Annotated in this window: 210 protein-coding genes, 4 tRNA genes and 15 pseudogenes (2 of these 229 cut by a window edge); 119 read left to right on the forward strand and 110 right to left on the reverse strand. The window is 70.5% G+C overall.

What is annotated here, in order from left to right; all coding sequences use genetic code 11:
* On the reverse strand, positions 1–488 hold the 5' portion of the coding sequence (locus tag ABZ396_RS11060; RefSeq protein WP_358916424.1) for a MaoC/PaaZ C-terminal domain-containing protein. It extends 370 nt beyond the left edge of the window; the window shows 488 of its 858 coding nt (coding positions 1–488); it begins with the start codon at positions 486–488; its stop codon lies off the left edge, out of view.
* Positions 489–766: 278 nt separating this feature from the next.
* Here ABZ396_RS11060 and ABZ396_RS11065 point away from each other — a divergent pair, with 278 nt between their 5' ends.
* On the forward strand, positions 767–2,038 hold the full coding sequence (locus ABZ396_RS11065) for a sensor histidine kinase (RefSeq protein WP_358916426.1): 1,272 nt from the start codon (positions 767–769) through the stop codon (positions 2,036–2,038).
* Here ABZ396_RS11065 and ABZ396_RS11070 read toward each other — a convergent pair.
* Positions 2,016–2,168 (reverse strand): annotated as a pseudogene (locus ABZ396_RS11070) (AbfB domain-containing protein); the annotation flags it as partial. The gene ABZ396_RS11065 and the pseudogene ABZ396_RS11070 overlap by 23 nt on opposite strands.
* A 129-nt stretch (positions 2,169–2,297) precedes the next feature.
* On the opposite strand from ABZ396_RS11070, the gene ABZ396_RS11075 reads away from it, so the two are divergent.
* A complete protein-coding gene (locus ABZ396_RS11075) occupies positions 2,298–2,930 on the forward strand; it encodes a response regulator transcription factor (protein WP_358916485.1) in 633 nt (210 codons plus the stop codon).
* Between the two features lie 174 nt (positions 2,931–3,104).
* On the opposite strand, the gene ABZ396_RS11080 is transcribed toward ABZ396_RS11075, so the two are convergent.
* Together ABZ396_RS11080 and ABZ396_RS11085 are read right to left on the reverse strand one after the other, a co-directional pair.
* Positions 3,105–4,541 carry an MFS transporter gene (locus ABZ396_RS11080; RefSeq protein ID WP_358916428.1) on the reverse strand — a complete coding sequence of 479 codons (1,437 nt, stop codon included), beginning with the start codon at positions 4,539–4,541 and terminating at the stop codon, positions 3,105–3,107.
* 89 nt (positions 4,542–4,630) lie between these two features.
* Positions 4,631–4,780: pseudogene (locus ABZ396_RS11085) on the reverse strand (Nonspecific lipid-transfer protein); the annotation flags it as partial.
* Between the two features lie 159 nt (positions 4,781–4,939).
* Between ABZ396_RS11085 and ABZ396_RS11090 the strand changes: the two are divergent.
* The 4 genes from ABZ396_RS11090 to ABZ396_RS11105 all read left to right on the forward strand — a co-directional run bounded on the left by ABZ396_RS11090 (position 4,940) and on the right by ABZ396_RS11105 (position 9,449).
* Entirely contained in the window at positions 4,940–6,694 is a 1,755-nt protein-coding gene (locus ABZ396_RS11090) for an MFS transporter (protein ID WP_358916430.1), read from the forward strand.
* A gap of 211 nt (positions 6,695–6,905) precedes the next feature.
* Positions 6,906–7,559, forward strand: coding sequence for a class I SAM-dependent methyltransferase (locus ABZ396_RS11095; RefSeq protein ID WP_358916432.1), 654 nt, complete (start codon positions 6,906–6,908; stop codon positions 7,557–7,559).
* Positions 7,560–7,581: 22 nt separating this feature from the next.
* Positions 7,582–8,508 (forward strand): N-acetylmuramoyl-L-alanine amidase, encoded by a 927-nt coding sequence (locus ABZ396_RS11100; RefSeq protein ID WP_358916434.1) that lies wholly within the window; start codon positions 7,582–7,584, stop codon positions 8,506–8,508.
* A 131-nt stretch (positions 8,509–8,639) separates the two neighbouring features.
* On the forward strand, positions 8,640–9,449 hold the full coding sequence (locus ABZ396_RS11105; protein WP_358916435.1) for a hypothetical protein: 810 nt from the start codon (positions 8,640–8,642) through the stop codon (positions 9,447–9,449).
* A gap of 277 nt (positions 9,450–9,726) precedes the next feature.
* On the opposite strand, the gene ABZ396_RS11110 is transcribed toward ABZ396_RS11105, so the two are convergent.
* A complete protein-coding gene (locus ABZ396_RS11110; RefSeq protein WP_358916437.1) occupies positions 9,727–10,290 on the reverse strand; it encodes a hypothetical protein in 564 nt (187 codons plus the stop codon).
* Positions 10,291–10,426: 136 nt separating this feature from the next.
* On the opposite strand from ABZ396_RS11110, the gene ABZ396_RS11115 reads away from it, so the two are divergent.
* Complete coding sequence (locus ABZ396_RS11115) at positions 10,427–10,720, forward strand: hypothetical protein (protein WP_358916439.1); 294 nt, start codon at positions 10,427–10,429, stop codon at positions 10,718–10,720.
* Positions 10,721–10,894: 174 nt separating this feature from the next.
* On the opposite strand, the gene ABZ396_RS11120 is transcribed toward ABZ396_RS11115, so the two are convergent.
* From ABZ396_RS11120 to ABZ396_RS11130, 3 genes are read right to left on the reverse strand one after another with little or no spacing between them, the layout of a single operon-like run.
* Positions 10,895–11,965, reverse strand: a complete 1,071-nt coding sequence (locus tag ABZ396_RS11120; protein WP_358916441.1) for a prenyltransferase — start codon at positions 11,963–11,965, stop codon at positions 10,895–10,897.
* Positions 11,962–12,720, reverse strand: a complete 759-nt coding sequence (locus ABZ396_RS11125) for a class I SAM-dependent methyltransferase (protein WP_358916443.1) — start codon at positions 12,718–12,720, stop codon at positions 11,962–11,964. Before ABZ396_RS11125 ends, ABZ396_RS11120 begins: the two co-directional genes overlap by 4 nt.
* Positions 12,714–14,444, reverse strand: coding sequence for a glycosyltransferase family 4 protein (locus tag ABZ396_RS11130; RefSeq protein ID WP_358916445.1), 1,731 nt, complete (start codon positions 14,442–14,444; stop codon positions 12,714–12,716). The genes ABZ396_RS11125 and ABZ396_RS11130 overlap by 7 nt, the downstream gene beginning before the upstream one ends.
* Before the next feature lie 220 nt (positions 14,445–14,664).
* On the opposite strand from ABZ396_RS11130, the gene ABZ396_RS11135 reads away from it, so the two are divergent.
* Together ABZ396_RS11135 and ABZ396_RS11140 are read left to right on the forward strand one after the other, a co-directional pair.
* Positions 14,665–15,294: a TetR family transcriptional regulator gene (locus ABZ396_RS11135; RefSeq protein WP_358916447.1), complete on the forward strand. Its 630-nt coding sequence runs from the start codon at positions 14,665–14,667 to the stop codon at positions 15,292–15,294.
* Positions 15,295–15,740: 446 nt separating this feature from the next.
* Positions 15,741–16,367 (forward strand): 1,4-alpha-glucan branching protein, encoded by a 627-nt coding sequence (locus ABZ396_RS11140; RefSeq protein ID WP_358916449.1) that lies wholly within the window; start codon positions 15,741–15,743, stop codon positions 16,365–16,367.
* On the opposite strand, the pseudogene ABZ396_RS11145 reads toward ABZ396_RS11140, so the two are convergent.
* A pseudogene (locus ABZ396_RS11145) lies at positions 16,364–16,501 on the reverse strand (ferredoxin); the annotation flags it as partial. The gene ABZ396_RS11140 and the pseudogene ABZ396_RS11145 sit on opposite strands and share 4 nt — an antisense overlap.
* Before the next feature lie 229 nt (positions 16,502–16,730).
* Here ABZ396_RS11145 and ABZ396_RS11150 point away from each other — a divergent pair.
* Complete coding sequence (locus ABZ396_RS11150; protein ID WP_358916451.1) at positions 16,731–17,636, forward strand: Ku protein; 906 nt, start codon at positions 16,731–16,733, stop codon at positions 17,634–17,636.
* On the opposite strand, the gene ABZ396_RS11155 is transcribed toward ABZ396_RS11150, so the two are convergent.
* The 5 genes from ABZ396_RS11155 to ABZ396_RS11175 form a co-directional block, all read right to left on the reverse strand.
* A complete protein-coding gene (locus tag ABZ396_RS11155) occupies positions 17,633–17,884 on the reverse strand; it encodes a DUF6233 domain-containing protein (protein WP_358916453.1) in 252 nt (83 codons plus the stop codon). The two genes, ABZ396_RS11150 and ABZ396_RS11155, sit on opposite strands and share 4 nt — an antisense overlap.
* 124 nt (positions 17,885–18,008) lie before the next feature.
* On the reverse strand, positions 18,009–18,167 hold the full coding sequence (locus ABZ396_RS11160) for a hypothetical protein (protein ID WP_358916455.1): 159 nt from the start codon (positions 18,165–18,167) through the stop codon (positions 18,009–18,011).
* Between the two features lie 113 nt (positions 18,168–18,280).
* Positions 18,281–18,718, reverse strand: coding sequence for an SRPBCC domain-containing protein (locus ABZ396_RS11165; RefSeq protein WP_358916457.1), 438 nt, complete (start codon positions 18,716–18,718; stop codon positions 18,281–18,283).
* A gap of 12 nt (positions 18,719–18,730) precedes the next feature.
* Positions 18,731–19,075 carry a metalloregulator ArsR/SmtB family transcription factor gene (locus tag ABZ396_RS11170; protein WP_358916459.1) on the reverse strand — a complete coding sequence of 115 codons (345 nt, stop codon included), beginning with the start codon at positions 19,073–19,075 and terminating at the stop codon, positions 18,731–18,733.
* Entirely contained in the window at positions 19,072–19,536 is a 465-nt protein-coding gene (locus ABZ396_RS11175) for an SRPBCC domain-containing protein (protein ID WP_358916460.1), read from the reverse strand. Before ABZ396_RS11175 ends, ABZ396_RS11170 begins: the two co-directional genes overlap by 4 nt.
* A gap of 691 nt (positions 19,537–20,227) precedes the next feature.
* Here ABZ396_RS11175 and ABZ396_RS11180 point away from each other — a divergent pair.
* The 8 genes and pseudogenes from ABZ396_RS11180 to ABZ396_RS11215 all read left to right on the forward strand — a co-directional run.
* Positions 20,228–21,442, forward strand: coding sequence for a prenyltransferase/squalene oxidase repeat-containing protein (locus ABZ396_RS11180; protein ID WP_358916461.1), 1,215 nt, complete (start codon positions 20,228–20,230; stop codon positions 21,440–21,442).
* Positions 21,439–22,053 carry an SCO2322 family protein gene (locus ABZ396_RS11185; protein ID WP_358916462.1) on the forward strand — a complete coding sequence of 205 codons (615 nt, stop codon included), beginning with the start codon at positions 21,439–21,441 and terminating at the stop codon, positions 22,051–22,053. Before ABZ396_RS11180 ends, ABZ396_RS11185 begins: the two co-directional genes overlap by 4 nt.
* The gene (locus ABZ396_RS11190; protein WP_358916463.1) at positions 22,046–23,203 is read left to right on the forward strand and encodes an energy-coupling factor transporter transmembrane component T; all 1,158 of its coding nucleotides are present in this window, start codon (positions 22,046–22,048) and stop codon (positions 23,201–23,203) included. The genes ABZ396_RS11185 and ABZ396_RS11190 overlap by 8 nt, the downstream gene beginning before the upstream one ends.
* Complete coding sequence (locus ABZ396_RS11195) at positions 23,200–24,996, forward strand: ATP-binding cassette domain-containing protein (RefSeq protein WP_359184391.1); 1,797 nt, start codon at positions 23,200–23,202, stop codon at positions 24,994–24,996. The genes ABZ396_RS11190 and ABZ396_RS11195 overlap by 4 nt, the downstream gene beginning before the upstream one ends.
* Positions 24,993–25,802: an ECF transporter S component gene (locus ABZ396_RS11200; protein WP_358916465.1), complete on the forward strand. Its 810-nt coding sequence runs from the start codon at positions 24,993–24,995 to the stop codon at positions 25,800–25,802. Before ABZ396_RS11195 ends, ABZ396_RS11200 begins: the two co-directional genes overlap by 4 nt.
* A 336-nt stretch (positions 25,803–26,138) precedes the next feature.
* Entirely contained in the window at positions 26,139–26,552 is a 414-nt protein-coding gene (locus tag ABZ396_RS11205; protein ID WP_358916467.1) for a transglycosylase SLT domain-containing protein, read from the forward strand.
* A gap of 185 nt (positions 26,553–26,737) precedes the next feature.
* Entirely contained in the window at positions 26,738–27,424 is a 687-nt protein-coding gene (locus ABZ396_RS11210; RefSeq protein WP_358916468.1) for a YoaK family protein, read from the forward strand.
* 43 nt (positions 27,425–27,467) lie between these two features.
* Positions 27,468–27,798 (forward strand): annotated as a pseudogene (locus tag ABZ396_RS11215) (steroid 3-ketoacyl-CoA thiolase); the annotation flags it as partial.
* Between the two features lie 27 nt (positions 27,799–27,825).
* Here ABZ396_RS11215 and ABZ396_RS11220 read toward each other — a convergent pair.
* Positions 27,826–29,865, reverse strand: a complete 2,040-nt coding sequence (locus tag ABZ396_RS11220; RefSeq protein WP_358916470.1) for a bifunctional glycosyltransferase 87/phosphatase PAP2 family protein — start codon at positions 29,863–29,865, stop codon at positions 27,826–27,828.
* A 414-nt stretch (positions 29,866–30,279) separates the two neighbouring features.
* Between ABZ396_RS11220 and ABZ396_RS11225 the strand changes: the two genes are divergently transcribed.
* Complete coding sequence (locus ABZ396_RS11225) at positions 30,280–31,623, forward strand: MFS transporter (RefSeq protein WP_358916487.1); 1,344 nt, start codon at positions 30,280–30,282, stop codon at positions 31,621–31,623.
* Positions 31,624–32,175: 552 nt separating this feature from the next.
* On the forward strand, positions 32,176–32,847 hold the full coding sequence (locus ABZ396_RS11230) for an O-methyltransferase (RefSeq protein WP_358916472.1): 672 nt from the start codon (positions 32,176–32,178) through the stop codon (positions 32,845–32,847).
* 213 nt (positions 32,848–33,060) lie between these two features.
* On the opposite strand, the gene ABZ396_RS11235 is transcribed toward ABZ396_RS11230, so the two are convergent.
* Positions 33,061–33,450 (reverse strand): hypothetical protein, encoded by a 390-nt coding sequence (locus ABZ396_RS11235; RefSeq protein ID WP_358926710.1) that lies wholly within the window; start codon positions 33,448–33,450, stop codon positions 33,061–33,063.
* 91 nt (positions 33,451–33,541) lie between these two features.
* On the opposite strand from ABZ396_RS11235, the gene ABZ396_RS11240 reads away from it, so the two are divergent.
* Positions 33,542–33,973 (forward strand): DUF1992 domain-containing protein, encoded by a 432-nt coding sequence (locus tag ABZ396_RS11240; RefSeq protein WP_358926711.1) that lies wholly within the window; start codon positions 33,542–33,544, stop codon positions 33,971–33,973.
* Here ABZ396_RS11240 and ABZ396_RS11245 read toward each other — a convergent pair.
* Both ABZ396_RS11245 and ABZ396_RS11250 read right to left on the reverse strand, forming a co-directional pair.
* Positions 33,962–34,495, reverse strand: coding sequence for a hypothetical protein (locus ABZ396_RS11245; RefSeq protein WP_358926712.1), 534 nt, complete (start codon positions 34,493–34,495; stop codon positions 33,962–33,964). The two genes, ABZ396_RS11240 and ABZ396_RS11245, sit on opposite strands and share 12 nt — an antisense overlap.
* A 5-nt stretch (positions 34,496–34,500) precedes the next feature.
* Entirely contained in the window at positions 34,501–35,148 is a 648-nt protein-coding gene (locus ABZ396_RS11250) for a hypothetical protein (protein WP_358926713.1), read from the reverse strand.
* A 153-nt stretch (positions 35,149–35,301) separates the two neighbouring features.
* Between ABZ396_RS11250 and ABZ396_RS11255 the strand changes: the two genes are divergently transcribed.
* Positions 35,302–35,799 carry a GNAT family N-acetyltransferase gene (locus tag ABZ396_RS11255; RefSeq protein ID WP_358926714.1) on the forward strand — a complete coding sequence of 166 codons (498 nt, stop codon included), beginning with the start codon at positions 35,302–35,304 and terminating at the stop codon, positions 35,797–35,799.
* On the opposite strand, the gene ABZ396_RS11260 is transcribed toward ABZ396_RS11255, so the two are convergent.
* On the reverse strand, positions 35,792–37,825 hold the full coding sequence (locus ABZ396_RS11260; protein ID WP_358926716.1) for an MFS transporter: 2,034 nt from the start codon (positions 37,823–37,825) through the stop codon (positions 35,792–35,794). The genes ABZ396_RS11255 and ABZ396_RS11260 overlap by 8 nt on opposite strands.
* 161 nt (positions 37,826–37,986) lie before the next feature.
* Between ABZ396_RS11260 and ABZ396_RS11265 the strand changes: the two genes are divergently transcribed.
* Complete coding sequence (locus ABZ396_RS11265; protein WP_359184399.1) at positions 37,987–38,916, forward strand: peptidoglycan-binding protein; 930 nt, start codon at positions 37,987–37,989, stop codon at positions 38,914–38,916.
* Between the two features lie 91 nt (positions 38,917–39,007).
* On the opposite strand, the gene ABZ396_RS11270 is transcribed toward ABZ396_RS11265, so the two are convergent.
* Together ABZ396_RS11270 and ABZ396_RS11275 are read right to left on the reverse strand one after the other, a co-directional pair.
* Positions 39,008–39,679, reverse strand: coding sequence for an HAD family hydrolase (locus tag ABZ396_RS11270; protein ID WP_358919670.1), 672 nt, complete (start codon positions 39,677–39,679; stop codon positions 39,008–39,010).
* Between the two features lie 220 nt (positions 39,680–39,899).
* Positions 39,900–40,481, reverse strand: a complete 582-nt coding sequence (locus ABZ396_RS11275) for a TMEM165/GDT1 family protein (RefSeq protein ID WP_358919672.1) — start codon at positions 40,479–40,481, stop codon at positions 39,900–39,902.
* 423 nt (positions 40,482–40,904) lie between these two features.
* Here ABZ396_RS11275 and ABZ396_RS11280 point away from each other — a divergent pair, with 423 nt between their 5' ends.
* The 4 genes from ABZ396_RS11280 (at position 40,905) to ABZ396_RS11295 (ending at position 46,081) form a co-directional block, all read left to right on the forward strand.
* Positions 40,905–41,555 (forward strand): HNH endonuclease family protein, encoded by a 651-nt coding sequence (locus ABZ396_RS11280; protein WP_358919674.1) that lies wholly within the window; start codon positions 40,905–40,907, stop codon positions 41,553–41,555.
* A gap of 148 nt (positions 41,556–41,703) precedes the next feature.
* Entirely contained in the window at positions 41,704–43,329 is a 1,626-nt protein-coding gene (locus ABZ396_RS11285; RefSeq protein ID WP_358919676.1) for an alkaline phosphatase D family protein, read from the forward strand.
* Between the two features lie 133 nt (positions 43,330–43,462).
* Positions 43,463–45,361 (forward strand): FAD/NAD(P)-binding protein, encoded by a 1,899-nt coding sequence (locus ABZ396_RS11290; protein WP_358919678.1) that lies wholly within the window; start codon positions 43,463–43,465, stop codon positions 45,359–45,361.
* A 156-nt stretch (positions 45,362–45,517) separates the two neighbouring features.
* Entirely contained in the window at positions 45,518–46,081 is a 564-nt protein-coding gene (locus tag ABZ396_RS11295; RefSeq protein WP_358919680.1) for a VTT domain-containing protein, read from the forward strand.
* Between the two features lie 34 nt (positions 46,082–46,115).
* Here ABZ396_RS11295 and ABZ396_RS11300 read toward each other — a convergent pair whose 3' ends face one another.
* Positions 46,116–46,349 carry a DUF2277 domain-containing protein gene (locus tag ABZ396_RS11300; protein WP_358919681.1) on the reverse strand — a complete coding sequence of 78 codons (234 nt, stop codon included), beginning with the start codon at positions 46,347–46,349 and terminating at the stop codon, positions 46,116–46,118.
* A gap of 90 nt (positions 46,350–46,439) precedes the next feature.
* Between ABZ396_RS11300 and ABZ396_RS11305 the strand changes: the two genes are divergently transcribed.
* Positions 46,440–47,405 carry a 2-dehydropantoate 2-reductase gene (locus ABZ396_RS11305; protein ID WP_358919683.1) on the forward strand — a complete coding sequence of 322 codons (966 nt, stop codon included), beginning with the start codon at positions 46,440–46,442 and terminating at the stop codon, positions 47,403–47,405.
* A gap of 205 nt (positions 47,406–47,610) precedes the next feature.
* Here the strand turns inward: ABZ396_RS11305 and ABZ396_RS11310 are convergent, their stop codons facing one another.
* On the reverse strand, positions 47,611–48,183 hold the full coding sequence (locus ABZ396_RS11310; protein ID WP_358919685.1) for a hypothetical protein: 573 nt from the start codon (positions 48,181–48,183) through the stop codon (positions 47,611–47,613).
* A gap of 108 nt (positions 48,184–48,291) precedes the next feature.
* Here ABZ396_RS11310 and ABZ396_RS11315 point away from each other — a divergent pair, with 108 nt between their 5' ends.
* The 8 genes from ABZ396_RS11315 to ABZ396_RS11350 all read left to right on the forward strand — a co-directional run bounded on the left by ABZ396_RS11315 (position 48,292) and on the right by ABZ396_RS11350 (position 58,655).
* On the forward strand, positions 48,292–48,498 hold the full coding sequence (locus ABZ396_RS11315; RefSeq protein ID WP_358919687.1) for a hypothetical protein: 207 nt from the start codon (positions 48,292–48,294) through the stop codon (positions 48,496–48,498).
* Between the two features lie 319 nt (positions 48,499–48,817).
* Positions 48,818–50,128, forward strand: coding sequence for a hydrolase (locus ABZ396_RS11320; protein WP_358919689.1), 1,311 nt, complete (start codon positions 48,818–48,820; stop codon positions 50,126–50,128).
* A 288-nt stretch (positions 50,129–50,416) separates the two neighbouring features.
* Positions 50,417–52,669, forward strand: a complete 2,253-nt coding sequence (locus ABZ396_RS11325) for a cache and HAMP domain-containing protein (RefSeq protein WP_358919691.1) — start codon at positions 50,417–50,419, stop codon at positions 52,667–52,669.
* 15 nt (positions 52,670–52,684) lie between these two features.
* On the forward strand, positions 52,685–54,142 hold the full coding sequence (pgsB, locus tag ABZ396_RS11330; RefSeq protein ID WP_358919693.1) for a poly-gamma-glutamate synthase PgsB: 1,458 nt from the start codon (positions 52,685–52,687) through the stop codon (positions 54,140–54,142).
* Positions 54,139–54,621: a poly-gamma-glutamate biosynthesis protein PgsC/CapC gene (locus ABZ396_RS11335; protein WP_358919695.1), complete on the forward strand. Its 483-nt coding sequence runs from the start codon at positions 54,139–54,141 to the stop codon at positions 54,619–54,621. The genes pgsB and ABZ396_RS11335 overlap by 4 nt, the downstream gene beginning before the upstream one ends.
* A 44-nt stretch (positions 54,622–54,665) precedes the next feature.
* Positions 54,666–55,757 carry an NlpC/P60 family protein gene (locus ABZ396_RS11340; protein WP_358919696.1) on the forward strand — a complete coding sequence of 364 codons (1,092 nt, stop codon included), beginning with the start codon at positions 54,666–54,668 and terminating at the stop codon, positions 55,755–55,757.
* A 56-nt stretch (positions 55,758–55,813) separates the two neighbouring features.
* The gene (locus ABZ396_RS11345; protein ID WP_358919698.1) at positions 55,814–57,742 is read left to right on the forward strand and encodes a glycosyltransferase family 39 protein; all 1,929 of its coding nucleotides are present in this window, start codon (positions 55,814–55,816) and stop codon (positions 57,740–57,742) included.
* A gap of 583 nt (positions 57,743–58,325) precedes the next feature.
* Entirely contained in the window at positions 58,326–58,655 is a 330-nt protein-coding gene (locus ABZ396_RS11350) for a hypothetical protein (protein ID WP_358919699.1), read from the forward strand.
* Between the two features lie 46 nt (positions 58,656–58,701).
* Here ABZ396_RS11350 and ABZ396_RS11355 read toward each other — a convergent pair.
* Positions 58,702–58,773 (reverse strand) — tRNA-Val (locus tag ABZ396_RS11355).
* Between the two features lie 311 nt (positions 58,774–59,084).
* Between ABZ396_RS11355 and ABZ396_RS11360 the strand changes: the two genes are divergently transcribed.
* The 3 genes from ABZ396_RS11360 (at position 59,085) to ABZ396_RS11370 (ending at position 61,699) form a co-directional block, all read left to right on the forward strand.
* Positions 59,085–60,473, forward strand: coding sequence for a hypothetical protein (locus tag ABZ396_RS11360; protein ID WP_358919701.1), 1,389 nt, complete (start codon positions 59,085–59,087; stop codon positions 60,471–60,473).
* A 70-nt stretch (positions 60,474–60,543) separates the two neighbouring features.
* On the forward strand, positions 60,544–61,074 hold the full coding sequence (locus tag ABZ396_RS11365) for a DUF4383 domain-containing protein (RefSeq protein ID WP_358919703.1): 531 nt from the start codon (positions 60,544–60,546) through the stop codon (positions 61,072–61,074).
* Between the two features lie 415 nt (positions 61,075–61,489).
* Positions 61,490–61,699: a zinc ribbon domain-containing protein gene (locus ABZ396_RS11370; RefSeq protein ID WP_351731603.1), complete on the forward strand. Its 210-nt coding sequence runs from the start codon at positions 61,490–61,492 to the stop codon at positions 61,697–61,699.
* Between the two features lie 3 nt (positions 61,700–61,702).
* Here ABZ396_RS11370 and ABZ396_RS11375 read toward each other — a convergent pair whose 3' ends face one another.
* From ABZ396_RS11375 to ABZ396_RS11385, 3 genes are read right to left on the reverse strand one after another with little or no spacing between them, the layout of a single operon-like run.
* Positions 61,703–62,515, reverse strand: coding sequence for an HAD family hydrolase (locus ABZ396_RS11375; RefSeq protein WP_358919705.1), 813 nt, complete (start codon positions 62,513–62,515; stop codon positions 61,703–61,705).
* The gene (locus tag ABZ396_RS11380) at positions 62,515–65,127 is read right to left on the reverse strand and encodes a phosphoribosyltransferase domain-containing protein (RefSeq protein WP_358919707.1); all 2,613 of its coding nucleotides are present in this window, start codon (positions 65,125–65,127) and stop codon (positions 62,515–62,517) included. Before ABZ396_RS11380 ends, ABZ396_RS11375 begins: the two co-directional genes overlap by 1 nt.
* A gap of 29 nt (positions 65,128–65,156) precedes the next feature.
* Positions 65,157–66,323, reverse strand: coding sequence for an HpcH/HpaI aldolase/citrate lyase family protein (locus ABZ396_RS11385; RefSeq protein ID WP_358919709.1), 1,167 nt, complete (start codon positions 66,321–66,323; stop codon positions 65,157–65,159).
* Between the two features lie 177 nt (positions 66,324–66,500).
* Between ABZ396_RS11385 and ABZ396_RS11390 the strand changes: the two genes are divergently transcribed.
* A complete protein-coding gene (locus ABZ396_RS11390) occupies positions 66,501–67,304 on the forward strand; it encodes a TerD family protein (RefSeq protein ID WP_358919711.1) in 804 nt (267 codons plus the stop codon).
* 18 nt (positions 67,305–67,322) lie between these two features.
* Here the strand turns inward: ABZ396_RS11390 and ABZ396_RS11395 are convergent, their stop codons facing one another.
* From ABZ396_RS11395 to ABZ396_RS11420, 6 genes are all read right to left on the reverse strand, one after another.
* Entirely contained in the window at positions 67,323–68,060 is a 738-nt protein-coding gene (locus ABZ396_RS11395) for a Tellurium resistance (RefSeq protein WP_358919713.1), read from the reverse strand.
* A 119-nt stretch (positions 68,061–68,179) separates the two neighbouring features.
* On the reverse strand, positions 68,180–69,325 hold the full coding sequence (locus tag ABZ396_RS11400; protein WP_358919715.1) for a DUF475 domain-containing protein: 1,146 nt from the start codon (positions 69,323–69,325) through the stop codon (positions 68,180–68,182).
* 158 nt (positions 69,326–69,483) lie between these two features.
* Positions 69,484–70,059 (reverse strand): TerD family protein, encoded by a 576-nt coding sequence (locus ABZ396_RS11405; RefSeq protein WP_358919717.1) that lies wholly within the window; start codon positions 70,057–70,059, stop codon positions 69,484–69,486.
* A 172-nt stretch (positions 70,060–70,231) separates the two neighbouring features.
* A complete protein-coding gene (locus tag ABZ396_RS11410) occupies positions 70,232–70,807 on the reverse strand; it encodes a TerD family protein (protein WP_358919718.1) in 576 nt (191 codons plus the stop codon).
* A gap of 164 nt (positions 70,808–70,971) precedes the next feature.
* Complete coding sequence (locus ABZ396_RS11415) at positions 70,972–71,430, reverse strand: peroxiredoxin (protein ID WP_358919720.1); 459 nt, start codon at positions 71,428–71,430, stop codon at positions 70,972–70,974.
* A gap of 118 nt (positions 71,431–71,548) precedes the next feature.
* Positions 71,549–71,986: a DUF3052 domain-containing protein gene (locus ABZ396_RS11420; RefSeq protein WP_358919722.1), complete on the reverse strand. Its 438-nt coding sequence runs from the start codon at positions 71,984–71,986 to the stop codon at positions 71,549–71,551.
* Between the two features lie 414 nt (positions 71,987–72,400).
* Between ABZ396_RS11420 and aceE the strand changes: the two genes are divergently transcribed.
* Both aceE and ABZ396_RS11430 read left to right on the forward strand, forming a co-directional pair.
* Positions 72,401–75,148: a pyruvate dehydrogenase (acetyl-transferring), homodimeric type gene (aceE, locus tag ABZ396_RS11425; protein ID WP_358919724.1), complete on the forward strand. Its 2,748-nt coding sequence runs from the start codon at positions 72,401–72,403 to the stop codon at positions 75,146–75,148.
* A 139-nt stretch (positions 75,149–75,287) separates the two neighbouring features.
* Positions 75,288–76,139: a potassium channel family protein gene (locus ABZ396_RS11430; protein WP_358919726.1), complete on the forward strand. Its 852-nt coding sequence runs from the start codon at positions 75,288–75,290 to the stop codon at positions 76,137–76,139.
* Here ABZ396_RS11430 and ABZ396_RS11435 read toward each other — a convergent pair.
* Positions 76,136–76,444: a small hydrophobic protein gene (locus ABZ396_RS11435; RefSeq protein ID WP_358919728.1), complete on the reverse strand. Its 309-nt coding sequence runs from the start codon at positions 76,442–76,444 to the stop codon at positions 76,136–76,138. The genes ABZ396_RS11430 and ABZ396_RS11435 overlap by 4 nt on opposite strands.
* A 230-nt stretch (positions 76,445–76,674) precedes the next feature.
* Positions 76,675–78,294 carry an MFS transporter gene (locus ABZ396_RS11440; RefSeq protein WP_358919730.1) on the reverse strand — a complete coding sequence of 540 codons (1,620 nt, stop codon included), beginning with the start codon at positions 78,292–78,294 and terminating at the stop codon, positions 76,675–76,677.
* 66 nt (positions 78,295–78,360) lie between these two features.
* On the opposite strand from ABZ396_RS11440, the gene ABZ396_RS11445 reads away from it, so the two are divergent.
* The 3 genes from ABZ396_RS11445 (at position 78,361) to ABZ396_RS11455 (ending at position 81,229) form a co-directional block, all read left to right on the forward strand.
* A complete protein-coding gene (locus ABZ396_RS11445) occupies positions 78,361–78,987 on the forward strand; it encodes a TetR family transcriptional regulator (RefSeq protein WP_358919732.1) in 627 nt (208 codons plus the stop codon).
* A gap of 102 nt (positions 78,988–79,089) precedes the next feature.
* Positions 79,090–80,307: an alpha/beta hydrolase gene (locus ABZ396_RS11450; protein ID WP_358919734.1), complete on the forward strand. Its 1,218-nt coding sequence runs from the start codon at positions 79,090–79,092 to the stop codon at positions 80,305–80,307.
* A gap of 67 nt (positions 80,308–80,374) precedes the next feature.
* On the forward strand, positions 80,375–81,229 hold the full coding sequence (locus tag ABZ396_RS11455; protein WP_358919735.1) for a DUF4429 domain-containing protein: 855 nt from the start codon (positions 80,375–80,377) through the stop codon (positions 81,227–81,229).
* Between the two features lie 7 nt (positions 81,230–81,236).
* Here the strand turns inward: ABZ396_RS11455 and ABZ396_RS11460 are convergent, their stop codons facing one another.
* Positions 81,237–81,704, reverse strand: coding sequence for a MerR family transcriptional regulator (locus tag ABZ396_RS11460; RefSeq protein WP_358919737.1), 468 nt, complete (start codon positions 81,702–81,704; stop codon positions 81,237–81,239).
* 106 nt (positions 81,705–81,810) lie between these two features.
* Between ABZ396_RS11460 and ABZ396_RS11465 the strand changes: the two genes are divergently transcribed.
* Both ABZ396_RS11465 and ABZ396_RS11470 read left to right on the forward strand, forming a co-directional pair.
* Positions 81,811–82,281: a GNAT family N-acetyltransferase gene (locus ABZ396_RS11465; protein WP_358919739.1), complete on the forward strand. Its 471-nt coding sequence runs from the start codon at positions 81,811–81,813 to the stop codon at positions 82,279–82,281.
* Positions 82,282–82,300: 19 nt separating this feature from the next.
* Positions 82,301–83,140: a serine hydrolase domain-containing protein gene (locus tag ABZ396_RS11470; protein WP_358919741.1), complete on the forward strand. Its 840-nt coding sequence runs from the start codon at positions 82,301–82,303 to the stop codon at positions 83,138–83,140.
* Between the two features lie 96 nt (positions 83,141–83,236).
* On the opposite strand, the gene ABZ396_RS11475 is transcribed toward ABZ396_RS11470, so the two are convergent.
* Complete coding sequence (locus tag ABZ396_RS11475; protein WP_358919743.1) at positions 83,237–83,890, reverse strand: pirin family protein; 654 nt, start codon at positions 83,888–83,890, stop codon at positions 83,237–83,239.
* Positions 83,891–83,977: 87 nt separating this feature from the next.
* Here ABZ396_RS11475 and fasR point away from each other — a divergent pair, with 87 nt between their 5' ends.
* From fasR to fabF, 5 genes are all read left to right on the forward strand, one after another.
* Positions 83,978–85,168, forward strand: coding sequence for a fatty acid biosynthesis transcriptional regulator FasR (gene fasR / locus ABZ396_RS11480; RefSeq protein WP_358919874.1), 1,191 nt, complete (start codon positions 83,978–83,980; stop codon positions 85,166–85,168).
* Between the two features lie 89 nt (positions 85,169–85,257).
* Complete coding sequence (locus tag ABZ396_RS11485; protein ID WP_358919745.1) at positions 85,258–86,178, forward strand: ACP S-malonyltransferase; 921 nt, start codon at positions 85,258–85,260, stop codon at positions 86,176–86,178.
* A gap of 17 nt (positions 86,179–86,195) precedes the next feature.
* Positions 86,196–87,227 (forward strand): ketoacyl-ACP synthase III, encoded by a 1,032-nt coding sequence (locus ABZ396_RS11490; protein ID WP_358919747.1) that lies wholly within the window; start codon positions 86,196–86,198, stop codon positions 87,225–87,227.
* A gap of 92 nt (positions 87,228–87,319) precedes the next feature.
* Positions 87,320–87,568, forward strand: coding sequence for an acyl carrier protein (locus tag ABZ396_RS11495; protein ID WP_358919749.1), 249 nt, complete (start codon positions 87,320–87,322; stop codon positions 87,566–87,568).
* Between the two features lie 117 nt (positions 87,569–87,685).
* On the forward strand, positions 87,686–88,948 hold the full coding sequence (gene fabF, locus ABZ396_RS11500; protein ID WP_358919751.1) for a beta-ketoacyl-ACP synthase II: 1,263 nt from the start codon (positions 87,686–87,688) through the stop codon (positions 88,946–88,948).
* A 97-nt stretch (positions 88,949–89,045) separates the two neighbouring features.
* On the opposite strand, the gene ABZ396_RS11505 is transcribed toward fabF, so the two are convergent.
* Complete coding sequence (locus ABZ396_RS11505) at positions 89,046–89,540, reverse strand: DUF3145 domain-containing protein (protein ID WP_358919753.1); 495 nt, start codon at positions 89,538–89,540, stop codon at positions 89,046–89,048.
* A 253-nt stretch (positions 89,541–89,793) separates the two neighbouring features.
* On the opposite strand from ABZ396_RS11505, the gene ABZ396_RS11510 reads away from it, so the two are divergent.
* The 4 genes from ABZ396_RS11510 (at position 89,794) to ABZ396_RS11525 (ending at position 93,642) form a co-directional block, all read left to right on the forward strand.
* The gene (locus tag ABZ396_RS11510) at positions 89,794–90,693 is read left to right on the forward strand and encodes an SGNH/GDSL hydrolase family protein (RefSeq protein WP_358919755.1); all 900 of its coding nucleotides are present in this window, start codon (positions 89,794–89,796) and stop codon (positions 90,691–90,693) included.
* 76 nt (positions 90,694–90,769) lie between these two features.
* Positions 90,770–91,744, forward strand: a complete 975-nt coding sequence (locus ABZ396_RS11515) for an aldose epimerase family protein (protein WP_358919757.1) — start codon at positions 90,770–90,772, stop codon at positions 91,742–91,744.
* 322 nt (positions 91,745–92,066) lie between these two features.
* Positions 92,067–92,315 carry a hypothetical protein gene (locus tag ABZ396_RS11520; RefSeq protein ID WP_358919759.1) on the forward strand — a complete coding sequence of 83 codons (249 nt, stop codon included), beginning with the start codon at positions 92,067–92,069 and terminating at the stop codon, positions 92,313–92,315.
* A gap of 91 nt (positions 92,316–92,406) precedes the next feature.
* The gene (locus ABZ396_RS11525) at positions 92,407–93,642 is read left to right on the forward strand and encodes a pyroglutamyl peptidase (RefSeq protein ID WP_358919761.1); all 1,236 of its coding nucleotides are present in this window, start codon (positions 92,407–92,409) and stop codon (positions 93,640–93,642) included.
* On the opposite strand, the gene ABZ396_RS11530 is transcribed toward ABZ396_RS11525, so the two are convergent.
* On the reverse strand, positions 93,632–94,423 hold the full coding sequence (locus ABZ396_RS11530) for an EI24 domain-containing protein (protein WP_358919763.1): 792 nt from the start codon (positions 94,421–94,423) through the stop codon (positions 93,632–93,634). The genes ABZ396_RS11525 and ABZ396_RS11530 overlap by 11 nt on opposite strands.
* A gap of 42 nt (positions 94,424–94,465) precedes the next feature.
* Between ABZ396_RS11530 and ABZ396_RS11535 the strand changes: the two genes are divergently transcribed.
* Together ABZ396_RS11535 and ABZ396_RS11540 are read left to right on the forward strand one after the other, a co-directional pair.
* A complete protein-coding gene (locus ABZ396_RS11535) occupies positions 94,466–94,909 on the forward strand; it encodes a VOC family protein (RefSeq protein WP_358919765.1) in 444 nt (147 codons plus the stop codon).
* 211 nt (positions 94,910–95,120) lie between these two features.
* A complete protein-coding gene (locus tag ABZ396_RS11540) occupies positions 95,121–96,281 on the forward strand; it encodes a serine hydrolase domain-containing protein (RefSeq protein ID WP_358919767.1) in 1,161 nt (386 codons plus the stop codon).
* Positions 96,282–96,354: 73 nt separating this feature from the next.
* On the opposite strand, the gene ABZ396_RS11545 is transcribed toward ABZ396_RS11540, so the two are convergent.
* On the reverse strand, positions 96,355–96,774 hold the full coding sequence (locus ABZ396_RS11545; protein ID WP_358919769.1) for an organic hydroperoxide resistance protein: 420 nt from the start codon (positions 96,772–96,774) through the stop codon (positions 96,355–96,357).
* Between the two features lie 94 nt (positions 96,775–96,868).
* The gene (locus ABZ396_RS11550; RefSeq protein ID WP_358919771.1) at positions 96,869–97,867 is read right to left on the reverse strand and encodes an NADP-dependent oxidoreductase; all 999 of its coding nucleotides are present in this window, start codon (positions 97,865–97,867) and stop codon (positions 96,869–96,871) included.
* Between the two features lie 140 nt (positions 97,868–98,007).
* Between ABZ396_RS11550 and ABZ396_RS11555 the strand changes: the two genes are divergently transcribed.
* Complete coding sequence (locus ABZ396_RS11555) at positions 98,008–98,457, forward strand: MarR family transcriptional regulator (RefSeq protein WP_358919773.1); 450 nt, start codon at positions 98,008–98,010, stop codon at positions 98,455–98,457.
* Positions 98,458–98,507: 50 nt separating this feature from the next.
* On the opposite strand, the gene ABZ396_RS11560 is transcribed toward ABZ396_RS11555, so the two are convergent.
* Complete coding sequence (locus ABZ396_RS11560; protein WP_358919775.1) at positions 98,508–98,981, reverse strand: carboxymuconolactone decarboxylase family protein; 474 nt, start codon at positions 98,979–98,981, stop codon at positions 98,508–98,510.
* 113 nt (positions 98,982–99,094) lie between these two features.
* Entirely contained in the window at positions 99,095–99,550 is a 456-nt protein-coding gene (locus tag ABZ396_RS11565) for a hypothetical protein (RefSeq protein WP_358919777.1), read from the reverse strand.
* Between the two features lie 27 nt (positions 99,551–99,577).
* Here ABZ396_RS11565 and ABZ396_RS11570 point away from each other — a divergent pair, with 27 nt between their 5' ends.
* From ABZ396_RS11570 to ABZ396_RS11610, 9 genes are all read left to right on the forward strand, one after another.
* Complete coding sequence (locus ABZ396_RS11570) at positions 99,578–99,889, forward strand: hypothetical protein (RefSeq protein ID WP_358919779.1); 312 nt, start codon at positions 99,578–99,580, stop codon at positions 99,887–99,889.
* A gap of 342 nt (positions 99,890–100,231) precedes the next feature.
* Positions 100,232–101,389 carry a mandelate racemase/muconate lactonizing enzyme family protein gene (locus ABZ396_RS11575; protein ID WP_358919781.1) on the forward strand — a complete coding sequence of 386 codons (1,158 nt, stop codon included), beginning with the start codon at positions 100,232–100,234 and terminating at the stop codon, positions 101,387–101,389.
* Positions 101,386–102,390: an alcohol dehydrogenase catalytic domain-containing protein gene (locus ABZ396_RS11580; protein ID WP_358919782.1), complete on the forward strand. Its 1,005-nt coding sequence runs from the start codon at positions 101,386–101,388 to the stop codon at positions 102,388–102,390. The genes ABZ396_RS11575 and ABZ396_RS11580 overlap by 4 nt, the downstream gene beginning before the upstream one ends.
* Before the next feature lie 113 nt (positions 102,391–102,503).
* Positions 102,504–103,475 carry a hypothetical protein gene (locus tag ABZ396_RS11585; RefSeq protein ID WP_358919784.1) on the forward strand — a complete coding sequence of 324 codons (972 nt, stop codon included), beginning with the start codon at positions 102,504–102,506 and terminating at the stop codon, positions 103,473–103,475.
* Positions 103,476–103,545: 70 nt separating this feature from the next.
* A complete protein-coding gene (gene chvE, locus ABZ396_RS11590) occupies positions 103,546–104,655 on the forward strand; it encodes a multiple monosaccharide ABC transporter substrate-binding protein (protein ID WP_358919786.1) in 1,110 nt (369 codons plus the stop codon).
* Positions 104,656–104,699: 44 nt separating this feature from the next.
* Positions 104,700–106,250, forward strand: a complete 1,551-nt coding sequence (mmsA, locus tag ABZ396_RS11595) for a multiple monosaccharide ABC transporter ATP-binding protein (RefSeq protein ID WP_358919788.1) — start codon at positions 104,700–104,702, stop codon at positions 106,248–106,250.
* A complete protein-coding gene (gene mmsB, locus ABZ396_RS11600; RefSeq protein ID WP_358919790.1) occupies positions 106,247–107,491 on the forward strand; it encodes a multiple monosaccharide ABC transporter permease in 1,245 nt (414 codons plus the stop codon). The genes mmsA and mmsB overlap by 4 nt, the downstream gene beginning before the upstream one ends.
* Before the next feature lie 55 nt (positions 107,492–107,546).
* On the forward strand, positions 107,547–108,701 hold the full coding sequence (locus ABZ396_RS11605) for an aldose epimerase family protein (protein WP_358919792.1): 1,155 nt from the start codon (positions 107,547–107,549) through the stop codon (positions 108,699–108,701).
* Positions 108,702–108,936: 235 nt separating this feature from the next.
* Complete coding sequence (locus ABZ396_RS11610) at positions 108,937–110,607, forward strand: aminotransferase class I/II-fold pyridoxal phosphate-dependent enzyme (protein ID WP_358919794.1); 1,671 nt, start codon at positions 108,937–108,939, stop codon at positions 110,605–110,607.
* A 267-nt stretch (positions 110,608–110,874) separates the two neighbouring features.
* Here ABZ396_RS11610 and ABZ396_RS11615 read toward each other — a convergent pair whose 3' ends face one another.
* Both ABZ396_RS11615 and ABZ396_RS11620 read right to left on the reverse strand, forming a co-directional pair.
* Positions 110,875–111,795, reverse strand: a complete 921-nt coding sequence (locus ABZ396_RS11615) for a UTP--glucose-1-phosphate uridylyltransferase (RefSeq protein ID WP_358919796.1) — start codon at positions 111,793–111,795, stop codon at positions 110,875–110,877.
* Positions 111,796–112,019: 224 nt separating this feature from the next.
* Positions 112,020–113,129, reverse strand: a complete 1,110-nt coding sequence (locus ABZ396_RS11620) for a hypothetical protein (protein WP_358919798.1) — start codon at positions 113,127–113,129, stop codon at positions 112,020–112,022.
* Between the two features lie 324 nt (positions 113,130–113,453).
* Between ABZ396_RS11620 and ABZ396_RS11625 the strand changes: the two genes are divergently transcribed.
* Entirely contained in the window at positions 113,454–113,618 is a 165-nt protein-coding gene (locus ABZ396_RS11625; protein WP_358919800.1) for a hypothetical protein, read from the forward strand.
* A 1-nt stretch (position 113,619) separates the two neighbouring features.
* Here ABZ396_RS11625 and ABZ396_RS11630 read toward each other — a convergent pair whose 3' ends face one another.
* The gene (locus ABZ396_RS11630; protein WP_358919802.1) at positions 113,620–114,084 is read right to left on the reverse strand and encodes an ATP-binding protein; all 465 of its coding nucleotides are present in this window, start codon (positions 114,082–114,084) and stop codon (positions 113,620–113,622) included.
* A 132-nt stretch (positions 114,085–114,216) separates the two neighbouring features.
* Between ABZ396_RS11630 and ABZ396_RS11635 the strand changes: the two genes are divergently transcribed.
* Together ABZ396_RS11635 and ABZ396_RS11640 are read left to right on the forward strand one after the other, a co-directional pair.
* A complete protein-coding gene (locus ABZ396_RS11635; protein WP_358919804.1) occupies positions 114,217–115,038 on the forward strand; it encodes a helix-turn-helix transcriptional regulator in 822 nt (273 codons plus the stop codon).
* The gene (locus ABZ396_RS11640) at positions 115,035–115,277 is read left to right on the forward strand and encodes a DUF397 domain-containing protein (RefSeq protein ID WP_358919806.1); all 243 of its coding nucleotides are present in this window, start codon (positions 115,035–115,037) and stop codon (positions 115,275–115,277) included. The genes ABZ396_RS11635 and ABZ396_RS11640 overlap by 4 nt, the downstream gene beginning before the upstream one ends.
* Positions 115,278–115,289: 12 nt before the next feature.
* On the opposite strand, the gene ABZ396_RS11645 is transcribed toward ABZ396_RS11640, so the two are convergent.
* Entirely contained in the window at positions 115,290–116,189 is a 900-nt protein-coding gene (locus ABZ396_RS11645) for an aminoglycoside phosphotransferase family protein (protein ID WP_358919808.1), read from the reverse strand.
* 138 nt (positions 116,190–116,327) lie between these two features.
* Here ABZ396_RS11645 and ABZ396_RS11650 point away from each other — a divergent pair, with 138 nt between their 5' ends.
* The 3 genes and pseudogenes from ABZ396_RS11650 to ABZ396_RS11660 form a co-directional block, all read left to right on the forward strand.
* Positions 116,328–117,308, forward strand: coding sequence for a helix-turn-helix domain-containing protein (locus tag ABZ396_RS11650; RefSeq protein ID WP_358919810.1), 981 nt, complete (start codon positions 116,328–116,330; stop codon positions 117,306–117,308).
* Positions 117,309–117,334: 26 nt separating this feature from the next.
* Positions 117,335–117,991, forward strand: a complete 657-nt coding sequence (locus ABZ396_RS11655; protein WP_358919812.1) for a maleylpyruvate isomerase N-terminal domain-containing protein — start codon at positions 117,335–117,337, stop codon at positions 117,989–117,991.
* Between the two features lie 35 nt (positions 117,992–118,026).
* Positions 118,027–118,113 (forward strand): annotated as a pseudogene (locus ABZ396_RS11660) (hypothetical protein); the annotation flags it as partial.
* Here ABZ396_RS11660 and ABZ396_RS11665 read toward each other — a convergent pair.
* From ABZ396_RS11665 to ABZ396_RS11675, 3 genes are all read right to left on the reverse strand, one after another.
* Positions 118,101–118,373: a hypothetical protein gene (locus tag ABZ396_RS11665; RefSeq protein WP_358919878.1), complete on the reverse strand. Its 273-nt coding sequence runs from the start codon at positions 118,371–118,373 to the stop codon at positions 118,101–118,103. The pseudogene ABZ396_RS11660 and the gene ABZ396_RS11665 sit on opposite strands and share 13 nt — an antisense overlap.
* Positions 118,374–118,439: 66 nt before the next feature.
* Positions 118,440–119,096 (reverse strand): DUF4360 domain-containing protein, encoded by a 657-nt coding sequence (locus ABZ396_RS11670; protein WP_358919814.1) that lies wholly within the window; start codon positions 119,094–119,096, stop codon positions 118,440–118,442.
* A 212-nt stretch (positions 119,097–119,308) separates the two neighbouring features.
* Positions 119,309–119,767 (reverse strand): Rrf2 family transcriptional regulator, encoded by a 459-nt coding sequence (locus ABZ396_RS11675; protein ID WP_358919815.1) that lies wholly within the window; start codon positions 119,765–119,767, stop codon positions 119,309–119,311.
* 73 nt (positions 119,768–119,840) lie between these two features.
* On the opposite strand from ABZ396_RS11675, the gene ABZ396_RS11680 reads away from it, so the two are divergent.
* Positions 119,841–122,852, forward strand: a complete 3,012-nt coding sequence (locus ABZ396_RS11680; protein WP_358919817.1) for a beta-galactosidase — start codon at positions 119,841–119,843, stop codon at positions 122,850–122,852.
* A gap of 22 nt (positions 122,853–122,874) precedes the next feature.
* Here ABZ396_RS11680 and ABZ396_RS11685 read toward each other — a convergent pair.
* A pseudogene (locus tag ABZ396_RS11685) lies at positions 122,875–123,042 on the reverse strand (sugar transporter); the annotation flags it as partial.
* Positions 123,043–123,343: 301 nt separating this feature from the next.
* On the opposite strand from ABZ396_RS11685, the gene ABZ396_RS11690 reads away from it, so the two are divergent.
* A complete protein-coding gene (locus ABZ396_RS11690) occupies positions 123,344–123,952 on the forward strand; it encodes a toxin-antitoxin system, toxin component family protein (RefSeq protein WP_358919819.1) in 609 nt (202 codons plus the stop codon).
* Between the two features lie 38 nt (positions 123,953–123,990).
* Here ABZ396_RS11690 and ABZ396_RS11695 read toward each other — a convergent pair whose 3' ends face one another.
* On the reverse strand, positions 123,991–124,839 hold the full coding sequence (locus ABZ396_RS11695; RefSeq protein WP_358919821.1) for an SMP-30/gluconolactonase/LRE family protein: 849 nt from the start codon (positions 124,837–124,839) through the stop codon (positions 123,991–123,993).
* The gene (locus ABZ396_RS11700; protein WP_358919823.1) at positions 124,836–125,609 is read right to left on the reverse strand and encodes an IclR family transcriptional regulator; all 774 of its coding nucleotides are present in this window, start codon (positions 125,607–125,609) and stop codon (positions 124,836–124,838) included. Before ABZ396_RS11700 ends, ABZ396_RS11695 begins: the two co-directional genes overlap by 4 nt.
* 118 nt (positions 125,610–125,727) lie before the next feature.
* On the opposite strand from ABZ396_RS11700, the gene ABZ396_RS11705 reads away from it, so the two are divergent.
* Entirely contained in the window at positions 125,728–126,321 is a 594-nt protein-coding gene (locus ABZ396_RS11705; RefSeq protein ID WP_358919825.1) for a hypothetical protein, read from the forward strand.
* Positions 126,322–126,327: 6 nt separating this feature from the next.
* Here the strand turns inward: ABZ396_RS11705 and ABZ396_RS11710 are convergent, their stop codons facing one another.
* Entirely contained in the window at positions 126,328–127,200 is an 873-nt protein-coding gene (locus tag ABZ396_RS11710; RefSeq protein ID WP_358919827.1) for a hypothetical protein, read from the reverse strand.
* A gap of 114 nt (positions 127,201–127,314) precedes the next feature.
* Here ABZ396_RS11710 and ABZ396_RS11715 point away from each other — a divergent pair.
* Positions 127,315–127,761, forward strand: a pseudogene (locus ABZ396_RS11715) (SAM-dependent methyltransferase); the annotation flags it as partial.
* Between the two features lie 144 nt (positions 127,762–127,905).
* Here ABZ396_RS11715 and ABZ396_RS11720 read toward each other — a convergent pair.
* A complete protein-coding gene (locus ABZ396_RS11720) occupies positions 127,906–128,802 on the reverse strand; it encodes a hypothetical protein (protein WP_358919829.1) in 897 nt (298 codons plus the stop codon).
* 321 nt (positions 128,803–129,123) lie between these two features.
* On the opposite strand from ABZ396_RS11720, the gene ABZ396_RS11725 reads away from it, so the two are divergent.
* Complete coding sequence (locus ABZ396_RS11725) at positions 129,124–130,554, forward strand: acyl-CoA synthetase (RefSeq protein ID WP_358919876.1); 1,431 nt, start codon at positions 129,124–129,126, stop codon at positions 130,552–130,554.
* Positions 130,547–131,908: a carboxyl transferase domain-containing protein gene (locus ABZ396_RS11730; RefSeq protein WP_358919831.1), complete on the forward strand. Its 1,362-nt coding sequence runs from the start codon at positions 130,547–130,549 to the stop codon at positions 131,906–131,908. Before ABZ396_RS11725 ends, ABZ396_RS11730 begins: the two co-directional genes overlap by 8 nt.
* Before the next feature lies 1 nt (position 131,909).
* Here ABZ396_RS11730 and ABZ396_RS11735 read toward each other — a convergent pair whose 3' ends face one another.
* Positions 131,910–135,521 (reverse strand): S8 family serine peptidase, encoded by a 3,612-nt coding sequence (locus tag ABZ396_RS11735; RefSeq protein WP_358919833.1) that lies wholly within the window; start codon positions 135,519–135,521, stop codon positions 131,910–131,912.
* 661 nt (positions 135,522–136,182) lie between these two features.
* Here ABZ396_RS11735 and ABZ396_RS11740 point away from each other — a divergent pair.
* Entirely contained in the window at positions 136,183–137,220 is a 1,038-nt protein-coding gene (locus ABZ396_RS11740; protein ID WP_358919835.1) for a rod shape-determining protein, read from the forward strand.
* Positions 137,221–137,224: 4 nt separating this feature from the next.
* On the opposite strand, the gene ABZ396_RS11745 is transcribed toward ABZ396_RS11740, so the two are convergent.
* From ABZ396_RS11745 to ABZ396_RS11760, 4 genes are all read right to left on the reverse strand, one after another.
* Entirely contained in the window at positions 137,225–138,163 is a 939-nt protein-coding gene (locus tag ABZ396_RS11745) for a sensor histidine kinase (RefSeq protein WP_358919837.1), read from the reverse strand.
* Between the two features lie 650 nt (positions 138,164–138,813).
* Positions 138,814–138,963 (reverse strand): hypothetical protein, encoded by a 150-nt coding sequence (locus tag ABZ396_RS11750; RefSeq protein WP_358919839.1) that lies wholly within the window; start codon positions 138,961–138,963, stop codon positions 138,814–138,816.
* 86 nt (positions 138,964–139,049) lie between these two features.
* The gene (locus ABZ396_RS11755) at positions 139,050–139,442 is read right to left on the reverse strand and encodes a DUF2267 domain-containing protein (protein WP_358919840.1); all 393 of its coding nucleotides are present in this window, start codon (positions 139,440–139,442) and stop codon (positions 139,050–139,052) included.
* Positions 139,443–139,515: 73 nt separating this feature from the next.
* Positions 139,516–141,447, reverse strand: coding sequence for an MFS transporter (locus ABZ396_RS11760; protein ID WP_358919842.1), 1,932 nt, complete (start codon positions 141,445–141,447; stop codon positions 139,516–139,518).
* 88 nt (positions 141,448–141,535) lie between these two features.
* On the opposite strand from ABZ396_RS11760, the gene ABZ396_RS11765 reads away from it, so the two are divergent.
* Positions 141,536–141,775, forward strand: coding sequence for a hypothetical protein (locus ABZ396_RS11765; protein ID WP_358919844.1), 240 nt, complete (start codon positions 141,536–141,538; stop codon positions 141,773–141,775).
* An 85-nt stretch (positions 141,776–141,860) separates the two neighbouring features.
* On the opposite strand, the gene ABZ396_RS11770 is transcribed toward ABZ396_RS11765, so the two are convergent.
* The 3 genes from ABZ396_RS11770 to ABZ396_RS11780 form a co-directional block, all read right to left on the reverse strand.
* Positions 141,861–142,343: a general stress protein gene (locus tag ABZ396_RS11770; protein ID WP_358919845.1), complete on the reverse strand. Its 483-nt coding sequence runs from the start codon at positions 142,341–142,343 to the stop codon at positions 141,861–141,863.
* A gap of 222 nt (positions 142,344–142,565) precedes the next feature.
* Positions 142,566–144,533, reverse strand: coding sequence for an erythromycin esterase family protein (locus ABZ396_RS11775; RefSeq protein WP_358919847.1), 1,968 nt, complete (start codon positions 144,531–144,533; stop codon positions 142,566–142,568).
* Between the two features lie 84 nt (positions 144,534–144,617).
* Positions 144,618–144,965: a hypothetical protein gene (locus ABZ396_RS11780; RefSeq protein WP_358919849.1), complete on the reverse strand. Its 348-nt coding sequence runs from the start codon at positions 144,963–144,965 to the stop codon at positions 144,618–144,620.
* Between the two features lie 254 nt (positions 144,966–145,219).
* On the opposite strand from ABZ396_RS11780, the gene ABZ396_RS11785 reads away from it, so the two are divergent.
* Positions 145,220–145,669 carry a DUF1931 family protein gene (locus ABZ396_RS11785; RefSeq protein WP_358919851.1) on the forward strand — a complete coding sequence of 150 codons (450 nt, stop codon included), beginning with the start codon at positions 145,220–145,222 and terminating at the stop codon, positions 145,667–145,669.
* Between the two features lie 31 nt (positions 145,670–145,700).
* On the opposite strand, the gene ABZ396_RS11790 is transcribed toward ABZ396_RS11785, so the two are convergent.
* The 5 genes from ABZ396_RS11790 to ABZ396_RS11810 form a co-directional block, all read right to left on the reverse strand.
* A complete protein-coding gene (locus ABZ396_RS11790) occupies positions 145,701–146,366 on the reverse strand; it encodes a hypothetical protein (RefSeq protein ID WP_358919853.1) in 666 nt (221 codons plus the stop codon).
* Between the two features lie 146 nt (positions 146,367–146,512).
* On the reverse strand, positions 146,513–148,093 hold the full coding sequence (locus tag ABZ396_RS11795) for a carboxylesterase family protein (protein WP_358919854.1): 1,581 nt from the start codon (positions 148,091–148,093) through the stop codon (positions 146,513–146,515).
* A gap of 16 nt (positions 148,094–148,109) precedes the next feature.
* Positions 148,110–148,748 (reverse strand): GPP34 family phosphoprotein, encoded by a 639-nt coding sequence (locus tag ABZ396_RS11800; protein WP_358919856.1) that lies wholly within the window; start codon positions 148,746–148,748, stop codon positions 148,110–148,112.
* Positions 148,749–148,872: 124 nt separating this feature from the next.
* The gene (locus ABZ396_RS11805; RefSeq protein ID WP_358919858.1) at positions 148,873–149,532 is read right to left on the reverse strand and encodes a response regulator transcription factor; all 660 of its coding nucleotides are present in this window, start codon (positions 149,530–149,532) and stop codon (positions 148,873–148,875) included.
* Complete coding sequence (locus ABZ396_RS11810; protein ID WP_358919860.1) at positions 149,529–150,722, reverse strand: sensor histidine kinase; 1,194 nt, start codon at positions 150,720–150,722, stop codon at positions 149,529–149,531. Before ABZ396_RS11810 ends, ABZ396_RS11805 begins: the two co-directional genes overlap by 4 nt.
* A 191-nt stretch (positions 150,723–150,913) precedes the next feature.
* Here ABZ396_RS11810 and ABZ396_RS11815 point away from each other — a divergent pair, with 191 nt between their 5' ends.
* Positions 150,914–152,026, forward strand: coding sequence for a helix-turn-helix domain-containing protein (locus ABZ396_RS11815; protein ID WP_358919862.1), 1,113 nt, complete (start codon positions 150,914–150,916; stop codon positions 152,024–152,026).
* A 61-nt stretch (positions 152,027–152,087) separates the two neighbouring features.
* Here the strand turns inward: ABZ396_RS11815 and ABZ396_RS11820 are convergent, their stop codons facing one another.
* From ABZ396_RS11820 to ABZ396_RS11835, 4 genes are read right to left on the reverse strand one after another with little or no spacing between them, the layout of a single operon-like run.
* Positions 152,088–152,837 carry a D-Ala-D-Ala carboxypeptidase family metallohydrolase gene (locus tag ABZ396_RS11820; RefSeq protein WP_358919864.1) on the reverse strand — a complete coding sequence of 250 codons (750 nt, stop codon included), beginning with the start codon at positions 152,835–152,837 and terminating at the stop codon, positions 152,088–152,090.
* A gap of 46 nt (positions 152,838–152,883) precedes the next feature.
* Positions 152,884–153,300, reverse strand: coding sequence for a hypothetical protein (locus ABZ396_RS11825; RefSeq protein ID WP_358919866.1), 417 nt, complete (start codon positions 153,298–153,300; stop codon positions 152,884–152,886).
* A gap of 25 nt (positions 153,301–153,325) precedes the next feature.
* Positions 153,326–153,724 (reverse strand): hypothetical protein, encoded by a 399-nt coding sequence (locus ABZ396_RS11830; RefSeq protein ID WP_358919868.1) that lies wholly within the window; start codon positions 153,722–153,724, stop codon positions 153,326–153,328.
* 60 nt (positions 153,725–153,784) lie between these two features.
* Positions 153,785–155,131: a GH25 family lysozyme gene (locus ABZ396_RS11835; protein ID WP_358919870.1), complete on the reverse strand. Its 1,347-nt coding sequence runs from the start codon at positions 155,129–155,131 to the stop codon at positions 153,785–153,787.
* 462 nt (positions 155,132–155,593) lie between these two features.
* Between ABZ396_RS11835 and ABZ396_RS11840 the strand changes: the two genes are divergently transcribed.
* Entirely contained in the window at positions 155,594–157,243 is a 1,650-nt protein-coding gene (locus ABZ396_RS11840) for an alkaline phosphatase family protein (protein WP_358919872.1), read from the forward strand.
* 168 nt (positions 157,244–157,411) lie between these two features.
* On the opposite strand, the gene ABZ396_RS11845 is transcribed toward ABZ396_RS11840, so the two are convergent.
* The 3 genes from ABZ396_RS11845 to ABZ396_RS11855 are packed head-to-tail and all read right to left on the reverse strand — an operon-like array spanning position 157,412 to position 160,293.
* Positions 157,412–158,497: an ABC transporter substrate-binding protein gene (locus tag ABZ396_RS11845; protein ID WP_358915930.1), complete on the reverse strand. Its 1,086-nt coding sequence runs from the start codon at positions 158,495–158,497 to the stop codon at positions 157,412–157,414.
* 57 nt (positions 158,498–158,554) lie between these two features.
* Complete coding sequence (locus tag ABZ396_RS11850) at positions 158,555–159,436, reverse strand: ABC transporter permease (protein WP_358915931.1); 882 nt, start codon at positions 159,434–159,436, stop codon at positions 158,555–158,557.
* Entirely contained in the window at positions 159,433–160,293 is an 861-nt protein-coding gene (locus ABZ396_RS11855; protein WP_358915933.1) for an ABC transporter ATP-binding protein, read from the reverse strand. The genes ABZ396_RS11850 and ABZ396_RS11855 overlap by 4 nt, the downstream gene beginning before the upstream one ends.
* A 245-nt stretch (positions 160,294–160,538) precedes the next feature.
* On the opposite strand from ABZ396_RS11855, the gene ABZ396_RS11860 reads away from it, so the two are divergent.
* From ABZ396_RS11860 to ABZ396_RS11885, 6 genes are all read left to right on the forward strand, one after another.
* Positions 160,539–162,200: a sensor histidine kinase gene (locus tag ABZ396_RS11860; RefSeq protein ID WP_358915935.1), complete on the forward strand. Its 1,662-nt coding sequence runs from the start codon at positions 160,539–160,541 to the stop codon at positions 162,198–162,200.
* Positions 162,197–162,886: a response regulator gene (locus ABZ396_RS11865; RefSeq protein WP_358915937.1), complete on the forward strand. Its 690-nt coding sequence runs from the start codon at positions 162,197–162,199 to the stop codon at positions 162,884–162,886. Before ABZ396_RS11860 ends, ABZ396_RS11865 begins: the two co-directional genes overlap by 4 nt.
* 470 nt (positions 162,887–163,356) lie before the next feature.
* Positions 163,357–165,798 (forward strand): SpoIIE family protein phosphatase, encoded by a 2,442-nt coding sequence (locus ABZ396_RS11870; protein WP_358915939.1) that lies wholly within the window; start codon positions 163,357–163,359, stop codon positions 165,796–165,798.
* Between the two features lie 215 nt (positions 165,799–166,013).
* On the forward strand, positions 166,014–166,193 hold the full coding sequence (locus ABZ396_RS11875) for a hypothetical protein (protein WP_358915940.1): 180 nt from the start codon (positions 166,014–166,016) through the stop codon (positions 166,191–166,193).
* A 402-nt stretch (positions 166,194–166,595) separates the two neighbouring features.
* A complete protein-coding gene (locus tag ABZ396_RS11880; RefSeq protein ID WP_358915942.1) occupies positions 166,596–167,183 on the forward strand; it encodes a sigma-70 family RNA polymerase sigma factor in 588 nt (195 codons plus the stop codon).
* Positions 167,180–167,794, forward strand: a complete 615-nt coding sequence (locus ABZ396_RS11885) for a hypothetical protein (RefSeq protein ID WP_358915944.1) — start codon at positions 167,180–167,182, stop codon at positions 167,792–167,794. Before ABZ396_RS11880 ends, ABZ396_RS11885 begins: the two co-directional genes overlap by 4 nt.
* A gap of 244 nt (positions 167,795–168,038) precedes the next feature.
* Here ABZ396_RS11885 and ABZ396_RS11890 read toward each other — a convergent pair whose 3' ends face one another.
* Positions 168,039–168,512: an excalibur calcium-binding domain-containing protein gene (locus tag ABZ396_RS11890; protein WP_358915946.1), complete on the reverse strand. Its 474-nt coding sequence runs from the start codon at positions 168,510–168,512 to the stop codon at positions 168,039–168,041.
* A gap of 283 nt (positions 168,513–168,795) precedes the next feature.
* Between ABZ396_RS11890 and ABZ396_RS11895 the strand changes: the two genes are divergently transcribed.
* Positions 168,796–169,020, forward strand: a complete 225-nt coding sequence (locus ABZ396_RS11895) for a hypothetical protein (protein WP_358915947.1) — start codon at positions 168,796–168,798, stop codon at positions 169,018–169,020.
* 1 nt (position 169,021) lies between these two features.
* On the opposite strand, the pseudogene ABZ396_RS11900 reads toward ABZ396_RS11895, so the two are convergent.
* The 4 genes and pseudogenes from ABZ396_RS11900 to ABZ396_RS11915 all read right to left on the reverse strand — a co-directional run.
* Positions 169,022–169,401 (reverse strand): annotated as a pseudogene (locus ABZ396_RS11900) (Scr1 family TA system antitoxin-like transcriptional regulator); the annotation flags it as partial.
* A 520-nt stretch (positions 169,402–169,921) separates the two neighbouring features.
* Positions 169,922–171,115, reverse strand: coding sequence for a N(5)-(carboxyethyl)ornithine synthase (locus ABZ396_RS11905; RefSeq protein ID WP_358915949.1), 1,194 nt, complete (start codon positions 171,113–171,115; stop codon positions 169,922–169,924).
* A 65-nt stretch (positions 171,116–171,180) separates the two neighbouring features.
* On the reverse strand, positions 171,181–171,453 hold the full coding sequence (locus tag ABZ396_RS11910; RefSeq protein ID WP_358915951.1) for a hypothetical protein: 273 nt from the start codon (positions 171,451–171,453) through the stop codon (positions 171,181–171,183).
* 1,441 nt (positions 171,454–172,894) lie between these two features.
* Complete coding sequence (locus ABZ396_RS11915; RefSeq protein WP_358915953.1) at positions 172,895–174,577, reverse strand: hypothetical protein; 1,683 nt, start codon at positions 174,575–174,577, stop codon at positions 172,895–172,897.
* 290 nt (positions 174,578–174,867) lie between these two features.
* On the opposite strand from ABZ396_RS11915, the gene ABZ396_RS11920 reads away from it, so the two are divergent.
* Positions 174,868–175,131, forward strand: a complete 264-nt coding sequence (locus ABZ396_RS11920) for a type II toxin-antitoxin system prevent-host-death family antitoxin (RefSeq protein ID WP_358915955.1) — start codon at positions 174,868–174,870, stop codon at positions 175,129–175,131.
* Positions 175,128–175,382: a Txe/YoeB family addiction module toxin gene (locus ABZ396_RS11925; protein ID WP_358915957.1), complete on the forward strand. Its 255-nt coding sequence runs from the start codon at positions 175,128–175,130 to the stop codon at positions 175,380–175,382. Before ABZ396_RS11920 ends, ABZ396_RS11925 begins: the two co-directional genes overlap by 4 nt.
* Before the next feature lie 854 nt (positions 175,383–176,236).
* On the opposite strand, the gene ABZ396_RS11930 is transcribed toward ABZ396_RS11925, so the two are convergent.
* The 7 genes and pseudogenes from ABZ396_RS11930 to ABZ396_RS11960 all read right to left on the reverse strand — a co-directional run bounded on the left by ABZ396_RS11930 (position 176,237) and on the right by ABZ396_RS11960 (position 180,999).
* Positions 176,237–176,575, reverse strand: coding sequence for an XRE family transcriptional regulator (locus tag ABZ396_RS11930; RefSeq protein WP_358915959.1), 339 nt, complete (start codon positions 176,573–176,575; stop codon positions 176,237–176,239).
* The gene (locus ABZ396_RS11935) at positions 176,572–176,949 is read right to left on the reverse strand and encodes a type II toxin-antitoxin system RelE/ParE family toxin (RefSeq protein ID WP_358915961.1); all 378 of its coding nucleotides are present in this window, start codon (positions 176,947–176,949) and stop codon (positions 176,572–176,574) included. The genes ABZ396_RS11930 and ABZ396_RS11935 overlap by 4 nt, the downstream gene beginning before the upstream one ends.
* Before the next feature lie 344 nt (positions 176,950–177,293).
* Positions 177,294–177,953, reverse strand: a complete 660-nt coding sequence (locus ABZ396_RS11940) for an NAD(P)-binding domain-containing protein (RefSeq protein ID WP_358916206.1) — start codon at positions 177,951–177,953, stop codon at positions 177,294–177,296.
* Between the two features lie 81 nt (positions 177,954–178,034).
* A pseudogene (locus ABZ396_RS11945) lies at positions 178,035–178,972 on the reverse strand (SDR family oxidoreductase).
* A 273-nt stretch (positions 178,973–179,245) separates the two neighbouring features.
* Positions 179,246–179,413 carry a hypothetical protein gene (locus ABZ396_RS11950; RefSeq protein ID WP_358915963.1) on the reverse strand — a complete coding sequence of 56 codons (168 nt, stop codon included), beginning with the start codon at positions 179,411–179,413 and terminating at the stop codon, positions 179,246–179,248.
* Between the two features lie 47 nt (positions 179,414–179,460).
* Positions 179,461–180,084, reverse strand: a complete 624-nt coding sequence (locus ABZ396_RS11955) for an NAD(P)-binding domain-containing protein (RefSeq protein ID WP_358915965.1) — start codon at positions 180,082–180,084, stop codon at positions 179,461–179,463.
* A gap of 180 nt (positions 180,085–180,264) precedes the next feature.
* Positions 180,265–180,999 carry an SDR family oxidoreductase gene (locus ABZ396_RS11960; RefSeq protein ID WP_358915967.1) on the reverse strand — a complete coding sequence of 245 codons (735 nt, stop codon included), beginning with the start codon at positions 180,997–180,999 and terminating at the stop codon, positions 180,265–180,267.
* A 208-nt stretch (positions 181,000–181,207) separates the two neighbouring features.
* Between ABZ396_RS11960 and ABZ396_RS11965 the strand changes: the two genes are divergently transcribed.
* From ABZ396_RS11965 to ABZ396_RS11980, 4 genes are all read left to right on the forward strand, one after another.
* Positions 181,208–182,119 (forward strand): LysR substrate-binding domain-containing protein, encoded by a 912-nt coding sequence (locus ABZ396_RS11965; RefSeq protein WP_358915969.1) that lies wholly within the window; start codon positions 181,208–181,210, stop codon positions 182,117–182,119.
* A gap of 129 nt (positions 182,120–182,248) precedes the next feature.
* The gene (locus ABZ396_RS11970; RefSeq protein ID WP_358915970.1) at positions 182,249–182,407 is read left to right on the forward strand and encodes a hypothetical protein; all 159 of its coding nucleotides are present in this window, start codon (positions 182,249–182,251) and stop codon (positions 182,405–182,407) included.
* Positions 182,408–182,423: 16 nt separating this feature from the next.
* Positions 182,424–182,696, forward strand: coding sequence for a hypothetical protein (locus ABZ396_RS11975; protein ID WP_358915972.1), 273 nt, complete (start codon positions 182,424–182,426; stop codon positions 182,694–182,696).
* Complete coding sequence (locus ABZ396_RS11980) at positions 182,620–183,156, forward strand: transposase (RefSeq protein ID WP_358915974.1); 537 nt, start codon at positions 182,620–182,622, stop codon at positions 183,154–183,156. Before ABZ396_RS11975 ends, ABZ396_RS11980 begins: the two co-directional genes overlap by 77 nt.
* A gap of 855 nt (positions 183,157–184,011) precedes the next feature.
* Here ABZ396_RS11980 and ABZ396_RS11985 read toward each other — a convergent pair.
* The 3 genes from ABZ396_RS11985 to ABZ396_RS11995 form a co-directional block, all read right to left on the reverse strand.
* Positions 184,012–184,085: transfer RNA gene (locus ABZ396_RS11985), tRNA-Ile, on the reverse strand.
* Between the two features lie 189 nt (positions 184,086–184,274).
* Positions 184,275–184,347, reverse strand: a tRNA-Asn gene (locus tag ABZ396_RS11990).
* Positions 184,348–184,352: 5 nt separating this feature from the next.
* A tRNA-Asn gene (locus ABZ396_RS11995) sits at positions 184,353–184,425 on the reverse strand.
* A gap of 145 nt (positions 184,426–184,570) precedes the next feature.
* Between ABZ396_RS11995 and ABZ396_RS12000 the strand changes: the two genes are divergently transcribed.
* From ABZ396_RS12000 to ABZ396_RS12015, 4 genes are all read left to right on the forward strand, one after another.
* A complete protein-coding gene (locus ABZ396_RS12000) occupies positions 184,571–184,876 on the forward strand; it encodes a YtxH domain-containing protein (protein ID WP_358915976.1) in 306 nt (101 codons plus the stop codon).
* Between the two features lie 172 nt (positions 184,877–185,048).
* A complete protein-coding gene (locus ABZ396_RS12005; RefSeq protein ID WP_358915978.1) occupies positions 185,049–186,503 on the forward strand; it encodes an FGGY family carbohydrate kinase in 1,455 nt (484 codons plus the stop codon).
* Between the two features lie 120 nt (positions 186,504–186,623).
* On the forward strand, positions 186,624–188,357 hold the full coding sequence (locus tag ABZ396_RS12010; protein ID WP_358915979.1) for an ABC transporter ATP-binding protein: 1,734 nt from the start codon (positions 186,624–186,626) through the stop codon (positions 188,355–188,357).
* Positions 188,357–190,285, forward strand: a complete 1,929-nt coding sequence (locus ABZ396_RS12015; protein ID WP_358915980.1) for an ABC transporter ATP-binding protein — start codon at positions 188,357–188,359, stop codon at positions 190,283–190,285. The genes ABZ396_RS12010 and ABZ396_RS12015 overlap by 1 nt, the downstream gene beginning before the upstream one ends.
* 147 nt (positions 190,286–190,432) lie before the next feature.
* Here ABZ396_RS12015 and ABZ396_RS12020 read toward each other — a convergent pair whose 3' ends face one another.
* From ABZ396_RS12020 to ABZ396_RS12040, 5 genes are all read right to left on the reverse strand, one after another.
* The gene (locus tag ABZ396_RS12020; RefSeq protein WP_358915982.1) at positions 190,433–191,743 is read right to left on the reverse strand and encodes an RNA polymerase sigma factor; all 1,311 of its coding nucleotides are present in this window, start codon (positions 191,741–191,743) and stop codon (positions 190,433–190,435) included.
* Positions 191,744–191,846: 103 nt separating this feature from the next.
* Positions 191,847–193,754, reverse strand: coding sequence for a DNA primase (dnaG, locus tag ABZ396_RS12025; protein WP_358915983.1), 1,908 nt, complete (start codon positions 193,752–193,754; stop codon positions 191,847–191,849).
* Between the two features lie 47 nt (positions 193,755–193,801).
* Positions 193,802–195,067: an FAD-dependent oxidoreductase gene (locus tag ABZ396_RS12030; RefSeq protein WP_358915985.1), complete on the reverse strand. Its 1,266-nt coding sequence runs from the start codon at positions 195,065–195,067 to the stop codon at positions 193,802–193,804.
* A gap of 148 nt (positions 195,068–195,215) precedes the next feature.
* Positions 195,216–196,496: a deoxyguanosinetriphosphate triphosphohydrolase gene (locus ABZ396_RS12035; protein WP_358915987.1), complete on the reverse strand. Its 1,281-nt coding sequence runs from the start codon at positions 196,494–196,496 to the stop codon at positions 195,216–195,218.
* 144 nt (positions 196,497–196,640) lie between these two features.
* A complete protein-coding gene (locus ABZ396_RS12040) occupies positions 196,641–197,375 on the reverse strand; it encodes a sirohydrochlorin chelatase (protein WP_358915989.1) in 735 nt (244 codons plus the stop codon).
* 165 nt (positions 197,376–197,540) lie between these two features.
* Here ABZ396_RS12040 and ABZ396_RS12045 point away from each other — a divergent pair, with 165 nt between their 5' ends.
* Positions 197,541–198,230, forward strand: coding sequence for an ElyC/SanA/YdcF family protein (locus ABZ396_RS12045; protein WP_358915991.1), 690 nt, complete (start codon positions 197,541–197,543; stop codon positions 198,228–198,230).
* A gap of 102 nt (positions 198,231–198,332) precedes the next feature.
* Here ABZ396_RS12045 and ABZ396_RS12050 read toward each other — a convergent pair whose 3' ends face one another.
* A complete protein-coding gene (locus ABZ396_RS12050) occupies positions 198,333–198,773 on the reverse strand; it encodes a gamma-glutamylcyclotransferase family protein (protein WP_358915992.1) in 441 nt (146 codons plus the stop codon).
* Between the two features lie 137 nt (positions 198,774–198,910).
* Here ABZ396_RS12050 and ABZ396_RS12055 point away from each other — a divergent pair, with 137 nt between their 5' ends.
* Together ABZ396_RS12055 and ABZ396_RS12060 are read left to right on the forward strand one after the other, a co-directional pair.
* Positions 198,911–200,554, forward strand: a complete 1,644-nt coding sequence (locus ABZ396_RS12055; RefSeq protein ID WP_358915994.1) for a M4 family metallopeptidase — start codon at positions 198,911–198,913, stop codon at positions 200,552–200,554.
* 236 nt (positions 200,555–200,790) lie between these two features.
* Entirely contained in the window at positions 200,791–201,465 is a 675-nt protein-coding gene (locus tag ABZ396_RS12060; protein ID WP_358915996.1) for a YceI family protein, read from the forward strand.
* A 32-nt stretch (positions 201,466–201,497) separates the two neighbouring features.
* On the opposite strand, the pseudogene ABZ396_RS12065 reads toward ABZ396_RS12060, so the two are convergent.
* The 3 genes and pseudogenes from ABZ396_RS12065 to ABZ396_RS12075 all read right to left on the reverse strand — a co-directional run.
* Positions 201,498–201,741, reverse strand: a pseudogene (locus ABZ396_RS12065) (hypothetical protein).
* Entirely contained in the window at positions 201,738–201,974 is a 237-nt protein-coding gene (locus ABZ396_RS12070; RefSeq protein WP_358915998.1) for a hypothetical protein, read from the reverse strand. Before ABZ396_RS12070 ends, ABZ396_RS12065 begins: the two are co-directional and overlap by 4 nt.
* Positions 201,975–202,077: 103 nt before the next feature.
* Positions 202,078–202,461 (reverse strand): annotated as a pseudogene (locus ABZ396_RS12075) (ATP-binding protein); the annotation flags it as partial.
* Between the two features lie 83 nt (positions 202,462–202,544).
* On the opposite strand from ABZ396_RS12075, the gene ABZ396_RS12080 reads away from it, so the two are divergent.
* Positions 202,545–203,330 carry an alpha/beta fold hydrolase gene (locus tag ABZ396_RS12080; protein ID WP_358916000.1) on the forward strand — a complete coding sequence of 262 codons (786 nt, stop codon included), beginning with the start codon at positions 202,545–202,547 and terminating at the stop codon, positions 203,328–203,330.
* A 133-nt stretch (positions 203,331–203,463) separates the two neighbouring features.
* A pseudogene (locus ABZ396_RS12085) lies at positions 203,464–203,739 on the forward strand (transposase); the annotation flags it as partial.
* Positions 203,740–203,748: 9 nt separating this feature from the next.
* Here ABZ396_RS12085 and ABZ396_RS12090 read toward each other — a convergent pair.
* Positions 203,749–204,294: a GNAT family N-acetyltransferase gene (locus tag ABZ396_RS12090; protein ID WP_358916002.1), complete on the reverse strand. Its 546-nt coding sequence runs from the start codon at positions 204,292–204,294 to the stop codon at positions 203,749–203,751.
* A 320-nt stretch (positions 204,295–204,614) separates the two neighbouring features.
* On the opposite strand from ABZ396_RS12090, the gene ABZ396_RS12095 reads away from it, so the two are divergent.
* The 5 genes and pseudogenes from ABZ396_RS12095 (at position 204,615) to nirD (ending at position 209,392) form a co-directional block, all read left to right on the forward strand.
* Entirely contained in the window at positions 204,615–205,136 is a 522-nt protein-coding gene (locus ABZ396_RS12095) for a hypothetical protein (protein ID WP_358916004.1), read from the forward strand.
* Between the two features lie 218 nt (positions 205,137–205,354).
* Positions 205,355–205,978 (forward strand): class F sortase, encoded by a 624-nt coding sequence (locus ABZ396_RS12100; RefSeq protein ID WP_358916006.1) that lies wholly within the window; start codon positions 205,355–205,357, stop codon positions 205,976–205,978.
* A gap of 203 nt (positions 205,979–206,181) precedes the next feature.
* Positions 206,182–206,391: pseudogene (locus tag ABZ396_RS12105) on the forward strand (hypothetical protein); the annotation flags it as partial.
* A 20-nt stretch (positions 206,392–206,411) separates the two neighbouring features.
* On the forward strand, positions 206,412–209,021 hold the full coding sequence (nirB, locus tag ABZ396_RS12110; protein WP_358916007.1) for a nitrite reductase large subunit NirB: 2,610 nt from the start codon (positions 206,412–206,414) through the stop codon (positions 209,019–209,021).
* Positions 209,018–209,392 (forward strand): nitrite reductase small subunit NirD, encoded by a 375-nt coding sequence (gene nirD / locus ABZ396_RS12115; protein ID WP_358916009.1) that lies wholly within the window; start codon positions 209,018–209,020, stop codon positions 209,390–209,392. Before nirB ends, nirD begins: the two co-directional genes overlap by 4 nt.
* Positions 209,393–209,415: 23 nt before the next feature.
* Here the strand turns inward: nirD and ABZ396_RS12120 are convergent, their stop codons facing one another.
* Positions 209,416–210,354, reverse strand: a complete 939-nt coding sequence (locus ABZ396_RS12120) for an oxidoreductase (protein WP_358916011.1) — start codon at positions 210,352–210,354, stop codon at positions 209,416–209,418.
* Between the two features lie 124 nt (positions 210,355–210,478).
* Here ABZ396_RS12120 and ABZ396_RS12125 point away from each other — a divergent pair.
* Positions 210,479–210,998, forward strand: a pseudogene (locus tag ABZ396_RS12125) (aminoglycoside phosphotransferase family protein).
* 45 nt (positions 210,999–211,043) lie between these two features.
* Here ABZ396_RS12125 and ABZ396_RS12130 read toward each other — a convergent pair.
* On the reverse strand, positions 211,044–211,607 hold the full coding sequence (locus ABZ396_RS12130; protein ID WP_358916013.1) for a YciI family protein: 564 nt from the start codon (positions 211,605–211,607) through the stop codon (positions 211,044–211,046).
* 160 nt (positions 211,608–211,767) lie between these two features.
* A complete protein-coding gene (locus ABZ396_RS12135) occupies positions 211,768–212,436 on the reverse strand; it encodes a DUF4097 family beta strand repeat-containing protein (RefSeq protein WP_358916014.1) in 669 nt (222 codons plus the stop codon).
* A gap of 321 nt (positions 212,437–212,757) precedes the next feature.
* On the opposite strand from ABZ396_RS12135, the gene ABZ396_RS12140 reads away from it, so the two are divergent.
* A complete protein-coding gene (locus ABZ396_RS12140) occupies positions 212,758–213,483 on the forward strand; it encodes a rhomboid family intramembrane serine protease (RefSeq protein ID WP_358916016.1) in 726 nt (241 codons plus the stop codon).
* A gap of 57 nt (positions 213,484–213,540) precedes the next feature.
* Here the strand turns inward: ABZ396_RS12140 and ABZ396_RS12145 are convergent, their stop codons facing one another.
* The 3 genes from ABZ396_RS12145 to ABZ396_RS12155 form a co-directional block, all read right to left on the reverse strand.
* Entirely contained in the window at positions 213,541–214,206 is a 666-nt protein-coding gene (locus tag ABZ396_RS12145; protein WP_358916018.1) for a transglycosylase SLT domain-containing protein, read from the reverse strand.
* A 228-nt stretch (positions 214,207–214,434) separates the two neighbouring features.
* Entirely contained in the window at positions 214,435–215,385 is a 951-nt protein-coding gene (locus ABZ396_RS12150) for an aquaporin (protein WP_358916020.1), read from the reverse strand.
* A gap of 117 nt (positions 215,386–215,502) precedes the next feature.
* The gene (locus ABZ396_RS12155; protein WP_358916022.1) at positions 215,503–216,477 is read right to left on the reverse strand and encodes a zinc-binding alcohol dehydrogenase family protein; all 975 of its coding nucleotides are present in this window, start codon (positions 216,475–216,477) and stop codon (positions 215,503–215,505) included.
* Between the two features lie 288 nt (positions 216,478–216,765).
* Between ABZ396_RS12155 and ABZ396_RS12160 the strand changes: the two genes are divergently transcribed.
* Positions 216,766–217,275 (forward strand): DNA starvation/stationary phase protection protein, encoded by a 510-nt coding sequence (locus ABZ396_RS12160; protein ID WP_358916024.1) that lies wholly within the window; start codon positions 216,766–216,768, stop codon positions 217,273–217,275.
* Between the two features lie 47 nt (positions 217,276–217,322).
* Here the strand turns inward: ABZ396_RS12160 and ABZ396_RS12165 are convergent, their stop codons facing one another.
* Complete coding sequence (locus ABZ396_RS12165; protein ID WP_358916026.1) at positions 217,323–217,940, reverse strand: transposase domain-containing protein; 618 nt, start codon at positions 217,938–217,940, stop codon at positions 217,323–217,325.
* Here ABZ396_RS12165 and ABZ396_RS12170 point away from each other — a divergent pair.
* Positions 217,932–218,333, forward strand: a pseudogene (locus tag ABZ396_RS12170) (transposase); the annotation flags it as partial. The gene ABZ396_RS12165 and the pseudogene ABZ396_RS12170 overlap by 9 nt on opposite strands.
* 89 nt (positions 218,334–218,422) lie before the next feature.
* Here the strand turns inward: ABZ396_RS12170 and ABZ396_RS12175 are convergent.
* Positions 218,423–218,959, reverse strand: coding sequence for a TetR family transcriptional regulator (locus ABZ396_RS12175; protein WP_358916028.1), 537 nt, complete (start codon positions 218,957–218,959; stop codon positions 218,423–218,425).
* A gap of 67 nt (positions 218,960–219,026) precedes the next feature.
* Between ABZ396_RS12175 and ABZ396_RS12180 the strand changes: the two genes are divergently transcribed.
* The 3 genes from ABZ396_RS12180 to ABZ396_RS12190 all read left to right on the forward strand — a co-directional run bounded on the left by ABZ396_RS12180 (position 219,027) and on the right by ABZ396_RS12190 (position 221,676).
* Complete coding sequence (locus ABZ396_RS12180; RefSeq protein WP_358916030.1) at positions 219,027–220,085, forward strand: aldo/keto reductase; 1,059 nt, start codon at positions 219,027–219,029, stop codon at positions 220,083–220,085.
* Positions 220,086–220,498: 413 nt separating this feature from the next.
* Complete coding sequence (locus ABZ396_RS12185) at positions 220,499–220,855, forward strand: hypothetical protein (RefSeq protein WP_358916032.1); 357 nt, start codon at positions 220,499–220,501, stop codon at positions 220,853–220,855.
* Between the two features lie 428 nt (positions 220,856–221,283).
* Entirely contained in the window at positions 221,284–221,676 is a 393-nt protein-coding gene (locus ABZ396_RS12190) for a hypothetical protein (RefSeq protein ID WP_358916034.1), read from the forward strand.
* Between the two features lie 266 nt (positions 221,677–221,942).
* Here ABZ396_RS12190 and ABZ396_RS12195 read toward each other — a convergent pair whose 3' ends face one another.
* Both ABZ396_RS12195 and ppdK read right to left on the reverse strand, forming a co-directional pair.
* A complete protein-coding gene (locus tag ABZ396_RS12195; RefSeq protein ID WP_358916035.1) occupies positions 221,943–222,359 on the reverse strand; it encodes a GtrA family protein in 417 nt (138 codons plus the stop codon).
* Positions 222,360–222,890: 531 nt separating this feature from the next.
* Positions 222,891–225,449: the 3' portion of a pyruvate, phosphate dikinase gene (ppdK, locus tag ABZ396_RS12200; RefSeq protein ID WP_358916037.1), read on the reverse strand. 162 nt of this gene lie beyond the right edge of the window; only the last 2,559 of its 2,721 coding nucleotides appear in the window; its start codon lies off the right edge, out of view; the stop codon is at positions 222,891–222,893.

Below are 225,449 nucleotides of genomic sequence, written 5' to 3' on the forward strand. Positions count from 1 at the left end.
GGCGGGTCAGGGCGCGTTGAGGGGCCGCGGTCGCCGCCCCAGCCGCCCTCCCCTCGTACGAAGATCTGCGCGTCGTTGGTCCACAGGGGGCCGTCGGCGTCCGCGACTTCGGTGCGCATCACCAGGACGGCCGCCTTGCCCTTGTCGTAGACGGCCGCGATCCGGCCGGTGGCAGTCGCCGTGCCCTCGGCCGGGATGGGGCGGTACAGGGTGAGGGACTGGCCGCCGTGCAGCACCTTGGCGAGGTCGACGTCGACGCCGGGCATGGACAGTCCACTGATCACCCCGGGCGCGCCGGCTCCCGCGACGGTGGCGAAGCTGGGCAGCACATGCAGCCGGGTCTCCAGGGTGTAGCGCAGCTCGGCGGGATCGGTCGCGGGGCGGCCCGCGCCGATGCCGAGGTGGTAGAGCTGGACGTCCCGGCGGTCCCAGCGGATCTCCCCGGACCGGGGTTCGGCGGCGAGGGCCTTGGCTGCGTCGATGGGCATACGGCTCCTGAGGTGTCTCAAGACCCCGGCACGGCCGTCCGCACCGTCGGCCGCACCGAGGTCGTCCACGGGGCAGATCTAGAACGCGTTCCAGTAAAGCGGCCCCCTGTATAGCCGGGCGCTCCACAGTTGTGAAGGCTCCTGACACGGTGTCAGATCTGGTCGTGCCGGGCCATGACATTTGTCCTGCCCAAGGCCGTACATCCACCCCTGCCGGACCGGCGTGCCCTTTCGTATGGTCGTTCCGCTGGAACTGTGCGGATCGGGGGAAGAGCGACATGTCGTGGTGGCAGGGGATGAGGTGCCAGGTGAAGGCCTGGCAGGTGGCGCGCGCCCAGTGGCGGGACGAGATGGCCCGTTTCAAGGAGCAGCGGAGGTCCGCGCGGGGGGACGGCCGGGTGCCCGACCACCTGGGCCCGCCGCCCTCCGGGTTCGCTCTGCTCCCCTGGCTGCTGATGGGGTTGGGCTCCTTCTCCAATCTCCTCCAGGGCAAGACGCCGAACCCGTGGGTCGGCGCCCTGGGACTGCTCGCCTTCAACTCCCTGTACATCTACGTCACCTTCCGCTCCTTCCGCAAAGAGGCCCGTGAGTCCACCTCCACCCGGGTCGCCCTGCTCCTCATGGGCCTGCTGACCACCGGCCTGGCCCTCGGCTACGGCGGCAACTGGCTGATGTTCTTCCCGCTGCTCGGTCTCGCCACCGGCGCGGTGCTGCGCGGGCCCTGGCTGGGCCGTGCCGGGATCACCCTGGCCTGCTTCGCGGGTGCCGTCTCCTGGTACCGGGAAGGCTCGGACGCCGTCACCATCGCCTACGGCACCTTCCTGTCGACGATGATCACCGCCGCGATCCTCTCCCTGACCGAAGCGGTACGGGAACTGCGCGCGGCCCGCGAGGAACTGGCCCGGCGCGCGGTGGAGAAGGAGCGGCTGCGCTTCTCCCGGGATCTGCACGACCTGCTCGGGCACACCCTCTCGGTGATCGTCGTCAAGTCGGAGGCGGCCCGGCGGCTCGCGCGCCGCGACATGGACGCGGCGCTGTCGCAGATCTCCGACATCGAGTCGGTCGGCCGGCAGGCGCTCACCGAGATCCGCGAGGCCGTCACCGGCTACCGGGAGGGCAGCCTGGCCACGGAACTCACCCGGGCCCGCTCGGTTTTGTCGGCGGCGGGCATCGAGCCGGTGGTCCGGCAGTCGGGGGCGCCGCTCGCCCCGCAGACCGAGACACTGCTCGGCTGGGTGGTTCGCGAGGCGGTCACCAACGTCGTCCGGCACAGCGACGCCGGCCGCTGCGAGATCACCGTCGCCGGCGCCGCCGAGCGGGTCCGGCTGACGGTCACCGACGACGGTTCGGGCGCGGTGGCCGCCGAGCCCCGCCGGGAGGGCGTCGGCGGCACCGGTCTGAAGGGGCTGACCGAGCGCCTCGCGGCGGCGGGCGGCTCCCTCAGGGCCGGCCCGTCGCCACGCGGGGGCTTCACGGTCGCCGTGGAACTTCCCACCGGGACACTGGAGTCGCTTGCCTCAGCGGTTGTTACGGCGCCCAGGGCGAGCTGACGACCCAGCTCACGTCGTCCACCCAGGAGGTGGCGCTGTCCCAGGCGTTGGAACCGCCGTCGCTCGCTGTGTAGAGGTCGTAGTTGTAGTGGCGCAGGTATTTCGTCGGGTAGTTGTACGACGCGAACGACGGGGAATTGCAGAGGTGATTGCTTGAGCACGGTCAACCGTCGTCAAGCCCTGCGGAGCAGAACAATGACCGCTCTTTAATTACCGGGCCCGAGGCTAGGCTTGGGCTGTGTACGAGCCTGCGAACGAGATGCCCCGGGACCACCGGCCCGGCAAGTCCATCAGGGTGCTGCTCGCCGAGGACCAGGGCATGATGCGCGGGGCCCTCGCCTTGCTGCTCGGGATGGAGCCGGACATCGAGGTCGTCGCTCAGGTCGGGACGGGCGACGCGATCGTGGACGCCGTGCTGACCCACCGGCCCGACGTGGCCCTCCTCGACATCGAACTGCCGGGCCTGAGCGGCCTGGACGCGGCGGCGGAGCTGCGCGAGCAGGCGCCCGACTGCCGGGTGCTGATCCTGACCACCTTCGGCCGGCCCGGCTATCTGCGCCGGGCCATGGAGGCCGGGGCGGCCGGCTTCCTCGTCAAGGACGGTCCGGTCGAGGACCTGGCCCGGTCGATCAGGCGGGTGCTCGCCGGGGAGACGGTGGTCGACCCGGCGCTCGCCGCGGCCGCGCTCAGCGCCGGGCCGAACCCGCTCACCGCCCGCGAGTGCGATGTGCTGAAGGCGTCGGTGGACGGCGCGACCGTCGCCGACATCGCGGCGAAGCTGCATCTGTCGGAGTCGACGGTCCGCAACTACCTCTCCGCCGCGATCGGCAAGACCGGCACCCGCAACCGCGCGGAGGCGGTACGGGAGGCCCGGCAGCAGGGGTGGCTTTGAGCTTTCTTCGGCCTATTCCGCCACCTCCGCGGAGAACCCGACGGCCGGCTCGGCCACGGCTGTCGTGCGGCCGATCATGAAGCTCTGGAACTCCTCGTTCCGAGCGTTCTTCCGTTCCCCCATGGGCACCTCCTGGATGCAAAGAGGAGTCCACGAGCCGCCCGGACCGTTGCCTCATCCGGCGGGCGTCGGCGAAATTCTTCCCGGCAGCCACAGCAGCATCAGCACCGCCCCGGCCAGCAGCAGCCCGGTGCTGGTGCGGAAGGCCAGCGCGTACCCCTCGGTCAGGGCCGCGGCCCCGCCGTCCGTGCCGGTCCGGGCCGCCGCGACCGCCGACATCACCGCGAGCCCCAGCGAACCGCCCATCGTGCGCGAGGTGTTGATGAGGCCCGAGAGCAGCCCGGCCTCTGCCGGCGCCGCCCCGGACGTGGCCAGCGCCGCCAGCGGGGTCGCGGCCAGGCCGGCGCCGAGCATCATCAGGATCCCGGGGAGCATGATCGCCGTCGTGTAGGCGCCGTGCGGGCCCATGGTCGACTGCCAGCCGAACCCGGTCACCGCGACCAGCGTTCCCGCCACCGCCACCGTCCGCGCTCCCGCCCGCCCCATCAGCCGGGGCGCCAGCTTGGAGCCGACGAGCACCGCCACCGAGCTGGGCACCAGGGCGAGGCCGGCCTCCAGCGGGGAGTAGCCGAGGACGTTCTGGGCGTAGAGGGTCATGAAGTACCACATGCAGAACATCGCCGAACCGGACACCAGCATGGCCGCGTTGGCCGACGCCACCGGCCGCCGCCCCAGCAGGCCCAGCGGCATCAGCGGGGCCGCCGTACGCGCCTCGACGGCCAGGAACAGCCCGATCAGCGCGAACCCGGCGGCCAGCGGGACCAGTGTGGCCGCCGCCATCCACCCCTTGGCCTCGGTCTGCGAGACGCCGTACGCCAGGGTCGCGAGGCCCGCGGTCACCAGCACCGCGCCGGGCAGGTCGAGCCGCCGTCCGGCACCGGCGCGGCTCTCCACCAGCCACCGCACGGACCCGGCGAGGACCAGCGCGCCCACCGGCACGTTGATCAGCAGCACCCAGCGCCAGGACAGCACGTCCACCAGCACCCCGCCGACCAGTCCGCCGGCCGCGCCGCCCCCGGCACCGACCGCCGTCCAGGTGGCGATCGCCCGCGCCCGGGCCGGCCCCTCCGGCACGGCGGCCGTGAGCAGGGTCAGCGTGGAGGGCGCCAGCACCGCCGCGCCCAGCCCCTGCACGGCCCTGGCGAGCAGCAGCTGCCAGCCGTCCTGGGCGAGGCCGCCGCCGAGCGAGGCCAGTGTGAACAGACCGAGCCCGACCAGGAACATCCGCTTACGGCCGTACAGGTCACCGGCCCGCCCGCCGAGCAGCATGAAGCCGGCGAAGGCGATGGCGTACGCGTTCACCACCCACTGCAGGCCGGACGTGCTCAGCGCCAGGTCCGCGCGCATCGACGGCAGCGCCACGTTCACCACGGACACGTCGAGCACGACCAGGAACTGACCGGCGCACGCCAGCGCCACCACCAGCCAGGTGGGGGGCGCGGTACGGCGGGATATTCGTGGGGTGTCCGCGGCTTCGAGCATGACCGTCATGCTCTCAAGGCGGTTACGGTCCTTGCATCGGCTTTTCGACCCACCCGGCCCTCGGTCGTACGGTCTACATCCCGGCTCCGCCGGCCGATCGCGCCCAGCGGGTGCCCCTTGGAGATGAGCCCTACGGTGGGGTCCACCACCCAGCGGCCGCCGTACGTCGTCGCGCCGGACTCGACGAGCTTGCCCGATTCGCCGACGGCGCACATGCCGAGTGCCTCCTACGTCAGCAGCTCATCGACCAGACGCTGACGGCAGATCAGAAACCCATGGGGCGGTCAAGGATTCGTTAGAAGCTCGAAGCAACGGAATAGTTGCCTGTGCATACGAGGTTTACCCGGCACCTGACCGATGCGGATCCCTCAGTTCCCGTCACTCTCTTGGCCCGGAGGCCTCACTCAATGACGCACACGACGACCGGCCAGCCCACCCGGGGCGCGAGCGGGGCCGTGGTCCCGGTTCTCGCCTTCGCGGGCATCGTGGTCGCGGTGATGCAGACCCTGCTCGTTCCGGTCATCAAGGACTTGCCGCAACTGCTGGGCACCGCGCCCAGCAACGCCACCTGGGTCCTCACCTCGACGCTGCTGTCGGGCGCCGTGGCCACTCCGATCATGGGCCGCCTCGGCGACCTGTACGGCAAGCGGCGGATGCTGATATTCAGCCTCGCCGTGATGGTGGTGGGCGCGCTGATCAGCGCACTCACCAGCGATCTGCTCACGATGATCGCGGGCCGTGCCCTCCAGGGCTTCGCCATGGGCGCGATCCCGCTGGGCATCGGCCTGATGCGCGACATGCTGCCGCGCGAGAAGCTCCCCTCCGCGATGGCCCTGATGAGCTCCTCGATCGGCGTCGGCGGCGGCCTCGCGCTGCCCGCCGCGGCCCTGGTCGCGCAGCAGGCCGACTGGCACGCCCTGTTCTACGGCGCCGCCGGCCTGGGTGTCGTAGCCATCGCCCTCACCCTCTTCGCCGTACCGGAGTCCCCGGCGCGCGCCAAGGGCACGTTCGACGTCCTGGGCGCGATCGGTCTCTCCGCGGGCCTGGTCCTCTTCCTCCTTCCGATCACCAAGGGCAGCGACTGGGGCTGGGCCTCCGGCACCACGCTCGGGCTCTTCGCCGCCTCCGCCGCCGTCCTCCTCCTGTGGGGCGTGATGGAGCTGCGGGTCAAGGCCCCGCTGGTCGACCTGCGCACCACGGCCCGCCCGGCGGTGCTGTTCACCAACCTCGCCTCCATCATGGTCGGCGTCAGCTTCTTCGTCGTCTCGCTGGTCCTGCCGCAGCTGCTCCAGCTGCCGAAGGCCACCGGCTACGGCCTCGGCCAGTCGATGGTGTCCGCCGGTCTGCTGGTCGCCCCGCTGGGCCTGACGATGATGTTCACCGCCCCCGTCTACGCGCGGCTGTCCGCCAAGTACGGCCCCAAGACCACCCTGATCCTCGGCATGCTGATCATCGGCATCGGCTACGGCGGTGGGCTGGGCCTGATGAGCGCGGCCTGGCAGAGCCTGGTCATCGCGGTGATCCTGGGCGCGGGCATCGGCCTCGCGTACTCCTCCCTCCCGGCCCTGATCGTCGGCGCGGTCCCCGCGTCGGAGACGGGCGCGGCGAACGGTCTCAACACGCTGATGCGGTCCATCGGCACGTCCGTGTCCAGCGCCGTCATCGGGATGGTGCTGGCCAACACGGCGAACCACGTGGGCGGCGTCGCCATCCCCACCATGCACGGCTTCCGGGTCTCCTTCCTGATCGCGACGGGTGCGGTGGCCGTGGGTCTGGTTCTCGCCCTGCTCCTGCCGAAGCGGAGCCTGCCGGCGGCGGAGGCCGCCCAGCACACGCGGCTGCGGGCGAGCAGCGACGAGGACGCCGCGCTGGCCAACGCCGAGGAAGTGCTGCGGGGCTTCCGTGGGAGGGTGCTCGACGCCCACGGTGTCCCGGTGGCCCGTGCCAAGGTCACGCTGATCGACCGGCGGGGGCGGCAGGCGGGGGCCACGCTGTCCGGTGACGACGGTACGTACGCTCTCGCGGTGCCGACCGAGGGGGCGTATGTGCTGGCCGCGAAGGCGGCAGGGCATGGGCCGTTGGCTTCTTCGGCGTCGCACAGGGGCGATGAGCGAGCCGTTGACCTGGATCTTTCGTTGCCCGGGGAGACGGTTTCGGCGTAGCGGGCGCGTTGTCGGCTGCGGGTGCGTTGTCGCCTGCGGGTGGGTGGAAGCTGGTCGCGCCCACGCGGCGGAGCCGCACATTGATACAGCCCCGCGTCCCTGAAGGGGCGCGCTGCCCCTGACGGCATTTCCATCGCACCCCCTGTCCGGGCTCTGGCAGGGGGTGCGGCAGCATGGGCGGTCGGAATGTCGCAGGACCGAAGGGATCCCCATGGCCGTGGTCGCACCCCAGCCCGAGACTCTGGCCGCGTTCGAGAAGGCCAAGGGGTTCATGCCGCTGCACGAGGGGCTGGCGCTGTACACGGCCGCAGTCGAGGCCGGAGCGCTCGGCCTCCCGCTCCTGGAAGTCGGGACCTACTGCGGCCGCTCCACCCTCCTCCTCGCCGACGCGGCCCGTGCGGCCGGGGTCACCGCTGTCACCGTCGACCATCACCGGGGCAGTGAGGAGCAGCAGCCGGGCTGGGACTACCACGACCCGGAGACGGTCGACCCGGAGCTCGGGTTGATGGACACGCTGCCCACCTTCCGGCGGACGCTGCACCGGGCCGGGCTCGAAGACCATGTCGTCGCCGTCGTCGGCCGTTCCCCGCGGGTCGCCTCGTTCTGGCACTCGCCCCTCGGGTTCGTCTTCATCGACGGCGGCCACACCGACGAGCACGCCACCGCCGACTACGAGGGCTGGGCCCCCCATGTGGCCCAAGGCGGGCTCCTTCTGATCCACGACGTCTTCCCGGACCCGAAGGACGAGTTCACCGGCCAGGCCCCTTACCGCGTCTACCTCCGCGCCCTGGAGTCGGGTGCGTTCGCGGAGGTCTCGGCGCACGACTCGCTGCGCGTCCTGCGGCGAACGGGGGCGGGGATCTGAGGGCGCGGTTAGAGTCGCAGTCGTGTCCTACACAGGCCCGGAATTCGATTCCCCGCGGCAGCGCCGGTTCCCGCGGGCGCCGCTCGCTGTCGCTCTTGCCGCGCTGGTGCCCGGTGCGCTGCTCGGATGGGTGGTGTACGAGGGGGTGGGCAAGCCCGGTGGCAGTGGCCGCAGTGGTGGCAGTGGTGTCGGGCAGGGGGACGCGGCGACGCCCAGGTCGGCGGCCATGTTGCCCAGCGATGACGCCAAGGTGCCCAGCCCGAGTGCGGTTCCCTCCCTGAAGGGCAAGGTCGTCGTCATCGACCCGGGGCACAACCCGGGGAACTTCCAGCACGCGTCCGAGATCAACCAGAAGGTGGATATCGGGACGAACTGGAAGGAGTGCGACACGACGGGGGCCTCCACCAACGCCGGTTACACGGAAGCCCGGTTCACGCTCGACGTCGCGCATCGGCTGCGGACCCTGCTGGAGCGGCAGGGGGCCACCGTGAAGCTGACCCATGACGGGGACAAGCCCGCGTGGGGGCCGTGCGTGACCCAGCGCGCGCAGTTCGGGAACGACGCGCACGCCGACGCGGCCATCTCCATCCACGCCGACGGGATGCCCGAGGGCGACCGCGGTTTCCATGTGATCCTCCCGGCCTCCGTGCACTCCGGCGGCGCCGACACCCGCCCGATCGTCGGCCCCTCGCGCACCCTCGGTGAGCGCGTCAAGAACGACTTCGCGAAGGCCACGGGCAGCGCTCCGTCCAACTACGTCGGCAACGGCACCGGTCTCGACGTACGTAAGGATCTCGGCGGTCTCAATCTGTCAACGGTTCCCAAGGTGTTCATCGAGTGCGGCAACATGGGCGATAGCAAGGACGCGGCACTGCTGACGAGCGGAGCCTGGCGGCAGAAGGCGGCACAGGGAATCTCTGCGGGAATCGTGAGTTTCCTGCGCGGGTAGGCATCGGCGGGCGGATCCGGGCGGACACCCTGATCGTTCGGACGATAGTGTCCCTCCTACGATTCCTACGATGAGGGGCACACCCCCGCGACGCCTCCTCCGCCGACGAGACGACCTACGAAGGACCTGAAGTGAATATCCGCTCCCTCACTAGAGGCGACGGCGTGGTGATCGGAGCAGCGGTGTTGCTGTTCATCGCGTCGTTCCTCGACACGTTCGACAAGTCCGGCAACGGTGCCCCGAACGCCTGGGACAACCTCGGCCTGGTGATGAGCATGTACGTCGGCGGTATCGCCGGCGCGGTCCTGATCGTCCTCGCCCGCGCGCTGCCGCAGCCGCTGAAGTTCGTCGGCCTCGACCTGGGCCAGATCGGCGTCGGTCTCACCGTGTTCGCCGTGTGGACCGCGGTCTGGTCGACCATCGACCCGCTGGGCGCGTTCGACGACTTCAACAGCCTCAACATCGGCGCCGGTTCCGGCCTGATCCTCGGCCTGATCGCGGCCCTGGTCCTGGCTGCGGCCGCGATCGCCACCCCGCTGGTCCCGGCCCTCCAGGCGGCCCTGATCCCGGCCCCCAAGCCCCAGGCCCCCCAGCCCTACGGCGCCCAGCCTCCGAGCGGTTACGGCTACCCCGGTGCCGCCGCCCCGCAGCAGCCGTACGGTGCTCAGCCGCAGCCGGGTCAGCCGTTCGGCCAGCAGCAGCCGCCGGCCGCCGTACAGCAGTCGCCGGCTGCCCCCGCCCCCGACTTCTCGCCGTTCTGGTTCGCCGTCCCGGTGGCGCGGCCGCTGTTCGCGGAGGACGGCTCGCCCGCGCCGCTCGCCGAACTGGCGCCCGGTACCTGGTACTTGGCGGTCGAGCAGCGCGGCGCCGCCCTGGTGGCCCAGACGCAGGACGGCCGCCGTGGTGTGCTGCAGGACACCTCCGGGATCCAGCGCGGCTGATACGTCGAAGACCCGCGTACGGCCCCTTGCCCTTTCGGGTGAGGGGCCGTTGTCGTACAGTCACCCACCGATGGTCTGACGTGGCGTCAGGAGGCTCGCGTGCGGCTCGGGTTGGCACTCGGATACTGGGGCGCGTGCCCTCCCCGGACCATGTGCCGCTGGCGCGGGAGGCGGAGCGGTTCGTCGGGGACCGCCTCGGACAGTCTCCGCCGGAAGCGTCAGCTCCGGCCGAACACAAGGTGAATGGCACTCCGGCGCCGCATCCTAACCACGGTTCTCAGTGGGCGAGTTGAGACGCCGAAGGCACCTGGTTGGTGACCGGGGCGCCGGCGCTCTTGCCGGCGTCCTTGACCTTGTTGATGACGTCGTTGAACGAACTCGCCGCGTTCTCGTCGCCCTTGCGGAGCTTGGAGGGCAGATCCTTCAGCGCGTCGATGCCGGACGAGAGCGGCGCGACGGCCTTGGACAGCAGCGGGTCGCCCTCGGCGTTCCGCTTGGCGGCCTTGAGCCGGTTGTAGGCGAAGGCGCCCGCGGCACCTGCCTTGATCAGGGCCAAGGTGCGGCCGTGGGCGCCCTTCTTGAACTTGCCGGCCTTCCACGGCTTCACGATCCACTGGTAGGTCGCGCCGGCCGCCAGGGACGCGTTGGTGACGAACCGGGTCTTGGCGAACTTCTGCTTCTCCGCGGACGTACTCGGACTGGGCGTGCCGGCCACGGGCACCGCCACCTTGCCGGTGTCGATGGACTTGCTCTGCGTGCTGACGCCACAGGCGGTGCCGCCGGCGACCAGGGCGCAGCAGAGGGCCAGTGCGACGACGAGGCGCCGTATCGGTACGGGCACGGGGTCCTCCCGTGTTGTCTCGATGTCCTCCCCGAGCGGGTGCTTCCTCCGGCAGCCTCACCCAGATGGCGGCGTTGCGCCACTCGGGGGAACGCCGTTCAGGTTTCAAGGACCGGTCGGCGGCAACCCGCAGCGTATGTCCCCTGAATCCCGTCGTGGTGCAAACCAGGCCGGCACGGTCGTCGCGATCGTCGCCGACGTCATGGCCCTCATCCTGGGCCTCTGGATACTGATGTACCTGCTGGACGCGAACCGGGCGAACAGCCTGGTCCAGTTCGTCCACCACGCGGCCGGCTGGCTGGCCGGCTGGTCGCACGACCTGTTCACGTTCGACGAGGCATGGGCGAGGGTGGTGGCAGGGTACGGCCTGGCGGCGGTCGTATACCTGTTCATCGGCCACGCGATCGCCCACCGGATGCACCGCCACTGAGAAACGCCGGTGCAGGGTCGCGCCCCGATGGGGCGCGGGGCCGTGCGGATACACGGCTGCGCCGCGTGGGCGCGACCCGCACCGACGGCGCCGCACCCGCCGTAGGCCAGAAGTCCGCGTTACGCCAAAGCCCGCCGTACGCCAGAACCCCGCGGTACGCCAGAACCCGGCCCGTCAGGCGCAGCAGTCCACCTCAAGCCCGGCAGGAAGCTGCTCTCCCCCGAACACCGCGCACGTGGCCTCATGCCCACCCAGCGCGGCCACGGCCAGCAGCAGCGACCCCGCGGTCCACGTGGTCAGCTCCCGCGGCCAGATCGCGTCGTCCTCGAAGACGTATCCCGTCCAGTACAGCCCCGACTCCGCGTCCCGCAGATGCCGAATGGACTGGAGAATCTCCAACGCCCGGTCGGACTCCCCCACCACCCAGAGCGCGAGGGCGAGTTCGGCCGACTCGCCGCCCGTCACCCATGGATTCGGTACGACACACCGCACCCCGAACCCGGGCACGACGAACCGCTCCCAGTCCTTCTCGATCCGCGCACCCGCCTCCGCACCCGTCAACGCCCCGCCCAGCACCGGGTAGTACCAGTCCATCGAGTACCGGTCCTTGTCGAGGAACCGCTCCGGGTGCAGCCGTATCGCGTGCCGCAGCGCGCCCACCGCCAACTCCCAGTCCGGCTGCGGTTCTTCACGCTGCTCGGCGATGGCGAGCGCGCAGCGCAGCGCGTGGTGGATCGACGAACTCCCGGTCAGCAGCGCGTCGTCGGTGGGCGTGCCGTCGTCCTCGCGCCGCCAGCCGATCTCGCCGCCCGGCCGCTGCAACCGCAGCACCCACTCGACGGCCGCATACACGGCGGGCCACATCCGGTCGAGGAAAGTGTCGTCGCCGGTCGACAGGTAGTGGTGCCATACGCCAACGGCGATATAGGCGACGAAGTTGGACTCGCGGGAGCGGTCGGTGACGTCGTCGTGCGCGCCGTCGGCGTAGGCCGCGTACCAGGAGCCGTCCTCGTTCTGGTGCTCGGCGAGCCAGTTGTAGGCCCGCTCGGCGGCGGTGTGCTCCCCGGCCGCGTCCAGCGCCATCGCTGCCTCGATGTGGTCCCAGGGGTCGAGGTGATGCCCCCGGAACCACGGGATCGCGCCGTCCTCCCGCTGTACGGCGAGGATGCCACGGACGGTCGCGGCGGCCTGCTCGGCGGTGAGGACCCCGGGCAGGACGAGGTGTTCTGTCCGGGGGGTGGTCACTTGGCGGCCACCTCGGTGTTCGTGTCGGCCTCGGTCCGGGGCAGATGCGGCTTGGTGGCGTAGACGACGAAGCTCTTGCCCATGACCGGGTTCAGCGCCTGCTCGGCGACGCGCGTGGCCAGCGGCTTCTTCATGATGTCCCAGACCAGCAGCTTGTGGTACGCCCGCACCGGCAGCGCCTTGTCGTTGTCGACGCCGAACGCGCACTTCAGCCACCAGTACGGCGAGTGCAGCGCGTGCGCGTGATGCGTGCCGTACGGCCGCAGACCGGCTTCCCTGATCTTCGCGAGGAGCTCGTCCGCCTTGTAGATGCGGATGTGCCCGCCCTCGACCTCGTGGTACGCGTCGGAGAGCGTCCAGCAGACCTTCTCAGGGCCGTAGCGGGGCACGGTGACGGCTATCCGCCCGCCGGGCCTGAGCACGCGGACCATCTCGGCGAGCACGCCCTTGTCGTCGGGGATGTGCTCCATGACCTCGGAGATGATGACGACGTCGAAGGACTCGTCAGGGAAGGGGAGAGCCAGCGCGTCACCCTCCATGGCGGTGGCCGTAGCGCCGGCCGGGGCCTCGCCGGCCTCCTCCATCGCCGCGAACCACTTGGCGACCTCGCGGATCTCCTCGCCGTTCTGGTCGAGGGCCACGACCTGGGCGCCGCGCCGGTAGCACTCGAAGGCGTGGCGGCCGGCCCCGCAGCCGAGGTCCAGGACGCGGTCGCCCGGGGCGAGCGGGAACCGGGAGAAGTCGACGGTCAGCACGTGGCCCTGCCTTCGGAATTGACAACCTCTGAAGAGACAAAGTCTGGGGAGCCGACCTCCGAGACCGCGGAACTCCCGCCTACGGAGGAGGGGCCGGGATGCGGGGTCGCGGGGCCATCGGCTGCCGCCGGGGCCGCGGGGTCGTCGGCTGCCGCCGTCGTCGCGGAGCAGGTCTCGGTCCGGGCGGCGGAGTCGGCCGCCGAGGTGGCGGGGCGATCGGCAGCGGTCGTCACGGTGCGGTCGGCCGCCAAGGTCCTGGAGCGGCCGGCAGCCGTCGTCACGGGACGATCGGCCGCCAAGGTCGCGGGGCCATCAGCAGCCGTGGCCGCGGCGCGGTCGGCAGCCGTCGTCACGGCGCGACCGGCAGCGGTCGTCGCGGCGCGATCCACCGCCGTCGTCGCGGCGCGCGGCTCGGTGCGGGCGGCGGAGCCGGCGATCGCCTCGCGGTACCGGGCCACCGTGCCCTCCGCGGCGCGCGCCCAGGTGAAGTGCCGTAGCACCCGCTCACGGCCGGCCCGGCCGAGCCGCGCCCGTAGCTCCGCGTCGCCGAGGAGCCGGCTGAGCCCGGCCGCCAGCGCGTCGGCGTCACCCGGCGGCACGGCCAGGCAGGTCTCCCCGTCCCGTCCGGCGACCTCCGGAATGGCGCCGCCCGTCGTCGCGAGCAGCGGGGTGCCGGTCGCCATGGCCTCGGCGGCGGGCAGCGAGAAGCCCTCGTAGAGCGACGGCACACAGGCCACCTCGGCCGAACGGACCAGGTCGACGAGTTCGGCGTCGGAGATGCCCTTCACGAACTCGACGGCGCCGCCGAGGCCGTACCGCTCCATGGCCTGTGCGACGGGCCCTTCGGTGGGCCGCTTGCCGACGACGACGAGGTGGGCGGCGGGGTGCTCGGTCCGTACCTTGGCGAGGGCCTCGACCAGGAACACGAGCCCCTTCAGGGGCACGTCCGCGCTGGAGGTGGTGACGATCCGGCCGGACACCTGGGGTACGGCCGGATTCGGCGCGAAGAGGTCGGTGTCGGCGCCGATGTGGACGACGTGGACGCGGTCCTCGTGGACGCCGAGATGCTCGACGATCTCCTGGCGGGAGGTGCCGGAGACGGTGAGTACGGAGGGCAGCCGGCGGGCGACCCGCTTCTGCATCCGGGTGAAGGCGTACCAGCGCCGTACGGAGTAGCGCCGCTTCCAACCCTCGGCGGCGTCCAGCTCCAACTGCCGGTCGACGGTGATGGGGTGGTGGATGGTGGTGACGAGGGGGGCGCCGATGTCGCCCAACAGGCCGTATCCGAGGGTCTGGTTGTCGTGGACGACGTCGAACTCCCCGGCGCGGGCGCGCAGATGGCGGCGGGCGCGGAGGGAGAAGGTCAGCGGTTCGGGGAAGCCGCCAGTCCACATGGTGGCCACTTCGAGCGCGTCGACCCAGTGCCGGTACTCGTCGCGCCTGGGCGTCCGGAAGGGGTCCGGGGACCGGTACAGATCGAGGCTGGGCAGCTCGGTGAGGCTGAGCAGGGGGTAGCCCTCGTCGAGGACGGGGTACGGCTGTGAGCCGATCACCTCGACACGGTGACCGAGCCGGGCCAGCTCTCGGGAGAGGTGCCGTACGTAGACGCCCTGGCCGCCGCAGAACGGGTTCCCTTTATAGGTGAGGAGCGCGATGTCGAGCGGTCGCTCGCCGTCGGCGGCGGGTTCCTGGTCGGCACCCGCCCGCCTGGCCTCAGCGGTCACTCTGGGCCCCCCTCTCCCTGCACTTTCCCGCGAGGTTACGCCGGGACGCTAATCTAGAACAAGTTTCAGACTTGATCGTTCAAGAGGCTCTGAATCTACCGGCAGGTAGGAGCGGAGTGGGCAGTGGATCGGGTGATTCGCGCCACGACGCGAACCCCTGCCATGCTGTCTGATCACTCGCCCTGAGCCCTGCCCTCACCGACTGTCACGGACGGTACCCATGCCTGCGGAAGCCAAGGTGGACATCGGCGCCAGATCGGCCACCCCGCCGCTCACCGAGCGGCAGGAGGCCCGGCGCCGCCGGATCCTGCACGCGAGCGCCCAGCTGGCCGGCCGGGGCGGTTTCGACGCGGTGCAGATGCGCGAGGTGGCCGAGTCCTCCCAGGTGGCCCTGGGTACGCTCTACCGCTACTTCCCGTCCAAGGTCCATCTGCTGGTCGCGACCATGCAGGACCAGCTGGAGCACATGCACGGGACGCTGCGCAAGAAGCCCCCGGCGGGCGAGACGGCGTCCGGGCGGGTCGCCGAGACCCTGATGCGGGCCTTCCGGGCCCTTCAGCGCGAGCCGCACCTGGCCGACGCGATGGTCCGCGCCCTCACGTTCGCCGACCGCAGCGTCTCCCCCGAGGTGGACCAGGTCTCCCGCCAGACGACGGCGATCATCCTGGACGCCATGGGCCTGACCGACCCGTCCCCCGCCCAGCTCTCCGCCGTCCGCGTCATCGAGCACACCTGGCACTCGGCCCTGATCACCTGGCTCTCGGGCCGTGCCTCCATCGCCCAGGTGAAGATCGACATCGAGACGGTTTGCCGGCTGATCGACCTGACGGAGCCGGGCGAGCCGGAATAAGCGGCTGGAGCACAAGCAGGGGGCATGCGAAGACGGGCAGAATCCGGGCATGCGAAGACCTACGAGACGGGTTCCCTTCGCCAGCATGGTCCGGATCAGGTAATAGGGGTCGCCGTCCGGCCCGATTGCTGCCTTCCGACCTCTCAGTCCGACCGTCGACGTCGGCACCGGCGGATGCTTCTGCATCTGCGTCACGCCAGAGTCGGCTACGCCGCTCGGACTCCCTCACTCGCCTCGTAGGCTTCTCCCAGGATAGAACGCGCAGGGCGGAAGAGAACACCCTAATGGTGGATTTTTTCCATTTTTTCTGATACGCGGCATCTCCAGGTTGCTCGCGCGTTGCACGCCGAGAGGGGTGCTCAGGTCGGCAGCTCGGACACCCGCGGATCAGCCGGGGCGGGAAAGCCTCTGGCGGGGCTCCCGCTCCTGATCGGAGAATCTTCCCCATGGCACTCATCCACAACACCACCCTCAAGCCCACCAAGCCCCAACTCATCACCGCCTGGCTCCCCACCCGCCCGTGGTACCACGGCCCCGCCGCACCGGAGTTGGTGAAGGCCGGGGGGTTCCGGCTCGACGATCCCGCGGGAGAGGTCGGCATCGAGTTCATGGTGGTCACCGAGGGCTCGGGCGCGTATCTCGTACCGCTCACCTATCGCGGCGCCCCGCTCGAAGGCGCCGAGCACGCGCTCGTGGGCACCATGGAGCACGGTGTGCTCGGTACGCGCTGGGCCTACGACGGCTGCCATGACCCCGTGATGACGGCCGAGTTGCGGGCCCTGATCGAGGGGCGTGCCGTGGCGCAGGCGCAGGGCATCACCGACACCCCGGACCGGGAGGTCGCCCGTGAGTACACCGGACCGGGCCCGCTTCCCGGTCTCGGTGCCCCCGTCGACACCGACGAGAGCACCGAGTTCGCCGTATCGGACGACGGCCTGGTCCTGCGGCTGCGGCGCGTACTGACCCCCGGGTCGCTGCCGCCCGCCGACGCGGTCGGGCATGTCACCGGAGTCTGGCAGCAGCCGGACGGCACGCGCGCCAGGGCGTTGTTCGCCGCTCTCCAGCCTCGCTAGTCCTCGGGCGGGAAGACGGGTTCCCCGCTGCCCAGCAAGGTGATCGTGATCGCCTCCACCGGGCAGTTCTCCGCCGCGTCGAGGATCCTGCCGTTGGCGTCCGTCTCCGGGGCCACGGGGTGGGACTGCATGGCGACCCCCGCCGCTGGTGAGGGGTGTCATCACGCCGCGTGGGCCGTCCGTGGGCCGCAATCCGGCTGGACGGCTCATGGCGGAACGAGGACTTTGCCGCGTGGTACCCGCGCGGTGGGCGCCCGGGGCTCTCGCCTGACAGGGCTACGCCTGAGCGCCCCCACCTCACATGCGGGGTCCTCGTACTGCTCGTAGGCTGATGCTGCTCGGGGCCCGCTGTGGAGGTCTGCCATGCCCCGAACCATCTGGTCAGGTGCCATCTCGTTCGGCCTGGTGACCGTTCCTTGCAACGTGGTCAGTGCCACGGAGGATCACAGCGTGCGTTTCCACCAGTACCACTTGGAGGACATGGGCCGGGTGCGGGTGCGGAAGTACTGCGAGATCGAGGATCGCGAGGTCTCCACCGAGGAGATCGGCAAGGGCTACGAGCTGACCAAGGACCAGGTCATCCCGATCACCGACGAGGAGCTGCGGAACCTGCCGCTGCCGACCGCCAAGGCGATCGAGATCGAGGGCTTCGTGCCGCTGGAGTCCATCGACCCCCTTCACATCAGCGCCGGCCACTACCTCCAGCCGAACGGGCCGGTCGCGGCCAAGCCGTACCGGTTGCTGGTCGAGGCCCTGGGCCGGTCGTCGCGGGTGGGCATCGTCAAGTTCGCCTGGTCCGGCCGTGAGCGGCTCGGCATGCTCCGGGTGCGGGACGACGTGATCGTTCTGCATCAGCTGTTGTGGCCGGACGAGATCCGCAGCCCCGACGAGATCGTCCCGCCGCCCGTGGAGGTCGACGAGGACGAGGTCCGCGGGGCGCTCGCCCTGATGGACACCCTGACCCGCGACGACCTCGAAGGGCCCGAGTTCCGGGACACGTACACCGAGGCGCTGGAGGAGATCATCGAGGCGAAGCGGGAGCACAAGCCGCTTCCGGAGGCGCCGGAGCCGGAGCAGCCGGCCAAGGTGCTCGACCTGATGGCCGCGCTGAACCAGTCCGTGCAGCAGGCGAAGGCTGCCCGTGGGGAGCCGGCCGGCGAGGCGGACGTTCACGAGATGCCGAAGCCGAGGAAGAAGGCGGCCGCGAAGAAGCAGCCGGCGAAGAAGACCACGGCGAAGAAGACGACCCGGCGGCCGCGGAGCGCCTAGTCCAGGATGCCCAGCCCTGCGTCCGGCCGGCAGTGTGGGCTGGCCGGGACCCCCTCGGTGAGGGCCTGGAGCGCAGAGGCCCAGTCGATGCCGCGGCTGCGTTCGCCCGCGTTCCAGCAGCCGCCTTCGTGGAGGCACACGGCGTGTTCCGGTTGAGTCCCATCACCAGCATCCACTCGGGAGCCGGCGGCCGGGCCTGCCCGCCGTGCTGCCGTTCGCGTTCCTGCCGCTCCAGGTCGGCGATCCACTGCCGGGCCTGGTCCAGGGCCAGGGCGAGCCAGGTCTCCAGAGTGCGGAGGTGGGGCAGGTCGGGCTGTCCTGTGACAGCGAACCTTGAGCGCATGCCATCCAAGTTTGATCGCTATCGGTGCCCTACCAGCCCATATCCTTGGCCACCTCTTCCTGGGCCGCGGCAATCTCTTCCTCGGTGCACCCGCTGACGTCCACCTCCTCCAAGCGTGCCAGCAGGTCTGCGAGAACCTGCTTCTGAGCTGGGTGCGTGATCGGTACGGCGTTCAGGTCGGTGCTCATCAGCCAGTCAAAGAGCACGATGGCGCCGGAACGCCACAAGCGGAGATCGACGGTTGGCGTGGACGCCCGATCAAGGCTGGGCCGAAGCGTCCGGGGCGGCCTCACAAGCGGCATCAGTGCCAGTTGCTGATCTGCACGTCGTGCGGGTGCGGCGCGCCGGTTCCCGTCTCCACCAGAGACTTCAGGCTCATCAGGAAGATCGCCCATTTGGTGCTGCAGTGGTTCATGAACTCGATCGGCTCGCGCCAGCCCGCGTGCGCGAACATCACGATCGTCCACTCGCCGTCCTGGGTCAGATCGAAGCTCACCCTAGTCCCGACCCAGTCGGCCGGACCCTCGACGACCTCCCACAGCACCCGGGCGTTCGGTTGCAGGTCGAGGACCTTCATGTCGAAGCCGCCGACGTTGCCGAAGCGGAACTTCAGGACGCCGTCGCCGTTCCCGCTCGTGCCGGTCGTCCACCACGCGGCCAAGCCCTCAACCGTCGTGAGCGCCTCGTAGACCTTCCCGGGCGTCGACGTGATTCCCACCCGGTGCAGGATGTCCACCATCTCGTTCTCCCCTTACTTCTTCGTGTTCTTGGCTCGTTGGATCGCCTCGGCGAGGCTCTTGATGCGTCGCAGGCGGGCATCCCACATCGAGCCGACGGAGTTCAGTTGGGCGATGGCACGGGCCAGTTGCGCCTCGTCCACGTGGTAGAGCTTCTCCCGTCCCGATGGCGCGGACCGGACGAGCCCGACCCGGTCGAGCACGACCAAGTGTTTGGTCACGGCCTGCCTGGTCACCGGCAGGTGCTCACTGAGGGTCGTCGCGGTCCCCTGCCCCTCGGCCAGCAGAAGGTCGATCATGCGGCGCCGGGTCGGATCCCCGATAGCGGACCAGAGCTCGTCGTCGACCGCGGTTTTCATCGCGCGGCCGCCAGTCGTTTGGCGACCGCGGCCAGGCGCGGCAGGTAGAAGTCCCAGCCCTGCCGGTGGTCGTTGTAGTGCGCCTCGAGCACGGCTGCTTCCCAACCCCGCTCGCGGTAGCCGGTCTCACGGAAGCGGACCGTGGTCCCCTCCCCCGTGGGGACGAGCTCGAAGGTCACCAGCAGCGAATTGCCCGGTCCCGCTACCTCCGCCTCGTCATACACCCAGCGGAACGAGAACTTCCGCGGCGGGTCGGCCTCGATGACCGTGAACGGCTCGGACTTGCGTCGGCCGTTGTCCTCGTCCGTCCACGTGAGGCTGCCCGTCGCGCCGGCGGCCGGCTCGAACTTGGCCTCGGCACTCCACCAGTCCCGGATGTGCTCGGGGCTGGTGAGCACCTCGAACACCACCTCGGGCGAGGCGTCGATGTGCAGTTCGCGCTCGATGCTCCCGTACTCCATGCCCGTCCCAACCTTTCGCAACCTTTGGTTGCACATGAGGATAGCCGACCCCGGATAGTTACGCAACCAAAAGTTGCACATTCGGGCAAGGTGAATGGGCCAGGAGGACCTCGGCGGGGGCCCGTGAGCGCGAAGCGCTCGAACTCGGCCGGCCCGGCGGTCGGTCGGCCGCCCCGCGTGCCGGAGACGGTGACCAGCCGGCGGCCCCCCTCGATGGGAATGAGGACCCCACCGCGGCCGGGGGCGTCACGCGGGTCGGCCTGGACGTTCACGACCGGGTGAGGGACAGCGTCGTGCTGTTCGGGCGGGCCTCGTAGACCCGGCTGGCGCAGGCCACCCCGGCGTCCACGACGCGCTCCACGACCGGCGGCAGGCCCGGTTCCGTGAGCCACCTGGGAGTCTGGGAGGTCCGGCGGCCGGTAAAGTAGCCGGGTCGTCATCACCCGTACGAGGGAAAGCCGGTGCAAACCCGGCGCTGACCCTTCCCCACTTCTCGGCTTCGCTCGAACCGGGGATACCCCTACCCGTGAACCGTCACCCGACGGTGAGCCGGACCGCCCCGTGCGGAACGTTGATCGGCTCATGTGCGCCGGCACCCGCCGTCGCACGGCACCGTCGAGGTTCACGGAGCCGAGCCGCGGGGGTGTCCCGCGCCGCCCGGCTCCCCCGCAGGGAGAGGCACCCGCCGATCATGACCGTCCTCCGCCGCAGCGCTGCGGTGCTGGCCGCCACCACCCTCATCGGCGCCGCCACGCCCGCCATGACCGCGCTGGCCGCCGACGACCCGTCCCCGTCCGCTTCGACGGTGCTCCCGTCGGGGCTGTTCGGCAGCGCGGACCCCAAGTTCGACGGCGTCTGGCGCCAGTCGCTCGCCCTGCTCGCCCAGCGCACGGTCGGGGTGACCCCGGCGGCGAAGGCGGTGGACTGGCTGACCGGGCAGCAGTGCGCGAACGGCTCGTACGCGATGTTCCGCCCCGAGCCGACGCCGGCCTGTGACGCCAAGGTGACGGTCGACACGAACAGCACCGCGGCCGCCGTACAGGCGCTGACGGCGGTCGGCGGGCACGACGACGCCGTCGGCAGGGCGGTCACCTGGCTGAAGTCGCAGCAGAACAAGGACGGCGGCTGGGGTTACACCCCAGGCTCGCCCAGCGACACGAACTCCACCAGCGTGGTGATCGGCGCGCTCACGGCGGCCGGCGAGAGCCCGGACAGCGCGACGTACGACCTCCTCGCCAAGTGGTCCGTCCCCTGTGGCCAGGACGCTGGGGGCGCCCTCGCCTACCAGCCGGACAAGAAGGGGAAGCTGACCGCCAACGCGGACGCGACGGCCGCCGGGGTGCTCGGCGCCCTCGGCAAGGGGTTCATGGCGACGGCCGGGAACGCCCCGGCGGATGGTTACCTCTGCGCCGACTCCGACAAGACGTTGACGCGAGCGCAGGTGGCGCGCAACGGCGCCAGGTATCTGGGCGACGCCATGTCCCCCAAGGGCTACCTCGTCTCCACGCTCGCCGGCGCCAAGCCCCAGCCGGACTACGGCAACACCGCCGACGCGGTCGTGGCCATGGCCGCGCAGGGCTGGACGAAGGCGGCCAAGAAGCCCTACGCCTGGCTGGAGACCCATGCCGCGCAGTGGGCCCGGCAGAGCGGGCCCGCGGCCTACGCCGAACTGATCTTCGCGGCGCACGCGATGGGCGCGGACCCGCGCGACTTCGGCGGTACGAACCTGGTGACGGCCCTCGACGCGACGGGCCCGGCGCCTGAGGCCGCCGCCAAGCACACCGCGGAGAAGAAGGAGAAGAAGTCGTCGGGCACCGGCGTCTGGTGGGTCGTCGGCACTGGGCTCGTCGCCGGCATCGGCATCGGCTTCCTGTTCAGCGGCCGCCGGAAGCAGCGGCAGCCGTGACCGCCGTCCGCCGTGCGGCGCTGCTGCTCATAGCCACGCTGACCCTGTTGGCCGCCGCCGCGCCGGCGGAGGCCACCGGTTACCGCTACTGGTCCTTCTGGGAGCGAGACGGCTCGCGCTGGACATACGCCACCCAGGGCCCCTCCACGGAACAGCCGGACGACGGCGCGGTCGAGGGGTTCCGGTTCGCGGTGAGCGAGGACTCGGGAGACGCGTCGCAGCCGCGCGGGACGGCGGAGTTCGGGACGGTCTGCGCCGACACGGCCGCGGTCCGGGGGAAGAAGCGGGTGGGGCTGGTCATCGACTTCGGTACGACGGCGGACGCGCCGTCCGCGGAGCAGCCGCCGGCGCGCCGGACAGCCTGTGCGGTGGTCTTGGCGGACGCCACGACGGCGGAGGCGCTGGCGGCGGTGGCGAAGCCGTTGCGGTACGACACGAACGCGCTGTTGTGTGCGATCGGGGGATATCCGAAGCAGGGGTGCGGGGAGAAGGTGGCGGCGGGGGGTACGTCGGGCGGCGGGCCGTCACTGGGGCTGCTGGCCGGGGCGGGAGTCGTCGTGGTGCTGGCCGCGGGCGCGTTCTGGCAGGCTCGGCGGCGGAAGAATGGGTGATCGTCACAGTGCGGGTGCGTGGGGGCTGGTCGCGCGGTTCCCGGCGCCCCTTGAGGGGCGCCGGAAATCCGCCGCCCCCCGGCCCTCACGCACCCGCTCCCTCCACCCCGGCGCCTGGTGGCTCTGGGCCCTCTCCCTCGGTGCCGCCGCCTCCCGCACCACCAACCCTCTCCTCCTCGCCCTCCTGATCACAGTCACCGCCTACGTCGTGGCCACCTGCCGCAGCCGCGCGCAGCGGTCCCGTTCCTACTCCGCCTTCGCCAGGCTCGCCCTCGCCGTCCTCCTCGTCCGCCTCGCCTTCACCGTGCTGCTCGGCTCCCCCATCCCCGGCTCGCACACCCTCGTCGCCCTCCCCGAGGTCCCCCTCCCCCACTGGGCGCAGGGAATCCGGCTGGGTGGCAGGGTCACCGCGGAGGCGCTGGTCTTCTCCCTCTACGACGGCCTCAAGATCGCCACTTTACTGATCTGCGTCGGCGCCGCGAACGCGCTCGCCGACCCGGCCCGTCTCCTCAAGTCGCTGCCCGGCGCCCTGTACGAACTGGGCGTGGCCGTGGTCGTCGCCCTCACCTTCGCGCCGAACCTGATCGCCGACGTCCAGCGGCTGCGCGCCGCCCGCCGGCTGCGCGGCCGACCCGACTCCGGTGTCCGGGGTCTGCTCCAGGTCGGACTGCCGGTCCTGGAGGGCGCGTTGGAGCGCTCGGTCGCCCTGGCCGCCGCGATGGACGCGCGCGGTTACGGCCGCAGCGCCGACGTCCCGGACCGTGTCCGTCGTACGACGGCCGCGCTGACCCTCGGCGGGCTGCTCGGCGTGTGCGCGGGAACGTACGGGCTGCTCACCGCGGAGGGGGCCGGTTACGGGCTGCCCCTGCTGCTGGCCGGGGTGGTCGCCGCGCTGGCGGGGCTGCGGCTCGGTGGCCGCCGTTCGCTGCGTACCCGTTACCGGCCGGACCCGTGGGACGCGCGGGCCTGGCTGGTCGCCGGGTCGGGTGCGGCGGTCGCCGGGCTGCTGGCGCTCGCCGCGGTCCGCGATCCGGACGCCCTGCGTCCCGGGGTCGTACCGCTGGTCGCCCCCACGCTTGCGCTGTGGCCCGCGGCCGCCGCGCTGCTCGGCCTGCTGCCCGCCCTCGTCGTACCGAAGGAGCCGTCGTGATCCGTTTCGAGGATGTCTCCGTGACGTACGAGGGCGCGGACCGGCCGGCCGTCCGGCGCGTCGACTTCGAGGTGCCGGAAGGCGAACTCGTCCTCCTGGTGGGCCCGTCCGGTACCGGCAAGTCGACGATCCTCAACTCCGTCAGCGGGCTGGTGCCGCACTTCACCGGTGGCACCCTGCGCGGCCGGGTCACCGTCGCGGGGCGGGACACGCGGACGCACCAGCCGCGTGAACTCGCCGATGTCGTCGGCACGGTGGGGCAGGATCCGCTCGCCCACTTCGTGACCGGCACGGTGGAGGACGAACTCGCCTATGGGATGGAGTCGTTGGGGATCGCTCCGGCCGTGATGCGGCGGCGGGTGGAGGAGACCCTCGATCTGCTCGGGCTCGACGGGCTGCGGGACCGGGCGATCGCGACGCTCTCCGGCGGGCAGCGGCAGCGGGTCGCGATCGGGTCGGTGCTCACCCCCCATCCGGAGGTCCTGGTCCTCGACGAGCCGACCTCCGCGCTCGACCCGGCCGCCGCCGAGGAGGTGCTGGCCGTGCTCCAGCGGCTGGTGCACGACCTGGGGACCACGGTGTTCCTGGCCGAGCACCGGCTGGAGCGGGTGGTGCAGTACGCCGACCGGGTCGTGCTGCTTCCGGAGCCGGGTGCCGCGCCGGTGTGCGGCACTCCCGCCGAGGTGATGGCCGTGTCCCCGGTGTGTCCGCCGGTGGTGGAGCTGGGGCGGCTGGCCGGGTGGTCGCCGCTGCCGATGACCGTGCGAGACGCCCGGCGGCGGGCGGTCGGACTGCGGGAGCGGCTCACCGGCCGGGCCCCGGACCGACGGCCCACCGCCACCACCGCGGCTCCCCACCCCGGGCCGGCCCCGGACCGACAGGCACCCGCGACTCCCGCCCGGCGGGCAGTCGGACTGCGGGAGCGGCTCACCGGCCGGGCCCCGGACCGACGGCCCACCGCCACCACCGCGGCTCCCCACGCCGGGCGGACCCCGGACCAGCGGCCCACCGCGACTGCCGCGGCTCTCGCCGCGCCCGCCGCCCCCCTTGCCGAGGTCCGCTCCCTCCGCGTCCGCCGGGATGGGGTGGACGCGCTGTGCGGTGTCGGTCTCACCGTCGTTCCGGGCGAGACCGTCGCCCTCATGGGCCGTAACGGCGCCGGGAAGTCCACTCTGCTCAACGCCCTGGTCGGGCTGGTCGAGCCGGGCTCCGGGACAGTCCGGGTCCGCGGCGCGGTGCCGCATCGCACGCGGCCGCGCGACCTCGTACGCCTGGTCGGTCTGGTCCCGCAGGAACCCCGTGACCTGCTGTACGCGGACACGGTCGGCGCCGAGTGCGCGGCCGCCGACCGGGACGCGGGAGCGGCGCCGGGAAGCTGCCGTGACCTGGTGTCCGGGCTCCTCCCGGGGGTCGCCGACGGCACCCATCCCCGTGACCTCTCCGAAGGGCAGCGGCTGGCGCTGGCGCTGGCCGTGGTGCTGACCGCCCGGCCGCCGCTGCTTCTGCTGGACGAGCCGACCCGCGGCCTGGACTACGCGGCGAAGGCCCGGCTGGTTTGCGTACTGCGCGGGCTCGCCGCCGACGGGCACGCGATCGTGCTGGCCACGCATGACGTGGAGCTGGCCGCCGAGATCGCCCACCGGGTCGTACTGCTCGCGGAGGGTGAGGTGATCGCGGACGGGCCGACGGAGGACATCGTCGTGTCCTCGCCGTCCTTCGCGCCGCAGGTGACGAAGGTCCTCGCCCCGCAGCGGTGGCTGACCGTGGCCCAGGTACGGGAGGCACTGGCATGACCGGCCCGGTGCGGCTCGGCCCCCGCTCCCTGGCCGCCCTCCTCCTTGTCAGTGCCGTCGGTGTGGTCGCGCTCGGCTGGCCGTTCCTCGCTCCGCCCTCCTCCCGGATCACCTCGCACGCCCAGGACGCGCCCTGGCTCTTCGCGGGCCTGCTGGTACTGCTGGTGGCCGTACTCGGCGCGACGATCTCCGAGTCGGGGCTCGGTCCGAAGGCGGTCGCCATGCTGGGCGTGCTGGCCGCGACCGGTGCGGCCCTGCGGCCGATCGGCGCGGGCACCGCCGGGATCGAGCCGATGTTCTTCCTGATGGTGCTGAGCGGGCGGGTGCTCGGGCCGGGCTTCGGATTCACCCTCGGCTCGCTCACCATGTTCGCGTCGGCGCTGCTCACTGGTGGGGTGGGGCCGTGGCTGCCGTTCCAGATGCTGGCGATGGGCTGGTTCACGATGGGGGCCGGTCTGCTGCCGGGGGCCGAGCGGCTGCGCGGGCGCGGTGAACCGGCGCTGCTCGCGGCGTACGGCTGCATGGCCGCGTTCGCCTACGGCATGGTCGTGGACCTGGCGGGCTGGCCGCTGCTGGCCGGCAACGCCTCGAACCTGGCCTTCGACCCGCACGCCGGGCCGGCCGCCAATCTGGCCCGGTTCCTCGCCTACAGCCTGGCCACCGCCATGGGCTGGAACCTGGGCCGGGCCCTGTGCACGGTCGTGCTCACCCTCGTCCTCGGGCCTGCTCTGCTGCGGGCGCTGCGCCGGGCGACCAGGCGGGCCGCTTTCGAGACCGCGGTCACATTCGACGGCCCCGGGGCGTGAGACGTCGTACGCGCCCGGTGACGCGACCGGTGAAGCACCCCACATGACCCACGTCACCTACTACGCGAGACAGTAGTCATACTTATACCTTATGCCCGTTTCGTAACGGCCGCTGACCTGCGCTTTGAGACCCACGCCACACGACGGACCATCCCCGCCTATGCGACCGCAACTAGTAAAAGGGGTGATTGCGGACGGGTTTCCGGGCTGTTTCTCTGGACGACGTCGCCAGGCACCACGAGCCCACAGCGGGCCAGGGCGCCGACGCACACGGCCACCGCCTACGGGTGGTTCCGGAGCACGGCGACCCCCTGTCCCCGAAGAACGAGGTTCTCCGTGTCCGTGTCCGTCATCCGCCGCATCGCTTCCCCGAAGAAGGCCATCACCGCCGTCGCCGTGGCCGCCGCCACCGCCGGCATGGCGCTGAGCGCGGCGCCCGCCCAGGCCGCCACCACCTCGGCCTCCTCCGCTCAGGCGATCGCGCACAAGATGATCCCGGACGCCGCGCAGTACAACGCGTTCAGCAAGATCGTCGAGCATGAGAGCGGCTGGAACCCCAGCGCCACCAACGGCTCCTCCGGCGCCTACGGCCTGGTCCAGGCCCTGCCGGGCTCGAAGATGGCGTCCGCCGGTTCCGACTGGAAGTCCAACCCCGCCACCCAGATCAAGTGGGGTCTGGACTACATGAACTCCCGCTACGGCAGCCCGACGGCCGCCTGGAGCTTCTGGCAGGCTAACGGCTGGTACTGAGCCGGCCGACCCGCTCCCTCCGGAACCCCGGCACCCTCGCCCCCTCCTCCTGGGCGGGGGTGCCGACGTATGTCCGGACGTGGTGGACTGATGCCCCAGGGCCCCCAAGGCCCCCCGGAGCTCCAGAGCCCCCAGGGCCCCCAGAGTCTTGGAGCCACCCGTCCGGCGCGACCCCCGGAGGAGCGATGCCCACGGCGACACCGACCCGCGATCCCGAGACCCGCGGTGTGCGCATGGTGATCGTACTGCTGTCCCTGACCTTGGTGAGCGGCCTGATCGACGCCGCCAGCTATCTCGGCCTGGGCCATGTCTTCACCGCGAACATGACCGGCAACGTGGTGGTCCTGGGCTTCGCGGCCGCCGGGGCGCCCGGCTTCTCCGTCCCGCACTCGGCGACCTCCCTGGCCGCCTACCTGCTGGGCGCGACGCTGGGCGGCCGGGTCGCGGCCCGGTTCGGCACCGGCTCCCGCAGGCGGTGGATGCGGGTGACCCTGGCCGCGGAGGCGGTCCTGCTGGCCGTGTCGGCCGTGTTGGCCTTCGCGCGGCCCGGCGGGACGGCGACGACGTACACCCTGATCGCGCTGACCGCCTTCGCGATGGGTCTGCGCAACGCGAACGTCCGCAAGCTGGGTGTCCCCGACCTGACGGCGACCACGGTCCTGACGACGACCCTGACCGGCCTCGTCTCCGAGTCCCGCCTCGGCGACGCCACCAACCCCCGCTCCCCGCGCCGCGCGGCCGCGGTCCTCGCGCTGATCGCCGGCGCGGTCCTGGGCGCCTGGCTGGTCCTCCACCAAGGCCTGGGGATCCCCCTGCTCATCGCGGCCGCGGTCTCCGGGGTACTGGCGGTGGTGGCTTCCGGGCGGGAGTGAGCGGTACCGGCGTCTCGGGGGAGGCAGGAACGGGGCGTGGGGAGCCCAGGCCCTGGTCGGCGCCGACCCGCACTTCCACCTCGACGGCCCGATCAACGCGACCCGGGCCGTGCTCGGCAAGGCCGGCATGACCCTCAAGTACATCGACCTGGTCGAGATCAACGAGGCGTTCGCGTCGGTGGTGCTGAGCTGGGCCCCGGTCTTCGAGCAGCACCTGGACAAGGTCAACGTCAACGGCGGAGCCATCGCCCTCGGCCGCCCGGTGGGGGGCCACCGGCGCCCGCCTCATCACCACGGCCCTGCACGAACTGGAGCGCACGGACAAGGAGTTCGCGCTGGTCACGACGACCGGGACGATCGTTCAGCGGCTCTGAGGGGCGTCCACAGGGGCGGTGCGGGCGTCAGCCCGGCGCCGGTACCGCCGCCCGGTCCTGCTCGCTGACCGCCGCCGTCCGCACCGTCCGGGCCCGCGGGCCCTGGAGCAGGTAGCCGACGCCGAAGCCGGCGCCGATCACCGCCGCGCCGCCCACCGCGTCCAGGACCCAGTGGTTGCCGGTGGCGATGATCGCCGAGACCGTGAAGAGGGGGTGGAGCAGGCCGAGGGCCTTCATCCACCGCTTCGGGGCGACGACGGCGATCACGATCCCGCACCACAGCGACCAGCCGAAGTGCAGCGACGGCATCGCCGCGTACTGGTTGGTGAGCTGGGTGAGGGTGCCGTAGTCCGGCTGGTCGAAGTCCTGCGGGCCGTGGACCGTGTCGATGACGCCGAGGCCCGGCATCAGACGGGGCGGGGCCAGCGGGTAGAGCCAGAAGCCGATCAGGGCGAAGGCGGTGGCGAAGCCGAGGGCGGTGCGCGCCCAGCGGTAGTCGACCGGGCGGCGGACGCAGAGCACCGCGAGGACGGTCAGCGGGACGACGAAGTGGAAGGACTCGTAGTAGAAGTCGAAGAAGTCCCGCAGCAAGCCGGTGCCGTACACGGTGCGGTTGACCCAGTGCTCGATGTCGAGGTGCAGGAACCGCTCGATGCCGAGGATCTGGTGCCCGTGGTGCTCGGCCCGGGCCCTCCCGGAGGTGCCGTCCCCGTCCCCGGCGGCGGCGAGCCGGATCTGCTGGTAGGCGAAGTAGACGAGCCGTATCGCGACCAGTTCGAGGAAGAGGTTCGGCCGGGTCAGGACCCGGCGCAGCGAGGGGGTCAGCGGCACCCGGCGGAAGCGGGCCGGCACCGGCTCCGCGTAGTCCGTCGGTATCGGCCGGGCGAACTCCGCGGCGGCACGGGACAGGAAGGGCACGACCGTGGCCGCGGCCAGGGCGGCGAGCAGGACGGCGTTGTCGCGCACGGGGACGAAGAGGGACTTGTTCGGCAGCAGCGCCTTGGCGGGCAGCGTCATCACGAGGACGACCACGACCGGCCACACCGACCGGTCGGTGGCGCGCCGCCCGGCCCGGCCGGCCACCGCGAGCAGTACCCACAGCAGCTGGTGCTGCCAGGCGGCCGGCGACACCGCCACCATCGCGCAGCCGGTGATCGCGACCGCGAGCAGCAGTTGCCCGTCCCGGGCGTAGCGCACCGCGCGGCGCAGCGCGAGGACGGCCACGGTCGCGGCGAGCGCCAGGAACAGGACGATCTCCGGCGGGCCGCTCAGCCCGAACCGCAGCAGGGCGCCGTGCAGCGACTGGTTGGCGAGCGCGTCGGCCTTGCCACCGAGGCCGACGCCGGCCATGTGGTGGACCCAGTAGGTGTACGAGTCGTGCGGCATCGCCGCCCAGGCCAGCGCCGTGCACGCGGCGAAGGTGGCTCCGGTGGCGGCGGCGGCCCGGCGGCGGCCGGTGAACCACAGCAGCGGGGCGAACAGCAGCACGGCCGGCTGGAGGGCGGCGGCCAGGCCTATACAGAGCCCGCCGACCCGCTCCCCGCGCACGGCGAAGCAGCCGAGCAGCACCAGCAGGACCGGGATGATGCTGGTCTGGCCGAGCCAGAGGGTGTTGCGGACCGGCAGCGAGAGCATCAGCAGGCTGATGGCGACCGGCGCGGCCAGCAGTGAGGTCCGGCGGCTCACCGGCTGGGGCAGCGCCCGGGCGGCGACCAGGCCGAGGGCGACCACCAGCAGCAGCGTGCCGAAGGTCCAGCCCCAGCCGAGGGTCTGCTCGGCGGCCCTGGCGAGCGGCTTGAGCACCAGCCCGCCGAACGGGGAACCGGTGAACCGCGTCGAGTCGTACAGCGAGCCCTTGACGTGCAGCACGCCCTCAGGGCCGACCCAGGTCTCCAGATCCGTCAGCCGCTCCCCGCTCGGGCTGCTGAGGACGACGGCCAGCTGCCGTACGGCGAGGATCGCGGCCACCGCCCACAGACCGAGCCGGGCCATCCTGGTCCGTGTTCCGGGCTCCGTCCCTCCCCCGAACGCCTCCCCCGCCCTCCCGCTGCGCTCCACGTTCGCCACGCCCCGTCGGCCTCCCGCCCCGTCCCGCACACCGCTCGTCCGCTCTGAGAACCCTATGAGGCTCCCATCACCTTCGGAGACGGACGCAGGCAACCCCCTCTTCACCTGACGTCCGCGCGCTTTTCGCCTTTCGTCCGGAAGGCGACAGGGCACAGGGGGTGCGGTTGCCTCCGAAGAGCGCGACAAGGATCACAGTGCGCGGCCCGCACAAGGCCACGGGAGCGGGCAGACGTCCCTGCATACAACGCATTTAGCTGCACAGCGCACGCAAGTGCGTACGCGACGTAACGTGCCCAAGTGCTCCTATCGTCGCTTTTCGACCCGTCCGGCGCCGTACGGGCCGCGCCCTGTCCCCGTCGAAAGGTAGGCGAGCCCGTTTTGGCGACCGCCGCAGCCGTCACCCCGTCCGTCAAGATCCCCGGCCCCCGCACGGCCACCCGACCGCCGACCGTCACCGACCCCGCGCTGGTCAAGCGCGCCGTGAAGGCGGCCGCGCTCGGCAACGCCATGGAGTGGTTCGACTTCGGCGTCTACAGCTATATCGCGGTGACGCTGGGCAAGGTCTTCTTCCCGTCCGGCAACCCGACCGCCCAGTTGCTGTCCACGTTCGGAGCCTTCGCCGCGGCCTTCCTGGTCCGCCCGCTCGGCGGCATGGTCTTCGGCCCGCTCGGCGACCGCGTGGGCCGCCAGAAGGTCCTCGCCGTCACCATGATCATGATGGCGGCCGGCACCTTCGCCATCGGCCTGATCCCGTCGTACGCGACGATCGGCGTGGGCGCCCCGATCCTGCTCCTCGCCGCCCGCCTGGTGCAGGGCTTCTCGACCGGCGGCGAGTACGCGGGCGCGACCACGTTCATCGCCGAGTACGCGCCGGACAAGAAGCGCGGCTTTCTCGGCAGCTGGCTGGAGTTCGGCACGCTGGCGGGCTACATCGGCGGCGCGGGCCTGGTGACGCTGATGACGGCGCTGCTCAGCTCCGGCGATCTGACGTCCTGGGGCTGGCGCGTCCCGTTCCTGATCGCGGGCCCGATGGGCATCATCGGCCTGTATCTGCGGATGCGCCTGGAGGAGACCCCCGCGTTCGCCGCGGAGGTCGAGAAGTCCGAGCAGTCCCGCCCGAAGGTCCCCCTGCGCGAGATGATCACCGGCCAGTGGCGGGCCCTGCTGCTGTGCATGGCCCTGGTCCTGGTCTTCAACGTCACGGACTACATGCTGCTGTCGTACATGCCGAGCTATCTGACGAGCGAGCTGAAGTACGACGAGACGCACGGCCTGCTGGTCGTCCTCGGTGTGATGGCGCTGATGATGATCGTCCAGCCGTTCGCGGGAGCGCTGACCGACCGCATCGGCCGCCGCCCGGTGATCGCCGCGGGCTGCGCGGGCTTCCTGTTCCTCTCCGTGCCGGCCCTGCTCCTGATCCGCCAGGGCAGCCTACTCGCGGTCGGCCTCGGCATGAGTGCCCTGGGCCTCCTCCTGGTCTGCTTCACGGCGGCGATGCCGGCGGCCCTCCCGGCCCTGTTCCCGACCCGGGTCCGCTACGGCTCCCTGTCGATCGGCTTCAACGTCTCGGTGTCCCTGTTCGGCGGCACGACCCCGCTGGTGGTGACGGCCCTCATCGGAGCGACGGGCAACATGATGATGCCCGCGTACTACATGATGGGGGCGGCGATCATCGGGGGCTTCGCGGTCTGGCGCATGACGGAGACAGCGGGCAAGCCACTGCCGGGCTCGGCGGCCTCTGTAGAGGCGACGCGATAGGGCGCCCCGAAAGGGGCACGGGACGGTGTCCATGTGCGGCAGGTGAGCGCCCCGACAGGGGCGCGGGGCTGTGCCGATACGCGGCTCTGCCGCGTGGGCGCGCTCGGCCCCCACGCACCCGCAGCCAACCGCGCCCCCTCCCCGTCCCGCCCTCCGCTGTACCGTCTGTAGTCCTGATCCACGGATGGGCGGAGGCCATCGGTTCATGGTCGGGCGCGGACGCGTACTCGCGATCCTCCCAGGCCGTGCGACGCTCCCGCCGTCCGGTCGTACCGCCACCGCCGGCGCAGCCCCCGCCGCCACGTGCGGCGGGCAACCGTACGCATGTGTAGGTTTGGTGTTCGTGAAGCTGGTGGTGCAGGTCAGGCTCCTTCCGTCCGTACAGGCGGCGGCGCAGGCACCCTGGGGCCGGGCGCGAGCTCAACCGCATCCGCACCCGGGAACGCGCGCCGCTCCGCTGCAAGCCCGGGATCTTGCTCCAGGGTCGTTGACTAGTACTAAGCAGGTAGCTGTCAGGGGACGGTTACCGGATATGCGAAAGGCAGCGGAAGCATGAGCGGCTCTCAGCTCTGGGACGACGTCGACTTCTACTTCACCAGCCACCTCTCACCGGACGACGAGGCGCTCCAGGCGGCCCTGCGCGAGAGTGAGGCGAATGAGCTCCCGCACATCAACGTCACCGCCAACCAGGGCAAGCTGCTCCAGCTGCTCGCGCAGATCCAGGACGCCCGGAACATCCTGGAGATCGGCACCCTCGGCGGCTACAGCACCATCTGGCTGGCCCGCGCCCTGCCCGCCGACGGCAGACTGGTCTCGCTGGAGTACAGCGCCCGGCACGCCGAGGTCGCGGTCCGCAACATCGCCCGCGCCGGCCTGGAGAGGCTCGTGGAGGTGCGGGTCGGCCCCGCCCTGGAGTCGCTGCCCAAGCTCGCCGACGAGAACCCGGCCCCCTTCGACCTGGTCTTCATCGACGCCGACAAGGCCAACAACCCGCACTACGTCGAGTGGGCGCTCCGGCTCACCCGCACCGGCAGCCTGATCGTCGTCGACAACGTGGTGCGCGGCGGCCGGGTCGTCGACGCCGGGAGCAGCGAACCGGACGTGGTCGGCACCCGCGCCGCGATCGAGCTGATCGCCGCCCACCCGAGGCTGAGCGGCACGGCGATCCAGACGGTCGGCAGCAAGGGCTACGACGGCTTCGCCCTGGCCCGGGTGCTCGACTAGGGCCCGTTGCGAAAGTCCCGTCGTCCGCCCGGAGGGCGGGCCCCGCGGCGTCCGGTGCGTGCTCTGGGGGTCCCCCCGGCCGGAGGCTGGGGGAGTGCCGGGTGCAAGCCCTCGCACTGGACGTACTTGGGTTTGTGCCCGGTGCAGCGAGAGTGCGTGCCGGGCGTCGCGGGGCAGGCGGGACTCTCGCAACAGGCCCTTAAGGGGTGCTGCTCAAGCCTCGTGGTAGAAGCCCACGTTGACGCTGCGCGGGGCGGTGCGGTCCCGGACGACGATCTCGCCGGAGCCGCCCCGGGGCAGCGCGACCGTGCCGCCGTACCCGATGGCCTGGGCGTACCCCCCGACGGTGAGCAGTACCTCGGAGGACGGTTCGGCCTGGGAGCCGCGCAGCCAGGTGACCTGCCAGCTGCCCTCCGGCCCGCACAGGAACTCCAGGTGCACCCGGGAGACGAACAGCCAGTCGTCGGGCGTGCTGAGCCGGCAGACGGAGGCATCGCGGCCCATTCGCAGCACGGCGCCCGGTTCGCTGGGCGCGTCGGCCATGAGCATTCCGGCCGTCTCGCCCGCGTCCCCGGAAACGGAGGCCATGGTGAGTTCGAGCACGTGCGTTCCCCCTGCGCGGTTCCTGAATCGTTCCTGGATCTCCGGCGCATGATAAAACGACCGGCGGGGCGGCGTCCGGCACAATGAAGTCATGACCGAGCGAAAGCCACCCGGGGTGCCGTTCGAGTCCTGGGTCGACAAGCAGATCCGTGACGCGCAGCGGCGCGGCGACTTCGACCAACTCGCGGGCGCGGGCCATCCGCTGCCCGCGGGCCTGGACACGTCGTACGACGAACTGTGGTGGATCAAACGGAAGATGGCCCGGGAGGGCCTGGCCGTACTGCCTCCCGCGCTCGCGCTGCGCAAGGAGGCCGAGGACGCTCTGGCGGCCGCCTACGCGGCCCCCTCGGAGCGGATCGTCCGCAAGATCATCACGGACGTCAACGTGAAGATCCGGGACATGATGTTCAAGCCGCCGCCCGGCCCCCCGCTGGGCAAGAAGCCGTACGACGTCGAGGAGGTCGTACGCGAGTGGCGGGAGCGCCGGGCGGCGGCCGGGGCGGGACCGGACTCACATGTGTAGCAGCCGGTCCGCCAGTTCGCGGTAGTCGCGCAGGGCCAGCCGGAGCTGTTCGGTGTCGGCCGTGCCGGGGCGGTCCGCGGCGGTGGCCTGCCAGCTGCCGCGCAAGGTACGGCGTCGCCGGTCGACGGCGTCGATGAAGCGGGCGCTGATCTCCTCGACGGCCCGGTCGGCCTCCTCCACGGCCGCGCGCGGCTCGTCGACGAAACCGGTGACCGCGTGCTGGAGGCGCACCTCCAACTGGCCGCACTCCTCGGTCGGCATCAGCCGCTCGCCGCGGCCCGCGTCCCGCTCGTGGCCCGGACCCTCGCCGGCCACCGGCACGGCCTGCCCGGGCGCCTCCCGGTCGTCCGTACGCTCCGGTGCCATGGCCTGCCGGGACTCCTGCCCCGGAGTGACACCGCTGACGGAGGCGTCGCCCCAGTCGGTCGTCTTCTCCTCACGTCCCGGCATCGCTTCGCCGCCGGGATAAGCGTCTCCGCCGCCCACCGGCCCGCGCCCGGTTCCTGTCCTCGCGTCAGTCATGTCGGTCAGCTCTCCTTCGGGCGGCTACGGTCGGCGGACCAGGGCAGATGGCCGCCGGTGTCGGCACCGACACCGGCGCGGTGGCGGCCGGCCCCGCCGGACGACGAGGTGACCAGGTCGTCGAAGAGGGAGCGGGCCTCGAGCATGGCCGTCCGCATCTCCTCGGTGCCCGCCCGGGCCTGCGGGCCCCCGCCCATGGGCGCCTGGGCGACGCGGTGGACGCGGCGGTAGCCCTCGACGTGGTCGGCGTGGTGCACGGACAGCGCGGCGATCTGCTCCTCGTACTCGGCATGGGCCGGGAAGCCACGGGCGGCCGCGACTTCGGCGAGCAGCCGGTCGATCTCGGCCACGGACTCCCGGGGCGCGTCGACGAAGTGTTCCTGCGCGGTCGTCCAGCGGGCCGCGTAGCGTTCGCGCTCCGCCGGTTCCAGCGGGCGCTCGTGCAAGTCGCCGTGACGCTGCACCCGCTCGGTGAGCTCCCGCTCGGCCGCCTTCGTGTCGCCGCCGTGCTGGGCCACGACCCGCTCGTACTCGGGCCCGAAGCGCCGCTTCAGGCCGTGCGGGCTGCGGCTCCTGGAGCGCGCGGCCAGCAGGGCCGCGACGACGACCACGGCGGCCACGATCACAATCGCGATGATCAAGCCTGTGGACATGGTTGCCTTCCGGTGTCTCGGCCCGACGGGCCGGCTCGTCGTCCGGGTGACCCGCACGACGCCCCGCAAACGGCCCCGGACCACCGAGCCCGGCCGGGGTCACCCCCGAATCCGGTTGCGCGGACCACCCGGGTCCGCCCGAGACTGCGGTCCATGACGTCTTGGACCATCACCCCGGAACGCCCCGACTCGCCCGTCGCCGCCGCCCTGTGGCGGGCCTACTACACCGAGGTCAGTGACCGCTGGTACCTGCGCCACGAGGGCCGGCGCACCGACCCGGCCGAGCTGGACCGGGAGATCGCCGCCCGGCCGGGGACCGAACTCGCCCCGCCCGACGGCCGGTTGCTGATCGCACGGTACGACGGTGCGCCGGCCGGCAGCGCGGGCGTACGGCTCCTGGACGCGGCCACCGCCGAGCTCACCCGGGTCTTCGTGCACGAGGGGCTGCGCGGCAGGGGCGGCGCCGCGCTCCTCGTCCGGGCGGCCGAGGACGCGGCCCGCGCCCTCGGGGCCGGGCGGATCGTCCTGGACACGCGCACCGACCTGGTCGAGGCCCGCGCCCTGTACGCGCGGCTCGGCTACACCGAGACCGGGCCGCACAACGACGACATCTACGCCGAGCACTGGTTCCGCAAGGAACTCGTCAACTGATCCGCCCGGCCGCCGGGTTCTGCGGCTGCTCGCGCTCGGTGCCGCACATCTCGTCGGTCAGCTCCCGCACCAGCTGGTCCAGGTCGGTGGGCCGGTCCGGGCTCCACCAGTCGCCGAGCAGGTCGGCCAGCGACTCCTCACGGGCCCCGGCGAGCCGTTCGGCGACCTCGCGGCCCTGCTCGGTCAGGGTCAGGTCGAGGCCCATACGGTCGGCGAGGCGCCGCTCCTCCAGCTGGCGGGCGCCCTCCAGGACGACGGCCATCGGGACGGCTCCGCGCTCGGCGAGCCGTCCCGGCTCCACCGAGCCGTATCGGCGGATGCGCAGCAGCAGCCAGCCGGCCGCGGGCAGCAGGTCGACACCGGCCCGCTCGTTGATCTTCCGGTAGATCTCCCGGCGGCCCTCGCGGGTGCCGAGCAGCGACAGGGCCCGGCAGCACTCGTCGTACGACGACCGCTGCACCGGGTTGGGCGGGATGTTCTCCGACCCGTCCGGCGCGGTGACCGAGCCGCGCAGCCGGTCCTCCTTGAGGAACCAGGCAAGGACGAAGCCGAGGGCGGCCACCGGAGCGGCGTACAGGAAGACGTCCGTGATCGAGGACGCGTACGCGTGCAGGGCCGCCGGGCGCAGCGGGGGCGGCAGTTCGGCGATGCTGCGCGGGTCCGCCTTGAGGGCGTACGGAGTGACTCCGGGCGGGAGGCGGACGCCCTGGAAGGCGCCGGCCAGCTTGTCGCCGAGGCGGCTCGCGAAGACGGAGCCGAAGATGGCCACGCCGAAGGAGGCTCCGATGGAGCGGAAGAAGGTCGCGCCGGAGGTGGCGACGCCGAGATCCTCGTACGAGACGGAGTTCTGCACGATCAGCACCAGCACCTGCATGACCAGTCCGAGGCCCAGGCCGAAGACGAAGAAGCAGCTGCTCATCTCGATCGTCGAGCTGTGTTCGTCGAGCCGGTGGAGGAGCAGCAGGCCGAAGGCGGTGACGGCGGTGCCGGCGATCGGGAACACCTTCCAGCGGCCCGTATGGCTGACGATCTGGCCGGACAGGGTGGACGACAGCAGCAGGCCGATCACCATCGGCAGCATGTGCACACCCGACAGGGTCGGCGAGATGCCGTGCACGACCTGGAGGAAGGTCGGCAGATAGGTCATCGCGCCGAACATCGCGAAGCCGACGATGAAGCTGATCACGGCGGCGAGGGTGAAGGTGCGGATGCCGAAGAGCTTCAGCGGGAGCACGGGTTCGGCGGCCCGCCGCTCGACGGCCACGAAGGCGACGGCGAGGAGCACCCCGAGGACCGCGAGCCCGATGATCCGCGGCGACCCCCAGGGCCATATCGTCCCGCCCAGCGCGGCCACAAGCACCAGGCAGGTGGCGACGGCGGCGATCAGGAACGTGCCGAGATAGTCGATGACGTGGCGGGCGGTCCTGCGCGGTATGTGCAGCGCGGCGGCGATCACGGCGAGGGCGACGACGCCGACGGGCAGGTTGACGTAGAACACCCAGCGCCAGCTCAGATGCTCGGTGATCACCCCGCCGAGCAGCGGCCCCAGCACACTGGTCGCTCCGAAGACGGCACCGAACAGCCCCTGATAGCGCCCGCGTTCGCGCGGCGGCACGATGTCCCCCACGATCGCCATCGACAGCACCAGGAGTCCACCGCCGCCAAGCCCCTGCAGCGCGCGGAAGCCGATCAGCTCGCCCATGTTCTGGGCCATCCCGCACAGGGCCGACCCGACGAGAAAGATCACGATGGCTGTCTGGAAGAGCCTCTTGCGTCCGTACTGGTCACCGAGCTTGCCCCACAGCGGGGTGGCGGCCGTGGAGGCCAGCAGATAGGCGGTGACCACCCACGACAGGTGCTCCAGGCCGCCCAGGTCACTGACGATGGTCGGCAGAGCAGTCGACACGATCGTCTGGTCGAGTGCGGCCAGCAGGAGGCCCAGGAGCAGGGCACCGATCGGGACGAGCACATTGTTGGGGACGTGCTCCGCTTCCTTCGCGGTCGAGTGCGTCGTATCCAGGGCCATGAAGACCTCCCGGGTGCTTTCAGCCATCTTCCATCGTGGACGGTGTCACCCGGTATGGCCCGTCGAGCCCCCTTCGCACCCGCTGGAACAAGGGGATCCGGCGAATGTTCGTGTGGGTGTCCCGCATAATCTGTGGAGTTCATGAGGGGAGGGACGACGCCGTGACGGATTCGACCGGGGGCCACCGGTGCCCGGAGTGCGGGGCGCCGAGGGGGCAGGACAACACGCCCTCCTGCGACTGCACCCGGCGGGCGTCCGACGCGCTGCGCGACGCGCGTACGGCCGAGCAGGCGGCCGCGGAGGACTTCGATCCGCTGCGGATTCGGCCGTACGTCGACCTCGCCGGTGCCGGTGCGGGGGCCGACGGCGGGAAGACCGAGCCGCTGCCGGTGGCCCAGCCGGCGACCATGCCGTTGCGGGCGGTGCCGGAGCCGGCGGGCGCCGACGCGGAGCCCGGCGACGCGTACGGGACCTCTCCTGATCCGGGGGAATCCCGCCGGCGCCGCCCTCGGTGGGCCCTGGTCCTCTCGGTCGCCGGGGCGGTGATCGGGATCCTCGCGGTGGCCGGTTTCGCGAGCGGACTGTTCTCCCATGTGACGCCGACACGGGACGGGGCGGCGCCGGAGGACGTCCGTGAGAGCGTCCCTGACGTGACGCCGGGCGCGGGGTCGCCTTCGGCGGCGCCGGTGACCTCGCGAGCGCCGACGTCGGCCGTGCCGTCCGCGTCCGCCGGCGCGAGCGTGTCGCCCACGGCCCCGCCCTCCCGGACGGCGAGCGCGAGCGCGTCGCGCAGTGCGTCTCGCTCGGCCACGCCGACCCGGTCGGCGTCGGCGACCGGCACGGCCGCCTCCGCCCGGCCCACCTCGGCACCGGTCCTGCGCCCCGGCGCCGGCGGCGCCGAGGTGACGGAACTCCAGCTGCGGCTGGCGCAGGTGAACCTCTACTCGGGAAGGGCCGACGGTCACTACGACCGCAGGACCGAGGACGCGGTGCGGACGTACCAGCTGACGCGGGGGATCCTGACCGAGGAGTCGGGGGTGTACGGGACGGCTACGCGGGCGGCACTGGAGTCGGAGACGACGGAGCCGTAGGGGCCGCAGGGAGGGGCGGTCCCGGTCGTGGGTGAGTGCGGGCCCGTAGGGGCCGGTCGCGCAGTTCCCCGCGCCCCTTACGGGGGCTCGTTCAGCCGCGGGCGGTCGTGCCGACGTGCACCCGAAGCGTCCCGTCCGCCAGCGCCTCCACCCGTACCCCCGTCAGGTCCCGCACCACCGCATCCGGCCCGTGCGCTCCCGCCCGAGGCCCGACGCCCACTACCCGCATCCCCGCCGCACGGCCCGCCGTGATCCCCGCGCCCGAGTCCTCGAAGACCACACAGTCCGCCGGGGCGACACCCAGCTCGGCCGCCCCCTTCAGGAAGCCCTCGGGGTCCGGCTTGCTCGAGCCCACCGACTCCGCCGTGATCCGCACCGCCGGCAGCGGCAGCCCGGCCGCGGCCATCCGCGCCGTCGAGAGCGGTACGTCCGCCGAGGTCACCAGCGCATGCGGCAGCCCGCTCAGCGAGGCGAGGAAGGCCGCGGCGCCCGGGATCTCCACCACGCCGTCCATGTCGGCGGTCTCCTCGGCCAGCATCCGCGCGTTGTCCGCGAGGTTCTGCTCCATCGGCCGGTCCGGCAGCAGCACCGCCATGGACGCGTGCCCCTGGCGCCCGTGGACGACCTTCATGACCTCGTCGCCGTCCAGCCCGTGCCGCTCGGACCAGCGCCGCCAGATGCGTTCGACGACGGCGTCGGAGTTGACGAGGGTGCCGTCCATGTCGAGCAGGAGGGCGCGGGCGGTGAGGACGGTGGCCGTCATCGGGCAGCTCCTAAGCAGGCCGGGAAAAGCAGGCCGGAGACACAGGCGGGGAGTGACAAGCCTGGAGAAACGGGCCGGGAGAACAAGGCGGCCCCGCCCGCCGGTCAGGGAAAACGAGCGGGAGCCACTTTGTTTCTCTACGGTACAAAACGGGGGGCGATCCCGCCACCGCCTTCGCCGACCGTTCACCGACTCTTCAGCTCGCCGGGACGCCTCCGGCTCAGCCGGCGATCGCCTCCCACAGGCTCCACACGCCCAGCGCCAGCATCAGCACGGCCGCGATCTGCGTGATCAGCCGCAGCGGCACCTTCTTCATCAGCGCCTTGCCGCCCACGATGCCGAGTCCGGCCACGGCCCACAGGCCGAGCACCGCGCCGAGCCCCACGGACAGCGGGTCGCCGTACCGGGCCGCGAGGTTCGCCGTCATGATCTGCGTGAGGTCCCCGAACTCGGCGACGAAGATGAGCATGAACCCGGTGCCGGCGACCTTCCAGAAGGACTGGTCGGCAGGCTTGCGGACCTCCTCTTCCTCCTCCTCCCTCTTCAGGAGCAGCACGGCCGCGCCGCCGAGGAAGAGGACGCCGGTCAGGGCGTGCACGATCTGCTGCGGCAGCAGGGTCAGCACACTGCCGGCCGCGACGGCGAGCACGACATGGAGGAGGAAGGCCGCGGCGACGCCCGCGAAGACGTAGGACGCCCGGTAGCGCGTGCCCAGGACGAGGCCGGCGAGCGCGGTCTTGTCGGGCAGCTCGGCGAGGAAGATGACGCCGAAGACGAGCGCCGTCACGGTGATGCTGATCAAGGGTCCTCAATCGGTCGGGGCCGCCCCACCGAGAGTGCTGCACTTCGCGCGGAACACACGACACCTCGGCACGGCAGCACACATGGGTCACCCGTGCCGTCGTACGGCACAGGCGTGCACTGCTTGCCGAAGGTCTCGCTGGCGGCCTCGCGATCGAGGTCCGCCTCCGGGCGCCGGCTCAGACGGGCTGAGCAGTATGTCGACGGTCCGGCGAAGAGCTACTCCCCTTCAACGGCCACCACGGTACGTGACGACCACACCGATACCCAAGGCCGAGCGCCCCACCTGTGAGTAACGTCGCACACCTTGTTGTGTCATGAACGCGCCATTAGTTTCTTACCGCACGCTCACCCAGTGGCAACACGGTGGCGCGAGCATTCCCTCGCTCGCGCTCCAACACCCCACCCTCACCAGGGAGTTCGCATGGCTAGCTCAAAGCTCTACGCGCGTCGACGTGTCAGCATACTCGCGGCACTCATCGGCCTGATAGCCTCCGCCGCCCTCTTCAACTCCCCGAGCGCCTCCGCCGCCCTTCCCACCCCGGTCAGCGGCGCCACCGCCCGCAGCTACCTCGCCTCGCTCACCGTGGCCACCGAGAACCGCACCGGCTACTCCCGGAGCCTGTTCCCGACCTGGAACACCATCAGCGGCACCTGCAACACCCGTGAGTACATCCTCAAGCGGGACGGTTCGAACGTCGTCACCGACTCCGCCTGCGCCGCCACCAGCGGCAGCTGGTACTCCCCGTACGACGGCGCCACCTGGACCGCCGCCTCCGACGTCGACATCGACCACCTGGTCCCGCTCGCCGAGGCCTGGGACTCCGGCGCCGGCAAGTGGACCACCGCCCAGCGCCAGGCCTTCGCCAACGACATCACCCGCCCGCAGCTCCTCGCCGTCACGGACAACGTGAACCAGTCCAAGAGCGACCAGGACCCGGCCACCTGGATGCCGCCGCTCACGTCCTACCGCTGCACCTACGTCCGCGCCTGGGTCCAGGTGAAGTACTACTACAACCTCTCGGTCGACTCCGCCGAGAAGAGCGCGCTCACCAGCTACCTCTCCGGCTGCTGACCCACCCGGCGGACAGAAGGTCCCGCTTCCCCCGCATTCCGGCCACGCTTCGCTCCGATTCCTGCGTCGGAACCTCCCCGCTGACCTCCGTCGTTCCGTACCGTACGGGGCGACGGAGGCGAACCGACCGAGAAAGAGGCGGGCGAACGTGGCCGGACTGCGCCTGGGACCACTGCTGAGGTACACCGACGGCTCGTCGGCGACCGTCTGGGTCGAGACGAGCCGTCCGTGTACCGCCGAGGTGCGCTGCGCGGACGGCGCGGGCGGCACCACGCCCACCTTCCAGGTGGCGGGCCACCACTACGCCCTGATCCCGGTCACCGGGCTGACTCCGGGGACCTCGACGTCGTACGACGTCCTCCTGGACGGCACGCGTGTGTGGCCGTTGCCGGACTCCCGTTTCCCGCCCTCGGCGATACGCGTCCCCGCCGAGGACGACGGCCTGCGGGTGACCTTCGGCTCCTGCCGCTGGGCCGCTCCCCCGGCCGACGGCCACGACCCGGTCGGCCCCGACGCCCTGGACAGCCTGGCCGCACGCGTCGCCGCCGGCGGTGAACGGCCCGACGTGCTGCTGCTGTTGGGCGACCAGGTGTACGCCGACGAGACCTCGGCGGCGACCCGGCGCTGGCTGGCCGCCCGCCGCGACCTGTCCGACGCGCCCGGCGCCGAGGTCGCGGACTACGAGGAGTACACCCGCCTCTACTACGAGTCCTGGCTCGATCCCGAGGTGCGCTGGCTGCTGTCCACCGTGCCCAGTTGCATGATCTTCGACGACCACGACGTCATAGACGACTGGAACACCTCCGCCGCCTGGCTGGCCGACATGCGGGCGACACCCTGGTGGCAGGAGCGGCTGCTGAGCGGGCTGATGTCGTACTGGGTGCACCAGCACCTGGGGAACCTCTCCCCGGCCGAACTGGCCGCCGACCCGCTCTACACGGCCGTGTGCGACTCCCCCGACGGCACCGACGAGTTGCGCGCCTTCGCCGCCAAGGCCGAGGCCGACCCGGCCTCGGTGCGATGGAGTTACCGGCGCGACTTCGGGCGGGTGCGGCTGCTGATGGTGGACAGCCGGGCGGGGCGGGTGCTGGACGAGCGGAACCGTTCCATGCTCGATGCCGGCGAGGCCGAGTGGCTGCGCGAACAGGCACTGGCGGACCGGGAGTCGTACGACCATCTCCTGGTCGGCACCTCGCTGCCCTGGCTGCTGCCGCACCTCATACATGACCTGGAGGCCTGGGACTCGGCGCTGTGCCGGGGCGAACGGGGCACCCGCTGGGCGGAGTTCGGGGAGCGGCTGCGCCGCGTGGCCGACCTGGAGCACTGGGCGGCCTTCCCTGCCTCCTTCGCCGAACTGGCCGGCCTGATCGCCCGCACCGGCTCGGGCCCCGAGGCGCCCGCGTCCATCTGTGTGCTCTCCGGGGACGTCCATCACGCGTACGTCGCCGAGCCCGCGTGGCCGGCCGGTACCGCGCCCACCTCTCGTGTGCTGCAACTCACCTGCTCGCCCGTCCACAACTCCGTGCCGCCGACGATCCGGGTCGGTTTCCGGTTCGGCTGGAGCGCCCTGGGCCGGTTCCTCGGGCGGCGGTTCGCCCGGCACGGACGCTGTGCGCGACCGCCGGTGACATGGCGGAAGACAGGCGGGCCGTGGTTCGGCAACCAGCTGATGACGCTGACCCTGCGGGGCCGCTCGGCCCGGCTGCGGCTGGAGCGAGCCCGGGGGAACGGGACCCTGGAGACCGTGGAGGAGTCCACCCTCACCACCTCATGAGGGACATCTGGGGCGAGTGGGACCCGCGTTGGTTTCTGTTAAGCGCGACGGCATGATGAGGCGGGCCGTCCGCTTCCCGATCCCGCGGGCGGTGTTCCTGCCAAGCGCCCCCACACGCCCGGGAGTCACGTCCTTGTCCTCCTCGCCCCAGGAATCCGCCCGGGTCGCCGTCGCCCTGGTCGGTGCCGGCCCGCGTGGTACCAGCGTCCTGGAACGCCTCTGTGCCTCCGCACCCGAGCTGCTGCCCCCGGGGGCGCACCTCACGGTCCATGTGATCGACCCGGCACCACCGGGCCCGGGCCGGGTCTGGCGTACGACGCAGTCGGCGGAGCTGCTGATGAACACCGTGGCCAGCCAGGTCACCCTGTTCACCGACGACAGCGTGGACTGCTCGGGCCCCATACTGCCCGGCCCCAGCCTGCACGAGTGGGCGGCCGGCGAGCTGGGCCCCGACGACTACCCGACCCGCGCCCACTACGGCCGCTACCTGGAGTGGGTGTTCGCCAGGACGGTCTCCGGGGCACCGGAGGCGGTCCGCGTCGAGACGCACCGCGCCCGTGCCGTACGGCTCGCCGACGACCCCGACGGCCGCCAGACGCTCACCCTCGAGGACGGCCGCACCCTGCCCGGCCTGGCCGCGGTGGTGCTGGCCCAGGGCCATCTCCCGGCGACGGCGTCCCCCGAGGACCGCGGCCACCGCGCACACGCCGCCCGGCACGGACTGCGCCACATACCGCCCGCCAACCCGGCCGATGTCGATCTCACCCCGATCGCACCCGGCGAACCGGTGCTGCTGCGCGGCCTCGGCCTGAACTTCTTCGACCACCTTGCCCTGCTCACCACCGGCCGGGGCGGCCGTTTCGCCCGCACGCCGGCCGGCGGCCTGCGCTACACGCCCTCCGGCCGCGAGCCCCGCCTGTACGCGGGGTCCCGGCGGGGCGTCCCGTACCAGGCGCGCGGCGACAACGCCAAGGGCCCCTACGGCCGTCACACCCCGCTTCTGCTCACCCCCGAGGTGATCGCGGGCCTGCGCAAAAGCGCGGACTCCGGCGAGGCACCCGACTTCCTCGCGGAGGTCTGGCCACTGGTGGCGAAGGAGGTGGAGACGGTCTACTACACGGCCCTGACCTGCGACCCGGACCTCACCGAGCGCTTCCTCGCGGCCGACGGCCGGCGCCAGGAGACGGCCGTACTCGACGAGTCCGGCGTCCCGGAGGCCGACCGCTGGTCCTGGGAGCGCCTCCAGCGCCCTTACAGGGAACGGGAGTTCGCCGATGTGACGGACTGGCGCGACTGGCTCCTCGGCCACCTCCGCGAGGACGCGGCACAGGCCGCTCTCGGCAATGTCCACGGCCCGCTCAAGGCGGCCCTGGACGTGCTGCGCGACCTGCGCAACGAGATACGCCTGGTCGTCGACCACGGCGGCCTGAGCGGCGCCTCCCGGCGGGCCCACCTGGACGGCTGGTACACCCCGCTCAACGCGTTCCTGTCCATCGGGCCGCCCCGCCGGCGTGTCGAGGAGCTGACCGCGCTGCTGGAGGCGGGCGTGGTGGAGGTGCTGGGCCCCGGTCTTGAGGTGGGCCGGGAGGACGGCGCGTGGGTGGCGCGCTCGCCGGAGGTCCCCGGCTCGGCGGTCCGTGTGACAACGCTCATAGAGGCCCGCCTCCCGGAGCCGGATCTGCGCCGTACCGCCGACGAGTTGCTGGCCGGGCTGCTGCACGAGGGCGCGTGCCGCCCGCACCGGGTGGACGGTCACGAGACCGGGGGTCTGGATGTGACACCGCGCCCGTACCGGCTGATCGACCGTCAAGGCCGGCCGCACCCGAGGCGGTTCGCCGTCGGAGTGCCCACGGAGGGCGTGCACTGGGTGACCGCGGCGGGGGCCCGGCCGGGCGTGGACTCGGTGACGCTGTCGGACGCCGACGCGGTCGCACGGGCGGTACTCCGGACGGCCGCCACCGAGGCCGGGGAGCAGCCGGAAGCGGAGCGGCCGGCGCAGGCCACCGAACAGGACACGCCGGTGGCCGCGTGATCCTTTGCGGATGTCGCGAACCCCCCGTGAAACTCCTGTCACACCCCCTGCGTACGCTGTATGGCTGTCGTCGGGGGGGCGCACCAGGTCAATCACGGGGGAACCGTTGTGTGGGAAAGCATGGGGTCACTGGAGGCCGGGCCATGGATATACGCCATGGTGACCCTCTCCGTGCTGCTTGATGTGTTCCTGCCGGTCCTGCCCAGCGGTGTGCTGGTCATCACCGCGGCCACAGCAGCGGCGGCGGGCACCGGGGCGTCGCCCGGGCACGTCCCGCACGTCCTGCCCGACATCCTCGCGCTGACCTTCTGCGCCGCCGCCGCGTCGGTCCTCGGCGATCTGGTCGCCTACCGGCTGGCCCGGCGCGGCGGGGCCCGCCTGGACCGTGCGATCGCCCGCTCCCGACGGCTGAGCAACGCGCAGGAACATCTCGGCGATGCCCTGACACGGGGCGGCGGCGCCCTGGTGGTACTGGCCCGCTTCGCCCCGGCCGGACGCTCGGTCGTCTCCCTGTGCGCCGGCGCGACCCACCGCCGCGTCCGCGACTTCCTCCCCTGGTCCGCCCTGGCAGGCCTGACCTGGGCGGTCTACAGCGTCGCCCTCGGCTACCTGGGCGCCCAGTGGCTGGGCGCGACCTGGGTGGCGACGGCGGTGTCGGTGGTGGCGCTGTTCGGGGCGGGAGCGGGAGCGGGGTACCTGATGCGAAGACGCCCCGCCTGATTCATCAGCGGGCAGCCATGGCGGACAGCCAGCCTCAGCCGGCGGCTTCCCGCACAGCCTGCCCCCGCACCTCCAACCCCCCGAGCAGTTCGGCGGTGGCCTGCGCCACCGCCTCCACCGCCCGCTCGAACACCTCCCGATTGTGCGCGGCCGGCGCCCGGAACCCGGACACCTTCCGCACGTACTGCAACGCGGCAGCACGGATCTCCTCCTCGGTGGCCTCCTCGGCCAGCTGAGGCGGACGCAGGGTCTTGATACTCCGGCACATGTCCCCAGTCTCCCGCAGCCCCGTCCCTCCTGCGAGGATCGTTCCGAGGCGGCCACCGCTCCCGGGGCCGACCGACGAGAGGACAGCCCCATGACGAACGCGTCGAACACGCCGAACACCCCGGATGTCCCGGACAGCCCGGGTGTTCCGAACGCACCCGGTCCCCGGCTCACCGTCGCCGTCCTCGGCCCCGGCGGCGTGGGCGGCCTGCTCGCGGCCCTGCTCTCCCGCTCCGGCCACCGCGTCCTGTGCCTGGCCGGCGAGGAGACGGCCCACACCCTCCGTACCGCCGGAATCCAGGTCCGCAGCACCGTGTTCGGCGACTTCACCGCCCCCGTGGACGCCGACACGGCCCTGCGCGAACCGGTCGACGCCTGCCTGATCACCGTCAAGGCCACCGCCCTGGACGCGGCCCTGACCCGGATCCCGCCCACGGCCCTCGGCGACGCCCTCCTCGTGCCGTTCCTGAACGGCGTGGAGCACCCGGCGCTGCTGCGCGCCCGCTACGCCCCCGACCGCGTGGCCCCCTCGGTGATCCGCGTCGAGTCGACCCGCCCGGCCCCCGGACTGGTCGAACACACCAGCCCCTTCGCGGAGATCGACCTGACCGGCGCCAAGGTCCCCCGCCCCCGTCTGGAGGCCCTGGCCGGAGCCCTCACCGCGGCCGGGCCGGTCACCCGCGTCCTGGACGACGAGACCACGGCCCTCTGGGCGAAGATGTCGTTCCTCGCGCCCTTCGCCCTGCTCACCACTCGCTACGGCCTCCCCCTCGGCGAGACCCGCACCCGGCACCGGGAGGAACTGGCCTCGCTCGTCGCGGAGACGGCCGCGGTCAGCCGCGCCTGCGGCGCCCCGGTCGACCCGGCGCAGGCCCTGGCCCGCTACGACGCCTTCCCGCCCGCCGCCAAGTCCTCCATGCAACGCGACGCGGAGGCGGGCCGCCCCCTCGAACTCGACGCGATCGGGGGTGCGTTGCTGCGGGCGGCGGACCGCCATGGCGTACCGGTGCCGGTGACGGCCCGGATCGTGCGGGAGTTGCGCGAAGCCGGACGCTAGGCGCTTCGCTGTAAGCGCCGTGACGTGCCGTGTTCGGCTGCGGCACCGTCGTGGCTGGTCGCTCCCCCACTCTCGGCTTCGCTCGAGCGGGGGGACCCCCGTCGCGGCGCAGAGCAGCCGACGCAGGCGTGAGGCAGCCGCATACTGACGCAGCCCCGCGCCCCGTTAGGGCGCATCGAACCGCCGCCGACTTCGCTCGACCCGCTCAGCGGGTGTCCCGTCCGGGGGTGCGGGCGGCGGCGACGAAGGCGGCCATCCGCTCGCGGCTCTTGACCCCCGGCGCGGTCTCGACGCTGCTGGAGACGTCGACGCCGTAGGGGCCGAAGGCCTCGATGACACCGGCCACGTTGTGTTCGTCGAGCCCGCCGGCGATGACGACCCTTCCGGGCACGTCCGCGACCCAGGCGGGGATGTCGGCGATCACCCCGCTGCCCGCGCTGGCGTCGTAGAAGAAGTACTGCAGGGCCTCCGGCCGCTCGGGCGGGGTGCCGGAGGCGAGGGCGAGGTTCGGGATGTCTGCGGTCTCGTAGATCTGGACGGTGTCGACGTGCGCGGCGACCTCGGCCGTCTCGGCGTGGGTCAGGGCCACGGCGAAGACCGGGATCCGCCCGCGGGCGTACCCGGCGAGTTCCACGGCCCGCTCGGGCGGGCAGTACCGCTTGCTCTTCGGGGTCACGACGATCCCGATCGCGTCGTACCCGAGTTCGACGGCCCAGTCGATCTGCTGCTCCTGGGTGAGCCCGCACACCTTCACGAATGTCGACTGCCGCCCGCTCATCCTGTCCCTGCTCCGTCCTCCCGCCCAGCGGGAATGCGATCGTGCCGTCCAGGCTCTCATTTCCGGGCCGGGGGGGCGCTGTCAGTGGTGGCTGGCAGGATCGCCCGCATGACGGACACGAGCGAGGACTGGCGGGCTCTCCTGGCGCGGTGGAGCCAGGAGTGGGCGGACGCGCGGGACCAGGACCCGCAGGAGGAAGAGCGGCCCGCGCGGGACGAGGAGCCGTTGCGGACGCGGTGGCTGGGCTTCCCGACGGGCGCCGAGCGCGCGCCGGAGATCTCCGGGCAGGCGAGGCCCCTTCTCGGAAGACGGTGACTTCTGGTGCGGCGGCGGCACCGCTAACGGTTTGCGGCCGCAACAGCACCTCAAAGTATCGCCCTCTCCGCAGAGCGGCCCTGCGTAAACGGCCTCCTGGCGGCACGGGTCTTCCGGGCCCCACGTTCCGTGCCCTCTGCGAGTCAACCTGCCGCCGAGCGCCTCGACATGACGCGTACTCTCCAGCCGCACCACCCGGGGCGCGCGGGTCCGTCGGCCGCTGTCGCGGTACGGTGTGCGGCAGTCGATCGCCTGTTCTGTGATCGCTGACCAACAAGGGGGTTTCATGAATCACCGCCGCCCGCGCCACCGTCGCAGAATGGTCGCCATAGCGGTCGGTTCGGCAGGTGCGCTGGCCGTCGCGCTGGGTGTGGGGCTGACGTCGGCGATGGCCACCGGGAAGACGTCCGACAAACCTGCGGCCACCGGGATCTCGTCCGACCAGAACACGCCCTGGGCGCCCGAGAACGACGAGGCACCGCTGGGCCACCACAAGGCCGTACGCCCTGAGGTCCTCGCGGCCGGCCGCACAGCCTCGACCAGTCTGCAGCTCAAGATGCCCGCTCCGAGCGGGAAGTACAGCGTGGGCATGGTCGGCCTGCACCTCGTCGACAAGTCCCGTACGGATCCGTACGTGTCCGGCAGCAGGTCTCGCGAGTTGATGGTGTCGCTCTGGTACCCGGCCACCGCCACGTCCGGGCACTATCAGGCGCCGTGGATGCCGTCGATCTCCGGCGCCCACTTCCTGGCGACGCGCGGGCTGTCGTCGCAGCTGGTGACCCTGCCGACCACGGCTGGTCATGTTCTCGCCCCGGTGAACACCAAGCTCGGCAAGCTGCCCGTCCTGCTGTACTCGACCGGGCTGCACTCGGACCGCGCGATGGGTACCGCCCTCGTCCAGGATCTCGCCAGCCGCGGCTACCTCGTCGTCACCGTCGACCACACCCACGACGCCAACGAGGTGCAGTTCCCCGGCAACCGGCTCGAGGTCAACACGATGCCGGCGGGCGCCCACTCCTCCGACACGCTCAAGGTGCGCGCGGCCGACATCAAGTTCGTCATCAACCAGCTCAGCACGCTCAGCAAGGGCGGCAACCCGGACGCCGGCAAGGCCACGCTCCCTTCCGGGCTGACGAAGTCGGTCGACGTGTCCCGAATCGGGATGTTCGGCTGGTCGCTGGGCGGCGCCGCGGTCGACACCGCCATGCAGCTCGACAGCCGTATCGACGCCGGTGCCAACCTGGACGGCCAGTTCTTCGGGACGGCTCCGAGCAAGGACCTGAACCGCCCCTTCATGCTCTTCAGCTCCGGCGGCCACAACCGCAACAACGACTCGTCGTGGCGCACGCTGTGGTCGCACCTGAAGGGATACAAGGTCGACATCAAGCTCAAGGGCGCGGCACACCTGTCCTTCAGCGACAACGAGTGGATGGTGCCCCAGGAAGCACGCCTGCTCGGGCTCTCCCAGGCGCAGCTCCAGCAGCAGTACGGCACGATCGACCCGAACCGCGCGATCGCGGTCCAGCGCGTCCATCTCGCGGCCTTCTTCGACCAGGAGTTGCGCAAGCAGCACAGCACCCTGCTCGACGGATCCAACAGCAAGTACCCGGAGATCTCTTTCGTCCGCTGATCGGACAGCTGACCGGACATCCGAAGGGCGGGTCCTGCTCGCGGGTCCGCCCTTCGGCTCGTCGGGGGCCCGCATCCGTCGACCGTCGCCCGGTGGCCGGTTCACACGTACGAAACAGGCATGAAAATGTGATGGTTATGTCATCACATGAAGCTAGCGTGTTTGCCCTGTAGAACATTCGGGCGCTCGGCGCCAATTGAGGAAGGAACCGCTACCCTGCCCTCCGCAGCCCGGGCGCCGCGCCGACACCGCATCCGCCGCCGCGCCGATATGCCGATGCTTGGCGGGGTGCGCCCGCCGATCGCCTCACTCGTCGTATTCCTGCTGGTGGTCGCCGCCCTGACCATCATCGGCCTGGACGGCATCCACGTCACGCGTGTGCCGCAGGCCGTGTTGGACGGGGAGCAGCAGATCGCCGCGGATACCTCGCTGTCGTTGCGCACTACGATCGACGTCGAGGCGAGCACGGTGCGCCGTACGGCCGACGCGTACCCGGCGACGAGCACATCGACCCCCGCGACCGCGCTCAAAGCACTGACTTCTGCCCGGAAGGCGGTCCTCGGCAGTGCGCTGCTCGAGCCGCACACCGGCAAACTGCTGGCGGCCGGCGGCAAGACGGTGCCGCCGGCCGGGGTGGCCGTCGCCAGGACGGCGTCCGGGCACGGGGCGATCCCGCCCCGGCTGGTGACGTCGGGCGGCACGCGGCAACTGCTGTACTTCGCCAGGGTCACGCTGCCCGCGCAGCAGGAGGACACCAACCAGGACCAGAACCAGGTCCCGGGCCCGACCGAACGGCAGTGGCTGCTGGTGGTCTCCGAGGCGCTCCCCGCCCCCACGGTGTACGGCGACGGACGCACCGCCGAAGTGCTGGACGCGAGCGGCTCCACGCTCGCCACCACGTCCCACGGCACGGCGTCGCCGGCCGCCGCCGACAGCGGTCTGCCCTCGGCGGCGACCCGCGCTGCGAAGGGGTCGGCGAGCGACACCGACGCCTCGGGAAGCCTGCTGGGCGCCACTACGGGCAGCCGGCACACGGTGGCCGGCTGGGCCCAGGTCGCTTCGACGACCGGTCCGGGCGACACCGACGCCCTCGGTCTGGTGGTGCTCACCTTCCGCGCGGTGCCCGCCACGAGAACCGCCGTCGACTTCTCGGGCTTCGGGCTCCAGGCAGCGGGGGCGCTGGCCGTGCTCGCGCTGCTGCTCGGGCTTGCTCTACTGCACTCCCTGCAGCGGCCGCTGCTGCGGCTGTACCTGTCCGCCGGCCGCCTGGCGCGGGGCGCGACAGAGGACGGGCCGACCGCGTGGGAGGAGCTGTCCCGGCCGGTTCCGGTGCATGGCTTCGGAGAACTGGCCCGGATCGGGCGGGCACTGGAGTCACTGCGCCGGCAACTGCTCGGCGAGAGCGGCCCGCAGGAGTTCCCGGCCCGGCGCGGACCGGGCTACCGGGCGCTGGCCGTGGTCGGCGTGCTGGTGGTGGCCTGCTGGGCGGTACCGATGATCTTTGTGCTGAACCGGGCGGACACCGCGACCGCGGTTCCGGCTTCGGTCCTCGCCGTCCAGCAGACGCGCACCGAGATCGCGTCGAACCGGATCCGGCAGTCCCTCGACCAGTTGTACACCGACCTGAGTGACGCGGCCGCAGCTCTGCCGGGAAGCAGCCGGGCCGCCCAGACCGAGGTTCTGCGGCGCACCCTCGCCGACCACAAGCAGTACCGCTCGCTGTATCTCCTGGACCGCTCGGGCGGCATCACGCTGCGCGTGGGCGACACACCGCTGCGCACCATCGTCCACGTGCCCGGCGGCGGCGGGATCACCACCGTCAACACCTCGGGCCGGATCCCGGCGATCGCCGCCTACGCCCAGGTCCGGGCCGCCAAGGGCAAGGCCCTGGCGGCCGGGGTGGTCCTGTTCGGCGAGATCGACGTGAAGTCGCTCAACTCCATTCTGGCCAGGCCGAAGCTGGGCAGCGTCTGGGTGACGGACGGCGACGACAAGGTGCTGGCGGCGAGCGTCGGCTACCGCGCCTTCCAGTCGCTGCCCGACTCCGGCCTGAGCCGTCTCGCCCGCGCCACCCAGGGCGCCCCGGGGACCGCGGGCACCGCGACCTCGCGGGTGCTCCGCACGTCCTCCGGCCCATCGGTCGACGCCGCCGCGCCGCTGGCGCAGAGCGGCCCGACGGCCCGCCTCGGCTGGCACGTGGTGACCGCGGAACCCGCGGCAGCCCTCCAGATTCCTGCGGTGCAGGCCGAGCAGCGCACCATGCTCGCAGGGATCCTGGGCCTCACCCTGGGTGCGACCTGCCTGGGCTGGCTGCACGTCGTGGTGATCCGGCCGCTGCGCTCGGTCGCGGTGCTCGTCGAGCGGCTCGCCGGCGGAGACCGCCGCACCGTGCTGCACCCGGTCAACCACGACGAGGTCGGCTCGGTCACCCGCAGCCTGGAACTGATGCGCCAGGGCCTGGCGGAACGCGACCGGGCGGCCAGATCCGGCCACGCCGCCGGACCCTCCCCGTCCCCGCGTCAGACCACCCTCCAGCGGTAGAAGGACGGAATCGGCGTGCTCTTCCTCTATGTCATAGTCCTGCTGTGCTGCGCCGGGTTGTGGGTCGCCGGAATCGTGGAGCAGCAGCGGCACTTCGCCTCGCTGGAGCAGATACCGACGCGGGTGCTGGTCAACGGCATCCGCGGCAAGAGTTCGATCACCCGGCTGTGCGCGGGCGCGCTGCGCGGCGGCGGCCTGGTCACGGTGGCCAAGACCACCGGCACCGCGGCCCGGTTCATCCATCCGGATGCCACCGAGGAGCCGGTGTACCGCAAGTTCGGGCTGTCCAACATCGTCGAGCAGATCGGCATCGTGCGGCGGGCGGCGACCTACCGGCCGGACGCGATGGTGATCGAGTGCATGGCGGTGATGCCCGCGCTGCAGGAGATCAATCAGGAGAAGCTGATCCGTTCCACGATCGGCGTGCTGTGCAATGTCCGCGAGGACCATCTGGAGGAGATGGGGCCCACGCTGGACGATGTCGCCCGCTCGCTCTCCCGCTCGATGCCGGTGGGCGGGGTGTGCGTGACGGCGGAGAAGGACCGGCTGCACATCCTCCAGGAGGAGGCCGACAAGCGGAACTGCCGTCTGATCGCGGTCGATCCGGAGTCGGTGACCGACGCCGAGCTGCGCGGCTTCAGCTGGTTCACCTTCAAGGAGAACGTGGCGATCGCGCTCGCCGTCGCCGAACTGCTCGGCGTGGAGCGGCAGACCGCGATGCAGGGCATGTGGGACGCGCCGCCCGACCCGGGCGTGCTGTCGGTGGAACGTTACGTCACCGAGGGCAAGCAGCTGCGGTTCGCCAACGTCTTCGCGGCCAACGACCCCGAGTCGACTCTGATGAACGTCCAGCAGCTGGAGGATCTGGGCGCGATCAGACGGCCGATCAACGTGGTCATCAACTGCCGCCCGGACCGGGTGGAGCGCAACGGTCAGATGGGCGCGATCATCCCCGACCTCGCCGCCGAGACGGTGTTCCTGATCGGCCACCCGACCAAGAGCGCCCGCGATGCGATTCCGGCCGGCTTCACCGGGCGGGTGGTGGACCTCGGCGGTGACCGCCGGGACCCCGAGGAGGTGACCGAGGCGATCCTCGCGGAACTCGGCCCGGCCTCCTCGTTGGTGGCGATCGGCAACATCCACGGCCAGGGCGAGCTGTTCCTGGAGTGCCTCGCCGGGCTGCCGCTGGACGACTCCGAGGAGCCGCTCGACGCCGTTCCCGACGGCGACGGCCTGGACCAGGAGACCATGCAGATCGCGCTGGTCCGGCCGCAGGTCGCGATGGCCCGGCCGCCCGAGCCGGAACCGTACAGCTGGGTGGCACCGCTGGAGACAACCCACAGCTTCCACATCCCGAATCAGCGCGAGCTCGCCCGCCAGTTCGCCGCCCGCCACGGCCGGCCCGACGGCCAGAGCGCCACAGACGACCCGCGCTACTCCTACGCTCAGTCCCAGTCCACGAGGAACCCGTGATCCCCGCCAACCTCACCGCACAGACCGCCGCGCTCGGGATCGCCCTCGGGCTGGTCTTCTCGCTCGTCTGCTATCTGACCACCAACCTCTCCCCCGGAGGGATGATCACCCCGGGCTGGATCGCCCTCACGCTCGTCACCGACGTGCAGATGGCCGGGCTGATGGTCGCTGTAGCGACGGGAACGTACTTCATGACGAAGCTGCTGCAGCGCACGGTGATTCTCTACGGCAAGCGGCTGTTCGCCGCCGTGGTGCTGAGCGCCGTGCTGATGCAGACCACCGTGATGCTCGCCCTCAGTCACCAGTTCCCGCTGCTGTACACGTCACAGACCCTTGGCTTCATCGTCCCCGGTCTGGTCTCCTACCAGATGGTCCGTCAGCCGATGGCGGCCACGCTCATCTCGACCACGGCGGTGACGCTGGCCACGTACGTGGTGCTGGTCTCCGGTCTGCTGATCGGCGTCCTGCCCACCGGCTGACCTGCCCACCGCCCTCTCACCCCGTACTTCCAGGAGGAACGGCCATGCACTCCCACTCCGTCGGCAGACGCAGCCACCCGACTCGCCGCGCCCTGCTCGGGACGATCGCGGGCGTGGCGGCCGCCGGAGTGGCGGGCGGGTACGCCTGGGACCACGTCGGGCACGGCAGCAGCGGCGACGACCTCGACGGCACGACCGCCGACGGCACGGGCACCGACTCGAGCGCCGGGCGTACCGGGAAGCACACCTTCGAGCGGCTGTCCGCCCCCGACCGCACCGTGGTCCGCGCCTCCGACGGCGGCACACTCGCCACGTTCACCGACGGAGCCCGTACGGCCGTACTCACCGGGCCCACCCGCAGCTTCAGCGAGCCGCGGACCACCGAGGCCAAGGTGACCACGGACGCCTGGGTGCGGGTGCTCCCGCACTCGTGGCAGCAGGGCATGGAGAAGTCCGCCTGGTTCAAGGGCTGGTTCAGCAAGGCGCTCGGCGACACCAGCCCGGACGTCTTCGCGGTGGCGTTCCAGTACAGCAGCGCCGGGGCGCCCGACAAGCACAACGCCGACGGCGTGCGCTACGCGGGCACCGCGCACTTCGGCCCGCGCAATGCCGCGGTCAACAACCCGTTGGACTTCGCCTACCACGACGAACAGTCCGACTTCTACGACTATCTGGGCATTCCCTGGACCTTCCCGGACGGCACCCGCGTGCAGCCGGAGCAGGCCCGCTTCGGCGACGTCGACTGCTCCGGCTTCCAGCGTCTGCTGTGGGGCTACCGCATGGGCATCCCCCTGCACAACAGCAACACCCAGGGACCCGGTCTGCCGCGTCGCGCGTTCGCCATCGCCGCCTACGGTCCCGGCCGCCTGGTGATCCCCCACACCGGCAAGCAGCAGGCCACCGACCTGGGCACCCTGCAACCCGGCGATCTGGTCTTCTTCGCCATCATCAAGGACCGGCCGGACTTCATCGACCACTGCGGCATGTACATGGGCCTCGACGACCAGGGCCGACACCGCTTTTACTCCAGCCGCTCCGCCGCCAACGGCCCCACCCTTGGCGACCTGTCGGGCCGCTCGCTGCTGGACGGCACCGACTTCTACGCCCGCGGCTTCCGGTCGGCCCGCCGCCTGTGATCCCGCCGCCAATGCACCGCGGCTCCACCTGACCTGCTGATCCGAGGACCACTGCCATGACCGCCATCCCCGCCGCCCGGCCCACCGCAGCGCACCGAGGCCGCCGGGCGGCGAACCGCCGGTCCGGCCGGCCGGAAGACGCCCCGCGCTGGGAGCGTCCGGCGCTCGCCGCGGTGCTGGCCGTCGCCACGGTGCTGTACTCCTGGGGCATCGGGCACGCCGCGCTCCACCCCTTCTACGGTGCGGCGATACGGTCGATGGCCGGCAGTTGGCGGGCCTTCTTCTTCGGCGGGCTCGACGTCAGCGGTTCGATCAGCATCGACAAGCTGCCCGGCGCCTTGTGGCCCGACGCCGTCTCCGTCTCGCTCTTCGGCCCGCACACCTGGGCGGCCGCGCTTCCGCAGGTCGTCGAGGGTGTGCTCACCGTATGGCTGTTGCACCGGATCGTACGGGTCTGGGCCGGTCCGTTGGCCGCGCTGATCGCCGCGCTGACGCTCACCCTCACCCCGATCACCGTGGTCCTCAACCGGGCCACCATCCCGGACACCGCGCTCACCGTGCTCCTGGTGGCGGCCGCCGGTGCGCTGCAGAAGGCGGTGCGCACCGAGCGGCTGCTGCCGCTGATCACCTTGGGGATCTGGGTCGGGCTCGCCTTCCAGGCGAAGATGCTGCAGGCGTGGCTGGTGCTGCCGGTCTTCGCCGCCGTGTACCAAGTCGTCGCGCCCGGCACGCCGTTGAAGCGGGCTCTACGCGTCCTGCTGGGTGGTGCGGTCGCGCTGGCGGTCTCCTGCTTCTGGGTGCTGATCGCCTGGGCGACACCGGCCGCCGACCGCCCCTACCTCGACGGAACGTCCGACAACAATCCGTTCGCCATGGTCTTCGGCTACAACGGCCTGAGCCGCTTCAGCAGCGACTCCACCGCGTTCGGTGCCGTCGCGGGCACCGCCACCAGCCGCACCACCGGCAACACCGGCTGGGACATGCTGATCAACCACACGGTCGGCCCCCAAGTCGCCTGGTTCCTGCCTCTCGCCGTGCTCGCCGCGGTCCTGGGCGTCGTCTGGCGCACCGGGCAACCGCGAACCGACCCGCTGCGCGCGGGATTTCTGATGTGGGGTGGCTGGCTGGCCGTGCACGCCGTGGTGTTCAGCGCCTCCAACGGCAACCACGCCTACTACACGGCCGTCATCGCCCCGGCGCTCGCCGCGCTGACCGGCGGCGGCCTCGCGCTGTTCCGATCGGAGTACGAATCGGCGCACGAGGCGGAGAACCAGACGGCCGGCCGACGGCACATGGCGCTGCCGGCGGCGATCGTGCTGACGGCGACGTGGGCGCTGGTGCTCGACTGGCCCACAAGATTCGTCTCCTGGCTGCTGCCGGTCGCTGTGATGCTCGCGCTGTGCGGCGTGGTGGGCCTGTGGACCCGCGGGCCCCGCACCTCCCCGCGGATGGTCCACGCAGCCCTCGCCGCCGGGATCGCAGCCACACTGGTCGTACCGACCGGCTGGGCCGTCTCCAGCCTCGACCCGCTCTATGCGAACGCCGCCACCTCGCCGATGACCGGTCCGGTCGGCAACGGGTACTACGACAGCGTCCGTCAACACCACGCTCCGCGGAGGATAGGGCTCGACCGGCCCAGCGCCCGCGACACCGCCCTGCTCGACTACCTCACCACGCACCGCCACGGGGAGAAGTACCTGCTCGCCACCCAGGCCGCCTATGCCGCCGAGCCCCTGCTGCGTGCGAAGTCCGAACCCATCCTCGTCATGGGCGGCTTCACCGGCAACACCCCCTTCCCCACCGCCCAGCAGCTCGCCGACCTCGTCACCGCCCACCAGTTGCGCTATGCGCTGCTCACCAGCCAGCGCCCCACCACTGCCGCCACCACCTGGGTGAAGTCCCACTGCACCCGTATCCAGCCCACCGCCTACGGCCGCCGCACCGGCGGCAGCTTCACCCTGTACGACTGCAGCCCCCGAAGGTGAGGCGACGCCCCCGAACCGAGGATCGCGGTCAACGGCCGAGTGCCGACGGCCCGAGCACATACCGCGCCGCCCGCAAGGAACCCCTGTACTGCAACGTCTGCTCAGGTCAGAAGGCACATGGCGTGCCGAAGTCGGGGGGTTCCACCCGTCCCGGCGAGACCGACGGGTCTTCGGCGACCGCGGCAGCGGCGCCTTCCTGACCAAGTTCGCCTGGACCGGCATCGTCCGCCACCAGCTCATCAAGGGCGGAGCGTCCCCGGACGACCCCGCACTGGCCGAGTATCGGCACAACCGCCGCCGGAAGAAGGCGCGCCACCACCGATGGACAAGACGAGTCTTCTCCTGGCGGTGAGGCAGCAGGGGCTGTGTGCCCCGCTGCGAGCAGGCGCTGATCGTCGGAGCCGAGTACGAACCGGACCGCCCACGTCGGGGGGGTTGCTTGAGCCGGATGCGGTGAGCACTGCACGTCCGGTTCCGAGGCGGCCGAAGATCAGCGATGGTCCCCGGCTACCGACCGCACTCGAACACATGAACCCCACGAACGAACTCGCCACCCGAATTCGAACAGGCGTACCATTGCCGTGTGGCTGTGACCTATGACTTTCCGAGCGACCTCCTCGCCGGTCAGGAGGAGCTGCATCAGGTCCGGGCCGAGCTGTCGGCCCTGCTGAAGCGGCTCCCCTGGTCGGTCGAGCCGCTGGACGGATTCAGTGACGACAGCGGCTGGCGCAAGGTGGAGCGCCCCGCCTCCCCGGGCTGGACCGAGGACGACCAGGCCGAAGTGGAGAAGCTGCGCCGCCGCGAACACGAACTCGCGGTGTTCGTCAGCGGCCACCGCTTCTGGGCGGAGATAACGGCACCGGACCGCATGGACGCCCGAAGCCGCCTCAAGCACGCACACGAGGAGGACTGAGAACACGAGAAGACCCCGGCCGATCCGGCCGGGGTCTCCCTCGAAGTGGGCGCGGACGGTTTCGAACCGCCGACATCCTGCTTGTAAGGCAGGCGCTCTACCCCTGAGCTACGCACCCGAGACGATTCGACAGCCTACATCGTTCCGGGCTCCGTCCCGCATTCCGTTTTCCGGATCGGGCAGGCACAGCGTTTCCTATGGAATGAGCGGCAGTACCTCCTGGCCAGGACCCATGCTCAGCCGCGTGCCCCAGGTGGTCGGGCACGCTGGTCACCCGCTTGCGCTCCGCGGCCGGGCGGCATGGATCGAACCCGTCGAAGTGATCATGCGAACCGCGAACTGACCGCCCCGTGTGTTCGTCTTTCCTGGGTGGGAGAATGTCAGCACCGCCAGCACACAGGGGCGCACCGCGGCACGGGAGAGGGAGAAGTGACGGCGACATCGGCGACTTCGGCGGCATCCGAGCAGTCGTATTCGCCTTCCGTACGGGCCCGGCGCTCTCCGCTCCGGGATGTCCTCGGCCTGATGAGTGTGCCGTTGCTGGCCGTACTCGTGGTGCCTGGGGCGTTCGCCGGTGGTGGGACCCGGCGGTGGTTCGGGGGGCGGGCCGAGAGCCAGCGGGCCGAGGCTCAGGCGGCGAAGGACGCTGCCGCGGCCGCCTTCTACGAGCTGGACACCGCTCAGCGGGATCTGCGGATCTCCATAGAGACCATCTCCGCCGTCGACGAATCGCCGGCCGCCCGTCGTGCCGTGTCCGACTTCGCGGCGCTGGGGCGGCGGATCGACGAGGTCAGTGATCGGTACATCCAGGCCATCGACGCGTACGACCTGGACCGGGACGATCTGGAGGCCGCCGTCGCGTCGCGGGCTCGGGGGGAGATCACCCGCGCCAAGGACGAGCTCGTCGGCGTCAAGGGGGAGCTGGACCGGTTCGGGGAGTCACTCGGACCGCTGCTCGGCAAGGCCGAGACGCAGCTGGCGCGGCTCGCGCCCGCCGTGGAGCGGGCCCGGCAGGCGTTGCTGGCGGCCAGCAACGCGCTGGACGCCGTACGGAAGACGCAGCTGCGGGCCGACGATCTTGCGGCTCGGCTGGCCGCCCTCTCTCCTGAGTTGACCAAGCTCAATCAGGGGGCCGGGCAGCATGGTGCGCAGGCCACGCTGGAGCGGGCCGGGCGGGTGCAGCGGGAGGCCGAGGCGATCCGGGTCGAGGCGGAGCGGCTGCCGGAGAAGGCCGCCGAGATCGATCATCGACTGGTGAGCCTGCGGACGCGCGCGCAGGCGCTGACCACCCGGGCCGGGCAGGTCGACCCGGTGCTGAGCGAGCTGCGGCGGCGGTTCGCGGCAGCCTGCTGGCAGGATCTGCAGCAGGTGCCCGAGCAGGCCGCCCAGAACGTACGGCAGGCCGAGCTGAAGCTGAAGGAGGCACAGGCCGCGCGGGACGCACAGAAGTGGGCCGATGCCACCTCGCTGCTCTCCACCGTGCGGGCGCTGCTCAACAGCACCGATGAGGCCGTGTCGGCGGCCGGTGACCGGCTGGGCCGGCTGAACGCCGTACAGAAGGATCCGCAGGCGGAGATCGAGCGGACCCGGTTCGCGATCCGGGACGCGCAGCGGCTGGCGATGACCGGGCGGACCAGTCCCGATCCGCGGCACGCCCGGCCGCTGGACGACGCGGTGGCGCGGCTGGACCGGGCGGTGGGAGCGCTGCAAGGGCGGCATCCCGACTACTGGCAGTTCCTGACGGAGACGGAAGCGGTACGGCAGTCGGTCGTGCGCGTGGTCGGGCAGATCCGGGAGGATCGCGGCACCGGTCACTGAGGCGTTTGCCGAGGAGCCGTCCTGGGCGGATATTGGGGAGGCGACCCGCATTCGACACCAGGAGGCGGAGATGGCCTCAAACGTCACGCACTCGGGGACGGGGCGGAAGAAGATCGACTTCGATGAGGCGCTGCCCGTCGACCACCGCCTGAACAAGGTCTACCGGATCGGGGCGGGCCTGATGGGCCTGTTCCTCCTGGCCTTCGGCATCCTCGGGCTCACCGACAACATCGGATTCTTCGACACCGGCGGGAACACCGCGATAGGCCTGAACACCAACGGCGCCCTGAGCGTGCTGTCGATCTGCGTCGGCGTCCTGCTCTTCGCCGGGATGGTGATCGGCGGGAACTTCGCGTCCACGCTGAACCTGGTCCTCGGCGTGCTGTTCATCTTGAACGGCTTCCTGTTCCTGGGCCTGCTCGACACGGATTCGAACTTCCTGGCCTTCAGGATCCAGAACGTGCTGTTCAGTTTCGTGGTGGGCGTGGTGCTGATGGTGTTCGGGATGTACGGCAGGGTCAGTACGAACCTGCCGCACGACAACCCGTACTGGCGGGCCCGTCACCCGGAGGCGGAGCAGCGGGGCGCGAGGCACCGGTGATCAAGTGCGGTAGGCGTATGGGGCATCAGCCGCTGCGCCGCACTTAAACGCCTCTTTCACCGCCAGAGCGCGGCCCCCGCACGCCCTCACCCCCGACACCACAGCGGCCCGATCGAACCGCTCGACCCCGCTGCATAGCTAATTCCAGACAGCCCCGAGCGCCGCGGCCATCCGCTGCCGGCGCCGCAGCCCAGGATGGTCTGAGTTCTGCGGTAGCTGACGGGATCTGACCAATGATCAACCCCCGTCCCTGACGGCATCCGCCCGTCCTCAGCGGCCGGGTGAGCAGTTCGTCAAACGTCCCTCCAGCCGGGGGCGCACGGCGTCCAGGACACCCGCCTCGATCAGCGCGGTCATCTCGTGGCATGACGCCTGCCGCGACCCTATCTACCCGACCTGCCGTTAGCCTGTCCCCATGCCCCGCTACGAGTACCGCTGCCGCACCTGCGGCGACACGTTCGAACTGTCCCGCCCCATGGCCGAGTCGTCCGCTCCGGCAGCCTGCCCCCAGGGGCATGAAGACACTGTAAAGCTCTTGTCGACGGTGGCGGTGGGGGGTACGGCTTCGGCACCCGCCGCCGCCCCCAGCTCCGGCGGATGTTGCGGCGGTGGCTGCTGCGGCTAGCCCTCAGCCCTCCGGGCGGACCGTCTTCAAGAGTTCCCGCAGGATTCGTTCTCCGGCGAGCACTCCTCGCTCCGGCAACGTGACGATGGCCGGTCCGGTCCACCCGACGTCGGCCAACTCACCGTGCCCCGGCCGCCATCCACGGTCCGCGGCCAGCAACAGGTCGGCGTCGAGCAGGGAGTCCCCGGCGGCCAGCGTCAGCTCGGCCCCGGCCCTGCGCGCGACCTCCCGCATCGCCGCGCTCTTCGTCAGCGGCTTCGGCACGGCGTAGATCTTCCGCCCCTGCAGGGACACCGTCCAGCCACGGTTCTCGGCCCACACCGCGAGACTCTTCACCCACTCCTCGGGCAGCAGCTGCCGCTCCACGACCAGGTAGGCGAACAGGTCCTCGGCCACCCGGTGCTTGCGCAGCCACACCGGGTCGGCGTGCTCCATCAGATACGCCCGCACCTCGTCCAGCGGCGCGCACTCGTCGGCCAGCCGCGCCAGCACCTGCCGGTGCCAGTCCCCGTCGGACACCCCGTCGACCAGCAGATGCCCGCCGTTGGCACAGATGGCGTACCGCGGCGCGGGCCCCGGCAGACTGATCCGCTCGTACTGCTTGCGGGTACGCGTGGTCGTCGGCACGAAGACGGCCGCTTCCCCGAGGTCGGTCAGCAGCCGGGCCGCCGTCTCGGTCATGAAGGAAAGCGGCCTGCTCTCGTGCACCTCGACACAGAGCAGCCGGGGCGCCCGCGCGTCCGGCATGGTCAGCGCCAGGGCACCCGCCGAGTAGATGAGCGTGCGGTCGAGGTCGCTGGCGACGAGCACCGCCATCAGAGGTTCACCGCCTTGCCGTCGGCGCCGGTCGCCCCGCGCGTGTACTTGGGATGGATCAACCCGACACAGGTGTACGGAAGTTCGCCGACCTCCTCGACCGGCACGCCTCTCTGCTCGGCCAGCAGCCGCACATGGTCGAGGTCGGCACCCGCCCCGGCCCGCGCCAGGATCTTCCAGGGCACCCGGCGCAGCAGCACCCGGGTGGTCTCCCCCACGCCCGGCTTGACGAGGTTCACGTCGTGGATGCCGTACTCCTCGCTGATCCGCTCCACGGCCGCCCAGCCCTCCCAGGTCGGCGTCCGGTCGGCGACGGCCAGTTCCTTCACGGCCGCGTCCACCGCGTCCACGACCTCCCCGAACCGGGCGGCGACCGCGTCCAGGAAGGCCACCGACACATCGGCGCCGGCCAGCTCGCGGTAGAACTTCGCGCCGTGGAAGTCGTCCGGGCCGACCAGGTCGGCCCGCAGCACGGTCCGTGAGATCAGCCCGGAGACGGTGGAGTTGAGACAGGCGGAGGGGATCAGGAAGTCCTCCCGGGTGCCGTAAGTCCGCACGCACGACCCGGGGTCGGCGAGCACCGCGATCTCCGGGTCGAACCCGGAGACGCCCTCCCGCTCCTGGAACTCCTCGATCGCGTCGGCCAGTTCCCGGGTGATCGCGCCCTTGCCGGTCCAGCCGTCCACGAAGACGACGTCCCGCGGGTCGTGGTGCGCGGCAAGCCAGCGCAGCGCGTTCGCGTCGATGCCGCGGCCGCGCACGATGGACACGGCGTAGTGCGGCAGCTCGACGTCGTAGCGGAACCGCGCCCAGCGGCGCATCAGCACGCCCACCGGGGTCCCGGCGCGCGCCAGCGAGACCAGCACCGGGCGGGCCGACCGTTCCGCCATCACGGTCTCGGTCACGACCCCGACCGCCTGCGCGATCCGCGCGGCCGAGGTCTCCAGGGCCGCGTGGAAGAGTGCCTGGTACTGCTCGCTCGGCTGGTACTCCACCGGCAGCGACTCGGCGTAGTGCGCGCCGCCACTCTGGATCGCCTCCTCGCGCTCCTCGGTCGGCGCCTCCAGCGTGACGTCCGAGAGGTCCTGGAGCAGCCAGCCGACGTCCTCCGGCGGGTACGAGGAGAAGGTGGGGCCGCGGAGGGGCTCGGGCAGCATGGCGGGGCTCTCTTCGGACAGCGCGGGGACGTACGACGGTACAACCGCGAGCAGGACATGTGGGGCGTGCGCGCCGAGCTGGGCCAACAGGCCTTCTGGGGCGTGCAGTTCGGGGGTGTCGCCGGTGGAGTCGACGAAGAGGACGACCGCGTCGAAGCCGGCGCCGGCCACGTTGTACGCGTAGCGCTCGCCGGGGCCGTCGGCGGGGTTGTCGTGTGCCGGGAAGACCAGACGGCTACGGATGGCGTAACCGGGGTCGTCGACGGCCAGAACGGGTGAGCGGGTGGTGGTGGAGTACCGCACCTCGGCACCCACCAGCGCCTCCAGCTCGCGGGCGACTCGGAGGGGGGCGTACATCAGCTCCTCGAAGCCGAGCGTCAGCACGCGGCGGGCGGATTCCGGGAGCGCCTCGGCGAGGCGCGCGGCCATCAGGGGGAGAGCGGACTCCAGGCGTGTGCGGTGGGCGGGGGTGAAGCCGTGGCGGCCGCCGTCGGGGAGGGCGGGGGGCCAGTGCAGGTCGACGCGGACCGCCCGGGGGCCGAGGGGGTCGCCGGTCGGGTGCGGGCGGGTGGGGGCTTGTCGCGCGGTTCCCCACGCCCCTGCAGGGCGTTGTCCCTGAAGCCGACTTGGAGTCCGACCCCCCGGGGGCGCGGGGCTGTGCCCGTATGCGGCTCCGCCGCGGGGCGCGACCTGCCCCGACGCACCCGCACCCGACCGGTCACCTGTCGCGGCACTCGCCTCGTACCGCGCCACCAGTTCCTGCCCCTTCTCCAGCACTCCCTCCGGCAGGCGTACGGTCCCGGAGGCCGATGCCACCAGATCCACCCTCGCGTCGATCTCCCGTGCGAACTCGGTCAGACGGCCCGCATCGGCCGCCGACCGCATATCCACCAGAGCCACCACGACGTAACGTTTCCGCGGGTAACGGGCGTGGAGGTCGCGGATCGTGTTCAGGATCGTGTTGCCCGTGGAGAACTCGTCGTCCACCAGGACCAGCGGGCCGTCGCCGGCCAGCAGGGCGGGGTTCTCCGGGAGCAGCAGATGCGACGTCGCGTGGGAGTGGGACTCCTCGAAGCCGCCCGCCTGGGCCATGCCGGGCACCGGGCGGCGGGTGGAGTGCAGGTAGGGGGCGAGGCCGACGCCGTCCGCGACGCAGTGGCCGAGGCCGGTGGCCGTCTCGGCGTAGCCCAACACCACCGCCCGGGCCGCCTCCTGGTCACCGAGGAGTTCGCGCACCCTGCGGCCGAGGGTGAAACCGTGGCCGTACACCACCGACGGCGCCTGCGGCACGTGCTTGCCGAGCACGTTGGAGACCAGGAGGTGGGCCCGCTTGGGGTTGCGGCGCAGGGCGAGCCCGAGGAGAGCCCTCAGACCCTCGTCGCCCACCAAGTCGACGCCGAGCCGCTCGGCGACCCAACTGCCGGACCAGACCCCGCTGTTCACTGCGATGTTCATTCGCTTCCTGTGTCGTCCTCTAGGGCCCGTCAGCCGGGGATTCCGGCGGCGAGCAGCTCCACGAAGCCGACGTCCTCGTTGGCCACGCCGAACACCTCGGCCCGCAGCATGGTCCGCTCGGCCCAGGCGCGGTGCGGCTTCACCTCGTTCATCTTGTTCGTGTACGCGGAGCGAAGTACACCCCCGCCGCCCCGTTCCGGCCGCAGGATGTCCTGGGCGTCGGAGAACTCCTCGTGGCTGACGACCGACAGCGCGTGGACCGGGATGACGTGCGAGGGGTGGATGCAGGTCTTGCCGAGCAGCCCGTTGGCCTGGTCCAGGGAGATCTCTCTCAGCAGGCCGTCCATGGCGTGCTCGATGAGCCGGTCGCGCAGCTCCACGGCCTGCCCCTGCAGGAAGGGGCTGGAGCGCAGCATCGGCTTGAACATGCGCTCGGGGACCCGGAAGTACTCCCACACCGGCCCGGTCACCGTGAACCCGGTGCCGTCGGCCCGCCCCAGCATGTTCACCACGTCGGCGATGACGGAGGCGATGATCTGCACGTCGTAGGCGGTCATGTCGGGCGCCCGGCGCAGCCCGTACGACGAGCAGAAGTCGGTCACCCCGAGGCGCAGCGCCAGCACCTTGTCGCGGTACTTGTCGACGGCGCGGGCGATGCCCTCCAGGGCGTCCACGCGCGTCTCGCGGTACATCAGCTCGGGCGTCTCCAGGACGGGCATCCCGAACAGCCGGCGGCCGCTGCGCGCCTCGGCGCCGTCCAGGGCCTGCAGGAAGGGGATGCCGCGCTCCTCGGTGAACTTCGGGAACACGAACCCGGACAGCAGTGACACGCTGCCGCCGAGCCGACGTACGAGATCGGGGATCTGCTCGGGCTCGCGCACCCGGATGAAGAGCAGCGGAAGCGACACGCCCTCGCGCGCGGCCAGGTCGGCGAACTGCCGTACGAGGTTCTCCTCGCCCGCCGCCACGTCCTCGTCGCCGATGGAGTCCTCCAGGCACAGCACCATCGAGACCACGCCGAGTCCCGTCTGTTTGACGATGTCGTCGGCGAGCCGCGGCCGGGTGGCCGGGCTGTACAGCGTGGCGCCCAGGGCCGCGGAGAGGACCCGGGCCGGGGAGTCGGCGGTGAACTCGCACGGCTCCTGGTGGAAGAGGTGCTGTCGCACCTCAGGTGCGATGTGCCCGAAATGACGCATATAACTCCCCCGTGGCATGGGCCTAGCGTGTGAATTTGGTAAAGGGTGGCCGGTAATAGTACGTACGAAGCCATGTCTTGGGTTCCCGGCGGGCATGAATTTCAGGTAACCCGCCCGTGTCGGTCGCGAAGCCCCCCTGCGTTGTCGTGACCAGGACCGAGAGGGCAGGATGACCGCATGACGCACGCGATGCTGAAGGGGTCGAACGTCCCGCTGGAAGCCACCACGGTCCGGGCCGTGCTGCGCTGGACACCCGGGCAGGGAGTACCGGACGTCGACGCCTCGGCGCTGCTCCTCGGCCCCGACGGACGTGTGCGCTCCGACGAGGACTTCGTCTTCTACAACCAGCCCCGGCACCCCTCCGGGAAGGTCTGGCGGCTCGGCAAGAAACGGGTGACTGAAGGTCTCACCGACACGATCCAGACGGATCTCCCCGGTGTCGAGCCCAATGTCGGCCGAATCCTCCTGGTCGCATCGGCGGACGGCGTCCCGTTCGAACACGTACCCGCCCTGCGCATCCTGTTGTACGACGCCTCGGCCCCCGACGCCGAGCCGCTGGCCCACTTCGACATCAAGCCGGAGACCGGCGCCGAGACGGCCCTGATCTGCGGCGAGCTGTACCGCAGGGGCGAGGGCTGGAAGTTCCGCGCGCTGGGCGAGGGCTACAGCAACGGCCTCAAGGGCCTGGCGACCGACTTCGGCATCTCGGTGGACGAGTCGGAGACGATCGAGGAGCCCCCGGCGTCCCAGCCGCTGCCTCCGGAACAGCCCACGACGGTCCCCACACAGCCGGCCTACGGCTACCCCCAGCCGACGTCACCGGCCCAGCAGCCGGCCTACGGCTACCCCGAACCCGCGTACACGCAGCAACAACCCCAGTCGGGCTACGGCTATCCCCCGCCGGCCCCGGTCCCGGTGGCGACGGTCCCGAACGCGGACTTCCGTCTGCCGCCCCAGGGCCCGCAGTTCATCGGGCGGTGACCGGATCCACCCGACGGCCTACCGCTCCACCTTCGTCTTGTACCCCCGCCCCCACTGCAACCCCCACCCGTACAGCCGGTCCAGCTCCCCCTGGAACCCGTACACGAACTTCACCTCACGCCGGACGACCAGCTCGCCCTTCACGTTCTCGATCATCACCACCGCGCACGACCGGGCCTGCGGATGCCGTTCGTCCAGGCCTATCTCGATCCGCGGCCCGTTGCTCGGATAAAGCGTCACGATCGCATGCGTACGGTCGAACGCCGGCGTCTGGTCGTAGATGTACACGAACACCAGCAGCCGCTTGATGTCGTCCCGATGATCAAGGTTGACGTACATCGTCTCGCCGGACGCGGACCCGAACCGGTCGTCGCCGCTGAGCTTGACGTACGGCGGTGCGTTCACGTCCCCGAGCAGGCCGCCGAGCGGCTGGACAACCCCCTTGGAGCCGTCGGCCAGCTCGTACAGGGCGCCCAGGTCGAGGTCGACGTTGACCATACTCTGCCCGTGCCCGAGCACCTCCGGCGGCTTGAGCGACTTGAAGGGGTGCCGCAGCAGGCTCGTCCGCTGTTCGCCGTCGAAGTCGGACGTCCGCATCCGCCAGGCGAGGTTGATGCGCAGGTTGCCGGTGGCCGCTCCCTGCTTGGTGAGGGACACCTGCTGGTGCCGCTTGGTGAGCTCGATGGAGTTGGACGCGGCACTGCCCGAGTCGAACTCGGCCGCCCTTCCGCCCAGCAGCCCGTCGAAGAAACCCATTCCCGCCCCCAGAGACTTCTGTCAACGCCTCGGGGCGGCCGACCGTGTCGGCCGCCCCAACAGAGCGTTCCTCGTCCGGGAGGGTGTCACACCCTCCGTTTTCGGCCCGGCGAGCCGGTTCAGACGCCGGACGAGACCTCAGCCTTCTCGTCCGTCCCTGCTTTTCCCTCGGCCGCCTCCAGCCGCTGGTTGCGTCGTACGGAGGACCAGAACGACCAGCCGATCAGGACGACGCCGACGAGACCGGTGATGACCTCGTTGATCTGGTACTGGATGGTGACCATCAGGATGACCGCCAGCGCACCGATCGCGTAGTGGGCGCCGTGCTCCAGGTAGACGTAGTCGTCGAGGGTGCCCTGCCGGACCAGGTAGACCGTGAGCGACCGGACGTACATCGCGCCGATGCCGAGACCGAGGGCCATGAGCACGATGTCGTTGGTGATGGCGAACGCGCCGATCACGCCGTCGAAGGAGAAGGACGCGTCCAGGACCTCCAGGTAGAGGAACATGAAGAACGCGGCCTGGCCGGCCAGCACCACCGGCGACTTCTTCTTGCCGGTGCGCTCGGCCTCTTCCTCCGCCTCGTGCTCGCGCTCCTCCTCGGCCTCCAGGCGGTCCTCGAAGAAGCCGGAGAGACCGCCGACGATCATGTACGTGACCAGGCCGGCGATACCGGCGATCAGGACCGTCTGCGCCTTGTCAGCATGGCCGCCGCCGTGCTGGTGGGCGTGGGTGGCGAAGGTGAAGGAGGTGATCAGCAGGACGATCAGGGCGATGCAGACCGACAGCATGTCGACCTTGCCCAGCTTGGCCAGCGGGCGCTCGATCCAGCGCAGCCACTGGATGTCCCGGTCCTCGAAGATGAAGTCGAGGAAGATCATCAGCAGGAACATACCGCCGAAGGCGGCGATCGCCGGGTGGGCGTCGGTGACCAGTTCCTGGTAGCGGTCCTTGTTGTTGAGCGCGAGGTCGACGGCCTCGATGGGGCCCATCTTGGCGGTGACCGCGACGATCACGACGGGGAAGACCAGCCGCATACCGAAGACCGCGATGAGAACGCCGACCGTGAGGAAGATCTTCTGCCAGAAGGGGCTCATCTTCTTCAGGATTCCGGCGTTGACGACCGCGTTGTCGAACGACAGCGAGATCTCGAGGACGGCTAGGATCGCCACGATGCCGAAAGCCTGCCACCCCCCGTAGAAGACCGCGGCGACCAGGCCGAGCGCAGTGATCGCGAACGACCAGCCGAAGGTTTTCAGAAGCACTGGCTACCCAATCGTCGTGTGTGGGGGTACCTCCCAGACGGAGTCTGGGGGAGGTTCTCTCCCGCGCCGTACCCGGCTTTACTCACTGTTGACCACGAAGTCTAGAGGGCACCGGTGTCCTGTGGCTCGCGCGGGCCCACATCCGGCTGTGACGGGTGCTACGAGACGCTCACGCCGAAGTCCAGTGCGATACCCCGCAGCCCGGAGGCATAGCCCTGTCCGACGGCGCGGAACTTCCATTCGCCCTGGTGCCGGTAGAGCTCACCGAAGATCATGGCGGTCTCGGTGGAGGCGTCCTCGCTGAGGTCGTAGCGGGCGAGCTCCTGGCCGTCGGCCTGGTTGACCACCCGGATGAACGCGTTGGAGACCTGGCCGAAGGTCTGGGCGCGCTCGTCGGCCATGTGGATGGAGACCGGGAAGATGATCTTGTCGCAGTTGGCCGGGACCTTCGGCAGCTCGACCAGAATCGATTCGTCGTCGCCCTCGCCCTCACCGGTGAGGTTGTCGCCGGTGTGCTCGACCGAGCCGTCCGGGCTCTTGAGCTGGTTGTAGAAGACGAACCACTCGTCGCCGAGCACCCGGCCGCCCTGGCACAGCAGTGCGCTGGCGTCCAGGTCGAAGGGGGCGCCCGTGGTGGAGCGGGCGTCCCAGCCGAGTCCGATCATGACGTTGGTGAGGTTCGGTGCGGCTTTGGAGAGGGAGACATTGCCTCCCTTGGCGAGCGTGACGCCCATGATGCTGGTCCTCCCCTAGTGGTGCTTCTGCGGTTGTCCTGCGCGTCCGGCGCCGACCGTAAACGGTGCGGCGCCGGACAGAGCGGACTTTCGAACGTCCCAGGCCCGGCCGATGGGACGGTCGGGCCTTCGGACGGCTCGGACGTCGGACGGGCTCAGACGTCGGACGGGCTCAGACGTTGACGCCGAAGTCCTGGGCGATGCCGCGCAGGCCGGAGGCATAGCCCTGGCCGATGGCGCGGAACTTCCACTCCGCGCCGTTGCGGTACAGCTCGCCGAAGACCATCGCGGTCTCGGTCGAGGCGTCCTCGGACAGGTCGTAGCGGGCGATCTCGGTGCCGCCGGCCTGGTTCACCACGCGGATGAACGCGTTGCGGACCTGGCCGAAGGACTGCTGGCGGTTGTCGGCGTCGTAGATCGACACCGGGAACAGGATCTTGTCGACGTCGGCGGGGACCGTGGCCAGGTTGACCTTGATCACCTCGTCGTCGCCCTCGCCCTCACCGGTGAGGTTGTCGCCGGTGTGCTCGACCGAGCCGTCGGGGCTCTTGAGGTTGTTGAAGAAGACGAAGTTCTGGTCGCTGCCGACCTTGCCCTCGGAGTTCAGCAGCAGCGCGCTGGCGTCCAGGTCGAAGTCGGCGCCGGTGGTGGTCCGGACGTCCCAGCCCAGACCGACGAGGACCGCGGTCAGGCCCGGGGCCTCCTTCGTCAGCGATACGTTGCCGCCCTTGCTGAGGCTGACTCCCACGAGTCCTCCCTTGTGGTGTCCAGGGGCGGGGAGCCCCCGTCGTGCTTCGGATACCGGATCAACGTTTCGATCCTAGTAACGGGTTCCCGCGCGCCGCAGGCCCTGGACCCCGAAGAATTACCGGGTGTCGGCCGTGTCGACCCCTAGGGGGTCCAGGAAGCGGTCTACAAGGCGTCGAGGGCCTTCACGTAGTCGTTCAGGTCGCGCGCGTCAGGCAGTCCGTTGACCACGGTCCACCGCACGACGCCCTCCTTGTCGATGACGAAGGTGCCACGGACGGCGCAGCCCTTGGCCTCGTCGAAGACGCCGTAGGCGCGCGAGGTCTCGCCGTGCGGCCAGAAGTCGCTCAGCAGCGGGTACTCCAGGCCCTCCTGCTCGGCGAAGACGCGCAGGCTGTGGATGGAGTCGTTGGAGACGGCGAGCAACTGGGTGTCGCGGTCCTCGAACCTCGGCAGGTGGTCGCGCAGCTCGCACAGCTCACCGGTGCACACACCCGTGAAGGCGAACGGGTAGAAGAGCAGCACCACGTTCTTCTCGCCGCGGAAGTCGGACAGCTTCACGGTCCGGCCGTGGTTGTCCTTGAGTTCGAAGTCGGGCGCCTTGTCGCCGACCTGGATCGCCATCGCTGCATCCCTTCGTAAGGGGCTGTTCGGGTGAGGACACCCTATGCGGCGGCCCTTGCGCGGCGATCACGGCAGGCCGGCGGACGGACCGGGGCACGGTCCGTCCGCCGGGCGCGGCTCAGCGCTTCTTGGCGGCGGACTTCGGCGTCAGCAGCCGGCTGCCGTTCCAGTCCTTGCCCACGCTGACGCTCTTGGTCTGCGAGAGGCCGGCGGTCGTGGCCGCCTCGCCGATGTCGCTCGGCTCGACGTAGCCGTCACGACCCGTCTTCGGGGTCAGCAGCAGGATCCAGCCGCCTTCCTCCATGTACGTGACGGCATCCACCAGCGCGTCCGTCAGGTCGCCGTCATCCTCACGGAACCACAGCACCACGGCGTCGGCCACGTCGTCGTAGTCCTCGTCCACCAACTCGGTGCCGATGGTGTCTTCGATGGACTCGCGGAGTTCCTGGTCGACGTCGTCGTCGTAGCCGATCTCCTGGACCACCTGGTCTGGCTGGAACCCCAGCCTGACGGCAGGGGTGGTCCGCTCCTCCGCGTGGTCCGCGGTCGCGCTCACGGGTTGCCTCCTGATCATGTCTTGGTGATTAACTCAGCCACGCGCGTGCGCGAAGCATTGGCCGTAGTCCACACGGGCGGGACCGATCGCGCAAGTACCCGGCCGTTCAGACCGCCGAAACGGTGACGATCCCGGCCGTGTCGCCGCAACTCCCGGCACCGTATCGCGGACAGGTGCGCCACACACCACTCCGTTTTGCCCGCTATGTTCCTTTCAGAATCATCCTCACATACGACGGTCGAACGAGTTTGCCAAGCGTGTCACACCCCGGGCGTATCGTTGCGTTTTGGCCGAGCCCGAGTTACCTCGCGGTAGAGATGACGTGCGCTGCCCCGAGGTGGACGATGGACAGCGGTACAGGGAAACGCAGGGAAATACAGGGAATCAGTGCCCCTCTGAAAGGTAAGGAACAGCGTGGCTTCCGGATCCGATCGCAATCCGATCATCATTGGCGGCCTTCCGAGTCAGGTTCCTGACTTCGATCCCGAGGAAACCCAGGAGTGGCTCGACTCGCTCGACGCCGCCGTGGACGAGCGCGGCCGGGAACGGGCCCGTTATCTGATGCTCCGCCTGATCGAGCGTGCCCGCGAGCGGCGGGTGGCCGTTCCCGAGATGCGCAGCACGGACTACGTCAACACCATCCCCACCCGGGCGGAGCCGTTCTTCCCGGGCAACGAGGAGATCGAGCGCAAGATCCTCAACGCGACCCGCTGGAACGCGGCCGTGATGGTCTCCCGCGCGCAGCGTCCGGGCATCGGCGTCGGCGGTCACATCGCCACCTTCGCCTCCTCCGCGTCCCTCTACGACGTCGGCTTCAACCACTTCTTCCGCGGCAAGGACGACGGCCTCGGCGGCGACCAGGTCTTCTTCCAGGGGCACGCCTCCCCCGGCATCTACGCGCGCGCGTTCCTGCTCGACCGGCTCGGCGAGGAGCAGCTGGACGGCTTCCGCCAGGAGAAGTCGAAATACCCGAACGGCCTCTCCAGCTACCCCCACCCGCGCTCGATGCCGGACTTCTGGGAGTTCCCGACGGTGTCCATGGGCCTCGGCCCGATCGGCGCGATCTACCAGGCGCGCATGAACCGCTATATGCACGCGCGCGGGATCGCCGACACCTCGAAGTCGCATGTCTGGGCCTTCCTCGGCGACGGCGAGATGGACGAGCCCGAGTCGCTCGGCCAGCTGTCCATCGCGGCACGCGAGGGCCTGGACAACCTGACGTTCGTCGTCAACTGCAACCTGCAGCGGCTCGACGGCCCGGTGCGCGGCAACGGCAAGATCATCCAGGAGCTCGAGTCGGTCTTCCGGGGCGCCGGCTGGAACGTGATCAAGCTGGTCTGGGACCGCACCTGGGACCCGCTGCTCGCCCAGGACCGCGACGGCGTCCTCGTCAACAAGATGAACACGACCCCGGACGGGCAGTTCCAGACCTACGCCACCGAGTCCGGCGCGTACATCCGCGACCACTTCTTCGGCGACGACCAGCGGCTGCGCGCGATGGTCGAGAACATGACCGACGACCAGATCCTGCACCTGGGCCGCGGCGGCCACGACCACCGCAAGATCTACGCGGCCTTCAAGGCGGCCACGGAGCACAAGGGCCAGCCCACGGTCATCCTGGCCAAGACGATCAAGGGCTGGACGCTGGGCCCGAACTTCGAGGGCCGCAACGCCACGCACCAGATGAAGAAGCTGACGGTCGCCGACCTCAAGGGCTTCCGGGACCGCCTGCACCTGCCGATCTCCGACAAGGAGCTGGAGTCCGGCCTGCCGCCGTACTACCACCCGGGCCGGAACTCGGAGGAGATCCAGTACATGCACGACCGGCGCAAGGGACACGGCGGCTACGTCCCGACCCGTGTCGTGCGCTCCAAGCCGCTCGCCCTTCCGGACGACAAGACGTACGCGACCGTGAAGAAGGGCACCGGCCAGCAGGCCATCGCCACCACCATGGCGTTCGTACGACTGCTCAAGGACCTCATGCGGGACAAGGAGCTCGGCCGTCGCTTCGTACTGATCGCGCCGGACGAGTACCGCACCTTCGGCATGGACTCCTTCTTCCCGAGCGCGAAGATCTACAACCCGCTCGGCCAGCAGTACGAGGCGGTCGACCGCGACCTGCTGCTCGCCTACAAGGAGTCGCCGACCGGCCAGATGCTGCACGACGGCATCTCGGAGGCGGGCTGCACGGCCTCGCTGATCGCGGCGGGTTCGGCCTACGCCACCCATGGCGAGCCGCTCATCCCGGTCTATGTCTTCTACTCGATGTTCGGTTTCCAGCGCACCGGCGACCAGTTCTGGCAGATGGCCGACCAGCTGGCGCGCGGTTTCGTCCTGGGCGCGACCGCCGGCCGTACGACCCTGACCGGTGAGGGCCTCCAGCACGCCGACGGCCACTCCCAGCTGCTCGCCTCCACGAACCCGGGGTGCGTGGCCTACGACCCGGCGTACTCGTACGAGATTGCGCACATCGTCCAGGACGGCCTGCGCCGGATGTACGGCGGCGACGCCGAGCACCCGCACGGCGAGGACGTCTTCTACTACCTGACGGTCTACAACGAGCCGATCCAGCACCCGGCCGAGCCGGCCGACGTGGACGTCGAGGGCATCCTCAAGGGCATCCACCGGATCAGCGCGGGCACGGGCGGAACCGTCCCGGCGCAGATCATGGCGTCCGGTGTCGCGGTCCCGTGGGCTCTGGAGGCCCAGCGGCTCCTCGCCGAGGAATGGAACGTGAAGGCCGACGTCTGGTCGGCCACCTCCTGGAACGAGCTGCGGCGCGAGGCCGTGGCCTGTGAGGAGCACAATCTGCTCCACCCGGAGGAGGAGCAGCGGACCCCGTGGGTGACGCAGAAGCTGAGCGGCGCCGAGGGTCCGTTCGTGGCCGTCTCCGACTGGATGCGATCGGTTCCGGACCAGATCGCGCGCTGGGTGCCGGGCACGTACCAGTCGCTGGGCGCCGACGGCTTCGGCTTCGCCGACACGCGCGGCGCGGCGCGGCGGTTCTTCCACATCGACGCGCAGTCGATCGCGGTCGCGGTGCTGACCGAACTGGCCCGTGAGGGCAGGCTCGACCGCTCGGTGCTCAAGCAGGCCATCGACCGGTACCAGCTGCTGGACGTGGCGGCGGCGCACCCGGGCGTGGCGGGCGGCGACGCGTAGCCGCTGCGCTCGGCTTCGGCCGGGGCAGGCGGTGGGGAGCTGTGGGTCTGGTGCGGGCTGGTCACGCCCACGCGGCGGAGCCGCAGATCGATGCAGGTCCGCGCCCCTTCGGGGCGCGGATGATGCCTACGATGCCCACATGGAGCGACAGTCCGCGCAGGCGCGTTGGGAGCAGGTCACCCAACGGCCGTTGCTGGCCCTCGCGGTGGCCTTCGCCGTCGCCTACGCGCTGCCGATCGTGGACGGTTCCGCAGGTCATGTCCTCACCGCCGTGTGCACGTGGGCGGAGTGGGTGGTGTGGGGGGCGTTCGCCGCGGACTACCTCGTACGGCTGGTTCTGGCGCCCCGGCGCGAGGAGTTCGTGCGGACGCACTGGATAGACCTGTGCGCGGTGGTGCTGCCGCTGCTGCAGCCGCTGCGGCTGCTGCGGCTGGTCGCGACGCTGACGCTGGTGGGGCGGCGGGCGCGGATGGCCTCGCAGATCCGCCTGACGACGTATGTGGTGGGCGCGGTCGTCGGACTGCTGATGTTCGGTTCGCTGGCCGTGCTGTCGGTGGAGCGGGACTCCCCGAACGGGAACATCCGCACGCTGGGTGACGCGCTGTGGTGGTCGTTCACGACGATGACCACGGTGGGATACGGCGACCACGCGCCGACGACCGGGCTGGGCCGGATGATCGCGGTCGGGCTGATGCTGTCCGGGATCGCCCTTCTGGGTGTGGTGACGGCGAACATCGCCACGTGGTTCATCGCGCGGTTCGAGAAGGACGATGTGGAGGAACGCCGGCAGACGGAGGCGATCGCCTTGCTGACCGAGGAGGTGCGGGCGCTCAGGGCCGAGGTCGCTGCCCTGCGGGAGGAAGTGGGGGCTGAGGCCGGATTACGCTCACCGGCGCCGGCAGCTCAGTCGGCTGGCAAGGCGCCCGCAGTTGTAGCGCCCCACAAGGGGCACGCGGAACTGCGCGACCAGCCCCCACCTGGCCGCAGCTAGACCGATACGCCCGCCAGCCACAGCAGAGCCAACAGCGTGTCGATCGCCCCCAGTACCACCGCAACCAGCGCCGGTATCGAGTGGTTCGGCGCCCACCTGCGGCCCATGGAGAGCCAGCCGCACACCACCGCCGCCGGCCCCAGCACGATCCCGAGGGCGAAGAAGCCGACCACGGCGAAGATCGTGCCGACGATTCCCAGCGCGCCACGGTCCAGCCCGGCCCGCGTACCTGTGCGGCCGCGTGAACGGGGGTACCCGCGTGTTCGTTGCCCGAAGCTCGCCATCATCAACTCCCTGGTCTCCATGGACTGTTCGGGTGTGATGACCGGGTACCCCTGTTCCGCGTCCGCAGACCTGCCCGCGCGCTGCCCCCCTCCAGCAGCGCGCCGCGGCCCGGGTGTCCTCCCATGCCCTGCGGAGGACTTGACCCACTGTGACCTGCGGCGCATGCCGAGGGCGAGGAATCTTTAGCGGAGTCACCCTGATAGGCGAAATCCGCCCCAAGAAACCGGACATATCGGTTCGGTGCTCTGGGCTAGATGTGCCCGACGCCTTGGCCGGCGTCCGCGTTCTCGCCGCGCTTGGTGAGCAGCGCGACCAGGATCGCGACCGCCGCCACGCCCGCCGCGACCAGCGAGGCAAGGCTCATACCGGAAATGAAGGTGTCGTGGGCGACGCCGGAGATCTTCGCGGCGATCGCCTCGGGCGTGCCCTTGGCGACCGGAGCGACACCGACCTGGACCGCCTCGGAGGCCTGGGCCAACTGCGCCGAGGTCAGCTTCGGCAGACCCGCGTCGGCCCAGTTGCCCGGCAGGTCGCTGTCGACCTTGGAGGCCATCACGGCGCCGAGGACGGCCGTACCGAGACTGCCGCCGATCTGCATCGCGGCCTGCTGGAGACCGCCGGCCACACCGGACAGCTCCATCGCGGCGTTGCCGACGATGACCTCGGTGGCGCCGACCATGACCGGCGCGAGGCCAAAGCCGAGCAGGGCGAACCAGATGGACATCGCCGCGCTGCCGGTGTCCGCCTTGAGGGTGGACATGCCGTACATGGCGATCGCGGTGGCCGCCATGCCGCCGGCCAGCGGGATCCGCGGGCCGAGCTTGGTGATCGCGGCGCCGGCCAGCGGGGAGCCGACGATCATCATGCCGGTGAGGGGGAGGAGATGGAGGCCGGCGTCGACCGGGTCCATGCCGTGGACGTTCTGCAGGTAGAACGTCACGAAGAACAGGCCGCCCATGAAGGCGATGGCCATCAGGACCATCAGGACGACGCCCGCGGAGAGCGGCACCGAGCGGAACAGGGCGAGCGGGATGAGTGGTTCCTTGACCCTGGTCTCCCAGAAGGAGAAGAGGGCGAAGCCCAGGACCGACACGGCGATGAACGTCCAGGTCTTGCCGTCGCCCCAGCCCCAGGTCGGTGCTTTGATGAGCGCCCAGACCAGGCAGAACATCGCGCCGGAGAGCAGGGCGATGCCGAGCAGGTCGAAGGAGCGCGGGGCGTTCTCGGCCCGGTGGTCGAGCAGGATCAGGACACCGAGGACCAGGGCGAGCAGGCCGACCGGCACGTTGATGAAGAACACCGACTGCCAGCTGACGTGCTGCACCAGCACACCGCCGAGGATCGGGCCGCCCGCGGTGGAGGCGCCGATGACCATGCCCCAGATGCCGATCGCCATGTTGAGCTTCTCGGCCGGGAAGGTGGCCCGCAGCAGGCCGAGCGCGGCCGGCATCAGCAGCGCGCCGAACAGGCCCTGGAAGACACGGAACGTGACGACCAGGCCGATGCTGTCGGACAGGCCGATGGCGCCCGAGGCGGCGGCGAAGCCGACGACGCCGATCAGGAAGGTCTGCCGGTGGCCGAAGCGGTCACCAAGCTTGCCCGCGGTGATCAGGGATACCGCGAGGGCGAGGAAGTAGCCGTTGGTGATCCACTGCACCTGGGCGAAGGTGGCGCCGAGGTCCTTCTGGATCGCCGGGTTGGCGATGGCCACGATGGTGCCGTCGAGGGCGACCATCATGACCCCGACGGCTACGGTGATCAGGGTGAACCAGGGGTGGCCGCGCAGGCCGGAGGCCGGCGGCTGTTCCGGCAGGGCTGCTGGTGCCTTGTCCCCCGACCCCGCCGGGTTCATCGTGGTCTGACTAGTCATACGGTCGAGGCTAGTGACAGTCACTGACAGTTGACAAACGAATTCACTAGTCAGTAACTGTCAGGCATGGAAACGTTGCGCGAACGCAAGAAACAGCGCACCCGGGACGCGCTGCTGCGGAACGCGCTGGAGCTGTTCGCGACCCAGGGCTACGAGCACACCACCGTCGACGAGATCGCCGAGTCCGTCGACGTCTCGCAGCGCACCTTCTTCCGCTATTTCGCCAGTAAGGAGGACGTCGCCTTCTTCGTGCCGCGGCTCACCGAGGCGCACTACGTCGAGGCGGTACGCCGGCGCCCGGCCGAGGAGCCCCCGCTGGAGGCGCTGCGCCGGTCCGTCATGGACAGCTGGGACACCATCGAGCAGGCCGTCGAACAGTACGTCCCGGTCGAACTGCTCATGCGCACGTACAAGATGATCGAGGCGACCCCGGCCCTGCACGCCGCCCATCTGCGGCGCCAGTCGCAGACGGAGGAGGAGATCGCGCGGATCGTCGCCGAGCGGGAGGGCGTCGACCCGGACACCGACCCCCGGCCCCGGCTCGTGGTCGCCGTGTTCGGCGCGGTCATCCGGGTGACCGAGCGGCACTGGTCGGTCGGCGACGACTTCAGCGTCACGGCCATCCGCGAACTCACCGCGTCGTACCTCGATCAGGTGGGACCGGCGCTCACCGGGAACTGGCGCGACAGCTGAGACAGGCCGCTCGGGGCCTAGATCGACCACTCGTTCGCCAAAACGTGATAACTGTCACTCGGTTACCGCGAGACCCCTTCGTTCTCCTAGTGTGTCCTCCCAGTGACTTCCTTCGACACCTCCCCGCCACTGAACGTCTGGCGCGCACTGCTCGCTCTGGCCGTGGTGTTCGTGATGCTCGCGACCACCGGCTGGACGGCCATGCGCACGCACCGCGAGACCACCGCCCTGCAGACCTCCCTCGACAAGTGGGAGCACGGCAGCGTCCACGGTCTCCACCTGCCGGACCCGGAGGCGTCCCCCGCGCGGCTCACCCGTTTCTTCGCCGCGCTCACCGCGCACGAGCGCGACCGGCTCGTCCACCGCTACCCGCTCGCGGTCGGCAACATGAACGGCGCCCCACCCGGCCTGCGTTACCGGGCCAACCGCATCGCCCTCGACGAACAGCGCGCCGTCGAGACGGAACGTATGCACGACCCACGGCTCACCGCGGCCGGGCAGCAGGACGCGGGCCGCCGTATGCACCGCTACGAGGCGCTGACAGCGAAGGGCCGGCAGATCCTCGCCTTCGACCCGGACGGCACCGGCCGGGTCGCCGAGGTGTTCGGCGACCTCGGCAGGGCCGAGCGGATCTCCGTCGTCGTGCCCGGCGTCGACACCGACCTGCTCACCTTCCAGCGGACGTACCGCCGGTACACCGCACCGGTCGGCATGGCCAAGGCGCTGTACAAGGCGGAGCGCACGGCGAGCCCCTCGACCCGTACGGCGGTGATCGCCTGGGCCGACTACACCGCGCCCGCCGGCCTCGGCGTGGGCGCGGCGACCGGAATGGCCGCCGAGCAGGGCGCCGTACGGCTCAACGCGCTGCTGCGCGGGCTGCCCGGTGAGGCGCCGGTGTCGATGTTCTGCCACAGCTACGGCTCGGTGGTCTGCGGAGTGGCCGCTCGCGGCATGCCGGGGCGGGTGTCCGACATAGCGGTGGCCGCGAGCCCCGGGATGCGGGTCGAAAGGGCCTCACGCCTGGGCACCTCGGCCCGGGTGTGGGCGATGCGGGACGCCACCGACTGGATCCAGGACGTCCCCTATATGGAGCTCGGCGGACTCGGCCACGGCGCCGATCCCGTCTCCCCCTCCTTCGGGGCGCGGGTGCTGTCGGCACGCGACGCACAGGGACACGCCGGCTACTTCGAGCCCGGCACGGACAGCCTGCGCAACCTCGCCGACATCGGGGTTGGCGCATATGACGCGGTGACGTGCGCCCACCACGATGACGGGTGCCGGGCGGGTTTGTCCGGCACGACGACGGCCGGACGCGCGTAGAGACAGCAGGAAGTGCGGTATGCGCGGGGATGGGACTGAGAAGCACGTGCCGCATACGATGAGCCGCATGGGTGACGTACTGGCCGGATTTCATGCCGCCTGGGAGTTCGAGTCCGACTCCGTGCTCATCCGCTACGAACGGGGGATTCGAACACCCAGGCTCTTCCAGACCCTGGGTGAACGCCGGGTGCCACTGGCCGCGCTGGAGGGCGTGACGATCACGCCCGGCAGACGGGGCACGGTCGTACTGAAGGCCCAACCGCGCCCCGGGGCGGATCCGTTGATGGAGGCGGCAGCCGGTCAGCTGAAGGACGGCAGCGACCCGTACCGGCTGGTGCTCCCCGCCGAGCGGGAGACCCTCGCGGAGTACTACGCCGACGAACTACGGCCGCTGCTCACCGAGACCGGACCGGCCGAGAGGTTTCTGGTGGCCGCGCCCGAGGCGCCCCGGCAGTTCAAGGCGTACGACGGCAAGGCGAGCTTCGACGGCAAGGCCGTGCACTTCCGGTGGTCGTGGACGGGCGCGTCGACGGCCAAGTGGAAGGCCGGCGACCAGCGCTTCGCCGTGGCCGACCTGGGGGGTGTGGAGTGGCGGTCCCCGGAGGTCTTCGAGGGGCATCTGCGGCTGCTGCGCCGCGGGGACCTCGCGGGGGCGGCGCCGGCGACCCCGGCCGACCAGGATCCCGCGACCGTGGTGTTCGGGCTCGGGTACGGGCCGGTGCACGAGTCGTTGCCGTTCGCGGCGGCGGTCCTGGAGGCGGTGCGCGCGAAGGGGGCGGCCGCGGTGCCGACGTCGGCGGGCCGGCGGGACCCGGCCGACATCGCGGAGCGGATTCGCCATCTGGGCGAACTGCATCAGGCGGGGCTGGTCACCGACGAGGAGTTCTCCGCCAAGAAGGCGGAGCTGCTGGCGGAGCTGTGACGGCGCCTCAGCTCCCGCCCTTCTCGTAGAAACTGATCTTCCGGTCCAGCACTGACAGCGTGTCGTGCAGCTCGGCGATGCGGGCCAGGACGTCTCTTCGTGTCTGTTCCAGCAGCTCCCGGCGCTCCGGGTAGGTGCCGTCGCCCTCCCGCACCAGCTCCGCGTACCGGACCATGTCCGCCACCGGCATCCCGGTCAGCCGGAGCTTGGTCACGAAGTCCAGCCAGTCCAGGTCGCTGTTGCTGTAGCGGCGCTGGCCGGTGTTGGAGCGGTCGATGTGGGACATCAGGCCGATCCGCTCGTACCAGCGCAGGGTGTGGGCGGTCAGTCCGGTGAAGGCGACCACCTCGCTGATCGTGTAGCGGTCCTGGCCCTCGGGGCGCGGATGCTTCCGGGGTGCGGCGGTACAGCTGTCGGCGAGCGTGGAGCCTTGCTGCTGGGTGGGCGTCGCGGTCGAGGTCTGCATCACCGTCATGAGCCAACGCTATGACCTTGGAGTGCGCTCCAAGCAAGCGGAAGCCTGTAAGTGAGTAAGAAATGCGCGCGACGGAGGGGACGGCCGATGACTACCGTGCGCTGGTATGAGTCTCGTACGCCGTGCCAGGCCCGAGGACGCACCGGAAGTGCTGCGTCTGCGCCAGGTCATGATCGACGCACTGCCCGGTGGGGACGCCTCTACCCACTGGCACGCCCTGGCGCTGCCCGGGCTCCGGGAGAGACTGGGTGAGCCGGACGGGGACTTCGCCGCGTTCGTCGTCGACCACCCGGACCGGCCGGAGGCGCTCGCGGCGCTGGTCGCCGGGACGGTCGACTACCGGATCGGCAAGGCCGGCAACCCGCACGGGCGCGCCGGGTACGTCTTCAGCGTGGCCACCGACCCGGACGCGCGGCGCCGCGGGTACGCGCGCGCGTCCATGGCGGAACTGCTGGCCTGGTTCCGCGAGCGGGGCGCCGGGCAGGTCATGCTGACCGCGTCCGCCGAGGCCGAGCCCCTCTACGCCGCGCTCGGCTTCGTCCACAAGCCGGACCCCACGATGACCCTGACGCTCTGAACCGCTTAGGGTCGTCGGCATGTCCTTGCAGAGCCTTGCGTTGATCGAGAACTGGCCGGTTCCCACCGCCGCGGCCGGTGCCGTACGGGCCGACGGGACGGTCCTGGGCACCCACGGTCCGGACGGGCAGCGCTTCCCGCTGGCCTCCGTGACCAAGCCGCTCGCCGCGTACGCGGTGCTCGTCGCGTACGAGGAGGGGGCGGTCGAACTCGACGAGCCGGCCGGGCCCGAGGGGTCGACGGTACGGCATCTGCTCGCGCACACCTCGGGGCTGGCCTTCGACGAACACCGGGTGACGGCGCCGCCCGGGGAGCGGCGGCTGTACTCCAACGCCGGGTTCGAGGTGCTCGGCGACCATGTCGCCAAGGCGACGGAGATCCCGTTCGCCGAGTATCTGCGGCAGGCGGTGCTGGAGCCGCTGGGCATGACGTCGACGTCGCTCGAGGGGTCACCGGCGAAGGACGGCATGTCGTCGGTGTCCGACCTGCTCCGCTTCGCGGCCGAGCTGCAGGCGCCGAGGCTGCTGGATCCGCGGACGGTGGCGGAGGCCACGCTGACCGTCCAGTACCCGGGGACGAAGGGCGTGTTGCCCGGGTACGGCCACCAGAACCCGAACGACTGGGGGCTGGGCTTCGAGATCCGGGACGCCAAGTCACCGCACTGGACGGGTGCTTCGTCCTCGCCACGGACGTTCGGTCACTTCGGCCAGTCCGGCACGTTCCTGTGGGTGGACCCTGACGCGGGTGCGGCGTGCGCCGCCCTGACGGACCGGGCGTTCGGGCCCTGGGCGGTGGATGCGTGGCCGGTGTTCACGGATGCGGTGCTGACGGAGCTGCGCGGCACGACTGCCCGCAGCTAGGAAGCTGACGCGGCCCCTTCAGGGGCGCGGGGCCGTACCGAGCTGCGGCTCCGCCGCGTGGGCGCGACCAGCCCACACCGGCCCGCAGCCGAAGCGCTACTCAGCCATCTCCCACAACAACAACTCGGCCCTTGTCACGCCCTCCGCCTCCAAGTCCTTCGCCCCCGCCACCCGCACCGAATCCCCCGGCCCCAACTCCACCCCGGCCACCCGCACGTCCCCCCGCACCACGTGCACATACACATACGCCCCGTCCGGCACCGCCGTCCGCTCCCCCGCCCCCAGCCGGCGGACGTGCAGCATCGCCCCGGCCTCCGGGACCGCGTACGGCGTGGAGTCGGCGATGCCCCGGACGATCTCGTACGACGGTTCGCCGCCGGGAGCCACCGGTGCCAGCCACATCTGCACGAACGTCAGGGGGACCTCGGCGTCGTTGCGCTCCACATGGCGGACGCCTCCCGCCGAGCTGAGGCGCTGGACGTCCCCCCGGCGCACCACCGTCTCGTTGCCCTCCGAGTCGCGGTGGGTGAGCTCGCCCTCGACCACCCAGGTCACGATCTCGGTGTGGCTGTGCGGATGCTCGTCGAAGCCGGCGCCCGGTGCCAGGCGCTCCTCGTTGCACGCGATGACCGCGCCGAAGCGGAGGTTGTCGGGGTCGTAGTGCGGGCCGAAGGAGAAGGCGTGGCGGGAGTCGATTCCAGTGGCCGGGTCTCCTCCCGGGTAGCGCTCAGCTGCGCGCCGTACGTCCATCACGGAACCACCGTAGACCGCGGTCGGCACCCGGCGGCGCACGCTCCCGTCCGGATAAGGCAGTCTTGTCCCGTGCCCGAACCCGTAATGCGCAAGTCCGACCCCTCGGCTCATGTGGTCCACTCGCACTCCGCGACCCTGAAGCGGCTGGAGAAGTCATCCGGCAGTCTCGCCGCCCAGGCCATCGCACGGATGGACGAGACCCTGCCGTGGTACCGGGCCATGCCCCCGGAGAACCGCTCCTGGATCGGGCTCGTCGCGCAGGCGGGTATCGCGGCCTTCACCGAGTGGTTCCGGCACCCCGATGCTCCTCAGGCCATCTCCACCGATGTCTTCGGGACCGCTCCGCGCGAGCTGACCCGGGCGATCACCCTGCGGCAGACCGTGGAGATGGTGCGGACGACCATCGAGGTCATGGAGAGCGCCATCGACGAGGTGGCGGCTCCCGGCGATGAGAGGGTGCTGCGGGAGGCGTTGCTCGTCTACGCCCGTGAGATCGCCTTCGCCACCGCCCAGGTGTACGCCCAGGCCGCCGAGGCACGGGGTGCCTGGGACGCGCGGCTGGAGTCGCTGGTCGTCAATGCCGTGCTGAGCGGGGAGGCCGACGAGGGGGCGGTGAGCCGGGCCGCCGCTCTGGGGTGGAACTCTCCAGAACATGTGTGTGTCGTGCTCGGGACCGCGCCCGACGGGGACAGCGAGCTGACCGTGGAAGCCATTCGGCGCGCCGCCCGGCACGCCAAGTTGCAGGTGCTCACCGGCGTGCTCGGGGACCGGCTCGTCGTCATCGCGGGGGGCAACGACAACCCGCTGGCCGTCGCCAAGTCGCTGATCGGGCCTTATGCCGCCGGGCCGGTCGTCGCGGGACCCGTCGTAGCCGATCTGCTGGCCGCCACCCGGTCCGCGCAGGCCGCCGCCGCGGGGCTCAAGGCCTGTTCCGCCTGGCAGGACGCGCCGCGGCCGGTGCTGGCGGACGATCTGCTTCCGGAGCGTGCCATGGCGGGCGATCCGGGCGCGCGCGAGCAGTTGGTGGAGGAGATCTACAGACCGCTGGAAGAAGCCGGCTCGGCGCTCCTGGAAACGCTCAGCGTCTACCTGGAACAGGCCAGCAGTCTGGAGGGCGCGGCCCGGATGCTCTTCGTCCACCCGAACACCGTGCGCTACCGGCTCCGACGTGTGACTGACGTCACGGGATGGTCACCCTCCGATGTACGATCCGCCTTCACGCTGCGGATCGCGCTGATCCTGGGGCGTCTGGTCGATGGAGATCCCCAGCCATAGGATTTTGTCGGGGGCCCACAAAAGCCCCTCCTGTTCTTCGTCCCTGTCCCCACGGGCGGCCGTGGGGTTCCCCAAGAGAGAGTGTGAGAGTGCTCGTACTCGTCGCTCCCGGCCAGGGCGCCCAGACCCCTGGCTTTCTGACTCCCTGGCTCGAACTGCCCGGTGCCCAGGACCGTTTGCGTGAATGGTCCGACGCCATCGGGCTCGATCTGGTGCACTACGGCACGAACGCCGACGCGGACGAGATCCGGGACACCGCGATCGCGCAGCCGCTCCTCGTCGCCGCCGGGCTCCTGTCCGGCGCGGCACTCGGTGCCATGACGGACATCGCGCCGGGCGCGGTCGCGGGGCACAGCGTCGGCGAGATCACCGCCGCCGCCTTCGCGGGCGTCCTGGACGACACCGACGCGCTCCGCCTGGTACGCAAGCGCGGCAGGGCGATGGCCGAGGCCGCCGCGATCGCCAAGACCGGTATGTCGGCGCTGCTCGGCGGCGACCCGGACGTCTCGGTCGCGCACCTGGAGAAGCTGGGCCTGACTCCGGCGAACATCAACGGCGCCGGCCAGATCGTCGCCGCCGGCACCCTGGAGCAACTCGCCGCGCTGAGCGAGGACAAGCCCGAGGGCGTCCGCAAGGTCGTCGCCCTCAAGGTCGCCGGCGCCTTCCACACGCACCACATGGGCCCCGCGGTCGACAAACTGGCCGAGGCCGCCAAGGAACTCTCACCCGCCGATCCCAAGCTCACCTACGTCTCCAACAGGGACGGGCGGGCCGTCGCCACCGGCGGCGAGATCGTGGAGCGTCTGGTCGGGCAGGTCGCCAACCCGGTCCGCTGGGACCTGTGCATGGAGACCTTCAAGGAGCTCGGCGTGACCGCGCTCCTGGAGGTGTGCCCCGGCGGCACCCTGACCGGCCTGGCCAAGCGCGCGTTGCCCGGTGTGAGGACGCTGGCCCTGAAGACCCCCGACGACCTCGACGCGGCCCGCGAGCTCATCGCCGAGCACAGCTGACTTAGGAGCCCACTGCGATGTCGAAGATCAAGCCCAGCAAGGGTGCCCCGTACGCGCGCATCCTCGGCGTCGGCGGCTACCGCCCGACCCGTGTGGTGCCGAACGAGGTGATCCTCGAGACGATCGACTCCTCCGACGAGTGGATCCGGTCGCGCTCCGGCATCGAGACCCGGCACTGGGCGAGCCCAGAGGAGACGGTCGCCGCGATGTCGATCGAGGCCTCCGGCAAGGCGATCGCGGACGCGGGCATCGACGCCGAGCAGATCGGCGCCGTGGTCGTCTCGACCGTCTCGCACTTCAGCCAGACCCCGGCCGTCGCGACCGAGATCGCCGACAAGCTGGGCACCGCCAAGGCGGCCGCCTTCGACATCTCCGCCGGCTGCGCGGGCTTCGGCTACGGCCTGACGCTCGCCAAGGGCATGGTGGTGGAGGGCTCCGCCGAGTATGTGCTCGTCATCGGCGTGGAGCGGCTCAGCGACCTGACCGACCTGGAGGACCGGGCCACGGCCTTCCTGTTCGGTGACGGCGCGGGAGCGGTCGTGGTCGGCCCCTCCCAGGAGCCGGCGATCGGCCCGACCGTGTGGGGCTCCGAGGGCGACAAGTCGGAGACCATCAAGCAGACGATCCCCTGGGACCGTTTCCACTTCGGTGACAGGGCCGGGCTTCCGCTGGACAGCCAGGGCAACGTCAAGTTCCCGGCGATCACGCAGGAGGGCCAGGCGGTGTTCCGCTGGGCCGTGTTCGAGATGGCGAAGGTCGCTCAGCAGGCGCTGGACGCGGCCGGGATCAGCGCGGACGACCTGGATGTCTTCATCCCGCACCAGGCCAATGTGCGGATCATCGATTCGATGGTGAAGACTCTCAAGCTGCCGGAGCATGTCACGGTCGCCCGTGACATCCGCACCACCGGCAACACCTCGGCCGCCTCGATCCCGCTCGCGATGGAGCGGCTCCTGGCGACCGGCGAGGCGAAGAGCGGCGACACCGCGCTCGTCATCGGGTTCGGGGCGGGTCTCGTCTACGCCGCCACTGTCGTTACCCTCCCCTAGGCACTCCGTGCCGGATCATGCAGTCCGGTACCGGAAACGCCGCCAGCAAGACCGCAGCAACCGTCTGGAACATCTAAGAAGGAGCGCCTGACATGGCCGCCACTGAGAAGGAGATCGTCGACGGTCTCGCCGAGATCGTGAACGAGATCGCCGGGATCCCCGCGGAGGACGTCCAGCTGGACAAGTCCTTCACCGACGACCTGGACGTCGACTCGCTGTCCATGGTCGAGGTCGTCGTCGCCGCCGAAGAGCGCTTCGACGTCAAGATCCCGGACGAGGACGTCAAGAACCTCAAGACCGTCGGCGACGCGACCAACTACATCCTCAAGCACCAGGCCTGAGTTACTCGCCGGGTCTCGGGCGGCACGCCCGAGTTCCCGGCCGGCTCCCAGGCTGCGAGGCCCCGCCACCCGGCGGTGGCGCCGTCGAATCCCGTATCCGTTGGAGAAAGAATTCCCGTGAGCCCGACCAATCGCACCGTGGTCGTCACCGGTATCGGCGCAACCACACCGCTGGGTGGCGACGCAGCTTCGTTCTGGGAGGCCCTGGTCGCCGGCAAGTCCGGTGTCCGCCTCCTGGAGCAGGACTGGGCGGCCGAGCTGCCCGTCCGTATCGCGGCGCAGATCGCCGTCGAACCGGGCGAGATCATCCCGCGCCCGCAGGCCCGCAGGCTGGACCGGTCCGCGCAGTTCGCGCTGATCGCCGCCAAGGAGGCCTGGAAGGACGCCGGCTTCACCGCCAAGGCCGGTGAGGACTCGTCCGCCAACCCCGACCGGGTCGGCGCCGTCATCGCCTCCGGCATCGGCGGTGTGACGACCCTGCTCGACCAGTACGACGTGCTCAAGGAGAAAGGCGTACGCCGTGTCTCCCCGCACACCGTGCCGATGCTGATGCCCAACTCGCCGGCCGCCAACGTCGGTATCGAGCTGGGTGCGCGGGCCGGTGTGCACACGCCCGTCTCGGCCTGCGCCTCCGGCGCCGAGGCCATCGGGTACGCCATCGAGATGATCCGCACCGGGCGTGCGGACATCGTCGTGGCCGGCGGCACGGAGGCGGCGATCCACCCGCTGCCGATCGTGGCGTTCGGCAACATGATGGCGATGTCCAAGAACAACGACGACCCCGAGGGCGCGTCGCGTCCCTACGACTCCGGCCGTGACGGCTTCGTCCTCGGTGAGGGCGCGGGCGCGATCGTCCTGGAGTCCGAGGAGCACGCGAAGGCACGCGGGGCGCGCATCTACGTCGAGGCGCTCGGACAGGGCATCTCGGCCGACGCGCACCACATCACGCAGCCGGAGCCGTCGGGCAACGGCATCGCGCACGCGCTGCAGAACCTGCTCGACAACACGGACCTGAAGCCGGCGGAGATCGTGCACGTCAACGCGCACGCGACGTCGACGCCGCAGGGTGACGTGGCCGAGATCAAGGCGCTGCGGAAGGTGTTCGGCGACGACGTCGACCACATGGCCATCTCGGCGACCAAGTCGATGACGGGTCACCTGCTGGGCGGTGCCGGTGGTATCGAGACCGTCGCGTCGATCCTGGCGCTGGTGGACCGCACGGCTCCGCCGACGATCAATGTCGAGAACCTCGACCCCGAGGTGAACGCCGACGTGGTGCAGGGTGAGGCCCGTCAGCTGCCCGAGGGGCGGATCGCCGTGCTGAACGACTCGTTCGGGTTCGGTGGGCACAACGTGGTGCTCGCGTTCAGGACGCTCTGAGAAACGCCGCTTCAAGGCTTGTGGCCCGGACTCTGGTGAAGAGTCCGGGCCACAGTCCGTCGTCGTCGGCCGACGGCTGGTCAGGCGGGCCAGAAAATCAAACCACCTGATGCAGCCAGCGCACCGGAGCGCCCTCTCCCGCGTACCTGAAGGGCTCCAGTTCGTCGTCCCAGGGCTTGCCGAGGAGCTTGGCGATCTCGGCCTCCAGGACCGTCTCCCCGCGCTGTGAGCGCGTCATGGCCGCCCTCAGGCGGTCCTCCGGGATCAGGATGTCGCCGTGGATTCCGGTGACCGCGTGGAAGATGCCGAGGTCGGGGGTGCAGCTGTAGCGCTCGCCCTCGGCCTTCGCACAGGGCTCGGCCGTGACCTCGAAGCGCAGCAGGTGCCAGCCGCGCAGTGCCGACGCCAGTTTGGAGGCGGTGCCGACCTCGCCCTGCCAGGAGAACTCGGAGCGCCAGGTGCCGGGGGCCGCCGGCTGCCGGATCCAGTCGAGGTTGACGCGCGTGCCGAGCACCCCGGCGACGGCCCACTCGACGTGCGGGCACAGCGCGCGCGGCGCGGAGTGCACGTACAGAACTCCACGTGTCGTCACCGGAACCTCCGGGCAGAGCGGGACATCTTGCTGGCTGGCTGGCGGCAGTGGCACGACGGCCGCGTTGATGGCGAGGCTACCGTGCGGCGACGCAAGGAGTGTGACGTACCGTCGGTCCCACTGCCAGGAAACCTCTGCCATTCACCCAGGGGGACGCTTGTACGGGGGTGGACCGTTGCAGGGCCGGGGGGTGGGAACTCCCGTGCGTTGTTATGAAGGGGACGAACCAGCCTACGGAGAGGACCAGCGGGGTATGCGCAAGCAGCGACGCCGGCGTTCGCGTGCCCTGATCGGTGTCGTCGCCGCGACCGCCGCGCTGGGGCTGGCCGGGTGCGATGTCATCGGCGGCTCCTCCTCGGCGGCGCGCGACGCCAGGACGCGTGCCTCGCGGGCCGCGCAGGTGTGGGACCGCAGTCCGGCCTCGATCGCGGCCGTCGGCGACTCCATCACGCGCGGCTTCGACGCGTGCACGGTGCTCTCGGACTGCCCGGAGGTGTCCTGGGCGACGGGCACCAGTGACCAGGTGGACAGCCTGGCGGTACGGCTGCTGGGGCGGGCGAAGGCGGCCGACCGCAGCTGGAACTACGCGGTGACCGGCGCCCGGATGGCGGACCTGTCCGGCCAGATGGCCGACGCGGTCGTCCGCAGGCCGCAGTTGGTGACGGTGATGGCGGGGGCCAACGACGCCTGCCGGACGTCGGTGTCCGCGATGACGTCCGTGGCCGACTTCCGCGCCCAGTTCGAGGACGCGATGGGCACCCTGCGCAGGTCGCTGCCGAAGACGCAGGTGTACGTGTCGAGCGTGCCGAACCTGAAGCGGCTCTGGTCTCAGGGGCGGACCAGTCCGCTGGGCAAGCAGATCTGGAAGCTGGGTATCTGCCCGTCGATGCTGGGCGACGCGGACAATCTGACCAGCGCGGCGACCGTGCGCCGGGACAGGGTGCAGCAGCGGGTCGAGGACTACAACAAGGTACTGGAGGAGGTCTGCGCCAAGGATCGGCGGTGCCGTTTCGACGGCGGGGCCGTGTACGCGTACCGCTTCGGCACGGATCAGTTGAGTCACTGGGACTGGTTCCATCCGAGCACCGACGGCCAGTCGAAGCTCGCCGCGATCGCCTACCGGACCATCACGGCGGCGGACCCGGTGTCCTAGGGCCTGTTGCCGGGCGTCGCGGGGCAGGCGGGACTTCCGCAACAGGCCCTAGACCCCTTGGCTTAGGGTTTCCCACATGAGCGAACTTTTCGGCACACTTTCCGACGGCACCGAGGTGCACCGCTGGACGCTGGAGCGCGCGGGGACACGGGTGCGGGTCCTGTCGTACGGCGGAATCGTACAGTCGGTCGAGGTCCCGGACCGGGACCGGCGGACCGCGGACGTGGTGCTGGGGTTCGCCGGCCTGGATGATTACCTGGAGCACCCGGGCCCGTACTTCGGAGCCCTGGTCGGCCGGTACGCCAACCGGATCGCGCAGGCCCGCTTCCCGCTGGACGGGGCGAGCTACGCCCTGGAGCCGAACAACGGGACCAACTCCCTGCACGGCGGCACCCGCGGCTTCGACAAGCGGGTGTGGGAGGCCGAGGGCGTCGAGCACGGGGTACGGCTGACGCGGGTGAGCCCGCACGGGGAGGAGGGCTTCCCGGGGCGGCTGGAGGTCACCGTGACGTACACGTTGGACTCCTCCGGCGCACTGCGCATCTCCTACGAGGCGGTCACCGACGCGCCGACCGTCGTGAACCTCACCAACCACAGCTACTTCAACCTCGCGGGCTCCGGGAACGCGGGCGGCCAGGAGCTCCGGATCGCCGCCTCGCGGTACACCCCCGTCGACGGCGACCTGATCCCGACCGGGGCCTTGGAGGACGTCTCCGGGTCTCGTTTCGACTTCCGTACGGCCCGCAAGGTGGGCTCCGGCTACGACCACAACTTCGTCCTCGACAAGGGCGTCACCGACACCCCGGCCGAGATCGCCGAGCTGCACGACCCGACCACCGGCCGCACCCTCACCGTGGCCACCACCGAACCCGGCGTCCAGCTCTACACGGCCGAGCACCTGACCGACCCCTTCGCCCCGGGCGACGGCATCGCCCTGGAGACCCAGCACTTCCCGGACTCCCCCAACCGCCCGGAGTTCCCGAGCACCCGCCTCGACCCGGGCGCGGTGTACCGCTCGGAGACGGTGTACGGCTTCGGGGTGCGGGACTGACGGCCACAGACGCAAGCCCCGGTCCAGGGGTCAGGTCCCGGACCGGGGCTGCTCAAGGGGGACTTTTCCCGGATCAGACCTTAGTCATGGCTGTGAGACGGCGTCCGCTCATCGAGCGCCCCACAGCAATCCCGTACCAACCCTTCACAAACACCCACGAGCCACCCCACATCTCGAACGCCCGGCACGGGAAGGCCTCCCCGACGCCTCGTTCCTTAGGGCGCTGCGGGGGGCGGCCGCCCCTGTCCCGGGTTGGGTACGGGTACTCAGGCGCTCCCCCGCCGCCGGGACGACCATGAACTGTATGAGGTGGAGAAACACCGTGACAGTGCTCGCGCTGCTTCCCGTCAACCTCCTTGCCGTCGGGTACGGGTGGCTGGCCGCCGGGATGACGGGGTGGGCGGCGAGCTGGGACGCGGAGTCGTACGAGCCGCCGCTGACCGAACTGGGTGCGGCGGCCGGGGTGGTGGCGGCCGTCGGGGTCGTGCTGTGGCTGGCCCGGCTGCGCGGGGCGGCGCTGTGCCAGTTGGTCCCGCTGCTGGCACTCGTGGCGCTGATGATGTCCCCCTGACGCACGGACACCATGGCGTGGACCTGTGCGGGCAGGCGATACTGCGGCCGTCCGGCACCACGCACCCCACTGCGACGGAGGGCCAACCCCAGTGACTTCCCTACGCGTTCGGATCGGCGTTCTCGGAATCGCCTTGATTGCCGGGGCACTTGCCCCCACTGCCGCGCACGCCGCGACCGCCCCCTCCGCCACCGTCGAGGAGCAGCGGCTCGACAAGGCGGTGCCGCAGGAGATACTCCGGCGGTCCGGGTTCGCCGACGTGGCACCGGAGCTCGCCAGAGCACTCAGGAACGCGCACTCCTCTGCGCAGGCCCGCCAGTTCGTCGTACGGGAAGGGACCGCGTTGTGGCGGCGGGCCGTGGACCGGGCGCAGGGGCGGGGGCCGGTCTCCGGTGATCTCAGCCAGGACGACGACCGGCCGCTGTACTGGGCGCGGCTCGGGATGACCCGGGAAGTGCGCACCTGGGAGCCGGGGTTCGGGGTGAGCGCGCGGCAACGGGCTGACCTGCTCGACGCGTTGGAGCGGACCTCGCGTGGGCAGACCGACATCCGCTATCCCGGCGCACACCTGAGGCGCATTCTCGTCACCGGGTTCGACCCGTTCACGCTCGACCGGGACATCCGGATCTCCAATCCGTCCGGGGCGAGCGCGCTGGCCCTCGACGGCACGGTCGTACAGACCGGGGAAGGGCCCGCGCGGGTGGAGACGGCCGTCTTCCCGGTGCGGTGGGACGACTTCGCGCAGGGGGCCGTGGAGCGGGCGCTGCGGCCGTATCTGCCGAAGGTGGACCTCTTCACGACGGTGAGCCAGGGGCGGGTGGGGCGGTTCGACGTGGAGCGGACCAACGGGGCCTGGCGGGGCGGCTTCCCCGACAACGCCAATGTGAGCCGGACCGAGACCGTCCCGGTCGGGGACCCGGCCTCACAGCCGCAGTGGACGACCACGACCCTGCCGTACGCCGCGATCGTGGCGGCGAAGACGGGGCGTTTCCCGGTGTACGACCACACCGAGGTGACCGAGATCCCGGCGGGGGGCGGCAACCCCGTCGTACGGGCGGACGGGCCCACCGCCGGGTCGACCGCGCGGGCCGGGGGCGGCGGGAACTACCTCTCCAACGAGATCGCCTACCGCGCCACCCTGCTGCGCGACCGGCTCGGGCTGCACGACACCCTGCCCGGCGGGCATGTGCACACGCCGGTGCTGGAGTTCGGCGCCGGGAACACCACCGAGGTGACCGACCCGGACTTCGTGCGGAACCGGGTGGACATCATCGAGCAGGTGCGGGCGATCGTGACCGTCGCGGCGGGCGCGTCCTTCAGGAAGTGACCGGCTGATCCTCGTGTTGCGGGTCCTGCGCCGCCGTCTCCTCGCCCAGCAGGTCGCGGGCGAGGAGCGTGGCGCCCGCGACCGCGCCCGGCATCAGGAACACCGCGACGAACGGGACCAGGAAGGCCAGGCCCAGCGGGGCGCCGAAGCCCCACACCAGGGTCTTTCGGGAGCGCAGCAGGGCGAGCCGGGCGCGGAGGTCGACGCCCCGGCGCTGGAGGGCGACGGCGGCGAGTTCCTCGGTGAGGAAGAAGCCGGTCACGAAGAAGCCGATGACCGGTACGACGGTCTGACCGACGAAGGGGAGGAAGCCGAGGACGAAGAGCAGCAGGCCCCAGAGGCCGGCGCGGACCAGGACGCGCAGGCTGTCGCGGGCCGAGATCCACAGCTCGCGCCAGAGCGGCAGCCCCGACTCGGGCGCGCTGCCGTCGGGCGAGACGTCCTGGTCGACCTTCTCGGAGAGGTTCTCGTAGAAGGGCTGGCCGATCAGCAGCGTGACGGCGGTGAAGGTGAGGACGGCGAGGAGGAGGCCGAGGGCGAACAGCACGGCGGTGAGGAAGCCCCGGAAGAGGCCGGGCCAGGGGCTGGACCAGTCGTCGGCGAACGGGGTGGCCCAGACGACGAAGTCCTCTCCCCATATCGCCAGGGCGACCAGCGCCGCCGCGTAGAGGACGAGGGTGATCAGGCCGGGCAGCAGACCGAAGCCGTACTGCTTGCCGTGCCGTCCGACCCATCGCTGGCCCTTGAGGAGATATCCGAAACCCACCCCGAGATCACGCATGGCGAAGACTTTACCGGGGTGGTCGGGGGGACAGTGGGGGGCATGAACGCAGACGACGCAGGCAGAAACAGCGGCGAGAACGTTCTCGGCCGGGGGCGGGTGGCCACCCGGCTGCCGGCCCTGGACCTGGAACGGGCCCGGCGGTTCTACTCCGAGGTGCTCGGGCTCGAACCCGTCGACGAACGGCCCGGCGGGCTGCTGTACCGCTGCGGCGGGACCGACTTCGCCGTGTTCCGGTCGACGGGGGCCTCGCCCGGCACCTTCACGCAGATGGGGTGGGAGGTCGAGGACCTGGACACGATCGTGGCGGAACTCCGGGAGCGTGGTGTGGTGTTCGAGGAGGTCGACGCGCCCGGGTTCCGTACCGTGGACGGGATCGCGGAGGTCGAGGGCAACTACCCGAGCAAGGGCGCGCGCGGGGAGCGCGCCGCCTGGTTCCGGGACAGCGAGGGAAACCTGCTCGGCATCGGCGAGCCCGTCCGATAGGCAGGCGTCGCCGCGACCACCATCCCCATGGCCCGCCGCCGGGCTGACCGACACCGGCACCCCGACCTCCGTCGCCCGTGCTGTTGAGTCGAACAGGTACGTCTCGCCGTACCGGTCTGAGGAACCAGCATCCGAAGGGAGAGTCCGCCCGGGTGGGTAGGGCGTTGTTCACAATGGGAGCTGCCCGCGGCGGCTCGGCTGAGGAGAGCGGATGACGCAAAAGATCACCGTCCGGGGCACGGTCGCGGAGGGCTTCGAGGCGGTGCGCGAGGAGTTCGCCGCCTTCGTCGCCGGCGAACCGGCCGACTACGAGGGACAGTTGTGTGCGTACGTCCACGGCCGGCGGGTCGTCGACCTGTGGGCGGGCGAGGGCGCCGACGGGGACTCCCTCTACGGCGTGTTCTCGTCCACCAAGGGCGCCGCGCACCTGGTCGTGGCGATGCTGGCGCAGGACGGCACGCTGGAGCTGGACCGCAAGGTCACCTACTACTGGCCGGAGTTCGCCGCTGAGGGCAAGGGCGCGCTGACCCTGCGGGAGCTGATCGCGCACCGGGCGGGTCTGATCGGCACCGACACCGGGTTCAGCCCGCAGGAGCTGACGGACGACCGGGCGATGGCCGAACGACTCGCCGACCAGCGGCCGTTCTGGCGCCCGGGCACGGCGTTCGGCTACCACGCCCTCGTCATCGGTGCGCTCACCGGCGAGGTCGTACGGCGCGCGACCGGCCGTACCCTTCAGGACGTGTACGAGGAGCGGGTCCGGGCGCCGTACGGCCTGGGCTTCTTCCTGGGTCTGCCGGCCGCGCACGAGCCGCGGTTCCGCACGACCCAGCCGATGCGGCCGACGCCGGAGCAGCAGGCGCTGCTCGACTCCGAGCTCTCCGGCCCGCGGACGCTCGCCGGGATCGCCTTCAACGAGCACACGGCCGACCCCACGGACCTGGCGGCCCTGCCCAACGACCCGCTGGTCCGTGCCAAGGGCCCGGCGTCGTTCGGCGGGGTGGCGTCGGCGCGCGGCCTGGCCGGGATGTACGCGGCGCTGCTCAGCGAGATCGACGGCAAGGCCCCGCTGCTGAAGGAGGACACGGTGGCGGAGTTCGGCCAGTTCCACTCCGTGGGCTACGACCTGGTGGCGCGCACCCACAAGTCGTACGGCCTGGGCTTCCAGGCGACGGCGGACACCTGGCACCCGTTCCTGGGCGCGGGCACGATCGGCCATAGCGGAGCGGCTGGCTCCCAGGCGTTCGCGGACCGGAGAAACGGGGTCGCCTACGGCTATACGAGGCGAAGGTTCGCGTTCCCGGGGGGAGCGGCACCGGAGAACGGCCGGTTGGCACTGGCGGTGCACAGGGCGGCACGTATCACGCGCTGAACGCGGCCCCCCAGGACGAGAGACCGCACCCCACGTCCAAGGGTGCGGCCTCCCCAGAGCGCAACGAGCGCCGTCAGACCAGCGTCACGCTGATGTTCCCGCGAGTCGCCTTCGAGTACGGGCAGACGCCGTGCGCCTGCTCCACAAGGTCACGGGCGACGCCCTCGTCGACGCCCGGAATCGCCGCGGAGATCTCCACGACGAGACCGAACCCCTCCTCGTTCTTCCCGAGCCCCACCTTCGCGGTGACGGTCGAACCGGAGATGTCGACCCCGGCCTGCCGGGCGACGACCCCCAGCGCACCTTGGAAGCACGCGCTGTACCCCGCGGCGAACAACTGCTCCGGGTTGGTCCCGGACCCGCTGCCGCCCATCTCCTTCGGCGGGTTGACGACGACGTCGAGCCGGCCGTCGTCAGTGGCGACCCGGCCGTCGCGGCCGTTCTCGGCCGTGGCGACGGCGGTGTACAGAACGTCGGACTGCTGTATGGGCATGCGGTTTCTTCCTCCTCGGCCCGCCGCGACTCGCGCCCACGATCGACGACGGTTTCGGAAAGAAGTTACCGCATGTCGGAAATCGTAGACAGCCCTACAGCTTGACGATCATCTTCCCTGTGTTGTCGCCGCGCAGGACCCCGAGGAACGCCTCCAGGTTGTTCTCGATGCCCTCGACGACGGTCTCCCGGTACTTCAGCTGCCCGGAGGCCACCCACGGGCCGACCTCGGAGACGAACTGCGGCTGCAGGTCGTAGTGGTCGCCGACCAGGAAGCCCTCGATCCGGCCGCGGGTCTGGATGAGACGGGCGAGGTTCTTGGGGCCGGGGACTGGCTCGGTGCTGTTGTAGACGGAGATCATGCCGCAGACGGCGATACGGCCGTCCCGGTTGAGCCGGCCGATGGCCGCCTCCAGGTGGTCGCCGCCGACATTGTCGAAGTAGACGTCGACGCCGTCCGGGGCGGCCGCGCGCAGCTGCTCGCCGACCGAGCCGTTCTTGTAGTTGAAGGCCGCGTCGAAGCCGTACTCCTCGACCAGCAGCTTGACCTTCTCGTCGGAGCCGGCCGAGCCGATCACCCGCGAGGCGCCCTTGAGCTTGGCGATCTGGCCGACCTGGCTGCCGACCGCGCCGGCCGCGCCGGACACGAAGACGGAGTCGCCCTCCTTGAAGGAGGCGGTACGCAGCAGGCCCGCGTAGGCGGTGAGGCCGGTCATGCCGAGGACGCCGAGGTACGTCGACAGGGGCGCGGCCTCCGCGTCGACCTTGACGGCGTTCTTCGCGTCCATGACCGCGTACTCGCGCCAGCCGAAGAAGTGCAGGACGTGGTCGCCTGCCGCGATGCCCTCGGCGTTCGACTCGACGACCTCGCCGACCGCGCCGCCCTGCATGACCTTGCCCAGCTCGAAGGGGGCGGCATAGGACTTGGCGGCACTCATCCGGCCGCGCATGTAGGGGTCGACGGAGAGGTACTCGTTCCGTACCAGCACCTGCCCCTCACCCGGCGTCGGAACCTCCGCCTCCACCAGGGCGAAGTCCTCCGGCTTCGGCCAGCCGACGGGACGGCTGATCAGGTGCCACTCGCGGTTGATCATGACAGTGCGCCTTTCCTCACTACTTCAGCAGCTACTTCAGCGACTACTTCTGCAACTACCTCAGGACAATGCTTCAGTATCTGAAACAACCATGCTCCTGAATATTTCAGGATGTCAAGTAACGCGGTACTCTTGAGCGCATGTCCTCCTCACAGTCCAGCCCAGCGAAGACCCGGCGCCCCGATGCCCTGACCCTGGAGGTCGTCGAGCTGATCGGGGACGTCGTGGCCCGTTTCTACGCGGACTACGAGGAGGCGGCGGGCGAACACGCGCTCACCGGGGCGCAGGCGCGCCTGCTCAGCCTGCTCTCGCTGGAGCCGCTGCCGATGCGGAAGCTGGCGCAGAAGCTGAAGTGCGAGCCGTCGAACGTGACGGGCATCGTGGACCGGCTGGAGGCGCGGGGGCTCGTGGAGCGGCGCCCCGACCCGGCCGACCGCCGGGTGAAGCTGGCCGCGGCGACGGACGAGGGCCGCCGGATCGCCCGCGACCTGCGCGAGGGGTTGCGCTTCGCGCGCGAGCCGCTGGCGGGGCTGTCGGAGGCGGAGCGGCTGTCCCTGCGGGATCTGCTGCGGCGGATGCTGGACGCGTAGCGGGGGCCGCCGCCGGCGCCGGCCGGTGGCAGCCCCCTGGAACGTGCTCGTTACGCGAACTGGCCGGGCCGGTAGTCGCCCGCCGGCTGCTGGAAGATGACGTTCAGCCGGTTGAAGGCGTTGATCGCGGCGATCGTCGCCACCAGCGCGACGAGCTCCTCCTGGTCGTAGTGCTTGGCGGCGTTCTCCCAGACCTCGTCCGGGACACCGCCCGCGGCGTCCGCGATCCGGGTGCCCTGCTCGGCCAGCTCCAGCGCGGCGCGCTCGGCCTCGGTGAAGACGGTGGCCTCGCGCCAGGCGCCGACCATGTGGAGACGCTGCTGGGTCTCCCCCGCGGCGGCCGCGTCCTTGGTGTGCATGTCGAGGCAGAAACCGCAGCCGTTGATCTGGCTGGCGCGGATCTTCACGAGCTCCAGGGTGGAGTCCGGGATCGACGTCTCGTGGGCGACCTTGCCCGCACCGACGAAGTGCTTGATCAGCTTGTTGGCGGTGGGGCTGGCGAAGAGGTCCAGACGGGCTTCCATGGTGTGCTCCCCTGTGGTGTGGTTCAGCGGGTTACACACCTACGACGGAACGGGTCCGCCGAATGTGACACGTTCGCTTGATTTGCTGGGGCACGCTCCAGTGGGCGCTGCCTTCAGGAGCACCACCACAGGAACCTCGTGCACTTGTCGCTCGGTGACGGGGTCGGGGTCGGGTCCGACGTCGTCGGGTCCGACGTCGTCGGGTCCGCCGTCGGTGTCGATGCCGCCGTGGATGCCGGTGCCCGCGGCGGCGTCTTCGTCACCGTGCCCGCACCCCTCGTCGCCGACTGCTCCGAGGTGTCCTTCGGGGACGCCGACGGCGAGTCCGACGCCTTGTCCTTCGAGGCAGAGGGGGACGGGGAGGCGGAAGGGTCGGCGGAGGCCGAGCCCGCCGTGCCGGACGTGTCGTCCAGGGGCTGGGCCGTCGTGCCCGGGGACGACGTCGACGCACCGCCGTCGGTGGTGTCGCCGCCCGCCGAGGCAGCGCCCGGGCTCGTGAACGGTATGGCGTCCGTGCCGAGTTCGGCCAGGCTCAGGCCGCCCGCCGCCAGCACACAGGCCGCGCTCACGAGCAGGATTCTGCGGCGCCGCCGGCGATGGGCCGCGGCCTTGCGGTCGCGACGGCTCCCGTCGGCCCCGGAAGGCTCCTCGACGTCCTCGTAGGGGCTCTCGGCGGCTCGTTGCCGGCTCCGGCCGCCACGCCCGCGCGCCGCCCGTCGCCGCTCCGCCCGGCCACCCGCCAAGGGCTCGTCACCCTCATCGTCGTAGCCGTCGCCGTCCTCACGGTCGTAGCCGCCGGCATCACCGTCGTAGCCGCCGGCATCACCGTCGTAGCCGCCGCCGGCATCGCCGTAGGCGCCGGCATCGGCGGTGGCTCCGTGCCCGTCACCGGCGAACTCCGTCTGTGAGTATGGCGTTTCACCGGCCGTAGCCGGGTCGGGGGCGGCCGCTTCCCGCGCGGACGCGCGTAGCGATTCGGCCGGAGCGCCGCACCCCGCGCAGGCGAGGGCGCCATTGAGGTGCCGTCGGCACGGGTGGCAGTAGTCCATGACGCGGGAAGACTAAGTTCCTCACGAGTCACTTAACCAGCCAGGTCTGTGAAGGTTCTGTGGGGGACCGAAAAACCTATCGGAAGACTTGTCGAAACCGTTACCTGTTCGACCCATTGACACCCAGACCGCCCCGTCCTTACTGTCGCGCCAGCATTTCGAACGTGTGACGAAATCTCGAACAGCTGAAGGGCAACTGCCGTGCGCATCACCGGAATCAGCACACACGTGGTCGGGACGCCCTGGCGCAACCTGACATACGTCCAGGTGCACACCGACGAGGGGATCACGGGAGTCGGCGAGACCCGGATGCTCGGTCACACCGACGCGCTGATCGGGTACCTGCGGGAGGCCGAGGCCAACCACATTCTCGGTTCCGACCCGTTCGCGGTGGAAGACCTCGTACGCCGGATGAAGTACGGCGACTACGGCCGGGCGGGCGAGATCGTCATGTCCGGCATCGCCGTCATCGAGATGGCCTGCTGGGACATCAAGGGCAAGGCCCTGGGCGTGCCCGTGTGGCAGCTGCTCGGCGGGAAGGTGACCGACAGGGTCAAGGCGTACGCCAACGGCTGGTACACGACCGAGCGGACGCCGGAGGCCTATCACAAGGCCGCCCAGGGGGTCGTCGAGCGCGGGTACAGGGCGCTGAAGATCGACCCGTTCGGCACCGGGCACTTCGAGCTCGACCACGAGCAGACGCTCTACTCCGTGTCGCTGATCGAGGCCGTGCGGGACGCCATCGGCCCGGACGCCGAGCTGATGCTGGAGATGCACGGCCGCTTCTCCCCCGCCACCGCCGTCCGGCTGGCCCGCGAACTCGCGCCCTTCAAGCCGGCCTGGCTGGAGGAGCCCTGCCCGCCGGAGAACCTGAAGGCGCTGGAGAAGGTCGCCGCCAAGGTCGACATCCCGGTGGCCACCGGTGAGCGCATCCACGACCGCATCGAGTTCCGTGAACTCTTCGAGAGCCAGGCCGTCGACATCATCCAGCCCGATGTCGGTCACATCGGCGGCATCTGGGAGACACGCAAGCTCGCCGCCACCGCCGAGACGCACTACGTGCTCGTCGCTCCCCACAACGTCGGCGGCTCCGTGCTGACCGCCGCCTCCCTCCAGGTCGGCTTCACCTCCCCGAACTTCAAGATCCTTGAGCACTTCAACGATTTCGCGGACGCGGAGATCAAGAAGGTGATCAAGGGGGCGCCGGAGGTCGTCGACGGGTACTTCCAGCTGTCCGACGCGCCCGGTCTCGGGGTGGAGTTCGACGCCGACGCCGCCGCCGAGTTCCCGCAGCAGCAGGCCCGCTTCGACCTCTGGGCCGACGGCTGGGAACAGCGCAAGCCCAAGGGGACCAAGTGAGCCCGCAGGTCGTCGTCGAGGCGCCGGGCACCCACCGGGTCGAGGAGCACACGCCCCGCGAGCCCGGTCCCGGGGAGGCGCTGGTCGCCGTGCACGCGGTCGGGATTTGCGGAAGCGACCGCGAGGTGTACCAGGGCAACCGGCCCGAGGGGTACGTCCGTTACCCGCTGACGCCCGGCCACGAGTGGTCGGGGACGGTGCGCGCCGTCGGTGCCGGCGCCCCCGCCTCCCTCGTCGGCCGCAAGGTCGTCGGCGAGGGGTTCCGCAACTGCCAGGTGTGCGACCGCTGCCACGCCGGTGAGACCACCCTGTGCACCGACGGCTACGAGGAGACCGGCTTCACCCAGCCGGGCGCCATGGCCACCACCCTCACCCTCCCGGCCCGCCTGCTGCACGCCCTCCCGGACGACGCCGACCTCACGGCCGCCGCGCTCCTGGAGCCCGCCGCATGTATCGCGGCGGCCGCGCTGAAGGGCAACGCCCGGCCGGGCGAGCGGGTCGCGGTGGTCGGCACCGGGACGCTCGGGATGTTCGCCGTGCAGTTCCTGAGGGCGATCTCGCCGAGCGAACTGCTGGTGGTCGGGACCCGGAACGACCGGGAGGCGCTGTCCCGGCAGTTCGGGGCCACCGACTTCCGCCCCAAGGACCAGGAACTTCCCGACGACTTCGACGTCGTCATCGAGACCGCCGGGTCCGCGTCCGCCGCGCGCACCGCCGCCGCCCTGCTCAGGCGCGGCGGGCGCCTGGTCCTGACCGGTATCCCGGCCGCCGGTGCCGACGGGCTGGACCCGACCGGTCTCGTCGTACGGCAACTGGAGGTGCACACCGTCTTCGGGGCGCCGCCGGACGCCTGGGCGCACACGGTGCGGGTCTTCGGGGCCGGGCTCCTCGACCCGTTGCCGCTGGTCACGCACGAGCTGCCGCTGACCGAGTTCCCGCAGGCCATCGAGCTGGTGGGGGCCGGTGATCCAAAGGTGGGCAAGGTGCTGCTCCGCCCCTAGTCGTACGCCGGCCGCGGCGTGACCTGACCTCGCCGTGGCCGGCGTACCACCAAGCTTTTTCGCTACCCCGAGCCGCGAACCTTGTGCGATATACCGAACACGAAGGACAGCTTGTGACGACCGACGCTTCCGTTACGGCGGCCCGCCGACCCGGTGAGCAGGTGCTCACCGCCCTCGGTCTGGGCGCGCCCGCCCTCGACCCCGCCGACGCCTCCGCGCACAGCTTCCCGGGCGGCGGCAAGTGGCGCACCGAGATCCCCTCCTGCGAGGGTCCCGAGGCGCTGGCCGTCGTGCTCAAGGAGTCCTCGCGGCTGGACGTGCCGATCCACCGGATCAGCCAGGGCAGCGGTGTGTGGATGCTCACCGACGCCGAGATCACCGAGATGGTCGAGGCGACCGACGAACGTGACGTCGAGCTCTGCCTGTTCACCGGCCCGCGCGGCACCTGGGACATCGGCGGATCCGTGCGCTCCGACTCGCGGGGGGCCGGACTGCGCGCGCGTGGCCACGACGCCGTCGCCGGATGCGTCGAGGACGCCGTTCGGGCCACGGAGCTGGGCGTCAAGTGCCTGCTCGTCGCCGACGAGGGCGTGCTGTGGACGCTGCACCGGGCCCGGCAGGCCGGGATCATCCCGGCCGACACCACACTGAAGGTGTCCGCGCTCGTCGGGCCGGTCAACCCGGCCTCGTACTCCGTCTTCGAGCACCTCGGCGCCGACTCCATCAACGTTCCGAGCGATCTGTCGCTCGATCACCTCACCGAGATCCGCCGGGTGTCCGGCGCGCCCATGGACATGTACATCGAGGCCCCCGACGACCTCGGCGGCTACATCCGGATGTACGAGGTCGCCGAGCTGATCCGGCGCGGCGCACCGCTCTATCTGAAGTTCGGTCTGTCCAAGGCTCCCGGTATCTACCCGTGGGGCACCCATCTGCGGGACGTGACCCTGGACACCGCCCGGGAGCGGGTGCGGCGCGGCCGGCTCGCTCTCGACCTGCTCGCCCGGCACGGCGCGGACGGCGACATGGCGCCGCTCGGCTCCCGGCTGCCCGGGACGCTGCACCGTTTCCCCGTCGGCGCGTAACGCCCCACAGCGACGCCTGCACCTCCGAGTACGGCCCTTCTCAACGACGAGACGAACAAGGACTGATCACATGCGCAACCGCAGAGCCGCCCTCACCGCCATAGCCGGGGCCGCCTCCCTCGCCCTCACCCTGTCCGCCTGCGGCCAGAGCGGTTCGGGCGGCAGCAAGGACGAGGGTGGCAGCGTCAAGGGCGCCACCATCGGCATCGCCATGCCCACCAAGTCGTCCGAACGCTGGATCGCCGACGGCAAGAACGTCGTCAAGAACCTGGAGTCCAAGGGCTACAAGACCAAGCTGGTCTACGGCGAGGACGACCCGGACCAGCAGGTCTCGCAGATCGAGAACCTGATCACCCAGGGCGTCAAGGGCCTGATCATCGCGGCCATCGACAACAAGTCCCTGAACAACGTGCTCCAGGAGGCCGCGGACGCCAACATCCCGGTCATCGCCTACGACCGGCTGATCCTCGGCAGCAAGAACGTCGACTACTACGCGTCCTTCGACAACGAGAAGGTCGGTGTCCTGCAGGGCACGTACATCGTGCACAAGCTGGGCCTGGACAGCGGCAAGAAGGGCCCGTTCAACGTCGAGCTGTTCGCCGGCTCGAACGACGACAACAACACCAAGTACTTCTTCAGCGGCGCGATGAGTGTGCTCCAGCCGTACATCGACAAGAAGCAGCTGGTGGTCAAGTCCGGGCAGACCAAGCTCAACCAGGTCACCACCCTGCGCTGGGACGGCGCGACCGCGCAGAAGCGCATGGAGGACATCCTCACCTCCGCCTACAAGTCCGCGAAGGTCGACGCGGTGCTCTCGCCGTACGACGGCATCTCCATCGGTGTCCTCGCCGCGCTGAAGTCGGACGGCTACGGCTCCAAGAGCCAGCCGCTGCCGGTCCTCACCGGCCAGGACGCCGAGCTGGCCTCGGTGAAGTCGATCATCGCGGGCGAGCAGACGCAGACCGTCTACAAGGACACCCGTCAGCTCGCCAAGGTCGCTTCGACCATGGTCGACGACCTGCTGAACAAGAAGACGCCCGAGACCAACGACACCAAGACGTACGACAACGGCGCCAAGGTCGTCCCCGCCTACCTGCTGCAGCCGGTGAGCGTCGACAAGAGCAACTACGGGGACGTCCTGGTCAAGGGCGGCTACTACACCGACGCCGAACTCAAGTGACCCCCCTCCCCTACTAGTTGTCCTACTGATTGGAAGGCACGACCATGGCGGGACCCGTCCTGGAAATGCGCTCGATCGTCAAGACCTTTCCCGGTGTCAAGGCGCTGTCGGACGTCACCCTGACCGTCCGTCAGGGCGAGGTCCACGCCATCTGCGGGGAGAACGGCGCCGGCAAGTCGACGCTGATGAAGGTCCTCTCCGGCGTCCACCCGCACGGCACCTACGAGGGGGAGATCCGCTTCGAGGGGGAACTCTGCAGGTTCGGTGACATCCGGGCGAGCGAGCAGCACGGCATCGTGATCATCCACCAGGAGCTTGCGCTGTCGCCGTACCTCTCCCTGGCGGAGAACATCTTCCTCGGCAACGAACACGCCAAGGGCGGGTTCATCGACTGGCGGGAGACCCTGCGGCACGCCACGCAGCTGCTGCGCCGGGTGGGTCTCGACGACCACCCGGAGACCCGTGTCGCCGACATCGGCGTGGGCAAGCAGCAGCTGGTGGAGATCGCGAAGGCGCTGTCGAAGAAGGTGAAGCTGCTCATCCTGGACGAGCCGACCGCGGCTCTGAACGACGAGGACAGCGGCAAACTCCTCGATCTGATCCTGGAGTTGAAGAACCAGGGCATCACCTCGATCATCATCTCGCACAAGCTCAACGAGATCCGCAGGGTCGCCGACTCGGTGACGATCCTCCGTGACGGCCACTCCATCGAGACCCTCGACGTGAAGTCGAAGGAGACGACGGAGGAGCGGATCATCGCGGGCATGGTGGGCCGCGACCTGGACCACCGCTTCCCCGAACGCACCTCCTACGAGGGCGAGGAGGACGCGGCACCGGCGCTGGAGATCCGCAACTGGTCCGTGCGGCACCCGATCGACCAGGAGCGCAAGGTCGTCGACGACGTGTCGATCCACGTCCGGCGCGGTGAGATCGTCGGCATCGCGGGCCTGATGGGCGCGGGCCGCACCGAACTCGCGATGAGCGTCTTCGGGCGGACCTACGGCCGCTACGCGGGCGGCTCGGTCCTCAAGGACGGCGCGGAGATCCGTACCAAGTCGGTCGCCGAGGCGGTCGGGCACGGCATCGCCTATGTCACCGAGGACCGCAAGCACTACGGCCTCAACCTCATCGACACCATCAACCGCAACATCTCGCTGACCGCGCTGAACAAGGTCGCCAGGCGCGGGATCGTGGACGAGCACGAGGAGCGGCAGGTCTCCGAGGGCTACCGCAAGTCCATGAACATCAAGGCGCCGACGGTCTTCGAGCCGGTGGGCAAGCTGTCGGGCGGCAACCAGCAGAAGGTCGTCCTCAGCAAGTGGATCTTCGCGGGCCCGGACGTACTGCTCCTGGACGAGCCGACCCGCGGTATCGACGTCGGAGCCAAGTACGAGATCTACACGGTCATCGACCAGCTCGCCGCCCAGGGCAAGGCGGTCGTCTTCATCTCCTCCGAGCTGCCCGAACTGCTCGGCATGTGCGACCGCATCTACACCATGGCCGCGGGCCGGCTGACCGGTGAGGTGCCCCGGGCCGAGGCCACGCAGGAAGTGCTGATGCGCCATATGACAAAGGACAAAGAGGTAACGCGATGAGCACGGATGTCACCGCCAAGAGCCCGGCGCCCGCGCCGCCGGGCAGGAGCGGATCGGCCGACGGCGCGAACCTGATCCAGCTGCTGCTGGGCGGGCTGCGCCGCAACATGCGCCAGTACGGCATGCTGATCGCGCTCGGTCTGATCGTCGTCCTGTTCGCGGTCTGGACGGACGGGGACCTGCTGCTGCCGCGCAACGTCTCCAACCTGGTGCTGCAGAACAGCTACATCCTGATCCTCGCCATCGGCATGATGCTGGTGATCATCGCCGGGCACATCGATCTGTCGGTCGGATCGCTGACGGCGTTCGTGGGCGCCTTCGCCGCCGTGCTGACGGTGCAGCACGGTGTGGCCTGGCCCGTCGCGCTGATCCTGTGCCTGGCGATGGGTGCGGTCGCGGGCGCCGCCCAGGGAATACTGATCGCGTATTTCGGCATACCGTCCTTCATCGTCACCCTCGCCGGGATGCTGCTCTTCCGGGGTCTGACCGAGATCCTGCTCAAGGGGCAGACCCTCGGCCCGTTCCCGGACGGGCTGCAGAAGATCGGCAACGGCTTCCTGCCCGAGGTCGGCCCGCACACCAACTACCACAACATCACCCTGCTGCTCGGCATCGTGCTGATCGCCGCGGTGGTCTGGCAGGAGTTCCGCGACCGGCGCCGCCAGCAGGAGTTCTCCCTGGACGTGCCGCCCACCCGGCTGTTCCTGCTCAAGCTGACGGCCCTGGTCGCCGCGATCCTCGTCCTCACCCTGCTGCTCGCCAGCTACAAGGGCGCCCCGATCGTGCTGATCGTCCTCGGCGTGCTGGTCGTCGGCTACGGCTATGTGATGCGCAACGCGGTCTTCGGCCGGCACATCTACGCGATCGGCGGCAACCTGCCGGCGGCCAAGCTGTCCGGCGTGAAGGACAAGAAGGTCACCTTCTACGTCTTCCTGAACATGGGCGTGCTCGCGGCCCTGGCCGGTCTGGTGGTCGCCGCCCGGCTGAACGCGGCCTCGCCGAAGGCGGGTGTGAACTTCGAACTCGAAGCGATCGCCTCCTCGTTCATCGGTGGAGCATCCATGAGCGGCGGTGTGGGTACCGTCCTCGGTGCGATCATCGGTGGTCTCGTCCTCGGCGTGCTCAACAACGGCATGAACCTCCTCAGCGTCGGCACCGACTGGCAACAGGTCATCAAGGGCCTCGCCCTCCTTGTGGCGGTCGGATTCGACGTGTGGAACAAGCGCAAGTCCGGTTCGTAAGTCAGACAGGGCCCCGACGGAAACGGCGGGGCCCTCCCTTATGCAGGAGCCGCATATGGAACTGAACAGACGTACGGTCATTGCAGGAGCCGCGGCGGCGGGCATCGCCGCCACCGCCCTCGGCACGGGCACTGCCCAGGCCGCGTCCGCAGGCAGGAAGCCGGCGAAGGAACTCTTGGGCAAGCTCTCCGACGGCACGAAGGTCTACCGCTGGTCGCTGGAGAACGGCGGCACCCGTCTGAAGGTCCTCAACTGGGGCGGTGTCGTCCAGACCCTGGAGATCCCGGACCGGCGCGGCCACTACGCCAACGTGGTCAACGGCTTCGACGACATAGACGACTACGTCGCCAAGTCCCCGTACTTCGGCGCCCTCATCGGCCGCTACGGCAACCGCATCGGCAAGGGCAGGTTCACCCTGGACGGCAAGAGCTACCAGCTCTCCGTCAACGACGGTGCGAACAGCCTGCACGGCGGCACCCAGGGCTTCGACAAGCACGTCTGGGACATCGAGCCGTTCACCAAGGGCTCGGACGTCGGCCTGTGCCTGTACTACACGAGCGTCGACGGGGAGATGGGGTACCCGGGCACGCTCAAGACCAAGGTGACGTACACCCTGACCCGGCACGGCGAGTGGATCATCGACTACGAGGCCACCACCGACAAGGCCACGGTCGTCAACCTCACCAGCCACGTCTACTGGAACCTCGCCGGCGAGGGCAGCGGCACGATCGAGGACCATGAGCTCACGATCGCGGCGGGACGGTACACGCCGACGGACTCGGGGCTGATCCCGACCGGTCAGCTGGCGTCCGTCCACGGCACGCCCTTCGACTTCCGCGAGACGAAGACGATCGGGCGGGACATCCGGGCCGGGCACCCGCAGCAGGTGCAGGCCAAGGGCTACGACCACAACTGGGTCCTCGACAAGGGGATCACCGCGAAGCCGCAGCACATCGCGACGCTGCGGGACCCGCGGTCGGGTCGCACGCTGAAGATCGCGACCGATCAGCCGGGTCTGCAGTTCTACTCCGGGAACTTCCTCGACGGGACGCTGACGGGCACGGGTGGCCGCACCTACCGGCAGGGTGACGCGCTGTGCCTGGAGACCCAGCACTTCCCTGACTCGCCGAACCAGGCCGGCTTCCCGTCCACGGTGCTTCGGCCGGGGCAGACGTACAGGACCCGGACGGTCCATTCGTTCGGGGCCTGAGGTTGTGGGGGACTGCGCGGGCGGTAAGGGGCTGGTCGCGCAGTTCCCCGCGCCCGTTACGGGGTGCTGCACAGTGGGGTGCTGGGAAGAAAACCGTAACTCACACTTCTTTCACACGCGTTGAACAGAGGCTCACCTGCCCCCGTACTCAAGGGCGGCCCGTGCTCCCCCGCGCGGGCCACCCAAGACGACGGGCCCGGTCGTCCCCACCGGGCCCGCCTCACACGGAGGTTCCATGGCCGGCAACGTCACCTCGTTGTTCCGCAGCGGTGCGCACAGCCCGTCGATGGCGGCGCTGACCCGTGAGGGGGGCGAGGGGGCCGGTCCCGTCGACTTCTGTATTCCCTGCAACCCGTACTTCCCCACCCCGGCGATGATGGAAACGATGGCGTCCCGGCTGAAGGACATCATCACGTTCTACCCGAGCAGCGCCGACACCATCACCGCCGAGCTGTGCCAACTCCTCCAACTCCCGCCGCAGGCCGTGGCCATGGGCAACGGCTCCACCGAGCTGATCACCTGGATCGACCATCTGCTGGTCCGCGAGTCCCTCGCCGTCCCCGTCCCCACCTTCGGCCGCTGGACCGACCAGCCGATGGAGACCGGCAAGCGGGTCGACATGTTCCCGCTCCAGGAGTCCAGCGGCTTCGCCCTGGACCTCGCGCGGTACGCCGCGTTCATCCGCACCCGGGGTACCAAAGTCGCGGTCGTCTGCAACCCGAACAACCCCGACGGCGGCTTCCTGCACAAGCACGCGCTCGTCCAGTTCATGGACGCCATGGCCGACCTGGACCTGATCGTCATCGACGAGTCGTTCCTGGAGTTCGCCGACGCCGAGGCCGAGCCCAGCGTCGTCCAGGAGGCGATGCTCCGGCCGAACGTCATCGTGCTGCGCAGCCTCGGCAAGAACTTCGGTCTGCACGGCATCCGCTTCGGCTACCTGGTCGCCAATCCCGCCCTGGCCGGCAAGGTCCGCTCGATGCTGCCGAAGTGGAACCTCAACGCGTTCGCCGAGTATGTGGTGTTCTCGCTGAAGGAGCACGGCGCCGAGTACGCGCAGAGCCTGCACGAGGTCCGCAGGGACCGCCTGGAGATGGCCAGCCGGCTCTCCGCGCTGCCCGGTCTGACCGTGTACCCCTCGCAGGGCAACTTCCTCTTCGTACGGCTTCCCGTCGGTGCCGAGGGCACGGTGGTCCGGGACCGGATGCTCACCGAACACCGCATCCTGGTCCGCGAGTGCGGCAACAAGATCGGTTCGTCCAGCCGCTTCCTGAGGCTCGTGGTACGCCCCCAGGTGGACGTGCGTCGCCTGGTGTCCGCCATGGAGCAGGTGCTCTACGGGTCCGGGAGGGGTGCCGCCGTGCCCGAGTTGGGCAACGGGACGAGCTACAGCTCGGGTACGGCGGCCGTGGACCGGCTGGTGAGCGAGACCAACGGGGCGGGACTGCAGCTCGCGCAGGCCGTGGGAGCCGGGCCGGTTCCGGGCCTCGCCGCGGCACCGGCCATGGGGCCGGGGCTCGCCGCCGCTCCCGCCTCCGGTGTCGGCATGCCGCTCCCCGTCGCCGGTCCGCCGGCCGGGATGCCGATGCCGGCGGCCGCCGGGATGCAGGCGCGGCAGCCGATGGGGATGGGGCCGGTGCCTCCCATGGCCCCAGTGACTCCCATGGCTCCGGTCGCCCCGATGATGCCCCTCGCTCCTCCGATGCCGGCGCCCATGCCCATGCAGATGCCTGCGGCGGGTGGGCCGACTCCGCCCGGGGTTCCGGCGCGGGGTGGTCTTACGGCCGCGCAGGTGCGGGGGGCTACCGCCCCCGCTGCGGCGCCGGGGTTGTCTCCGGCGGCCGCGACCGGGTGGCCGAACGCGCAGAGCTGGCCCAACGCGGCGGGGATGGGGCAGGCCGGTTAGCGGTCGCCGTAGGGGCACGGTGCGGGCGTGGCCGGGTGCGGCATCGTCGTGGCTGGTCGCGCAGTTCCCCGCGCCCCTTACGGGCGCTTACCCCTGCGGGGTTCTGACAACGGCACGGTGCCCGTCCACACGGAACGCGGACGGGCACCGGATGGAGCGCCGGGCAGGCCTTGCACCTGCATTTCCCCGCAGGAAGCGGGGCGTCTTTCCTTGGACCACCAACGCAAGCCCGGCCACCGGTGGTTACGGCGGCCAGCGCTGAAACGATCATATCGTATGCGGCGCGGCCTCCAGCTCCTCGTCGAGCCCGCGGACGAGGCCGCGCAGGACGGGCCCGTACTCGGGGTGGGCGAGGGCGAAGGCCATCTGGGCGACGAGATAGTCGGCCGGGTTGCCGGTGTCGTACCAGCGGCCCTGGATGACCTGTCCGTACACGGCCCGGCTGGCGGCGTAGGCGTTGATGGCGTCGGTCAGGTACACCTCGCCGGTCCGGTGCTCGTACCAGCGGCGGGTCTGTTCGCGCAGTTCGTCGATGATGCCGGGGGTGATGACGTAACCGCCGATGGCCGCGTACGGGGACGGCGCGTCGGCCGGCGCGGGCTTCTCGACCAGGCCGGTGATGCGCAACTGGCCGTCGCCGAGGTCCTCCTTGACGATGGGCACGCCGTAACGCTGGGAGTCGGCGGGGTCCATCGGCAGCAGGGCCAGTACCGGGCAGCCGGTCTGCTCGTAGGCGCGGATCAGCTGCTGGGAGCGGGGGACGTCGGCGACGAACACGTCGTCCGGCCAGAGCACCAGGACGGGCTCGTCACCGAAGGAGCGGGCGGCGTTCAGCACGGGCGTGCCGTTGCCGTACGGGCCGTACTGGTCGAGGTAGGTGATGTGACCGCGGCGGGCCAGCTCGGCGACCTCCTCGACCGCGTCCGCGTAGGCGGTCTTGCCGTCGCGGCGCAGCTGCTCCACGAGCCCCGGGTTGGGCCGGAAGTGGTCCTGGATCAGGCTCTTCCCGCCCGAGACGACGATGGTGATGTCCGTGATGCCGGAGTCCACCAGCTCGCGCACGGTGTGCTCGATCACCGGTTTGTCACCGACCGGGAGCATCTCCTTCGGCGTGGCCTTGGTCAGCGGCAGCAGCCGGGAGCCGAGTCCTGCGGCGGGGATCACGGCCCTGCGGATCGTCGGGGACATCAGGTCTCTCTCGGTCGGACGGGACGGGGTGCGCCGACGCTACCAACGGGCTCGGTGCCACCGGGGAAACATGGCCTGCCAAGGGTTCTTCGTCCAGGTGAACCGCCGATGTCGGAACGCCTAGTCCATGCCTCCGGCCGGAGTACGACCAGGTGCATCGGCGGGACCGCGAAGTGCAGGCCGAGGGGGACCGTCACGGCGTCCGCCTTGGTGCTGTCCGTATGTCAGCCGGAGGGTGAGGTGGTACGGGCGTCGGCCGCCCGCAGGGTCACGGTGGCCGCGACGCCCGCGAGGACGCCCCAGAGCAGTGCGGCGGTCACCCCCTCACCGAGGCCGGACGCCACATACAGCAGCCCCGAACGCATCTGCGTCCCGTCGCTCGCCATGCGCAGCGCCTGTTCGGCCAGCAGCCCGAGGACGACCGCGCAGATCCCGCACGCCGCCATCGCCGGGACGGACACCCGGGTGAGCAGCCCGGGCAGCCACCGCAGGACGCACCAGACCACGGCGAGGAGCAGGACGTCCCCGAGGCGGTACAGGAGCCAGTCGCCGAGCGGTGTGCCGGCCGGACCGGACCAGGCTCCGAGCAGCAGCCACTGGCGCAGCAGGTCACCCGGTTCAGCGAGCAGCCCGCCGCCCGTGAAGGCCGTCTGGAGCGTGGCGGCGTTCGACTGGTACGACAGGACGACCAGGGACACCGCGACCACCGCGGTTCCGACGGTGGCGGCCAGCAGGGCGGGCCGCGCCGGAACGTTTTCGCGTGGCTGGGGCTCGGCGCCCTTCAACGCCAGCCGCGCCACGAGCACCGTCCATGCCGCCCCGGCCAGCGCCACCGGCACCACGATCGGCCGCCCGGCCGAGGAAAAAGACGCCAGCTGCGGCAGGAACCGGTAGCTGCCGTGCCCCCCGGCCGCGATGAGCCAGGGGGCCGACACCGTCACCGCCAGGGTCGCCGCCACCAGGCCCCAGGCCCACAGTGCGAGCAGGGCGGCCCACGTCCGGCCACGCTCCGGGGGAAGCCGCCGGACCAGGAGGAGCGCCCCGGCCGCGTAGAAGACGAACACGGCAGCGAAGCGGATCTGGATCGCCGTGTGGTGCAGGCCGAGATAACGGGAAGCGCCGGTCCCGTCGAGGTACCCGCCCGCGGTCCCGCCGGAGGGTTCGTACGCCCAGGGCAGCAGCCAGCTCTGGAGGCGGGCGACGGCCTCGTAGCCGAGAACCTCGGTGGCGCCCTCCAGATGCAGCGCGTCGGCGCTCGCCCCCGCCCACCACAGGAGCAGCGTCACCATCAGCCCGCCCGCCACCGCCGGTATCACCGCGCGCCGGTATTCCATGTCCTGCCCCCGTGTTCGCCCGTCGCCACGAGTCACCGTGGCCCAGGGGACCTTACGTGGCCGCGGTCCCATGCGGATCACAGCCTCGCTTCGTCTTGCCCGCGCTGCCGGGTCCTTCGCCTTCCCTCGGGGGCGAAGCGCATGCCGCCGTGACCGCCGTACCGGGCTCGATGCCACAACGGCGTGCCATGTCCGCCACACCTGCCATCCGGGACCAACGGCTTCGACGCTGGGAGCAGCGCACCGGCAGCTGGCATCGCCCCGGCGAGCGCATCCAGCGGCTTTACGGCGGCTCCCCCGGACTCATGAGTCGAGGTTGTCCGGATGCGCCTGGGCCGGGTGGCGTTCGCCGGGTCCCTCACGTCGGCGTCGCCGGTGGCGGCGGTGCGGCGCGACCAGGACTCCATCTACGACGACGGAGGCGCCTCCTCCGGCCTGATGACCGTCACCGGCTACACCGGCACGCTCACCCTCGGCGTCGCCGGCTGACTCAGGGTCTGCGCCGGAACGGCAGGTCCACCTCGGCCCGTACGGTCTTGCCCGGTGCGTCGGCGCAGTCCCTGCTCAGCACCTCCCACCGGTCGGCCAGCGCGTCCACGAGCACGAGCCCGCGCCCGCCGTCGTCCAGCGGCCCAGGCGGCCGTACGACCCCGGGTGCGGGCGGCCGCCGTTCGGCCAGGGTGTCGGTCACCTCGACGCGCACGCTACCCGTCACCAGGGAGAGCCGCAGCTCGAAGTCCCACCCGGGCACCCGGCCGTGCGTCACGGCGTTGGCCGCGAGTTCCGCGACGATCAGCTCGACCTTGTCGACGACCTCCGGCGACGCGAACGGGCCGCCCCATGCGTGGAGTTGAGCCACGGCGAGATGGCGGGCGAGGCGGGCGCCACGCGGGGTGGCACTGAGCCGCTGGGCGAGTGTTCGACTCACGGTGACGGCGGTGGGGGGAGCGTCCATGCGCCCAATCTGCCGCCTGGAAGCGGCACTTCTCCAGGTGGGAGCCGCGTACGCTGAGTCCGCGTACGCGGTCACGGACTGGACCGTACTGATGACTGGCCGTGACCATGGGGGGGGGTGGAGGTGGCGTACGTGGGCGATGGAGTGGAGCCGGAGTCGTCGGACAGTCTGCGGACCTTCGGAACGGTGCTCCAGGCGTTGCGCGAGCACGCGGGGCTCAGCAGGGAGGAGTTCGCGAAACGGGTGCGGTTCTCGAAACACACCGTGGCTTCGGTGGAGTTGGGGAGGCGGATGCCGGACGAGTCCCTCGTGGAGGCGTCGGAGGAGGCGCTGGGGAATACGGGAGCCTTGCGGCGGGCGGCCGTACATCTGATGCGGCAACCGGGGTTGGCGGCTTGGTTTCGGCAGTGGGCGCGGATGGAGAAGGCAGCGATCAGTCTGTTCAACTACGAGTGCAGGATGATTCCGGGCTTGTTGCAGACGGAGGCTTACGCACGACAACTGTTCGCCGACGAGCTTCCGCCGCTGTCCGACGCACAGATCGAGGCCAGTTGGACGGCGCGTGCCGAGCGACAACTGCTGCTGCGGGATCGACCGAACACCGCCTTCAGCTTCATCCTGGAAGAGCACGCTCTCCTCCGTCAGACCGGCGGGGCGCAGGTGACGCACGGGGCCATCGAACGCCTTCCGGAAATGGCTCAGTTGCGGAACATCGAGATCCAGATCATGCCGTTGGTTCAGAAGTCGCACGCCGGACTGCACGGGCCAATCGCCCTGCTGGAGACCCCCGAGCACAAGTGGTTCGGCTACAGCGAAGGGCAGGAGAACGGACAGATGATCGCCAACCCTCAAGTGGTCAGCGTGCTGCAGAGCAGGTATGCCAGGATTCGTTCACAGGCTCTCACCATCGAGGATTCCGTGAGCCTGTTGCAGCGGATGCGAGGGGACCTATGAGCACGTCCGGCCTGGCCTGGTTCAAGAGCAGCTACAGCAGCGGATCCGGCGACAACTGCATCGAAGTCGCCCTCTCCTGGCACAAGTCGAGCTACAGCAGTGGGAGCGAGGGCGACTGCGTCGAGGTCGCCACCTGCCCCACCACCATCCACATCCGCGACTCGAAGCACCGCGAGGGCCCCCAGCTCGCCCTCTCCCCCACCGCCTGGGCCGACTTCCTCACGTACGCCGCTGGGTGAGCCCCGGCTTCCTCAGGCTTCGTCCAGTACCGCCCGGATCACATGCCGGGCGTTGTGTGCCATCGCGGGGTTCGTCATGCGGTAGTACGGCAGCGCGATCAGCGCCTGCGAGAGTGTCCGGCCCCGGCCGCGGATCCAGGTCGCGTCGTCCACCGCCAGTGCCTCGCGGAAGGCCTCCCTGCCCTCGGGGGGCAGCAGATTCCACGCCGGGAAGAGATCGCAGGCCGGGTCGCCCACCCCCGCGCATCCGAAGTCGATGACGGAAGCCAGTCTGCCGCCGTCGAGCAGCACGTTGCCCGGCATCAGATCGGCGTGCAGCCAAACCGGCGGCCCGTCCCGGTCCGGGACCCGCAGCGTCTCCTCCCACACGGCGGCCACGGCATCGCAGTCGACGTCCTCCTGCGGGACACCGCGCAGTTCCTCGATCGCCGCCCGGGTCTGCGTGTCGAGCGAGGAGAGCGGCCCGCCCCGGTGTGCCCTCGGCGCGGCCGGCAGCGTGATGCTCCGCATCGCCGCCACGAACGCGGCAAGATCCTCGGCGAGTCGCACCGGCTCGCTCAGGGCCGCCGGTTCGGGATGCTCCCCCGGCAGCCATCGGTACACCGACCACGGCCACGGATACCCCTGGGCCGGTTCCCCGGCCCCGAGCACCTCGGGGATGCGCGCGGGCAGGTGGGACGCGAGACGGGGCAGCCACTCCCGCTCCCTCGACACGTCCTCGGCGCCGCCCTTCACCAGCGGCAGCCTCACGACCATGTCGTCGCCGAGCCGGTACATGGCGTTGACGGTGCCACCGGACGGCCACCGCCGCACCGCCAGCCCCGCCCACTGGGGAAACCGCCCGGCGATCAAGCGTCGTACAAGGCCGTCGTCGATGGGGTGCATACCTGGATGCATCTGCCCTGCACTCATGGACGGCATCCGACCACCGGGCGCCAACAGGGGTCAAACGCGTTTCCGGTCCGCGCCTTCGCCAACCCCCTGCCTGCCAGGATCGCCGCAGGGCGAGCGCGCGGTGGCCACATAGGTGGCGGGCGATAGAATCGTGCCATGCCCGCCATCGACTTCCTGACGACCCGGCCCCACCGGGTCGTCGTGCTCGCCCTCGACGGTGTCTACCCCTTCGAGCTCGGCATCCCGAACCGGGTCTTCCCCGGCGTGCCCGGTGCCTACGAGGTGCTGACCTGCGCGGCGACCGACGACCGTACGGTGGCCACCAGTTCCGACTTCACGGTCACCCTCGGGCACGGGCCCGAGGCGCTGGAGAGCGCGGACACCGTGGTCGTACCGCCGTACGACATGACGCGGATCTCGGACGAGCTGCCCGGGCCGGTGGCCGCCGCGCTCGCCCGGATCCGGCCCGGCGCCCGGATCGTCTCCATCTGCACGGGGGCTTTCACGCTCGCGGCGGCCGGGCTGCTCGACGGGCGGCCCGCGACGACGCACTGGGCGTTGGCCGACCGGTTCCGGCGAATGTTCCCCCAGGTCGCCCTGGATCCCGATGTGCTGTTCATCGACGACGGTGACGTCCTGACCTCCGCGGGCGCCGCCTCCGGCGTCGACGTCTGTCTGCACATCGTCCGCTCCGACCACGGCAGCGCGGTCGCCAACAGCGTGGCCCGGCTGTGTGTCGTACCGCCGTGGCGGGATGGCGGCCAGGCGCAGTACATCGAGCAGCCGGTGCCGGACGAGGGCGAGAGCGGTACGGCGGCCACCCGGGCCTGGGCCCTGGAGAACCTCGAACGTCCGCTCGCCCTGCGGGAGTTGGCGGAGCATGCCCGGATGAGCCGGCGTACCTTCGCGCGCCGCTTCCAGGACGAGACCGGCGTCAGCCCCGGCCGCTGGCTGATCCAGCAGCGGGTGCACCGGGCCCGTCATCTTCTGGAGACCAGCGACCTGGCGATCGACCGCATCGCGGCGCAGGTCGGCTTCGCGACGGGCACGTCACTGCGGCAGCACCTGCACGCGGCGATCGGGGTGTCCCCGCAGGCGTACCGGAACACGTTCCGCACCATGGCGTCAAGCAGGTGATGAGCGCCCTTGCTAGCTTGCGGGGCGTGGATCTCTTCTCACGCTCATGGACGGCGCTGCGCACCGCGGTGGCGGACCTCCCGGACGAGGACCTCAGCCGCCCCTCCGGCTGCACGGGGTGGCTGGTACGGGACCTGGTCTGCCACCTGGTCATCGACGCCCAGGACGTCCTGATCACCCTGGCCACACCGGCCGAGGCGGAGCCGACGCGGAACGCGGTGACGTACTGGGAGATCGCCGGGGCCCCGCCGACCGGTGACGACCCGCTGGACGCCCTCACCGTCCGGCTCGCCGCCGCCTACCAGGAGCCGTGGCTGCTCAAGTTCCATCTGGACGATGTGGGTTCGGCGGCCGGGCGAGCGGCCCAGCTCGCCGACAAGACCGTCCGGGTGGGTACCCGCGACCAGGTCCTCACGGTGGCCGACTATCTGACGGCGTACGTCCTGGAGTGGACCCTGCACCATCTGGACCTGGTCGCCCACCTCCCGTCCGCGCCGCAGCCGCCCGCGGAGACCCTCGCCGCGTCCCGGGCGATGCTGGAGGAGATCGCGGGTGCCGCCTTCCCCGCGTCGCTGTCCGATACCGACGCGCTGCTGATCGGCACGGGCCGGCGCGCGCCGACGGACGCGGAGAGGGCGGTGCTGGGCGAACCGGGCGCGCGGCTACCGCTGTTCCTGGGATAGCAGCGCCTTCGTGGGCCGGTGCGGCGGCGGGCGAGGTGGCCGCGGGCGGTGTCAAGCAGCTGGTCGACCACCAGCTGATCGCCGGGCTGGTCGAGGACGGGCGAGCCTCCTACACGGAGCTCGGCCGCCGCGCCGACACCTCCACGCTGACCGCCCGCCGGCGCCTGGAGGCGCTGGCGTACGGGATGGTCGTCCGGCTCGCGACCGAGGTCGATCTCGCCCGGCTGGGCATCCGCACCGAGGCGCTGCTGTGGATGACGGTGGCCCCCGGCGGCCTGGAGGAGACCGGCCGGCGGCTCAGCCGCCATCCACAGGTCAGGTTCGCCTCGGCGACCACCGGCTCGGCCAACCTGCTCGTGGCCGTCGCGACGATCGAGGTCACGCCGGTCCTGGCGGGGTCAAGCGGACCGGCCTGGTCCGCCCGGGGAGCCTGTGAGGCCCGTGACGGCTACTTGGGGCACTCCTTCCAGGCCAGGTGGTACACGGTGCTGATGTCGCCGTCGGTGGAGTCCATGGTCATGAAGCTGACCTTGCCGGGGTTCGCGCTCCCGGCGGTCACCCGCAGCTCCGTGTTGATGTTGAAGTTGCGCTGGACTCCGCAGGGCGCCCACACGAGTTGGGCCCAGTCGGTGGTGTCGGTGGCCTGCCAGTTGTCGCCGTAGGGGCCCCTGAAGGGGTGGCTCGCGGCAGCCGTGTTGGACGAGCCCTGGAAGTAGTACGAGGCACGCTCGGTACCGGTGGCGCCCTGCTGGAGGGAGGCGAAGCCGCGGTAGTCGGCGCTGGCGACGGCGTACGTGAAGCCCTGCGGCACGTGAACGACCAGGTTGAGCTGGCAGTTGCGCCGGAAGGCGGTGGGGTCGGAGTCGCCGCCGGCCTGGGCGAGGTAGTCGCTGTAGGTGACGGTGAAGGCCTGGTTGTCCTCCGAGACGGCGACGGCGGTGGTGCCCTGCGGGCAGCCGGAGCCGTTCACCGTGGCGACGTTGATCACGATCTTGTCCGGCGGCGGGTCGTCGAAGACGGGCGACGACGAGGCCTTGGCCTGGGCGGGCAACCCGGCGGTGAGCAGCGCGGCGAGCGCTCCGCCGAGCAGGAGTCCACGTCTCATGGTTTCTCCGGTTCGGTGATCGAGTGGGGGGTGACACCCTCGGTCGTCAGGACCCTCACGACCCTCATGGTTCATCTTTGAAGGACCTGTGAGTTTCCTGTGAAGACCGGGGCGCTCGCATCGTAGGAACCCCCACGCCGACCGGTCAGGGCGAACTCCGGCCATTCACAACACCGGATTTCACAGCCGCCCGTGCATGGCTCTCACGTCCGTCACGGGTTCTCCCACGCCGCCGGTTCCGCGGCCAGTGCGCGTACCGGCTCCGGCAGCGCGTCCGCCGCGATGTCCGCCACGGTGACGCCTTCGAGGATCCTGCGGACGTTCGCGCGGAGCGCGATCCACAGGGGCAGGAGCGGCTGGGCTGTGCCGGTGTAGGCCAGACCCGTCGGGCGTTCGCCGCGTACCGAGACGATCGGGCCGTCGACCGCACGGATGAGGTCCGCCACGGTGATCGCGGACGCGTCCCGCGCCAGCCGGTAGCCGCCGCCCCCGCCGCGCCGGCTGGCGACGATTCCGGCGCGCCGGAGGTCACCCAGAATTCCCTCCAGGAACTTGTGCGGGATGTCCTGCGCCCCGGCGATCTCCTCGGCCTTCACCGGGCCTTCGTCCTGCCGTACGGCGAGCTCCAGTACCGCCCGTACCGCGTAATCCGCTCGTGCCGAGATCCTCATGCGTCCATTGTGGGGCGTACTCCCGTGGACAATGGCCGCACCCGCGCCCCGTAAGATCGCCCGGGAGGATCCCTTGGCGCTCAGCAGACGTACCTTCAGTGCCCTCGCCGGCTCGGCCGCGCTCGGTTTCGCCCTGGGCGGCAGCGGCGGCCCCGGAGCGCCCTCGGCGTACGCGGCGCGCACTGTGCCGACCGGCCCGGCCCCCGCCCCGCCGGGCGCCGACGGGCGGCGGCACGCGATCGGCTACGACCACTACTCCCTCGTCGTCGACGGCCGGCGGCTGGTGGTGTGGTCCGGCGAACTGCACCCCTTCCGCCTGCCGAGCCCGTCCCTGTGGCGGGACGTGCTGGAGAAGATGCGGGCGCACGGCTACAACACCGTCAGCATCTACGTGGCGTGGAACTACCACTCCCCCGCGCCCGGCACATACGACTTCACCGGCGTCCGCGACCTCGACCTGTTCCTGCGCACGGCCGCGGAGACCGGGCTGTACGTCATCCTCCGCCCCGGCCCCTACGTCAACGCCGAGGTCGACGCCGGCGGCTTCCCCGGCTGGCTCACCGCCACGGAGGGCTCCGCCCGCACCGCCGACCCGACGTACCTCGGGCACGTCGACGCGTGGCTGACGGCCGTCAACCGCATCGTGCGCCGCCACCAGCACACGGACGGCGGCGGGACCGTCCTGCTGTACCAGATCGAGAACGAGTACGACGGCCACGTCGCCGACCCGGCCGGCCCCGCCTACATGTCCCACCTGTACAAGAAGGTGCGGGCGGACGGCATCGACGTCCCCCTCTTCCACAACGACAAGGGCCGCAACGGCTACTGGATCCCGGGCTCCTTCGACACGGGCGGCGAGACCGGGAAGTGGCTGTACGGCTTCGACGGCTACCCCGCTCCCTCCCGGACCCCGCCGGACTGGGGCGACTTCGGGATCGGCGGCCTCAAGGGCGGCGCGACCGCCAGCCCCCGTACGCCCGGGTTCGTGCCGGAGTTCGGGGGCGGCTGGTTCGACCCGTGGGGCGGGGTCGAGTTCGGCGGCAAGGGCTACGCCGAGTCCCGGCGCACCCGGGACGCGGCCTACGAACGCCGCTTCTACCTCACCAACCTCGCCAACGGCCTCACCCTCCACAACGTCTACATGACGTACGGCGGCACCACGTGGGGCTGGCTGCCGGCGCCGGTCGTCTACACGTCGTACGACTACGGTGCGGCGATCGACGAGGCCCGCAACGTCACGCCGAAGATCGCGCCGATGCACCAGCTCGGCCATCTCCTCCAGCGTGTCCCGGACTTCGCGAAACTGGAGCGCGCGGCGGACGTCCGCGCGGACGGGCTGAAGGCGTACCACCTCACCAACCCGGACACCCGGGCGCATGTGTACGTGCTGCGCAACGACGGTACGAGCGAGGTGACGTCCACCCTGACGACCCTGAAGCGGGACGGGGGTGACGACATCGAGGTCACCGTCCCGGCCAAGGACGCCCGGCTCATCACCACCGGACTCTCCCTCGGCAGGCGGAAGCTGCGGTACGCCACCGCCCAGCCGATGGCCGTGCTCACCGCCGGCCGGCAGGACATCGCCGTGTTCACCGGCCGGTACGGCGAGATGGCGCACTTGGTGCTGGAGTGCCCGACCGAGCCGTATGTCACCCGCCTCGACGCCGAGGCGGCCTGGGTGTACGACCGGGGCGTCCTGCACGTCACCGTGCCGCTCGGCCAGGGCGGACTCACCCGGGTCCTGGTCCAGCGGGGCGAGACCGACACCCCGCTGCTGCTTCTCTTCGCCGACGACGCGACCTCGGTACGGCTGTTCCCGTACGACACCCCGTCCGGCACCCTGCTGGTCTACGGTCCGGCGCTGCTGCGGCACGCCAGGATCAGCGGGTCGACCGTGCAGCTCACCGGGGACACGGTCCAGGAGAGCGGCCTGGAGGTGTGGGGGCCGCGCGGGGTCTCGGCGGTCACCTGGAACGGGCGGCCGGTGCGGACACGGGTGAGCCTCTCGCAGAGCCTCGTCGCGGAGTCGGATCTGGCGGGGGCGCCCAAGCCGGCGCTGCCGGAGCTGGGCGGCTGGCGCCGCAAGACCGAGAATCCCGAGTCGGCGGTGGGCTTCGACGACTCGAAGTGGACGGTCGCGGACAAGAAGACGTCGTTCAGTACCACAGCCGTGCCGGACGGTCAGCCGGTGCTCTTCGCCGACGACTACGGCTTCCACTACGGGGACGTCTGGTACCGGGGGCGCGTGGACGGCGGATTCGAGGACCTGCAGTCCATCTCCCTCGCCTACAGCACGGGCACGCAGGGCATGCTGATGGCCTGGCTGGACGGGAAGCCGCTCGGTTCGCACCGGATGCCGGTGCCCGACGCGAAGACGGTCCGGCAGGGGAGTTGGACGGCCACGGCCGAGTTCTCCGTCGCCGGGTTGAAGAAGAAGCAGCGCAAGAAACGGCAGCGTGTGCTGTCCGTGCTGGTGCGGCGGATGCAGCACGACATGGACGGCAAGTCCCTGGATACGCACAAGGTGGCTCGCGGACTGACCGCCGTGACCTTCAAGGGGGCTTCCCCGAAGGTGAGTTGGCGGATCCAGGGAGAGGCCGCGCCCGACCCGGTGCGGGGGCCGCAGAACAACGGCGGGCTGTACGGGGAGCGGGAGGGCTGGCATCTGCCCGGCTTCGCCGACGGGGAGTGGGAGCGGGTCGAACTTCCGCGTTCGGACAAGGGGATGGGCGTCACCTGGTACCGGACCGGCTTCCGACTGGCCGTACCGGACGGGATCGACGCGTCGGTGGGGCTGGTGCTGGAGGACGATCCGGCGCGGGCCTATCGGGTGCAGATCTTTCTGAACGGGTGGAACCTGGGGCAGTGCATCAATGATGTGGGGCCGCAGCGGACGTTCGTACTGCCGAACGGAATTCTGCGGACTCGGGGTGCCAACTCGTTGGCGCTGGCCGTGCTTTCGGATGGGACGACTGAGGTCGGACCTGGGGCGGTGCGCCTTGAGTTGCTGGGGAGTGCGGCCGGAGGAGTGCCGGTGGCGGGGGTGGACTCCCCCGGCCGTCAGGTGCCGGTGCGTGGGGGCTGATCGCGCCCACGCGGCGGTAGCCGTAGCCGTCGCCGCCGCTGAAGAGGTTCCAATAACGCACGCGGGTGCGCGCGGTGGAGGCGAGCGCGTCGGTGCCGGTGCCGAGAGCCGCGAAGCCGAAGCTCGCGGCCACCGCCAACCCTCCGGCTGTGCCCAGTAGTTGCCTGCGACTGAGGCCAGGTCGTCCCATTGCCTGCCCTTACGTTCGGGGATCTGTCGTGCTCGTGGTCGTACTCGTGCTGGTGCTCCGTGGGGGGTGAGCCAATGACCCGATTGTTCGATATATCGACTTGCGCCCGTAACTTCGAACGGGACCGTAAATTCGAAGCGCTTCCGCGTCAATGGGTCCGGCGTGACTTTCCTGCACGCGACGGTTGTTCTCATATGAACTACCGACGTCGGATCGCATGACGCGGACACACCCGGACGCGTAATCTCGGTCGGGCCGACGCGGCGCGGTGACCGCCGTGGGGCGGTGTGAAGGGGGAGCGATGGACTTGGCCGGCGCGCGGCACCGGTGGGCCCGGATCTCCGCGAGGCCGCGGCACTCCCGGCCGGACGCACGGATGCGCGTCCTCGCCGCCGACCTCGCCGCCGCCGTCCGCGCCCGGCCCCAACAGCCCGCCGGAGTGCACGAGTTGTGCTGGGCGCTGTGCGAGGAGATGACCACGCTGCGCGCCGGGCGGCCGGTGGAACTGCGGTTCGAGCGGTTCCCCGACGAGATCGAGGTCACCGGGCTGTGGGTGGAGTTCCACGACTTCGACCTGGTCATCGTGGAGGAGCGGGCCGAGGCCCTGCAGCAACTGGTCATCCTCGGCCATGAGTTGTGGCATCTGCACACCGGCCGCCGGCATCAGCACGGGGTCGGCCCGGAGGCGGCACGCGCGCTGGCCGGTCAACCAGGCTGGCGGGACACGGCGTTGACGGTGGCCGCGCGCAACGGCTCCCGGAAGATCGAGGAGGCCGAGGCCGACGACTTCGGGTACCGGCTGGCGACCGCCCTCCGGCCGTACGTCGAGCACCCGCGCCGCTCCCCGCTCGACCCCGTACAGCGGACCCTCGCGGGCGGCGGTACGGGCGAGGAGCGTCGCCGTACATGAGTGACAGCGGCTGCCGGTGACCACAGCCGTGCCAACCGCTACCCCGCGAACGCCGGTTGGGCCACGCCCTTCCCCGCGCCCGGGATCACCAGCAGGGAACCCGCCGTCGGATGCGGGCGGTCCAGGCCCGCCCTCGCCGTCGTGACGTACAGGTCGGTCAGGTCGGCGCCGCCGAACGCGCAGGCCGTCGTACGCGGCGTCGGGAGAGTGATCACCCGGTCCAGGTCGCCGTCCGGCGTGTAGCGGCGCACCGCTCCCCCGTCCCACAGCGCCACCCACACACAGCCGTCCGCGTCGACCGTCAGACCGTCGGGGAAACCGGCGCCCTCTTCGATCGTCACCAACGGGCGCCGGTTGGCAGGGAGTTCGCCGTCGTAGTCGAAGACGTCCACCCGGCGTGTCGGCGTGTCGATGTAGTAGACGCGGCTGCCGTCCGGGCTCCAGCCGGTGCCGTTGCTGACCGTGACATCGGGGAGCAAGGTCGTGACCGAGCCGTCACCGGTCACCCGGGACAGCGTGCCGCCGCCGGTCGCCTCGTCGTAGCGCATCGTGCCCGCCCACAGGGAGCCGTCGGGGGCGACGGCCGCGTCGTTGGCGCGGCGGCCGGGGACCGGCTCGTGGTGGAGCCAGCGGAAGCTGTCGTCGGGGTCGAGGAGGGCGACGCCGTCCCTGAGGTTCAGGACCAGGCCGCCGTCGGCGCGGGGCTTGACCGCGCCGATGTGCTGGTCCGTCGTGCGGGTCGTACGGCGGCCGGTCGCCGGGTCGTACGTGTTGATGCGGGAGCCGAGGATGTCGATCCAGATCAGGCGGCCGGCCGCCGCGTCCCACGTCGGGCCCTCACCCAGCGTCGCCTCCGCCGCCACCGCGACCTCGTACGCCGTCGTCATGCCACGCTCCGGTGGCCGAGGCGCTCGGAGAGTTCGGCGGCACCCTTCGCCGCGAGCTGCTCCAGCTCGCCGCGGCGCTCGTCGCTCCAGCGGATCATCGGGACGGAGATGGACAGCGCCGCGACGACCCGGCCGGTACGGTCACGGACCGGCGCGGCGACACAGGAGACGTCCGGGTTGGACTCCCGGCTCTCCACGGCGATGCCGCGCCCGCGGATCTCGGCGAGGGCCTCACGCAGCGCGCCCGGCTCGGTGATGCTGTTCGGGGTCATCGCGACGAGGTCGGCGTCGTCCGGGATGCGCGCGGTCAGCTCCTGCTCCGCCAGCGAGGCCAGCAGCATCTTGCCGACCGAGGTGCAGTGGGCGGGGAGGCGGCGGCCGGCGGCGGAGACCATGCGGACCGCGTGCGTGGAGTCGACCTTGGCGATGTAGATGACGTCGGTGCCTTCGAGGATCGCCACATGGACGGTCTCGTCACAGGTCTCGGCGACGGACCGGGCGACCTGCTGGCCCTCGGCGGCGAGGTCGAGCTGCTCGGCGTACCGGCTGCCGAGCTGGTACGGGCGGACGCCGAGCCGGTATCGTCCGGGCTGTCCGGGTACGGGCACGATGTACGACCGGGCGGAGAGCGTCGTCACCAGTTCGTGCACGGTGGTGCGCGGCAGCTGGAGTCTGCGCACTATGTCGGGGGCGGAGAGAGTCCCGTCCCCGTCGAGGAAGAGCTCAAGAATGTCGAGAGCCCGGGTCACGGCAGGCACGAGGCGTCCCACTCCGGCCCCCTCCCTTGGGTCTAAGCGCCAGATATCGTCGGAGCTGCGGAGCCGTTCGAGATATCAACAGGCGATCGGCATGACGAACACAGGCTAGCCATCGAGGATTGCGCGGGCAATGGCCGGGAACCAGCCGGGTGCCGGCATGTGCACCATGGGTGCCATGCAACTGGACTTCCAGCTGGTGCTGCTGCGCCGTATGGCCGACCACAATCCGGATCTGGTCGAGGACGCCCGGCGTGAACTGGGCGCGTCGATCGCGGACATGCGCGAGGCCAACAAGCGTTGGCAGGCGATGGCCCGCTCGCCGCGTTCCCGGTCCGCGGCCGGCCGCTACCGTTCGGTGCTCGGCCCGCCCGACTCCGAGACCAAACGCACCGTCGGCGACCTGGAGTGCATGGCCTGGCAGTGGGCGCTCCCCCTCTGGCCCACCCTTCGCTTCGAGGTACTGGTCGGCCCCGGGGGCGCGGTCTGGAACGAATGGCTGGTCCGCGCCCCCGGCGCGCCCGCCCCGAAGCTGGAGACCCTCGACGACCTCACCCCCTGGTCCTGCACGGTCGACGAGGCCGCCCGCGCCTTCGCCCCCGCCCGCCCCCTGGAGGGCACGGCCCCGACCCGCTGGGGCCTCACCTTCAAGGTGCCGGACGGCCGTCAGGTGGTCGCGGAGTTCACCTGGGGCCTGCTGCAGCGCACGGCGGTCGTCGAGGAGTGAGGGCCGTCAGCCGCGGGCCGCGGTGCGGATCGCCTCGGCCACCGCGTCCACCGACCCCGGGTGCCGGAAAAGGAACAGGTTCGGCTCGACCAGCTCCAGCTCCATCACCCGCGGCTGCCCGTCCGCCCCGTCGACCAGGTCCACCCGGGCGTACAGCAGCTCCGGCGCGTCCGGTACGGCGGCCAACGCGCGTTCCGCGACGGCGAGTTCGGCAGCGGCCGGGGTCCACGGTTCAAGATCGGGGTGGGCGACCTTGTCCGCGTCGTACGCCGTGCCCCGGGTGAGGACGGCACGCTTGCGGCTGGCGTGCAGCAGCCGCCCGCCGAAGAACTGCAGCGCCCGCTCACCACTGACGTCGATCCCGGAGACGTACGGCTGGACCATCGCGGTCAGCCCCTCGTCGTGCATCCGGGCCAGGTGCCGTACGGCCGTCTCCTGCTCGTCGGGCGTGTAGCGGGCGGCGAACCGGGCACCGGCGCCGAAGGTGGGCTTGACGACGAAGTCGCGGTCGGAAGGCAGCTCCACCGGATCGCCCGGGGCGAGATACCGGGTCGGCACGACGGGCACACCGGCCGCCGCGAGATCACCGAGATACCGCTTGTCGGCGTTCCACCGCACGACGGCGGCCGGATTCGCGATCCGCGTCGCCTTCCCCACCCGCTCCACCCACGCCACGAACTCCGCCGCGCGCCAGCTGTAGTCCCAGGTGGAGCGGATGACGACCAGGTCGAAGCCGCCCCACTCCACGTCGGGGTCGTCCCAGGGACGGGCGACGGCGTCCGCCCCCGCGGCGGTCAGCGCGCGCAGCAGCACCGGCAGGTCCTGGTCCTTGCTCGGCTTCGCGCCGGGATCGTAGGTGGCGAGGGCTATTCGGGGCACGGTTGAGCTCCCTTGTCCTGGTGACGACCGTTTTCCGTTCCGCCGCAGGCTAACCACCCACGCCGGCCACACCGCAACCACGTCGGCCCCCTTTCGCGCGGTGGGAAGTCCCGCATGACCGAACTGGGCACCGGCTCCTACACCGGCCTCGCCGACCCCCCGCCCCTTGTCCGGCGTGCCCTCGGTGCCGCGCGTGCCCAGGGCTCCCCCTACTCCTGTCGGCCCGAGCAGGGGCGGCTGTTGCAGGTGCTCGCCGGTGGGGTGTCCGGGCGGATCGGGGAGACCGGGACCGGGGTGGGCGTCGGGCTGGCCTGGCTGGCCTCCGGGGCCCGGCCCGGTGTGCGGCTCTTCAGTGTCGAGCGGGACGCAGAGCGGGCCCGTGTGGCCGGCGGGGTCTTCGAGGTGCACCCCGAGGTGACGGTGCTCCACGGAGACTGGCGGGACATCGAGGCCTACGGCCCGTTCGACCTGCTGGTCCTCGACGGCGGCGGCCGGGGCAAGGCACCCGGCGATCACCCCGCGGCCGTAGAGCACCTCCTGACCCCCGGCGGCACGGTCGTCCTCGACGACTTCACCCCGACACCCGAGTGGCCACCCCTCCACGAGGGCAAGCCGGACCGGGCGCGACTGCACTGGCTGGAACACCCCGCCCTTCGGGCGGTGGAGGTGTGGCTCGCGCCCGACCTGAGCACGGTCGTCGGAACCTCAGTGCGCGTCGGCGTCTCCGGGGGCCGCTTCAGTGAACAGGGCTTCCACGGTCTCGGCCGTCACGGCTCGGGTGAGCCAGCTGCGGAGCAGGTCCGGATCCGCGCAGGTGGTGATGCGCTCGCGCGCGGACTCGGGGACCTCGACGCCCCGCGTCGCGAGGATCAGCAGGATGTCCTCCGCGCGCCCCTCAGCGCGCCCCTCGGCCCTCAGCCTCTGAGAGGTCACGGAACGGAAGAAGGAGAGGTCGACAGCCATCAGTTTCCTCCAGGTCTCGCCGGCCGGGGAGGTTCCCAGGCCGAGTTCGGTGAGTTCGGCGAAGATCCTCGCGGTGTCCTCGTCGACGGTCTTCAGCGCCACGGCCAGGGCCTTCAGTATGGCAGGGGCGTTCGGATCCTTACCATGCGTGACCGCACTCAGGGTGGCGAGCGGGATGTCCCGGGCCGCGGCGGACGGATCGGTGATGACGGGCACGTTGTGTGGCCCCAGGACGAGTGCCCGCAGGGTGAGCGTGGGCCACTGGGGAGGGCCCAGGACGAAGGGTTTCGACGCCCAGTCGGCCGTGGCCCGGTCCTGGCATGTGATGAGGAGGACCGGCGGAATGCCGTACTTCGCGTACAGGTGTGCGGCGTAGTAGGCCCAGCTGACGGGCTTGTCGTGTTTCTTCCTTCCCTGCGCCTCGACGATCAGGAGGTGACTGTCGCCCGAGGCGGTGTCGATCCTCAGGAGGGTGTCCACACGTCGTTCCGTGGGCTTGATCTCGGTCAGGTCCGTGGGAAGCAGGGACACGGAGACCGGGTCGGGAAAGGGGAGGTCGAGGGTCCGGAAGGTGCGGGCGAACACGCTCGGATCTTCCTGGAAGATGCGGTGCATCGCCTCGTGGGATGAGCTGACCATGGGAGGGACGGTAGGTCGCGCCACTGGGGCACGTTCGGCATATGCCGGGGGTTCATCCGGGGTAGTGAATCGAACCTCCCGCCCGGCCCCGGTGCCGCACCCGTCCCAGCTTCGCGTTCTTGTTCCTCGGCAGCGCCGTACCGCTCCGTGTCGCTCTCCTTGGAAGGCGAGCGACGTGTCGGTGGCCGGAGTGCGGGTGGGGTGATTCAGGAGTGCGGTGCCTGGTGTAGGAAGAGGCTGTCGAGGTTCCGACCGGTGAGGAGTCGTCGCGTGTCCCTTCTGTTTCCGGCCCTGGTGGACGGTCCGGGCGAGCGCAGCGAGATGGGGGTCCCCCCGGACGAAGTCTGGGGGAGGGTCGCCCTGCGGTTCGGCGCACGGTCGTTGACGTACGGGCAGCTCGCCGCCGCCGCGGGCGCGCTCGCCGGCCGGGTCCGGGACGCCGGCCGGGTCGCCGTGTGGGCGACCCCGGAACTGGAGACGGCCGTCGCCGTCGTCGGCACCCTTCTCGCCGGCAAGGCCGCCGTACCGCTCAATCCCAAGTCGGGCGACAAGGAACTCGCGCACATCCTCTCCGACAGCGCGCCGGCGGTGGTGCTGGCCGCCCCGGGGGCCCAGCTCCCTTCCGCCCTCGCCGTCCTGCCGCGTATCGACGTCGAGGCGGACGCCACCGGCCCGGTGCCCGAGGAACACGGCACGGACGGCGACCCCGCCCTGGTCGTCTACACCTCCGGCACCACCGGCCCGCCCAAGGGCGCCGTCATCCCGCGCCGGGCGCTCGCCGCGACCCTGGACGCGCTCGCCGACGCCTGGCAGTGGACCGGGGACGACGTACTGGTGCACGGGCTGCCGTTGTTCCATGTGCACGGGCTCGTGCTGGGGATCCTCGGGCCGCTGCGGCGCGGCGGCAGTGTCCGCCACCTCGGCCGGTTCGACACCCACGGCGTGACCCGCGAGATGAACGACGGCGCGACCATGCTGTTCGGCGTCCCGACCATGTACCACCGCATCGCCGAGGCCCTGCCCGCCGACCCCGAACTGGCGCGGGCCCTCGGCCGGGCCCGGCTGCTGGTGTCCGGCTCGGCCGCTCTGCCAGTCCACGACCACGAGCGGATCGCGGCGGCCACCGGACGGCGGGTCGTCGAGCGGTACGGCATGACGGAGACGCTGATGAACACCAGTGTGCGCGCGGACGGTCAGGCCCGGGCGGGGACCGTGGGGGTGCCGCTGCCGGGTGTGGAGCTGCGGCTGGTCGAGGAGGACGGGACGGCGATCGCGGAGTACGACGGGGAGACCGTCGGGGAGATCCAGGTGCGCGGTCCGAACCTGTTCACCGAGTACCTCAACCGGCCCGACGCCACCGCCGCCGCCTTCACCGCCGACGGCTGGTTCCGGACCGGTGACATGGCCGTGCGTGAGCCGGACGGCTATGTGCGGATCGTCGGCCGCAAGGCCACCGACCTGATCAAGAGCGGCGGTTACAAGATCGGGGCCGGTGAGATCGAGAACGCGCTGCTCGAGCATCCGGGGGTGCGGGAGGCCGCCGTCACCGGGGAGCCGGACGCTGACCTGGGCGAGCGGATCGTCGCCTGGATCGTCCCGGCCGATCCGCAGTCCCCGCCCGGGGAGCGGGAGTTGGCGGACCATGTCGCCGGTCGGCTCGCCCCGCACAAGCGTCCCCGTGTCGTCCGCTACCTGGACGCCCTTCCCCGCAACGACATGGGGAAGATCATGAAGCGGGCCCTGGGTGTCTGAGAACTGGCCGGTACGGCTCTCCGCCCGGCAGTTCATCGACCTCGTCGCCGATCCCGGCACCTTCGCCGAACTCCGGTATCCGGCACGGGAGTTCCGGCCCGACGGCCCCCTCGGCTGGCAGGGTTACGACGCCTCGCGCGCCCGCGCCGCCGAGCGCACCGGCGAGGAGGAGTCCGTCGTCGCCGGCACCGCGCGCGTCGAGGGCACGGCGGCCGTGCTGATCGTCTTCGAGTTCGGGTTCCTCGGCGGCTCGCTGGGCGAGCGGACCGGGGACCGGCTGGAGGCGGCGTACGCGCATGCCCGTGCCCACCGGCTTCCGGTCGTCCCGCTGGTCGCCACCGGCGGCAGCCGGATGCAGGAGGGCATGCTCGCCCTGTCCCAGCTGCAGCGGGTGGCCCGTCAGTCGGCCCTCACCCGGGAGGCGGGACTGGCGCAGATCGCGGTCCTGCGCGATCCGACGACCGGCGGCGGCTGGGCCACCCTGGGCGCCGGTGCCGATGTCGTCCTGGCGCTGCCCGGAGCGCAGGTGGGCTTCGCGGGTTCCCGGGTCCGCCCGCCGGACGCGGACCCGGCGGCCTACACGGCCCAGGCGCAGCTCGCGGTGGGTGCGGTGGACGCCGTGGTGCCCTTGGAGGAGCTGAAGGCATCGCTCGGGCTGTGGCTGCGGCTGCTGACCGCGCCGTCCACGACCCCCGCCGACCCGCCGGCCGCCCTCGGTGACACCGGGCTGCCCGCCACCGGCTGGCAGGCGGTCCAGCGCGCCCGCTCTCCGCAACGGCCGCGCGCCCAGGCCTACTTGGACGCCTGCTTCGGTGACCGCCGGGCCGCCCTCGTCGGCGACCGGTGCGGCGGCGCGGATCCGGGCGGGATGCTGTGCGGGTTCGGCGAGCGGGACGGCCGTACCATCGCCTTCGCCGCGCAGACGGGCACGGCGACCCGGCCCGCCGGGTACCGGACCGCCACCCGTCTGATACGGCTCGCCGACCGGCTCGGGATCCCCGTGCTGACCCTCGTCGACACCCCGGGCGCCGCCAATGACGCCGAGGCGGAACGGCAGGGCGCGGGCGCGGCGATCGCGGAGCTGTTCGGCGCGGTGGCGGCGGCCCGGACCCCGGTCACCACCCTCGTCATCGGCGAGGGCGGCTCGGGCGGGGCGCTGGCCCTGGCCGCGCCCGGCAACACCTGGGCCACGCCCGACAGTTACTTCTCGGTGATCGCCCCCGAGCTGGCGGCCGCGATCCTCAAGCGGCCCCCGCAGGAGGTCGAGGCCACCGCCGGCCAGCTGCGTATCCGGCCGCAGGACCTGGTGGAGCTGGGGGTGATCCGGGGCATCATGGGTCACCCCCAGCCCTGAGTCACTTCACTCCCAGCGCCCGGACGATCTCCTGGGTGACCGAGCCGCCCCGGTCGTCGCTCGCCGAGGCGCGCAGGGAGACGTACGCGGCGTCGCGCGGCACCGCGAGCACACCGCGTACGGCGTGGGTGAGGGGGACGTTCCGCCAGGAGGCGCCGTCGTCGTACGACACCTCGAGACGGCCGCCGCCGAGGGTCCCGGTCCCGCTCGCCCCCGCCACGTACGAGGCGCTGATCCCTACCGGGACCCGGTGGCCGCCCCGGACGTCCCCCGCGAGGTCGGTGTCGACGTCGAAGGCGAGGTTGATCAGGGGGAGGTAGGTCCAGTGGTCGTCCGGGGTGGCCGCCGACCGGAAGGTCCACTCGGCGTGGCCCCGGGTCGCGAGCCGCCATCGGCCGGCGTCCAGGGTGGTGTCGGTGACCACCTTGTAGGTGTACTCGTCGGCGGGCGCGTCCCACACATACGCCGCGGAGCCGGTGCGCCGGTCGGCCAGTGCGCCGTCCTGGTAGACCGAGGTCCGCTGGGTCATCCCGCTGTCCTGGCTCCACACGTCGCCGAAGCCGGTGTGGTCGGGCCCGGAGTCGCCCCAGCCCGGGGTGTTGAACTGCATCTGGTGGCCGGCGCGTTGCTGGCCCCAGCCGAGCCCGGTGCCGAGCCATGGATGCCACACCGGGCGGAACCAGTTCAGCGTCGGCCGTGATCCGCCGGTGTACGTCACCAGTCCGCCGCGCTCCTCCAGGGCGCCGTCGGCGGCGGTCACCGACTCGTGCCAGAGCTGGCCGGGGCCGGTGGACACGTAGTCGGTGCGCTCGGCCGGGAAGTCGACCCGCTGCTGGAAGCCGAGGCCGATCGGGAAGGCGTCGGTGATCGAGTAGCGGAACTCGCCGCCGCCGACCGGCCGCGGGGCGTGGAAGCTCACGTCCAGGGCGGCGAGTTGGCGGCGGGTGGGCGCGTAGGTCAGGTCCCGGTCCGGTATCGCGCCCCGGTGGCCCTCCGAAAGGTCGTACACATAGGGCGAGTTGCGGGTCCCGGTCATGTCCACCCGGCCGGCCGCCCGCAGCCGGGCCGCGTCCGCCTCGTTCACCGTGGCTGTCTGGAGAGGCCGGTCGGCGTTGTCGTCGGTGCCCCACCAGGCCATCAGCCGGCCCGGCGCGTCATCGGTCACGAACAGTGCCTTGGCGCCCGCGTCCTGCGCGGCCTGGGCGAGGGCGGACGGATCGGCGCCGTCGGCGAGACGGGCGAGGACCGCCTTGCCGTAGACCGTGCCGGGGAAGGGTCCGTCGCCGACGTCGACCAGGGGCAGCCGTCTGCGCCCCTCGATCAGCGTCCCACCCGACTGCACGGTCGCCTCACCGATCCCCTTCACCTCCAGCAAGGGCTTCGCGAGCCGCCACACGGTCCGGTACTCGAAGGTGCCCTGGGTTGCCTTCGCGGTCGGCGCGGCGAAGACGCTGTCGTAGGTGAGCGGCACCTGGACCGCGCCGAAGAGGTCGGTGCCGTTCGCGTTCCGGTCGTACTCCATGAGGAGCTGATCGGTCTCGGTGCGCCGCTCGGCGACGGCCTTGATCTCTCTCAACCGTCGTCCGTCCAGGGTGATTTCGCGGTCCCGGTCCAGGGTGATCCCGGGGGCCGCGAGGAAGCCGAGGCCGAGGGAGTCGGCGCCGTGGCTGCCGCGTACGTCGAGGAAGGAGGTGAGGCTGTAGGTGCCGGGCTGGAGGCGGAGCCTGAGGGTGCCGGAGTCGCCGACCTGGGCGGGGAACGCGTCGGAGCCCTCGGCCAGGCGCTGGACGGTCAGGTCGGCGGCGGTGGCGGCGCCGTCCCGGTCCTTGACGTGCACAGTGAGGGTGTACCGCTCCTCCTCCTTGACCAGCCCGAAGGCGGTGTGCGCGAGCGGGGTCCCGGTTCCGGCGAGCGCAGCCACGATCTGCCCGCTGGTGTTTCCGACCGCCGCGTCGGCGCCGTCTCCGGTGACGGTGGTGGAGACGGCGCCGTGCGCGGGGACGGTGAGGGTGGAGTCGGCGAGGGTGACGACGCCGTCCGGGGCGCCCCGCGCCGTCAGACTCAACCGCACGTCCTCCTCGGACGTGTTGGTGTAGGTCAGCGTCCTCGTCACCGGCTTGTCCGCGTCGTACGGCCAGCTGTAGAAGCCGAGGTCGGCGCTGCCGGTCGCAGTGAGCTGCGCGCTCACCGCATCGGCGACATCGACCCGTCCCGCGCCCAGCACATAGGCGGAGGCGTCGAGTTGCTTCGACGTGGACATCAGGGCGTCCCTGAGCTGTGCGCCCGTCCAGTCGGGGTGCTCCTCGGCGAGCAGCGCGGCCGCCCCCGCGATGTGCGGGGTCGCCATCGACGTACCGCTCATGGTGGTGTAGTAGCCGCTGCCGGAGGTGAGCTGGGAGCGGGCGGCGAGGATGCCGACGCCGGGGGCGGAGAGGTCGGGCTTCAGGGCGTTGTCGCCGTACCGGGGGCCCGCGCTGGTGAAGTAGGCCGCCTGGTCGCTCGCGTCCACCGCGCCGACGGTGAGTGCAGCGTCGGCGGCGCCGGGCGAGCCGATGGAGGAGGCGGCGCCGGTGTTGCCCGCGGCGACGACGAACAGGGCGCCGGTCCCGGCGGACAGGGTGTTCACGGCCTGGGCCATCGGGTCGGTGCCGTCGCTGGGTTCGGTCGAGCCCAGGCTCATGGAGATCACCTTGGCGCGCACGTCCCGGGCGGCCCACTCCATGCCCGCGATGATCTGCGACTCGCTGCCCGATCCCCGGTCGCTGAGCACCTTGCCGACGGCCAGCGTGGCCCCGGGCGCGACGCCCCTCTCCTTGCCGTCTGAGGCGGCTCCGCTGCCGCCGACGGTGGAGGTGGTGTGGGTGCCGTGGCCGTTGCGGTCGGCGATGTCCTCGCCGTCGATGAAGCTCCTGGTGGCGCTGACCCGGCCGGCCAGGTCGGGATGGGTCAGGTCGGCACCGGTGTCGAGGACGGCGACGGTGACGCCCTTGCCGGTGTAGCCGGCGTCCCAGGCGGCGGCCGTACCGATCTGTGCGTTGCTGTCGGCCATGGTGGCCTTGACGCGTCCGTCGAGCCAGACCTTGCCGAGGCTCTTGTGCGCCGTGAAGGTCCGCCAGAAGGCGCGCCCCTTGCCGGCGTCGACTGCGGCCCCGCGCAGGCTGGGCAGGGCCCGGGTCCGCTCCGCGCCGCTCAGCGGGACGGCCTTGTTCGCATAGGTCACGATCAGCGGCAGAGCATCGCTCCTGGCGTCGGTGAGCCCCTGCCGGATCAGCCCGCTGATGTTGAACAGCCTTCGGTCCAGGGTGCCTTGGCGCAGATAGGGCAGGGCTTCGTCGGGTACGACGGTGATGTCGCCGTCGTCCACCTGGGTGCGGACGGCCCCCGTGGCGCCGGGCGGGCGCTGGACGGTGACCGTCTTCTTGCCCTGTCCCACGCCGGTGACGGTGACCTTGTCGCCGGTGACCAGGGTGACGGTGGTGACGGTGGTGACGCTGGTGGGCGAGCCAGTAGCTACGGCTGCCGTCGCTGTCGCTGTCGTCGGGAGCAGGCCGATCACGAGGCCCGCGGACAGGAGGGTCGCCCCACGCCCGCTGGTTCGTCGTCGTCTTCTCATCCACGCCTCTTCTCGTAGGGTGCGATCAGGTGCGTCGAGTGCTCCGAAGAGTGTCACGGTGCTTGTGTTGCACGGGTGTTGAGCGGTGCTGGCGGGAAGGCGCCCGGGCGGGTTTCCGCCACGGTCCTTCGAGGGCCCCTGGACGGAGTGCGGGCGGCGGTCCAGTCCGCGCCGCGGGTCTTCCGGGACGGCGCACTGCGGCCCGACTCGGTGGAGGCCCGGCACGCCCGGATCGAGTGCGGGGGCGCGATGTCCGAAGCGGGCTTCCTCGGGCAGCCGCCGGCGGGCGGGTTCAGCGGGGCGGCGGGTTCAGCGGGGCGGCGGGTTCAGCGGGGCAGCGGATTCCGCGGGGCGGCCCTGGCCCGGGTCCCCCGGCGACGTGACCTCGGCCCCCTCGAAGTGCCTGATGGTCGGCGCCACCGAAGCCGAGCGGAAGGCGGCCCGGCAGCCGACGTCCCCTTCTTCCACCTCGGCGGCGAACCCGGCCTCCGCCCCCTCCTCGAAGCCGCCCGCACCTTGTGGCCGGGAAACCCCCCGTTCAGCCGCGCCCCGCCCGGCCCCCTCCCGAAGGCGCGCCGTCCGAAACCCCCGGAGGATGCGAAGCAAGCCGCCAACCGGCGGTGTCACCCCGTACGGCCAGCGCACTCGGGAAGGATCTGCCGTGACCGTCAGTCTGGAGCAGTTGCGCCGCTGCCATTTCGCCGTCGATCTGGGGGCCGCCCGCACCCGGGTGTATGTGAAGGGCACGGGGCTGGTCGTCGACCAGCCTTCCGTGGCCGCCGTGAACACCCGTACCGGCGCCCTGATCGCCGTCGGTGAGTTCGCGGAGAAGATGACGGGCCGGACGCCCGACTACATCCGCGTCGTACGCCCCATCTCCGGCGGGACCGTCGTCGACATCGAGATGGCCCAGCGGATGCTGCGGCATCTGCTCGGGGACAAGATCCGCCGTTCCCTGCGCCGCAAGCCCCGCCTGCGCGCGGCGGCCTGCACCCCGCACGACGCCGACCCGCTGGCCCAGCGGGCGACCATCGAGACGCTGGTGGGGCTGGGGGCGAGAAGGGTGGAGCTGGTCGACACGCTGATCGCCGCCGCCGTGGGGTGCGGGATGCCGGTGGAGCGGCCCGAGGCGACCATGATCCTGGTCTGCGGGGCCGCCGCGACGCAGGTCGCGGTGCTCTCCCTCGGGTCGATCGTGTGCGCCGAGCGGATGCCCGTCGGCGGTGAGGCCGTGGACCACGCGATCGTGCAGCATCTGCGGCACGCGCACGAGCTGATGCTGCCGAGCCAGTCGGTACGGCCCCTGCAGCTCGCCCTGTCCGGCAACGGCCTCACCCCGCACGGCCCGGCCTCCACGGAGATCCACGGGCGGGACGTGGCCACCGGTCTCGCCCGCAGCGTGCAGGTCGACACCGCCGCGGTACGCGATGCCATCCAGACGCCGCTCACCGCGGTTCTGGACGGGATCGGCAAGGTGCTGCGGGACTGCCCGCCCGACCTGGTCGCCGATCTCGCCGACCGCGGGATCATGATGGTCGGCGGATCGGCGCTGCTCCCCGGTTTCGACCAGTTGCTGCGGGAGGCCACCGGTATGCCGGTGCACATCGCGGAGCGGCCGGACGTGTGCGTCGTCCAGGGGATCGGCGCGATGCTGGAGGGCCGGATCGAGCCACTGATGCTGGATCCGCTGGCCGCCTAGGCAGTCAACTTCCCAGCCGTAGCAGGCATCTGATCGTCGTCCCGGCCGTCCCCGTGTGCACACGCACCAGGTCCGCCACCAGGTTCACCAGCAGCAGCCCCCGGCCGCCCCGCTGGTCCCTGGTCGCGGGGCGGCGGCCCGCCAGGGGGTCGGCCAGGTGCCCCTTGTCCGCCACCTCGCACACCACGTACCCCCCCTCCCCCCACACCCACAGCGTGCCCGAACCGCCGCCGTGCACCACGCTGTTGGTGGTGAGCTCGGCGGTGATCAGGGCGAGGTCGTGCAGGCGGACGCCGTCGAGGCCGAGGCGGGCGGCCTCACCGGTGGCGGCGTGGCGTACGGCGGAGAGGGAGCCGGCGTCGAAGGCGAAGGCGACGGAGGGCGCGGGCGGCAGCGGCCGGTTGTAGTGGGCGAAGGCGGCCTCGGGGGCGTAGGCCACGCTGGTGCGCGGTTCGTCGGAGCCGGGTGTGCGGTACTCCGGGTGGGTGGCGTGGGCGTCGGCGACGGTACGGGCGTCCAGGCGGGAGGTGTCGTACGGGCACAGCACGGTGACCTTGCGGCCCCGGAACGCCGTGTTGACCAGGGCCTCGTGCTGGACGCAGGCCGGGTACTCGGCGGCCGTACGGCCGGGCCAGACCGATTCGACGACGACGCGGACCCGGCGGCCGGGCGGCTGGGCGTCGGCGAAGGCGTGCAGCACGCCGGGGAGGACCCGGCCGGGGTTGCGGCCGGCCTCCCGCATGTCGAGAAAGCGCACGGACCCGGCGTCGGTGCCCAGCGCGTCACGGATGAGCCGGAGGTTCTCGCCTGGCACGGCGACGGCGACCGGTTCGCCGGCCGCCAGCGCGTCCCGGACGAAGGGCACCGTCCCGGCCAGGTGGTCGTCCTCACCCCCGTAGAAGAGGGCGGAGTGGACGAAGGGCCCGGACGGTGCGCCGCTCATGACGACGGCACCTCGTACAGTGCCGGCTCCGGGTTGGTCACGGTGCCTCCTTGCTGCCGGTTCGTACGGCTGCCCCGTGAACGCCAACCGCAAACCGTGCCGCCCGCCACAGGTGGTACTCGCCGGAGCGGCCGGTGCGCGACCCCCGCGCGCCGGGCTCCGTACGGCGGTCCCCGGCGGCCTCTAGGGCCTGTTGGGAAGGTCCCGTCGTCCGCCCCGAGGGCGGGCCCGCGGCGTCCGGTGCGTGCTCTGGGGGTCCCCCCGGCCGGAGGCTGGAGGGTGCCGGGTGCAAGCCCTCGCACTGGACGTAGTTGGGTTTGTGCCCGGTGCGGCGAGAGTGCGTGCCGGGCGTCGCGGGGCAGGCGGGACTTTCGCAACAGACCCTAGTACGGCAGGATCCGCCCGGAAGGCGTCCTGCGGTCGATCTCCTGTCCCCGGGGAGCGGGCCGACGAACAACGCGCACGCGGATCCGACCGTCCATGACGCCCTCCTCTTGCCGAGCCCTGACCGGGCCTGCCGTCCGGTAGGAGGGCCATGCCCCGCGACCGGCACCTCCAAGCCTCATGAGCGCCGCGAGTTGAGACCACCACCGGTGAGAGGGCAGCCGGCCAGGGCACCGGCCGGGCAACCGCACCGCACTTCGAGACGATCACTCGAAGAACCGAGCGAGCACGCCTTCCTCGAAGGGTTCCGGCGAGACGCTCAACTCCCCGGAAAACGGCCTGTCCAGCGTGAAGCAGAGCGGCAGACTCACGCCGATCAGGGCCACGCCATCGGCTCGCGTCGCGTCCCAGACCATGTACAGATCACCGATGGCTTCGAGACCGCCCTGGGCTTACCGAGTCTGCTTCCCCCGGCCCTTACCCGTTGGCCTTGGCCGGGAGGTCATTCCGCGAGGTCGGCTTTGCCGAACAGGGCCGCGTAGCCGGAGGGGAGTTGGCTGATGATCTGGTTCAGTTCGCCACCGGTCACAGCGTCGGCGATGGTGGTCAGGACCGCGCCGGCGTCCCGTTCCGCGCTGCCCGGCCCGTTACCGGTGCGCTGGGCGACCCGGCGGTAGAACTCATGGATCCCGAAGCTCTCGGCCTGCTGCGGCGCGGCGTCGGCCAGGTGCCGCCCGAGCGGGCCGGGCAACTGTGATGCGAGGTCCTTGACTTCTCCGGGACTGATCCGCTGGGCCAGTATGTCCAGGACGTCTCTGGTGACTTTCGCGGCCTCGTCCTGGCTGCTGTAACCGCCCCTGTCGCGAACGCGGGCGAGGAATTCGTCGTACTTCATGGCTACCTCGATTGGTGTCGGTCGCGTGGCTGGTGGTCGGACAAGCCGATCTGGTGTGGCATCTGTGCCCCGATCACCGCTGTTCACGGTGGCCGAGGGTGTCGCTGCCGGACCGGTCGGGTCCGTCCGCCGGCGCGTACAGGCCGTTCGGGAGGCGTCGGACACGGGACTCCCTGACTGCTTCACGCAGGGCACGGCGGAAGCGGCCGGGGCCCCAGGACCGGCCGTCGACGGCCCGTTCGAGTTGCTCGCGGCTGGTGGGGCCGGTCTGTCGGAGGGCGTGGGTGACCTGTTCGATCTCGCTGTCCAGGTGGTGTTCGGCCATGGCGGACGTGCGGCTCGCGGTGCCTGCGGTGCCGACCATTCCCGGCGAGTAGAAGGTGCTGCCCGATCCGGTGCCCGGGCGGTAGCGGCGGGCCCCGGCTTGCTCCCGCTCCCGGCGGCGCGCGGTGCGCTCGGCGACCCGCAGTTCCCGCTCGCGCGCTGCCTGCCGGACGTGAGCCGGCCGGAGACGGTCTCGCATGTCCTGGGGTGCGGGCTCGCCGCGCCAGGCTGCCTCGGCCTCCTCCTCGGTAAGCGGCCGGGCGATGTTCTCCAGGGACTGCTGTTCGGCCCTGACGCCGAAGAGGACCTCGGCGACTCCGCCCAGCGCCATGGCTGCCGCTCCGATGAGGAAGCCGACCGCCACCAGGGTGGCATCGCCGCTGTGGATGAAGTGGCCGAACAGCAGCGGGCCGGTGATTCCGCCCACGGCCGTACCGACCGCGAAGAACAGCGAGATGGACAGGGCCCGCGTCTCCATGGGGAAGACCTCGCTCACCGTCAGGTACGCCGAGCTCGCTCCCGCGGAGGCCACGAAGAACGTCAGCGACACCAGCAGGAAGAACGACCATACGGTCAGGGAGCCGTTGATCAGCAGGACGGCGAGGACGACCGCCAGGAGGGCCGATCCGAAGTAGGTGCCCGAGATCATCGGTTTCCTGCCGACAGTGTCGAACAGGCGGCCGAGGAGGAGTGGTCCGAGGAAGTTGGCGACCGCGAAGAGGGTCAGGAAGTACGGGACCGAGCCGGAGCCGACGCCGAAGAAACCGCTCAGGATCGTACCCAGGTCGAAGACGACCGCGTTGTACAGGAAGGCCTGCCCGATGAAGAGAGCCAGACCGAGGACGGTGCGCCGCGGGTACCGCCGCAGGGTCACTCGGGCGATCTCCGTGAACGGGATGACGTCGCGCTGCCTGACGGTGACGGCCTCGTCCGGTTCCGGCAGCGGGAGGCCGGTCTCCTGGCGGACCTCGGCCTCGATCCGGTCGACGATGCGTTCGGCCTCCGCCTCGCGCCCGTGGATGAACAGCCAGCGCGGGCTCTCCGGCACATGGCGGCGGACCAGCATGATGCCCAGGCCCAGAATGCCGCCGAGGCCGAAGGCGAGCCGCCAGCCGAGGTCGGCCGCCAGCAGACTCTTGTCGAGCAGCAGCACGGCGGCCAGGCTGCCGAGCGCCGCACCGACCCAGTAGCTGCCGTTGATGGCCAGGTCCACCCGCCCGCGGTTGCGGGCCGGAATCAGCTCGTCGATGGCCGAGTTGATCGCGGCGTACTCTCCGCCGATGCCCATGCCGGTGAAGAAGCGGGCGAGGTAGAGGTACCAGGCGTCCTGGGCGAACGCGGTCGCGACGGTGGCGAGGATGTAGATGCCCAGCGTGAGCATGAACAGTTTCTTGCGCCCGTAGCGGTCGGTGAGTCTTCCGAAGAGCAGAGCGCCGAAGCACGCACCTGCCACGTAGATGGCGGCGGCGGTTCCTATGTCGGCGCTGGTGAGATGGATGCCGCTGTCCGGCTCGGTCATACGGGAGGCGACGGCGCCGACGATCGTCACTTCGAGTCCGTCCAGAATCCAGACGGTTCCCAGGCCGACGACGACCCGCCAGTGGAACCGGGACCACGGCAGCCGGTCGAGCCGGGCAGGGACCTTGGTGGTGACGACCTTGGGTTCGGCGGCGGTGGTCATGCCATGCCTCCTCGTCCGCGACATGGGCTGTTGCCCGACGAGGGACAGAACAGGCCGAACCGCCCAGGTCCCCCTAGGGTGGTCTTCTGTGCTGCGCTGCGACCTTCTTGGACACCGTTTTCGCTTCCTGACCGAGGGCGAGACGATGCTCTGGCGCTGCGCCCGCGGGTGCGGAGCGGAAGGGAGCAAGCGTTATCCGACGGCCGAGGACGCCAAGCGTTACGCCCGGGCATTCGACCGTGAGGACCGGGCGGAACTGGGCCGGCGAGCACCGCTGGGTCTGCTCCCCCTGCGACTGCTGCGCGCCTGGCGTCTGCGCCGCCGGTAGGCAGCCGCGCGACGTCGTTCATGGCTCTCACCTCGGGGTATCGAGCCCGGCCGGGCCGGCCGCGGTCCCGGGCCGGCGTCCGCCGTCACCCTTCGGCGGCGGGGCCGGTCGCCGGGGCCTCCAGCCGTTCCAGCAGCCCGGCAGCCTGGTCGGCCACATCGGCGTCGACCACGACCTCGTACCGGGTGGGCTGTACGGCCTGGACGGAGCTGAAGTCGCGGCGGCCGCGCTGCATGGCGTACACGATCAGTCCGGTGAGCGCACCGACCACGGCGCCGAACACGAGCCCGTAGAGGGCCAGGAGCAGGGCCGACACCACCGGGTCGAGCCAGTTCAGGAGTCCGAAGAGCCAACCGATCAGAACGCCCGGGAGCGCCCCCGACGCGGCTCCGCTCAGCGCGGCCTTGCCGTAGGTGAGGCGGCCGACCACTTGCTCGACGAATTGCAGGTCCTGCCCGATAATGGCCACCCGCTCGACGGGGAAACCCTGGTCGGTCAGGTAGTCCACCGCGCGTTCCGCCTCGGCGTACGTGCGGTAGGAGGCAATGTTTCGACGGTGCGCGTCCATGTTCGTCCTCTCCGGACGACGCCGAGCCCCGTCCGTCTCACGATGACGACTCCAGAGTCGCGGCGCGGAGGGGCAGCAGCCTGGCCCTGCGGTGTCCAAATCTGCACCGGCTCTCGCCCTGACAGTGCAAAACGTCCACATCGCGGGCAGGAACTCGTCCGCGCCGCCCGGTCCGGGGTGCGCCCCGAACCGCGGGACTTCCTGGCCACCGTCCCCCTGGTTTCACAGGCCCACCGGGTACGTTTCGGGAACCTCGCCCTCCTCCCACCTCGCCGTGCGCTCCAGCGGCTCGACGGCCCGGGTCTCGTCGATGTGGACGACCGCGTCGAACTGGTCGGACACCCGCGCCCGGAAGTAGTGGCTCTGCCGTTCGGTGTCCGGACGGTAGATGACCCCGATCGCCCGCTCCAGACGCGCCGAGCGCAGGACCTCGGCGGCGCGCGGGGCGTGCGCGAACAGGAGCAGGAACTCCTTCGCGCCCACCTGGTGGAACAGTTCCTCGACGCTGTCGGCGAGCGCCGGGCGGACCCGCTTGCGTTCGGCGGGGCCTCCCCAGTCGTCGGCCGCCGTGACCGTGCCGGTGTAGGTGGTGAAGCCGAGCAGACGGCAGTCGTCCGGGTGCGCCTCGCGGACGAGCTGGCCGACGTTGAACTCCCCGCGCACCGCCGACTCGGTGGCCCGGGCGTCCCCGAGGTGCGAATTGTGCTCCCACACGACGATCTTCGCCGGCTCGCCCCGCTGCCGGCCGAGGTGGCCGGCGAGTTCGTCGAGGGTCTCCACCATGTGCCGGTCGCGCAGGTTCCAGGAGGAGACCTGCCCGCCGAACATCGTCCGGTAGTACTCCGCCGCGTTCTTCACCGCGCGGGCGTTCTGCTCGGCGTAGAACTGCTCGTCCTCCGCGAGGAGTCCGTCCCGGCGGGCGTACTCCACCGCGTGCCGCTGCAGATCGACGAGTTGCTCGACGACCTCCTTCTCGCATGTCTCGCCGGCGCCGAAGGCCGCCTCGAAGCCCCAGGTCTGGGCGTCGTCCTCGCCGCCGTAGTGGTCGAAGCAGGCGTAGCGTTCACGGGCCCGGGCAGCGGCGGCGGGGTCGACTCGTTCCAGGTAGGAGATCACCTCGTCGACGGACCGGTAGAGGCTGTACAGGTCCAGTCCGTAGAACCCCGCCTTCGCCTGCGGGCCGCCGTCCAGATGGTCGTTACGCTCGCGCAGCCAGCCGACGAAGTCGAGGACGTCGGTGTTGCGCCACATCCAGGTGGGGAAGCGTTCGAAGCCGCGCATCGCCTCCTCGGCCACGGTGTCGGTGCCGTGCCCGCGCACGAATCGGTTCACGCGGTACGCGTCCGGCCAGTCCGCCTCGGCGGCGACCGCGCAGAACCCCCTCTCCGCGATGAGGCGCCGGGTCATCGCCGCCCGGGCGGCGTAGAACTCGTGGGTGCCGTGGGAAGCCTCCCCGATCAGCACGAAGCGCGCGTCGCCCACCAGGTCGAACAGCGCGTCGTCGCTGGGCACTCCGTCCTCGACGGGCATCGCCTCGGCGCGGATGACGGCGACGTCCGAGGGGCCCGCGGCGGCCGGCGCGGTGGCCCGGCGGGCCGCCCGCAGCAGGTCGCGGACCTCCTCGTCCGTGGTCTGGGTGAAGTCCCAGTAGGACTCGCCGACGGCGAGGAACGGGGACGGCGTCGTGGCGCAGACGACCTCGTCCACCCGGGACTTCAGCTCCCGGCAGGTGGACTCGGGTGCGGCGGGGACGGCCACCACGACGCGCTCGGGCCGCTGGCCCCGCAGCGCCTCCACGGCGGCGCGCATGCTCGCACCGGTGGCGAGGCCGTCGTCCACCAGGATGACCGTTCTGCCCGTCAGATCCGGGGACGGCCGTCCCTCCCGGTAGGCCTGTTCCCGCCGCATCATCTCGCGGCTCTCGCGCTCGGCGACGCTCCGGAGCACCTCGGTGGAGATGTTCAGGCCTCGGACGACATCCTCGTTGAGAACCAGCAGACCACCGTCGGCGATCGCCCCCATGGCCACTTCATCACGGCCCGGCACCCCGAGCTTTCGTACGAGGAACACGTCGAGCGGGGCGCCGAGGTGCACGGCGACCTCGTAGGCCACGGGCACGCCGCCGCGCGGCAGACCCAGGACGATCACTCCCGGGACGTCCCGGTAGTGCTCGAGCAGACGGGCCAGCACCCGTCCCGCATCCCTCCGGTCCCGAAACATTCGATCCGGCATGGTGCAGCCTCGCCTCCTACGCGCCGGACGATCCCGTATTTCTCACGCGAGTTTGTCCAGCATTCCATGCAAATGCGCCACGGCGAGTTCTATGTCGGTGTACTTGTTCTGACCGGCGCGTGACTCCGCGGAAAGGATTCCGCAGCGGTGCACTTTCTCGAAGTCGCCGTAGGGGAACTTGTACCGGCCTTTGTTGTCCGCGTCCTGTTCGTCGTCCACGCCGAGGTACCACTTCTGGTATTCGGCGAGGCCGTGCTCCTCCAGAAAGCGGTTCTCCTCCTTCGCGGAGGGCCGGTGCTCGCTCCAGGCGTCCCGGTCGTCGAGGACCACCTGATGCTCATTGACCAGCTTCTTCGCATGATCGAAAGCCTGCTTGTTCAGCTTCACCATGACGAGGTCGACACCTCCCGCGTCGTGCCGTACCGCGGGTCCCCTGAATTCCCCTTCGGGTGCGATTCTACGCGACCGAAAGCCGCCACCCGTGGCCTTGAAGCCCAATTCCGCCGAATACCCGCAGTTTTGTCCTGGCAGGTGAAATGCGAGCCGCCGTATTCGTCCTGGCATGCGCAGGCGGCCCATGGCGCCCCCTGCGACCCTTGAGCGGGTGATCACCCGTCGATGAGTCGATGAGGAGGCGATGAGGCATGACCGTCATGGGGGTGTCCGCATTCGAACGATTCTTCCGCGCGGCCGCGAGCCTCGACGTGGACAAGAACGACCTGAAGCGTTACAGCGACTTCGTGGACGACAAGCTCTACGATCTCCTGATCGTCGCGCAGGCCGCGGCCAAGGCCAACGACCGGGACATCATCGAGCCGTGGGACTTGCCGATCACCAAGGGCCTTCAGGAGAGCATCCACCGGTTCCGGCGGCTGGACCAGGAGGTCGAACTCAAGCCCATCCTCGAGCAGCTGGCCAAGCACCCCCCGCTCGACCGGGCGCCGACCGAGGAGACCGAGGCGCGATACCCGGAGATCCTCGGTGGGTTGAGCGTGGCTCTGGCCGAGGCGTTCAAGATCGTCTTCCCGGACCTCAAGAACCCTCAGACCCAGCACTGGGAGACCGTCACGAAGATCTTCCACCTCCTGCTGTAGCTCACGAAGCCCATCAGGGTGGAGGGAGGCGTCAGTGCTGCAGGGCCGGTGAGCCGGCGGGCACACGTCGTGCGGCGCTGCGGTAGGTGGAGATGCCCAGGGCGAGGATCCAGTAGCTGAGGATCGCGCCCATCAGGGCGGTCGTGCCCCAGCCGTTCGCCGCGTAGAAGTGTGCGGGCGTGTTGCCGAAGAACAGGGACGGCACGAAGATCAGGTTGAGCCCTGCCAGGGCGAAGGCGGAGCGGCCGGTCCAGCGCGGCAGCAGGTTCGTACGGGAGATGCCGTAGCCCACCGCGGTCAGGAAAAGGGCGAGCATGAGGCGGCCGATCGACCCGTACAGGACGTAGGTGCCGCTGACTGTGACGGTCGGGTCGATCGGGTGGTCGGCGGCGATGACCGCGCCGGCTTCCAGACCGCTGGACACCAGGGTGACCGTCGCGTAGACCAGCCCGGCGGCGAAGGCCAGGGTGCCGACCCACTCGTAGGCGGGGTTCGCAGCCTTGACCAGTTCGCGGAAGGCCGTCACGAACACGATCAGGAACGCCAGCGCGACGATTCCGATCAGCAGCCTGGCCAGGACGTTCGAGTCCGGCGGCGGGCCGGAATAGAGGAAGTACAGGGGTACTTCGACGATGAGGGCGGCCGCGGTGGCGATGCCGGCGAGACCCGTCAGGCGCCGGGCGATCGTCTCGTTCATGGGTGTCCTCCTGGGGTCCGTGTGATGCGTTCCTCGTTGCTTCGTCGTCGACGACATGCATCCTGCCGCTCGCGGCGCACCTCGTCGCTGGGCCTGGACACCGGATGAGGGTGGTCCTACCGCCACCCCTCCCGTCGTCTTCCCGGTCACCCGAGGGCGTTCCAGAACGCGCAGTGGTGGCGGGACTGCACCGTGCGGGTGGGGACGATGTGGTCCGGCGCCAGGGACAGCACCGTCCGCCGGGACCAGTGCGGCGACGACAGGCCGTTCGGGTCGGCGGTGCGGGCGAAGCGCGTCCAGTAGCCGATCATGGTGTCGGCCAGCCGGCGCTGTGCCGCGGTCAGGTCGCGGGGGTGGCCGCCCAGGTCGAACAGGTAGGGCAGTTCGCTCGCGTGCGGCGCGCCGAGCGGGAACGGCGGGGTGCCCGAGGTGAGCGGCGGGGCGTGATCGTCGGCGAACTCGTAGCGCCAGACGGACACATGGGCGGCGAGCAGGCCGGCGGTGTGCCTTGTCGGGCAGGCGAAGTCGGCGTCGCCGATGACCGCGCCGAGCACCGGACCGCCGTCGGTGCTGTGCACCGGGTACTCGCGGACGATCGCCTGCGCTTGGCCCGAGGACTGCCCCGAGGAGGGGAAGAAGGCGGCCACGACGTCGGGCCAGGTGTCGGGAGTTACGGGATGGCCGGCCTGGACGATCCCGGCGGCCCAGCCGTTGCCCTCGTCGTGGTTGTTGCCGATGAGCACGGGGACAGGGTGGAAACGGCCGGCGGCGATCGCCGCCGCGGGGTCGCTGGGCAGCAACGGGGTGGTGTGAGCGGGCTGTTGATCGGTGTCCTGGGCCGCGAGCAGACGGGCGACTCCCACGCGCCGCAGGCAGGCCAGGACGTCGCGGGCAGAGCCGCAGCCGACCTTCGCCGCGAGGTCCGCGCCCGCGGCACGGGCCGCGGACAGGGAGACGGAGGACGGGGCGAACGGCCGGTCGGGACGGCCTGTGCACGGGCCGCTCTGAATGATCGCCCGGTCGAAGAGCCACGCGGCGGCGGGTGAGGCGAGCTGGGCGCAGACGCTGTAGCCGCCCGCCGACTCGCCGGCCAGCGTCACGTTGTGCGCGTCGCCGCCGAAGGCACCGATCTCGGCGCGGACCCAGCGCAGCGCGGCCTGCTGGTCGGCCAGGCCGAAGGTGCCGGAGCCGGGCAGCCCACTGTGGGCGAGGAAACCGAGGGCTCCCAGGCGGTAGTTGACAGCGACGACCACGACGTCGCCGCGGGTGGCCATGCGGTGGGCGTCGTACGAGCTGCCCGCTCCGGTGGTGAAGCCGCCGCCGTGCAGCCACACGATCACCGGCCGGGGACGAGCCGGTCCCGCGCCGTCGGGCGTCGTGACGTTCAGGTGGAGACAGTCCTCGTCGGTGCTGCCGCCCGGCACCTCGCCGGCCGGCTGCGGGCAGGCGCTCGCGGGCCGGGTCGCGTCCCGTACCGCGGACCAGGGGGTCGCGCGGTGGGGCGGCGCCCAGCGAAGCCTGCCGACCGGGGCCGCCGCGTAGGGGATGCCCTCGAAGGTGCGGTAGCCGTCGTGGGCGGCGCCCCGCACCGGGCCGTCGTGGGTGAGTACGGTCGTGGCGGCGGTGCGCCGGGCGGGCTCCGTCGGTGGCGCCGCGGACCAGGCCGTCGCGAGGACGGCGGTCAGGGCGCAGCCCAGCGTGGTGGTCAGGAGGCGGTGCATGCTCATTCTTCTCCCCGTCCGGTCAGCTGCCGCCCATGCCGCCCTGTGCGGCGATCATGGTCGTCGGCAGAGCGCGTACTGCTGTCTCCAGGCCTGGCGCGAGGGCGGCGAGAGATCCCGTGCAGGCGTCGATACGGGCCCGGAAGGTCTTCTGGTCCTGCCGTGACACGACCGAGCGGATGCCGCCCGCCGCGGCCAGCGCCAGCAGCGCGGCGTCGGCGGTGGGGATCTCCCGCACGGGTCCGTCCCCGTGCAGCGCGGCGGACACACGGGCGCGGAGTGCGCCGGGCACGGCGCGGTCCGTCACGGTCGTCCGCCGGGTGCCGAAGCGGGTGCGGGGTGCCTTCACGGTGAGGAGTCCCGCCGCGGCAAGCCGGTCCTCCACCTCCGTCAAAGTCCGCTTGCGGTGGCGGCGCACGAGGTGCTTCCAGCTGTGCCAGTCGGCGGCGTCGCGCAGAACGCCGTCCAGGACGGGGTCGCTGGTCGCTTGCGTGCCGGACACGGTCACCGTGCCGCCGTCCTCACCCAGCCGGCCGCGCAACGCGAGGTCGACCAGGGCGGCGGCACGGACCAGCAATTCCGTCCGGGAGCGGTCGTATGGGCCTTCGGCCGCTTCGTCGTGGGCGAGCAGATACAGGAGGCAGGCCAGGTCGTCTGTCACACCTCGACGCTATGCCCGGGTACCCCGGCCACGGATCGGCCCCAGGAGTGGACTGGCACTGGGAACAAGGGAGGACCGCGGCCCGGCCTCATCCTTGAGGAGGAGGCGGTGCCGTATCAGGGCGTCAGGGGCGGCGCGGCCGCACGAGGCCGTGGTCGTAGGCGGCGACGACGGCCTGGACGCGGTCACGCAGGCCCAGTTTGCGCAGCACCGCGGTGACATGGTTCTTGACGGTGGCTTGCGACAGGCCGAGCCGCTGGGCGATCTCCGCGTTCGACAGTGCCTGCCCGATCAGGGTGAGCACCTCCCGTTCCCGGCCGGAGAGGTCCTGCAGGGAGGGCGGCGGCGCCGGGTCGGGTGTGGTGCGCAGGAACCGGTCGAGGACGCGGCTCAGCACGGTCGGCGCCAGCAGCGCGTCGCCGCGCGCGGTGAGGCGGATGGCTTCGACGAGTTCGGTGGGTCGGATGTCCTTCAGCAGGAAGCCGCTCGCCCCGGCCCGCAGGGCGGCGACCACGTGCGTGTCCACGTCCCACGTGGTCAGCACCAGCACCCGGGCCCGACTGCCGCACTCCGCGATCTGCCGGGTCGCCTCGATGCCGTCCACGACGGGCATGCGTACGTCCATCAGCACGACGTCGGGCGCCAGTTCCCGGGTCAGCCGCACCGCCTCCTGACCGTCGGACGCCTCACCGACCACCTCCACGTCGTCCCGGGCGTCGATGATCATGCGGAATCCGGTACGGACCAGGGCCTGGTCGTCGGCCACCACCACGCGCAGCGTCATGACGCGCCGTCCGCCGGCAGCCGCGCCGCCACCTCGTAGCCGCCTTGCGGCAGCGGACCGGCGCGCAGGCTGCCGCCCACAAGCCGTGCCCGCTCCTTCATCCCCACCAGACCGCGTCCCGCTCCCACCGCGGCCGAACGGCCCTGCGGCGTACGCCCGTTGTCGACGATCACGACCTTCACGCACTCCTCTTCGGCCATCATGCGCACGCTCACCTCGGTGGCACCGGCCGCGTGGCGCAGCGTGTTGGTGAGGGCCTCCTGGACGATCCGGTACGCCGCCAGGTCCACCGCGGCCGGCAGCCCGTCAGTGGGACCCTCGCGATGCACATGCACGGTCAACCCCGTCGCGCGCACGGTGTCGGCCAACTCGTCCAGGCGCGCGAGTGAGGGCCCGGGCTCCCGCTGTTCCCCGGCCCCTCCCGCCCTCGTGTCGGGGGCCCCTTCCTCCCTCGTGTCGGGCCCGAACGCCCGAAGCAGCAGGCGCAGTTCGCCGAGCGCCGACCGTGCACCGGTCTCGATGGCCCGCAACGCCTGACGGGCCTGTTCGGGCCGCTGGGTGAACACATCATCGGCGGCCCCCGCCTGCACGACCATCACCGACAGGGTGTGCGCCACGACGTCGTGCACCTCCCGCGCGATCCGCGCGCGCTCCTCCACCACAGCCCGTCGCGTCTCCGCCCTCGTCCGCGCCTGCTGCGCCCTGCGCCACTGGCCCGCGGTCCACGCCAGGACGACCGTCAGCAGATAAACCGTCAGACCCGCGGGGCCGCCCGCCCCGAACGCCAGCGGCGCCGACAGGCACATCGCCGCGAGGGCCCCCACCGACATCCGCCGCGGTCTGGTGGCCGACAGCACGCACAACGTGACCTGCGCCGCGAGCAGCGCCCCCGTCAAGGTCACCGCGGGCAGCAGCGCCCACACCGCGAGCCCTGTCGCCGCGTTCGCGGCCAGTACGACGAGCGGGGCGCGCGCCTGCCACCTCAGGGCGCAGGCCTGCGCCAGGACCAGGGCCACAGCAACGGGCAGCCGTCGGCCGTGCTCCGTGCCGGCGACGAGCACCGAGGTGCCGAGAACGGAGAGCACCAGGCCGGCCGTCCCCCACCAGAGCGCACCGGCCGCCCGGGGCGACAGCTCGCCCCGGGCTTCATCGGCGAAGGGGTCGTCCGGCTGTCTGCTGCTGCGGGCCACGTTCCGACCCTATCCGGCAGGTCATGGAACGTGCCGTCGCGAAGCGCGGGTGCCGTGGCTTGACGCCCTCTCAAATACAGTCGCTCCAAAGGGCCTTGACGGTCCGATTCCAGAAGTGAAAGGACACACACAGCTCCTTCATAGCGGTGTAGCTTCTACCCGTCATCAGGGGCCTGAGCAAGGGTGGATGCGTGGTTGCCTCTCCGCACACCGAGAAGTTCGCCGCCTACCTTCGGATGCTGAAGGACCGCAGTGGCCGGGGCTACGACCGCCTGGGCAAGGACGCGGGCGTCAGTGGTTCCAGTCTGCATCGGTACTGCTCCGGCCTCAGCGTCCCGACGGACTACCGGGTGGTGCACGCCTTCGCCAGGGTGTGCGGCGCCAGTGCGGAGGAGCTCCGCGAACTCCACCGGCTGTGGGCGCTGGCGGACACCGACCGGGACGTACCGGCCGTGACCGCCAAGGAGAACCAGGACCCGGACCCGGAACCGGACGCGGAACCGGACCCGGACCCGGACCCGGACCCTGACGAACCTTCCGTGTCCGCGCAGGCGAGCCCCGGACCGGCCGACGCCACCCCGCCGGAGATCACCCCCGGCAAGGGTGGGAAGCCGCGACGCTCCCTGGTGTCCCAGAAGCTGTCCTCGCGTGTAGCGATACTGGCCGCCGTGGTCGCGGTGGTGCTGGTGGCCGGCTTCGTGTGGCTGCCTCTCGGGCGCCCTGCCGGTGCCTCATCGGCGGCCGACGACGGGTTGCTGTACTCCCCGGCGTGCAAGTCGGTGAGCATGGGGCAGCACGACGAGTGTGTGCGCGAGGTCCAGAGCCTGCTGACGCGGGCGAAGGGCAGACTCGCCGTCGACGGGGACTTCGGGCCGGAAACCCTGCGCAGACTGACCGCGTTCCAGGTGCTGGCGGGTCTGCCGGCCACGAACGTGGTCGACGACGCCACCAAGAAGGCGCTCTACGCCCGGAAGGTGAGCATGGCGACCTGGTCGCGGGCCGAGGTGGCGAAGCGGATCCGTGAGGTGTTCGTCGAGGATCCCGACACCGCCGTGGCCGTCGCCCGCTGTGCGTCGTTCCTGGACCCGCTGTACGTACTGCCCAACACCAACGGCAGCCGCAACTGGGGCGTGTTCCAGATCTCCGACGCCCGCCTGCGGGAGCTCGACGGCACACCGCTGCGGGCGTTCGACCCGGCCTGGAACATCGAGGCGGCCCACCGGCTGTGGAGCGCCAAGCGTGACTTCCACGACTGGCCCTCCTGCGAGGCGGCGTTGAAGAACACGACCACACCGAAGAGCTGAAGTCCGGAGCTCCGGGTACCGCCGTGGCGGTACCCGGAGCTCCGCTCCCCCGCGAGCGGCGTCAGATCGTGCCGCTCTCCCACCACCAGTCGCGGCCGAGGTCGGCCCTGCTGTCGACGTGCTGGTGGTCGACGGTGTACCTCTCCAGCCCGGAGAACCCGCAGGTCTCCGCCTTCTGGTAGACGGTCTTGTTGGCCACGCCGGGCACGTCGAGGTCGGCCGCGGTGCCGTACAGGTGCATGCTGTCGCTGGCCCCGCCGATGTCGGCGTTGTGCGCGATGCTGCGGAAGCCGGAGGTGACCGTGATCGGCTTGTCGCCCAGCTTCTTGCGCAGGGCCTCCAGCTTGTACATGCAGCGGCGGACGTTCTCCTTCACCTGCGACGCGCTCAGCTTGCCGCCGTTGAAGGTGCCGTCCGACTGGTTGACGAACTCGCTCCAGTTGAAGTGGACCGTGGAGCCGTCCGACTGCTCCAGCGCGTTGAGCTTCGCCTGGGTGTTGGGTCCGACGCTGGCGTCGGCGGTGAGACCGTACGCCGCCTGGAACCGGCGTACCGCCGCGGCCGTGCCGGGGCCGAAGTCCCCGTCGATGCTGACCCGGGTGTGGCCGGCGCTGTCCGCCGCCCAGCCCGCGACCCGGATCTGCAGCTCGGTCACGTCGGCGCCGGTGGCGCCCTGCTCCAGCGTGCGCGACCACGAATAGGCCTGTGCGACACCCGAGAACAGCAGCTGGCCGAACGCGACGCCGGCGCCTGCGGCCAGCGTGCCGCGGAGCATGGTGCGGCGGTCCATGGGACGGAAGGAGGAAGTCATCGTCGTCCTTTCTGGGAACTCTCGGGAACGGTGGTGCGGGAAGGTGTCAGTAGGCGATCTGGAACGTCACGTTCTGCGCGTCGGTGTCGTAGGCGTGCACGCGCAGGACGAAGTGGGTGCCGTCCAGGACGTCGGTGGCGACGGTCCCCCACTCGGTGCCGTGGGTGGTGTACGCGTCGCCGTTGTTGCACTTGGTGGTGTGGTCGGTGAACACCACACAGGCGTCCAGGTACACCCCCGGCACGTCCGTGATGAGCCGCATGTTGATGTCGTTGCACCGCGAGGACGTGGTGTAGGTGCCGTACTCCTTGGCGGCCGCCTGGTAGTGGTACGTCAGGGTCTTCGCGCCGCCGTAGCAGCTGACCGCGGCGGCCGAGGACTGTGCGGAGGCGGGTGCGACGCCCGCTCCCAGCAGTGCGGCCGCGGTGAACAGAGCCGAGGCGAAGGTCCTGCTCCGGATCATGGTGGTCTCCGTTCGGTGAGGGTGGTCAGAAAGCGATCTGCATGACGGCGTCGTCGCCCTCCAGGGGCACGCCGTTGGGCACCGTGAACTTGGTGCCGTCCAGGACGTCGGTGGCGATGGTCGTCCAACTGCGGCCGACCTTGGTCCAGTAGTTGCAGGTGCCGGTCTTCGCGAACTTCACGCAGGCGTTCACGTAGTCCGCGGTTCCGCCGGTGACGCGCATGTTGATGTCGTTGCAGCGGCTGGTGGTCCAGTAGGGGCCGAAGTCGAGCACGTCCCCGTAGCGCACCGTGACGGCCCCGCCGTAGCAGCTCGTGGCGACGGCGGTGGCGGTGGCGGTGGCGGCCGAGGCGGGTGCCGGAGCGGTGGAGCCCAGGGTGACGAGCAGCGCGACGAGGGCCGCGCGTGCGAACCGGATGGTCATAGGGGTTCTCCGTGTTTTCCGGGTTTCCGGGTTTCCGGGTTTCCGGGTTTCCGGTCGGGATCAGCGGTTGGCCAGACGGTCCAGATCGGCCTGGGTGCCGTTGAACACGTCGCCGGTCGCCGGTGCCTTGATGCCCGGGAACAGCGCGGCGTCGGTGTACTGCCACATCGCCCAGGTCGTCGAGCCGTTCGGCACCGGCGGCTGGGTGATCGACCGGCGGTAGTCCGCGAGTTGCAGCGGATACCGGGCGAAGGCGGTGGTCGAACCCAGGCAGTCGTCCAGGAAGGACTTCTGGGTGTAGATGATCGGCGTGCGGCCGAAGGCCGCCTCCACCCGGTCGAGCCAGGCCTTGGCGTCGGCCACCGTGCCGTGGGCGGGACAGCGTCCGCTGCCGTCGTCCATGCGTTCCAGGTCGAACACCGGAGGCAGGTCGCCCGCACGTCGCCCGGTGTAGCCGGTCGCCCGCACGGCGGCGATGAACCGGTCGGCCTGCGCGGCGCCCGTGTCGGGCGACGTGCCGGTGTAGAAGTGGTAGGGCGCGACGGCCAGGCCGGCCGACCTGGCCGCCTCCACGTCGGTGGCGAGGTATTCGTCGGTGACGTTCAGGCCCCGGGTGGCCTTGACCGTCGCGAACTCGACACCCGAGGCGCGTACGGCCTTCCAGTCGATCGGCGCTCCGCCGGGGTGCTGGTACTTGGCCGTGTCCAGGCCGTCGATCGGGTAGCCGGCGGGGCGCGGTGGCGTGCAGTACGTGTTACGGCTGGACCAGTCCACCAGCTTCGCCCAGGTGTTCGGGCCCACGACGCCGTCGGCACCGAGGTCGGCGCAGTGCTGGAGCTCGATGACCCGGGCCTCGGTCCCGCCCCCGAAGTCGCCGTCGATCGCCAGCGGCGGATAGTGGAACGGCTCCATGGCCAGGTTGAGACGGCACTGCACCTCCTTGACCTCGCTGCCCGTCGCACCCCGTCGCAGCGTCGGGCGCGCGTCGGTGTGGCCGCACACGGTCGTCTGCGCCGCGCTCGACGTGCCCTGGTTCGCGCAGGTGTGCGGTTGTGCGGCCCAGGTGTTCAGTGCCGCCCAGGTCTGCGGGCCGAGCACACCGTCCACGCCCAGCCCGGCACACCGCTGGAACTCCTTGACCCGGGTCTGCGTCGCCGGCCCGAACGAACCGTCCGCCGCGATCGGCGTGTACCGGCTCGGCTTCGTCGCCAGACTGAGCTCGCACTGCGCCTCGACCGCCGAGTCACCCGTCGATCCCAACTGCAGCGTGGGCTGTGCGCTCGTGTGCCCGCAGACCGCGACCGCGCCGGCCGCGGACTCCGCCGCCTGCGCCGCCGTGGGCCCGTACAGGGGCAGGACCGCTGCCACGGCGAGGGTCAGGCCCCGCAGAAGCGTCCGTTGTCCCATCCGTGTTCCCCCTCTTGTGAGTAGCCGGGAGCCCCCGGCGCGGATCAGGCTGGCAGCGGTCACCTCGAAGCAGACCCCCCTGCCCCCGGATTGGGACGCCGGGACAGTCACGCGCCCGTGACCTGCGGGGACGGATCACCGCTGAGATGAACGTGGGACACGGACCGCGGAGCTGGAGCTCGACGGGGGGGCGCAGCGGGTGCACGCGACCTCGACCGGCTTGTGCCCGTGCACACCCAGCTCCTCGGCGTCGAGCCTGTTTCGGCGAGATCCGACGCCGACTCCGGTCGTTCGGCTCGCCCGGGGCCGCGGACGTCCCCCTTCCTGGGCAAAACCAGACCTGCTTGGTGAAGACCCGACCGCTCATTCCGGGTGTGTTCACACATGCGCCGTTTCCGGTCCACAAGACGCGACTCTGATGAGCCCGGCACCCGCAGCCCGCCCCGAACACCCGGAGAACCAATGTCCAGACGTTACGTCAGGTCCGCAGCCTTCCTCGCCGCCGCCGGAGTCCTGACCGGGGTGACTGCCACCCAGCCCTCCGCGTTCGCCGCCTCCCCCCACCGGGCCGCCGCCAGGCATGTCCTGCTGGTCTCCGTTGACGGGCTGCACCAGTCGGACCTGGCCTGGTACATCGCCGGACACCCGAAGTCCGCGCTGGCCCGGCTGGTCGGCGGGGGCGTGGAGTACACCCACGCCAGCACCACCACGCCGTCCGACTCCTTCCCCGGCATGGTCGCCCAGGCGACCGGCGGCAGTCCCGGCACCACGGGCATCTACTACGACGACACCTACAACGCCGCGCTCCTCCCGGCGGGAACCACCAGTTGCAAGGGCGTCAAGCCCGGGGTCGAGGTGGACCTCACGGAGGACCTGGACAAGAACCAGGCCTCCATCGACGCCGGTCAGGGCCTCGCGGGCCTGCCGGACAGCATCCTGTCGATGACCGGCCACCCGGCGAGCCTGATCAACGCGTCGAAACTGCCGGTCGACCCGAAGACCTGCCGGCCGGTGTACCCGCACTCGTATCTCAAGGTGAACACGATCTTCGAGGTGGCCCGGCAGGCGGGGCTGCGTACCGCCTGGTCGGACAAGCACGCCGCCTACGAGATCCTCAGCGGCCCCTCGGGCACCGGCGTCCAGGACCTGTTCACCCCGGAGATCAACAGCGACGCCCTCGGCTACGCCGCCGGCAATGACTGGACCACGGACAACAAGGCCACCGAGCAGTACGACGGCTACAAGGTGAAGGCCGTCCTCAACGAGATCGACGGCTACGACCACAGCCGCTCTCACAAGGTCGGCACCCCGGCGATCTTCGGCCTCAACTTCCAGTCGGTCTCCACCGCGCAGAAGCTGCCCGCCTCGGAGGGCCTCACCGGCGGCTACACCGCCAAGAACGTCCCCGGCCCGTTGCTGGTGAAGAACCTGGACTTCGTCAACACGGAGATCGGCGCCCTGACCGCCGAGATCGGCAAGCGGCACCTTTCCGGCAGCACCACCGTCATCCTCTCCGCCAAGCACGGCCAGTCGCCCACCGACCCCGCCGCGCTCACCCGCGTCGACGACGGCCCGCTGCTGGACGGCCTCAACGCCGCCTGGAAGAAGCTCCACCCCGGCGCCGCCGACCTGGTGACGCACGCGGTGGACGACGACGCCATGCTGCTCTGGCTGTCCGACCGCTCAGCGGCCGCCACCGCCTTCGCCAAGAAGTACCTGCTCGAGCAGAGCGGCACCGGCACCGACATCAATGCCGCGCCCAAGGCCTACGCCCACAGCGGGCTCAGCAAGGTCTACGCCGGCAAGGCCGCGGCCGACTACTTCCATGTCAAGGCCGGCGACGCCCGGGTCCCGGACCTCCTCGGTGTCGCACAGTACGGTGTCGTCTACACCGGCGGCACCAAGAAGATCGCCGAGCACGGCGGCGGCCACTCCGACGACCTCGCCGTTCCTCTCGTCGTGTCCGGCGCCTCCGTCCCGGACGGCGTACGCGACTCCGCGGACGTGCAGACCAAGCAGATCGCACCGACGATCCTGAGCCTGCTCGGTCTCGACCCCCGCTCCCTGCAGGCCGTGCGCGAGGAACACACCGCCGCGCTGCCGGTCCGCTGACCCGTTCGGTGCGCCCCGGCCACGTAGGTCCGGGGCGCACCGGCCGTTCGCACCGGCGTCAGGCACCGTCCGGTCGGGCAAGCACAGCCGGCACCCTGGGCGCGCCCTCGGCGCGCTGCGTCGGGCGGTCGGGGAGCAGGGGGCGGGCCCGGACCTCCTGTTGCAGGCTCAGCCGTTCGCCCCGGCCGGGGTCGTGGTCGTCTTGAAGCCCTCGGTCTTGTTGGCCTGGATGGCGAAGTCGTTGGTGAACGTTGTGCTGAGGTCCACCGACGACTTCACGTTACCGACCAGCTTCTCCGTCGCCAGAGAGGTCTTCGGACCACCGGCCGGCATGAGACCGTCCGGGAGGAACTGGCCCTTGTCCTCGTTCAGGGCCGAGACGTAGTCGGCCTTGGTCACCAGCTGGTTCGACACGAACGACGCCGGCATCTTGTTCGCGATGTCGGCCGCGCTGTGCGTGTTGATCCAGTGCATGGTGGCGACGAGGGCGTCGACGACCTTCTGCACCGTGTCCTTGTGCGAGTCCACCCAGTCGGTGCGGGCTAGCACACCGGCAGCAGGATAGGCACCGCCCATCGCCGCGATGGCGCCGCCCGTGGTGGCCAGGTCGATCGCGGACGTACCGACGCCCTTCTTCTGGATCGCGGCCACCGTCGGCTGCGTCGTCATCACGCAGTCGACCTTGCCGTTCTGCAGCGCGGCGATGGCGGTGGACCCCGCACCGACCCCGATCCGGTGGAACTGGCTGGTGTTCACGCCCTTCTTGGCGGCCAGGAACTGGGTGAGGGTGTCGGTGCCCGACCCCAGGTCGGTGACGCCGAGGGTCTTTCCCTTGAAGTCGGCGGCCGAGTGGACCCCCGATTTCGTGGTGCACATCTCGCGCTCGCCCGGCGCGCCGGAGAGCTGCACGACGTCCTCGACGGCCTTGCCCTTCGCCTGGAACTCCATCGTGTGGTTGTACCAGGCACCCGCCATGTCCACCTGCCCCGAGGCCATGGCCTGCTCGGCGCCGACACCGCCGTCCTGCTCGCTGCTCAGCTGGACGTTGACGCCGTACTTCTTGTAGTAGCCAAGGTTCTGGGCGAGCTGGTACGGCAGGTAGATCTGCTTGTCGATGCCGCCGACCATCAGTTTGACAGTCGGCGTACCGCCTGAGCCGCTGCTTGCGCTGGAGTTGCCGGAACAGGCGCTGACCGCGCCGAGGGCGAGAACGGTGAGCAGAGACGCGGCGACGGCGACGGGTCGTCTGGACATGGCTGACCACATTCCTTTACTGAGGGTTGTGAGATGAAGTGGGGAGCGCGGGGGGCGTCAGATGGCGTTGGAGGCCTCGGACGGGGCCGGCGGGCGCCAGGACAACAGCCGGTGCTCGACCTTGCCGATCAGCCACTCGGCGCCGAGCACGATGACCGAGATGACGAGCATCGTGGCGAAGACGCCGTTGGGGTCGAAGTTGTTCTGCGCGGTCTTGATGACCAGGCCGAGGCCGCTCTGCGCGCCGAGCACCTCACCGACCAGCGCGCCGACGATGGCGAAGCCGAAGGCGCTGTGCAGGCTGGCGATGATCCAGGTGAGCGCGGAGGGCACGGTGACGTGCCGGATGATCTGCAGTTGCGAGGCGCCGAGGACCTTGGTGTTGGCCAGGATGTTGCGGTCGACCTCGCGGACGCCCTGGAAGGCGTTGAAGAAGACGATGAAGAACACCAGCACCGCGGCGAGCAGGATCTTCGGCAGCACGCCGATGCCGAACGCGACGATGAAGATGGAGCCGAGGACGATACGCGGGATCGCGTTGACCATCTTGATGTAGGGGCCGAGCACGTCGGCGAGGAAGGGGCTCTGGCCGAGCGCGACGCCGAAGACCACTCCGGTGACGGCCCCGAGGGCGAAGCCGACCAGCGCCTCCTGGATCGTTGTCCAGATGTTCGAGTAGAAGGACCCGAACTCGGTGCCCTGCTGGAAGAGGTCGACCAGCCGCTTGGCGATGCCGGACGGCTGCCCGAAGAAGAACGGGTCGACGATCCCCCAGGTGGTGAACGCCTGCCAGCCCCCGATGACGATGGCCGCGAGGCCGAAACGGCCCGCCCACACCAGCCAGGTGCGCCGCCGGGCGGCGCGCCTGGCGGCGGCCGCGGTCGAGGACTGTGCGCCGTCCTTGACCAGGGCGGGGGAATCAGCGGACGTCGTACTCATGCCGTACCTCCTGCGGTGCGTGCGTAGGCGCGCTCCACCTCTTCGCGCAGGCAGTCCCAGATCTTGTGCTGGAGTTCGATGAAGCGGGGCTGGAACCGGATCTCCTGGACCGAGCCGCGCGGGCGCGGCAGGTCGATGTCGAAGACCGCCTTGACCGAGCCGGGGCTGGACGTCATGACGACGACCCGGTCGGCGAGCGCCACGGCCTCGTCGAGGTCGTGGGTGATGAAGAGGACCGACGGACGGATCTGCTCCCACAGGCCGAGGAGTTCGGTCGACATGATCGCCTTGGTCTGCACGTCCAGGGCGCCGAACGGCTCGTCCATGATGAGGATCCTGGGTTCGTTGATCAGCGCCGCGGCCATCGCCACGCGCTTGCGCATGCCGCCGGAGAGCTGGTGCGGGTAGCGGTCCTCGAATCCCGTCAGGCCCACCCGGCGCAGCCAGTCGCGTGCCGAGGCCTGGGCCTTCTGCTTGGGCACTTTGCGGAAGACAGGGCCCATCAGGACGTTGCCGAGGACCGTCTTCCAGGGCAGCAGCGCGTCGGTCTGGAACATGAAGCTGACGCCGTCGGTGACGCCGTCCACCTCACGGCCGCCGACCCTGACCGAGCCCTCGCTGGGCCGGTCGAGCCCGGACACCAAGCTCAGCGTCGTCGACTTGCCACAGCCGGTCGGGCCGACCACCGCGCAGAACTGGCCAGGTTCCACGGTGAACGAAACGTCCCGCAGTGCCGTGAACACCTCACCCGCAGGAGTCAGAAACCGTTTGGTGAGTCCTGAGATCTCGACTCGCGCGCTGTCCTGGCCGGCCGTCTCGGCGACGTGGCCCGTCGCGACGTCGTTTCGCGAAGCCATCTGAGGCTGTCTCCTTCCCCATGTCGGAGGTCCTCGGAGGTCGAGGAAGGCAGACGCTAAAGGCCTCGCGGTGTTACGTCGCCGTTTCAGACGTATCCCGCGTTAGCCGCGTTAACAGGGGTTCTGCGCGTTCTGCTCAGCGGACCGGGGGGTGGGCAGGATGTCCGCGGTGGGACACAATCACGCCACCACGGGTACGGCGAAGGGCCGTGCCCGGCCGTACGACAAGGGCGAAGTCACCTGTGATGCCCATCCGTATCCGGATCCGCCGCGGCGGGAAGGGAAGGCTCTCCGCGCGGATCCTGGCCAACCAGCTCGTCATCCTGGCCCTCACCGGAGCCATCGGCTTCGTACTGTTCGCGTTCGCGCAGCGGGCCGAGATCGACCGTGCCTACGAGCAGCGGGCACTGGACATCGCGCAGACCACGGCCGCCGATCCGCAGATCCGGCAGGCCATGGCGCACGGGGCCGACGACGGCATCGTGCAGACCGTCGCCGAACGGATGCGGAAGGCATCGGGAGCGTCGTACGTGGTCGTGATCGACCTGCACGGCGTCCGCCACTCGCATCCCGTCCCGGCGCTGATCGGCGAGCCGGTGGACGATCCGATCGTGGTCCTCGACGGCCGTCCCCACGTCGGCTCCGACCAGGGCGCGACCGGGCGGTCCGCCAACGGCAAGGCCCCGCTGCACGGACCCACGGGCACGCTGGTCGGCGAGGTTTCGGCCGGCATCCCGGAACACGATGCGCTCGGCGAACTGTGGCGGGAGCTGCCCACCTTCGGCCTGTACAGCGCGATCGCCGTCGCGCTCGGCTCGGCTGCCGCGTTCCTGCTGGCCACGCAACTGAAACGGTCGACCTTCGGGCTGGAACTGGAGGAGATCGCCGGACTGTTCCAGGATCGCGAGGCCATGCTCCACGGCATCCGGGAGGGCGTGATCGCCTTCGCTCCCGACGGCCGGATCAGCGTGGTCAACGACGAGGCCCGCAATCTGCTCGGCCTCGGTACGGCGCTCGGCAGCCGACTCGAGGAGGTGTTGCCCGACGGGCGGCTGCGCCGCGCCCTGGACGGCACCCAGACCGGCGCGGACATCAGTGTGCTGACCGACGATCACTGCCTGGTGGTCAACCGGATGCCGGTGACGCTGCACGGCCGTGAGCTGGGCGCGGTGGTCACCGTACGCGACCGCACCGAGCTGATCGGGCTGCTGCGCGAACTGGACTCGGTGCGCGGGCTGACCGATGCCCTGCGCGCGCAGCAGCACGAGTTCACCAACCGCATGCACACGGTGGCCGGGCTGCTGGACATCGGCGACCACGACGCCGCCTTCGAGTACGCCGTGGAGTCGGCCGGCGCCGACCAGGCGCTGACCGAGTCCGTACGCGAACGGATCGGCAACGCGCTGCTGGTGGGGCTGATCGTCGCCAAGACCACGGTGGCCGCGGAGCGCGGGGTACGGATGGTGCTCAGTGACGACTCCGCGCTCGGCGAGGACCCGCCGCATCTGCGCCGACTGCTGACCATCGTCGGCAACCTGCTGGACAACGCGATCGACGCGGCGTCCGGCGGACCGCCCGCGGGTGGCCGGGAGGTGCTGCTCTCACTGGTCGAGGCCGTGGACCTGGTGATGGTGCGGGTCGCGGACAGCGGCCCGGGGATTCCGCCGGGCGCCACCGAGTCGATCTTCGAGGACGGCTGGTCGACCCGGCCCGACCGGGGCACCGCCCGGCGCGGGCTGGGGCTGGCCCTCGTCCACCGGCTGACCCAGCGGCACGGCGGGACCATCACGGTCACGGAGGGGCCGGGAGCGGTCTTCACCGTCGTTCTGCCGCTGCCGGACGCCACCCCCGTGCCACGGGACGCACAGTTCACGTCGGCCTCGCCGACCGGAGGTGACCGCGGATGATCCGGACCCTGGTGGTGGACGACGACTTCCGGGTCAGCCACATCCATTGCGACTACGCGTCCCGCATCGAGGACTTCGAGGTGGTCGGCCGGGCGGCGACCGTGGCCGAGACACTGGACGCGGTGCGCAGCCTCCACCCCGATCTGCTGCTGCTCGACATATTCCTGCCGGACGGCAGCGGACTCGACGTGCTGCGCCAGCTCAGCTCGGACGAGGGCGGCGCCCGCCCCGACGCGCTCATGATCACCGCCGACCGGGACATCACCTCGGTACGGACCGCCATGAAGCTCGGCGCCGTGGGCTACCTGGTCAAGCCGTTCGGCTCCGCCGACCTGGCCGAGCGGCTCACCGCCTACCGCGAACTCCAGCACCGGGTAGCCGCGTTGGGCCTCGCCCCGCGGACCGACCAGGCCGACGTGGACGCCCTCTTCAGCGCCGCCCGGCCACCGGTCGTCCCCCGGGTCCCGGCCAAGGGGCACTCCGCACCGACCCTCGCCCTCCTGCACCAGGCCCTGCGCACCGCCCACGACGCGCTGTCCGCGGCCCAGGCCGCAGAACTCACCGGCGTCTCCCGCGCAACGGCGCAGCGTTATCTCTCCTACCTCGTACGGGAGGGCATGGTCCGGCTCGAACTCCGTTACGGGGCCACCGGCCGCCCCGAACACCGCTACAGGATCGCCCGATGAGCCGGGCGCCGAGCGCACCTGACAGGGGGCAGCTCGCCGGTCTTGTGGAGCCGCGCGGCGTTTTCACGGGTCACCGCCTGATCACAGGCTGGGTAGCGCTGGAGTCGCCAAGATCACCCGCGCCCGCCGCCGGAGGGCAGCCGCAGCCCCCGCCGACGTGCAGCCCATCGCGCCGGAGCGACCCCGGGCGAGTGGGCCGTGGCCGGTCCGGCCGCCACCGGCGGCCGCAACCTGCTGCGTATCCTGTCGATGACCTGGGTATTCGCGTCGCAGCAACCGCCATGGCCGCCATTGTCCGCCTGAGCATCTTCGACGCCATCCACGGCTCTGTGACCGCCGCGCCGGCATAACGCCCCCCTTGAGCCGACCGTGCGGCAGCGCCGTCCAGCACGTGCGATCACTTGACGGGAACTGGCGCCAGAACCGAGCGATCCTGGAATCAGCAGCCGACTCGAAGGGGAGGTGGTCGTATGGATCCATCGGCGCGCCGCCCTGGTGACTCCCTTTTCGCCGCTGCGGCTCTGGCAGTGGCGGCTCCGGACGGCGCGCTGACCTGCTGGAGCGCCGGTGCCGAGCAATTGCTCGGGCACTCCGCCGACGAAGCCGTCGGCCGACCCGCGGCAGAGCTACTCGCATCGGTCCTCCCGATGGCTGCTCGTGAGCGATTCGATCGGCAGGAGGGCTGGGCCGGGCAGGTGGCACTCCGCCACCGCGACGGCAGCACGGTGGAGTGCCGGTTGCGAGCGCGCCCGCTGCCCACAGGTGACGGGCGAGCCGGGTGGCTACTGGAGGGCATCCCGGTGCCGGAGCAGGCGGAGCGTGATACGGACCCACTGATCCGCTGGTCGTTCGACCAGTCCCCGTTCCCCCTGGCAATCTGCGACACCGAGGGCCGGTTCCTACGGGTCAACGAGCCCATGGCCAAGCAGCTCGCCGCCTCCGAGCAGGAGGTTCGAGGACTTCGTATCACCGAGCACATGCCCGATCCGGCCTTTCAGGCTCCCGAGCGGTCCCTCGACCGCGTGCTGAACACCGGTGAGCCCGAGCACCTCGAGAACTACGTCAAGGTTCCGGGAGAACCCCACGCGCACGCCTGGATCGTCCACGTCACCCCGCTCACGGACTCCCTCGGGGTGGTGCACGGCGGTCAGCTGGCCGCCCTGGACTTCTCCGAGCAGTACGCGGCCCGCGAGCGCCTGGCGCTGCTCAACGAGGCCAGCAGGAGTATCGGCAGCAGCCTCGACGTGAGCCGCACCGCCCAGGAACTGGCCGACGTGGCCGTGCCCGCGCTCGCGGACTTCGTCTCGGTCGATCTCCTTGACGCTGTGCTGTGCGGCGACGAGCCTCCGCCGATCGCCGTCGACGGGCCTCTGATGCTTCGGCGCGCGGCCGTCCGCTGCGGTGTGAAGCCCGCAGTCGCAGTCGGCGAGCTGGCCCGCTACCCGGAGTTCTCGCCGGTGGCCCGCTGCCTGGCCACCGGCCACGGCAGCGTGCACCGGACCGGAGAGCCCGAGATCAACCGCTGGCTGGCTCACGACCCCGACCGAGCCACCTGGGTGAGCCGGCACCGTGCGCAGTCCGTGATCACGGTGCCGCTTCGCGCCCGCGGCACCAACCTCGGCGTCGTCCTCTTCACCCGTCTGGATCTCTCCGCCCCGCCATACGGACGCGACGACCTGCAGATCGCCGAGGAACTGGTGGCACGTGCCGCGGTCTGCATCGACAACGCCCGCCGTTACACACGCGAGCACACGACAGCACTGGCTCTCCAGCACAGCCTCCTCCCGCAGGGGATTTTCGAGCAGTCAGCCCTCGAGGTCGCGGGCCGTTACCTGCCCGCGGACTCGAGGATCGGCGTCGGCGGTGACTGGTTCGACGTGATCCCGCTTTCTGGTGCCCGCGTCGCCCTCGTCGTTGGCGATGTGGTCGGCCACGGCATCGCCGCCTCGGCCGCCATGGGCCGCCTTCGCACGGCCGTACGTACCCTCGCCGATGTCGATCTGGCTCCGGACGAGCTCCTCGCCCACGTGGACGACCTTGTCGTCCGGCTCAGCGAGGAGCCCGCCTCCGGAACAGAGGCGCCCTTCGGAGAACTCGGGGCCACCTGCCTGTACGCGGTCTACGACCCCATCTCCCGCAAGTGCTCGCTCGCCAGTGCGGGACACCTGTGGCCCGCACTGGTTCGCCCTGACGGCCAGGTGGACTTCGTCGAACTGCCCACCGGCCCGCCGCTCGGCCTGGGCGGGGCGTCATTTGAGTGCGTCGAACGCGAAATCCCCGAGGGCAGTCTGCTGGTGATGTACACCGACGGCTTGATCGAGGCACGTCATCGCGATGTCGACGCCGGCCTGCGTACCCTGCGCATTGCCCTGGCCGACGCTGTTGCGTCGTCGTTGGAGACCACCTGCGACACGGTACTCGAGACGCTCCTCGACGAGCGGCCCGCCGACGACGTCGCACTGCTCGTCGCCCGTACACATGCCCTGGGCAGCGGGCACGTCGCCGTCTGGGACCTCCCCAGCGATCCGGCTGTCGTCGCCGACGCCCGCTGTCGGGCGACCGCCCAACTCCACGCCTGGGAGTTGGACGAGCTGGCATATGTCACCGAACTCGTGGTCAGCGAGCTGGTCACCAACGCCATCCGCTACGGCGGCGCGCCAATTCATCTGCGGCTGATCAGGGAAGGGACGCTGATCTGTGAGGTCTCCGACGCCAGCAGCACCTCACCACACCTGCGCCGCGCCCGCATCTTCGACGAGGGCGGACGCGGCCTGATGCTGGTTGCCCAGCTCACCGAGCGCTGGGGGACGCGGTATGCCGGCACCGGCAAGACCATCTGGACCGAGCAGCCCCTTCCCGCGCGGGCGCCCAGGACGAGTGGAAGACGGGCCGTCGGACCGACAGCCGCATAGACGCGAACGGGCGGAGGATGACAGCGCATGCCGACGCGCTGCGGCCGACGGGCAGCGCGCACATCGCGCGGTACGCACGCCCGCCGTGCGGCGATCGGAGTCCCGCCGGCAGGTGGTTCAGGCTCCGGCCGCCGTGACGACGGCGTCCGTGGCGAAGCCGAGCACCAGACCGAGGAGGACGCACCAACTGGTGAGCGCGCGATCGACAGGGTGTCGTGGGTCAGGTGCTGGCCGACGAGGGTGCCCAGAAAGGTGGGGCCGCCACCGAGCAGGCTGAGCCAGAGCAGCGGGAGCCAGGACGGACGTTCGCCCTCGGCGGCCAGCGGGGCGACGATGCCGAAGCCCTCGGTGGCGTTGTGCAGGCCGAAGTCGATGACCAGCAGAAGGGCGAGTGAGATCTCGCCTGCGCGGCGGAGTTGCCGATGGCGAGGCCCTCGGGCCGGGCGGCGGGCGATCCAGCCGTCGTAGTGCACGAGCCCGGCTAGCCGATCGTCAGGCCCGCGATGTGGGTGGAACCCCCGGGGGGATGTGCCCCACTCGTGCTTGCCCAGCGCCTCGTCGACCGGCTCCCAGGCGTGGGCCGGCACATCCCGGACGCGGAAGATCAGGATGCCGATGGCACGGCGTTCAGGGCCGCCCTGAGCCGGGGCGTGCGCGTGCGGAGGCGGCCGAAGGGGAGGCCGGGAGCTGGTGAAAGCCTGAGGCCCGAGCCCGAATCCGCCAGAGGCGGTAAGAGATCCGGCCCGACCGAACATCTACCGGTTGACGGCCGCTGACAGACGGAACACGGAGGTGCTGTGAAACGACGACGAACAACCCCCGGGGAGTACGGTGACCCGGCCGGACACCGGGCCTTGGAGGCTCTCTACAGGGCTCATGCCGACCGGGTCCTGGCGTATCTGCTGCACCGTACGGACCGGGAGACAGCACAGGACATCCTGTCGGAGACTTTCGTGCTGGCCTGGCGCAAGTCCGGGTCCGTACCCGACGACGCCTTGCCGTGGCTGCTCGCCTCGGCCCGGCGGCTGCTCGCCAACCGCGTGCGGTCCGACCAGCGGCACCGCGCACTGGCCGAGCGCGTGGCGGCGATGGCCGACCGGACGGGGACCGCGGACTTCCGAGACGCGATAGGAACGCGCGCCGAGGTGGCCGCCGCGCTGTCGGCGCTTTCCGAACAGGACCGGGAGGTACTCGTGCTGAGTGCCTGGTACGGCCTGACGGCCAAACAAGCGGCCGTGGTCGCTGGCTGCACGGCCACGGCCTTCGCTGTGCGCCTGCACCGGGCGCGCAAACGCTTCAGGGCAGCGCTGCCCCGTACAGACCATGCACAGCCGGCCCACGGCGCTCTGTCTCACACCCACTTCACCCAACGGGAGTCAGCATGAAGCCGAACGCCACCGAGCACAGCCAGGCGCCCGACCTCGCCGCCATCCGCGCCCTTCGCCCCGACGGCGACAGCACCGACGGCTGGGCGGTGTCCGCCGAGGGCCGGACCGTCCTGCGGGAGATCCTGCGACGCTCCGAGCAGCCGCCCGGCGCTGCCGGTTCGGGGAGGCGCCGGCACCTGTTCATGGTGGGTGCGGTCACAGCTGCTCTCCTCGGGGGCGCCACCACGGCTGCCGTAGCCACGTTCGGGCCGTGGAGCGAGGACGGGCGCAATGTCATGTGCGCCCGCACGCTGTCGCCCGAGGCGGACCTGAGCCAGTTGCCGCTCAAAGCCATGAAGGATTTCGATCCGCAGGACGCGGCGCGTTCCTGCGCGGCGGCCTGGGACCGGATGTGGAACCAGCCCGCGCAGGGCACAGTTCCGCAGACTCCCAAGCCGGCCCGGTTCGCGGCCTGCTACTTCCCGAAGGCGCAGCCCGACAGCGGCGAGTCCTCGGTCACCGACGGCCATGAGTCACTCGGCGGGCCGGTGATCTACCCGGCGGACGGTTACCCCACAGAGAAGGCGGCCTGCGAAGCCATCGGCTCCAGGCCCGTGGAAGGCGGTTGAGGCCGCCTGGGGACGGCCCGTCCACTTCACGTCGCCACGGGCGAGCAGGGGCGCCGGCTGCCCCGCCGGCAGGCCTCAAGGCGCCATGGTGGGGCGGGTCGCCACCAGCGGGCCGACTACGGGCCCCGATAGCCTGGAGGGAGCGGGCCCGTTCCGCGAACCGACCGGCCACCCGACGACGACTGACAGACCGCCCCCACCGCTTCGGCGGTGAGGGCGCTTCGTCGAGGTGGGCCTGCTGCTGTCACTCGCAGGCGACGCCGTCGCCGTCCCGGTCGAGGTGGGCTGCATAGCCGGGATCGCCGCGGTACAGGGGCGCGGCCCCGGCGGCGCGAGCTTCGGAGCAGTTGCTGTAGTAGGTGCTGCCGCCCCCGCTCGTGCCGCCGCTGCTGTCGTCGTAGCTGTAGCCGGAACCGCTGTCGGTGGTCTCGGTGACGGTGACGGTCGGCGCGGGCTTGGGCTTGGCGGTCTTGGTGACCGTGGTGGCGGGCTTCGGCTTCGCGGTGACGGTTGCCGTGGCCGTGGCGGTCGCGGTCGTCGTGACGCGGACGGTCGGCGCGGCAACCGGGGCCGGGTCGTTGTGGCCGGACGCGGCGACGAGCGCGCCGAGGGTGAAGGCGGTGAAGCCACCGAACCAGATGCGCTTGCGCTTGTAGAGCGGGCGCGAGTCGGGCGTGTTCTGGGGCGGCTGGGGCTGCGGGTAGTACGGGCTGGTCATGGTCCCCCCTGTTGTGCCTTCTGGGGGGATGACGGTAGCGCCGGGCGTCATGACCCGTGTGGGAGATGTGGTGGAAGTGATCGTCCTGTGACCGTCGCCGTGTGCAGGATGCCGGTGCCGCCAGTGGTGCGTGACACCTGGTCGAGGACGCCCAGTTCGGTGTCGGGCCGGCAGTGGGTGCAGGCGGCCAGGTCTCCAGGGCGCGGAGGTGGGGCAGGTCCGGGGGCAGGTCGCGCACGTGGCTACCTTGCCTCAAAAATCGAACATGCGCTCTAGTCGAGGCATGGGTAGAACCAAAGTCGATCACCTCACTGACATCCAGGAGCGCATTCTCAGCTGCATCCGCGAGACCATCACGGACCGGGGGGAAGCACCGACTGTGGCGGAGATCGGGCAGGCGGTCGGCATGAGCAGCCGGTCGTCCGTCCATTACCAGCTGGTCGAGCTGGAAGCGAAGGGCTCGATCGTCCGCGAGCCGGGCCGCAGTCGCGGCATCCGCCTGACGTGAGTCAGTGCAGGGCGTCGATGGCCTTCACGATCAGCGCCCGGGCCTCCGCCCCGTACACGGCCAGGCGCGCAGCTGCTCGAACGCCTCCACGTAGAGGGCAATCCCGGATGGCTGTGTGACCTGTACTCGCGCGGCCAGCGGTTCAAACGACACGAGGCTCTCGTCGTACACGTGGAACAGCTCCTGCGGCCACACGGGACGCTCCGACACCACAATGTGGATGATGCCCAGCGGCACCTGCGGCAGCGCGCCGGCGGTCAGTAGGTAGCCCGACTGGGCAGCCATCGCATCCGTGTCGCCCAGCCGGTAGTGGAGCACCGGCTCCTCAATGACCATCGCGAACCGGTGCCCGGGCTCATGGACGATGCGGGGCCGCTTCATGTCTTGATCGTCTGCACTTCGGCCGTGCAGTGGCCGAGCTAATGATCTTCAAAGGCCATCAAAACCCCTCCGCTCAGGGAGAACTGACGCTACCTCGCAGGTGAAAACGTTCCTGCGGCAAGGGGCTGTGGTGGGGCGGGTGGGACTCGAACCCACGGCCGGCGGATTATGAGTCCTTTGAGGATTTGGCGGCCCTTGCCGATCCGTGTTGATTCGTGGCGTTCTTGCCGGTCAGGCCCCCGCATCGCAGTCGGCCTTGCGTGGTCCTTGTCGGTTGGTTCCGGTCCTTGCGGTCCCTGCGTGGTCCCTGAGCGTCTTTGCGGAGCATGGAGAAAGGCGGCGAGTCGGCTTCCGCCCCGTCCGGCAGAACGGTTGGAACCGGTTCGTCATCACTTGAGAGGCCAACGGTTCTTGAACCACCAGCTCTGCCTTCAGGCAGTGGATCCACCGGCCGTCGGCACAGCGAAGGCGGCAGACCGGGGATTCATGACCGGCCAGTGACACTCCCGGTTCGGGATGGTCAGGCCGGCTGCGCGGCGGAGTGCAGCACCGGGGTGAGGACGGGCGCCGGGGCCTCGGGAGTGTGAGGGTAGGCGGCTGACCGGTGCTGGAAGGAGAGGATCTTCGGGTTCTGGACGAGGCCGTCGCGGATCTCGATCGCCTTTCTGACCGTGATGTCGGTGTCCCATGCCGCGGGGCCGCTCATGACCTTGCGCAGGTAGGGAAGGAGCGCCTCGCTGATTTCCCAGGTGGCGGAGTTCCACAGGTGGGACGGGCTGTGATCCACCGCGTAGTAGTGGCAGCCCGATCCCACCGCGGGCATGGGCTCGCCGAAGGTGGTCGGACGGGCCCATTCGAAGCCCATGCCCTCGTCGCAGGCGACGTCGATGAAGAAGGTCCCCGGCCGGAACAGGGCGAGTTCCTCGTCGGTGACGAACATGAGCGGCGCGTCGGTGTCCTGCAGGACGCAGTTGACGATGATGTCGAATCCGGCCAGGTACTCCGCCAGCGGCACGGAACCAGCCGCGGTGAATGCCCACAGGCGCGACGGATCGTCCTCCTGCTCCTCGAAGTGGCCCATCACGACCGAGGGCATCGGCGAGGCCACCGCCGCGGCGGCGCGCTGGGTGAGCACCGTGACGTCGGAAACCCCCATGGCGCCCAGGCCCGTGACCGCTCCGCGCGCGGTGGCGCCGAAGCTGACGACCGCCGCGCGCAGGCGGCGCCCGTAGCTGCCGGTCAGCCCGCCGAGCTGCAGGGCGTGCAGCACCGAGCAGTAGCCGGCGAGTTCGTTGTTCTTGTGGAACACATGGACGCTGAAGGCGCCCGTGGACGTCCAGTGGTTCATGGCCTCCCAGGCGATGAGGGTCAGCCGTCGATCGATGGCGAGCTGGGTCAGCCTCTCGTCCTGCACGCAGTGCGGCCATCCCCACAGCACCTGGCCCTCGCGCAGCGCGGCGACGTCGTCGTGCATGGGTTTGGGAAGCAGCAACACATCGCACTCGGAAAGGAGTTGCTCGCGGGAGCGCAAGCCCGCCACGAGCGGTCCGAGCGCATCGTCGGCTACGCCGAACCGTTCGCCGTAGCCCTGTTCGAGAAAGATCCTCTGGCGTACGTCCGGGGCGATCCGGTCGAGATGGGCGGGGTGCAACGGCAGGCGGAACTCGTTCTCCTTGCGGGAGGAGGCGAGTACTCCGAGACTCATCAGGCTCACACGCTTCCTCATCATTTCGTTCGCTTCGTTCTCGGCGCGCTTGTCGTGGCTGCCCGGTATCCGGGTCATGAGCCGTCGGCCCGGTGCCTGCGGACGCGCTCGGCCAGCGGGAGGGGTGTCTCGTCCAAACCGTTGACCGACCCGCTCGCCATGCGTGCGCACGTCCCGTGGCAGGCGAGGAGCTGCTTGTCGTCGCGGTGGGAAACCACCACCACCTCCGGGTCGGGTGCGTTCCGGTAGTCGGTGCCACAGATGAGGCAGGCCAGTCCGGAGAGCACCTCCGCGGTCGGTTCGGGACGGCCGCGGCGGCGGCCGGAGATCGAGTCCTGTGAATACATGCGTCTCGCATCCTCTTGATCGGTTCAGAGCCGTGCTGATCCGTTCAGACGTGCTGATCGGTCCAGGGCCGTGCGAGATGCCGGAATGCCTCGGGGGCATCCCGAAAACCGGGAAATCCGCTACCTCGCTGCACGGGTCCGGATACGGAAGACGGCGGGACAGTACGAGCCAGGAGACATGCTGCGGCTCATTTCCGGCCGGATTCGATGTACGCCGACCTGCACCGTTCCCCGAGGGCGACGCCGAAACTGATGACGGCGTGCGAGGTGCGCTCGGTAGCGCCACCGTACTCCCCTGCGGCCCCGCACGTGCCGGATGCCGGCAGGCATGCAGGCCAACCAGGTCCGCGCGCGCTGAGGACACCCCTTCCCGAGACAGGCCCGCACCGCGGCCTGCCTCGGGCCGCTTCCGCCCAGCCCCCCACCCGTCGGCCGGGCGGACGACCCGGCGGACCACACCGCTACGGTCAAACGTCCGCCCGGCAGCCGGGACAGGGACTACGCCGCGCTGTCCCGCGAGGTGAGGCGGAGCGGGCTGCTGAAGCCGCGACCGGGCTGCTCAGCCTCACGCTGTTTCACTTCCCGAAGCCGGCCTGCGATCCGGGCCGCAGCCTGGCCGTACACCGCCCGCTCGCCGACAGGGCCCACCCCATGGCCCGCGGCCACCGCATGAGCTTCAGGAGTGCGCACCTACCCCTCGACGATCACACGGTGGCCGTACTCGTTCCCGGTCGGCTCCGCCGCGGGACCGCCGAGTCCGACCGGGCTGCAAGGCGATCTCAGGGGCATGGTGTCGTGCGTCCACAAGCCGAGGTCTGGGACCAACGCGGAACAGTGGACGCCGTCTTGGTCCCTGCCTGGTCCCTCGATCTTGGCAGTCGAGCCCAAGGGAGCTGTCCCCGAAGGTCGGCAAAGATCCTCGATGGCATCTACGCCGCAGGTGAGAGCAGTCAACGTTCTTCTGAACGGCCTGGGACCCGTCTACCCAAAGTCGTGAGCAGCGGATTTGTTCCGTTGAGCCGGAGTTGACGTTCCACCAGCTCACATGGAACGTTTCCGCAGGCCCTGGGTCTGCACTGGTGGGGCGGGTGGGACTCCAACCCGCGGCCGACGGATTATGAGTCCTTCAAGGATCTTCCGATCCTTCCCGTCTCTTACCGCGTCATTCCTATAACCACAGGTCAGAGGCGCTTTGACATCCTGGCTCTGCGCCGGCCTTCCTGATCCTTCCGGGTCCTTCCGTCCCCTGCGTGTCCCCTGGCGGTCCGCAGAGCCCTCCCGTGAGGGGAAGTGGGGGACGTCGGGCTGCATCAGACCAGGTCGAGTAATGGGGTGGCCCCCTTTCACCACCCTCCGGCAGCGGAATTGCCTTCCGACGGGGAGAGCCGGCCCCTGTCCCTGTCGTTCTCCCATCGCCGACGAGGCCTCTGCCGGAGCCCTTTCACAGCCCGTGCCGGTCAAGGATGCTCATCAGCTTCCGCCTGCGTCTCAGTTCCATTCGCAGGCCGCCGAGATACACGGTGAACGCGTCCTCGGTCCCCAGCGCGCGATGGCAGTCACGGGTCGCCAGGAGCAAACCGGCCAGATGCTCGTAGGCACGGTCCCCGGTCGGCTCCTTCGACCGCTCGACCAGCCGCAGGTACACGCCGAGTGTCTCGGCCGGACGTATCTCGCGCGACAGGTCGGCGAGTCGCTCCCACTGCCGGTCGTCCGCGCCGTCGGCCGCCTCGCGCCAGGCGGCGTCCAGGTCGCCGTCGTCGAGCAGCGCGTCTATCAGCACGGGCCCGCCGTACCGGCCGCCGTGCACACGACGAGCGTCCTCGCTCAGAGCGGCCAGTGCCGCCGCGCGTTCGCTCTCCCAGCGCTCTGCCGCCCGGGCGGCAGAGCGCAGCTGCCGGTAGGCGGCGAGGGACCGCTCGACACGGAACCGGTCCCGGCGCACATTGACCGCGTCCGCCGCCCGCCCCCTCTGTGCGTACCGGACGCATACGTGCTCGACCAGACGGCCGTCGATGTACGTCTCGGCGGCGCAGTCCCGCAGTCCCCGCTCGGCCCAGGCGAGTGCCTCGTCCGCACGGCCCGCCGTTTCCAGTTCCTCGGCGATGAGCAGATGGGTGGCACCGGACGGGGCGAGGTCCTGCGCGTACAAGGCGACCAGTGCGTCGATGTCGCCCTCCGCCTTGACCAGGCGCTCCATCAGGTACCGCTCCGCCCAGCCGGACGGCCTGCGCCTGAGTGCCTCGGCCGCCAGCTGCCGCATGCGGGCCAGTCCGCTCGGCCCCAGCGAGCCGGCGTAGTCGAGGGGATCCAGGTCTGTCACGTCGTTGCTGTCGTCAAGCACCGTGCCGACCAGCCACTCGGCCAGCCGAGCCGGATCGGGGCGTGCGACCCCGCAGGCCTCCAGATGGGCCTCGGCCACTGCGGCGGCGGCCTCCCCGACCACACCGTCGGAGTCGTCGATCTCCGCGTATGCCTCCCCCAGCACCCGGATCGCCTCCTCGGCCAGACCGACCGCCTGCGCCGCCTGCCCGTCGGCGGTCAAGGCGCGCAGGGCGCTCGCCGCCTCGGCGACTTGCCGCGCATACTCGGAGGCGTCCGCGTAGTCGATGTACCCGTACCGGGCAAACGGCCGTGGATCGATCAGGGCGATGATCCGATCCCGGACCGTACTGACGTCGGAACGAGCAGCGGCTGCCCGCAGCTCCAAGCGCCGGCGTAGTTCCCGGTCCTCGGCGACCTGCTCCCGCACCAGCGCCAACAGTTGGTCACGTGACAGCGCCGAAAGCCACGCCTCCAAGCCGGAAGATCGCGCCCGTGCCGCGGCTCGCTGATGCGGGATCGTCCTCGCCCGCCGTAGCACGGTCAGCCCGACCGCCACACAGTGCTTGCAGAAGTTGGCCTCCTGTCCGTACGGGCAGTCACACCTTCCCGAAATCCCCTTCTCGCCACCGAGGGTGAGCTCCACCTCGTAGACATCCGTGCCGTGCACCACGGCGGTGACCGAGCCCTCCCCCACCTCCAGCCCACTCACCGCGTCCAGATACCCCAGCCCCCGCTCGAAGGACCGAGCCCCGGCCAGCGCCGTCAGATCGTCCTCGTCGAATCCCACCACTTTCCGTGCCACACCGGTATTCAACCGCGGGAGGCGCGGTGCCGACCGAGCTGAACGACGAGTGGACCGAGACCCCCGCTACATGGGACTCGACCTTGCTGGCCAAGGCCCCCCGCCCCCCTCTGCCCGATCGAGACAGAAATCGACGAGACAGGCTGCCCTGCCCACCGAACTCACCGCATGTCACAAGCGAGGCCACCGAGTGGACTTCGATACACCACTCCAGCGGACGCGCCGGGATCTGTGGACACGATCAAGACTCGTACTATATCTTGTACAAGTCGAGAGAGGAGGCGGCAAGCATGTCAATCACAGCCAGCGAGGCGCGTCAGAACCTGTTCCCGCTGATCGAGCAGGTCAACGAGGATCACGCTCCGGTTCACATCACTTCCCGCAAGGGGAACGCCGTCCTCATGTCCGAAGAGGACTTCAGCTCTTGGACCGAGACAGTGCACCTCCTGCGCTCCCCCAAGAACGCCCGTCGCCTGCTCGACTCCATCGCCGAGGCGGAGGTCGGCAAGGCCCAGAATCGCGCGCTGATCGACCCCGACGCGGAGCGTGCGTGAAGATCTCGTTCACGTCCCACGCCTGGGAGGACTACACCTACTTGGCCGAGAGCGACCGCAAGATGGTCAAGCGCATCAACAAGCTGATCGACGACACCACGCGCGATCCCTTCAAGGGCATCGGCAAGCCGGAGCCCCTGAAGGGTGACCTGTCGGGCTACTGGTCTCGGAGAATCGACGACACGCACCGACTCGTGTACAAGCCGACCGACGATGAGTTGATCATCGTCCAGGCTCGATACCACTACTGACTCGGCCCGAAGAGCCATCACCGGCCCCGAAGAACGCATGCCACTGGAGCGACACCATTCAGTGCCAGCTCGCACAGCGGGGCCAGCATCCCGAACAGGAAGGGCGACGCCGCCGCCGACGGAGAGCACCAACTGCTCGTCCCGTTCGTGGCGGTGGGCCGAGTTGGCAGGGGAGTGCGGGTACTCCAGTGCGAACACGCTGACCGCCGATACGCCCGCCCCGGAACTGCGGCACCCCGGCGTACGGAAGAGGCAGTACAGAGCCGAGGCCTCGCTCGATGCCTTCCATCCACGGCACCGATCAGGCGATACGACCAATTTCGGCTATGACTCGCATGTCGCCTGACCGTGTCCCCTGCGTGTCCCCTGGATCTTGATCTGAACGTGTGAATGGGGGTCGCCACCCTGAGGTGGTGACTCCCGTCAACGCGTTTCCGCAGGTAGAAATGGTTCTTCTGGGAGGAACCCGGGTGGGGCGGGTGGGACTCGAACCCACGGCCGACGGATTATGAGTCCGCCAGGGGTCTTGGCGGCCCTTGCCGATCATTGCCGATTCACGCCGTTCCTGCAGGTCAGACGTGCCGATCAGTATCAGTCCTGTGCAGTGCTTGTCGGTCTGTTCCTGTCCTTGTGGCCCCTCAATGGCCCCTGAGAGCCGATGAGTTGGAAGCATGCCACAGCAGCAGCCGCTTCCGCCCAGTTCAGCCGAGGAGATGGAACCTTCACGCAGCGGATTCCCATTCCAACGCGATGATGCTCCATCCCGGGTGTCGCGGTGGAGCATCATTTCTGACGCCAAGAGGCGAGCTTGCCCACCAGGCTGCGCATGGACCTTGGCCACAGCGTGTCAACAGTCAGCCAAGGACGTACGTCTCATCACCGAAGTCAGCGACGATCTTCAGCTTGCCGCCGAGCGCCTTGACGTAGGCAGCGAGGGTGTCGACCTCGCTGCGCTCCAGTTGGCCCTTCTCGATGCGCGAGACGCGAGCCTGAGTGACGCCCATGGCTTCGGCAACCTGGACCTGTGTGGTGTGCTGCCGCTTCCGCAACTCAGCAAGACGGTGGACACGGGAAGCCAGGACCAGCGCCTGCGCCCCCTTCTGGATCTGATCCCTTTCAGCGTCGGTGAAGGCGAAATCCTCGGCCAGGTCTCCCCAGGAGACGGCCTGCGGGTCCTTGAGGTGATCAGTCATCGTGCCCCGTCCTCTCCATCGATTCGCTTCAGATGCTCCGCGTATGCCTGCTCCGCCTGGGGCACCGCGACGCGATACCAGCCGGACCAGTTACCCGCCTTGTCACCACCGACCAGGATCACGGCCTGGCGGTCCGGGTCGAAAACGAACAACAACCGCACCTCCGTGGCCCCTGCCGAGCCAGGGCGAAGCTCCTTGAGGTTCGACACCGCCGAGCCCTTGATCGTGTCCACCAGAGGGCGGCCCAGCGCGGGGCCTTCCTCCTGAAGGGCAGCGACAGCCTGGCTGACCTGAATCAGGGTGTCGCGGTCAGTACGGCGCAGGCCGTGAAGCCACGACAGTGCTGGCTCGACCACGACGATCTTCCAAGCCATGCACGCGCCCCCATCTGCAATTTATTACACTGGCAGCATACACCACTGGCGTCATAACCGGGGGAAGGGAGACTGACTCAAAAATGACGTGATCCCCCGGCTCAGGAAGCGGGGGAGAACCGTCTTCTCCTGGACTTGCGTACCCGGGACCTAACCGCCGGGTCCGCCAGGTCACCGACCTGGAAGCGGCCGCGCTCACGGGCGTCCGGTCCGCGAGCACGGCAGAACATGGCACATCTGGCGGATCCGGACGGCAACGAGTTCTGCGTCATGGCCCCGCCCGACGCCTACCGGACGGGGCCTTAACACGGCCGGACCATACCGCGGCCCGCGCCAACTTGCGGTTACCGCGTTGCGGTGGCCAGTGCCGCGCGGATGGCGTCCTCGCCGACCGACTGGCCCTTCTCGTTCGAGAACGACCCGTACGGGGTCCCCCACACCGGCGTGCCCGTCGCCTGCCGCCAGCTATCGGCCAGCGGTCCCGCGTCCACCACGCTGTACCCGATGGATTCGATGAATTCGGTCACCGCCGCCTTCGCCGGCGCGGAGTCCCCGGCGATCGGCAGGTACGAGCGGTCGGCCGCCCCCGCCGGGCGGGCGAGTGACAGCAGGTGCTTGAAGAAGATGTTGTTGAACGCTTTCACGAGCATGGCGTCCGGGATGTACCGCAGCAGCAGCTCGCTCGAGGTAAGCGACTTGCTGTCGAGCTCGGGGATGTGCCCGTCACGCTCGGGGCCGTAGTTGCACGTGTCGATGACCGTCTTCCCGGCCAGTGACGCGGCCGTCAGGTTGGGGAAGGCCTTGACCGGCACCGTGACCACGACGATGTCACCGGCCGCCGCGGCCTCCCCGCTCGTCGCCGCGGACGCCCGCGGCCCCAGGTCCGCGGCCGTGTCCGCGAGCGTTTCGGGACCGCGCGAGTTGCTGAGCACGACCTGGTGCCCGGCCTCGATGGCGAGCCGCGCGACGGCACTGCCGATGTTGCCACTTCCGATGAATCCCACAGTCGTCATATTCTCAGCGTCCCTCCAGAAGAGCCGCACCCTTGCCATTTGCCGGACTCGTTGCGATTCGGGTCCCTGCCGTCAGCTGGCGGGGAAGTAATGGCCGTTGTCCAGATCGGCGAGCAGGCCGGGCTGAGCGGGTTCCCAGCCGAGGGCCCGGCGGGTGATGAGGTTGGACGCCGGGTAGTTCTGCGTGACTATGTTCGCGAGGAACCCGAAGTATCCCGGCACCATCAGTACGTCCACGGGAACGCTCACGCGGGCAGGCCCAGACGGCTGCCAATGGCCTCGGCGATCTCGCGAAACGGGATGGCACCGTCCCCAACCGCGTGCCAGTTTTTACCGGCCGGCCCCTTCTCCAGCGCCAAGCGGAACAAGGAGGCGACATCGCGGACGTGCACGGCGTTCCACAGGTTCGCGCCGTCTCCGGGGTAGCCGACGAAACCCTTCTCCTTCGCGAGCGCGATCAACTGCACGAGGAAGCCGGCACCATCGGTCGTGCTGTGCGCGATGTTGGCGATCCGCACGACCGAAGACCGCACTCCCCGCGCGGCGAGGTCGATTACGGCGGTTTCCACGACGTTCCGAACCCGCAGGGTGCCCTTGTACTCATCGCCGCCGGGAAGGGCCGGGTCCTCCTCGGTGGCCGGCCGGCCCAAGTGCTGCCCGGGTGAGCCAATGCTCCCCGCTGCGACCAGCGGCTTTCCGGTTCCCGCGAGTGCCTCGCCGTACGCGAGCATGATCGGGAGCTCCGCGGCGGCCACGGCATCGATCCCGCCGGACGGAAGCAGGTCTTGCCTGTGCGCGACGTGGATGACGCCGTCGGAGTCCGCGGCCGCCTCCTTGAGCCCGTCGAGATCCTCGAGGCCGCCGCGACGCACCTTCGCACCGAGCGCGGACACCGCCGCCGCGGCTGTGTCCGACCGGGCCAGGCCGGTGACCTCGTGCCCGGCGGCGATGAGCTCGGGGATGATGTACGAACCGGAATGGCCGGTCCCGCCAGTGACGAAAACACGCATACCGCTGTCCTTTTGAGAGTAGGTGGAGGGGCCGCTTCTCCCCGTGCCGCAGATCCAGTGGCGTGATGTGGCGCGAGAAGTGGTGGTGCGGGTGCGCTCAGCCGAGAATGCTGGCGCCGAGGAAGAAGTCGGTGTGTTGACGGAGCGGGCAAAAGGCCCGGCTGCTACAGGGCGACGTTCTCCGGTGCCCGCGCCATGGCCGGCTTCCCGATGTCCATCGGCCGCAGTCCCAGGCTCTCGATGAACACCGACACGCGTGTCTTTGCCTGCGCGTCAGAACTGCAGCCGAGGGGTGACAAAGCCCTGGAAATCGGGGGATACGGGGTCGGTGACGTCGATGACGGCCCTGCACTGCAGTGCGTCCCAGTACTCACGCACCACCGCCGTCGCGCTGGCGTACGGCACGGCGAGGACAACGATGTCCCCGCCCGGGTCAACCATGGTCAGGGCGCACGGCGCCCTGCTCGCCGGCTGCTCGGCCCCGGGGCTCAGCCGGTGAACTCGTAGACGCCGAGGGCGAAGTCCCCGTGGCCGACCCCGTTGCCGGCGAGACCCATCGTCACCACGCCCACTCCTTCCAGCCAGTGCGCCATTTTCAGGCCGCCGACGTCCAGCGGGCGCAGCCCGAGGCTCTCGATGAATGCCGCCACGCGGGCCTTGGCCTGCGCGTCATCGCCGGCGATGAAGACGTTGGGCCGGCCCTTCTCCAGGACATTGCGGAAGATGGTGTTGAACGCCTTCACCACGCTGGCGCCAGCCGGGGCCACCTTGGCGACTTCCTGCGCGATCGAGGTCTCCTCGCTGTGGGCCAGTCCGTCAAACGTGGCGTTGAAGGGGTTGCTGATGTCGACGACGACCTTGCCCGCGAGGGCGTCTCCGTACTCGGCTACGACCGGAGCGACACCGCCGTACAACAGGGCCGTGATGACGATGTCCCCCGCCGGGACGGCGCCCCACCTGCCCTTCGTAGCGCCGCCGCCCAGAGCCTTGGCCAGGTCATCGGCCTTGGACTGATCGCGTCCCATGACCTCGACGGTGTTGCCGCCCGCCACCGCGAGCGTGCCGATGGTACGGGCCATGTTCCCCGTACCGATGAGGGTGATGCTGCTCATGAGGTGCGCTCTCTTCCTGTTCTCGCGATGTCGCTCTGTCTCGTTCGTGCCGGGTCAGGCGCAGGGCGTCGGCCGCGGCGTTCCGGGCCGACTGCCGTGCTTTTCCCGGCACCTCCGGCTCGTCGGCAAGCGAATTCGGCGCTCGCGTGGGGTGTGCCCGCGGCATTCCTGGTGTGTGGTTCAGATGGCGGTGGTGCCGCCGTCGGTGACCAGTTCCAGGCCGTTGACGTAGCTGGAGTCGTCGGAGGCGAGGAACAGGGCGACGGTGGCGATTTCTTCGGGGCGGCCCATCTTTCCGCGGGGGATGAGGGACTCGAATGCGGCCTTGGTCGCCTCGTCGAACAGTTCTTCCTGTTTGGCGGTGGCGACCTGGCCGGGGGTCAGGACGTTGACCCGGATCCTGCGGTCGCGCAGTTCGTTGAGCCAGACGCGGGCCCAGGCCTGCTGGACGGCTTTGCTTCCCGCGTAGAGGCTCCAGCCGGGGAAGGCGCCGAGGGAGGCGTTGGATCCGGTCATGAGGATCGAGCCGTTGTCGTTGATCAGCGGCAGCGCCTTCTGCACGGTGAACAGGGTGCCGCGCGCGTTGAGCCAGAAGGCGCGGTGGAACTGTTCCTCGGTGATCTCGCCGAGGACGGCGGGTTCGCCCGTCCCGGCGCTGGCCCACAGCACGTCGATCGAGCCCTTTTCCCGCTTGACGGTGTCGTACAAGCGGTCCAGGTCGTCCAGTTCGGCCGCGTCACCCTGGACGGCGGTGACGTTGCGGCCGATCAGCCCGACGGCGTCGTCCAGTGCTTCCTGCCGCCGGGCCTGAATGAAGACGTGCGCTCCTTCGTCGACGAACAGTTTGGCTCCGACCAGTGCCATGCCGGTGGATCCGCCGGTGATCACCGCCACCTTGCCATCGAGCTTTCCCACGATCACTCCGTTGAATTAATGGGTATCCGAAACAGCGTGCTCATTCTGGGCCTGGACCCTGCTGTCAAGTTCCGATGTCGAATTCTTGTACCGAACTCAATTCGGCCCCGATAGGCACCTTTTCAGGTTGCCATTGGCCTGAGTGCGTGTCCAAGACTTCTTTTAGCCGTGGTGATACCCTGAAGGCATCACCGGACTGGGAGACGTCATGGATCTGGACCTGCGCAAATTGCGTTACTTCGCCGCCGTGGCCGACCAGTTGCACTTCGGCCGCGCCGCCGAAGAGCTACATATCGCGCAGCCAGTGCTCAGCCGGCAGATCCGTGCACTCGAGCAGGATCTCGGCGCCTCACTGTTCACCAGGGATCGCCACGGCGTAGAGCTGACCGACGCGGGCCGACAATTGCTGACCGACGCCGGTCCGCTCCTCGCCTCCGCTCACGCGGTCCGCCGCAGGGTGTCCGTGGCCGCCCGCGGCAGCCGGCGGCTGATGGTCGGTTTCCGGGCCGGCATCCCGGTCATCCCGGCGGCGCGGGCGTTCGAGGCCCGGCACCCGGACGTGGTCGTGGACGTGCAACGGATCGAAGGGGACGACCAAGCCCTGATGCTGCTCGACGGCCGCATCGACGTCGGCTATGTGCGGCTGCCCATCGACGAGGCCGGCCTGCACGTCACCCCGCTGTACACCGAGCCGCTGGTGGCGGTGCTGCCCGCCGGCCACCGGTTGGCCGGCAAGGAGGAGGTCACCGAGGCAGACCTGGCCGGCGAACCGCTGGTCTGGCACGCCGACCCGAGCACGCAGCCCACCAGGCGCCCGCACCCCAACGCCGGGTACGTGGTGCGCGGGGTGGACGAAACGCTCGAGCATGTCGCGGCCGGCCGGGGCATCTCGTTCCTGGCCCGTTCGGCGACCGTGTTCTACTCACATCCGAACATCGTCTATGTACCCATCCCGGATCTGGCGCCCGACCAGGTGTGCCTCGCGGTGGCGGCATCGCACACCTCGCCAGTGGTCGACGACTTCATCACCGCCGCTCAAGCGACGGCCGAGATCACGGCAGAATGCGGGAACTATGAAATGTGGCAGCTTGGAGGCAATGCCGTTTCAAAGCACGGTTGAGCAGTCCGACTGACTACAGCAGCGCCAACAGGGGGAACGCGGCGACAGCAATAGCGAAGGAATTGAGCTCGGAGGCGAAGGCGATGTTGGCGCGGTGAGAATCGACATCGTCGCGCGGCCGCTCCCAGGATGACGCAAATCATCATCTCGTTGAAATTCGCCAAAGGCATTGACGATCAATTCCCCGAGACATTTCCACTCCTCGATCTCAATCTCAATCTCACCGAGGATGCGAAGGATGGCCACCCCTACGACCTGCCTGGCTGCGTCGTGAGCGCGAGTCCGTAGGTGTCGGAGGCAGACGGTGGGGCGGTTCATCGGTTCGGACATCCACCGGGACTTCACGCAGGTCGCGGTGGTCGAGGACGGGCTGGTCACAGACTGGGGCCGGGTGGATGGCCCACCGCAGGCGCTGCGGGAGTTCGCCGCCGGGCTGCGCCCGGACGACCAGGTGGCACTGGAGGCCACCAGCAACGCGCGTACGGTGGCGGTGCGCCCGGGTGGTGATCTGCAATCCGGTCAAGACCCGGGCGATCGCCGAGACGAAGGGCAAGACCGGCAAGGTCGACGCCCGTGACCCGGCCCAGGTTCTGCCCGCTGGCTTCCTGCCGGGTACCTGGCCGCCGGACGAGCGGATCAGGATGCTGCGGCGCCGGTCCGCGCACCGGGCTCAGCTCGTGCGCGGGCGGATCCGGGTGAAGAACCAGGTCCAGGCAGTGCTGCACCGCAACATGCTGGAGCGACCGCCGGTGACCGATCTCTTCGGCACCCGCAGCCTGGCCTGGCTGGAGCATCAGACGCTGCCGGCCGACGAGCGGCAGACCGTGGGTGCCTTGTTGCGGCAGCTCGACCTCTACGATGCCGAACTCGCCGAGGTGGAACGGCGGCCGGCCGCCGAGGCGTTGGACGACCCGGTCGTGCGGCGCTTGATGACCATCCCCAGGGTCGCCGCGATGACCGCGGTCACCCTGCTGGCGGCGGTCGGGGACTTCCACCGCTCCGCCAACGCGGACGAGCTCGGTCCTCCCCCGGCGTGAACCCGCGGGTGCGCCAGTCCGGCGGGACAACCCGCCCACCACGACCGGATCACGAAGGCCCGCCGGAGCGATCCCCGGCACGGTGCTGGCCACGCGTTTTCGCAAAGCACCCGGATCCCCAGCCTGCGCACCGGCCCCACTGTCCACCTGCGCATCCGCAGACGGGATTACGAGGCGGTGCCCACCGTGATCGAGGACCGCACCGCGGTCACCGAGCTGCTCGCCGATTTCGCCAACCGCAGGTCATCGCGCGACGTGTAGATGCTCGGCCTGCCCGGCGACCGCGAACCCACGCCCGTAGAGCTGTACGAGGCCGGCGAGCCGCGTCGCTTCACCCTCTTCCGGCTCCAGACCTGACGGGGCGCGGCTTGAGGACTCACTCGTCTGCGGTGTCCTCACACGATGATCGGTGAGGCCGATGAGGACCCCCGCAGGGCCGTTTCCTCTTCGGGCAGTTCCCCAGCCCCCGCACCGCGAACACGACAGCCGTACCGGCATCCGCGCCGCCCTCGCTGTCGGCCCGGTATTCGACTGGCCGCGATGGGATGTCGATCCCCTGCCCACACGACAGGTGATTGCAGACAGCGAATCACCTCGGAGACACCGTCGGCCAGGACCCGGCTGCGCCGCCCCGGCCCCTGTTCGGCCCCTGAGTTTCGTCATCGACCTCAAGGCAGCCGCCCGGACCCCGAGCGACAACCTCGATCATCTACTCCACCGCAGGTCAGAAGGGCTGCAACTCCCCGACCACCACCCGACTCCAAACCCACGAGCAGCGGATTCAGTCCGTCCAGGCAAAGTTGACGATCCAACAGCCCAAAATGAACGTTCCCGCAGGTCAAAGACCTGCACAAGTGGGGCGGGTGGGACTCGAACCCACGGCCGACGGATTATGAGTCCGCTGCTCTAACCGGCTGAGCTACCGCCCCATAGCGGCGTGTCGCGTACAAGTGTGCGCGCCGTCTGCCGCAGCATAGCCGCTCATACGATCTCCTGCCTCGGATGGTCGGCTTCGGCGGACGTTCATGACCTTCAGGACATCTGCGCAGGCCCGGCGGTTCCCGCGGGCACGGAACGGACATGAAAAAGGACCCCGCCAGGGGTCCTCGTTCAGCATGCTCCCCCGACTGGACTCGAACCAGTAACCTGCCGGTTAACAGCCGGCTGCTCTGCCAATTGAGCTACGGAGGACCGAGCTCCCCCGACTGGACTCGAACCAGTAACCTGCCGGTTAACAGCCGGCTGCTCTGCCAATTGAGCTACGGAGGAATGCCTCGTTGCATCGAACGTACCTCCCTGGGTATTCGCCAGGGGGCGCCCGCTCGCTGCGACACATACATTAGCGCAAGCAGGGGGGTGCTCCGCCAATCGGTACTCCCCGACGAGACTCCCCCCACGAGGGAAGGTGGCCATCATGCGCTACAAGCTCACGTTCGTCGCCGGGCTCGCCCTGGGTTACGTGCTGGGTACCAGGGCCGGACGCGAGCGATACGAGCAGCTGAAGAAGTCCGCCCGCCGGGTCGCCCAGAACCCGGCGGTCCGCAACACCGCGGAGACGGCCGCCCAGCAGGGCCGCGTCTACGCCGGCAAGGCCTTCCACACGGTCAGCGAGAAGATGGGCGACCGTATGCCCGACTCGGTGGCCGCCCGGGTCCGCTCCCTGCGCGAGCGCAACACCAACGGCGCGGCAGCGGACGACTGGGGCAGCAGCGACGCGTAGCGGTCGCTCGCCCACGCGGGAGCCCGCAACCCCCCGGGGCACGGAGCCGTGACATATGCGGCTCCGCCGCGTGGGCGCGACCAGCCCCGACACACCCGCGCCCGAGGCTCGGTCCCCGCCCCTACGGCGCCCTCGGCCAAACCACAGCGGAGCGTGCGGCAGAATTTCGGGCATGGGGATAGTCGCCGGGTTGGACAGCTCACCGGATTTCACTCGCATCGTCGTCTGCGACACGGACACGGGTGCGGTGCTCCGCCAGGGATACGCACCGCATCCGGTCGACACGCCGGACGGCGCGGCGCGCCCCAGTGACGTGGACCCGCAGGCCTGGCTGCTCTCCCTCGGCGAGGCCGCCGGCGGCGGTCTCCTGGAGGGCGTACAGGCCATCGGCGTCTCCGCGCAGCAGAACGCGCTGGTCCCGCTGGACGCCCAGGGCAACACCGTGCGCCCGGCGATCGTCGGCGGCGACAAGCGCGCCCAGGTCGCGGCGGCCGATCTCGTCGACGCGCTCGGCGGGCGGGAGGCCTGGGCGCAGGCGGTGGGCAGCGTCCCGCAGGCCGCGCAGCCCGTGACCAAGCTGCGCTGGCTGGCGAAGTCCGAGCCGGAGCACGCCCGGCGGACCGCCGTACTGCTGCAGGCCCATGACTGGCTGGTGTGGCAGTTGCTGGGACGTCCGGTCAGAAGGACCACCGATCGTGGGGGCGCCTCCGGGACCGGGTACTGGTCGGCCGCCACCGGCGGCTACCGGCCCGAGCTCGTCGAACTCGCCCTCGGGCACCATGCCATGCTCCCCGAGGTGATCGGGCCGTCCGACGCGGCCGGTACGACCCCGGAGGGGCTGCTGATCTCCGCCGGGACCGGCGAGACCATGGCCGCCGCCTTCGGGCTGGGGCTGGGGTTCGGGGACGCGGTGGTGTCCCTGGGCGCGTCGGGGTCCGTGATGGCGGTGCATCCGGAAGCGCTCGCCGACACCTCCGGGATGATCACCTCGCTCGCCGACGCCACCGGGATGCACCTCCCGGTCGTGACCACCCTCAACGCCGTACGGACCCTGCGCGCTACCGCCGAACTGCTCGGACTGGCGGATCTGGAGAGCCTCTCCGACCTGGCGATGAAGTCGACGCCCGGTGCGCACGGGCTGGTCATGCTGCCCTATCTGGAGGGCGAGCGGACGCCGAACCTGCCGCACACCGCCGGGACGCTGGCCGGGCTGCGCCGCGAGTCCATGAAGGCCGAGCACCTCGCGCGGGCCGCCTTCGAGGGCATGCTGTGCGGGCTCGCCGACGCGCTCGACGTGCTGCGCGGCCGGGGCGTCGAGGTGCGGCGGATCTTCCTGCTGGGGCAGGCCGCCGAGCTGCCGGCCGTACAGGCGGCGGCGCCGATGCTGTTCGGCGCGCAGGTCGTCGTACCGCAGCCGGCGGACTACGCGGCGATCGGCGCCGCCCGGCAGGCGGCCTGGGCGCTGGGCGTTTCACAGGGGACGACGGACCCGCGTACTCCGCCGGTGTGGCAGGGCGCGGCGGCGCAAGTCCTCGAACCCGGTGACGAGCTGGGCGTCGGGCAGGCCGTGCGGCAGCAGTTCTTGTCGGTGCGGGAGCAGACCCATCCTGGGGCGTTCCGGTCGTAACACCGCGAAGCAGGCGTCCGCTGTTGGGTTAATCGGTTGAGGTAACGCGGGTGGAGTGTCAGACGATAGGGGCCTAGGGCAAGCGACCCCGCCCCCACCGCCGACTCCGAGAGACGTAGCGTGCTCATACGACTTCTGCGGACCTATCTCAGGCCCTACAGAAAGCCCATCTCCCTCCTGGTGCTGCTGCAGTTGCTGCAGACCTGCGCCACCCTCTACCTGCCCACGCTCAACGCTCACATCATCGACAACGGCGTCGTGAAGGGTGACACGGATTACATCCTGTCGTTCGGCGCCCTGATGGTCGGCATCTCCCTGGCCCAGGTGGTGTGCAACATCGGTGCCGTCTACTACGGCGCCAAGACTGCGTCGGCGCTCGGCCGGGATGTGCGGGCCGCCGTCTTCGACCGGGTGCAGTCCTTCTCCGCACGTGAGGTGAGTCACTTCGGAGCGCCGTCCCTCATCACCCGTACGACGAACGACGTACAGCAGGTCCAGATGCTGGTCCTGATGACGTTCACGCTGATGGTGTCGGCGCCCATCATGTGTGTCGGCGGCATCGTGCTCGCCCTCGGCCTGGACGTTCCGCTGTCCGGGGTGCTGGTCGCCGTCGTCCCCGTGCTGGCCGTCTCCGTGGCCCTGATCGTGCGCCGGCTGCGCCCGCTGTTCCGGGCCATGCAGGAGCGGCTCGACACCGTGAACCGGGTGCTGCGCGAGCAGATCACCGGCAACCGGGTGATCCGCGCGTTCGTCCGCGACGAGTACGAGCAGGGCCGGTTCGGAAAGTCCAACCGCGACCTGACCGACATGCAGCTGGCCACCGGCAACATGCTCGCGCTGATGTTCCCCATCGTCATGACGACGGTGAACGTCTCGTCGATCGCGGTGGTGTGGTTCGGCGCCCACCGTATCGACAGCGGTGCCATGGCGATCGGCGATCTGACGGCGTTCCTCGCCTACCTGATGCAGATCGTGATGTCCGTGATGATGGCCACCTTCATGTTCATGATGGTGCCGCGCGCGGAGGTCTGCGCCGAGCGCATCGAGGAGGTCCTGGACACCGAGTCCAGCGTCGTCCCGCCGCTCGCGCCGGTCACCGAGCTGCGCCGGCACGGCCATCTGGAGATCCGGGGCGCGGGCTTCCGCTATCCGGGTGCCGAGGAGCCGGTGCTCAAGGCCGTCGACCTGGTGGCCCGGCCCGGCGAGGTGACCGCCGTGATCGGCTCCACCGGCAGCGGCAAGTCCACCCTGCTCGGACTGGTGCCGCGCCTCTTCGACGCCACGGACGGTCAGGTCCTCGTGGACGGCGAGGACGTCTCCGGGCTCGACCCGAGGCTGCTCGCCAAGACGGTCGGCCTGGTGCCGCAGAAGCCGTACCTGTTCGCGGGGACGGTGGCGACCAACCTGCGGTACGGCAACCCGGACGCCACCGACGAGGAGCTGTGGCACGCGCTGGAGGTGGCGCAGGCCAAGGGCTTCGTCGGCAAACTGGAGGGCGGGCTCAACGCGCCCATCGCCCAGGGCGGTACGAACGTCTCGGGCGGCCAGCGCCAACGTCTCGCCATCGCCCGTACGCTGGTGCAGCGCCCGGAGATCTACCTGTTCGACGACTCCTTCTCCGCCCTCGACTACGCGACCGACGCCGCCCTGCGCGCCGCGCTCGCCCAGGAGACGGCCGAGGCGACCGTCGTCATCGTCGCCCAGCGGGTGGCGACCATCAGGGACGCCGACCGGATCGTCGTCCTCGACGAGGGCCGTGTCGTCGGCACCGGACGCCATCACGAACTCATGGCCGGCAACGAGACCTACCGGGAGATCGTGCTCTCCCAGCTGACGGAAGCGGAGGCAGCCTGATGGCCGGGCCCATGGGACGCATGATGGGCGGGGGCGGCCCCGACCAGCGCTCGATGGACTTCAAGAACTCGGGCAAGCGGCTTTTCGCCCGGTTCGGACCCGAACAGTTCACCATCTATGTGCTGCTGTTCTGCGTGGTCGCGAGCGTCACCCTCAGCGTGATCGGCCCCAAGATCCTCGGCCGCGCGACCGACCTGGTCTTCTCCGGTGTCATCGGCAAGCAGATGCCCGCCGGGGCCACCAAGGACCAGGTGCTCCAGTCCATGCGCGATCGGGGCGAGGGCACCGTCGCGGACATGCTCAAGAGCGCCGACTTCACCCCGGGCAAGGGCATCGACTTCGGCCAGGTCGGCGACGTCCTGCTGTTCGCGCTCTGCACGTACGTCGCCGCCGGCCTGCTGATGGCGGTGGCGACCCGACTGGTCAACCGGGCCGTCAACCGCACGATGTACCGCATGCGGGAGGACGTCCAGGCGAAGCTGTCCCGTCTCCCGCTGTCGTACTTCGACAAGCGGCAGCGCGGCGAGGTGCTCTCCCGGGCGACCAACGACATCGACAACATCGGCCAGACGCTCCAGCAGTCGATGGGCCAGCTCATCAACTCGCTGCTCACCATCATCGGTGTCCTCGCGGTGATGTTCTGGGTGTCCTGGCTGCTGGCGCTGGTGGCCCTGGTGACCGTGCCGCTGTCGTTCGTCGTCGCCACCCGGATCGGCAAGCGCTCGCAGCCGCACTTCGTGCAGCAGTGGCGCTCCACCGGCAAGCTCAACGCCCATGTCGAGGAGATGTACACCGGGCACACCCTGGTGAAGGTCTTCGGCCGGCAGGACGAGTCGGCGCAGCAGTTCGCCGAGCAGAACGAGAAGCTGTACGAGGCCGGGTTCAGGGCGCAGTTCAACAGCGGTGTGATGCAGCCGCTGATGATGTTCGTGTCGAACCTGAACTATGTGCTCGTCGCGGTCGTCGGCGGTCTGCGGGTGGCTTCGGGTGCCCTGTCGATCGGTGATGTCCAGGCGTTCATCCAGTACTCCCGGCAGTTCTCGATGCCGCTGACCCAGGTCGCCTCGATGGCCAACCTGGTGCAGTCGGGTGTCGCGTCGGCCGAGCGGATCTTCGAGCTCCTCGACGCGGAGGAGCAGGAGGCCGACCCGATGCCGGGCGAGCGCCCCGCGGAACTGCGCGGGCGGGTGGCGCTGGAGCATGTGTCGTTCCGGTACGACCCGGAGAAGCCGCTCATCGAGGACCTCTCGCTGAAGGTGGAACCGGGCCACACGGTGGCGATCGTCGGCCCGACCGGCGCCGGCAAGACCACGCTGGTGAACCTGCTGATGAGGTTCTACGACGTCTCCGGCGGCCGGATCACCCTCGACGGCGTCGACATCACCCGGATGTCCCGCGACGAACTGCGGGCCGGAATCGGCATGGTGCTCCAGGACACCTGGCTGTTCGGCGGCACCATCGCGGAGAACATCGCCTATGGCGCTTCCCGCGAGGTCACCCGGGGCGAGATCGAGGAGGCGGCGCGGGCGGCCCACGCCGACCGGTTCGTCCGCACCCTCCCCGAGGGCTACGACACCGTGATCGACGACGAGGGCACGGGCGTCAGCGCGGGTGAGAAGCAGCTCATCACCATCGCGCGGGCGTTCCTGTCCGACCCGACGATCCTGGTCCTCGACGAGGCGACGTCCTCGGTCGACACCCGCACCGAGGTGCTGATCCAGAAGGCCATGGCGAAACTGGCCGACGGGCGCACGTCGTTCGTCATCGCCCACCGGCTGTCGACGATCCGCGACGCCGACACCATCCTGGTGATGGAGAACGGCTCGATCGTCGAACAGGGCGCGCACGCCGAGCTGCTGGCGGCGGACGGGGCGTACGCGCGGCTGTACAAGGCACAGTTCGCGCAGGCGGTGGCCGAGGTGGACTGACCGGGCCCACCCGGCCCAGCCGACCGGACGACACAGCGGCCCCGCCCTCCCCGAGGCCGGGGCCGCTGCCTTCGGCGACCCGGACGCATTGCCGGGTCCCGGTCGACGGCAGCGGGCTGCGGGGCAGCGGGGCTATGGGGCTGCGGCTCAGTCCAGATAGCCCCTCAGCTGGTCCGCGAAGGCGTGGTCCCGGAGCTTGTTGAGCGTCTTCGACTCGATCTGGCGGATCCGTTCCCGGGTCACGCCGAAGATGCGCCCTATCTCCTCCAGCGTCCGCGGGCGCCCGTCGGCCAGGCCGTACCGCAGTTGTACGACCTTCCGCTCCCGCTCCCCCAAAGTCGACAGCACCGCCTCCAGGTGCTCCCGGAGCAGCAGGAACGCCGCCGACTCCACCGGGCTGGCCGCGTCGCCGTCCTCGATGAGGTCGCCGAGGGCCACGTCGTCCTCCTCGCCGACCGGGGCGTGCAGGGAGACCGGTTCCTGGGCGAGGCGGAGTACCTCGCCGACCCGCTCCGGCGCGAGTTCGAGGTGGGCGGCGACCTCCTCGGGCGTCGGCTCGTAGCCCCGCTCCTGGAGCATCCGGCGCTGGACGCGCACCACGCGGTTGATGAGTTCCACGACATGCACCGGGACGCGGATGGTGCGGGCCTGGTCGGCCAGGGCGCGGGACATGGCCTGGCGGATCCACCAGGTCGCGTACGTCGAGAACTTGTAGCCGCGGGCGTAGTCGAACTTCTCGACGGCGCGGATCAGGCCCAGGTTTCCCTCCTGGACCAGGTCGAGCATGGTCAGGCCGCGGCCGACGTACCGCTTGGCCACCGACACGACGAGCCGCAGGTTGGCCTCGATGAGGCGGCGCTTGGCCATGCGGCCCATGACGACCAGCCGGTCGAGGTCGAGGGCCAGCTCGCTGTCGAGGTCCGGGGCGTTGCCCAGCTTCTCCTCGGCGAACAGGCCGGCCTCGACGCTGCGGGCGAGTTCGACCTCCTCGGCGGCGGTGAGCAGCGGGACACGGCCGATCTCGCGGAGGTACTGCCGGAACAGGTCGGAGGAGGGGCTGCCGGTGTCGACGCGGGCGGCTGCGGCCCGCTCGGGCTCGGGCTCCGGCTCGGACTCCGGGGTGTCGGCCGCGAGTTCCTCCGCGGCCGGCCCCTCGGCCTCCTCTGGCCGCTCCGCCTCCGTCTCGGGGTGGAGCACGACCCGGCTCTGCGACGGTACGCCGGCATAGACGTCGGCGTCGGCTTCCGGCTCGTCCGAGAGCGTGCTGTCGGTCTGGGTGAGGGTCTGGGTCTGCACGGGGGCGACCTCCAGGATGATCGCTGCCAGGGGGTACGACAGCGGTACTTCGGGGGCGGAGACGACGGCCTCGCCGCTGTCCGTCCCGTACGCGATGAGTGGAACGGCGGGGTTGTGGGACCCGTCCGGGACGGGCCGGCCGCGCTCCGAGGACTCAGGCACCGCACCCAGTGTGGGGTAAGACACATCGCCGCCACGAGGGGCGTGCGGTGACTTTTTGCGTCCGGTCCGTGACCGCCTGGTTATCCTGTCGGCCGCTCGAAGCTCACAGGGCGGCTACGCCGCGCTCGCGCAGTGCCTGACCGTACTGCTGAAGCACCCACAACTCGTTCTGCACGGCCGCGAGTTGGGCCGGGTCGCCATTGCTGCTGAGGCGGGTGAGGGTGATCTGGATCTCGTGGATACGGCGGTCCACGGCGCGGCGGCGGACGGTCACGAGTTGCTCGCCCGCGTAGTTCTCGTCGACCGTGCGGCGCATGATCGCCTCGACGGCGAGCTCCGTGACCATCGCGCGGACCGCGTCGTCGGGTGCCACCTCACGGACCCGGACAAGGTACTCCTGCGGGTCCTGCACGCCGTACTCGGCGCCCCCGGCCTCCATGATGGCCAGCCGGACGGCCGCGTAGGGCTCGGCGGTGAACTCGTCGACGCCGTACGCGTCGAACGCCGGGGAGACCAGGTCGGGCCGCTGCAGGGCGAGTTTCAGCAGCTCGCGTTCGGTGGCGTAGACGGCGTTGCGCAGGTTGAGGGCCGGGCCGGAGACAGCCGGGCGCGAGGCGCCGGTGTCGTACGACGGCTGCTGCGGGCCGCGCGCCGGGGTGGATCCCCTGCCGCCCTTGTCCCGTGCCCAACGGGCCAGCTGGGCCACCCTCTTCACCACGAACTGGGTGTCGAGGATGCCGAGCATGCCGGCCAGTTCGACGGCGACCTCGTGCTGGGCGCCGCTGTTCTTGATCCGGGCGACGATCGGGGCCGCCTCGTCCAGGGCCGCCGCACGGCCCGCGGGGGTGTCCAGATCGTATCGGGCGACGATCTGGCGCAGCGCGAACTCGAAGAGCGGGGTGCGGGGTTCGGCCAGGTCGGCGACCGCCTCGTCGCCCTTGGCGAGGCGCAGCTCGCAGGGGTCCATACCGTCCGGGGCGATGGCGATGTACGTCTCCGCGGCGAACTTCTGGTCGTCCTCGAAGGCGCGCAGGGCCGCCTTCTGACCGGCCGCGTCACCGTCGAAGGTGAAGATCACGCGGGCGCTGCCGTTGTCCATCAGCAGCCGGCGGAGGATCTTGATGTGGTCGCCGCCGAAGGCCGTACCGCAGGTCGCGATCGCGGTCGTCACCCCCGCCAGATGGCAGGCCATGACATCCGTGTAGCCCTCGACCACGACCGCGCGGCTGGACTTGGCGATGTGCTGCTTGGCGAGGTCGATGCCGTAAAGGACCTGGGACTTCCTGTAGATCGCGGTGTCGGGCGTGTTGAGGTACTTGGGCCCGTTGTCCGCCTCGTACAGCTTGCGGGCGCCGAAGCCGACGACCTCGCCGCCGATGTCCCGGATGGGCCACATGAGACGGCCGCGGAAGCGGTCGATGGGACCGCGCCGCCCCTCCTGCGACAGCCCGGACAGCAGCAGTTCCTTGTCGGTGAAGCCCTTGCCGCGCAGATAGCGGGTGAGGTGGTCCCAGCCCTGGGGGCTGTAGCCGACGCCGAAGTGGAGGGCGGCGGCCTGGTCGAAGCCGCGGTCGGCGAGGAAGACCCGGCCGGTCTCGGCCTCGGCGCTGGTGGCGAGCTGTTCCGCGTACCAGGCGGCGGCGATCTTGTGCGCCTCGACCAGGCGGATCCGCTCGCCGCGCTGGTGGGACGGGTTGTACCCGCCCTCCTCGTAGCGCAGGGTGATGCCGGCCAGCCCGGCCAGCCGCTCCACCGCCTCCGAGAAGGAGAGGTGGTCCACCTTCATCACGAAGGTGATGGTGTCGCCGCCTTCCTGGCAGCCGAAGCAGTGGAAGAGTCCCTTGCTCGGGCTGACCTGGAAGGACGGCGACTTCTCGTCATGGAACGGGCACAGTCCCTTGAGGTTCCCGCCGCCCGCGTTGCGCAGCTGGAGGTACTCGGACACGACGGCGTCGATCGGGACCGCGTCCCGTACCGCCTTCACGTCCTCGTCATTGATCCGTCCTGCCACGGGTGAATTCTACGGGGGTGATGTGGCAGTCCCCGCGCCCCGCGAGGTCAGGACAGCAGACTGTCGAGGGCCGTCTTCGGATCCGCCAGGGCCTCCGTGTCCACGGCAACGCGCGAGGCGACCAGCTTCTGGATCGGCTCTGTGACATCCCACACGTTCACATTCATCCCGGCGAGCACCCTGCCCTCCTTCACCCAGAACGCGATGAACTCCCGCTTCCCCGCGTCCCCCCGGATGACGACCTCGTCGTACGAGCCGGGCGGTGCCCATCCGCTGTACTCCATCCCGAGGTCGTACTGGTCGGAGAAGAAGTAGGGCACGCGGTCGTAGGGGACGTCCTGGCCCAGCATCGAGCGGGCCGCCGCGGGACCGCCGTTCAGCGCGTTGGCCCAGTGCTCCACCCGGAGAGTCGTGCCGAACAGGGCGTGCGGGAAGGAGGCGACGTCACCGGCCGCGTAGATGTCGGGGTCGGACGTCCGCAGCCGTTCGTCGACGACGATGCCGCCGCCCTGCGCCCGGTCGGCGATCTCCAGCCCCGCCGCCTCGGCGAGGCCGATGCGCGGCGCCGCGCCGATCGCCGCGAGGACGTCGTGCGCCGGGTGCTCCTCACCGTCGTCCGTGCGGGCGGCGAGGACCATGCCGTCCTGGCCGACGATCTCGGTGAGCCGTACCCCGAAGCGGAACCGGACCCCGTGCTCCTGGTGCAGCTGGGCGAAGACATTGCCGAGTTCAGGTCCGAGGACGCCGTGCAGCGGGGTCGGCCCGGATTGGATGACGGTGACCTCGGCGCCGTACGTCCGCGCCGCCGCCGCGACCTCCAGGCCGATCCATCCGGCGCCGGCGATGACGATGTGCCCGTTGTCTCGGCCGAGGGCGGCGAGGACGCCCTTGAGTCGCTCCGCGTGCGCGAGGCGGCGCAGATGGTGGACGCCGGCGAGGTCGGTGCCGGGGATGTCGAGGCGGCGGGGCTCGGCGCCGGTGACGAGCAGCAGCTTGTCGTAGCGCACGATCGTGCCGTCGTCACCGAACCGGACGGTCCGGGCGGAGCGGTCGATCCGGTCCACGGTCTGGCCGAGGTGCAGTTCGATGTCGTTCCGCGCGTACCAGGCGGGCTCGTGCACGAAGACGCTGTCGCGCTCCTCCTTGCCCAGCAGGTAGCCCTTGGAGAGCGGCGGCCGCTCGTACGGGTGGTCGCGTTCGTCGCAGATCAGTATCACCCGGCCGCTGAAGCCCTCCGCTCGGAGCGTCTCGGCCGCCTTGGCGCCGGCGAGTCCGCCACCGACGATGACGAAGGTCTGGTCCGCGTCGACCACTTCATGCCTCCTCGTAAGGGTGCCGCAACATATGCCGCCCACATGCGCCGCCCTGTGAGCGTCCCGCACGCAGCGTGATGCGGGAAGAGGGAGTGACCCCGGGTACCCCGATCATGACCCGATCAGGCCACGCAGTGTCACAAAGTGTTCACATACGCCCCGTCAGCCTCGCATGCAACGACCGCGCGGAGGCGTCGGTGAGCGACGCGATCTGATCGACGATCACGCGTTTGCGGGCGTGGTCGTCGCCCGCCGCGTCGAACAGCGCCTTGAACTGCGGGTCGAGGCCGTCGGGGGCGCGGCGGGTCAGCGCCTCGGCGAGTTCGGCGACGACGACCCGCTGCTCGGCGCGGATCCGCTCCTGTTCGGCGCGCTGCATGACATACCGGTGGGCGATCGCCTTCAGCACGGCGCACTCCGTCCGGGCCTCGCGCGGTACGACGAGTTCGGCGCCGTAGCGGGTGAGCCGGCCGGTGCCGTACGTCTCGCGGGTGGCGCTCTCCGCGGCCAGGCAGAAGCGGCCGATGAGCTGGCTGGTGGCGTCCTTGAGACGGGCCTGGGCAACCGCGGTGCCGTCGTAGCCGTGCGGCCACCACTCCTGGTCCTGGAGCCGGTCGAGGGCGGCGGCGAGTTCGGCGGGGTCGGTGCCGGCGGGCACGTATCTGCCGACGGCGACGGCGAAGACCTCCTGCCGTTCCGGTTCGGCGAGCAGGCAGTTGGGGTCGATGTGGCCGGCGTGCAGGCCGTCCTCGACGTCGTGCACGGAGTAGGCGACGTCGTCGGACCAGTCCATGACCTGCGCCTCGAAGCAGGTGCGGGTGCCGGGGGCCTCCTTGCGGACCCAGTCGAAGACCGGGCGGTCGTCCTCGTACACACCGAACTTCGGGGACGCCGGGTCGGTGGGGTGCGCGCCGCGCGGCCACGGGTACTTGGTGGCCGCGTCCAGGGCGGCGCGGGTGAGGTTGAGGCCTACGGAGCCCTCGGGGGTGAACCGTTTGGGTTCGATGCGGGTGAGGAGCCGCAGGGACTGGGCGTTGCCCTCGAAACCGCCGCAGTCGTCGGCGAACTCGTTCAGCGCCTGTTCGCCGTTGTGCCCGAAGGGCGGGTGGCCGAGGTCGTGGGAGAGGCAGGCGGCCTCCACCAGGTCGGGGTCACACCCGAGGGCCGCGCCCAGCTCCCGGCCGACCTGGGCGCATTCCAGGGAGTGGGTGAGACGGGTACGGGGGCTGGCGTCCCACATCTGGCTGGGGTTGCCGGGGGTCACGACCTGGGTCTTGCCGGCGAGCCTGCGGAGCGCCCCGCTGTGCAGGATCCGGGCGCGGTCGCGCTGGAAGGCGGTGCGGCCGGGGCGTTTGTCCGGTTCGGGGGCCCAGCGGTCGGCTGACGCCGGGTCGTAGGCCGAGGCTGGGGCGGGTGCGGGGGCTGCCATGATTCGACAGTACGGGGCGATAGTGACAAACGGGTGTTTGGTGCGCCTACTGGTCTGCCGAGTTGAGTATCGGGCGGGTGCGGACAAGTGGGGCTGGTCGAGCCCACGCGGCGGAGGCGCATATGGAAACGGGCCCGCACCCCTTCACGCCGCTGCCGTCACCGGCGTCTGCAGTGCCCGCTCGTAGCGGTGCAGGATCAGGTTGGCCATCGAATCGTGGGCTCCCAGCGGGGCCGACGCCAGCCCCGGAGCCTGGTCGGCGCACTCGGTGGCGAAGCGGCCGGGGGCCGTGAAGCAGGCGGCGATCGCTATGTGGCGGCGGCCCCTCTCCCGCAGGGCGTTCACCGCCTCCGCGACCGTGGGTGTGGCCGCGGCGGCGTAGGCGGGGAGGACCGGGACGCCCATGCGGGCCGACAGGAGGCGGGCCGTCTGCTGGGTGTCGGCCCTGGACTGGGGATCTCGGGAGCCGGCCGCGGCCAGTACGACCGCGCTCGCGGGCCGGTGGCGCCAGCCGGCCTCCAGCAGGCGGGCGTGCAGCGTGTCGGCCAGAAGGGGGTGCGGGCCGAGCGGGCCGGCGATGCGCGTCGGCGCCTGGGCTGCCGCCGCCATCTCCGGGATGTCCTGCTTGACGTGATAGCCGCGGCTGAGGAGGAGAGGGACCAGGACGGCCGGGGTGTCGCCGAGGGCCGCGAGGGTGTCCGGGAGCAGCGGCTCGTTCAGCTCGATGTGACCGAGGTGCACGGGCAGGCGGGGGCGCAGCTCGCGCACCCGGTCCATGAGCGCCCGCAATGTGCTGAGCGCCCGCGGGTCGCGGCTGCCGTGGGCCACCAGGACCAGGTCGGGGGGGCCGGGGCACGGAGGAAGGCTGGACACCGTCATGCGAGCATCCTCGCCGGGCGAGATTGCACCGCCGTTGCCTGACCGTCACGCCTGTTTTCGCGCACTTCACGCCACGAACCCGCACGCTGTGAGCGAACCGGAACGGCCCGGCCTGCGTCCTCCAAGGTCGAGGCCGACAGGGGGAAGTCAAGGGGGAACAACCGTATGAAGATCCGCCGACCGCGCCTGCCGCGCACCCGCACCGGCAGACGGCGCCTGGTGCAGGGCGTGATGGCCGGCTGCGTACTGGCGCTGCTGCCGGCCACCTGGCTGTATGTGTCGACGGCAGGCCGGCTGCACACGGTGACGGACGTACCGCGCACCGACGTCGCGGTCGTCTTCGGCGCGGGCCTGTGGGACGGGGAGCCCTCGCCCTACCTCGCCCACCGCCTGGACGCGGCGGCGAAGCTGTACCGGGAGGGCCGGATCAAGGTCGTCCTCGTGACCGGGGACAACAGCAGGAAGGACTACGACGAGCCGGACGCCATGCGCACCTACCTCACCGAGCAGGGGGTACCGGACAAGCGCATCGTCAGCGACTACGCCGGCTTCGACACCTGGGACTCCTGCGTCCGCGCGAAGAAGATCTTCGGCGTGGACCGGGCCGTACTGATCAGCCAGGGCTTCCACATCCGGCGCGCGGTGGCACTGTGCGATGCGGCGGGGGTGGAGTCGTACGGGGTGGGGGTCGACGCCAAGCACGATGTGACGTGGTACTACGGCGGGACGCGGGAGGTCTTGGCAGCGGGAAAGGCGGCCCTGGACGTGGTCTTCGAGCCGAACCCCCAGTTCCTCGGGAAGAGGGAACCGGGGGTCTCGGAGGCCCTGACCGCGGCAGCCCGTCAGGCCCCTTGAAGGCTCATCGGTGGCCGACCGGCCAACCCCGGCACGGAACAAGCCACATGAGCCACACGAGGTCGCCGGCTCAACCGCTGTCACGCCGGTAGGCCGGGCCGGTCACCCGGGAAGCCCGCGGGCCGGCCAGTCACCGCCCTCGATACGACGGCCGTCCGCCCGTAGCCCGGCGGCCACGGCGTCCCCCGCCAGGTATACCCAGGCCCGGACGGTGGCCCCGTCGCGCCGTCGTACGACGTCCCGCTCCACGCGTATGTACAGACTCTGCGGGTCCTTGGGCACGTACTCCTCCAACTCGTCGAGTTCCAGGAGGAGTCGGTCATACGACTCCGGGCGGACGGTGACCAGTTCACCGCTCAGTTCTCCGCCCGGCTCCTCCACGGCGTAGGGATAGCCGGGCCCGTCGTACAGCACCGCGCCCAGGAGGCGGCCGGGTTCCTCGGACGTGGTCCGCCCCCGCAGGAACAGGTCGTGGTTGACCTCGCCGGGGCGGAGCGTGCCGTAGACGAAGAACGGGAGGTGGCGGGGGTTCCGGGTGGTCACAGAAAGGATTCTCCACCCCCTCCACCCCCACACACATCTCCATGGAGGCGCTATGGACATGACATGCCACGGGCCCTTGAATCTCTGTCGTCATCAGCGCCACCCCACGCCTTCGAGGCGTATCTCCAAGGAGATCGATGAGCCGGACACGGAACACCCGAGTTTCCCGTCTCGCCACGGCCGGCGTCGCCGCCACCACCGCGACCCTGCTGGCCGCCGGGCTCTCCCCCGCCGCCCACGCCGACGCGAGACCCACCCGGGCCACCGCGATCCAGAACGCGGCGCAGGCGCTCGTCCAGTACGCCGGCACGCTCGGGCTCACGTCCACCGAGGACACCAGGGTCCGGGACGTGGTCGTCGACAAGAACGGCACCCAGCATGTCCGCTACGACCGCACCTACCGCCAACTCCCCGTCCTGGGCGGAGACTTCGTCGTCCACCTCAAGCCGAACGGCACCTACCGCAGCGCCGACCGGGCGACCCGGAGCAGGATATCCCTCGCCTCGATCCTCCCGGACATATCCGCCCCGAAGGCCGCCGACCTCGCGGTGAACGCGCTGCGGGCGGCGAACCTCGGCGACGCGCTGAAGCAGGTGCAGGCCAGGCCGCAACTGATCGTCGACGCCCTGCACGGCACCCCGAAGCTGGCCTGGCGCACCAACGCGGCCGGCAAGGACTCGCTCGGCAACCCGGTCGCCCGCACGGTGCTGACGGACGCCCGCACCGGCGCCCAGATCGACGCCTGGGACAGCATCGAGACGGCGACGGGCGACGGCAAGTCGCTGTACAGCGGCACGGTTCCGCTGGAGACCACGCTCTCCGGATCCACGTACAACCTCACCGACCCCACGCGCGGCAACACGTTCACCGGGGACGCGGCCAACAAGACCGACCTGTGCGTCTTGGGCCTCTGCATCAGCCGGGCGCCCAACACGGTGTTCACCGACGCCGACAACCACTGGGGCACCGGGGCGGCTTCGGACCGTTCCTCGGCGGCCGTCGACGCCCAGTACGGCACCAACGAGACCTGGGACTACTACAAGAATGTCCACGGCCGCAACGGCATCGCCGGCGACGGCAAGGGCTCGTACAACCGCGTCCACTACGGCAGCAACTACAACAACGCCTTCTGGGACGACAGCTGCTTCTGCATGACGTACGGCGACGGTGACGGAACCACCTTCGGCCCGCTGGTGGCGCTGGACGTGGCGGGCCACGAGATGACCCACGGCGTCACCTCCAAGACCGCGGCGCTGACGTACTCGGGCGAGTCCGGCGGCCTGAACGAGGCGACCTCGGACATCTTCGGCACGCTGGTGGAGTGGTACGCGGGGAGCGCGTCGGACCCCGGCGACTACCTGATCGGCGAGAAGATCGTCCGCTCCGGCTTCGGCAAGGCGGCGCTCCGCTTCATGGACCAGCCGTCGAAGGACGGCGGTTCGGCGGACTACTGGAGTTCGTCGGTCGGAAATCTCGACGTGCACTACTCCTCCGGAGTCGCGAACCATTTCGCGTATCTCCTCGCGGAGGGCAGCGGCGCGAAGACCATCAACGGCGTGAGCTACAACTCACCGACGTACAACGGCTCGACGGTGACGGGGATCGGGAGGGGCAAGCTGGGGGCCATCTGGTACCGGGCGCTGACGGTCTACATGACGTCCTCGACGAACTACGCGGGCGCGCGGACGGCGACCCTGAACGCGGCGAAGGACCTGTACGGTGCGGGCAGCACCGAGTACAACGCGGTGGCGGCGGCCTGGAGCGCGGTGAACGTGAACTGACCTCCGTTCGGCGACGGCCGCCCCGGCGAACGAACCGGGCGGCCGTCACACACAGCCCAGACAAACGGGAACAACGCAATGCAAGGAACACGCGGAATTCACGAATGCCGGAACCGCCCGTGAGGGGACCTCATGGGGAAGTTGTGCAGTTTCGGTGACGACTCGCCGAATTATCGAACTCCGTTGAGCAACCTGGTACTTGCGGCAATTCCCCCTGTGCACTAACTAGGTAAAACATGAACTTGTTCAGCCGTCCCCTCACGTCCCGCCGCGCAGCCGCCCCCACGGCTCCGCCGCGCCCCACGGTCGCCCCGGCTGCCTCCTCCCCCACCTCGGCCCCCGTCCTGCTGGACCCCGCCCTCGCCGCCCTCACCGGCGAATGGATCATCGACCCGGCCCACAGCAGAATCGGTTTCTCGGTCCGGCACGCGATGGTGACGACGGTCCGCGGGTCGTTCACGGAGTACCAGAGCCGCCTCTACTTCGACGGCCGCGACCCGTCCCGCTCCCAGGCGGAGCTCATCCTGTCCACGGGCAGCGTCGACACGGGCGTGGAGCAGCGGGACGCCCACCTGGTGGGCCGTGACTTCCTGGACGCGGCGAAGTACCCACGCATGCGCTTCGCCAGCACGGCGGTCCGCCTCAAAGCTCCCGACGTCTACGTCATGACCGGCGACCTGACCATAAGGAACACGACCCGCCCCGTCGACCTTGAACTCACCTACATAGGCAACGTCACGGACCCCTTCGGCTACCAGCGCGCCGGCTTCGACGGCACGACCACCATCAACCGCATGGACTGGGGCCTGTCCTACAACTCCCGGCTGGCGGAGGGCGGCGCGATGGTCAGCGAGACGGTACGGCTGCAGTTCGACATCGCGGCGATCCGGACGATGCCGGAAGGGGGCTGAGCTGCAGCTGTGCCATCAGGCCCAGGAGCCGTTCAAAGCGAGGGAACGAGCCTGACCACGGTCACGGTCAGGGCGGATCCGGAAACGTAGTGGAGCACGATGGCACCGAGGACCGTGGCCTCACGGCGGTCGCGCTCGCCCCTTACGCCGGTCGACCCGTGCCCGTACGGGGCCTCGTCCGATGGTCGCCGCCATCGCGTCCCTGAACGCATGGGCATCGCGCATCTTGGCCAGGGTGTCGTCGGCGGGCGGGGCGTAAGTGATGCGGTAGTTCAAGCGACGCCCCGCCTCTCGGCCTCGTCCGCCGCCAGGCGCTGGAGCAGCGCCTCCGACTCCGGCTCGGGAACGGCTTCGAGCATCCAGTGCCGCATGACCGCATGGATGTCCTGCACACCGGCCTCGCCGATGGCCCGGTAGAACTCCTCGCGCCGCTTCTCGGGGAGAGCCGCGCGGATGTCGGGGATGCTGTCGGGAACCTCGACCTCGACGCCGTTGACGAAGGTCTTCAACGGTCGTCCAGCTCCGGGTCGGGGGGGCGCTGCCGCCACCGTAATCGGCGAGAACGGCCGGCCGCGCGAGATCGTGCGCACACCACACGGACTTGCCGACGGTGAGCTCGTCCACGCCCCACCGGTCGGCGATCTCACCCACGATGAGCAGCCCTCGACCGAACATCTCGTCCTGCGACGGATCGCGCGGGCTCGGCAGCAACTCCCCTTTCGGGTCGGAGACGGCCACGCGTAAGGCGCCTTCGGTGAGGGCGAGTTCAACCCGGAAGAGCCGGTCACGCAGGCAGCCGTGCAGTACGGCGTTGCCGCCCAACTCGGAGACGAGAAGAGCGGTATCGGCGGCCAGCTCGGGTTGACCCCAGTCGGTGACGAGGCGGTGCGCCCGGCGGCGGGCGCGGCTGACGCTCTTGGGGAGCGGGGTGTAGTCGAGGCAGTCGTAGTGGAGGGGGATGTCGTCCTGCTCGTCAGGATTCCTGGGGGCGACCATGTCGATGACCTCCCGGCTGGGGTGGGCAGCGCCATGCGTAACCCGGTTGGCTCGTACGCTGTTGCTCTGCGATCCTGCGCACCATGCTCACCCTCGACGATGACCTCGGACACCTTTCCTACGACATAGCGGGCGACGGCTCGCCCGTCGTGCTCGTACACGCCGGTGTCGCCGATCACCGGATGTGGGACGCGGTCGTGCCTGCTCTCGCAGAGCGGCACACTGTGATCCGGTACGACCTGCGCGGCTTCGGCGAGTCCGCACCCCCGACCGGCCCGTTCCGCGAGACCGACGACCTGCGCCGTCTGCTGGACCACCTCGGCCACGAACGTGCCCGGATCGTGGGCGCGTCCTGGGGTGGCCGCGTGGCCCTGGACTTCACGCTCACCCACCCGGACCGGGTGCACTCCCTGGTGATGCTCGCCGCACCCTGGCCGCGATACCCCTGGTCCGCGGAGATGATCGCGTACGACGAGGCCGAAACGGCAGCCCTGGAAGCGGGCGACCTGAACGCCGCCGTACGTATCAACCTGGACATGTGGCTGCGCGGGCCTGCTCGCGGCTGGGAAGACGTGGCCGACGGACTGACCGACCAACTCCGGGGCGCCCTGCGGACATCGCTGGTGAACCAGACCCTTGTGGGGCAGTACTCCGGGGGTCCCGCGACCGGAGAACTCGCCGCCGTCTCCGTCCCCACACTGGTGGGCGTCGGCAAGCTCGACGTCACCGACTTCCAGGACATCGCCCGCCGCTACGCCACCGAGATCCCCGACGCCACCTTGGTCGAGTTCGCCACCGCTGCCCACCTCGTCGCATTGGATGCGCCCGCCGAACTCAGCGCGGTACTGGTACCGTTCCTCGCCCGTTAGGGCGCGGAGAGTTCATCGGGGCGATCGGTGGTCCCGGCTCCACCCCCGTGCCGGCCGGCCGCGGCCAGGTGGCACTGGTGTCTCGCCCGGCCCCTGCCAGGGACTGGCAACAGCCGATCCACGCGCCTATTAGGCATACGCCTCCCGGATGAATCGCGCCTACCTGCGTCGACGCGGGATCCGCTGCACCATCCCGGACAAGGCCGACCAGGCCCGCAACCGCAAGAAGCTCGGCTCGAGAGGCGGCAGACCACCGCAGTTCAACGCGGAGGACGACAAGGCGCGGCATGCGGTCGAGTGCGGGATCAATCGTCTCAAGAGGCACCGTGCCGTGGCCACGAGGTACGACAAGCTCGCGGTCCGCTATGAGGCGACCGTCCTCGTCGCGGCCACCAACGAGTGGCTATGACTGGCCACGTCACGATGGCGCTGAGTAACACCGGATGGCCACCGACTGGTGCGGACTCCACTGCTGCTCAACCGTAGCCATCAGCTGCCAGCCCATCCGCTCATACAGGGCTGCCGCCGCGGTATCGGATGCGACTACGTCGAGCACCGGATGCAGGCCACGATGCCGCGCTTCCTCCACTGCTTGGCCGACCAGCAGTGCACCGATCCGATACCCCCTCGCCTGCGGGGCAACGAACAGCCTGCTGACCACGGCGGTCAGATCCCGCGCTGCCTCGTTCCGCTCGCTCCACAACATCGGGGCCAGATCACCTTCGCCGCCTTGCGACAAACTGACATGCCCGACCAGGATGCCTTCGAGTTCGGCAACCCAGGAGCCCAGCAGGTGGCCGCGTGACAGCCATTCGCCGGGCTGATCGGGCCAGTTCACCGGATAGCCGTCGCGCGCGTGGACTTCCGCGAGGACCCGTACGCACTCCTCAACATCGCCGTCAGCCCTCCGCCGGACGCAGCGGCTAGGCCTCCCATCAGGCACCCCGGAACTCTCGATGTTCACTCCGGAATAGAAACACAGGCCAGAGAGCCACAACCAACCACTTTTGACACAGGCCCCAGGGGCTCCTCGGCTCTGCGCCAGGGTGGCCCGACGGCCCCCTCACCCGTTCACCCATCTCGGACCCGCCGTTCGTGTGTTTTTCATACCGGACCCCTCGCACCCCCCTTGACCTGCCGGAACTCCCCCGCAACCCCTGCCGCGGACCCTCTCCAGGACACCCGTTCATCCCACAGCCGACGGAATCTCGGGGAGCGGGACCGGCCCGTTGGCTTTTACCTCGGTAGAGCAAGGGAGTGGGACCAGCTCGACGAGGGAGCACCATGCGACGCACTGTCCGTCCGCTGACCGGGGCCGCGCTCGCCGTGGCCGCGGCCGGCCTCGCCGCCGCGCCGGCGCACGGCGGCAGTACCGGCAGCCTGGACGTCTACCCGTCCACCACGGCGCCGGGCGCCCAGGTCTCGGTGAACACGGCGGCCTGCGGGGAGAAGGCGTCGGCGCTCGGCGACGCCAGTTCGGTCGGCGCCGGGACGTTCACGCTCGCGCCCAGTGCCCATGAGGGCGAGGCGATCGGCCAGTTCCAGGTGCCGCCCAGCGCACAGCCGGGGACGTACGAGATCGTCGCGAAGTGCGCCGAGGGGAACCGGCAGGTGACCGGTGACCTGAAGGTGGCACTGACAACGGCCGGCGGGCAGGTGCAGCCCCACGGCAGTGTGAAGACGGGGGTCGGTGGTGCCCTTGGCACCGACCCCGTGCAGACCGCGGCAGGTGTGACGGCTCTGGCCGTCGCCGCCGCGGGCGGTACCTGGCTCCTGCATCGCCGGGCGAGAGGCGACGGGATCTGACGGACACCCTCCGCTGTCCGTCCGCCGGTACCGCACATCCCACCCCCTCCGGGTCCGACGCCCCTCGCGGCCCGGAGGGGGTAGGGGGTCAGGTTTGCTAGAGGCTCTTGTCAGAGGCTCTCACTCTTGTGAGAGGCGGCGCCCTTGCTGCACCGGGCCGCTCCCGCTAGCCCCTCACCCCCGCGTTAGAAGCTCTAACCTGCGAAAAAGGGGTTGGCATGCGCAAGATCGGGGACACCGCGATAGCCGCCGTGACAGTCATGGCGCTCGGCTCGGGCGTCTGGCTGCTCGGCCCCGGCTCCGGCCCGCACACCGCGCCACCCCAGCCGTCCGCCGCCGAGGGCCGCCTCGACCCGGGCGAGGAACGCCTCGAGGCCCCCGCGCTGCCCCCGTCCCCGCCCACCCGCATCCGTGTCCCCGCCATCCGTGTGAACGCCCCCCTCATAGGCCTCGCCCTCACCCCCTCCGGCAGCCTCGACGTCCCGCCCGCCGGCAACAAGAACCTCGCCGGCTGGTACGAGTCGGGCACCGCACCGGGCGAGACCGGCACCGCGATCGTCGCCGGCCACGTGGACAACGCCGAGGGCCCCGCCGTCTTCTACGACCTCGGCGCCCTCAAGCGCGGCGCGACCATCGAGGTGGACCGGCAGGACAAGACCGTCGCCGTCTTCACCGTCGACGCGGTGGAGGTGTACCAGGCCCGGAACTTCCCCGACGAGAAGGTCTACGGAGCCGCGCAGCGCCCCGAGCTCAGAGTGATCACCTGTGGCGGCGGCTACTCACGGGCCACCGGCTACCAGGGGAACGTCGTCGTCTTCGCCCACCTGACCGGAAGCCGCTGACGAACGGCGCCCAGGGCCCGTGCCCAACCGCTCCCCCGCGTTGCCCCACCTCACAGCCTCCGCCGTCCCGTCCCCGGGCCCCTCACACCCCACCCCCGCCTCCGAAGAGGGCAGCGTTCCGAGCGGGAAACAGTGGTGATGCGGCCGGGTAACGTCGGCCCCGCACGCTCCTGGGCATGACCTCGAATACGCGTGTGGTGGTGATCGACACCGATCCCGTGGTCGTCGCCTGCGGGTGCGGTGTCCGCCCGTGTGCCGGTCTGGCCCCGGACGCCGGTCCCGCCGCGCACGAGGACGTTCTCGTCGACGGCGAACCGCGCACCTGCGCCCCCCACATCCACGCGTCCGGCGAGACCGAGGCACGCCCCGGCGACGACGTCGTACCGCTCGCCGACGCCACCCGGGGCACGTTCACCGACGATGGAGGCTCCTGATGACCACCGCCCCTGGGGCCACCCCCACGATCGTGCTCGTCGGCCACGGCATGGTCGGCCAGCGCTTCCTCGAAGCGCTGGCCGAGCGCGGTCTGACCGCCACGCACCGCGTGGTCGTGCTGTGCGAGGAGCCGCGTCCCGCGTACGACCGTGTCGCCCTCACCTCGTACTTCGCGGGCAGGTCCGCCGAGGAACTCTCCATGACCGACATGGAGTTCATCGACGCCCACGGCATCGAGCTGTACGTCGGCGACCCGGCGGAGACGATCGACCGCGAGGCGAGGAAGGTGACGGCACGGTCCGGCAGGGTCTTCGGCTACGACACGCTCGTGCTGGCCACCGGCTCGTATCCGTTCGTGCCGCCGGTCCCCCACAGGGACGCCGAGGGCTGTTTCGTGTACCGCACGATCGAGGACCTTCTTGCGATCGAGGCGTACGCGAAGTCGAGGGCGACCGTGGGCGCCGTGGTCGGCGGCGGTCTGCTGGGACTCGAGGCGGCGGGCGCGCTCAAGGGTCTCGGACTCACCGCCCACATCGTGGAGTTCGCGCCCCGGCTGATGCCGGTACAGGTGGACGAGGGGGGTGGTGCGGCCCTGCTGCGCACCATCGAGGAGATGGGCCTGACCGTGCACACGGGTGTGGGCACGCAGGAGATCGTGACGGATGACACGGGCGCCGTCGTCGGCATGAAGCTGTCCGACGGGTCCGAACTCGCCACCGACATGGTGGTGTTCAGCGCCGGGGTACGGCCGAGGGACCAACTCGCCCGGGCCTGCGGTCTTTCCGTCGGCGAGCGCGGTGGCATCACCGTCGACGAGCAGTGCCGTACGGTGGACGACCCGCGGGTGTTCGCGATCGGTGAGTGCGCGCTGGCGGCGGACGGCCGGGTGTACGGCCTGGTGGCGCCGGGGTACGAGCAGGCGGCGACGGCCGCGGCCACCATCGCCCGTGACGAATCCGCCTTCACCGGCGCGGACTTGTCCACGAAGCTGAAGCTGCTCGGTGTGGACGTGGCGTCCTTCGGCGACGCGCACGGCAGGACCGAGGACTGCCTGGACGTGGTGTACTCCGACTCCCGTTCGGGCCTGTACAAGAAGCTGGTCATCGGCCGGGACGGCACGCTGCTCGGCGGCATCCTGGTCGGCGACGCGGACGCGTACGGCACCCTGCGCGCCCTCACCGGCTCGGTCCCGCCGGTCTCCGCCGAGTCCCTGGTCCTGCCCGCCGGTTCGGTCGGCGGTGCCCAACTGGGCCCGTCCGCCCTCCCCGACGACGCCGTCGTCTGTTCCTGCCACAACGTCGCGAAGGGCACGATCCGCGACGCGGTGACCGAGCACTCCTGCACCACCGTGCCGGAGGTGAAGAAGTGCACCAAGGCCGGTACCGGCTGCGGTTCGTGTGTGAAGGTGCTCGGGCAACTGGTCACGGCCGAGTTGGAGGCGTCCGGCGTCGAGGTCGACAAGGGCCTGTGCGGCTGCTTCGGCCAGACCCGCGAGGAGCTGTACGAGATCGTCCTGGCTCTGCGGATCGGCACCTACCGGGAGCTGCTCGACCGTTACGGCCGCGAGGGCGCCCGGGGCGGCGACGGCTGCGAGGTCTGCAAGCCGGCGGTGGCGTCGGTCATCGCCTCCCTCGCCCCGGCGATCGGCGTGAGCGGCTACGTCCTGGACGGCGAGCAGGCGGCCCTGCAGGACAGCAACGACCACTTCCTCGCCAACCTCCAGAAGAACGGCTCGTATTCGGTCGTCCCCCGCATCCCCGGCGGTGAGATCACCCCCGAGGGCCTGATCACGATCGGTGAGATCGCCCGTGACTTCGGCCTCTACACGAAGATCACCGGCGGCCAGCGGATCGACATGTTCGGCGCACGGGTGGAGCAACTCCCCCTGATCTGGACGCGGTTGGTGGACGCGGGCTTCGAGTCGGGGCACGCGTACGGAAAGGCCCTGCGGACCGTCAAGTCCTGTGTGGGCTCCACCTGGTGCCGTTACGGCGTCCAGGACTCGGTCCGGATGGCGATCGACCTGGAGCTGCGCTACCGGGGCCTGCGCTCCCCGCACAAGCTCAAGTCGGCGGTGTCCGGCTGCGCGCGCGAGTGCGCGGAGGCCCAGTCGAAGGACTTCGGTGTCATCGCCACCTCCAACGGCTGGAACCTGTACGTCGGCGGCAACGGCGGTGCCACCCCGCGCCACGCGGATCTGCTCGCCCAGGACCTGACCGACGCCGAACTGGTCCGCCTGATCGACCGCTTCCTGATGTTCTACATCCGTACGGCGGACCGCCTGGAGCGCACGTCGACCTGGCTGGAGCGGATCCCGGGCGGCCTTGACCACGTCCGTGACGTGGTCGTCGAGGACTCCCTCGGCATCTGCGAGGAGCTGGAGTCCCTGATGGCGGCGCACGTGGCCAACTACGCCGACGAGTGGGCGTCGACCGTCGACGACCCCGACAAGCTCGCCCGGTTCGTGTCCTTCGTCAACGCCCCCGACACCCCGGACCCGGTCGTCGGCTTCGTGCCCGAACGCGCCCAGATGAAGCCCGACCTGCCGCTGCTGTCGATCGGCGTGCGCGCCACCGAAGATGTTCTGGAAGGAAGCGCCCAGCGATGACCCTGGCACCCCCGACCACCGACCCGAAGGTCCAACTCCGGCTGACCGATGGCTGGTTCACGGTCTGCGGCCTGAGCCGGCTGACCCCCGGCCGGGGTGTGGCCGCGCTCCTGCCGGACGGCCGCCAGGTCGCCGTCTTCCGCGACCGCGCGGACCGCCTGTACGCGATCGACAACCGCGACCCCTTCGGCGGCGCGGCGGTCCTCTCCCGCGGCCTGACCGGCACCGACCGGGGCCGCCCGTTCGTCGCCTCGCCCCTGCTGAAGCAGCGCTTCGACCTGGTGACCGGCCAGTGCCTGGACGACGAGGCGGTGCGGGTGGCCGCCTACGCGGTACGGGCCGCCGTACAGGAACCGCCGACACCTGACTGATGAGACCGCGGCGGCAGAGCTGCTCAGTGGTCTTTCAGGACGGCGTCGTAGGACACCCCGGTGAGCTGCTCCGACGCGTCCCAGAGGCGTTGCGCCATGGTGTCGTTGAGCGTCCAGGGCGCCCGCCGGGAGGGGGCCGGGGCGCCGCGCCACATCGCGAACGAGGGCCCGGTGAAGGAGTCAGGCCGTACGCCGGGGGCGGTGGCCGCGTACAGCGTGGGCAGCGCCCCGGCCTCGGCGGACTGCGCGAAGACGGCGTTCGCCGCCGCGATCACCCGCTCGGCGCCGCGCCGTCCCTCGGCACGGGGCCCTGCGGCCTGCAGGTTGGTGGCCGCGTACCCGGGATGGGCGGCGGCCGCGACGAGGTCGCCGCCGTAGTCGTCGACGCGCCGGGCCAGCTCGTGGACGAACAGCAGGCCGGCGGTCTTGGACCGGCTGTAGGCGACCCAACGCCGATACCGGCGCGCGCTGTTGAGGTCGTCGAGGTCGATGTTGGCCAGGACGTGCATCATGCTGGAGACGGTGACGACACGGGCGGCGGGGGTGCGCAGCAGGACGGGCATGAGCAGCACGGTGAGGGCGAAGTGCCCGAGATGGTTGACCCCGAACTGCGTCTCGAACCCGTCCGCGGTGGTCCCGTACGGCGGCGCCATCACCCCGGCGTTGTTGACGAGGAGATCGAGCCGGTCGTACGGGAACGAGTCGGCGAAGCCCCGCACCGAAGCCAGGTCCGCGAGGTCGAGCCGCCCGAACTCGATGTGCGCGCCGGGCATTTCCGCGGCCATCCGGTCCCCGGCCTCGTGTCCGCGCGCCTCGCTCCGGCAGGCGAGCACGACCCGGGCCCCCTTCCGGGCCAGCTCCCGCGCGGTGACGTACCCGAGTCCGCTGTTGGCCCCGGTGACGACGGCGACGCGGCCGGTGAGATCCGGGATGTCGCCGCCGCTCCAGCCGCTGCTGCGCATGAGGGCGCCCTCCACAGGTGGGGGTCTGTGTCGCGGCCAGCCTACGAGGGCGGGGCACGGCAGGACACCGGACGCGGCCGTACGCCGTACGAACCGCTCGGCGACGCGCGGGTAGGGTGCCCGGGTGATCGGCATTCCGCAGGCCCTGGCGCGCGGCACGATCGACCGCGAGGGTGACCGCGGGGCGGCCTGGATCGCCGGGCTCCCCGCGATCGTCGAGGACCTGCTGGAGCGCTGGGACTGCGCACCCGACGGTGAGGTGACGCACGGGGGTGTGGGAGTGATCGTCCCGGTACGGCAGGGGCCCCACCGGCGGGCGGCTCGTCCTGCAGGTGTCCTGGCTGGCGGTCGACCCGAAAGGCTACGTGGGAGACCCGGCGTACGACGGCGGCACGCTGCTCAAGTCCCGCGCCCCGTCCCTCATGCGAGCGGATGACCTGCCGAAGACGGTCCACCGTCTCCTCGACGTCTTCGCCGAGGCGGCGGAGCTCGACCGCGAACGGGTACGGCGCTGGGCGCAGTTCCACGCCGTACCGGCGGCGTTCTGGAGCCGCCGGCACGGCTTCCGCATCGCACACGGCGGCCCCCAGCTGGACCGCATCACACAATTCGCCGACGGGCTGGCGGAGTTGCTGGTCGCGTAGAACCGAACTGGCGGAGCCGGCTGACCACCAGCCTCCCCGGGTTCGTCACCGTCGCCCGCCGAACTCCCAGTCGTGCACCTCTGTCTCCGCGTACCGGTGCGGGGCCAGGACCGCCCGTGCCCGGTCGGAGTCCGGGGCCCGGACCAGTGCCGCCGTGCCCAGCCAGGTGGTGGCGTCGTCGGACAGCAGCGGGCCGAAGGCGATCAGCTCGTCGGGGTCGGTGCCGGGCGGCAGACCGGGGCCGCCGCCGACGGCTGCCCGCACCGGCCCCAGGCCGAGCACCAGGTACCGGCTGCCGCCGGCCCGGCCGCCGGGAAATTCCCACATGGTGCGCCCCAGCAGGTTGCGCCACCGGCGCAGCAGCGCGTCCCGGTACACGCCGGCCTGGTAGTTGGGCTCGTCGAAGGCGAACGCGCGGGCAGCGGCCGGATCGGGCAGATCGACGATGTGCACACTGCCGGTGGGCGTCTCGCCGTCGGCGCCGAAGGCCGGCCCGCGAGCGATCAGCTGCGCCGCGTACCGGTCCATGTAGGACCAGTGCTCCTCCACCAGCTCCTGGCGCAACGCCAGGGAACCGGCCCGGTCACGGTGGTAACAGAAGAACTCCATGGTCAAGGACCCTTCCGCACTGCGGGGCGGCTCTCAACAAGTTTCCCGCGAGCGTCCGCGGCCGGCCGGCGGCCGCCTTCGAGGGACGGCCTCACGGCACACGAACGGGGCGGCGTACGCCGACTTGGTGTCGGTGTACGCCGCCCTCGGGCGGGCCGTCCTACAGGCTGCGGGCCGTCACGTCGCCGTAGGCGGTGGTCGCGTGGATGGTCAGGACGGCGGCGCCGTCGGCGTTCATGAGCGCGTTGTGGATCCGGCCGAAGGTGGTGCCGGCGTCCAGGGAGGCGGAGACTCCGCGTGCGGCGCCGACCGAGATGTCGCCGTGCTGGGTGGACAGAGTGACGGCGCCGCGCACGGCCTCGGCGATGGTGATGTCGCCCTTCTGGGTGCTGATCTCCGCGGTCCCGCCCAGGCGGCCGACCGAGATGCCGCCGGCCTGGAGGGTGAGACGAGCGTTCCCGGTCTCGTCGAGCTTGACCGTGGCCTGCGCGCCCTCGAAGGTGACGTCGCCGAGCCGTCCGACGCCCCGGAGTTCGGCGAGGGCGGCCTTCGCCTCGACGCGGGAGCCGGCGGGCAGCTGGACGGTCACCTCGACGGAACCGGAGTTGCCGAGGAGCCGGTTCCTGGCCGCCGGCGCCTCGATCCGCAGGACGCCGTCGGCGCATACGACCGTGATCTGTTCCGCCGCCTTCACGTCCCGGCTCCTGGAGGCGTCCGCGGGCAGGACCTCGACCGTGGTGTCGGCCCGGTCGGCGGCGATGAGCCGGATGTGTGCTGCCGGGATGTCGAGGACGGCGGTCACCGCGGCGGGGGTCTCGAACTTCTGCATGGTGCGCTCCTTCGAGTCGTCGTTTCCGATGACAGAAAGGCTACGTTGCATTCACAGATCGGGCAACGTAATTGTTGCAAGCGATACCGATCACCGCAGCTCAGAGCAGCTATTTCGTTGCAACAACTTCCCAATTAACGCAACGCACTTTTGTCGCTCGTTGCAATTGATTGTCGGTGGACGCAATCCTGGCGACGCACGCAGCGTCAACCCTCACAACCCCGTTCTGACGGCGGGCGCCCGGACCGGGGCGTTGGTGAGGTGGCTGTCGTAGAGTGCGCCGTGGTGGGGACGCGGATGCCGTCGGAGGGGGAGCCTGCCATGGGTGCGCCGAACAAGGGCCGGGCCCGCGGGGTGCCGGTCAGTCCCGAGGTGATGATCGCGGAGGCGCGGAAGGCGTTCTTCGTGATGTTCGCACTGCTCGCGGTCGTCTGGCTGGTGCAGCTCGCCAACTACGCCGACCACTACGCCTTCTCACGGCAGTACGCGGTGGTCTCCGGTGACCTCGGCAGCCTGCCCGACGTCCTGGTCGCGCCGCTGCTGCACTGGAGCTGGGCGCACATCGAGAGCAACTCCGGCCCCCTGTTCGTCTTCGGTTTCCTCGCCGCCTACCGCGGGGTGGTGCGGTTCCTCGGGCTGACCCTGCTGATCGCGGTGAGCAGCGGTGCCGTGGTCTGGTTCTTGGAGCGAGGCGACGTGCAGACGGTCGGCGCCAGCGGCCTGATCTTCGGCTACTTCGGTTACGTCGTCGTACGGGGACTCTTCGACCGGCACCTGATCGACACGCTGATCGGAATCGTCATGGGTGCCTCCTTCGCCTACCTGCTCACCGTGGCCGTGCCCGGAACACCGGGAGTGAGCTGGCTCGGACACCTCGGCGGGCTGCTCGGAGGCCTGGTGGGCGCCTGGCTCTTCCGGGACAGGCGCCCGCGGGCCGGCGCCGGCGGGGGAACCCCACCGGCGGTGACCGGCGGCACCTCGCGGGCGCCGTCCGGCACCAGCCGCTCCGACCTGTACAAGGAACTCGGCGACCTCGGCCTGCTCTGACGCCCTGCTCTGAGGCGTCAGCCTGGGGACAGTCGGTGGACGCCAGGCCAGGTTCCCTCAGTAGGCGTGGTGCACCTGCCAGAAGGACCAGGCCTGGCACGGGCTGCCGTAGACGGAGTTCATGTAGTTGAGGCCCCACTTGATCTGGGTGGCCGGGTTGGTCTGCCAGTCGGCGCCTACGGAGGCCATCTTGGAACCGGGCAGGGCCTGGACGAGGCCGTAGGCGCCGGAAGAGGCGTTGACCGCACGGTAGTTCCAGGTGGACTCGCGCTCCACGATGGCGCTGAAGCACTGGTACTGGTCCCCTGACATCATCTGCCGGGCCAGCGCCTGGATCTGCGCGACCGTGTAGGAGCTCTGCACGGGGAAGCTGGAGGCGTCCTGGGAGGCGGTGGTCCTGGCCTCCTGCCGCGCCTTCTCGGCGGCGTCCTTCTTCTCCGTCGCGGTCCTGGCGGCGGCCTTGCGGGCGGCTTCCTCCGCGTCCTTCCGGGCGCCCGCGTCGGCGGCGACGGCCTGGGCGTCGGCCTGCCGCGTCAGCGACGCGGTCTGCACCTGTGCCTGCCGGCCGACGGGTATGTCCGCGAGAAGCGTCGCGTCGGGCGCCGTCTCCGCCGCGTCGTGCGGCCGTGCGGTGCTGGCCGAGGCGACTCCGACGACGCTTCCGACAGCGGTGACCGCTGTGGCCGAGACCACCGCAAGGCCCCGCACCGGGTTCCGAGTCACGTGCTTCCCTTCCGGACCGTCCGTGCCGTCCTGCCGCGACTGGAGCGGACAACTCACCTATCTCATCCGACAGTTCGGAAACTCTGCCGTGCCGGAACAGCTCGCGCAATGGTGAAGAAGGTGTGGATGCTCACAGTTGACAAGATGCCTGGAGCACGCCACCACGGCCCGGCCCTACCCGGCTGATCGACTTCGCGCGGCACGAGCGGTCGCGGTGTAAGGAGCTGATCACCGCCCCGGCTCCGGCCGCCGCCGTCCGCGCGCTGCGTCGTGCCGCGCTGGTGGCCAACAGCATGCGGACCAGACAAAGCCGGGGACGGCGGTGTCCACCCGAGCTGCATCGTCATCCCCAGGTCGTCCCGGTTCGCCCTGGCGGGCATGCCCTCGTCCCAGCGGCAGGCGTCCCCGTTCGCCGCCGGCCGGACCGCCTCCCCGAGCGGTTCCTCCAACGTCACCGGTGGGTTTGGCCGCGCCCATACCCGGGGGTGTGTGCCGCCCGACAAGGGTGTTGCACAGTGAGGCCGCCAGAACGGCGCCCGCCATCGGAGCCAGCAGGTAGACCCAGAGGAAGTCGAGTCGGCCCGCGACGATCGCCGGTCCGAATTGGCGGGCCGGGTTGACCGAGCCGCCTGTTGTGGTCCCCAGCAAGGCGATCGCTGCTCCGATCAGGAGGCCGACGAGCCATGGGACGAGCGGCGCCAGCCTGGGCGCGGCAACAAAGAGTCCGACGAGAAGCACGATGACGCCCATGGAGGCGGTCTCGGCCGCGAACAGCGCCCCGGCCGACCAGCCGTGGCCGGGTTGCAACGAGGCGTCGCGGACCGGTGGCCTGTCGGTAACTGGTCCCCACACGGCACCGCCTGCGAGCGCGCCCAGCAGGGAGCCGGCGAGTTGCGCGGCGATGTAGGGCGTGACCGACGCGCCGGGGAAGAGCCCGAAGCGCCACATGGCGATCGAGATGGCCGGATTGATATGTCCGCCCGATGCCTTCCCGGGCGGGCTGAGAATGAGCCCGGCGAGCACCAGGCCCACGCACCCACCGATGATGAGCAGTTCCGCATGCACCTCGGGGATCGCCGCCGACACGGGCGACGGACCCGCGACCCAGCGCACGATCGTGATGACGGCCATGAGCAGGACGAACGCCAGGAGGCACTCCGCGGCGCTGTTGCGGGCCACCGACCACCAGGTGACCGGCCCGGCGGCCGGGGCGAGGTGAGCTGCCGCGTCATGCGGTTCGGAGGTTCGAGCCACGATGGTGGACCCTTTGGATGGGCGGGCGTGCGAAGAGCCGGTTCAGGGGCAGATGACCACCCGGCCTCGTACCCCGTTCTGCACAGCGAGGTACGCGTCCTTTCCGCGGTCCAGGCTGTAGCGGTCGGCGATGGGCAGGGGGCGGAAGTCGCCGGAGTCGAAGAACGGCGCGAGCCGCTGCAGCCGTGCGCCCGACTCGACGACGTCGTAGTCCAGGGTGTTGCATCCGTAGATCCGCGTCTCATTGCGGTACAGATCGATGAGGTCGATCTCGACGCTTCGCACGCTGACGGCGCTGACCACCACGAGCCGACCCCGGCGAGCCAGCGAGGCCAGCGCTGCAGGGGTCGTTACGCCACCGACCGCGTCGTACACGACGTCCGCGCCCCTGCCACCGGTGAGCCGTTTGATCTCGGAGCCGATGTCCTGTGGGCTGCCGTCGAACGCGATGAACGCACTGATGGCCGACGCGGCAGGAGTCCCCTCGGCGGGGGGGACCCGGCTTACGCCGATCACCCGGGCACCGAGGGCATGTGCGACCTGGGCGACGGCGCCGCCCACCCCGCCGGAGACGCCGAACACGGCGATGGTCTCGCCCTTGGTCAGCTGAGCGGCCTCCACAGCGCCGAGCCAGCCGGTGAGGAAGTTGACTCCCACGGCCGCGGCTTCCTCGAAGCTGAGCCGCTCCGGCTTGCGGGCCAGAGCCGCCGCGGGAAGGGTGAGCAGTTCCGCGTTCGACCCGTCGCGCGTAAACCCGACATCTCCTCCGGTGCCCCAGACTTCGGCACCGGTCCAGTGACGCGGCCCCTTGATGACGACGCCGGCGAAGTCGCGCCCCGGGATGCGCGGAAGGGTCGTCTGTTCCATCTGACCAGCGATGTTCTTGAGGTCCGATGGGTTCACCGAGGCGGCCTTGACGGCAATGACCGCCTCGCCGGCCCCTGCTACCGGGTCGGGTACGTCGACGACGCGCAGGACGTCGGGGTCGCCGAAGCGGTCGAAGCGCAGAGCACGCATGGGGACACCTCTCTGAGCGATGCACGTCGCTTCATGCAGCGAGTTCCCGCCCCCCATCACCGATCATCCTCCGTAGCCGCAGCTCCCGCAGGGCGGGACCGGACAGCCCCGGGTGCTACAGCGGGGTGAACCGGAGGGTGTGCCGATCGAGTGAACGCAGGGGCGCCGTCGGCCGGGCTGCGCCGGTGCATCGCATGCAGCGGGAAGCATCTTGGTAGGCCCGACGAGGCCGACCGACCATCTCCTTGCGTCGGAATCCCCTCTGCGCACTCCCGAAAGAGAACCGCCATGACTGCCTCCCCTGCTGCCCCAGGGTCCTCCCGGCGTTCGGACGAGGACGTCGCTGGGTTCACGGCTTCGCCCCAGCTTGTCCAAGCCCTGCAGAAGATCGTGGTGGACCTGATCGAACTGCACCTGCAGGGGAAGCAAGCCCACTGGAACGTCGTCGGCCACAACTTCCGTGATCTGCATCTGCAACTGGACCAGATCGTCGATGACGCCCGGGAGGCGACCGACACCATCGCCGAACGCTTGCGGGCTCTGCAAGCCGTTCCCGACGGGCGCTCCGACACCGTCACGGCGACCACCACACTCCCCCCGTTCCCGGAGGGCGAGCAGAACGTGAGCGCCGTGGTCGATCTCATCACCGCGCGCCTGCGTGCCGCCGTCGACACCCTGCGCACCGTCCACGACCAGGTCGACAGCGAGGACCCCTCGACGGCCGACCTTCTGCACGCAATCATCGACTCCCTGGAAAAGCACGCGTGGATGGTCAGCGCGGAGAACCGGAACGTCTGAAGCCCGTCCCCTGGCGTACGGCAGGTGCTGCCGGGCGCAGACCGTCCTCAACGTTCTCTGCACCCGGTGACCTCCGCGTCCACGATGGCGTGCGTCCCGCACTCGACCAGACCCACGACCCGGGCCTGCGGGAACCCGGCACGCTTGTGCGGCCGCTTCCCCGGCTTGGGCTTGCCCCCGTGCCGCCCGAACACCTCGTCATTGGCCGGAGTGTCGGCGATGTCCACGCAGGTGCCGTCCACTGCCATCAGACGCAGTCCGCGCCAGAACGCCCACGCGTCCGACGAGTCGGCCAGCGGCACCACGGTCCGCGCGAACAGTTCACGCAGGGGCTCCCATCCCAGCCGGCGTCGGGCCAGGGAGATCGAGGGCTTGGCCGGCTCCCGCCAAGTGCCCAGCAGGCCGACCTGGCGCAGCCCGAACGTCGTCTTGCGCATGACCTCCAGATACGGATCCGGGGGGAACAACGCCAGCCCGAGCACCAGAGGTACAGCACCAGCCGGGCAGGCAGCACCCTCGACCGCCGTTGGCGCCGTCCGCACGCTATCGACCGCCTGGTCCACCGAACCCGCCGGATAGACCCGGGCCAGCAGCCCCACACTCACCACATCGTGAGCCCCCAGCACTCCACACCACCCCGCTCGACGACCCGTCACATAGAACACACCTTCCGGCTGTTCAAACAGACCCTGGGCTGGACCGTGCCGAAGGTCCGCGACCCCGCGACCCCGCGACCGCCGACCTGTGGACCTGGCTGATCATCGCCGCCCACACCCAACTCCGCCTCGCCCGCCCCCTCGCCGAGGACCTCCGCCGGCCCTGGGAACGGCCCAGCGAGCCCCGCCGGCTCACCCCTGCCCGGGTCCGCCGTGGGTTCCGCCACCCTCCGCATGAAGATCGCCCGTCCCGCCGCCGTGCCCAGACCCTCCAAGCCCGGCCCCGGACGCCCACCCGGCTCGAAGAACCGCAGGCCAGCCCCACGCCACGAGCCTGGGAAGACCGTCAAACGAGCCGAGACCCTCACCGAACACATCCGCCTGAAACAGCAGCAAGGATAAAGATCAAGCTGAGGCAATCGCCGCGTACTTTCACTGGGAAGGCGTGGGTCCCTGAGGCCCTGACTCGTGATCGCGGCTGGGATGCTCGGTTACGACTCGGTGATCGCGACGAGAGCCGCCGTGAAGGGTGCGGGGTCGACGTCGCCCCGTACGGCGAGTTGCTGGCTGTAGCCCTGGCAAAGGGCCACGAAGGCCTCGGCGATCCGGGCCGCGTGTGCGGGCTCGTGGCCGGGCAGCAGTGCCACGACCGCCGTGCGCAGTTCCTCGAGTTGGCGCTGGACAAGAGCGGCGAGACTCGGCGAGACGGCGGCCTCGGCGTAGATCTGCGCGACCAGCCGGGCGTGGCCCTCCTCGCCCGACAGGGTGCGAAGGTGCTCGAGGAAGTCCTGGATGGACTCGGCGCTCAGGTCCGCGGGGAACGCCTGGCTCGACTGTTCGCAGATCGCGGCGACGATCTCGTCCTTGCCCTTGAAGTACCGGTAGATCGCCCCGGTGGAGAGCCCGGAAGCCGCGACTAGGTCGGGCATGGATGTCCGTGCGAAGCCGTGGGCGGCGAAGCGGGCACGGGCGGCGTCGATGATCTGCTGGCGGCGGGCGTCGAGATGGGCCTGGCTGACCTTCGGCATAAGAGAATGACCATTCGTTTTATGTGTTAGCGTCGTTGACCCTACCGCAGAATCCGAGGAGGATCCCATGCGCTACCAGACCTTCGGACGACACAGCGGCCTACGGGTGTCGGAATACGTGCTGGGCACGGCCAACTTCGGCTCGGCCCCGGCCGCGGCGGGCCGGGAGGGGGCCAGGGCGATCTTCGAGTCGTTCGTGGCGGCCGGCGGCACCACCTTCGACGTCTCGAACATCTACCAGAACGGTGAGGCCGAGACCGTCCTGGGCGAACTGCTGGGCCGCGAGCGCGACGACTACGTTGTGATCACCAAGTACAGCGGGAGCAGGGCCGCCCAGGTCCGCCCCGGCACCACGGGCAACAGTCGCAAGACCATGATCCGGTCCCTGGAGGAGAGCCTGCGGCGACTGGGGACCGACTATGTCGATGTCTTCATGCCGCACATTCCCGACGGCGTGACGCCACTGCCGGAGATCCTGGCCGCCTTCGAGGACCTGATCCGGGCGGGTAAGATCCGCTACGGCGGACTGTCCAACTTCCCGGCCTGGCGGGTGGCCGGCGCCGCCGTCAGATCCGAGCTGAGCGGACGCATGCCATTGGCCGGCATCCAGACCGAATACAGCCTGGCCGAACGCTCCGCAGAGCGGGAACTCCTCCCCATGGCTCAAGCGCACGGTCTGGGCGTCGTCCTCTACTCCCCGCTGGCCGGCGGCCTGTTGACCGGGAAGTACCGTCAGGGCGAGCAGGGGCGACTCAGTGCGCGGGCCGCGGTCGACGGCACGGCCGGCGAGGACGGTGCGCAGCGCACCGCCGTGCTCGACGCCGTCCTCGCCGTGGCCGAAGAGATGGGCACCGGCCCGGTCCAGGTCGCACTGGCCTGGCTGCGGCAGCGGGCGGCGCGCGCCCAAACCTCGCTGATTCCCATCGTGGGACCCCGCACCCTGGCCCACCTGGCGGGCTACCTCGACGCCCTGAACATCGAACTCGACCCGCACCACTACCAGATGCTGGACGAGATCAGCACGATCCGGCTCGGCGCCCCGCACGAGGCCGTGACCGCCACGCTGGCCCACGGCACCGACGGCGACCGGAGCCTCCTCGACGCCCCGCTCATCCCAGTGGTCTGAAGCACCGGCCCGGCTGCCACGGCGCTTACTACGTGGCAGGGGAGCTCGGCCGGGCCATCCCTCTGTTCCAAGCGACCCTCGCGCAGCGAGAGCAGGTCTTGGGTGAAAACCACCCCGACCCACCCCGACACCCTGAACAGCCGCAACAACCTCTGCACCGCACGCAGAGTCGCCCAAGCCGTACAGCAGGGAAGTACAGCAACCACAGCGACCGGCCTCGTGACGTCCCATGGGGCCGGCACGGAAGCAATAGGCTGCTGGATCACACCGAGACTGGTGTGAGTATGCAGGAGTAGGCCGCAGCGCGCTTCGGCAAAAAGCGCGTGAAGATCATGAGGAGACGCTTGCTCGTGGACGTGAGGATCGCTGAGATCCGGGACCGGTCCCGTTCCTGTACTCGTACCTTGTGTTGAATGTCCGCAGACAAGAAACGCAGACCGCCCGCACCGGTCATCGCAGCGGTTGTGCTCTGGGCCTTGCCAGCCGTCGCCATGCTTCTCGTGGGCGTGGTCGGAGCCATCGCCAAGGGCAACCCGGTCGTACTGTCGTTCGCTCTTCTGGGGTTCCTGCCCGGCATGACCGCCCTAGGCCTTTGGCAAGGCAACCGTGGCGCCAGGGTCGTGGCAATCGTGTTCGGACTGGCCTATGGCGTGGGCGTGATTGCGATGATCCTTTTACTCTCGGTACCCCGGTCGTCCCGCGATTGGTTCACCCCAGACTTCCTGAAAGAACCCTCCGAAGACTACCTAGAAGAGTCGTCTGAGGGGTGATGGCGGAGCGGGCCAAGTGCTGTACAGCAGAGAAGTACAGCAACCAACCCTGACTCCGGATACCCACCAGCACCCTTCGAACGACCTGTACGACCGTCAATGCCTGATCTATACAGAGCTACGGATCAGAAGGCTGCTGGAAGAGCGGGGGCAGTCGAAATCATTCAGGCTTGTCAGCCTGCCGCAGGATCCGGGGACAGGTACGTGGCCATACGCACTGCCGTGGCGGTGGTGCTGACCGCCGCCGAGCGCCACCGGCTGAAGAAGATGGCTTCGAGAGCCGACCACTAAGCCGTTCGCCCAGTTCAGCGCCCTAATCGACCGCAAATGATCGCAGCTTCCCAAGCTGAGGTTCCAACGAGGCTGCCGACGGAGCCAGGTCACAGAAGTGCCGCAGCACAGCTCTGCAAGAGCCGTACAGTGCCTGCATGTTCGAGACGATCCGTTGGCGCTGCTACGCGCGCGTAGCCGACCGCCGCAGTGCCGAACGAGTGGTCGGCCGCATCGAGAAGCTGTTGCCGCACACCATCGAGATCGAGAGTTACGAGCGGTACTGGAAGTTCCCGGAGCTCGCCGAACTGCGGCTCGTCTCTCCCCTCGGTTGCTCAGCCCCGGAGGACGCGCTCCTGACCACCCTTCAGTGGGCATGGAGAGTCGCGGCGCCGTGGAGCCTCAGCGGCCCGGAAGCGGGCACGTGTCTTCAGTTCGACGGCATCGCGTCCGCCAACGTCGGAGCCGGTTTCAGTGTCGCCGGTATCGAGTGGATGGAATTCACCATCACTGATCGCCACGAGGATCCGCCGGCGGACAGCTGTGGCTGACCATCGACTGACGTGCCGCAGTCGGCCAGGCACGGCGCCCGTCTCAGTAGTCCGGAGGCCGAGCCCCACCTGTTGGCCTGTAAATCGAAGGCGGATCGGGCTTCTCCACCTTGGACGCGATCTATTTAGGAATCAGTTTCCGTCTCGTTCAGCGCCGTTCACGGTCGTTCAGGCGGGACTCTGGCCGTCCCCGGATGGGAGGCCAGCCGCAGGTGAACGCCCCCGAACCCGTTGAGTCAGGCCCAGCCGCGGCCGCCCGTCGGCCGTCAGTAGTGTGGGACATCCCGGAACACGACCCAGCGCATCGCGCTGTACATGTAGACCGCTTCGCTCATGCCCGCAGTGACCCTGGCGACGTGGTACTCGACACCCAGGGCGGCAAGGCCGGCGCCGATCCCGAGGATGCACACCAGGTAGTTGACCCCGATGGCCACCAGGTACAGGGCGGTTTGCCGGCCGATCGCGGCGTGTGAGCGGAAGTTGAGTTCACGGTTCAGGACGAAACTCAGCCCGAACGCCATGAGGTAGGCCAACGTGATGCTCAGCGGCAGTGACCAGCGCAATCCGCTGTGGAACACCGTCAGAAGCCCGAGGTCGATGCCGAAGGTGAAGCCGTTGATGAGCACGAAGCCGAGAAGGCTCGGCCCGACGATCCGAGCGAGGCCGAACGGCAGTCGGTGCACGAGCGCCGAGATCAGGCCCTCGAACCGCTCACTACACGCGGGCACTGATCATCGAGGGTGCGAGGGCGTCATTGTTGGTGACCATGGGGGCGAGGCTCTCAGCACCAGGTGACCGACAGACGACGAAGCGGTGATCATCGGGCGTCGGAGGGGGCTGCAGAGCGATGGTCACTCCAGAGGAAACGTACCCCCCCGAACGCAACCCCAGACCCAAGCAGCACAGCTGGAAAGCGTGCTGGGGGCAACAGGGCGGGGCCTGTGTGATGCCAGCGTGTGACGAGACTCAGCCGCACTCACAGGGCACAACGAGGGCACAACGGCGTCACGCGAGTTCAACGGCAGCCAACGCCAGCAAAAGCCATTTTGCCTGGTCAGCGACGTAGCTTGACAGTCCCCGCAGATGATGCACCGAGGGGCGGCACCCCCGCACAGGGTGCCGCCCCTCTCTTGCGTGCCGGGGCCGCCGTCCATCGGTCTTGAGGGTCGGGGACGGACGGCGGACCCGGGGTTCACAGGAGGCCGGCGAAGGCCTCAGCGGTGGTCGCTGCCCGCCGACTGCGTCGCCGCCCGGCCTGCCTCGAGGCGGGCCACCGGGATGCGGAACGGGGAGCAGGAGACGTAGTCCAGGCCCACCTCGTGGAAGAAGTGGACGGACTCCGGGTCGCCGCCGTGCTCGCCGCAGACGCCCAGCTTCAGGTCCGGGCGGGTCGCGCGGCCTGCCTGGGCCGCCGCTGCCACCAGGGAGCCGACGCCGTCCCTGTCGATCGTCTCGAAGGGGGAGACGCCGAAGATGCCCTTCTCCAGGTACGCCGTGAAGAAGGACGCTTCCACGTCGTCCCGGCTGAAGCCCCAGACCGTCTGCGTGAGGTCGTTCGTGCCGAAGGAGAAGAACTCGGCCGCTTCCGCGATCTGTCCCGCCGTCAGGGCGGCGCGCGGGAGTTCGATCATCGTGCCGATCGACAGCTTGAGCTTGGTACCCGTCGCCGCCTCGACCTCCTCGATGACCTGGTCGGCCTCCTCGCGGACGATCTCCAGCTCCTGGACCGTGCCCACCAGCGGGATCATGATCTCCGCGCGCGGGTCGCCCTTCGCGTTCTTGCGTTCGGCCGCGGCCTCGGCGATCGCCCGGACCTGCATGGTGAACAGGCCGGGGATCACCAGGCCCAGGCGTACGCCTCGCAGGCCCAGCATCGGGTTCTGCTCGTGCAGGCGGTGGACGGCCTGCAGGAGGCGGAGTTCGTTCTCGTGGGGCTCCTGGCGGGATTCGGCGAGGGCCACCCGGACCGAGAGTTCCGTGATGTCCGGGAGGAACTCGTGCAGCGGCGGGTCGAGAAGGCGGACCGTGACAGGGAGGCCGTCCATGGCGGAGAGGAGTTCGACGAAGTCCTGCTTCTGGAGGGGGAGCAGGGCGCCGAGGGCCTCCTCGCGCTCGTCCTCCGTGTCCGCCAGGATCAGCCGTTCCACCAGCTCACGGCGGTCGCCGAGGAACATGTGCTCCGTGCGGCAGAGGCCGATGCCCTGGGCGCCGAAGCGGCGGGCGCGCAGGGCGTCTTCCGCGTTGTCGGCGTTGGCGCGGACGCGCAGACGGCGCTTGCGGTCCGCGAACGCCATGATGCGGTGGACCGCCTCGACGAGCTCGCCGGCGTCCTGGGCACCCGCGTGCATCCGGCCTTCGAAGTACTCGACGACCGGGGACGGGACCACCGGGACCTCGCCCAGGTAGACCTTGCCCGAGGAGCCGTCGATGGAGATGACGTCGCCCTCCTCCACCACATGGCCGCCGGGGACCGTCATCCGCCGGCGTTTGGTGTCGACCTCCAGCTCCTCCGCGCCGCACACGCACGTCTTGCCCATGCCCCGGGCGACCACGGCCGCGTGGGAGGTCTTGCCGCCCCGGGAGGTCAGGATGCCCTCCGCCGCGATCATGCCGTCGAGGTCGTCGGGGTTCGTCTCGCGGCGGACCAGGATGACCTTCTCGCCGGAGCGGGACCACTTGACCGCCGTGTACGAGTCGAAGACCGCCTTGCCGACGGCCGCACCCGGCGACGCCGCGATGCCCCGGCCGACCTGCTGGGCCTTGGCCTGCTCGTCGAAGCGGGGGAACATCAGCTGGGCGAGCTGGGCGCCCGTCACTCGCTGGAGGGCTTCCGTCTCGTCGATCAGGCCCTGGTCGACCAGCTGCGTCGCGATGCGGAAGGCGGCGCCCGCCGTGCGCTTGCCGACGCGGGTCTGGAGCATCCACAGCTGGCCGCGCTCGATCGTGAACTCGATGTCGCAGAGGTCCTTGTAGTGGTTCTCCAGCGTCTCCATGATCTGCATCAGCTGGTCGTACGACTTCTTGTCGATGTTCTCCAGCTCGGCCAGGGGGACCGTGTTGCGGATGCCCGCGACCACGTCCTCGCCCTGGGCGTTCTGGAGGTAGTCGCCGTAGACGCCCTGGTGGCCGGAGGCGGGGTCGCGGGTGAAGGCGACGCCCGTGCCGGAGTCGGGGCCGAGGTTGCCGAAGACCATCGAGCAGACGTTGACCGCGGTGCCGAGGTCGCCGGGGATGCGCTCCTGGCGGCGGTAGAGCTTCGCGCGGTCGGTGTTCCAGGAGTCGAAGACCGCGCGGATCGCGAGGTCCATCTGCTCGCGCGGGTCCTGCGGGAAGTCCCGGCCGGCCTCCGCCTTGACGATCTTCTTGTACTTGGTGACCAGCTTCTTGAGGTCGGCCGCCTCCAGCTCCGTGTCGACGGTGACCTGCTTGGCGTCCTTCGCCGCGTCGAGGGCCTCCTCGAAGAGGTCGCCGTCGACGCCGAGGACCGTCTTGCCGAACATCTGGATGAGGCGGCGGTAGGAGTCCCAGGCGAAGCGGTCGTCGCCGGCCTGCTTGGCCAGGCCCTGGACGGACTTGTCGGAGAGACCGATGTTCAGGACCGTGTCCATCATGCCCGGCATGGAGAACTTCGCGCCGGAGCGGACCGAGACCAGGAGGGGGTTGTCGGCCTGGCCGAGCTTCTTGCCCATCCGCTGCTCCAGCGCGTCGAGGTGCGCACTCACCTCGTCACGCAGTGCCGCCGGCTCCTCGCCGCTGTCGAGGTAGACCTTGCA

The sequence above is a fragment of the Streptomyces sp. NPDC005866 genome, from assembly GCF_040629895.1.
GTDB lineage: Bacteria > Actinomycetota > Actinomycetes > Streptomycetales > Streptomycetaceae > Streptomyces.

Coding starts and splice junctions, on each gene's coding strand:
- ABZ396_RS11065 (WP_358916426.1), top strand. CDS start 767: ATGTCGTGGTGGCAGGGGATGAGGTGCCAGGTGAAGGCCTGGCAGGTG.
- ABZ396_RS11075 (WP_358916485.1), top strand. CDS start 2,298: ATGCCCCGGGACCACCGGCCCGGCAAGTCCATCAGGGTGCTGCTCGCC.
- ABZ396_RS11080 (WP_358916428.1), bottom strand. CDS start 4,541: ATGACGGTCATGCTCGAAGCCGCGGACACCCCACGAATATCCCGCCGT.
- ABZ396_RS11090 (WP_358916430.1), top strand. CDS start 4,940: ATGACGCACACGACGACCGGCCAGCCCACCCGGGGCGCGAGCGGGGCC.
- ABZ396_RS11095 (WP_358916432.1), top strand. CDS start 6,906: ATGGCCGTGGTCGCACCCCAGCCCGAGACTCTGGCCGCGTTCGAGAAG.
- ABZ396_RS11115 (WP_358916439.1), top strand. CDS start 10,427: ATGTCCCCTGAATCCCGTCGTGGTGCAAACCAGGCCGGCACGGTCGTC.
- ABZ396_RS11135 (WP_358916447.1), top strand. CDS start 14,665: ATGCCTGCGGAAGCCAAGGTGGACATCGGCGCCAGATCGGCCACCCCG.
- ABZ396_RS11140 (WP_358916449.1), top strand. CDS start 15,741: ATGGCACTCATCCACAACACCACCCTCAAGCCCACCAAGCCCCAACTC.
- ABZ396_RS11150 (WP_358916451.1), top strand. CDS start 16,731: ATGCCCCGAACCATCTGGTCAGGTGCCATCTCGTTCGGCCTGGTGACC.
- ABZ396_RS11160 (WP_358916455.1), bottom strand. CDS start 18,167: ATGAGCACCGACCTGAACGCCGTACCGATCACGCACCCAGCTCAGAAG.
- ABZ396_RS11165 (WP_358916457.1), bottom strand. CDS start 18,718: ATGGTGGACATCCTGCACCGGGTGGGAATCACGTCGACGCCCGGGAAG.
- ABZ396_RS11170 (WP_358916459.1), bottom strand. CDS start 19,075: ATGAAAACCGCGGTCGACGACGAGCTCTGGTCCGCTATCGGGGATCCG.
- ABZ396_RS11175 (WP_358916460.1), bottom strand. CDS start 19,536: ATGGAGTACGGGAGCATCGAGCGCGAACTGCACATCGACGCCTCGCCC.
- ABZ396_RS11180 (WP_358916461.1), top strand. CDS start 20,228: ATGACCGTCCTCCGCCGCAGCGCTGCGGTGCTGGCCGCCACCACCCTC.
- ABZ396_RS11190 (WP_358916463.1), top strand. CDS start 22,046: ATGGGTGATCGTCACAGTGCGGGTGCGTGGGGGCTGGTCGCGCGGTTC.
- ABZ396_RS11200 (WP_358916465.1), top strand. CDS start 24,993: ATGACCGGCCCGGTGCGGCTCGGCCCCCGCTCCCTGGCCGCCCTCCTC.
- ABZ396_RS11210 (WP_358916468.1), top strand. CDS start 26,738: ATGCCCACGGCGACACCGACCCGCGATCCCGAGACCCGCGGTGTGCGC.
- ABZ396_RS11230 (WP_358916472.1), top strand. CDS start 32,176: ATGAGCGGCTCTCAGCTCTGGGACGACGTCGACTTCTACTTCACCAGC.
- ABZ396_RS11240 (WP_358926711.1), top strand. CDS start 33,542: ATGACCGAGCGAAAGCCACCCGGGGTGCCGTTCGAGTCCTGGGTCGAC.
- ABZ396_RS11245 (WP_358926712.1), bottom strand. CDS start 34,495: ATGACTGACGCGAGGACAGGAACCGGGCGCGGGCCGGTGGGCGGCGGA.
- ABZ396_RS11250 (WP_358926713.1), bottom strand. CDS start 35,148: ATGTCCACAGGCTTGATCATCGCGATTGTGATCGTGGCCGCCGTGGTC.
- ABZ396_RS11255 (WP_358926714.1), top strand. CDS start 35,302: ATGACGTCTTGGACCATCACCCCGGAACGCCCCGACTCGCCCGTCGCC.
- ABZ396_RS11260 (WP_358926716.1), bottom strand. CDS start 37,825: ATGGCCCTGGATACGACGCACTCGACCGCGAAGGAAGCGGAGCACGTC.
- ABZ396_RS11270 (WP_358919670.1), bottom strand. CDS start 39,679: ATGACGGCCACCGTCCTCACCGCCCGCGCCCTCCTGCTCGACATGGAC.
- ABZ396_RS11280 (WP_358919674.1), top strand. CDS start 40,905: ATGGCTAGCTCAAAGCTCTACGCGCGTCGACGTGTCAGCATACTCGCG.
- ABZ396_RS11295 (WP_358919680.1), top strand. CDS start 45,518: ATGGTGACCCTCTCCGTGCTGCTTGATGTGTTCCTGCCGGTCCTGCCC.
- ABZ396_RS11300 (WP_358919681.1), bottom strand. CDS start 46,349: ATGTGCCGGAGTATCAAGACCCTGCGTCCGCCTCAGCTGGCCGAGGAG.
- ABZ396_RS11305 (WP_358919683.1), top strand. CDS start 46,440: ATGACGAACGCGTCGAACACGCCGAACACCCCGGATGTCCCGGACAGC.
- ABZ396_RS11310 (WP_358919685.1), bottom strand. CDS start 48,183: ATGAGCGGGCGGCAGTCGACATTCGTGAAGGTGTGCGGGCTCACCCAG.
- ABZ396_RS11315 (WP_358919687.1), top strand. CDS start 48,292: ATGACGGACACGAGCGAGGACTGGCGGGCTCTCCTGGCGCGGTGGAGC.
- ABZ396_RS11320 (WP_358919689.1), top strand. CDS start 48,818: ATGGTCGCCATAGCGGTCGGTTCGGCAGGTGCGCTGGCCGTCGCGCTG.
- ABZ396_RS11340 (WP_358919696.1), top strand. CDS start 54,666: ATGCACTCCCACTCCGTCGGCAGACGCAGCCACCCGACTCGCCGCGCC.
- ABZ396_RS11345 (WP_358919698.1), top strand. CDS start 55,814: ATGACCGCCATCCCCGCCGCCCGGCCCACCGCAGCGCACCGAGGCCGC.
- ABZ396_RS11365 (WP_358919703.1), top strand. CDS start 60,544: ATGGCCTCAAACGTCACGCACTCGGGGACGGGGCGGAAGAAGATCGAC.
- ABZ396_RS11370 (WP_351731603.1), top strand. CDS start 61,490: ATGCCCCGCTACGAGTACCGCTGCCGCACCTGCGGCGACACGTTCGAA.
- ABZ396_RS11375 (WP_358919705.1), bottom strand. CDS start 62,515: ATGGCGGTGCTCGTCGCCAGCGACCTCGACCGCACGCTCATCTACTCG.
- ABZ396_RS11380 (WP_358919707.1), bottom strand. CDS start 65,127: ATGAACATCGCAGTGAACAGCGGGGTCTGGTCCGGCAGTTGGGTCGCC.
- ABZ396_RS11385 (WP_358919709.1), bottom strand. CDS start 66,323: ATGCGTCATTTCGGGCACATCGCACCTGAGGTGCGACAGCACCTCTTC.
- ABZ396_RS11390 (WP_358919711.1), top strand. CDS start 66,501: ATGACGCACGCGATGCTGAAGGGGTCGAACGTCCCGCTGGAAGCCACC.
- ABZ396_RS11395 (WP_358919713.1), bottom strand. CDS start 68,060: ATGGGTTTCTTCGACGGGCTGCTGGGCGGAAGGGCGGCCGAGTTCGAC.
- ABZ396_RS11405 (WP_358919717.1), bottom strand. CDS start 70,059: ATGGGCGTCACGCTCGCCAAGGGAGGCAATGTCTCCCTCTCCAAAGCC.
- ABZ396_RS11415 (WP_358919720.1), bottom strand. CDS start 71,430: ATGGCGATCCAGGTCGGCGACAAGGCGCCCGACTTCGAACTCAAGGAC.
- ABZ396_RS11430 (WP_358919726.1), top strand. CDS start 75,288: ATGGAGCGACAGTCCGCGCAGGCGCGTTGGGAGCAGGTCACCCAACGG.
- ABZ396_RS11435 (WP_358919728.1), bottom strand. CDS start 76,444: ATGGAGACCAGGGAGTTGATGATGGCGAGCTTCGGGCAACGAACACGC.
- ABZ396_RS11440 (WP_358919730.1), bottom strand. CDS start 78,294: ATGACTAGTCAGACCACGATGAACCCGGCGGGGTCGGGGGACAAGGCA.
- ABZ396_RS11445 (WP_358919732.1), top strand. CDS start 78,361: ATGGAAACGTTGCGCGAACGCAAGAAACAGCGCACCCGGGACGCGCTG.
- ABZ396_RS11455 (WP_358919735.1), top strand. CDS start 80,375: ATGGGTGACGTACTGGCCGGATTTCATGCCGCCTGGGAGTTCGAGTCC.
- ABZ396_RS11460 (WP_358919737.1), bottom strand. CDS start 81,704: ATGACGGTGATGCAGACCTCGACCGCGACGCCCACCCAGCAGCAAGGC.
- ABZ396_RS11465 (WP_358919739.1), top strand. CDS start 81,811: ATGAGTCTCGTACGCCGTGCCAGGCCCGAGGACGCACCGGAAGTGCTG.
- ABZ396_RS11470 (WP_358919741.1), top strand. CDS start 82,301: ATGTCCTTGCAGAGCCTTGCGTTGATCGAGAACTGGCCGGTTCCCACC.
- ABZ396_RS11475 (WP_358919743.1), bottom strand. CDS start 83,890: ATGGACGTACGGCGCGCAGCTGAGCGCTACCCGGGAGGAGACCCGGCC.
- fasR (WP_358919874.1), top strand. CDS start 83,978: ATGCGCAAGTCCGACCCCTCGGCTCATGTGGTCCACTCGCACTCCGCG.
- ABZ396_RS11490 (WP_358919747.1), top strand. CDS start 86,196: ATGTCGAAGATCAAGCCCAGCAAGGGTGCCCCGTACGCGCGCATCCTC.
- ABZ396_RS11495 (WP_358919749.1), top strand. CDS start 87,320: ATGGCCGCCACTGAGAAGGAGATCGTCGACGGTCTCGCCGAGATCGTG.
- ABZ396_RS11510 (WP_358919755.1), top strand. CDS start 89,794: ATGCGCAAGCAGCGACGCCGGCGTTCGCGTGCCCTGATCGGTGTCGTC.
- ABZ396_RS11515 (WP_358919757.1), top strand. CDS start 90,770: ATGAGCGAACTTTTCGGCACACTTTCCGACGGCACCGAGGTGCACCGC.
- ABZ396_RS11530 (WP_358919763.1), bottom strand. CDS start 94,423: ATGCGTGATCTCGGGGTGGGTTTCGGATATCTCCTCAAGGGCCAGCGA.
- ABZ396_RS11535 (WP_358919765.1), top strand. CDS start 94,466: ATGAACGCAGACGACGCAGGCAGAAACAGCGGCGAGAACGTTCTCGGC.
- ABZ396_RS11540 (WP_358919767.1), top strand. CDS start 95,121: ATGACGCAAAAGATCACCGTCCGGGGCACGGTCGCGGAGGGCTTCGAG.
- ABZ396_RS11545 (WP_358919769.1), bottom strand. CDS start 96,774: ATGCCCATACAGCAGTCCGACGTTCTGTACACCGCCGTCGCCACGGCC.
- ABZ396_RS11550 (WP_358919771.1), bottom strand. CDS start 97,867: ATGATCAACCGCGAGTGGCACCTGATCAGCCGTCCCGTCGGCTGGCCG.
- ABZ396_RS11555 (WP_358919773.1), top strand. CDS start 98,008: ATGTCCTCCTCACAGTCCAGCCCAGCGAAGACCCGGCGCCCCGATGCC.
- ABZ396_RS11560 (WP_358919775.1), bottom strand. CDS start 98,981: ATGGAAGCCCGTCTGGACCTCTTCGCCAGCCCCACCGCCAACAAGCTG.
- ABZ396_RS11570 (WP_358919779.1), top strand. CDS start 99,578: ATGGGCCGCGGCCTTGCGGTCGCGACGGCTCCCGTCGGCCCCGGAAGG.
- chvE (WP_358919786.1), top strand. CDS start 103,546: ATGCGCAACCGCAGAGCCGCCCTCACCGCCATAGCCGGGGCCGCCTCC.
- mmsA (WP_358919788.1), top strand. CDS start 104,700: ATGGCGGGACCCGTCCTGGAAATGCGCTCGATCGTCAAGACCTTTCCC.
- mmsB (WP_358919790.1), top strand. CDS start 106,247: ATGAGCACGGATGTCACCGCCAAGAGCCCGGCGCCCGCGCCGCCGGGC.
- ABZ396_RS11605 (WP_358919792.1), top strand. CDS start 107,547: ATGGAACTGAACAGACGTACGGTCATTGCAGGAGCCGCGGCGGCGGGC.
- ABZ396_RS11610 (WP_358919794.1), top strand. CDS start 108,937: ATGGCCGGCAACGTCACCTCGTTGTTCCGCAGCGGTGCGCACAGCCCG.
- ABZ396_RS11615 (WP_358919796.1), bottom strand. CDS start 111,795: ATGTCCCCGACGATCCGCAGGGCCGTGATCCCCGCCGCAGGACTCGGC.
- ABZ396_RS11620 (WP_358919798.1), bottom strand. CDS start 113,129: ATGGAATACCGGCGCGCGGTGATACCGGCGGTGGCGGGCGGGCTGATG.
- ABZ396_RS11625 (WP_358919800.1), top strand. CDS start 113,454: ATGCGCCTGGGCCGGGTGGCGTTCGCCGGGTCCCTCACGTCGGCGTCG.
- ABZ396_RS11630 (WP_358919802.1), bottom strand. CDS start 114,084: ATGGACGCTCCCCCCACCGCCGTCACCGTGAGTCGAACACTCGCCCAG.
- ABZ396_RS11640 (WP_358919806.1), top strand. CDS start 115,035: ATGAGCACGTCCGGCCTGGCCTGGTTCAAGAGCAGCTACAGCAGCGGA.
- ABZ396_RS11645 (WP_358919808.1), bottom strand. CDS start 116,189: ATGAGTGCAGGGCAGATGCATCCAGGTATGCACCCCATCGACGACGGC.
- ABZ396_RS11650 (WP_358919810.1), top strand. CDS start 116,328: ATGCCCGCCATCGACTTCCTGACGACCCGGCCCCACCGGGTCGTCGTG.
- ABZ396_RS11670 (WP_358919814.1), bottom strand. CDS start 119,096: ATGAGACGTGGACTCCTGCTCGGCGGAGCGCTCGCCGCGCTGCTCACC.
- ABZ396_RS11675 (WP_358919815.1), bottom strand. CDS start 119,767: ATGAGGATCTCGGCACGAGCGGATTACGCGGTACGGGCGGTACTGGAG.
- ABZ396_RS11690 (WP_358919819.1), top strand. CDS start 123,344: ATGGACTTGGCCGGCGCGCGGCACCGGTGGGCCCGGATCTCCGCGAGG.
- ABZ396_RS11695 (WP_358919821.1), bottom strand. CDS start 124,839: ATGACGACGGCGTACGAGGTCGCGGTGGCGGCGGAGGCGACGCTGGGT.
- ABZ396_RS11705 (WP_358919825.1), top strand. CDS start 125,728: ATGGCCGGGAACCAGCCGGGTGCCGGCATGTGCACCATGGGTGCCATG.
- ABZ396_RS11720 (WP_358919829.1), bottom strand. CDS start 128,802: ATGGTCAGCTCATCCCACGAGGCGATGCACCGCATCTTCCAGGAAGAT.
- ABZ396_RS11725 (WP_358919876.1), top strand. CDS start 129,124: ATGGGGGTCCCCCCGGACGAAGTCTGGGGGAGGGTCGCCCTGCGGTTC.
- ABZ396_RS11735 (WP_358919833.1), bottom strand. CDS start 135,521: ATGAGAAGACGACGACGAACCAGCGGGCGTGGGGCGACCCTCCTGTCC.
- ABZ396_RS11745 (WP_358919837.1), bottom strand. CDS start 138,163: ATGAGCGGCGCACCGTCCGGGCCCTTCGTCCACTCCGCCCTCTTCTAC.
- ABZ396_RS11750 (WP_358919839.1), bottom strand. CDS start 138,963: ATGGTCTGGGACGCGACGCGAGCCGATGGCGTGGCCCTGATCGGCGTG.
- ABZ396_RS11755 (WP_358919840.1), bottom strand. CDS start 139,442: ATGAAGTACGACGAATTCCTCGCCCGCGTTCGCGACAGGGGCGGTTAC.
- ABZ396_RS11760 (WP_358919842.1), bottom strand. CDS start 141,447: ATGACCACCGCCGCCGAACCCAAGGTCGTCACCACCAAGGTCCCTGCC.
- ABZ396_RS11770 (WP_358919845.1), bottom strand. CDS start 142,343: ATGGACGCGCACCGTCGAAACATTGCCTCCTACCGCACGTACGCCGAG.
- ABZ396_RS11780 (WP_358919849.1), bottom strand. CDS start 144,965: ATGGTGAAGCTGAACAAGCAGGCTTTCGATCATGCGAAGAAGCTGGTC.
- ABZ396_RS11785 (WP_358919851.1), top strand. CDS start 145,220: ATGACCGTCATGGGGGTGTCCGCATTCGAACGATTCTTCCGCGCGGCC.
- ABZ396_RS11790 (WP_358919853.1), bottom strand. CDS start 146,366: ATGAACGAGACGATCGCCCGGCGCCTGACGGGTCTCGCCGGCATCGCC.
- ABZ396_RS11795 (WP_358919854.1), bottom strand. CDS start 148,093: ATGAGCATGCACCGCCTCCTGACCACCACGCTGGGCTGCGCCCTGACC.
- ABZ396_RS11805 (WP_358919858.1), bottom strand. CDS start 149,532: ATGACGCTGCGCGTGGTGGTGGCCGACGACCAGGCCCTGGTCCGTACC.
- ABZ396_RS11820 (WP_358919864.1), bottom strand. CDS start 152,837: ATGACTTCCTCCTTCCGTCCCATGGACCGCCGCACCATGCTCCGCGGC.
- ABZ396_RS11825 (WP_358919866.1), bottom strand. CDS start 153,300: ATGATCCGGAGCAGGACCTTCGCCTCGGCTCTGTTCACCGCGGCCGCA.
- ABZ396_RS11830 (WP_358919868.1), bottom strand. CDS start 153,724: ATGACCATCCGGTTCGCACGCGCGGCCCTCGTCGCGCTGCTCGTCACC.
- ABZ396_RS11835 (WP_358919870.1), bottom strand. CDS start 155,131: ATGGGACAACGGACGCTTCTGCGGGGCCTGACCCTCGCCGTGGCAGCG.
- ABZ396_RS11840 (WP_358919872.1), top strand. CDS start 155,594: ATGTCCAGACGTTACGTCAGGTCCGCAGCCTTCCTCGCCGCCGCCGGA.
- ABZ396_RS11845 (WP_358915930.1), bottom strand. CDS start 158,497: ATGTCCAGACGACCCGTCGCCGTCGCCGCGTCTCTGCTCACCGTTCTC.
- ABZ396_RS11850 (WP_358915931.1), bottom strand. CDS start 159,436: ATGAGTACGACGTCCGCTGATTCCCCCGCCCTGGTCAAGGACGGCGCA.
- ABZ396_RS11855 (WP_358915933.1), bottom strand. CDS start 160,293: ATGGCTTCGCGAAACGACGTCGCGACGGGCCACGTCGCCGAGACGGCC.
- ABZ396_RS11860 (WP_358915935.1), top strand. CDS start 160,539: ATGCCCATCCGTATCCGGATCCGCCGCGGCGGGAAGGGAAGGCTCTCC.
- ABZ396_RS11865 (WP_358915937.1), top strand. CDS start 162,197: ATGATCCGGACCCTGGTGGTGGACGACGACTTCCGGGTCAGCCACATC.
- ABZ396_RS11870 (WP_358915939.1), top strand. CDS start 163,357: ATGGATCCATCGGCGCGCCGCCCTGGTGACTCCCTTTTCGCCGCTGCG.
- ABZ396_RS11885 (WP_358915944.1), top strand. CDS start 167,180: ATGAAGCCGAACGCCACCGAGCACAGCCAGGCGCCCGACCTCGCCGCC.
- ABZ396_RS11890 (WP_358915946.1), bottom strand. CDS start 168,512: ATGACCAGCCCGTACTACCCGCAGCCCCAGCCGCCCCAGAACACGCCC.
- ABZ396_RS11895 (WP_358915947.1), top strand. CDS start 168,796: ATGGGTAGAACCAAAGTCGATCACCTCACTGACATCCAGGAGCGCATT.
- ABZ396_RS11910 (WP_358915951.1), bottom strand. CDS start 171,453: ATGTATTCACAGGACTCGATCTCCGGCCGCCGCCGCGGCCGTCCCGAA.
- ABZ396_RS11920 (WP_358915955.1), top strand. CDS start 174,868: ATGTCAATCACAGCCAGCGAGGCGCGTCAGAACCTGTTCCCGCTGATC.
- ABZ396_RS11930 (WP_358915959.1), bottom strand. CDS start 176,575: ATGACTGATCACCTCAAGGACCCGCAGGCCGTCTCCTGGGGAGACCTG.
- ABZ396_RS11935 (WP_358915961.1), bottom strand. CDS start 176,949: ATGGCTTGGAAGATCGTCGTGGTCGAGCCAGCACTGTCGTGGCTTCAC.
- ABZ396_RS11950 (WP_358915963.1), bottom strand. CDS start 179,413: ATGGTTGACCCGGGCGGGGACATCGTTGTCCTCGCCGTGCCGTACGCC.
- ABZ396_RS11955 (WP_358915965.1), bottom strand. CDS start 180,084: ATGAGCAGCATCACCCTCATCGGTACGGGGAACATGGCCCGTACCATC.
- ABZ396_RS11965 (WP_358915969.1), top strand. CDS start 181,208: ATGGATCTGGACCTGCGCAAATTGCGTTACTTCGCCGCCGTGGCCGAC.
- ABZ396_RS11970 (WP_358915970.1), top strand. CDS start 182,249: ATGACGCAAATCATCATCTCGTTGAAATTCGCCAAAGGCATTGACGAT.
- ABZ396_RS12000 (WP_358915976.1), top strand. CDS start 184,571: ATGCGCTACAAGCTCACGTTCGTCGCCGGGCTCGCCCTGGGTTACGTG.
- ABZ396_RS12005 (WP_358915978.1), top strand. CDS start 185,049: ATGGGGATAGTCGCCGGGTTGGACAGCTCACCGGATTTCACTCGCATC.
- ABZ396_RS12015 (WP_358915980.1), top strand. CDS start 188,357: ATGGCCGGGCCCATGGGACGCATGATGGGCGGGGGCGGCCCCGACCAG.
- ABZ396_RS12035 (WP_358915987.1), bottom strand. CDS start 196,496: ATGGCAGCCCCCGCACCCGCCCCAGCCTCGGCCTACGACCCGGCGTCA.
- ABZ396_RS12040 (WP_358915989.1), bottom strand. CDS start 197,375: ATGACGGTGTCCAGCCTTCCTCCGTGCCCCGGCCCCCCCGACCTGGTC.
- ABZ396_RS12045 (WP_358915991.1), top strand. CDS start 197,541: ATGAAGATCCGCCGACCGCGCCTGCCGCGCACCCGCACCGGCAGACGG.
- ABZ396_RS12055 (WP_358915994.1), top strand. CDS start 198,911: ATGAGCCGGACACGGAACACCCGAGTTTCCCGTCTCGCCACGGCCGGC.
- ABZ396_RS12060 (WP_358915996.1), top strand. CDS start 200,791: ATGAACTTGTTCAGCCGTCCCCTCACGTCCCGCCGCGCAGCCGCCCCC.
- ABZ396_RS12080 (WP_358916000.1), top strand. CDS start 202,545: ATGCTCACCCTCGACGATGACCTCGGACACCTTTCCTACGACATAGCG.
- ABZ396_RS12095 (WP_358916004.1), top strand. CDS start 204,615: ATGCGACGCACTGTCCGTCCGCTGACCGGGGCCGCGCTCGCCGTGGCC.
- ABZ396_RS12100 (WP_358916006.1), top strand. CDS start 205,355: ATGCGCAAGATCGGGGACACCGCGATAGCCGCCGTGACAGTCATGGCG.
- nirB (WP_358916007.1), top strand. CDS start 206,412: ATGACCACCGCCCCTGGGGCCACCCCCACGATCGTGCTCGTCGGCCAC.
- nirD (WP_358916009.1), top strand. CDS start 209,018: ATGACCCTGGCACCCCCGACCACCGACCCGAAGGTCCAACTCCGGCTG.
- ABZ396_RS12120 (WP_358916011.1), bottom strand. CDS start 210,354: ATGCGCAGCAGCGGCTGGAGCGGCGGCGACATCCCGGATCTCACCGGC.
- ABZ396_RS12130 (WP_358916013.1), bottom strand. CDS start 211,607: ATGGAGTTCTTCTGTTACCACCGTGACCGGGCCGGTTCCCTGGCGTTG.
- ABZ396_RS12135 (WP_358916014.1), bottom strand. CDS start 212,436: ATGCAGAAGTTCGAGACCCCCGCCGCGGTGACCGCCGTCCTCGACATC.
- ABZ396_RS12140 (WP_358916016.1), top strand. CDS start 212,758: ATGGGTGCGCCGAACAAGGGCCGGGCCCGCGGGGTGCCGGTCAGTCCC.
- ABZ396_RS12155 (WP_358916022.1), bottom strand. CDS start 216,477: ATGCGTGCTCTGCGCTTCGACCGCTTCGGCGACCCCGACGTCCTGCGC.
- ABZ396_RS12160 (WP_358916024.1), top strand. CDS start 216,766: ATGACTGCCTCCCCTGCTGCCCCAGGGTCCTCCCGGCGTTCGGACGAG.
- ABZ396_RS12175 (WP_358916028.1), bottom strand. CDS start 218,959: ATGCCGAAGGTCAGCCAGGCCCATCTCGACGCCCGCCGCCAGCAGATC.
- ABZ396_RS12180 (WP_358916030.1), top strand. CDS start 219,027: ATGCGCTACCAGACCTTCGGACGACACAGCGGCCTACGGGTGTCGGAA.
- ABZ396_RS12185 (WP_358916032.1), top strand. CDS start 220,499: ATGTCCGCAGACAAGAAACGCAGACCGCCCGCACCGGTCATCGCAGCG.
- ABZ396_RS12190 (WP_358916034.1), top strand. CDS start 221,284: ATGTTCGAGACGATCCGTTGGCGCTGCTACGCGCGCGTAGCCGACCGC.